Raw genomic sequence first — 228505 nt, 5'->3', positions numbered from 1 at the left:
GTCTCTTCCGCCTTGCCGATCAGCACATAATCCCAGCCGGGAATGCCCTGAGCAGGCAAGAGCTCGCGCGCCAATGCGCGCAGCCGCCGCTTGGCACGATTGCGCGCCACGGCATTGCCGACCTTCTTGGAGCAGGTAAATCCAACCCGGATTGCCAGATCACCATCGCGCCGGTCACGCCCCTGCACCAGCATGCTGCCTGTGCCCTGCCGCCGTGCACGCGCCGCCGCCAGAAAATCGGCGCGCTTGCGCAGCACCGTCCATTTCTGCGGATCATTTGATTGCGTCGGACATGACGAAACCGCCGGGGGCGTTGTCCCTGCATCGCTGCGAGGGGCCTCCGGCGGTATCATTGTCGTCTCGCAGTCGCGCGCGCTTATGCGCAGAGCGACTTGCGGCCCCGGGCGCGACGCGCGTTCAGGATCTTGCGGCCGGCTTTGGTGGCCATGCGCGCACGGAACCCGTGGCGATGCTTGCGAACGAGGTTCGAGGGTTGAAAGGTGCGTTTCATCGCTCCGTCTCCGACTTATTGGGCCACGCGTCTGAGGAATCGCGCAACGATCATATTTATCCGAAGCCCGTCCTATAGAGCGCCCCTTTTGCGGTGTCAAACCCCGGTCCGGGTATTTGCTACAAAAACATGCCGCAAACCCGCCCTCGAGTGTTACAAAGCCCGCATAACACAGGGTCAACGCGGCGTCATCCCATCACCCCTGATCACCCCCGCGTGAGGCCACTGGCGCCGGACGCTCCCAGCGTGCAACTAGGGTTCACAGGCCCAAAGCAGAGCGAGACGAGAGAGACCATGGATCACAGCACAGGCGAGAGCAAACCGACCAAACCCTCTATTGCGCGGCACCTGCCGCTGGCCGTCATCCTGATCGTGGCCCTGGTGGGCTTTCTCACCCTTCGCGATTACCTGACCTTTGATACTCTGCGCAACAACCGCGAGGCGCTCTTGGCCTATCGCGACGCCAATATCACCCTCATGGCATTGGCCTTCATCGCGATCTACTTCGTCATCGTCGCCTTTTCCCTGCCTGGTGCGGCGGTGGCCTCGGTCACGGGTGGCTTTCTCTTTGGCCTCGTGCTGGGCACCGGATTCAACGTGCTTGCCGCCTCTCTCGGGGCCTTTGCCATTTTTCTCGCGGCCCGCGCCGGACTGGGTCAGGTCCTGGCAACCAAGATCGAAACCTCCGACGGCACGCTCAAGCGGCTGAAACAGGGGCTGCATGACAATGAAATCAGCGTGCTCTTTCTCATGCGCCTCGTGCCCGCCGTGCCATTTTTCGTGGCCAATCTTCTGCCTGCCCTCGTGGGCGTGCGCTTTTTCAACTTCGCTTTCACCACGGTTCTCGGGATCATTCCGGGGGCCATCGTCTTTACCTGGATCGGCGTGGGCCTGGGTGAGGTCTTTGACCGCGGCGAGAATCCCGATCTTTCCCTCCTGTGGGAACCGCAGATCATCGGCCCTATTCTGGGGCTGAGCGCACTCGCCGCCCTGCCGATGATCCTCAAGGCCCTGCGTGGCAAAAAGGAAATCTGAACATGACACGACTAAAGACTGATCTTCTGGTCATCGGGGCCGGGTCTGGCGGCCTGTCCCTCGCCGCAGGTGCGGTGCAGATGGGGGCGAGCGTCATCCTGCTCGAAGGTCACAAGATGGGCGGCGATTGCCTCAACTTCGGCTGTGTGCCCTCCAAGGCGCTCATTGCCAGCGGCAAGACGGCCTATGCCCAGTCCCATGCCGCCCAATACGGCATCGCCAACCAGAGCCCCGAGGTGGACTATGCCGCCGCCAAGGATCACGTCGCCGATGTCATCGCCCAGATCGAGCCCGTTGACAGCCAGGAGCGCTTCGAAGGCTTGGGCGTGCGTGTGATCCGAGAGTATGGCGAGTTTATCTCGCCGACCGAGGTCAGGGCCGGGGATCACATCATCACCGCCCGCCGCGTCGTCATCGCCACCGGCTCCTCGCCTTTTGTCCCGCCCATCCCGGGGCTCGACACCGTGCCTTATGAAACCAACGAAACCCTCTTTGACCTGCGCGAGCGGCCCGATCACCTGCTCGTCGTCGGCGGCGGCCCCATCGGCATGGAAATGGCACAGGCGCACCGCCGCCTGGGCTGCGCCGTGACGGTGATCGAAGGGGCCAAGGTGCTCGGCAATGACGATCCGGAAATGGCCGCCGTCGTCATCGATCAATTCCGCGCCGAAGGCATCCAGATCGAAGAAGGCGCCATGGCCGCCGAAATTCGCGGCCAAACTGGCGCCATCGAGATTCACGCCAAGGACGGGCGCGTCTTCAAGGGCAGCCACCTGCTCATGGCCGTGGGCCGCAAGTCCAACACAGACCGCCTCAACCTCGACGCCGCTGGCATCGAGACCACCAAACGCGGCATCAAGGTCGACGCCTCAATGCGCACCACCAACCGCCGCGTCTATGCCATCGGCGATGTCGCGGGCGGGCTGCAATTCACCCATGTCGCAGGCTATCACGCAGGGCTCATCATCCGTCAGGCCCTCTTGGGCCTGCCCGCAAAAAACCGGACCGATCACATCCCTTGGGCCACCTATACCGATCCCGAACTGGCCCAGGTCGGGCTGACCGAGGCACAGGCGCGGCAGGAACATGGCGGCAATCTCGAAGTGGTCCGCTTCCATTACAACCACAACGACCGCGCCATCGCCGAACGCAAGACCGCCGGTCTGATCAAGGTCATGGTCGTGCGTGGCCGCCCCGTCGGCGTCTCTATCGCGGGCGCGCAGGCGGGAGAGTTGATCAACCTCTGGGCGCTCGTCCTCGCCAACGGGCTCAAGATGAAACACGTGGCCAATATGGTCGCCCCCTACCCGACGCTGGGTGAAATCAACAAACGCGCGGCCGGGGCCTATTTCTCGCCTCGTCTGTTTGACAGCGCGGGCGTCAAGCGTATCGTCGGCTTCGTGCAACGCTGGCTGCCCTGATCGCAGCCATCCTCGGGAGGGGACACCTTGCTCAACTCGCTCTCCGGGCGCTTCCTGATCCTGACGGCCATCTTCGTGATGCTGGCCGAGGTGCTGATCTTTGTCCCCTCCATCGCCCGTTTTCGCGAAGATTACCTGCTCACCCGTCTGGAACGCGCCCAGATCGCCTCGCTCGTGCTCTTGGCCGATGAAGAGGTGAACCCCGACCTGCAAGAAGAGCTCTTGCGCAACGCCGAGGTGTTCAACGTCGTGCTGCTGCGCGACGAGACGCGCCAGCTTGTCCTGTCTTCCCCCGTGCCCGAACCCATTTCCCAGACCTTCGACCTGCGCGAAGTCCGCGCCGTTACCCTGATCCGCGACGCGATGATGCGCCTTGTCACACCCGAGCGCCAGATCATCCGCATCATCGGCCAGCCGGTGCGTATGGGCGGGCTCCTGATCGAGATCACCCTCGACACCTCCGGCCTGCGCGCCGCGATGCTCGACTATGGCCTGCGCATCCTTTGGCTCTCGCTGGTGATTTCCATCTTTACCGCCGTGCTATTGTTCCTGGCCGTGCGCGTGACCCTCGTGAAACCGATCAAGCGGGTCGTCAGCGCAATGCAAGCCTATGCCGCCGCCCCCGAGGATGTGCGCCGCGTGCTGCGCCCCACCGCCCGTGTCAAGGAACTGCGCGAGGCCGAGGAAACGCTGCAATCGCTGCAGACCCAACTGACCGGCGCGCTCAAGCAAAAAGAGCATCTCGCCCAATTGGGCGGCGCCGTGGCCAAGGTCAATCACGACCTGCGCAATATCCTGACCTCAGCCCAGCTATTCACGGACCGGATCGAGACCAGCGAAGATCCCACCGTCAAACGCCTCGCGCCCAAGCTCATCAATTCCCTCACCCGCGCCGTGCATCTCTGCGAAGCCACCCTCGCCTATGGCAAGGCCGAAGAGCCGGGGCCGACCTTTGCCCGCCTGCACCTGGCCGATGTCGTGGCCGATGTGATCGAGAGCGAGCGCCTCGCCGCCGGTGACGCCGATGTCAGCTTTGCCGAGGATGTGCCGAATGATCTCGTCGTGCTGGCCGATGCCGAGCAGCTTTACCGCATCATCGGCAATCTCGTGCGCAACGCACGACAAGCCATCGTCAACAGCGGCCGCCCCGGCGAGATCAGCGTCATGGCCGACGAGGATCACGCCGAATGGATGATCCGCGTCGCCGACACCGGGCCGGGCCTGCCCGCACGGGCACGCGAACATCTCTTCAAACCCTTTCAGGGTGGCACCACCAAGGGCGGTAGCGGCCTTGGCCTGACCATCGCCGCCGAACTGGTGCGCGGTCATGGCGGCACGCTCATCCTCGAACGCAGCGACGCCACGGGCACGGCATTTTGCATCACCCTGCCCAAGGGAAATTTCGGTGCCCCGTCATAATTTCTTCCAAAACGCCCTTGCAATGCCCGACGCCAGAGTCTAATTGCTGCCCTCACGGACCGATAGCTCAGCTGGATAGAGTACTTGACTACGAATCAAGGGGTCGGGGGTTCGAATCCTCCTCGGTCCGCCACTTACCCCCTTGATCCTGCTGACATTCCCACACATCGCTGACCCTCTGTGCGGCGTCCGCGAAGGCGTAAATCCGCCCGCGCAAACGCCCGGTTTCTGGCCGCCTTGAACCTGTCGCGCCCCATCGAAACCACAGCCGTCCCGGGCTTGATCCGGGACCTCGCCGAGGCAGCGTCAACGCCCCAACCAGGGTGAATCCGACCAGACGCAATGCGCCAAAAACGAAACAATCCCGGCATCACACCGGGATTGCCCACGTTTTCACAACAATCAGGTTCGCCGTTCAGCGCACCAGCAATTGCGCCTCATGCCGCTTGAGCGAACGCCGCGCCGCTTGATAGGCTTCGATCCCCTCGACCGCGCGCAACTCCGGGAAGAGGTCATAGATCTCATCCCGTTGCGCCGCGCCCATGCCGTCCAGCACCTGCTCACCGGGCTGGAAGCTTTCGGTCCAGGTGCCGTTGGACAGAACCACCTCGTGCTGATCGCACATGAAGTGGATGTAGGTGGCCGCGCGGGTCTCTACCTGGCTCACGCCCTCGATCCCAACCAGATGCTTGGCTGCGGCCAACACCTCACGCTCCTCGAAATACAGCGCGGCACGATCCGAATTGAGCAGGATGCGGTGCTGCGGGCTCAGCAGCATATCGCGCTCCGGCAACCCATGCCCCAGCGATCCGGCGCGGATCAACACGGGCCGCAGATGCGGCGATTTCGCCAATTCTTCCCCGCTCAGCATCCGCTGACCGATCCAACGGATCTCCTGCAAACCGTTGTCGCGGGTGATCACCTTATCGCCGTCCTTCAACTCCTCCACCAGCTTTTCGCCACGCGGCGTGGCAATCGCCGTGCCGGGGGTAAAGCAAGGAATGAGGTTCTCGATCTCGCCAAAGACCAATGACCCCGTGACCGTGCCATCACGATCCTGGAAGTTGACCGTGCCCGACGTCGAATCACCATCCGCGTCGGTTGTCTGCCCGACGATCTCGAACCGACCAAGACCGCGCAGGTCCAGCGTGTCGAAATCATCTTCAACGCCGTCCGCCGTGCTATCACCGGTGCCACCATCAATTGTGTCACCCGCGCCAACATCAACGAACACATCGCGGTCATCGAGGCCAACAAGTCGATCTGCACCCAAACCACCGCTGATCGTATCATTGCCGGTGCCGCCGGTGATCGTGTCATCCCCCTGACCGCCAATCAAAGAATCGTCGCCGTCACCACCCACGATAAAATCGTCGTCAATGCCACCGTCGATCACATCATCCCCGGCACCGCCGAGAATTGTGTCGTCGTCGTCCTGACCAAAGATCGTGTCATTGCCGTCGCCGCCGTCGATCAGGTCCCGGCCATTGCCCGGCTCGGGATCGGTCGCATCGGGAATATTGATCGAGTCCGGAAAGCCTTCTTCCAGACCGCCAAAGATCGAATCGTCCCCGGCTCCGCCGTTGATCGTATCCGACCCCTCGCCACCGATCAGGGTGTCATTGCCATCATCGCCGTCGATCTGATCCGCATCAATGCCACCGTCGATCAGGTCCGCGCCGGCACCGCCGGAAATCGTATCCGCATCGTCACCGGTGGTGATCACATCATCGCCGTCGCCACCAAGCACCAGATCGCGGTCGTTCTCGGGATCGAGGTCGGCCGGCACCGTGGTGCCAAACCCAAGATCCGGCAAAGGCAGTGTCGACGTGGAGGTACCGGAATCAATGGTGTCATTGCCCGCGCCACCGTCAATCGTATCAGAGCCATCCTCGCCAAAGATCAGATCAGCCCCGTCAGCGCCGTCAACCTGATCATCGCCAACCCCGGCAAAGACCACGTCATCCCCGGCACCTGCGCGAATGCTGTCGTCATTCGGCGCCGCCCCCGGCAAGAGCGCGTCATCGTTGTCAACGAAATCGCCGTCCGGATCACCCGCATAGGCCAGATCGATCAGATCGCTTCCAGCGGTGCCATCCACAATCCCGTCGCGCGCCGGCGGCGGCGGCGGCGGGGCCACCCCCACCGTGACCGTCACAGTCGCGGTGTCCGTGCCACCATTGCCGTCCGAAATCGTGTAATCGAACGTATCCGTGCCGCTGAAACCCGCGTTGGGCGTATAGCTCACGGTGCCATCGCCATTGACGATCGTGGTGCCATTGGCTCCATCCGTGGCCCCTGTCACCGACAAGGTATCGAAATCCGCATCCGTGTCATTGGCCAGAACCGGAACAATCACTTCAGTCTCGAAATCCGTGGTCACGCCATCATCATTGACAGCATCCGGCGCGGTGTTGTCGGGCCGGATCAGATTTTCGATCTCGGCAAATGTCATGTCGCCGGTCACAGCCCCGTCGCTGCCCAGAAACTCGATCCGCCCCGAGGTGGAATTGCCATCGGCATCGGTGGTCTCATCCACCACCCGCAGCGGGCCAGCGCCGCGCAGATCGAGCGTGTCATTGTCCACGCCCGTGCTGCCGCCGTCGACCACATCGCCTGCCGTGCCGCCGATGATCAGATCCTCGTCGGCCCCGCCGCTGATGTTGTCCGCTCCGGCCCCACCGGTCAGCACATCATTGCCCGCCTCGCCCAAGAGCGTGTCGTCGCCTTCGTCACCGATCAGCGTGTCATTACCCGGCACGCCGGTATCGACCACACCGCCAGGCAGACCGAAATACACATCCGTCACGTTCAGACCGTCCGAGGTGCCATCTGCATCGGAATAGCGGATCACCAGTTGCGAGACAGGCCCCGCAATTGTCACCGTCAGGCTATGCGCCGCGCCGTCATCGGTGCCCGTACCCGCGCCCAACGCCTCTTCCGCGCTCAGAACCGTGACGGCAGAACCGCCAACCAGGGTTACGGGAATCAGATTGTCCGCCGCATCAAAAGCAAAGATCTGCACATGCTCTGTGCCATCCAGATCGTTGATGTTGAACGAAACATTCTCGACCTCGGACGAGAATTCGAGCTTGAGATCGGTAGAGCCCGGCGCCGCCAGATCCGCCGACAGCGAACTGTTGGGATCAGCCGGGGTGCCATCGGTGGTCACACCCGTCACATTCTGCGGAGTGTCGGCAAAGGTCGTGTCATCGGTCACAGTGCTGGTCAGCACCGAGAATGTCACATCGACCGAGCCGGTATTCTGTACAAAGCCAATGATCGGATCGCCCGCGTCGATCGGATCGGCATCGTTGGGGTCGGGCGCGCCGCTCCACTGGAACACTTCGCGCGCGCCTGCCGTTGGGTCAGGCGTGTCGCCCACCAACAGGTCATTGCCCGCGCCACCCTCAACAGAATCGCTGCCAGACCCGGCAAACACAGTGTCATTGCCCTCACCCGCAAGAATGGTGTCGTCGCCGCCAAACCCGTCAACAACGTCATCGTTGGACCCGTCCGTTGCGTCATTCGCGTCGATCCGATCCCCCTCGGGATCGCCCGTGTAGGCGATGTCAATGCGATTTCCGGTATTGTCACCGTCAACTCTGTTAATTGCCATGTTCCATCTCCCGTGCCTCGTCGACACATGCTTGCGACCCAGTTCAAAAATGCCTGCGTCGATCTCGACGATGCGAGACAAGAGCGACCGGCACAGAACCAAAAGGGAAGCAATGCCGGCACGGCATTACACAGCGGGACGAAACAGCCCAAAACTTCCAGTGATCGCGTTTGGCAGAAACGAGGATTGCGGCAGCTTTCCACGAAACATCGCGTCGGTTTTGTGCGGTCGCCCCCGCGACCTACAGACATGACCCCCCAGATGGGCTGACCTGACATTATCCTTTTGAATAGTCTGGCCCAAGTGGAATCTGGCACAAACGTGTTGAAAATACGCAGCTTGGGTTAATTCACGCCATGTTCTTGCCACAAATCAAACCACCATTGCGGTGCGAATGTTTCCGGTGAATCGGGCAAGAATCCGAAAACTCGCGAAAAAGTGAAAAAAAACTGAAAATAATAAAATGCAAAACACGCATAACGTGTATTTGTTTAAGACCCGAGAACAAAACCGCACGGACCCTACCACCGATAGTTTCCTGTGTCCAAAATAAGGCGGATCGAAAATTTCGGCAACAATGCACCATCCCAAGGCTTTCTGTTTCAGGACTGGAAACATCACTCTCCAAAGATAGCCACGAATCTCCGAATACCTGTGGATAACTACACCAGACAGCTTGGCAGAGGCCTGCATCACGCCTGCCGCCTTCGTGTTCGTCTTCGCATCAATGGGAATGGTGCCCCCACACGGACTCGAACCGCGGACCTACTGATTACAAATCAGTTGCTCTACCAGCTGAGCTATAGGGGCTTGCGCGCCTGATTATCCAAGCACTTCCGCCTCTGCAAGCGGAAATCGCGCGCTCAGGGCGTGATCACCTGCACGCCCTGCATGCGTTGGATCGTATAAATGTCCTCATCATAGAGTTCGCTCAGCGTGGCCACCAACGCGTCCGTCCATCCGGGCGCGTCCAACTCTTCCTCAATCGCCGCCTCATCGGCAAACTTATCCAGAAACGCCGCCACCACACGGCGCTTCTGCACCTCGGTCAGACCGGGATGCGACGCGAGGTAGCCGCGAAACCGCTCGCGCCCTGCCGGGGTCATGATCTCTTCGATCAGGCTGAACTCGCCGTCGAACGTAACCGTCGGATCAATGCCCGCCAGTTCCCGCACCACTTGGCTCCAGATCAGCGGCGTATCCTCGTTGCACCAAATCGTGATCGGAATATCGGGATGATGACTGCGCACCCGCGTGATCAGCTCGGACCAGCGCAGATCCGTGGCCGCGTACCCCCGCAAGAGCGCCTCGACCGTATCAAAATCCGTATCCTTCAGCAGCGGCGGCAGGAACGTCGCCGGATTGACCACGCCGATGAACAGCTCCAGGTGATCATCCGGGAACAACTGCCGAAACAGGTTCAACCGATGTTCGGCCGCGCCATAGAATACGCCACCATTCACCGCCATCTTGGGCGTGCCGAAAAACCCCGGATTGGACAGGACCAGCCGGTCCACCGCGCCGTCGTTGCTGATCGCATCCACCAGAACATCGCGCGCATCAGGCGCCAGACCCGCGTCCTGCGCGTGGTGCAATACGTCGCGCACCAAACGGCGATAGCGCTGCGGATCGGGAACATTGGTTCCATGGCGCGCCAGCATCTCGCGATTGCTGGACAGGCAGTTGATCAGCCTGTCCTCGTCGGTGTGATGGGCGCCTGCGTGAATGACAACCTGCATCCGTTTTCCGGTCTCTTGGATCATTGCCCCTCACTATACGGTCTTTGCGCCTGAGTGAAACAGCAATTGCCATGCCATCTGGACAAGTGAACCGTTCAGTTTATTATCTCCAAGGGGCCGCAACAGGAGCACGCCATGCAACTCACCGTCAACGGCACCGATCATTCCCTGGAGGGTCTCGAACCCGACATGCCGCTCCTCTGGGCGCTGCGCGACATCCTAGGTCTCACCGGGGTGAAATATGGCTGCGGCATCGCGCAATGCGGGGCCTGCACCGTGCATATCGACGGGGTTGCCACCCGCTCCTGTCAGGTGGCGGTGGGCGATGTCTGGGGACCTGTCACCACCATCGAGGGGCTTGGCACACCCGAGGCCCTCCATCCGGTGCAAGCCGCGTGGATCACGCATCAGGTGGCGCAATGTGGCTACTGCCAATCCGGCCAGATCATGCAGGCCGCAAGCCTGCTGAGTGAGAGCCCAAATCCCACCGACACCGAGATTGACGATGCCATGTCCGGCAATCTCTGTCGCTGCGGTACCTATCCACGCATCCGCGAGGCCGTAAAGACCGCCGCCCGCAACCTCCGGGGCATCTGACCCATGGGCCGCGTCAAAACCATCGCCCGCCGCACATTCCTGATAGGCTCCGCCGCGATTGCGGGCGGCGTGGCCTTCGGCGTCTGGCGTTACAAGACGCCCTATGCCAACCCGCTCCTTTCCGACCTGCCCGAGGGGGCGGCGGCCCTCACGCCCTATGTGCTGATCACATCTGACGCGATCACCCTCATCACCCCCCGCGCCGATAAGGGCCAAGGGGCGATCTCCGTTCAAGCCGCGCTCATCGCCGAAGAGCTTGATGTAGATCTGGACCAGATCAAGACCGATCCCGGCCCCCCCAGCCCCGCCTATTACAACACCGCCCTTGCAGGCGATGCCGTGCCCTTCCGCGCCACCGACGATAGCTGGTTGGCCCAAACCACACGAAGCCTGGCCGATGCCCCGATGAAATTTCTGGGCATGCAGATCACCGGCGGCTCCACCACCGTCCCCGATGGGTTTGACAAACTGCGCCATGCCGGGGCCGTGGCCCGCGAAACGCTCAAGGCCACCGCCGCCCGGCTGCATACCCTCTCCGCAACGGATTTACGCACCGAACGCGGCGCGGTGATCCTGCCCGACGGCACGCGCCTCAGTTACCAGAGCCTTGCAGCCGAGGCGGCAAACACCGATGCTGTTACCGATGTCACCCTGCGCGCTCCCTCCGACTGGCGCCTCCTCGGTCAACCGATGCAGCGGATCGACATCGTCGCAAAATCCACCGGCACGCAGGACTACGGCATCGACGTGACGCGCCCCGACATGGCCCATGCCGCCCTCCGCCTCAACCCCGCCATCGGCGGCGCACGCCTCAGCCATGATCCCACCCCCGCCCTCGCCATGCGCGGCGTGATCAAGGTGGTGGCCCTGCCCGACGGCGTCGCCGTGATCGCCGACAACACATGGCGCGCGATGCGGGCGGTCGCCGCCATTCCCGTCGAATGGGGCCCCGCCCAAATTCCGCCCGAGATGGACACCCATTGGCAAACCCTCTCCGACAGCTTCACCCCCGACCGCCAAGACAGCCAATTCCGCGACGCGGGCGATGTGGAAACCGCCCTCTCCGACGGCACCGATCTGACGGTCGAATACCGCGCCCCCTACCTCGCCCACGCCCCGCTAGAACCGCTCAACGCAACCGTTCTCTACACACCCGACCGGGTCGACATCTGGACCGGTACCCAGGTGCCGCGCTTTGTACAAAATAACGTGGCAAAGCTTACAGACCTTACGCCCGACGCAATCCACGTTCACGCCCTGATGATCGGCGGCAGCTTTGGCCACCGGCTCGAGGATGAGGTCACGCGCCACGCCACCCGCATCGCGATGGAATTGCCGGGGCGGCCGGTGAAACTGACCTATTCGCGCAAAGAGGACATGACCCACGACTTTCCCCGCCAGATCGCACTGGCGCGTGGGCGGGGCCGGGTCGCGAATGGTCAGGTTGCGGCCTATGATCTGGGCATCGCCATGCCCTCGGTTCTTTCGTCACAAATGGGGCGCCAGAGCATCCCCGCACCGGGGCCAGACCTGCAAATCGTGGCCGGAGCATGGGATCAACCCTTTGATATTCCACACTATCGCGTGACGGGCTACCGCACGCCTGAATTGGCACCAATCTCGTCTTGGCGCTCGGTGGGGGCGTCGTCCAACGGGTTCTTCCACGACAGCCTGCTTGACGAACTGATCCACGCCGCCGGGGCCGATCCGCTGGCCGAGCGCCTGCGCCTGTGCAATCACACCCCCTCGCGAAAGGTGCTGGAGGCCGTGGGCGAGATGTCCAACTGGGGCAGCCCCCTTGCCCCGAACCAGGGGCGCGGCGTGGCCTTCTGCCTGTCCTTCGGCGTGCCCTGCGCGCAGGTGGTCGAGGTCACGAACACCGACAACGGTCTCCGCCTCGACCACGTCTATGTCGCCGCCGATGTGGGCCGTATCCTCGATCCGATCAACTTCGAAGGGCTGGTCAAGGGCGGCGTGATCTTTGGTCTGGGCCATGCGATACACGCCGAGATCACCTACGCGGGCGGCGCGGCAGAGCAGAGTAATTTCGATACATTTCAATCGCTTCGCCTCTACCAATGCCCCGAAATTACCGTGCGCGGACTAGAAAACGGAACGCGGATCAAGGGCATCGGTGAGCCCCCTGTGCCCCCCGCCGCACCCGCGCTGGCCAATGCGATCTTTGCCGCCACAGGCCGACGCCTGCGCGAAATGCCCTTCGACAAATTCGTTACATTCATCTGAGCGCCCCTTGCCCCTGCCCGCGCCCGGTGCTTGAACAAGCACCATGCCGATCCATGCGACCACCCTCCTGCTGCTGATACTCTCCGCCCTCTCCGGCTTTGCGGGTCAGGCCATCGGCCTGCCCTTGCCTTTTATGCTGGGCCCATTGGCCATATCGGCCTTCATCGCCACCGCCCTGCCAAAACGCCTGCCAACAAGCTACCGCTTTCCCCAGAAACTGCGGCTCATGTTCATTGCCATCATCGGCCTCATGATCGGCGCGCAAGTGACACCAGCCCTCTTCACCGAGGCCCATCACTACGCGCTAACCTTTGGCGCAGTCACGCTTTTCGTCGGCCTGGCTCATGCCATGGGCTATACTATCTTTCGCCGCCTCGGCGGCTATGACCCCACCACCGCCTTTTACGCAAGCACCCCCGGCGGGCTCTATGAGAGCATCGAATTGGGCGAGGCGGCAGGCGCCGACGTGACCCGCCTGATGATGCAACAATTCCTGCGCATCATCGTCGTGGTGACGGCCCTGCCCCTTGGCCTCTCGCTCTGGCTGGGGGCACCCGTGGGCAGCTCAGCGGGCATGACCATGGCGCGCCCCGATGTGCCTTGGTCCGACCTGCCGCTGATCGCACTGGCGGGGCTGGGGGGTTTGGGTCTGGGCCATGTGCTGCGCCTACCCGCCGGGCAGATGACCGGGCCGATGGCCCTTGCGGCGGCGCTGTCGCTCACCGGATGGCTTAGCTTCGACATACCGCAATGGCTTGTAAACATAGCGCAAATCGTGCTCGGCACGGCGCTTGGGATGCGGTTTACCGGGCTCAGCCGTCGCCTCTTGCTGCGCGGGACAGCGCTCGCCATGACGGCGGTGGGGGCGATGCTGACGCTGGGCGTCGGGTTGGCAATCCTCCTGCATGAGATGACCGGCGAGGCGGTGGACGTGTTGCTGATTACCCTCGCCCCCGGCGGCGTCACCGAAATGGCCCTCGTCGCCCTGAGCCTTCATGCCAACCCGGCCTTCGTGACGATCCACCATATCTACCGCATCGTGCTTACCGTGCTGACGCTCGGGATGATCACCCGCTGGCGACAACGCAAGGGCTAAGCCCGGATATGAGTATTTATGCCAAGAAGAAACTCAGACAGTCTTTGACAGGTCGGAGCGCAGAGGGTATTTGAACGTATGTTCATTTAAATAGGCGAGGGCACCATGCGCATAGAGGATACAGCCGCGATCATCACCGGCGGCGCGTCAGGGCTGGGCGAGGCAACCGCCCGCCATTTTCGCAGCCTTGGCGCAGAGGTGACACTGTTTGACCGCGATGCAGAGCGCGGAGCCGCCATCGCCGCCGAAATCGGCGCGCATTTCGCGGCCACCGATGTCACGGATGAGGCCTCCGTTGCAGCCGCGATCGCAGCCGCCACATCCGCCATGGGGCGGATCACGGCGGTGGTAAACTGTGCTGGCATCGCCACCGGAGCCAAGGTGCTGGGACGCGATGGCCCTCACCCGCTCGACCTGTTTCGACGCACGCTCGACATCAACCTCGTGGGCTCGTTCAACGTGGCACGCCTTGCGGCGGCGGAAATGGCAAAGAACGCCCCCGACGCGGATGGCGCACGCGGTGTGATCATCAACACCGCCTCCATCGCCGCCTTTGACGGGCAGAAGGGTCAGGCCGCCTATGCCGCCTCCAAGGGCGGGATCGTCGGCCTGTCGCTGCCCATGGCCCGCGATCTCGCGCGCGAGGGGATTCGCGTCATGGCGATTGCCCCCGGCACCTTCGCCACGCCGATGCTGCGCGGCCTGCCGCAAGAGGTACAGGACAGTCTCGCCGCAGAGGTGACATTCCCAAAACGTCTCGGCGATCCGGTGGAATATGCCCGGCTTGCGGCCTTTATCATCAACTGTGGCTATCTCAACGGCGAAGTGATCCGCCTCGATGGCGCGCTACGGATGCAGTAATCAGCCCTCGGCACGCTCAGCCAGGGCCAGCCATTCCTCTTCCGCCTCTTCCAAGGCGCTTTGCCGCGTTGTCAGCGCCTCGGTCGCCTTCTTGAACTTGAGCGGCTCGCGAGTAAAGAGCGCGGGGTCCGAGAGCAGGTCCTCAAGCTTCCCAATCTCGGCCGTCAGCCGCTCCATCAGAGCGGGCAACTCCTCGAGCCGGTGCTTCTCGGTAAAACTGAGGCGCGTAGCGGCAGGCTTTGATTGCTTCACCTCCGGGGCTTTAGCTACTGTTTTATCAACCTTTTTACCGGCCTCAGCCGCCCCGTCCACGCCCCGCTGCGCGCGGTAATCCGACCACCCCCCGGCATAGGTCGTGGCCCGCCCATCCCCCTCCATCGCGATGGTCGTGGTCGCCACGCGATCCAGGAAATCACGGTCATGGCTGACCAATAGGACGGTGCCGTCAAAATCGTCCAGCAACTCTTGCAGCAGATCCAGTGTCTCGATGTCGAGATCGTTGGTCGGTTCGTCCAGCACCAGCAGATTGCTTTCGCGCGCCATGAGTTTCGCCAGCAAAAGCCGCGCTTTCTCGCCCCCCGAGAGCGATTTGACCGGTGCGCGCGCCTGCCGCTCGTCAAAGAGGAAATCCTTGAGATAAGCCACCACATGCCGCGGCTGCCCGCGCACCAAAACCTGATCCGCCTGCCCGGATACCCGCATCTCGGCATCCCCCGTCAGGCTCTCCCACAGGGTCATCTCGGGGTCAAGTTGCGCGCGCGCCTGATCGAACACCGCCGGCATCAGATTGGTGCCATGGGTCACGGTGCCACTGTCAGGCGCGATCTCTTGGAGCAGCATCTTGAGCAGCGTTGTCTTGCCCACGCCGTTGGGGCCGACAAAGGCCACGCGATCCCCGCGCAGGATCTTGATGCTAAATTTCTCAAGGATGAGCTTGTCGCCATAAGCCTTTGAAATATCAACAGCCTCGATCACCTTGCGGCCCGACGTCGGGCCAGAGTCGAACGCCATTGCCGCCGTACCCTGCCGCCTGATCTGGCTGCTGCGCTCGGCCCGCAATTCAGCCAACGCGCGCACCCGGCCCTGATTGCGCTTGCGCCGCGCGCTGATGCCTTCGACGGCCCATCGCGCCTCGGACTTGATCTTGCGGTCAAGCTTGTGGCGCTGCTGATCCTCATCATCCCAAACCTTGTCACGCCAAGCTTCGAAATGCTCGAAACCCTTTTCCTGCCGTCGCGTCATTCCCCTGTCAATCCAGAGGGTTGCGCGTGTCAGTTCACGCAAAAATGCGCGGTCATGGCTGATCAGAACAAAGCCTTTGCGCGTCTCGCGCAGCTCATTTTCCAGCCAGGCAATCGCCTCGATATCCAGATGGTTGGTCGGCTCGTCCAGCAGCATCAGATCCGGGGCCTCGGCCATCAGCTTGGCCAAGGCCGCCCGTCGCCGCTCACCGCCCGACGCCGTGCTGACCGGGCGCGCGGGATCGAATTTCAGCCCCTCACCCGCCATCTCGACACGGTAGGTCTCGGCGGGGTCCAACTGGCTTGCGGCATAGTCACCCAAGGTCGTGAACCCGACCATATCAGGCTCTTGCTCCATGTAGCCCACGTTCACGCCGGGCGTGACGATCCGCAATCCACGATCCGGCTCGACCAGGCCGGCCATCACCTTCATCAGCGTGGATTTGCCCGACCCGTTGCGCCCCACAAGCGCCACCCGATCTCCGGGCTGCACCACAAGCGAGAGATCATGAAACACAGGCTCACCTCCAAAGGTGAGCGAAATGTCGGTGAGCTGTAAAAGAGGTGCGCGTGCCATGGGCGCGGGCTATCCTGCCGCCCCGGCAGCGTCAAGGGACCTCAACCGGCAAGCGCGCGCAACAACCGTTTGCGGGTGGGGGGAATGGCCCCGATTTCAACGCCGGTAAACACATGCAACGTGTTGAGATGCCTGTCGATCACCGCATGATCACTGACCCATCCCCCCATCAAAAGGTAGGTGCGCAGAAGTGGCGGCATATGCCGCATTGCCAGCTTCAGGTCGGGTTTGTGCCGCCGTAGCCGCTGCGCAAAGCGGAATACGGCCGGGGCCTTGACCCGCGGCCACCAACGACGCGGTGCGAGATGCCGCTCGCGCAGCATGGCAAAGGCATCAAGATAGGTCTCGGTCTCGGTGCCGTGAAAAGACGAGCAGCCAAACAGCATCTCGATTCCATTCTCATCGACAAACCGCGTCATCGCCGCCCAGGCCACCCGAAGAATATCGGGATCAAGCCGCCCCGGCGCGATGCAGAACCGGCCCATTTCGGCCATTTTGCCTTCGAATCCCGCAAGCGCCGATAAGTCATAGAATTGCGCCGAATAGCTCTGCGCAATCTCGGCCCCGCCATTCAGTACCAGCATCCGGAAACAACAGACCAGCGTGCCGCTGCCCGTCTCTTCGATCAGAACATGGGTGCAGATGTCATCGAACCTGTCGGTATCCAGCTCTTGACCGCCCCCCAAAAAGGCGCGCGCGCGCAACTGCTGCGCGGCGCGGCGATCCTCGGGCGTGCTGCCGATCCGTGCCTGATACCGCTGATTGCCAAGCCCTGCCATGCCGCGACCCCGTCTGCGCTGAGCGACCCTAGTCCCGGTCGCTCTAGCACGCAAGCCGTGACAGCGGCGTGACCGCCGTCACTCAAAGGCGGAGGCGGGATTGATATTGCCGATATTGCTCAGGAGTTGGCGAATAAAGCCGTTGCTGACCACAGACGTATCAGTCACGCGCCGCGCAATCGGGACAACCTGACCATCCTCCAGCCCGAATTCCTCGATATTGGCAATGGTGTCATCGTCATTGAAGGAAATCGCGAGAACGCGGCGTTCAATCACCTGCGGGCGAAACATGCCATATTCCCGCACCCGGCTGCGCACATAGTAATAATCACCATCCGCCAACACCCCCGATAGCGACGGCGGCCCAACCACATCGTCGACCGTGGCGCGGGTATCCACCCCCACCACGAGGTTTTGCAAATCCTCCTCGGGCGGAGCATAGCCGTGATTGCGGTAAGTGGCAGAGCAGCCCGTAACGACAATCAGACAGCAAAGCGCCAAGGCGCTGATCACTCGGTTTCGGATCGCTGTCATCTCTGCCCTCTTGTATCGGCCGGTCGCGGCTTTTATCCCGCTTACAACAAGGTGATGCAATGGTTCAAGAAAGGAAGCGAGGGGAAAGATGTCACAACACCCGCAAAACACCCGAGCGATCCGCGTGGCCGACCTGTCGGCGCGGCGCCCCGTGAGCTTTGATCTCGCCCCAGACGCAGCCGAGATGGCGCGCATCACCGCTGACCTCGGGCTTCTTGGCCTGCGCAAGCTGCGCCTGCGCGGCAGCCTCACTGCCGAAGGGCGCGCAGACTGGCTCTTGCGCGCCGACCTTGGAGCCACGGTGATCCAACCCTGTGTCGTCACACTCGATCCGGTGCAGACCCGCATTGACGAACCGGTAATCCGGCGCTTTTCGCCTGATGCGGCGCTTGAGATACCCGAACCCGGTGTCGAGGTCGAAATCCCCGAGGATGACACGCTCGAACCGCTGGGCACGGAAATCGACCTATGGCGCGTCATGGTCGAGGCGCTCAGCCTGGCCCTGCCCCCCCTATCCGCGCAGTGACGGTGCCGAACTTGGCCAGCTGACCGTGGCCGAAGAGGGCGTAACCCCCATGCAGGACGAGGAAACCAAACCCTTTGCCGCCCTTTCCAGTCTGCGCGACAAGCTGGGCAAGCCCGACAAGGACTGATCGCCGCCCCCCAAGAATCGCTTGCCCCGGCATCAAATCTCTGTATTTTCCCGCTCTCACCGGAATTTGGGGTTGAACCGGCGGCTCGTAACATATTAAGAGCCGCGAACACCCGTGAAACAGGGCCAGATAGGCCCACAGGAATTGAGGTTGCGACATGGCCGTCCAACAGAACAAAGTATCGAAATCGCGCCGCAACAATCGCCGCGCCCATGACGCGCTGGTTGCAGGCAATCCGAACGAGTGCACCAACTGCGGCGAACTGAAGCGCCCGCACCATGTGTGCCCGGCATGCGGACACTATGCCGACCGTGAGGTCGTGGCATTGGTGGAAGAAATCGACCTGGAAGACGACGCGGCCTGAACCCGCAATAGGCGATTTGCTGCATGACCGCTCGCAGGGACCATTCCAAGGCGGGTGCAGGACGCACCATCATCTCGGTTGACGCCATGGGCGGGGATCAGGGGCCGGCAACGGTTGTTGCCGGCATTGCCCATTTTGCGTCCAAGAACCCGGATATCGGCTTTATCCTGCATGGCCCCCAAGACGAGCTGGAGCGCCTGATCGCCAAACGCCGTGGCCTCGCTGAACGCTGCGAGATTCGCCACGCGCCCGAAGTCGTCACCATGAACGACAAGCCATCACATGTGGTGCGCCACGGCCGCGAAACCTCGATGTGGTCCGCGCTCGAATCGGTGCGCATGGGCGAAGCCACCGTTTGCGTTTCCTGTGGCAATACCGGCGCGCTCATGCTGATGTCGGTGCTGCGCCTGCGCAAACTGCCGGGCATTTACCGCCCCGCCATCGCGGTGATGTGGCCCTCGCAAAACCCGCAAAAACATAACATCATGCTCGACGGAGGCGCAGATATCCGCGCCGATGCCAAGGACCTCATGCAATACGCCTTGATGGGCGCCTCTTACGCGCGCAACGGCTTTGGCCTCGCACGCCCGCGCATCGGCCTGCTTAATGTCGGCACCGAAGAGCACAAGGGCCGCGCCGAGTTGAAAGAGGCCTATGACCTCATTGCCGCCAATGCGCGTATTGCCGATTTCGAATTCGTAGGCTTTGTCGAAGGTCGCGACCTGCCCGGCACCAAATGCGATGTGATCGTCACCGACGGTTTTACCGGCAATGTGGCGCTCAAGACCGGCGAAGGTATTGCCAAGCTCATTGCGGACCTGCTGCGCGAGGCCTTTGCCTATTCGCTGCTGTCACGGCTGGCTTCGGTTCTGGCCTATACCTCGCTCGCGCGCCTGAAAAAGCGGATCGACCCGCGCCGCGCCAACGGCGGGGTGTTCCTCGGGCTGAACGGCACCGTGGTCAAATCCCATGGCGCGGCCGACGCGATGGGCGTTTCCTCGGCCATCAAACTGGCATTCGAACTGGCGCAATCGGGATTTTCCGAACGGCTGGCGGCACGGGTTGCCTCCGCCGCGCTGCTGGATCAGGATGCCCCTCCAGAGCCCCAACCAGAGGCCGAATCTGAATGACACTGCGCGCCGTCGTCCAAGGCATCGGACATTATCTGCCCGACCGTATCGTTCCCAACGCGGAATTCGAGAAAACGCTCGATACATCGGATGAATGGATTCGCACGCGCTCCGGTATCGAACGCCGCCATTTCGCCGCCGAGAATCAACCCACCTCGGACCTCGCCGTGCGCGCCGCCCGCGCAGCGCTCGAAAATGCAGGCCTCGGGCCTGATGACATCGACGGCATCGTCGTGGCCACCTCTACCCCGGACCTGACGTTTCCCTCGGTCGCGACCATGGTGCAAGGCGAACTGGGCATGACACGCGGCTTCGGATTTGACGTGCAGGCGGTCTGCGCGGGCTTCATCTATGCGCTCACCACCGCCAATGCACTGCTCCTCTCGGGTCAGGCGCGCCGCGTGCTGGTGATCGGTGCCGAAACCTTCAGCCGCATCATGGACTGGACAGACCGTTCGACCTGCGTGCTCTTTGGCGACGGCGCCGGCGCGCTTGTGCTCGGTCTGGAAGAGGGCACCGGTACGGCCCAGGATCGCGGCATCCTCTCTGCCGACCTCAATTCCGACGGGCGTTACCGCGACATGCTCTATGTCGATGGCGGTGTCTCGACCACCGGCGAGGCCGGAAAACTGCGCATGCAGGGCAACCCCTTGTTTCGCCAAGCAGTCGAAAAGCTCGCCTCCACCGCAGAAGCCGCGTTGGAAAAAATCGGCCTCAGCGGTGCCGATGTCGACTGGATCGTGCCGCATCAGGCCAATATCCGCATCATCCAAGGCACCGCCAAGAAACTGGGCCTCTCGATGGACCGCGTGATCGTCACGGTGCAGGATCATGGCAACACCTCTGCCGCCTCCATCCCGCTTGCCCTCTCGGTGGGCGTGGCCTCGGGCAAGATCAAGCGCGGTGATCTGCTCCTTGCCGAGGCAATCGGCGGGGGTCTCGCCTGGGGTGCAGTAGCCCTTCGGTGGTAAAACGTCGGAAAATGCGCGAAAACTCGCAGGTGAACGGCTGCCGCTAAGTGGTTGAGATTGACTCGGAAAATTCTTCGCCGCAAAGTAACCGAAAAAAAACGCGGGGATGTTATGACTGACAAGACATTGACACGGATGGATTTGAGCGAGGCCATCTTTCGCGAGGTGGGTTTATCTCGCAATGATGCGGCCCAACTGGTCGAGAGTGTTCTGGGCCATATGTCCGACGCCCTCGTGCGCGGCGAGCAGGTCAAGATTTCATCCTTCGGCACTTTCTCGGTGCGTGACAAGACGGCGCGCGTGGGCCGCAATCCCAAGACTGGCGAAGAAGTGCCGATCAACCCGCGCCGCGTTCTGACGTTCCGGCCCTCCCATCTCATGAAAGACCGCGTCGCCGACGGCACCAAAAGCTGAGGATATAGCCGCCCATGGGCAAAGCCGCCGACGCCTTTCGAACCATCAGCGAGGTCGCGGATTGGCTGGATGTTCCGGCGCATGTGCTGCGTTTCTGGGAGAGTAAATTCACTCAGGTCAAACCGGTCAAACGTGCAGGCGGGCGACGCTATTACCGCCCCGCCGACATGGCTCTTCTTGGGGGCATCAAGGTGCTGCTGCACGATCAGGGCATGACCATCAAGGGCGCGCAAAAATACCTGCGCGAGAATGGTATCCAGCAGGTCGCCGATATGTCGCCGCCCTTGGACGAAGAATCCCAAGGCGCCGAGAGCGGCATCGCACTCGATGTAGCCCCCAGCCCCGCAAAACCCGCCGAGGTCGTGACCTTTGCGCGCCCCGCCGAGCCTCAGGACACGGAAACCGACACGTCCGCCGAAGAGATCGACGCAGAGCCTCAAGGCAGCCTGTGGTCGCAGGACAGCACTAAGCCGGAAGCAACCGCACCGCTTCCCGAGCCGATGTCGGAAACAGCTCCAATAGATACGCCGGCCGATCCTGAAATCGAGCAAGACACGACGGGGCAAACCCCTGCTCCAGAACCCGAACCCGTGTTGGAACCGGAGCCCGCAACAGAGGCGACCGAATCCGCGCCCCCCACAGAGACCGCCTCGACCAAAGCAGACCCAAGCCCTGACGACACCGCGGCAGCCCCGTCCCCACCGCGTGACCTGCCCGCCGATCCGACGGACCATATCGACGCGGCACCGGGCCTGCTCACTGCCATAGGCGCCCTGCCCCGGCCCATATCACCGGAATGTGCCGCACGCCTTGCACCACTTGTCGCCAACCTCCGCGCTCATGTCGCCGCTCACACAAAAGACCGCTAAATCCCTGCCCGATTTCGGGATTTCCCTCTTGCCCCGGCGGTCAAAATCGCTATGAACACCCCATCGTCGGGCTATAGCGCAGCCTGGTAGCGCGTCCGTCTGGGGGACGGAAGGTCGCAGGTTCAAGTCCTGCTAGCCCGACCATAATTACCGACGATCCCGCCCGCCTCGGCCCCTCGGGCACCCTGACCAGATAGCGGGGCGCAACGAGAGGGGGCAGAGATGACCGGGGTTCTTTCCAGCCAGAAAATTCGGGCGATGATCGACGCGGGCACGCTTTCTGCGGCCCCCGCCATCCTGCCTGAACAGGTTCAACCCGCCAGCCTCGATTTGCGTTTGGGTCAGGTCGCCTACCGCGTGCGCGCCTCGTTTCTTACGGGCGCGAGGCGCACGGTCTCGGACCGCCTCGCGGAATTCGAGATGCACCGCATCGACCTCAACGCTGGGGCCGTTCTGGAAAAGGGCTGCGTCTATGTCGTGCCCTTGATGGAAACGCTCGCCCTGCCAATGGGCGTGCAGGCGGTGGCCAATGCCAAATCCTCGACCGGGCGGCTAGACCTGCTGACCCGCCTCATCACAGACGGCGGGGTCGAGTTCGACCGCGTGAGCCCCGGATATACCGGCCCGCTCTATGCCGAGATTTGCCCGCGCTCATTCTCCGTTCTGGTGCGCCCCGGCATGCGCCTCAACCAGATCCGCTTTCGCGCGGGTCAGGCCGTGCTTTCGGATGACGCCCTGCGCGCGCTCCATGTGCAAACACCGCTGGTGGATGGGGACGCGATGATCGACGACGGGCTTGGCTTTTCCGTCGATCTGCGCCCCGCCTCTGGCACGCTGGTCGGCTACCGCGCCAAACCCCATACCGGCGTCATCGACCTTGACCGCATAGGTCATTACGATCCCGCCGCCTATTGGGAAGAGGTGCATTCCGAGGCCGGCCAGATCATCCTCGATCCCGGTGCGTTCTACATCCTCGTCAGCCGCGAATCCGTGCATATCCCCCCCGAATGCGCCGCTGAAATGGCCCCCTATGTGGCCATGGTGGGCGAATTCCGGGTGCATTACGCGGGGTTTTTCGATCCCGGATTCGGCCATGCGGCGGCCGGCGGCACCGGCTCACGCGGCGTGCTGGAAGTGCGCTGTCACGAGGCACCTTTCGTCTTGGAACACGGCCAGATCGTCGGACGCTTGGTCTATGAACACATGGACCAAGTGCCCGATCACCTCTATGGTGCAGGCATCGCATCAAACTATCAGGGTCAGGGCCTGAAGCTCTCCAAGCATTTCAAGGCTTAAAAACGCCCCATCTTGCGGCCGATCTTCATCACCTGCCGCCCGCGTTGCACAGTCTTGCGCGCGGCCGCGTCATCGCCGCCGCTCATGCGCTTGCTCACCGCATCCATGCCGCTGCGCGTCACCCGTTGCAGGATCATACGCACCACCATGTTGATCAACTGATTGGCGTTCATAGCGCCTCTCCTCTTGCTGCCTCTTGCTCCCACATAACCCTGAAACATGCCGATTTCAGGGCGCTCTTAGTATTTTCTCTGATTCTCGCTTCTTTATGGTCAAAATACTCCTGCCAGAGGCTCCGACAGCACGGCAAATCGGCCCTCAATCCTCGAACAACTCGTTTTGGCCCGGCGCGCTCTCGTCCTCATTGTCCTCTCCCCCCATCTGCGGCATCGTGCCCGGCGGCGGGCGATTGTCCAAGAGACCCGCAGCCCGCAACTCCTTCAATCCCGGCAGGTCGCGGGCGCTCTCCAGCCCGAAATGATCCAGAAACTCTTGCGTGACCACGAATGTCACCGGCCGACCCGGCGTCATCTTGCGCCGCCCAAAGCGGATCCACTCCATCTCCAGCAATTGATCCACGGTGCCCCGGCTGACCGCGACACCGCGAATTTCCTCGATCTCTGCGCGCGTCACCGGCTGGTGATAGGCAATGATTGCCAGCGTCTCGATCGCCGCCCGGCTCAGCTTGCGGGTCTCCACCGTCTCGCGGCTCATCAGATACCCAAGGTCAGGTGCTGTGCGAATGGCCCAGGCATCGCCCACCTTGACCACCCTCACCCCACGCCCCTCATAGCGCTTGCGCAGATGCACGAGGGCCTCTGCGGGATCGCTGCCATGGGGCATCCGTTCGGCCATATCGCGCGTTGTCAAAGGCTCAGCGCTCGCAAAGAGCATCGCCTCGATCATCCGCTCCTGTTCGCCGATGGGCGGCGCTTGAAACAGGCTTTGTTCTTTTTCTTCTGATGCTTCTTCCATGCTCTTAATCCTTGCGCCGTAACTCGATCGGCGCGAAAATCTCGGCCTGCCGCAACTCTGCCCGCCCTTCCTTGACCAGCTCCAACGCCGCCGCAAAGGTCGAGGCCGTGGCCGAGCGCCGCCGCGCCGGATCGGCGGTGAACCCTTCCGGCAGATAGCTCAGAATATCGGTCCAGGTGCCCGCATACCCGATCAACCCGCGCATCCGCTCCAACGCCTGTTCCATCGTGAAAAGCGCATCCCGATCCATCACAAAGGGGCGGAATTCGTCGCGCGTCCTGATCCGGGCATAGCCTTGCATGAGATCGAGCAGCGTTGCCGTATAGGTCACACGCCGCAGCCGCGCCACATCCTCCGGCACACCGCGCGCAAAGAAATCGCGCCCCAGCCGGTCCCGCCCCATCAGCCGCGCCGCACAGTCGCGCATCGCCTGCAATCGCTCCAACTGAAACGCCAGATGCGCCGCCAGCTCCTCGCCCGATGGCCCCTCTTCGCTCGGGTCAGGCGGCAACAACAGGCGGGATTTGAGAAAGGCGAGCCACGCCGCCATCACCAGATAATCCGCCGCCAGTTCCAGCCGCAGCGCCTTGGCGCGTTCCACAAAGGCAAGATATTGCCGCGCCAGTTCCAGAACGGAAATCTTGCGCAGGTCCACTTTCTGCGTCCGGCTCAACGTCAAGAGAAGGTCGAGCGGTCCCTCGAACCCGTCCACATCGACAATCAGCGCCTCAGCGGCCAACCGCTCGGCAACATTGACCGGCGCCTCATCCCTGTCGAAATCGTCCTCAACCATGCGCACACCCGCCCATCAGCGCATCAAGCTGTGCCGAGAGGGCGGAAATGTCAATCTCTTGGGGGGTCTTGCGCCATGTCAGCGCCCGCTCCGCGCGGAGCTGCGCGGCATCGCTCATCTCGCCTGCGGCGTCGGCCACGGCCATCCGCTCTGCCAAGGTGCCGTTGCAATGCAGGATCACATCGCAACCCGCCGCAAGGGCCGCCCGCGACAGATCCGGCAAAGTGCCCTGCAGCGCCTTCATCGAAATATCATCGGTCATGATCAACCCGTCAAAGCCGATTTCGTCCCGGATCACCTGCATCATCGGTGCGGATAGCGTCGCGGGAGCGGCATCAATGGCGCTATAGACCAGATGCGCCGTCATCCCCAAAGGCAGATCGTTCAGCGCCTGAAACGGCGCAAAATCAGTATCTTGCAACTCGCTTCTCGGGGCTGTCACCACCGGCAGATCATGGTGGCTATCCGCCTCGGCGCGGCCATGTCCGGGGATATGCTTGACCACGGGCAATACGCCTCCGTCCAGCAAACCATTCGCCACCGCACGGCCCAAAGTCGCGACCGTATGGGCATCGGTGCCATAACAGCGGTTGTGCAGGAACGGATGCGTTTTGGGCCCCGCCACATCCACCAGCGGCGCGCAATTGCTGTCAATGCCTAGCGCGTGCAACTCTGCCGCAATCAGACGATAGCGCAGATACATGGCCTCAGCCGCGCGGCTACCCGCCGCCTCTGCTTGATCCAGCGGCGCGGGCCACTCTCGCCAGAGCGGAGCACGAAGCCGTTGCACGCGCCCCCCCTCCTGATCAATCGTGATCATCGCCTCGTGCCCTGCAGCCTCGCGCATCTCTGCCACCAGCGCGCGCACTTGATCGGGGCTGTCGATATTGCGCGCAAAGAGAATGAATCCAAACGGACGCGTATTGCGAAACAGCGCCTTTTCCTCTGCCGTCAGCCGCAGACCCTCCGCATCAAGGATCGTCGCCCCGAACCGCGTCACCGCGTGACCACCGGGATACATTCGGCCCGTTCCGCGACCAGCGCCGAACAGAACCGCCGCGCATCCCCCAGATCGGCGAAACCCATCGCTCTCAGCCGGTAAAACGTACGACCTCCGCTTTCGGCACGCTGGATAACCCGTTGTTTACCGTCAAGAAAGTCCCCGAACCTGCCCGCCAAACGGTCCCACTCCGCGCGCGCCACCTCAGCCGAGTCAAACGCCCCCAGTTGCGCCAACCGCGTGCCAAGCGGGATCGCGTCGGCATCCACCTCGTCCGAGGGTGCCGACCGCGCCGCCGCCACCGCAAGCGCCACCGCCTCAGGCACAGAGGTCAGCGCCGCCGGGCGCGCCCGCGGACGCACCGTCTGCACACCCGCGACTTGCTCAGCTTCCGGCACTTCAACGCCGTCCGCCCCCGTCACCTCTTCTTCCAGCGGGGCGATTGGCGCGGCCCCCGCTGCGATCTGATCGGCAAGGGCCAGTATGGATGCATTCTGCACCTCTTCGGGCGCGGCTTGTGGTGCAGGTTCCGCCATCTCTGCGCGCGGGGCCGCTTCTGCGGCCTCGGCCACCTGCGTCAACGGGGCCACATCCTCAAGCGACAACTCTAGTGGCGGTGGTGCGAGAACAACCCGATCCGCCGGGGCCGCCGCCGTGCCTTCTGCCGCCACGGCATTGACCGCCAGCCCCTGATTGGCCGCCGCATCGCCGCCGGGATCGGCGGGCGCCTCGCGCATCGGCCCTTCCGTTGCGCGCACCACCGGAACACCCGAGACATCGCGCATCACCATCTTGGTGCCCCACACCCCAACGCCCGCAATCAGCGCAAGCGACAGCGCCGCGCCGGTAAGATTGGTCAGCTTGACAAAGAACTTTGCCCGCTCAGGCCCCTGTTCGGGCCGCGCATAGTGCATATCTGCCATGTCCGCCTCTTGCTCTCCGGCGATACATGGTCGCCGGGGATGGTTTCTTCTGCCTCATCCCCGGCTTGGTGCGTTATCGCATCTCTTCCGCCGGAGTGACGCCAAGAATACCAAGACCTGCGGAAATGACAACGGTTACAGCACGCGCCAGGGCGATTTTCGCCTGTGATGTGGCCACATCGCCCTCTTGGATGAATCGCAACGACGCATCGTCATTGCCCCGGTTCCACAACGCATGCAGATCAGACGCCAGATCATAGAGGTAGAATGCCACGCGGTGCGGCTCATTGGTGCGCCCAGCAATCTCGACCAGACGCGGCCATTCGGCAATCTTGCGCGCCACGGCCAATTCCGCCTCGTGGGTCAACCCGGATAGATCGGCACCCGCCAGCGTGGCATCATCCACCGCAATTCCGGCCTCAGCCGCCTTGCGCAGCACCGAGTTCACCCGCGCATTGGCATATTGCACGTAGAACACCGGGTTATCCTTGGATTGCTCCAGCACCTTGTCGAAATCGAAATCCAGCGGCGCATCGTTCTTGCGGGTCAGCATGACGAAACGCGTCACATCGGGCCCCACCTGATCCACAACATCGCGCAGCGTCACAAAGGTGCCCGCGCGCTTCGACATCTTGAACGGCTCGCCGTTCTTGTAGAGCTTGACCAGTTGGCACAGCTTGATATCGACCGGCACCCGGCCATTCGACAGCGCGGATACGGCCGCCTTCATGCGCTTGACATAGCCGCCGTGATCCGCGCCGAAAACGTCGATCAAGAGGTCAAAGCCCCGGCTGATCTTGTCGTAATGATAGGCAATATCCGGCGCGAAATAGGTCCAGCCGCCGTCGGATTTCATGATCGGCCGGTCCACATCGTCACCATGTTCGGTGGATTTGAACAGCGTCTGCTCACGCGGCTCCCAATCCTCGGGCATCTTGCCCTTGGGCGGCTCCAGCACCCCGCGATAGATCAAGCCCTTGCCGCGCAGATCCTCGATTGCGGCCTCGATCAACCCCGTCCCATAGAGGGATTTTTCCGAATAGAACACATCCATCTCGACGCCGAGCGCCTTGAGGTCGTCGCGGATCAGCGCCATCATCCGATCCGTGGCAAAGTTGCGGATCGGTTCCAGCCAGACCGCCTCGGGCTCGTCCACATAGGCATCGCCTACTTGCGCCTTGAGCGCCTCACCCACCTCGATCAGGTAATCACCGGGATAGGTGCCATCGGCAAAGGCCACCGCCTGCCCATGTGCCTCAAGATACCGCAGATAGACCGACCGGGCGAGCACATCGACCTGCGCACCACCATCGTTGATGTAATATTCGCGCGTGACCTCATAGCCCACGTAATCCAGGAGCTGTGCCAGAGCATCACCAAAAACCGCGCCCCGTGTATGACCCACATGCAACGGCCCGGTAGGGTTGGCGCTGACATATTCGACATTCACCCGCTTGCCCGAACCAAGGGTTGAGCGGCCATACTCCGTGCCTTCGGTCAACGCCGCACGCGCCACCCGCTGCCAGACCGCCGGGGATAGCCGCAGGTTGAGAAACCCCGGCCCCGCCACCTCGGCGCTCTGCACGCGGGCATCCTCGGCCAGCCGCGCCGCCAATCCTTCAGCAATCTCGCGCGGCTTGAGACCGGCAGGCTTGGCCAGCACCATCGCCGCATTGGTTGCCATGTCGCCATGCGCCGCATCGCGCGGCGGCTCGACCGTGACACTCGTCATGTCCAGCCCCTCGGGCAACTGGTCCGCCGCCTGCATCGCGGCCAGCGTTTCCAGCACGAGGTCGCGCATATCGGTAAAAAGGTTCATGAAAGCTTTCCTTGCTGCATGAGCGTGGGGTTATCCAACGGCGCGCGGCGCGTCAATCACAAGCGGCGCAAACCGTCACGCTCGACGATCGCAACCCGCCGTCTTGGGCCGCGCCAAAGCCCAGAAACACCGCAGGTTCCAACAGCACCGCCGCCTTGCCCCCGCCCGCAGCCCGCATCAGGCGCAGCGTATGCACTTGGACAGCCCCGCCCATATCCTCTGCCAGATAACTGCCCAGATGATCCAGACCCAGCCGACAGGCCCGCTCCGCCGCCCCTGCCCCCGCGCAAGGCACCGCATTGACGATCAAGACCCGGCCCCGCGCCGCCGCCAATCCCGGTCTCAACGCCCGCGTCAGCGCCGAAACAGCCATGGTCACGGCCCCCAGCCGCCCCGCCATGCGCAGGGGTTGCAGATGGATCAGCGCGTCAATCGGCGTATCCCCCCAGAGATCCCCCAGCCGCGCACAAACCGCAGGTCGCATCACATCAAGCGCAAGCGTCTCGATCCGCCCCGGCACCAGCCGCGCCAGCGCCTGACAACGCCGATCCTCCCGGTCGATCACAATCACCTGCGCCCCGGCCTGCGCCAAACCCTGCGCCAGCACAACACCCGGCGCACAGCCCGCCGCAGCGATCAGCACCGTCTTGCCCGCAAGTTGAGACATGGAACCCGACATCACCGATACGCCCCAGATACCGCCTGTTGGTTAGCATCGGGTCGCGCCGCATACAACGCAGGCCGCGCGCCGCCCCGTATAAACTTTTAAGATAGAAGGGGTTAGACACCGTTAACGGCGAAATCCCGCGCACCTTTGCCCGTCAGGCGTGCATATTCCTGCAAGGCAAAGCGATCGGTCATCCCCGCGATGTAATCGCTCACCAGCCGCGCCAGCGCCGTCTCATCCGCCGCCTGCGCCACGTCGCGCCGCCATTCCTCGGGCAGATGCTCTGGCGCGTTCAGGTAATGGGGGAAAAGCGCGCTCACCACGCCATGCACCCGCGTCCGCATCTCGTTGACCGCTGGCGCGCGGTACATGCGCGCAAAGAGAAAAGCGCGGATTTGCTTCAAATCTGCCCAGAGCGCGTCCGAGAACCGGATCACCGGACGCCCGAGAAGCCGCACCTCCGCAACCGACATGGGCTCTGCCGCACCGATCAACTGGCGCGAGCAGGCGATCACATCCCCCACCATCACCCCGAACACCCGGCGCAGCGCCTCATGCCGGCGGCGTTTGCGGTCAAGTCCGGGATAGAGCCGGTCCACCTCTGCATAGCAATCGCCCACAATCGGCAAGCCTGCGATTTCGTCATCGTCAAACAGCCGCGCACGCAGCCCGTCATGCAGATCGTGGTTGTTATAGGCGATGTCATCCGACAGGGCGGCCACCTGCGCCTCCGCACTGGCATGGGTCAGCAGTTCCAGATCATGCCGCGCGTTGTAATCCGCGAGCGCATAGGGCAGTGGCCCCGTCACAGGGCCATTATGCTTGGCCAGCCCTTCCAGCGTCTCCCATGTCAGGTTGAGACCGTCGAACTCAGCATAATGCCGCTCCAGCGCGGTCACGATCCGCACCGCCTGCGCGTTGTGATCGAACCCGCCATAGGGTGCCATCAGCGCATCGAGCGTATCTTCGCCCGCATGGGCAAAGGGCGGATGGCCCAGATCATGCGCCAGCGCCACCGCCTCGGTCAGCTCGCCATTCAACCCGAGCGCGCCCGCAATCGTGCGCGCCACCTGCGCCACCTCGATCGAATGCGTCAGCCGCGTGCGAAAATAATCCCCCTCATGCGCCACGAAAACTTGGGTCTTGTGCTTGAGCCTGCGAAAGGCGCTGGAATGGATGATCCGATCCCGGTCCCGCTGAAAGGGCGAGCGAAAAATACTTTCCTCCTCCACAACAAGCCGCCCGCGCACCCGCGCGGGATCAGAGGCATAGGGGGCCGTCATCGCTGCTAATCCTTGTCGCCAGAGGTCAGGCCCCATATATTGCACCTGACAGCAAACGTGAACCAGTCAGGAGCATTCCGATGCAATTGCCGCCCAAGGTGACCCCCCGCGCCTTTGCCCGCCTCGCCGAAATCGGCGCGGGCGATCAGGGACAGGCCCTGCGCGTCGCCGTCGAAGGCGGCGGCTGCTCTGGATTTCAATATGAAATCAAACTCGACCAGCCTGCGCAAGACGACCTGATTCTCGAAGGCGAAGGGCAAAAGGTCGTGGTCGATGCGGTCTCCCTGCCCTTCCTCGCGGGGGCCACGATAGATTTCTCCGAGGAGTTGATCGGCGCGCGCTTCATCATCGACAATCCCAACGCCTCCTCCTCCTGCGGCTGCGGCACCTCGTTTTCGATGTGATCGCTTGTCACCCCCGCGCCCCTGCGCGATAGAGGGGCATAGGGACAATCGGGGGCCGCACCATGAAAATTGCCACGTTCAATATCAACGGTATCAAGGCCCGGATTGATGCGCTGCCCGCTTGGCTGGATGAGGCCGCCCCCGACGTGGCGCTCTTGCAAGAGATAAAATCCGTCGACGGAGGGTTCCCGCGCGAGATTTTCGAAGAGCGTGGCTATAACGTCGAAACTCACGGGCAAAAGGGCTTCAACGGCGTGGCGATCCTCTCGAAACGCCCACTCGAGGATGTGACACGCGGCCTGCCCGGTGATGACAGCGATGAACAGGCCCGCTGGATCGAGGCCACCGTGATGGGCGAACACCGCGCGCTGCGGCTCTGTGGTCTCTACCTGCCCAATGGCAACCCGGCACCGGGGCCAAAATACGACTACAAACTCGCCTGGATGGAGCGGCTTCACACCCGCGCCCGCGCCCTTCTCGCCACCGAGGAACCGGTGCTGCTGGGCGGCGATTACAACATCATCCCGCAGGACGAGGATGCCGCCCGCCCGGATGCCTGGCGCGCCGATGCGCTCGCCCGTCCCGAGAGCCGCGCCGCCTTTCGCCGCCTCCTCAACTTGGGCTTTACCGAGGCGTTCCGCGCGCGGGTGCAGGGGCCAGGGCATTACACCTTCTGGGATTATCAGGCGGGCGCGTGGAACAAGAATGACGGCATCCGCATCGACCATTTCCTGCTCAGCCCGCAGGCGGCGGACCTTATGACAGATTGCGGTATCGACAAGGATATTCGCGGCCGCGACAAACCCTCGGATCACGTCCCCCTCTGGGTTGAAATCGACGCCTGAGCGCACCATAAATCCGATCACCTCTGTGACCAGATCACAGACCGCATCCCCACAGCATGGGACAATGGGCGCATCAACCGGGCCAATGCGCCCCTCAATCCACAGGTGATCCCATGCTCAAGAAAAATGTCGGCTCCATCGACCGCGCCCTGCGCATCCTGCTCGGCCTTGCCCTGCTCGCAGGCTTCGTGCTCAACCGCGAGGGTGCCTATAGCTGGCTCTATCTGATCGGAATCGTTCCGCTTGTGACCGGCCTCATGTCCTCTTGCCCGCTCTATTCGATCCTCGGCCTCTCGACCTGCCCGCTCAAGAAATAACGGCAAGGTTTCGCCCACCGCGCACGCCCGGCCTTGGCATCGGGCGTGAGACCGCCCATGTCTGTCCTTCACATGAAAGGACAGGCCATGAAACACACGATGATCCTGTTGATCCTGGGAATGACCTTGGGCGGTGCCCCAGCCTATGCCGGTCACGGCCATTGCCCGCCGGGGCTGGCCAAGAAGCACAACGGCTGTCAGCCCCCCGGCCATGCGAAAAAGCAAGGCTACTATCGTATCGGCGACCGTATCGGCGACGATTACATCATCTTGCGCAATCCCGATCGTTACGGTCTGGACCGGAACGAGACCTACTACCGCGTCGGTGACCAGATTTACCGCGTCAACCGCGAAACCCGCGAGGTTCTCGACCTGATCGGGGCTGCGGCAGCCGTGTTGAACTAAGCTCTATCCGGTTACGCTCTAATCACGCCACCCTTGGCGCAGCAGCGCGGAATACTCTGCGCTGCTCAGTCCCGCCACAGGGCGGCGCGGCAGGGCGGCCCGCGCCTTCAACTCTGCAAGCGATGCCGTCCGCGCCCCCGGCAATACCCCCAGATCATAGAGGTATCCCGGCAACCGCCCCGACAGGATCACCCGCAGATCAAACACCACCCCCTCCGCGACCTGTCGCACCAGCCGATAGGGCATCGTCGTGCAATTGGTCCAGAGCGTGTGATACCAGCGCGGCTCCCGCGCCAAATCATTGCCATAGTCCAAAAACGCCAGAAACAGCGCCTTGCGCTGCGCCGCCCCCATCGCCACCGGATAGAGCGACACCGCCTCGCCCCGCGCGTCGGTGCGCAGATGCACGATGTCGCGCTCGTCGGCGGCGATCAAGACCAACTCATACCGCTTGAAGAATCCGCCAATGGCCGAAAACTCTTCGCCCACCTCCCTGCGGATTTCCCCGGAAAAGACAATGTGCCGCCCATCCGCAAAGCCGAAGCTGACCAGCGTATGCGCAATCTCCGGGCTGTCCCAGACCGACATGATCATATCGACGGACGTGATCTGCGCCGGGTCAACGGTCACATCATACCAAGTCTCGACCGCCTCGGTCGGGCTGGACCAGCGAAAATCCCGGATATTGCGCACAAACACCAGACCATCGCCCACGGGCTCTGCGGTGACACCGCGCGAAACCTCCGCCATCCAGTCCCGGTCTTGTCGCGGCGCAAGGCTAGCCCACCACAGCGCCCAAACCGCCAGCACCACGGCGGTCAGCCCCAAGGCCCGGGCCAGTTGCCCGCGCCAGAGCATCCGCAGACCGCCAAGAATGGCTACCGCCAGACCACCGTAAAGGACATACACCAGCGGCGCGCCAATCTGGAAATGCAGGCTCAGCCCGATCCAAATCCCAAGGACCAGCAACAGCGCGCCCCCGAAACCCTGCCCGCACAGCCTTAGAAACCGGCGCACACCCTATTCCGCCGCCACACGGCGCGCGGCCAATATCTCCTTGAGATAGCGGCCGGTATGGCTCCGCGGCTCTTCCGCCACCTCTTCGGGCGTGCCCACCGCCACGATCTCGCCACCGCCATCGCCACCCTCGGGGCCGATGTCGATGATATGGTCGGCCGTCTTGATCACATCGAGATTATGCTCGATCACAATGACCGAATTGCCCTGATCGACCAATTCATGCAGCACTTCCAAGAGCTTCTTCACATCCTCGAAATGCAACCCCGTAGTCGGCTCGTCGAGAATATAGAGCGTGCGGCCCGTGGACCGCTTGGCCAGTTCCTTCGACAGCTTCACCCGTTGCGCCTCGCCGCCCGAGAGGGTCGTCGCCTGCTGGCCGACCTTGATATATCCAAGGCCCACCCGCATCAGCGCGTCCATCTTTTCGCGGATGCTCGGCACCGCCTTGAAAAACTCCTGCGCCTCTTCCGCAGTCATATCAAGAACGTCTGCTATGCTCTTGCCTTTAAACCGTATTTCCAGCGTCTCGCGGTTATAGCGCGCGCCCTTGCAGGTCTCGCATTCCACATAGACATCCGGCAGGAAATGCATCTCGATCTTGATCAGCCCATCGCCCTGACAGGCCTCACAACGCCCGCCCTTGACGTTAAAGCTAAAGCGCCCGGGCTTGTAACCGCGCGCCTTGGCCTCGGGCAGACCGGCGAACCAATCGCGGATCGGCGTAAAAGCCCCGGTATAGGTCGCGGGATTAGAGCGCGGCGTGCGCCCGATAGGCCGCTGGTCAATGTCGATCACCTTGTCGAGATGTTCGAGCCCCTTGATCGTCTCACAGGGCGCGGGCGTCTGGCGCGCCCCATTCAGACGCATCGAGGCGGTCTTGAACAGCGTTTCAATCGTCAGCGTCGATTTCCCCCCGCCCGACACGCCGGACACACAGACAAACTGTCCCAGAGGGAACGTCGCCGTCACCTCCTTGAGGTTGTTGCCGGTTGCCTTGACCACGGTCAGCTTCTTCTTGTTGCCCTTGCGCCGCACCTCTGGCACCGCAATCTCACGCGCGCCCGACAGGTATTGCCCGGTCAGTGACGCCGGATCGGCGGCCACCGCCTCGGGCGTGCCGTGGCTCACGACGCGGCCGCCATGCACCCCGGCACCGGGACCGATGTCAAACACGTAATCGGCGGTGCGAATGGCCTCCTCATCATGCTCAACCACAATGACAGTATTGCCCTGATCCCGCAGATTGCGCAGCGTCTCCAAGAGGCGCCCATTGTCGCGCTGATGCAGGCCGATGGACGGCTCGTCGAGCACGTAGAGCACCCCTGTCAACCCGCTGCCGATCTGGCTGGCCAATCTGATCCGCTGGCTCTCGCCACCCGACAGCGTGCCCGCATTGCGGCTCAGCGTCAGGTAATCGAGGCCCACATTGTTCAGGAACCCCAACCGCTCGCGGATTTCCTTGAGGATGGCACGCGCGATCTCGTTCTTCTGCTTGCCCAGATGGTCCGGCACGGTGCCGCACCACTCCAGCGCCTCGCGGATCGACATCTGCACCACTTGGCCCACGTGCAGGCCCGCAATACGCACCGCCAGCGCCTCCGCCCGCAGACGATAGCCGCCGCAGGCCCCACAGGGCCGGTTGTTCTGGTAACGCTCGAATTCCTCGCGCACCCAGCTTGAATCGGTCTCGCGATAACGCCGTTCCATATTGGGAATGACGCCCTCGAACACCCGGCTCACCTGATAAACGCGCCCGCCCTCGTCATAGCGGAAATTGATCTCTTCCTCGCCGGACCCATGCAGGAATACCTGCTTCACATGCTCCGGCAGGTCTTTCCACGGGCTGTTGCGGTCGAATTCGTAATGCTTGGCGATGGAATTGATGGTCTGCGTGAAATAGGGGCTCTTACCCTTGCGCCAGGGTGCAATCGCCCCATCCGCCAGTTTCAGCGCCTCGTCCGGCACCACCAATCGCTCGTCAAAAAACAGCTCCGCCCCCAAGCCATCGCAATCCGGGCAGGCGCCAAAGGGCGCGTTGAACGAGAAAAGCCGCGGCTCGATCTCTGGGATGGTGAACCCGCTGACCGGACAGGCGAATTTCTCGGAAAAGGTGATCCGCTCCGGCTCGCCCTCCTTGGGCGCGGTTTCCAGCACCGCAATCCCATCCGCCAGATCGAGCGCCGTTCGAAAACTGTCCGCAAGCCGCGTCTGCAACCCGTCCTTCACCACCAGACGATCCACCACCACGTCAATGTCATGGCGGAATTTCTTGTCGAGCGTGGGCGGCTCGTCCAACTCGTAGAACTGCCCGTCCACCTTGACCCGCTGAAACCCGGATTTGCGCAGTTCCAGAAATTCCTTGCGATACTCGCCCTTGCGGTCGCGCACGATGGGCGCCAGCAGATAGGCGCGCGTGCCCTCCTCCATCGCCATGACGCGATCCACCATATCCTGCACCTGCTGCGCCTCGATGGGCAGGCCGGTGGCGGGCGAATAGGGCGTGCCGACACGGGCAAAGAGCAGCCGGAGGTAATCGTAGATCTCCGTCACCGTACCGACGGTCGAGCGGGGATTCTTGCTCGTCGTCTTTTGCTCGATGGAAATCGCCGGGCTCAGACCGCTGATATGATCCACATCCGGCTTTTCCATCATGTCGAGGAACTGCCGCGCATAGGCGCTGAGGGATTCGACATAACGCCGCTGCCCCTCGGCATAGATCGTATCAAAGGCGAGGCTCGATTTGCCAGAGCCAGACAGCCCGGTGATCACCACAAGCTGATCGCGCGGAATATCCACGTCGATGTTCTTGAGGTTATGCTCGCGCGCGCCGCGCACCTCGATATATTTCAGATCGGCCATTCTGACCCCCCGGACTCACCTCCCCCACACATAGGCGAGAGCGCCGCCGCTTCCAAGACAAATCTGAGAACATAAAGGGAACGCGCAAGTTTCCGTGAAATCCGCGCAAGGATTAGACCGCGACGCCGCGCCGCCCCGCCAGATCGGTGAAATACTGCCATGCCACCCGGCCCGACCGCGCCCCGCGCGTGGCCTGCCATTCAATCGCCTCCGCGCGCAATGTCTCGTCGTCGATCTCGACGCCGTAGGCATCGCAATAGCCCCGGATCATCGCCAGATATTGATCCTGATCGCAGGCATGGAATCCCAGCCACAGCCCGAACCGATCCGACAGAGACACCTTTTCCTCGACCGCCTCGGACGGGTTGATCGCCGATGACCGCTCGTTCTCGATCATGTCGCGCGGCATCAGGTGGCGGCGGTTCGACGTGGCATAGAACACCACATTGTCGGGCCGCCCCTCGATCCCGCCATCCAGAACCGCCTTGAGCGACTTGTAATGCTGATCGTCATGGGAAAACGACAGGTCGTCACAAAAGAGCAGGAACCGCGCCTCCGACCCGCGCAAGAGATTCAGCAAGCGGCTGACCGACGGCAGGTCCTCGCGCTGCAATTCCACGATCTTGAGCGGCAGGTCCTGCGCCCGCACCGCCGCATGCACGGCTTTGACAAGGCTTGATTTGCCCATGCCCCGTGCCCCCCAGAGGAGCGCGTTATTCGCAGGCAATCCCCGCGCGAATTGCAGCGTGTTCTGCAACAGCGTGTCGCGCGACCGATCCACCCCTACCAATAGGGACATATCGACCCGGCTCACCTGTCGCACCGGCTCCAGCCGATCGGGGCTGACATGCCAGACAAAGGCATCCGCCGCGTCAAAATCAGGGGCTGAAAGCGGTGCCGGGGCCATCCGCTCCAGCGCGGCGGCGATACGGTCCAACGGATCACTCATTCAGATCTTGCCTTTTTCCTCGGACGTGTCGGCCTCGGCGTCTTCCTCTGCCTCTTCCTCGTCAAACCACAGCCCCTGCGCGCGCAGCTCCGCCTCTCGCTTTTTCTCGACCCAGGTCACAAGCTGGATAGAGATTTCATAGAGGCCGTAGACCACCACGAAGAGGATCAATTGTGTCATCACGTCGGGCGGCGTCACCAATGCTGCGAGGACAAGAATACCGATCACAGCATATTTGCGCACGGATTTGAGGCCCACCGCGCTCACCAGCCCGGCCTTACCCATCAGCGTCAGCAACACCGGCAACTGAAAGCACAGACCAAAGGCCATGATGAATTTCAGGGTAATATCAAGGCTTTCGTTCACCTTGCCAAAGAACGTGATGCGAATACCTGTTGTCTCGGGCGCGGCAGCAACCCCCGGCACAGCCTCGGGCCCAACCAACCCTGTCATCAGATCCGCGATGAGCGATGGCACATCGGCAAAGCCAAGGAAAAACGCCATCGCCAGCGGTGTCACCACGAAATGCGCAAAGGCCGCGCCCAAAAGGAACATCATCGGCGAGGCAATCATGAACGGCAAAAATGCGTTCTTTTCCTGCTTGTAGAGCCCCGGGGCCACGAACCGCCACATCTGAACGCCAATCACCGGAAAGGCGAGCGCAAACCCGAACACCATCGAAATGCGAAACAGCGTGAACAGATATTCCTGTGGGCTGGTATACTGCATCGTGGGCGAGGGATCGCCCAACTCGCGCAGCGTTGCCTCAATCGGTCCCAGCAGAAATTGCAGGATCGGCTCGGCCACCGTAAAGGCCAGCACGATCCCGATGACAAAGGCGATGACCGACCGGATCAACCGCGTGCGCAATTCCGCCAGATGCTCGATCAGCGGCGCGCTGCTGTCGTCGATCTCGTCGCGCGGGCTCATGCCTCATCCCCTGCCTTGGTCTTTTTGGCCTTGGCCTTCGGCGCGGCCTTGGGCTTTGCGGGCGCTTTCGGCTTTGCCGCCGCCTTCTCCGGCGCGGCCTCCGCCTTCGCCGCCTTGCGCGCCTCTGCCATCTCGGCGGTCGCGGCGCGGGCCTTGTCGGCGGCGGCCTGCTGTTCGGCGCTGAGCGGCGGCTTGGTCGCCTCATTCAGGTCGCGTGTGACGCTGTCGGTGGTCTTGCGCACCTCGTCCATCGCGGTCTTCATAGGGTTCGCGGCAGATTTGAAGGTTTTTTGAATGTCACCCACGCCGGACTGATCGGCGGCATCATTCATGGCGCGACTGAATTCGCGGGCCATGCCCTTGGCCTTGCCCACGAAATTGCCCACGGCCCGGAACATTCCAGGCAGGTCCTTGGGCCCCACAACGATCAAGGCCACGATGCCGATGAGCAATAGCTCCGTCCAGCCAAGATCGAACATTTAAGGATCAGACCTTGTCTTTGTCTTCGGTCGGGGTCACGTCGCGCGCGGTCTCTGCAGATTCCTTGCTCGCGTCATCCAGTTCCTTGGTGCCCTCGGCCACGCCCTTTTTGAACGAGGTGATGCCCTTGCCCACCTCGCCCATGAGCGACGAAATCTTGCCGCGCCCAAAAAGCACCAGCACCACCACCGCGATCAGAAGAAGCCCCGGAAGGCCAATATTGTTCAGCATTTCAATCTCTCCCTTTCTCGGGGGGTCGGTTGCAGGGTCCCCGGGAATTTCAATTTAACTATCTAGTCGCTCGCACCGGCGGTTGGAAGCGGCAAAGCGGCAGAGCGCCCCGGATTCCACCATAAATTTCCACGGACCACACCCTAATCAGGCTGACCCGCCCCGGTCAATCACTCCCCTGCGCCTCGGCGCGGCTCTTGCCGCTGACATTCATCGCCAGCGTGGCAGCCATGAATTCGTCCAGATCGCCATCAAGTACCCCCTTGGTATCCGATGTCTCGACCCCGGTGCGCAGGTCTTTGACCATCTGATAGGGCTGCAACACATACGACCGGATCTGATTGCCCCAGCCGGCATCGCCCTTGGCGTCATGCGCCTCGTTGATCGCCGCGTTGCGCCGGTCCAGTTCCAACTGGTAGAGCCGCGATTTCAGCGCTTTCATGGCGATGTCGCGGTTCTGGTGCTGCGATTTCTGGCTGCTCGTGACCACGATGCCCGTCGGCATATGCGTGATCCGCACCGCCGAGTCGGTGGTGTTCACGTGCTGCCCGCCCGCACCAGAGCTGCGATAGGTATCGATGCGAATATCCGACGGATTGACCTCGATCTCGATATTGTCATCCACCACCGGATAGACCCAAACCGACGAGAACGACGTGTGCCGCTTCGCTGCCGAATCAAAGGGCGAAATCCGCACCAGCCGGTGCACACCCGATTCGGACTTCAGCCAACCATAGGCATTGTGCCCGCTGATCTTGTAGGCGGCGGATTTGATGCCCGCCTCATCGCCCGCCGATTCTGATTGCAGTTCGACAGTGTAGCCGCGCTTTTCCGCCCAACGCACATACATCCGCGCCAGCATCGACGCCCAGTCACAGCTTTCCGTGCCCCCGGCCCCTGCGTTGATCTCCAGAAAGGTATCGTTGGAATCCGCCTCGCCATCGAGCAGCGCCTCCAACTCCTTGGCGGCGGCCACCTTGGCCAGCGCCTTGATCGCGGCCTCAGCCTCGGCCACAACCTCGGTGTCACCTTCGGCTTCGCCCAACTCAATCAGACCCAGATGATCCTCCAACTCCTGCTTGAGGCTGTCATGGGTCTCAAGCGCATCGACAAGCGCCTGCCGCTCACGCATCAGCGCCTGTGCCCGCGCAGGATCATCCCAGAGCGTCGGATCTTCGACCCGGGCATTGAATTCCTCCAGCCGGTGCCGGGCGGTCTCCCACCCCAGCCGCTGCCGCAACAGCTCCAACGACTTTTGGATCTCGGCCACGAGGTTCTGGGTTTCTGCGCGCATCGGAATGTCCTTGTCTGGTCAGGTGCGGGTGATAGCGCAGCGCGCCGGGCCGGGCAAGAGAGCCCTAGTACAAGCCACCCGAACTCATCGACCCAAAGCTGGCCTTGCCACCCACCCGCGCTTTTTCACCGGTCGAGGTCGTGACCTCCTGCACCTGCTCGCGCTCGCCCGCGGCAAAGAGATCAAGGTCATTGCCCATGGCAAAACCCCCATCATAGGTCACACCAAACACTGGCTCTTCACCATCACGGAAATATTCGGCCACCACATTGTCGCCGGTCGCATCATCCGAAAGGCGCGCACCGGTGAACCGGTCGATCTTTAGGAAATGCCCGCCGGGCGGCACTTCGAACGGACCGCCGCCGTATTTCTTGATCGCTTCCTCCATGAAATCCTGAAACACCGGCCCGCAGAGCGACGAGCCATAGGCCGACCGGCCAAGGCCGCGCGGCTGGTCATGGCCGATGTAACAGCCCGCCGCGATATTGCTGGTAAAGCCCACGAACCACACATCGCGCGCGTCATTGGTGGTGCCGGTCTTGCCCGCCACGGGCACCGGCAGGTTGATGGCCCCCGCCGCCGTGCCACGATCCACCACGCCCTTGAGCATCGAGGTGAGCTGATAGGCCGTGACCGCATTCATCACCCGCTCGCGATCCGACACGATACGCGGGCCACGATCGGCTGGAATGCCGGGATCATTGCAATCGACGCAATCGCGCTGATCGTGGCGATATACCGTCTTGCCATAGCGGTCCTGCACGCGGTCCACCAAGGTGGGGCGCACCCGCTCGCCGCCATTGGCAAACATCGCATAGGCCGCGACCATGTTATAGAGCGTGGTCTCCTCGGACCCCAGCGAATTGGCCAGAAACCGCCCCATGTTCTCGTAGACACCAAAGCGCTCGGCATAATCCGCGATAACATCCATACCCACCTCCTGCGCGAGGCGGATGGTCATCAGGTTGCGCGACTGCTCGATGCCGGTGCGCAGGGGCGTGGGGCCGTAAAACTTGTTCGACGAATTGCGCGGCCGCCACAGACCCTGCGGCGTGTTGATCTCGATCGGGGCGTCGATCACGATGGTCGCGGGCGAATAGCCGCTGTCGAGCGCGGCGGCATAGACGAACGGCTTGAAGGACGAACCCGGCTGCCGCAACGCCTGCGTGGTCCGGTTGAACACCGAGGCCTGATAGGAAAACCCGCCCTGCATGGAAATCACGCGGCCCGTGTTCACATCCATCGCGACGAAGCCGCCCTGCACCTCGGGCACCTGCCGCAAGGACCAGTTCACGAATTCCCCATCCTTGGTGACGGCGCGCACATGCACCACGTCGCCCAGATCAAAGGTGGCGGCGAAATCCTTGGGCAGCCATTTTATGTCACTGCGCGGCACCTCCTGCACCCCCTCGACGCCCTCGATCCCCACTTGCATGGCCTGATCGCCGATCCCCAGCACCACCGCCGGATGCCAGACTCCGTCGAGATCAATGTCCCGCGCCACGCTCAGCCCGGACAGCGCCGCGCGCCACGCGGCCTCATCGTCCAGAACCTCGGCGGGCAGGTTCTCGCCCGTGCCGCGCCAGCGTCCCTGGCCCCCGGTCGTAATTCTCCAACTGGCGCCGCAGTGCCCGCGCGGCGAAAACCTGCATCTCGGGATCAATGGTCGCCCGCACGGATAGACCGCCGCTAAAGAATTCGCCCTCCCCGAAATCGGCGCTCAACTGACGCCGGATTTCATCGGTGAAATAATCCCGTGGCGGCAAATCGGCGCTGAAGGGCGGGAAATCGCCATTCTGCACACTCCGCAGCGGCGCTTCGCGCTCCTGCTCATAGGCCGCCTGCGTCAGATAGCCATTCTCCCACATTTCGCGCAGCACGAAATTGCGCCGCTCCAAGAGCCGCTCTTTCTCGCGCACCGGATGATAATCACTCGGCGCTTTCGGCATCGCGGCGATGGTCGCGGCCTCATGCGGGGCCAACTCGGTCAGGGTCTTGTTGAAATAGGTCTGCGCGGCAGCGGTTACACCGTAGCTGTTCTGCCCCAGAAAAATCTCGTTGAGATAGAGTTCGAGAATGTCATCCTTGCTGAGCGTCTCTTCGATGCGCGTGGCCAGGATGATCTCCTTGATCTTGCGCTCCATCTGACGGTCGCCGGACAAGAGGAAATTCTTCATCACCTGCTGCGTGATGGTCGAGGCCCCGCGCACATTGCGCCCCCGCGACTTGACCGCATCCACAATGGCCGAGGCGATGCCGACCGCGTCGTAACCGCCATGGGTGTAGAAATTCTTGTCCTCTGCGCTGATGAACGCCTGCTTTACCAGATTAGGAATATCTTCAGCGGGCGTGAACAACCGCCGCTCGCGCGCGAATTCGTCGATGATCCGCCCTTCGCCCGAATAAATCCGGCTGATGGTCGGCGGCGTGTAATTGGCAAGGCTCTCATGGCTGGGCAAATCCTGACCATAGATATGCAGCACGGCACCAATGCTCAGCCCGATCACCACCACGACCAGCGTGATCAGGCTAAAGACGGTGCCGAAAAGGCTGAGAATCGCACGTATCACAAGGGCCCCCGCATGCTTGCTGGCCCCGATATAGGCATAGCGGGCCTCAGGGTCAAAAGGGAATGGGCGCGCCCACGCGCCACATTCCGCCGGGTCAAGGCATCCGCCCCCCTCATTGCCGCACCAATCCCGCGCGCGCGGCATCCGCATCCCGCCACGCGGTCAGCGCCGCACGCAGGGCCGCAGCAATCCGGGCCCGCCCCTCTTCATCGCGCAACCTTGCCAAATCGCGCGGGCTGGACAGAAACCCCAATTCGATCAGGACCGACGGAATATCAGGGGCTTTCAACACCGAAAACCCCGCCCGCCGCTGGGGCCGCGTCAAAAGCGGCACCTCATGCGCGGCAAAGCTCTCGATCAAGGCCTGTGCCAGATGCGCGGTGCGCGGCTGTGTCTCGACCCGCGCCAGATCCATCAGCACATCGGCCACCACGTCATCCTTGCCGCTCAGGTCCACACCGGCCAGCATATCGGCACGATTGTGCCGCTCCGCGAGCGCGGCACTGGCCTTGTCCGAGGCACTCTCGGACAGCGTATAAACCGACAGCCCGCGTGCCTGCGCCCCCGACAGGGCATCGGCATGCAACGACATGAATACATCCGCACCGGCCCAATGCGCCAGCGCCACGCGCCGCTCAAGGCTCACGAATTCGTCGCGCTCGCGTGTCAGAACCACTTCGAATCCCCCTGCCCGCAGCAATTCATCGCGCAATTCCTGCGCGAATTGCAGCATCAGCGCCTTTTCGGTCAACGCGCCCTCCTGGGCGCCCGGATCAATCCCGCCATGGCCCGGATCAAGCACCACCACCAGCGGCCCCTCGCCCGGTGTCTTCACCGGGGCCGCCACCAGCGCATCCTTGGGATCGGGCAGATCCCAGCCGGGCAAGGCGGGTGTGCCCGCCGTTGCGGCAAACCGCTCGGCATCTGATGCCCCAAGGACGACCCGCAGAGCCGCCCGCCCGCTTGCGCGGTCGATCTCCAACCCCGCCCGTTCCAGCGGATAGGGCGCATCCAGATCCGCCACCATGCGCGACCAACCCGGCCGAATCTGGCCCAGCCGCAAACCCTTGACGCGCTCCCCCGCAATCAGATCGCCCGCTCCGATGCCCTGCCAATCCACCTCTTGAAAATCAAGCACCAGGCGCGGCGGCGCATCGAGCGTATAGACACGGTAGGGCACGCCCTGCGACAGGCTCAGGGTCATCTCGACCCCGCGCGCCGTGTCCGCGATAGCGCTGCCTTCGGCATCGAGCCGCGCCAGACCGCTGAACGCAGCCTCTTGCGCGCGCACACCTGCGCCCCCAATCGCCAGCGCAAGCGCCAGCCCCATGCCAATGATCCTGCTCATCCGCCGTTTCCCGGTTCGTGTTCGCCCCAAGGATACACGAGCACCGCTCAACGCAACAGCCCCGATGTCCCGCACAACAAGCGCTTGATCCTGCCGCACAATCAATCAAGGTTTTTATCCCACAGCTTCCAGTCTATAGAATCGCCATGACCAGCCAAAACCCACGCCCCATCGTCGCACCAGAGGACCCAAAGGTTCTCTTTGAAATCTTCGTGCAGCGCAAATACTGCGATCTGGAACTGGCCTCGATCATCCATACCCTGCAAATCGCCAACAAGGTGCATGGCACAGCGCATTTCGGCTGGCGCATCATCTCGGACCGTCCCGGCCTCGTCCAAAGCAGCGGTGCCGGGCTGGTGCGCGCCGAGCCGGTGATTCCAGATCACTGCATGGCCGACTTCCTGATCGTGATCGCCTCAAAGTCGGCCGATCCCGCCGTCTGGATGGCCCGCGTCCGCAGCATGCGGCGGCTCGGGCGGTCGGTGATCCTGCTCGCAGATGCCGCGACCACCTTCATTTCGCGCACCCAGATCGAAACCGGCGCTGTCACGACCCATTGGGCCGATGCCGTGATCCTGCGCGAGACCCAGGATCAACCGCGCATGACCGAGAATTTGTCAGAGTTTTCCAACGGCATCATCACCGCCGCCGGGCGCGCCGCGACGGCCGAGCTTGTGATCGGCCTTCTGGCCCGCGACTTGGCCGTATCCGAGATCACCGAAATCGGCCGCCACCTGCTCTTGCCGGAAATCCGCACCAGTTCCAGCACACAGCCTTTCGCCCCCGAGGCCTTTCACAAATTCTACGACAAGGCCGTGTCGGATGCCCTCGCCATCATGGAAGACAATCTGAGCGATCCGCTCTCCATCGCGGAAATCGCCGATGAGGTCGACACCTCGCAGCGCTGCCTCGAGCGCCGTTTCCGCGCCGTGTTCGAAACCTCGCCAGGGCACTATTACAAACTGATACGTGTGCGCCGCGCCCATCACCTGATCCAGAGCACGAAACTGCCGCTGATCGACATCGCCACCGCCACCGGCTTTGGCTCGACCGGCACGCTCTCGACCGCGTTCAAGAAATTCTACGGCGTGACGCCCTCTGACCTGCGCGGCAAACACCGTGAGCGTGTGCTCGACTACTCCGCCGAGGTGTGAACCCGCACCGCGTCGGACACCACCTGCGCCGCCGCCGCCCAATCGCCCAAGCCCGCCGCCGCCTGCCGCGCCGCATCGGCGCAGCCTGCCCGCCACGCAGGCTCACTCAGCATCCGCCGCAGCGCCGCGCCAAAGGCCGCGTCATCCTCGGGCGGCACCAGAATGCCCGCGCCGGGGGCCACCGTCTCCGGCACCGCCCCCGCCTGTGTGCTCACGATCGGCAGCCCATGGCCCATCGCCTCATCAAACACGATGCCATAGCCCTCATAGCGCGTCGCCAGCGCAAAGAGCGTGGCGCGCCCATACAGCGCCTCCAGCGCCGGTTGCGTAATCTCCCCCGCGATCTCGACCCGCTCCGCCAGCCCAAGATCGGCCCGCAACGCGTGCAATGCCGCCACCGTCTCGGGCTCATGCAATCGCCCGACAATCACCGCCCGCCACTCTAGGTCTGTAATCCGCGCCAAGGCCCGCAAGAGCACGTCATGCCCCTTGCGCCGCGCGAGCAGCCCCACCGACAGGATCAGCGGCGGCACCTCTGGCTCCGGGCTCAGGTTCGGCACCACAAACCCCGGCCGCGCCACGCTGATCCGCTCCGGTGCCACCCCATAGGCCTCGCGCAAGAGGCCCGCGATATGCCCGCTCGTCACCACGATATGCCGCGCCCGGCTCAGATTGGCCCGCTCCCGCGCCGCCATGGCCTGCGCCTGCGCCGCGCTCAACCCCGGCTCAAGCGCCAGCGGATGATGCACCAGCGCCACCATCGGGGCCGCCAGACGCGCCACCCCGTCCGGGTCGAGCGCACCGTAAGCCAGCCCATCCACCAAGGCCGGGCAATCGCGCGGCAACGCCCCCAATTGCGCCAGCGCATCCGCCATGTCGCGCGCATCGGGATGCGGAAAACTGTCCCCCAACCGCAGATGCCGCAGCGTGATACCCCGCGCCACCAATGCCTCCGCCAACCGCCGGTCGTAGAGGTATCCCCCCGTCGTCAGCTCCGGATCCCCCGGCACGGCAAAGGCCAACTCGCGCCCAGCCTCACGCGCCATAGCGCACCCGATGGCAGAGGGTGCCTGCCGCCGCCAAAATCCCCGCATAGTCGCGCGGCAGATCGTCAAACCGCGTCTCACCGGAGATCAACCGATCCAGCACCGGATCGACCAAGAGCCGCAGCGCCACCTCCATCCGCCGCCGATAATCCCAGCGTGCCGCATGGCTGGCCGGGATACGCCCCACCTGCGACGAGATGATCTGCAACCGCCGCTGATGAAACGCGCCGCCAAGAGCCACGGGTGTCTCACCGCTGCCATACCAACTGGCCTCGACCACCCGCGCCTCGACCCCCGCAATCCCGATCGCCGTGCCAAGCCCGGCGGCACTGGCCGAGGCATGGATCACCACATCCGCATCGCCCTGCGCCGCCTCCGGCTGCGCAAACCGACACCCAAACGCTTCGGCCAGCGCAGCCCGCGCCCCGTCGCGGTCGATCAGGGTGACATCCGTTCCCGGCACCCGCGCCGCAAGATAGCCCACAAGCGCCCCCACCGTGCCCGCGCCGATCACCGCCACCCGGTCGCCGGGGGCCACCTGCGCATCCCACAGGATATTGAGCGCGGTTTCCATATTGGCCGCCAGCACAGCCCGCGCAGGCGGCACGCCGTTCGGCACCGGCACCGCCATCTGCGCGGGGCAGGCAAACCGTGTCTGATGCGGGTGCAGCACAAAGACCACCTGCCCCGCCCGATCCCCCGTGCTCACGCGCCCAACGGCGCAATAGCCGTATTTGACCGGGGCGGGAAACGCGCCTTCCTGCAACGGCGCCCGCATCGTGGCGTGCTCGCTCTCGGGCACCCGGCCCTGAAACACCAGCCGCTCGGTGCCCCTGCTGATGCCAGTATAGAGCGTCTCGATCACAACATCGCCCGGTCCCGGCTCTACCGCCACGGGACGCAAATCCACCTGCTCCGGGGCCACAATCCAAAGCGCGCGCGCCGCTTGCGCCATGCCCCTCACCCCAGCCGTGCGGCCGGTTGGCGTGCATGCGGCCAGACCTCCGCCGCCACCCGCGCGCCCATCACGCAATCAAAGAGCACGTCCGACCCAAGCCCATAAACCTGCGTTTCAGGCCGCCGCGCCTGCGCCAACCGCGCCACGGGCCGCGTGGTCAGACCCTGCGGCCCCGCCCCGATCAAGAGCGGCGCCACCGCCACATGCAGCCGCGCCAGCAAATCCGCCTCGATAAACCGCGCAATAGTGATGGCGCCGCCTTCGACCATCAGGTGATGCAGCCCCACCTTGCGCAGGGCGCTCACGATGGCGGGCGGCGAAATCCAGTCCTTGCGCGGCAGGCGGATCACCTCGACCCCCTCGGGGCGCGGCTTGTCCACCTCCTGAATGACGATCCGCCGCGTGCCGTCCTCTGCGAACAAACGCGCCTCATTCGGCAATCGCCCCGAGGGATCAATCACCACGCGTGCCGGATTCTGCCCCGGCACAAGCCGCACGGTCAGACGCGGGTCGTCATGGAGCGCGGTTTTGACCCCCACGATCACCGCATCGACCAGCGCCCGCATCCGGTGCAGATGCGCCAGCCCGTCCGGGCCCGACACATCCGCCGCATCGCCCGTGACCGTGGCCACCCGCCCGTCCAGCGATTGCCCGATCTGCGCCACGACCTGCGGCGTGCCGGGGGCAGCCAGCATCGAGCCATAGAGCGCCATCGCCGCGCGCTCGCCCGTGGCCCAGTCCCCGCAACACAGGCACGCGCGCCCCGCGCGCGCCGCGAGAATATGCTCCCAGACCTTGGGGGTGACTTCAGCACTCTGCATCCGGGTCTCCGTTTCGCGTTGCGTCTCGGCGCTTCGCCATGGTTGAACGCGGGCCGCTATGGCTCGCCTTGTGTTGTGCATAGCAGAGATAGACGGGTTTTCAAAAATGTCATGCGCGTCGGCCATCCCCCGGCGGCACCGCCAATAGGTCGATATGGCCGATTTCGGCCCACCCCTCGGCAAGAACCCGCGCGCGCCGCGTCTGCCAGCCTTCTGCTCCGGCGTATCCCGCCTCGGCCGCCGCCTGCGCAATGCCCGCCAGCAGCAGGCGCTGCATCTCTGCCTCTTGCGGCCCCAACCGCCATGAACTTGGCGCGCATTGCACCTCATATCCCAACGACGCGAATATCCCGGCGGCTGTTTCCGCCGCGCTTGGGCCAAGAGCTGCCCCAAACCCCTTGTTGCCCCGCTGATGCGCGTTGAACTGCGCGGTGATCGCCGCATCCTCCGCATCCTCGGGCGACCAGCGCATCACGCCGTCATAGCTGAGCGCAGCATAAAGCGCTGTGCCCTGCGCCACCAGCCGCGCGGCCAACCGCTCAACCCAGTCCCGCGACACGAGGTCAAAGAGCGCCGAGGCCGTCACAAGCCGGACACCCTCAAGCGGCAGAGCGTCGATCTCCGCCAGATCCCCCTGACAAATCGCCGCCTCCGGATGCAGCACCGCCGCCCGCGCGAGCAGGCCCGCATCATTGTCGAAAAGCCGCCAGTGCGCGCCTGTGGCTCCGGCCCCCTCAAAGGCGCGCACCGTCGATCCTGTGCCACAGCCAAGGTCAAGCACCGAGCCCCCCGGCCCGGCCAGCGCCACCGCCCGACGCAACAGGGTCGCATCCCGTGCCGCCCTGTCCGCCGGTTCCCGCAGCGCCAGCCATCCGGGGTCAAACCCCATCTCAGAGATCCGCCTCGTACCAGCCACGCGCCACATGGCTTTCGTGCAGCATCACACGGATACGGGCCAATCGCCCCGCATCGCCCAGACCCTCGGCGCGGGCAATGTCGCGCAGTCCCGTCCAGATGTGATGGCACAGGAATTCCGTGGTGGTGAACTTGCCCTTGAACTCGGGTTTGTCGTCCAGATTGCCATAGCGCAGCGGGGCCAGCACCCGCGCCAGCGCCTCCGACGCAAGGCCGATGTCCACCACCAGCCCATGCGCATCGATATCCTCTGTATAAAACGCGGCATCGACCACGAATGTCGCCCCATGCACCCCCTGCGCGGGGCCAAAGACGGGATCAGGCAGGGAATGGGCGATCATGATGTGATCACGGACTTCGACGGCAAACATGGGGCTTTCCTTCCTTGAATGGCAGGCGTGACGTAACACGCGCTCCGATTGCGTCAAGCCTAGGGATCACATCGGCAAAACCCCGCGCGTGCACGAGAATTTCATTGGACCTGCCGCCGCGCCGCCATAACTGTAGGTTGCGCATCGAACACAGAGAGCCATCGTGACAGATTTGACCCCAAACCGACCAAATGCGCCAGCCGTGACGCCGATTGCGCCGCATTTGCGCCGCGCGCCCACGCTGGCCAACCGCCGCCGTGTCGTACTTGCGCTCAACGTGGTGACGGTCGCGACACTCTTTACCGCCATGCTCGCGCTCTTTCTGCCGCTCGGCATCACATGGGCCGAAGGCGCGATGCTGACCGCCTTCCTTCTCACGCTTCCCTGGCTCTCCATCGGCCTCTGGAACAGCATCCTTGGCCTCGCGCTCGACCTGCGCCATGGCGCGCACGCCGCCGCCCATGTCACACCTGCCCTCACCCGCATCCGCGGCGACGAGCCGATCACGGCCCGTGTCGCCGTGGTCATGCCGCTGCGCAACGAAGACCCGGACGCCTCCATCGCCCGCCTGCGGCGATTGGAAGAGGAAATCGCCCTCACCCCCTATGCGGGGCGCTTTTCCTACCATGTGCTCAGCGATACCGATGACGCCCGCGTCGCCCTCAAGGAAGAGGCGCGCATCGCCCAATGGCGCAGCGCGCGCCCCATGGCGGCCATCCACTACCGCCGCCGCACCGACAACACCGGCTACAAGGCCGGCAATATCGCGGAGTTCCTGCATGGCCCGCAGGGCGAGAGCGACCTTTTCCTGCCGCTCGACGCCGATAGCGAAATGGGGGCCGAGACCGTCTTTCGCATGATCCGCGTGATGCAGGCCAGCCCCGAAATCGGCATGTTGCAAAGCCTCGTGACCGGCCTGCCCGCCCGCAGCTTCTTCACCCGCGCCTTTCAGTTCGGCATGCGCCACGGCATGCGCTCCTACACGCTTGGCTCCGCATGGTGGCAGGGCGATTGCGGCCCCAACTGGGGGCATAACATCGTGATCCGCACCGCCCCCTTCCGCGAGCATTGCATGTTGCCGGTGCTCGCCGGGCGCGGGCCGCTTTCGGGCGCGATCCTCAGCCATGATCAGGTCGAGGCGGTCTTGATGCGCCGCGCCGGGTACGAGGTGCGCGTTCTGGCCGAGGAATCCGAAAGCTTTGAGGAAAATCCCCCCAGCCTCGTCGATTTCATCCGCCGCGAACTCCGCTGGATGAATGGCAACCTGCAGTATTTCAAACTGCTGTCCATGCCCGGCCTCAAACCCGTGAGCCGCCTGCAACTGGTGCTGGCGATCCTGATGTATATCAGCTCTCCGGCGTGGATTGCCTTCATCCTGATCGGCGCGGCCCTCGCGGGCACCGTCGACCAGATCAACGCCATTCCCGCCGCTGCCGGTCTCACCCTCTTTGCCGTGCTGATGACGCTCAGCCTCAGTCCCAAACTCATGGGGCTGGCACAGGTGCTGGCCTCATCCGCGCGCTCTGCGGCCTATGGGGGGCGCGCCCGCGTGCTGGCGGGCGGGCTGGTCGAGATTGTCTTTTCGATGCTCACCTCGCCGGTCGTGGCCGTCGCGCTCACGCAATTCGCCATCGGGCTGATCTTTGGCCAGCGCATCGGCTGGAGCGCGCAACAACGCTCGCGCGAGCGCCTCGAATGGCATGAGGCCGCGCGCGTGCTCTGGCCGCAAACCCTGCTGGGCGCGGGGCTTTGCCTCTGGTTCTGGGTTCAGGCCCCTTGGGCGCTGATCTTTGGCGCGCCGGTGCTGCTGGCGCTCACCCTGTCCATTCCGGTGGCGGTGCTCACCACCCTGCCCCGCCTCAGCCGCTGGTCGCAATCCACCGGCCTTTTCGACATCCCCGAGGATCGCCGCCCCGCTCTGCAAGACCAGACCATACACGCCAACACCGCCTGACACGGGAGACATCGCATGACCGCCTTCAGACTGACAGCCCTCGGCGCAACGCTGGCCCTTGGCCTCGCGCCCCCCGCACAGGCCGAACCCGCGACATGGCAGATCGACCCCGACCATGCGGTCGTGGCCTTCACCATCATGCACGCAGGCTATGCCAAGGTTCTGGGCCGGTTTTCCGACATCGAAGGCAGCTTTACCTACGATCCCGACACACAGGAACTGGGCGAGGTGACCGCCCGCATCGGCGCGGGCAGCGTCGATACGGATCACGAGAAGCGCGACAATCATGTCCGTTCCGCCGATTTCCTCGACGCCGAAGCGCATCCCTCGATCACCTTCACCGCCACCGGCAGCACCCCCACCTCCGAGACCACCGGCACCGTCACCGGCGATCTCACGATCCGGGGCGTGACCCAGCCCGTGACCCTCGACGTGACGCTCAACAAACGCGCCGATTACCCCTGTTGCCATGGCAAGGAGACGCTGGGCATCTCCGCCACCGCCGAGATCCTGCGCAGCGATTTCGGCAGCACCTATGCCCTACCCGAATTCGTCGGCGATGCGGTCAGCATTATTCTCGAATTCGAGGCGATCCGCGCCGATTGACCCGCGCCGCCGCAAACCGGACCACAATGATTTTGTCACAGAGTCCGATTTGAGACCTGCTTTGACCGAATTCGATATACCATAGCGGCACTTTTTCCCCGAAATTGGGGCAAAGGAGTCGGATACAATGCGCTATTCAGGATTCAAGGTCATCAAAGAGGCCCTCACCGGCCACCGCGGCTGGGGCCCCGCATGGCGCGATGCCGCGCCGCAATCGTCCTATGATTACGTCATCATCGGCGGCGGCGGGCATGGCCTTGCCACGGCCTATTATCTGGCCAAGGAATTCAAGCAGGCGCGTATCGCCGTGCTGGAAAAGGGCTGGATCGGCGGCGGCAACGTGGGGCGCAATACCACCATCATCCGCTCCAACTACCTGCTCGACGGGAATGAGCCCTTCTATGAATTCTCGCTCAAGCTCTGGGAAGGGCTGGAACAGGACCTGAACTATAACGCGATGGTTAGCCAGCGCGGGATTCTCAACCTGATCCACACCGACGCGCAGCGCGACGCCTTCATCCGGCGCGGCAATGCGATGATGCTGAACGGGGCCGATGCCGATCTTCTGACCACCGCGCAGATCGTAGCACGCTATCCGTTCCTCAACGTCAATGACGCGCGCTTCCCGATCAAGGGCGGCCTCGCCCAGCATCGCGGCGGCACCGTGCGCCATGATGCGGTCGCCTGGGGCTATGCTCGCGCCGCCGACCAGCGCGGCGTCGACATCATCCAGAATTGCGAAGTCACCGGCTTCCGCATCGAGAACGGCACCTGCATCGGGGTCGAAACCTCGCGCGGCTTCATCGGCGCGAAAAAGGTCGGCGCTTGCGTCGCAGGCTCGTCCTCGCGGCTCATGTCGCACGCGGGCATGCGCCTTCCGATCGAAAGCCACGTGTTGCAGGCCTTCGTGTCCGAGGGTCTCAAACCCGTCCTGCCCGGTGTCATCACCTTTGGCGCAGGCCATTTCTATTGCAGCCAGTCCGACAAGGGCGGGCTTGTGTTCGGCGGCGACATCGACGGCTACAATTCCTACGCCCAACGCGGCAACCTGCCCGTGGTCGAGGATGTCTGCGAAGGCGGCATGGCAATCTTCCCGATGATCGGGCGCGCCCGCCTCCTGCGCATGTGGGGCGGCATCATGGATATGAGCATGGACGGCTCGCCCATCATCGACCGCACCCATATCGGCGGCCTCTATTTCAACGGCGGCTGGTGCTATGGCGGGTTCAAGGCCACGCCCGCATCGGGCTTTGCCTATGCACACCTGCTGGCCACCGACAAACCGCATCCCACCGCCACCGCCTATCGCTTCGATCGCTTCGCCAAAGGGCTGATGATCGACGAAAAGGGCATGGGCAACCAGCCCAACCTGCATTGAGGGAGCCTGCACATGCTGATCAATCACCCCCTCCTAGGCCCCCGCGACGCCAGCGAATTCGTCTACAAGGGCGACGCCGCCCTCATCAACCGCCCCGACCCCGACGCGCCCGACGCGCTGGAGCAGTTCATCGACTACGGCTATCTGCGCGACAACCCCGCAGGCGCGCATCGGGAACTCTGGTTCCACGAACAGGGCGACCGAAGCTGGCTGGTCGTCACCCGCAACACACTCACCCATGAAATCACTTCGGTGGAATTGGCCCGCGACGTGGCCCGCCGCGAAGGACGCTCCAAATGACCCAAGTTAATCGCCTCGCTGGCGGTCTGATCGACCGCAGCCGCACCATTTCCTTCCGCTTCGACGACAAATGGATGAAGGGCCATCCCGGCGATACCCTCGCCTCCGCCCTGCTGGCCAATGGCGTGCGCCTGATGGGTCGCTCGTTCAAATACCACCGCCCGCGCGGCCCGCTTTCGGCAGGCTCCGAAGAACCAAACGCCATTGTTGAATTGCGCGACGGCGCGCGGCGCGAACCCAACACCCGCGCCACCACAGCCGAGCTTTTCGACGGCCTCACCGCGCAGTCGCAGAATCGCTGGCCCTCGCTTGCCTTTGATGCACTTGCGATCAACGACCGCCTGTCGAATTTCTTTGCCGCCGGGTTTTATTACAAAACCTTCATGTGGCCCGCGGCCTTTTGGGAAAAACTCTACGAACCCATCATCCGCCGCGCTGCGGGCCTTGGCTCGCTCAGCCTGCAAGCAGACCCCGACAGCTACGACAAGGGCTATCTGCACTGCGACCTGCTGATCATCGGTGCTGGTCCCGCCGGTCTGGCGGCGGCGCTGACCGCGGGCGAATCCGGTCTCAACGTCATTCTCGCGGATGAAGATTCCCTACCCGGTGGCCGCCTCAACGCCGAAACCTTCGGCCTTGGCCAACAATCCGGTTCCGACTGGGCCGCCGAGGCCACCGAACGTCTGGCCGCCCTGCCCAATGTGCGCCTCATGACCCGCACCACCGTGCTCGGGGCCTTCGATCACGGCATCTACGGCGCGCTCGAACGCGTGAGCGATCACCTGCCCGTCCCCCCCGAGGGCAAGCCGCGCCAGATCCTCTGGCGCATCTATTCCCGCCGCGCCATCCTCGCCGCCGGGGCCACCGAACGCCCCATCGTGTTCGAGAACAACGACCGCCCCGGCATCATGCTGGCAGGCTCGCTGCGCGCCTATGCCAACCGCTGGGCCGCCACCCCGGCACCGGAAATTGCCGTTTTCACCAATAACGACGACGGCCACCGCACCGCACAGGACCTCAAGGCCAAGGGCGTCACCGTCGCCGCCGTGATCGACACGCGCCCCGACGCCCCCAAGGGCAACGGGTACGAGGTGATCGCGGGCGGCACCGTCACCAACACCTCGGGCCGCCTTGGCCTGACCAAGATCGAGGTCACGGATGCACGCGGCACCCGCCGCACGATCCGCTGCGGCGCGCTCGGTGTCTCGGGCGGCTGGAACCCCAACGTCAGCCTCACCTGCCATCAGCGTGGCCGCCCCACATGGGACGCCGATATTCACGCCTTCGTCCCCGGCGGCACCCTGCCCGAGGGCATGGTTGTCGTGGGCGCAGCCAACGGTCGTTTCTCAAACCACACCGCCCTGACCTCTGGGGCGGACGCCGCCGCGCAAATCGCCACAGAACTTGGCCACAGCGCCACCCGCCCCGACCTGCCGCAGGCCGAGGATACGCCGCTCGCCCTCACGCCGTTCTGGCATGTCAAAGGGGCCAAGCGCGCCTGGGTCGACCAACAGAACGACGTGACCGCCAAGGATGTGAAACTGGCGCATCAGGAGAATTTCGTCTCCGTCGAGCATCTCAAGCGCTATACCACGCTTGGCATGGCCACCGATCAGGGCAAGACCTCGAACACCGCCGGTCTCGCGATCATGGCCGAGGTGGCGGGCAAATCCATCCCCGAGGTGGGCACCACCATGTTCCGCCCGCCCTATACCCCCACGGCCATCGGGGCCTTTGCGGGCCGCGCACGCGGCAAGGATTTCCGCCCCACCCGCAAGACCCTCAGCCATTTCTGGGCCGAGGAACAGGGTGCCGTGTTTGTCGAGGTCGGCATGTGGCTGCGTGCCCAATGGTTCCCGCGCGCGGGCGAAACCCATTGGCGACAGAGCGTGGACCGCGAAGTGCTGCAAACCCGCCGGTCGGTCGGCATCTGCGATGTGACCACCTTGGGCAAGATCGACGTGCAGGGGGCGGATGCCGCCGCCTTCCTCAACAAGATCTATTGCAACGCCTTCGCCAAGCTGCCCGTCGGGCGCGTTCGCTACGGCCTCATGCTGCGCGAGGACGGGATTGCCATGGATGACGGCACCGCCGCGCGCCTGGCCGAGGATCATTTCGTGGTCACGACCACCACCGCCAATGCGGTCACGGTCTATCGCCACATGGAATTCGTGCGCCAGTGCCTCTGCCCCGACATGGATGTGCAACTCATCTCCACGACCGAGGCTTGGGCACAATACTCCGTCGCAGGCCCCAACGCCCGCAAACTGCTGCAAAAGGTGGTGGACCCCGAATTCGACATCTCCAACGAGGGCTTCCCCTATATGGCCTGCGGAGAGATCACCGTCTGCGGCGGGCTGCCCGCGCGGCTCTTCCGCATCTCCTTCTCGGGCGAACTGGCCTATGAAATCGCCGTGCCCACGCGCTACGGCGATGCCATGATCCGCCGCCTGATGGAGGCGGGGCGCGAATTCGACGTGGTCGCCTACGGCACCGAGGCGCTCGGCGTCATGCGCATCGAAAAGGGCCACGCGGCCGGCAACGAACTCAATGGCACCACCACCGCGCTCAATCTCGGAATGGGCAAGATAGTCTCGGCCAACAAGGATTCGATCGGTGCCGTGCTCTCACGCCGCGAGGGGCTCAATGCACCGGACGCGCTGCGCCTCGTCGGCCTGCGCCCGGTGGACCGCTCCAAGCCCGTGCCCGCAGGCGCGCATCTGATGACACGCGGCAGCCCGGTCGATGCCGCCCATGATCAGGGCTATGTCACCTCCGCCTGCTACTCGCCCAACTTGGGGCATTCCATTGCGCTGGCCTTCCTCAAATCCGGCGATACTCGCATGGGCGAGATCCTGCGCCTTGTCTCGCCCCTGACCGGTGTCGAACATGACGTCGAAGTCGTCAGCGCCCATTTCGTCGATCCAGAAGGAGAGCGCCTCCGTGCATGATCTCATCGCCATCAGCCCGCTTGGGGCCACCCGTCCCCGTATCGACAGCCACGGTCCCGTGACCCTGACCGAAGTCACCGACCGCGCGCTGGCCTCCGTCGCGGCCCGCCTTGGACACGAGGCGCAGGCCAACGCGCTGGTCGCGTCGCTGATCGGTGCCCAGGCCCCCGGCCCCGCCCGTATGGGCGGCGAGACCCTCATGGCCTTCTGGATGGGACCCGATCAATGGATGCTGGACGCGCCGATTGACAGCCACGAAGATCTGGCAGAACGGATCAAGGCAGAGGCCAAAGGCTCCGCCAGCGTCACCGACCAGACCGGCGCATGGTGCCGTTTCGATCTCAGCGGGGACGGGCTGGCCGATGTCTTTGAGCGCCTCACCAACGCCAACACCCGCGCCTTTACCGGCGGAGAGGCGCAGCGCGCAGCGGTCGAACATATGGGCTGCTTTCTGCTCTGCCACAGCCCGCGCCACATCTCGGTGATCGGCCCCCGCTCTTCAGCCGGTTCGCTGCACCACGCGCTGCTAACCGCAATCCGCTCGGCGCACTAACCTCGTCCCGGGCTTGACCCGGGACCTCGCAAACCCAAGGCACAAGGCCCCGGCTCAAGGCCGGGGCGTGCCCCATCCGCACTCGTGCCGGGCTTGACCCGGGACCTCACCATTCCCTAACCCGTCCCGGGCTTGACCCGGGACCCCATTCAGTCGCCTCAAACACCCCTACCCATCCAGCGCCTGCGCCAGATCGGCGATCAGGTCGCCCGCATCCTCGATTCCCACCGAAAACCGCAACAGCCCCTCGGGGATGCCCGTATGCGGCTCGATCGTATGGCGATGCTCCACCAGGCTCTCGACCCCGCCCAGCGATGTCGCGCGATGCAAAAGCTGCAACCGCCCCGCCACCTGCAACGCCCGCTCGCGCCCGCCAGCCACCACCGCAGACAGCAGATAGCCATAGCCGCCGCACATCTGCCGCGTGGCAATGGCATGGCCCGCATGACTCTCCAATCCGGGGTAAAGCACCGTCTCGACCTGCGCATGCCCCTCCAGATATCTGGCCACGGCCAGCGCATTCTCGCACATCCGCTCCATCCTGAGCGGCAGCGTGCGCATCCCCCGCATCAAGAGCCACGCCTCGAACGGCCCCATCACCGCCCCCGCATCATGCCGGTCGGTCACGATCTCTTGCCACATCGCAGTGCCCGGCTCACGGCAGGACAGCACCCCCGCCAACACATCCGAATGCCCGTTCAGCGCCTTGGTGCCCGAATGCATCACAATGTCCGCCCCCAGATCCAGCGCCCGCGTCAGCACCGGCGTCGCCGCCGTGCCATCGACCACCAGAATGGCCCCCGCCTTATGCGCCATCCCCGCCGCTGTGGCGATCTCGACCGTTTTCAGCCACGGGTTCGACGGGGTCTCGATCCAGACCATATCCGCCGAAGACCGGCACGCCGCCGCCAGGGCCGCCGGGTCCGACGCGTCGATCTCATCCAGCAGGATCGCGCGGCGCACACAATAGGCCCGCACCCATTTCAGCGTGCCCCAATAGATGCCGGTCTGCATCACCACCCGCGCGCCACTGGGCAGTGCGCGAAACACCGCCGCCACCGCCGCCATGCCGCTGGGAAAGAGCAGCGTCGCCGCCGCCCCCTCCAACTGCCGGATCACCTCTTCGGCCTGCCGCACCGTGTCATTCTGATCGCGCCCATACATGTTGTCAGGCCGCAGCAACGCATAGTCTGCACCCCGCGTATAGGTCGTGGCCAGCGAGATGCCCGGCACCACGCCGCCTGTCGCCGTGTCCTTGGCCCCCGCCGCCTGCGCGGCAATCGTTGCGGGTTTCAGCGGTTCATTCTTCATGCGTCGATCTTTCCATGTTCCATCGCAAAGAGCCGCCCCGGCCCCCATCCCCGCGCATCGGCCCCGGCCCGGCGCAACATATCCCACAAGAGTGCCTGATTTGAGGTGACGACCGGCAGGCCCAATTCCGCCTCCACCGCCCCGATCACGCCGAAGGTGCGCAAATTGGTGCAACTGGCGAAAACCGCCTCCACCCCCGGCACGCGCGCCGCCTCCAGCATGGCCCGCCGCGTGCTGGCCTCACTGATGCGCGCCACGGTCCAATCCTCTTTCTGCCCGAAACTGACCGCATGGATCACTTCGATCCCCGCCGCGCCAAGCGCCGCCGCCATCGGCCCGCTCACCTCGCGCACATAGGGCGTGACCATCGCGATGCGCCGCACCTGCAACCGATGCAGCGCCGCGATCACGGCGCTCAGCGGGTTCGTGACCGGCACGCCGGGATGCGCCAGATGGATCAGCCGCGCCACCTCGTCCGATCCGATGATCGTCGCCCCCGAGGTGCAGGCGTAGGCCACTGCCTGCAACCCGCGCGGCAAGAGCGCCGCCGTGCGCGTCATCTCGGGCGCCATGCGCGCCAGATCCTCGGGCGTCACATCGGCCTGCGCCGGAATACGCGCGTGCAGCAGGTTCACATCCCGCCCCGCCAGCGTCATCCGCGCCTCGTATTCCACCGTTTCATCGGTGCTGAGCACGATCATCCCAAGCCGCAGCCCGGACCCCGCTCCACCGTCCAGATCATATTCCATCACCGCCCCTCCACCCGACTGATTGTCCCGCCCGACACGGCGGCGCGCACCCCCGTGGTGCTGGCGCAGGACGTAGGCAGTCCCCGCGCCACCCGCACCGCCAGATAGGCAAAGGCCTGCGCCTCCAGCATATCCCCATCGAGCCCCACCGCCTCGACCGGCTCCACCGGGCAATCGAGGGCCGCGCGCAGCATCTGCATCATCACGGCGTTATGCCGCCCGCCGCCCGTCACCAGCAAGCGTGCGGGCGGGCGCGGGCAATGCTCCATCCCGCGCAGGACCGCCGCCGCCGCCATGCCGGTCAGCGTCGCCACCGCATCCGCATCGCCCAACTCGCCCACCAATCCGATCATGTCGGCGAATGTGTCCCGATCCAGCGACTTGGGCGGCATCCGCAGGAAATAGGGCTCATCCAGGAACAGCTCCAACGCCCCTTGCGCCACCTCGCCCTGTCGCGCCAAGGCGCCATCGCGGTCAAACGCCTCTCCGCGCCGCGCCAGCATCAGATCGTTGATCGGCGCATTGGCTGGCCCGGTATCAAAGGCCAGAATGGCCCCCGGCTCCTCTGGCCGCGCAAACTTCGGATCAAGCCAGGTGATATTCCCGACCCCGCCAAGGTTCAGAAACGCCAGCGGCTCCTCAGCCCCGATCCACTTGGCACAGGCGAAATGGAAAAACGGGGCCAGCGGCGCGCCCTCGCCCCCCAGCCGAATATCCGCGCTGCGAAAATCCCAGACCACCGGCAGGCCCAGCCCCTCGGCCAAGGCCGCGCCATCGCCCAACTGATGCGTGCCCCGCCCGCGCGGCTCATGCGCCAGCGTCTGCCCGTGAAACCCCACCAGCGCCGCGCCCTCGAACTGGCTCAGAACCTCCAGATGCGCGCGCTCAACCAGCGCTTGCGCCTCTTCCAGATCCTCGCCCGGCCACTTCCCCAAGGCGGCAGACAAAACCGCCTGCTCCTCGGCGGAGTATCCACGATAAGCGGTTGGGCCAAAGGCAAAAATCGTCTCGCCATCGGTCTCGACCATGGCCGCATCCACCCCATCCAACGAGGTGCCCGACATCGCCCCCAACGCCCAGAGGCGCTCCGCCTTCAACATGGCCTTTTCCTTTGCCCACCGACTGCATATACATGCCGCGCAAACCAAGCCGGGACAAGCATTATGACCTATCGCCCCAAATCCGATTTCCTGAACGTGATGACGTCGCGCGGCTATCTCGCCGACTGCACGGATTATCAGGGTTTGGACGAGGCGCTGCAGGCTGGAACCGTCACCGCCTATATCGGCTACGACGCCACGGCAAAATCTCTGCATGTCGGGCACCTGCTCAACATCATGATGCTCCGCTGGCTGCAAAAGACCGGGCACCGCCCCATCACGCTCATGGGCGGCGGCACCACCAAGGTGGGCGATCCCTCGTTCCGCTCGGATGAACGCCCGCTGCTCTCGCCTGCGCAGATCGACGAGAATATCGCCGGCATGAATCGCGTCTTTGCACGCTACCTCGCCTATGGCGACGGGCCGCAGGATGCCATGATGCTCAACAACGCCGAATGGCTCGACGGGCTCAATTACCTCGAATTCCTGCGCGACATCGGGCGGCATTTCTCAGTAAACCGGATGCTCAGCTTTGAATCGGTGAAATCGCGCCTCGACCGCGAGCAATCGCTGTCGTTCCTCGAGTTCAACTACATGATCCTGCAAGCCTATGATTTCCTTGAATTGAACCGCCGTCACGGCTGCGTCCTGCAGATGGGCGGCTCGGATCAATGGGGCAATATCATCAACGGCATCGACCTCACCCGCCGCGTGATCGACCACGAGGTGTTCGGCCTCACCTCGCCGCTTCTGACCACCTCGGACGGGCGCAAGATGGGCAAATCGGCGGGCGGCGCGGTCTGGCTTTCGGCCGACATGCTCAGCCCGTATGAATTCTGGCAGTTCTGGCGCAACACCACCGACGCCGACACCGGGCGCTTCCTCAAACTCTACACCGAATTGCCGATCGAGGAATGCGAGCGCCTTGGCGCTCTGGAAGGCTCCGAGATCAACGCCGCCAAGATCATTCTCGCCAATGAGGTCACAACCCTCCTGCATGGGGCAGAGGCGGCAGCGGCAGCCGAGGCTACCGCCCGCGAGGTGTTCGAGCGGGGTGGCGTGGGCGACGATCTCCCCACCGTCGAGGTGACCGCCGAGGAAGTGTCCGAGGGAATTTCCATCGTGCAACTCATCGTGCGCGCCGGACTTGCCAAATCCGGCAAAGAGGCCAAGCGCCTCATTACTGAAAACGGCGCGCGTCTGGATGACGAACCGTTAACCGACGCAGGCCTGATGATCGACGCCGCCGCCCTCCAATCGCCGATCAAGCTGTCGGCGGGCAAGAAACGTCATGCGCTCGTCAAGCTGTCCGATTGAGGGGCAAATTCGAACCCCGGACCTTACAAAATCAGCTTACGATTTGTAAGGTCCGTAAGGGTCACCCCCGCCCGCGCAGCGCCTCTTTCAGCACGTCACGCACCGCCTCCGGCGGCACATCCGAGGTGATGAACGCCTCCCCGATCCCGCGCGCAAGGATAAAGCGCAGCTTGCCATCAACAACCTTTTTATCCTGCCCCATGAGCGCGATCAGCCCATCGGCATCCGGCAAATCTCCTGATATATCAGATAGATCAACCTTCATCTTCATGTCGCGAAAATGCGCCCGCACCCGGCTCGGGTCTTCTTGCGAGCACAGGCCAAGCCGCGCCGACACCTCGAACGCGAGCGCACAGCCAATCGCCACCCCTTCCCCATGCAAGAGCCGCGACCCATCATAGTGTGTGGCCGACTCCAGTGCATGACAAAATGTATGCCCCAGATTGAGCAACGCCCTGTCACCCTGCTCGGTCTCGTCGCGCGTCACGATCTCGGCTTTCATCTCGACCGAGCGCTTGACCAAATGAATTCTCGCCGCCATATCGCCCGACGCAGCGCGTGAAGCATTGCTTTCAAGCCATTGAAAAAAGTCACTATCTCCAAGAAGCCCGTATTTGGCGACCTCGCCGTATCCCGCAAGGTAGTCCCGTTCTGTCAGCGTGCCCAAGACCTCGGTATCAGCCAGAACCAGGCTCGGTTGGTGAAACGCCCCGATCAGGTTCTTGCCCTGCGGCGCGTTGATCCCCGTCTTTCCCCCCACCGAACTGTCCACCTGCGCCAGCAAACTCGTGGGAACCTGAACAAACCGCACGCCCCGCCGCAGCACTGCCGCCGCAAAGCCCACCAGATCGCCGATCACGCCGCCGCCAAACGCAACCACCACATCGTTACGCTCGACCTTCTCTTCGAGCAACCATTCGACCACCCGCTCGAAATGCGGCCAGGATTTAGTCGCCTCGCCCGCCGGAAGCGTTAGAGAAACCGAGGAAATCCCTTTCAACTCCAAGCCTTTGCAGAGCGTCTCCAGATGCAGCGGCCCCACTGTGGCATCGGTCACGATCGCCACGCGCGGACGTCGCAAGAGCGGCCCAATCAGCGCACCAGCCTGCCGCAACAGACCCGGCCCGATATGAATATCATACTCCCGTCCCGGCAGGCCTACATGCACGATTTCGGTCATTCCACCCACTCCAATAGCTCCTTGCGCGTGCTGAGCGCGTTAAGAACTTGCTCGGCCATCGCCTCGACACTGTATTCCGGCCGCGCCCGTACCCGAATCTCGGCCAACTGATAGATCGGCACGCGGGCATTGTAGATCTGCGTCAGCGTCTCGAATGGATGAGCTGTGCGCAGTAAGGGTCTGGTATTCTTTCCTTTTACCCGCGACCACAGCAGCGGAAGATCAGCATCGAGCCAGACCGACACCCCCTTGCGCGCCACCAGTTCGCGGTTGCGCTCGGCCAGAAATGCGCCACCGCCGGTGGACAGGATCGCCCTTGGCCCATCCAGCAACCGATCAATCACCTCGGTCTCTCGCGCGCGAAAGAATGTCTCGCCATCTCTTTGAAATATCTCGGAAATTGCCATGTTTGCGGCCTTCTCGATCTCGGCATCCGAATCGAGAAACGGCACGCCAATCCGGGCCGCCAGCGCCTTGCCCACCGCCGTCTTGCCTGCCCCCATCATGCCCACCAGCACGACCGTCTTGCCCAATTTCCAGTGCCCCTTGGCCGACACTTTCGGCGCTCCCTTGCCCATTCACAAAGTTTTTCACTCAATGACGTGATCTTGCGCAAAAGGCCAGTTATAACTTGGGAAAAAGAACAGGCAAAACAGGCAGGGGATGACATGCTAAGATTAATCAAATGGCTGATTTATCTGGCAATTCTAGGGTTTATCGCCTTGGTGGCCTATGCCTATATCGGGCCTTTTTTTGGTGCGGACTTCTCGCCTGACCAGACCGAGATTCGGCAGGACATCATTCTTGATACGGATTAGTGCAGCAGTTTTTCTGGGATTGACCGCGACGGGTGCCGCCCTCGCGCAGCAGCCTCTCTCGGCCATCGACTGGTTGGATCAGGCCAGCACCGCCGCTGTCACCACCGCCCCGCGCCCCTCGCTTACCGAACCCCCCGCTGCCGATACCGTGACCGTGCCGAACGTAACCGTCACTGCCCTTGACGCGCCGCGTGCCGATGCGGTTGGCCTATTGCCCAGCACCACCACAGGACTGCCTGTAACCCTCTGGGAAAAAAGTACAACTCCAACGCTTTTACGCGCCCTGTCTCAGCTTGAGTCCGAACCACTGCCTGCCATTCAGGCGCTCTATTACACCCTGCTTCTGGCCGAGGCGAATGCTCCCCTGGATGCCGGAACAGAGGCGGCATTCTTGCAGGCGCGCCTCCAAGCCCTGCGTGACTTCGGCGCAATCGAGCCCGCTCAGGCAATGGCCGAGCGCGCCGGCCCCATGACAAAATCTCTTTTTGATCAATGGTTTGATCTGTCACTCCTGCTGGGTCAAGAGGACCCGGCCTGCGCTATGCTTAGTCGCAAACCACGCCTGACCTCGGATTTCGGCGCGCGGATCTACTGCGCGGCGCGCACCGGCGACTGGAACACTGCCGCCCTGACCTATCACAGCGCCACCGCCCTCGACACGCTCTCGGAAACCGATGCGACCCTTCTTGCGCTCTACCTTGATCCCGAATTGATCGACGTAACGGAACCGCCAGAACCGCCCCAATCCATCACGGCATTGCAGTTCCGCCTGTTTGAGGCCATCGGCACCGCGCTGCCAACGCATAACCTGCCCCGCGCCTTCGCCATGGCCGACCTGCGCGGCAATTCGGGCTGGAAGGCCGAAATCGAAGCGGCGGAACGCTTGGCACGCACCGGCGCCATTCCCGCCTCGCGCCTCCTGGGGCTCTACACGGATCGCCGCCCAGCGGCCTCGGGCGGGGTCTGGGATCGGGTTGCGGCGGTTCAAGCACTTGATCTGGCGCTGAGTGAAGGGGCCACGCAGGATCTCGTTCAGGCGCTACCGAGAGCCTGGCGCGCCGCGCAGGACCAACGACTAGAGGTCATCTTCGCAGAGCTTTTCGCAGAACGCCTGAACGAAGCGGAGATTCCGCAGAGTATCGCATCGCAAGTCTTTGAAATCACACTATTGTCGGAACAGTACGAAACGGCTGCCGCTCGGGTCGAGTCACCGTCGTCGGATCAACGCTTCCTGATTGAAACCGCGCTTGGAACCCCCTCTGCCGGGACCGCGCGCACCGCGCTTCAAGGGGCCATCGCCGCAGGCTTTGCCAGCGTCACGCCCCCTTCGGAGCATCAGGCGTTGATTGATGCCGGCCGGCTGGGCGAAGCGATCCTGGCCGCCGCCCGACAGATCGGTCACAGCGACCGTGCCCGCGATGCCCTGCCGGGCGCGATTGCCACGCTGCGGGCTCTGGGCCTCGAGGACACAGCGCGCCGCGCCGCCCTGCAACTCCTCCTGCTGGGGTCACGCGGGTGAACGCCGCGGCACGTTGGGTCGATCTCTTTCTCGAGGCGCAAGCCGCCGAGGTCGGAGCCGCGAAAAACACCCTTCTGGCCTATGCGCGGGATCTTAATGACTTTGTTGATTGGGTTTCAAATCAACAGCTTTCGTTGGAAACACTGTCCCAGGCGGATATTGATCGCTATTTGATCCATTGCGACGCGCAGGGCCTGGCAAGGGCCACGCGGGCGCGCAGGCTCTCCGCAATCCGCCAGCTCTACCGATTTGCCTTTGACGAGCGGTTGCGCTCGGATAACCCTGCCATTCGCATCAAGGGGCCCGGCAAGGCGCAGCGCCTGCCGAAGACTCTGAGCGAAGACGAGGTCAGCCGCCTGCTGGACAGTGCTCCGGCCCACGGGCGCACCGCCTCCGAACGCTGCCGCAACGCCTGCCTGATCGCCCTGCTCTATGCGACCGGCATGCGCGTGAGCGAACTGGTGTCATTGCCCCTTGCCGCCGCGCGGGGCGATCCGCGCATGATCTTGGTCCGCGGCAAGGGGGGCAAGGAACGTATGGTGCCCCTCTCGCCGCCCGCGCGCGCGGCCCTGGCAGACTGGCTTGCGATTCGCGAAGCCGAAGAGAGCACGCGCCGCGCCAAAGGCCTGCAACCCTCGCCCTATCTCTTCGCATCAGGCGGGGCGGCCGGGCACCTGACGCGTCACAGATTTTATAACCTTATCAAAGAAATATCTGTCAAAGCTCATGTCGATCCAGACAAGGTGACGCCGCATACCCTGCGCCATGCCTTTGCCACGCATCTTTTGGCCAACGGTGCCGACCTGAGAGTGATCCAGACCCTGCTTGGCCATGCCGATGTCGCCACAACCGAGATTTATACCCATGTGCTTGAGGCCCGCCTCCAAGCACTGGTGCAAGAGCATCACCCGTTGGCGCAGGCCGCCCGGCGCAAGACCGGGGGCAAAACCTCTTCCGAGGGCCAATAGCCGGTCGTCAACGCCACATCATACCCCTGCACCAGCCCCGCCGCCCGCATCGCTGCCTCCGCGCCGTGATGATCATAGCTAAGGCGATGAAAGGTGACGTGCTCATCCAATACCGCAAAGCCGGTCTCAACCCGGCCATCATGCGGCGGCATGCCGATTGCTCCGGCATTGATCCACTCTACCGTGCCGATACGCCGCTGAAACATCAATCCGGAGTGGCCCGCGAAAACCAGATCAATATGGCCTGCAACCTCTTGAATCCGGTCGATTTCATCCAAAAATGCCTCATCACTGGATACGGACCAGAGAAATCGGCTGATATCCGTCAGGCCACCATGGATCACCGCCGCGCGTCGACCGGCATGGGTGAAGAGGATGAGATCCGGCAGCGTCTCCATCCAGCGGCGCGCTTCTCCGCCAACCGCACGGTCCGCGTGTCGGTACCACCCGGCAGACAACAGGTCGCAGGTCGTGCCCGTATCAAACCCACATCCGCAATCCATCGCGTTGCGCGCCAATTGTTTCTCGCAATTTCCCGCCAGCACGACACAGCCCGCCGCGCGGATCAAGGCCACTGTCTCGGCCGGCTCGGCGCAGTAGGCCACGACATCGCCCGTGCAGATCATACGTTCCGGGGGAATTTCATGGGCAGTTGCCCAAGCCAGAACCGCCTGCGTCGCCTGCAAATTGGAATATGGCCCGCCAAAAATCAGCACAGGCCCAGACAACGCGCCCAAATCTGTGATTTGCATCGGCCATGCTCCCTTGAATGCAGGGGGCGCACGCCCCATAACCCTGTAAACTAAAAGGGACCGCACAGAGATGGAAGCCGCGTCAAGCGCAACCGACCTTACATTCTGGATCACAAGTGGCGCGATCGTGCTGCTTCTGGTGATGTCCGCCTATTTCTCAGGCAGCGAAACCGCCCTCACAGCCGCCTCACGCGGAAAACTGCGCGCGCAGGCTGAAAAGGGCTCTCGCGGAGCGGAAACCGCTCTCAAGATCACCGAAGACAACGAGCGTCTGATCGGATCGGTCCTGCTCGGCAATAACATGGTGAATATTCTCGCGGCCTCGCTGGCGACCGCCCTCTTCACCCGCCTCTTTGGCGAAGGCGGTGTGGCGCTGGCCACCCTCGTGATGACCCTGCTGGTGCTGGTTTTTGCCGAGGTTCTGCCCAAAACCTACGCGATCACCAATGCCGAGGCCGCCGCAGCCCGCACGGCGCCGCTGATCGTCTGGGTGATCAAGGTCTTTTCCCCCATCGTCACCGCCGTGCGCTGGTTTGTACGCCGGGTACTGGCGCTTTTTGGCGTGCAGACCGATCCCGACAGCCACATTCTTGCGGTGCGCGAAGAAATCGCGGGCGCGCTCTATCTGGGGCAATCCGAAGGCGTGGTGGAAAAGGAAGACCGCGACCGGATCCTGGGCGCGCTTGACCTGGGCGAACGCGCAGTCGAGGAAATCATGCTGCATCGCTCGCGGATCGAAATGATCGACGCCGAGGCAGACCCCGACGCAATCCTCGATCAATGCCTCAAGAGCAATCACACACGCCTGCCACTCTATCGCGACGATCCCGACAACATCATTGGCGTCGTCCACGCCAAGGACCTCTTGCGCGCCATGCACAAACTGGTGACGGAATCGCAGGACGGGGCGGCGGCGCTCAAGAATTTCGACGTGTGCAGCATCGCGCGCAAACCCTATTTCGTGCCCGAAACCACCACGCTGGATGACCAGATGCGGCAGTTCCTGCGTATGCGCAGCCATTTCGCCATGGTGGTCGACGAATACGGCACACTTCAGGGCCTGATAACGCTGGAGGATATCCTCGAAGAGATCGTCGGCGAGATCACCGATGAATTCGACCCCGATGCCGAACATCCCGTGCGCCGGACCGAGGATAATCAGTTTCTCGTCGATGGCGCCATGACCATCCGCGACCTCAACCGTGCCAATGACTGGAACCTGCCCGACGAGGCCGCAAATACCGTGGCGGGCTTGGTGATCCATGAGGCCCAGATGATCCCGAAGGTCGATCAGGTCTTCATCTTTCACGGCTTCCGGTTTCAGGTCATGGCCCGCAAGGATAATCGCATCACACGCCTCAAGGTGCGCAAGCTCTGAGAGCCTCGGTCAACGCGGTTCCTTATACTTGAGAACGTCGCGATCCACCCCCAGACCGATGATGGGGCTCAACAAGTCGCGCCACAGGCTCTGACGCGGCTTGTCCTTGGCGGACGGATCGCGCGGAAGGCGCAGATCATCCTCCAGCATCGGTGCCAGAATCCGCTCGTCCAGCATCCAGCGACCCCGCCGCCCTTCGGCGCGATCCGCCTGCTGAAAACCGAGCCACGCCGACAGACGCGCCTGACAGCACGGGGTCTTGCCGGGATAGATCAGGTAAAAGCCGCTGTTGACCCGCAAACAGATATTGTCCAGCACCCGCGCCACACCGCGATAAGCCTCTGGAACATGCGCCTTGGGCATATAGTTGAACCGCCCGGGATCGCCGTTGAAAAACACACCAAGCGCCGTGCACAAATCAATACCGCGCTGCGCCATGGCCCAGCCTAAAACCGGCTCGGGCGCCAGCGCCCAGTCGTACGCGACAAGCGCACGATGAAACGCCTCGGGTGAAAGGCTGCGCAAATACTCGATCTGCTGGGCAACAGGGCTTGCGGACCAATCAAACGGACTGGCATGCGGCATCATCGGCTCCGTGACTATAGCGAAAAAACAATGCCCTGTATGTGAGCGTCGAAAGTGCGTTTTGTGCGGAACAACTGTGACGCCAATTGGGCAAACACGAAAGTTTTGCTTGGGGCACGAAGCGTTGGCGACTACGCTGAGCCTATGCTCAACCGTTTTCTGAATGTCTTTTCCGCATCAAAGCCCGGTCCCCTGCCAGAGCCGGATGACAAGCTGGCCTTGGCCGCCTTGATGGTACGCGTAGCGAAATCCGACCATCATTACGACCTTGCCGAGATCAAGCGAATTGACCGTCTTTTGGCGCGGATCTACGGGCTTGGCCCAGTTGAGGCGGCCAAGATGCGCGCCCTCTCAGAGCGGATCGAGCATGCCGCCCCTGATACCGACCGCTTTGGCCACATCATCCGCGAGACCGTCAGCCTTGAGGCTCGCCTCGCTGCGCTCGAGGCTCTGTGGGAGGTGGTGTTGTCTGACGGCACGAGCCAACCAGAGGAATTGCACGTGATTGACGCCGCGCGCGAGGCGATGGGACTGAGCCATGCCGATAGCGATGCCGCGCGCGCCTTGGCCGAGGCCCAGTGATTCCCCATTGGCGCGCCGCGCAGGGCATCCTATACCAGAGCCATGTTTGCAGATTTCCTGAAACGGCTGATCCAACCAGCCCCCGAGCCCCTGACCGGCGGTGATGCCCGTCTGGCGCTCTGTGCCCTCCTCGTTCGCGTCGCGCGCACCGATGGAGATTACGCTGCGGCCGAGATCATTCGCATCACGCGCATCATCTCAGCCCGTTACAACCTGCCCCAAACCGAGGCAGAGGCCCTGCGCCAACAGGCCGAAACGCTCGAGAGCGAGGCCCCCGACACCGTCCGCTTTACCCGCGCCATCAAGGACGCCGTGCCGCATGAGGATCGTTTAGGCGTGATCGAGGCGCTGTGGCAGGTGGCCTTGGCCGACGGGGTGCGAGAGGCGGATGAAGACGCTCTGTTGCGCTTGGTGGCCAGCCTTTTAGGCATCACCGATCAGGACAGTGCCCGCGCCCGTCAACGCATTATGGGTCAGGGATGATCGCCAGCCTGCCGATGTATGACCGCCCCGAGACCGCGGTGGCCAATGATGCCCTCTGGCAGGGAATTCGCGACGCCTTGGGCACAGGTCCGGAGCGCCTGACCCGCGATGGCGATCTCTGGGATCATTGGCTCAGCCCCGATCTCCTGCTCTCGCAAACCTGCGGCTATCCATACCGCGCGCGACTGCACGGCCGCGTGACGCTGGTGGGCAGCCCAGTACTGGACTTACCCGGCTGTCCACCGGGGTTTTACTATAGCGTCTTTGTCGCCCGCGCCGATGATCCCCGCACTGACCCGCAAGAGTTTGCCACCGCGCGCCTGGCCTATAACGATGCCCTGTCGCAATCGGGTTGGGCTGCGCCGCAGAACTGGGCCGCCGCGCGTGGCTTTGCCTTCACCAACCCCATCCACACCGGCGCGCACCGGGCCTCTGCCTTGACCGTGGCCGAGGGGCGCGCCGATATTGCGGCGCTCGACGTGCTCAGTTGGCATCTGATGCAGACGCATGACCCGTTCACGGCAGGGCTGCGCGTACTGGCCCGTACCGATCCCACGCCAGCCCTGCCCTATATCACCGCCCTTGGGCGCGATGCAGACACGATGCGCGCCGCGGTGGCGCATGTAATCCACGCGCTCCCCTCAGACACGCGTGCAACCCTTGGGCTAAAGGGAGTGACCTATATCACCGCGACAGATTATCTGGCCCTGCCCAATCCCGCGCCGCCGCCTTTGCCTGCGCCTCCGAATTGAGCTGACGGCACGTCAATTCGCACAAACAGCCCCTCAATCGCCCGTTTTGCAAGTTGCATCGTGCCAATTTTTCGGCCCTATTGTCACAAAGCCGTCAAAACTCACCGAAACGGAAGCTGCCCTTGTCCGACACGCCCCCGGTTATCGAGATCCGCAACCTGCACAAGGCGTATGGCGCGCTTGAGGTGATCAAGGGGGTCGATATTGCCGCCCATCGTGGCGATGTGGTCTCGCTGATCGGCTCTTCGGGCTCGGGAAAATCGACCATCCTGCGCTGTGCCAATCTGCTTGAGGACAGCCAGCAGGGCGACATCCTCTTCAAGGGCGAGCCGGTTCAGTGGAAAGGCACAGGCTTGGCGCGCCATCCGGCTGATCCCAAACAGGTGCTGCGCATTCGTACCAACCTCAGCATGGTGTTTCAGCAATTCAATCTCTGGGCGCATCTCACGATCCTGCAAAACGTGATGGAGGCCCCCGTGACCGTGCTTGGCCGCGACCGGCACGAGGTCGCAGAGGCCGCACGCAAATATCTCGATAAGGTGGGTATTGGCGACAAATGCGATGTCTACCCCGCCCAGTTGTCCGGCGGCCAGCAACAACGCGCGGCCATCGCCCGCGCCCTCTGTATGGAACCCGAGGCGCTCTTGTTTGACGAACCCACCTCCGCGCTCGATCCAGAACTGGAACAAGAGGTAATCCGTGTCATCAAGGATCTGGCCAACGAAGGCCGCACCATGATGATCGTCACCCATGACATGAAAATGGCCGCCGATGTCAGCGACCATGTCGTGTTCCTGCACCAAGGGCTGATCGAGGAACAGGGCCCGCCCGATACACTCTTTGGCGCGCCGAAATCGACACGCCTGCAACAATTCCTCAGCTCCACCAGCGGCGGCTGAGGCAAGACCACCACTCAAAAGGGAGAAAATCATGAAGAAACTGCTACTCACCACCGCTGCTCTGGCCCTCACCACAGGCTTTGCCATGGCCGACACCGTGCGGCTTGGCACCGAAGGTGCCTATCCTCCGTACAACTTCATCAACGACAAAGGCGAGGTTGACGGGTTCGAGCGCGAGTTGGGCGATGAGCTTTGCAAGCGCGCCGAACTGACCTGCGAATGGGTCACGAATGATTGGGACAGCATCATCCCGAACCTTGTATCCGGGAACTATGACGTGATCATTGCAGGCATGTCAATCACCGACGAGCGCGATCAAGTGATTGATTTCACACAGAACTATACCCTGCCCGACCCCTCGGCCTATCTTGCCCCCTCGGCGGATGTCGATGTGAAATCCGGCGTGATTGCCGCGCAGTCGGGCACGATCCAAGCCTCCTACGTGGCCAGCAGCGGGGCGACGCTGGTCGAGTATGCAACACCCGAGGAATCCATCGCCGCCGTCCGCAATGGCGAAGCGGACGCCGTGCTGGCGGACCGTGCCTTCCTTCTGCCCGTGGCTGAAGAGGACGCAGGGCTGGAACTTCTGGAAGAGTTGGTGATGATCGGCGGCGGTATCGGCCTTGGCCTGCGCGAGAGCGACGCCGAACTCAAGGCCAAGTTTGATGCCGCCATCCAGTCGATGAAGGACGATGGCAGCCTGAACGCCCTGATCGAGAAATGGGAAATCGGCCTGACCTTCTGAGGTTGGCCGACAGGCGGGGTCCAATGCGGCCCCGCCCCCTCCAACAAGGCTCTTTGCGATGTTTGCCTTTTGCTCCGATCCAGCCAGCCTTGACGGGCTAGCATGGATCACATGCTATCTCACCACGGCCAAGCACCTGCAACTCTACTATGCAGTTGGCACGGTGCTGTTGCTGCTGGCGATCACCGCGCCGGCAGCGCTTGCCTTTGGCTTTGGCGGGGCAATGGCCGCGCGGGCGCATCTGGCCCCCCTGCGCTGGTTCGGCAAGGCCTATATTGCCGTCGTGCGCGGCGTGCCCGACATCGCGTTCTTCCTCTTTTTCGTCATCGCACTCGATCAGGCATTTGAATGGACGCGGCATCAGATCCTGTGCCCAGATTGGGATCAACCGATCCGTCAGGGCAACGATTTCGTGGTCTGTCAGGCCGCGAAACTGCCGCTCGGTTCTGCCCCACAATGGGTGCATGAAACCTACGGCTTCACCCTTGCAGTGCTGACCTTTGCCATTGTCTTCGGGGCCTTTGCCGCAAATGTGCTCTTTGGGGCCATGCGCGCGGTGCCCCGTGCCCAGATGGAAACCGCAGAGGCCTATGGCATGACCCGTCGTCAGGCCTTCTGGCGGATCATGGTGCCGCAGATGTGGGTTTACGCCCTGCCCGGTCTTGGCAATCTCTGGATGGTGCTGATCAAGGCGACGCCGTTGCTCTTTCTGCTCGGGGTCGAAGATATCGTCTATTGGGCACGCGAGCTTGGCGCCACCGCCAATCCGCGCTTTACCGACTATCCGCATGGCGACTGGCGGATGTGGTATTTTCTGGGGCTGATGGTGTTCTATCTCGGATTCACGCGCGTATCAGAGGTGGTGCTGGAACGCCTCATGCAGCGTCTTACACTAGGGCAGGCCACGACCGGCGGCGAAGCGCAAAGGAAAGCGGCATGAGCTGTCTTGAGACCATTCAGGCCTATGGGCTGCGCGCCATCGGCATCGGCGAACGCCTCTTGCCGCAGAGCGATTTCACTCTCTGTGAACAAGTCACGCTGATCGGCTCTGGCCTGATCTGGAATATCTATTTCGGGCTTTTCGCCCTTGTCAGCGGTTTCGTCCTCGCCACCGCCGTGGCGCTTGGCAAAGGCTCTCGCAACCGCGTGATCCGCAAACTTTCGGAATGGTTCATCTTTGTCTTTCGCGGCTCGCCGCTCTTTATCCAGTTCTTCTTTGCCTATTTCTTCTTTCTATCGCTCAAATCGGTCTCCCCCTTCTTTGATATCCTGACCTCGGCTTGGCTCGGTGCCCTGATCGTGCTTTTCCTCAACACCGCCGCCTATTCCGGCGAGATTTTCTATGGCGCGCTGCGCTCTATCCCCAAAGGGGATGTTGAGGCGGCGGATGCCTATGGGTTTTCCGGTTGGCCACGCTTTCGCCGGATCATCTGGCCCACCATGCTGCGGCTCGCATGGCCTGCTTATACGAATGAGGCGATCTTTCTCTTTCACGCCACGACATTGGTCTTTTTCTCGGGCTTTCCGGTCTGGCAACAGCGCGGCGATGCGCTGTATTATGCCAAGTATTTCGCGGACAAGACCTTTAACCCCTTCGTGCCCTACCCGATCCTTGCGGGCTATTTCATCCTGCTCACACTGGTGGTGATCAGCGTCTTTGGCCTGATCAACCGCCACCTCAACCGCCATCTGCCGCAGGAATACCGACGCAAGCTCAACTTGCGGATGAACCTGATCCGCTGATGGGCAGCGTGGCGATTCTTATCCCCGCAGCCGGGGCCTCGTCGCGAATGCGGGGCAGAGACAAACTCTTGGAAACGGTGCGCGGTCAGCCGCTCTTGCGCGACCGCGTGACCCTTGCCCTTGCCACCGGCTGCCCCATAGCGGTGACCCTGCCGCCTGAGTCCGGCACCCGCCGCGCCGCTCTGGACGGGCTGCGTGTCACCCTTTTGGCCGTGCCCGACGCCGCGACCGGCATGTCCGCCTCGCTGCGTGCGGGGGCCGAGTGGGCCATAGCGCAAGAGGTGGCTGCCCTTATGATACTCCTTCCCGACCTGCCGGACCTGACCGCGAGCGACATGAGCCTCATGCTGCAAGCCAACGATTGTGAAACCATCTTTCGCGCCTGCGACGCGCATGGCACGCCCGGCCACCCGGTCATCCTGCCGGCCCGCCGGTTAACTGAGTTAACCCGCATCACCGGCGACACCGGTGCGCGCGACCTCTTGCGCAAACACCCCGTGACGCCCGTGACGCTTCCCGATCGACATGCAACAACCGACCTCGACACGCCCGAGGCTTGGGCGGCGTGGCGCGCCGCGCAACACTAGCCCGGATCGCGCCCCATATGCTCGGCAATGCGCCGGTTGAGCCAGGCAAGCCCCGCCAGCGACAGCCCCAAGCCGAGGAAGGACGCCACCCGCACCAGCCCCGACAGCCCGGCCATATCAACCAGAAACACCTTGGCCACGGTCAGCGCCACCCCGGCCATTGCCACCCGGCGCAAGGTCTCGGACCGTCGCACCAATGCCAAGCCCAACAACATGACCGAGACCAGAATAAGCGCAACCGTATAGCTGTATAGCTCGCCGTCGCTCACCCCCGGCACGCTCAGGTCATCCCCCTGCCAAAGCCGCCGAATTTCGAGCGCGAGATACCATGCCCCATACCCCGCCCCCGCCACAGCAAACGCCAGCCGAGGCAAACGCCGCAGGTGATCCAGTTTCCATGCCGCCAGTGCAAAGACCAGCGCCACTGGCAGATAGGCCGCAGCCAATGTGTCGAGGATCAGAGGCCCGCTCACAAACTCCTTGCGCCAGAGCAGCGGCACCAGCGGATTGGTCAGCACCGCCTGCGCCACCAGCGTCACCAGCGCCACCGCCCCCATGACAGAGCCAAGCGCCAGCCGCAGCCACCGCACCACGCGCCCACCCGCGCGCAACCGCCAGAGCTGCACCATGCTGGACGCAAGCCACACCACCGCCGTCAGACCAAGCCCCGCATGCCCCATCGCCCCTGATCCGCCCAGCCATCGCTGCAAGACGACGCTGAGGAAGATCGCCGTAATGCTCCAGACGGCGCTTTCGATCACCACCCGAGTGGCACCCCCGGCGCGCGCCGCCATCACGCCCCATGCCGCCGCCAGCAGGGCCAGCGGCCCCAGATGCGACAGGAGCACATCGTCCCATCCCGCCTCGCGCACCGCCCAGTCCAGACCCGGATCAATCACCAGCCGATAGCCGATCACCGCGACGCCCACCTGCGCCAGCCCCCCAAGCAGTGGCAGATTGAACCGTCGGTCAATCACCGCCGTGCTCAGAATCATCAGCCCAAGCGCCAGCGTCAGCGCCGCCTTGCTCAGTACCACAAAAAGCGCCAGCGTGATCAGCACCAAGGCCGCCGCCGCGAACAGAGCAGCGACTGCCCCCTCCGGCCCGCGCGACCGCACCGCAAACACCACCATCAGCGCCGCCAAGGCCATCACCTGCAAGGCCCACGCATAGGCCCCGAGCACCACGGCGGGGGTCCAGAACAGCTCAAGGATCAGCGCAAGCCCCGGTGCCATAACCGCCGCGCTAAGGCTCCAGAGGATCACCGGCACCACGCCCGCCGCATAACGCGCTCGAAACGCACAAAGGATCGAGACCACCGCCCCGCCCGTCAGGATCACGCTCGCATCAAGCGGCATCTTGGCTTCGGGTAATCGCTCGGCCCCGGCCATGAACGCCGACCAAACCGGCCCCTGTCCAAATCCTTCGAGCGCCACCAGCAGAAGCGTCGCCACGGCCGGAACCACCGGCACATCTTCCAGCGCCGCGGCCCGTCGCGTGCCGAGAATCAGCGCCGCCAGCATCCCCGCCAGCAGGCTCAGCGCGCCCCAGACGACCAGGGCCTCGCGCGCCTCCTGTGCCAGCCAGAGAGCGGCAAGGCTCGCCAGAGCCACCACCCCCCACACAAGACGCACCGGAAAATCAGGATAGCTCCCCCCTGCCAGCACCCGGCGCAACAGCGAATTGCCCGCGTGCTGCGGCACCAACCGCGCCTCGGGAACCAGCACCGTCAACACCACCAACATCGCCCAAAACGCAAGATAAAGCAGCGCGCCCGCCTGCGCCAAATAGAGCAGCGTCGCGCCACCGATACTGATTGCCAAGGCCAGAACCGAAATCCAGGCCCATCGCCGCGCGGCATCCACCGCCAGCCCGACCGCTGCCAAGACCGCGAAATACCCGTAAAAGACGCCGGGCGTGTCCGACTGCCCGCCCACCATGAACGGGGCTACCCCCGCGCCAATAAGACCGAGCGCCGTCAGAACCGGCCCGTGGAACCAGCCAAGGATCACAGCCGCCGCACCAACGCCCACCAGGCCTGCCAATGCCACACCCGGCCCGATCAGATCATAGAGTCCCCGCGCAGCCAGAACACCCGCAAAGAGCGCGATCACCCCCGCACCGGACAAAACCGAAGGCAACCCGGTGACCGCGCCCGCCGCCTCATCGCCATAGCGCCGCCGCAGCCGCTCACCCGCTGCGATCAACGTGGCCCCAAGCACCAGCGCACCGATCACCCGCCAAAACGGCGTGAGCAGACCTTGCTCGACGCCGTATTGCACCATGAAAACGCCAGCCAAGGCCAGCGACACGCCCGCCACCGCCAACGCCCAATTGCCGCGAACCCAAGCCATCAGCGCCGACATCCGGTCGGCGCGCAGCACAAAGGCGCGCGGCGGTGCGAGGTCTTGACTCGCCTCAGGCGCAACCACCGGGGAAACGGCCCAGGGACCAGCCCGTTCCTCGACCACGGGCGCAACCTCTGCCACCGCTTCGGGACGCGCCTGTGACAGCCCCGCCTCAAGCCGCGCAACCCGCGCCTTGAGACGCAAATGCGAAATCAGGAGATAGGGCACTCCGATCACAAGGAGCGCGAGTAATCCAAGCCCGAAAAGAACGGCGAGTGCATCCATGGATCACCCCTGCCCGAAAAGTCCGGTCAACGCCCGATGCACCACCCCTGTCACCGAGGGCCTGCGTCCGCGCTGAAACGGCAGCGGGCGGCACACCTCGATCGCGGCCACCCCCACCCGCGCCGTCAGCGCGCCGTTAACCACGCCTTCCCCGAACCGACGCGACACCTTGGAGAGCACGCCGCCACCGGCCATGCTGCTGATCATATCATCGCCCACCGCCACGGCCCCCGTGGCCAGGAGATGGGCCATGACCGCCCGAGCCAGTCGCCAACTGCCCAGGACACCGGCGCGCCCACCATAGATCTCGGCCACCGCCCGGATCATGCGCAGATTTGCGACAAACGCCCCCACGACATCGGCCAGGGCCAGCGGCACCAGCGCCGTGACCATCGCCACCTGCCGCGCCGCGACCTCCACTTCGCGCAGGGCCTGCGCATCGAGAGGGGCCAGAATCTCGACTTCCGCCAATCCGAGCAGCGCCTCGGCGTCAAACTGCTCCGCCTGTCGCTCTGCCAGCCGTTCCAGCCCCCAGGCTGTTTCGGGACGCTTGGCGTAAAGCGTGCGCAGCCGCACCACCACCCGACGTGCCGCCTCCAGATCTTCGGTGGCACGCGCGGCCACGGCCTCGCGCCGCAGGGTATCGAGCCGACCCAATCGGGCAAATCCCGCCACTTCGCGCAACCCGATGATCGCCGCCACAATCAAGAGGCCCGCGCCCATCGCTGCCACGCCGTAGCCCAGCACCGGCACACGCGCGATCAAGCCCATCGCAAAATCCCATGCCGCGACAGAAACCGCCGCCCCCATCAAGCCAAGCGCCAAGCCCCAGAAAAGCCGCCCCAGCCATGACGGCCCCGCCGCCCCGCGCGTGATTACCGCCCGCATGGCCCGCCCATCAGGCCGATCCATCAGATCGGGCACCGGCGGCGCACGGTCTGGCCCCTCGGCGGCCTGCGCATCCATCTCGATCAGAACCGGGCCCTTGGCCTTGTTGCCGCTCACGCGCTCTCTCCTTTGCCTCGCCAGACCATCAAGATATCCGGCAACCCCTCATCATTACCCAGACCCATACTGCGCGCGGCCTCGACAAAGCCTTGCCGCGCATAGAACGCGCGCGCGGCTGCATTCGCCTCGAGCACCCAGAGGCGCAAGACACCTGCTTCGGCCTTGGCCTCGGCCAAGAGCGCCCGGCCAAATCCCTGTCCTTGCCGCAGCGGATGCACGTAGAGCGCATGCAGAATATCGCCGTCGCGGACCACGAATCCGGCCAAGCGGCCCTGCTTGCGGATCACCCTGACCCAGCCCCAGCGGATCACCTTGGCGAGCGCGCGAAGGTCGTCCCAATGACTGCGCACCTGCGGCAACCATGGCGTCGCACGGGTAAACCCCCACAGGATCACAGCCAGTTGCGGCAGATGCCAAAGCTGCCCGCGCGCCGTTCTCATAGCCTATCCCCGATCAGGAATTGCGCGGCGCGGTCCAGCCGGATATGCGGCGGCCCCTCACCGGGGCGCAGGTTGAGCGGCGCGGGCGCAAAGCGCATGACCCGGTAATCCTGACCCAGCCACTCGGTCGCGCCCGACCGCGCCGAGGCCAGCAGTTGCCCCGGATCATCGGGCAGGTCGCCCGCATAAAACGCCGCCTGTCGCCCCGTGTCGAGTAATCGACCGCGCACACAGTCAAGCATCTCGCCGTTGTGGCTCAGCCGTTCCTCGACCGTAGCGCGCAACGCGGCCAGGGCCATTGCCTCTGTCTTAGCCCCGGCAAATTCCGCCCGGTCGCGCGCCTCGCGCAAGAGGGCGGACATGATCCCCGTCAACCGCCCGTGCTGCGCATGATGCAGATGGTCCGCCTTGGTCGCGGCAAAAAGGATACGCTCCACCCGCCGCCCAAGCAGCAATTGCGTCAGGAACGCATTGCGGCCGGGCCGGAACGCGCCCAGAATTTCCGCCATGGCCCGGCGCATATCGTCGACCGCCTGCGGCCCCTTGTGAATTGCATCGAGCGCATCAACCAGAACCACCTGTCGGTCGATCTTGGCAAAATGGTCGCGAAAGAAGGGTTTGACCACCTCGCGCTTGTAAGCGTCATAGCGCCGTGCCATCTCGGCGCGCAGGCTGCCGCGACCCGCCTTGCCCTCTGGCAGCGGCGCGAATGTCACCACCGGCGATCCCGCAAGATCACCGGGCAGGATGAAACGCCCCGGCGTGCAATCATAGAATCCCGCGGCGCGCGCCGCCTGCAAATAGGCGGTAAACCCTGCCGCCAGCGCCTGCGCCTCCGGCTCGTCCAGTCGCGCCGCCACATCCACTTGGCCCACCTGTGCCAGATACCCGGCCGCCTCGGGGCGCGGGGCAATCCGTGCCAAAACTTCGGACGCCCATTGATCATAGCTCTTATCCATGAGCGCCAGATCAAGCAGCCATTCGCCCGGGTAATCCACGATATCGAGATGGACCACCCTCGGCCCTGCGACCCCCGCCAAGAGCCCCGCGGGCCGAACCCGCAACGACAGGCGCAATTCAGACACCGTGCGCGTGCTCTCGGGCCAATGCGGCGTGGGGCCGGTCAGGGCCGCCAAATGCGCCTCGTAGTCAAAGCGCGGCAGCGTCACATCGGGCTGTGGTTGCAGATAGGCCGCAAGAATCCGCCCGTCGCCCTGCGCCAAAAGCCCCGGCATCCGCCCCCGGTCCATCAGATTGGCGATGAGTGAGGTGATGAATACCGTCTTGCCCGCCCGTGCAAGGCCCGTCACCCCGACCCGGATCACCGGCTCGAAGAACGCTTGGCTCACAAGGTCGCCCAAGCCCTCGATGCCGCGCACCACGCCCTCTGCCATGCCTGCTACTGCCAAGAACCGCCCCTTTTCCCGTTGGCCTCAAGATAGAGACCCACCTTAGGGGTTGCTAGGGGCAATTGCTCCCCGCTGTTCCCCAGACAGTCGGCGCATGCAACCCAAGAAGAAGCCGGGTCTGCCCAATGGTCAAAGCCGCATTTCCGCGTTATAGGGGCAAAAATCCATCAGGAGCGCCCCAATGGCCGAGACCGAGCAGCCGCAGATTTACCTCATCACCCCGCCCGAGTTCGAGCTGAGCGTCTTTCCCGACACATTAGCCCGCGTTCTCGATCATCATCCGGTCGCCTGTGTGCGGCTTGCCCTGGCCAGCCGTGACGAGGATCGCATCTCACGCGCGGCCGATGCCTGCCGCGAGGTGACACACGCCCGCGACGTGGCGCTCGTGATCGAGAGCCATCTGATGCTGGTCGAGCGGCATGGCCTCGACGGCGTGCACCTGCCCGACGCTGGTCGTTCGGTGCGCGCAGCGCGCAAGGAACTGGGTGAGGATGCCATAGTCGGCTGCTTTTGCGGCACGTCGCGCCATGACGGCATGAACGCAGGCGAGGCAGGTGCCGATTACATCAGCTTTGGTCCTGTTGGGGATAGCCCGCTCGACGACGGCGCGCATGTCGATATGGATGTGTTCGACTGGTGGTCCAAGGTGATCGAATTGCCGGTGGTGGCCGAAGGTGCGCTTGATCTGGCACTTGTCGCAAAGCTGGCCCCGATGACGGACTTTCTGGCCTTTGGCGAGGAAATCTGGCGAGAAGAGGATCCGGTTCAGGCCCTTGGCCGCTTTATCGCCGCGATGGGCTGAACCGCGACGTTACCGCCCGCGCCGCGTCTCGGGCATGCCCGCGCGCACCTGCGCCTCGGCCCAGGCGGCCAGCGCCTTGCGGTCCGCAAAGGCATCCACCCGCGCCGGGGCGTGGTAGACCACCCGCACCCGGCCCTGACGCCGCACCGCAAGAACACGCAGCAAATGCGTGCCAAAATCCATATCGCCCCACCAGCCATAGAATCTCGGATCTTGTCCCTTGGGGGATTCATAGATCACCGAAACCGGCTGAACATGGATCGCATGCGCCAGTTTTTGACTGAAGAATGCCTGAAAAAGCGTTGATTTAAATGGGATAACGCGCATCCCATCGGTCGAACTGCCTTCGGGAAAGAACAAGAGCTTGTGGCCCGCCAGAAGGCGCGACTCGAAAACCTCGGTCTGCGCCTTGGCCTCTTTGGGATCGCGGGTAATGAACACCGTGCCCACCAGCCGTGCCAGATGACCAATGCCAGGCCAGCCCGCAACCTCGGATTTCGACACAAAATACACGCGCTTGCGCGCATTTAGCGCGAAAATGTCCAGCCACGAGGCATGATTGGCCACTACCGCACCCGGCGCTCGCATCGGCGTGCCCTTGACCTCATGGCCCATACCCAAGACGCGAAACACCGCCCAACAGACCCATTGCGTCACATAGGGTGTCCAGGGCCGGTGTAGCCCATGCAAGGGTCGCTCGATCAGCCGCAAGGCGACCGAGACAACCACGCCCAGGAGAATCACCAGCGCCATGCACAGCCCACGCATTCCCGCACGCAACCAACCGCCGGGTGTCAGCGTGAAATCAGCGGGTGGTACGTCGGAGTCCCACCTGAACTTCAAGGTGTAATGCCTTGCTGATACGTTGATTTTTGCTTTTCACTCAACCGATCAATATCCAGAATCAGGCAGACATCGGTGGTATTGAACTGATGGTCCACAAATGCCCCGTCGCCAACATAGCCCCCCAATCGCAGATAGGCCTTGATCAGCGCAGGCACTTGGCGCATCGCCGCGCGCCGGTCCAGATCACCTGCGGCGATCAGGTCCATGCGTTGAAAATGTCCCCCCCGCGCCCGCACACGCAAGCCCTCTGGCGCCAGATGCCGCTCATGCAACAGACTCAGCGAGGGGGCAAGTTCCGCGATGTCGGTGCCATGAAAGCTGGCCACGCCGAACAGAATCTCAATGCCATGATCCGTCACATAACGACCCAAACCGTTCCAGAGATGATACATGCCCGGCCCCCCGCGATAGGATTTCGCTAGGCAAGAACGCCCCAACTCCATCAGCCGCCGCCCACTGGTTTTGAGCGCGCTCAGGTCATACTCATCCTCGGAATAGAATTGCCCCGCGCGCGCGGCCTGATCATCGCGGAGTAGACGGTAAACTCCCACAACGGCTCCATTATTAGCATCGTCCAACAAAAGGAGATGATCAAAGAACGGATCGAACCGATCACGTTCCAGCCGCGCAGCATGATCCACCAACGGCCCGTCGCCACCCAATTCCTCGACAAAAACCTCGTAGCGCAGACGTTGCGCCGCGCGCAATTCCTCGGGCGTTTCGGCCAGCTTCACACGGAACTTGGGGGCGCTTGCGGTCATCGGCCTTGCCTCTCGGGTCTGCGCCGCCTTTTAGGCAAGAGCACGGCCAAGTGCAACGATACCGCTGGTCGCAATGCTCGGCGGTTGTTAACCTTTTGCTAACCCGGATCAAGGATCAAGGATCAAGGATCAAGGATCAAGGATCAAGGATCAAGGATCAAGAAGAGGTATCAGTTCCACGCGGTTGCCATCAATGACCACCTTGCCCTCTTCACGAAAGTTGACGGTGATACGCCCGCCGATGTTGGATTGTACCTGCCCCGTTCCCCAATCCGGCCTCTGCGGATGCTGCACCAGCATTCCCGGCTCAAGTATCGAATTCATATCCGTCATGCCGTATCTCACCCCGGAGTGTCCAATGCCCCAACATACCCATACCATTGGCGCTTTGATAGCCTCTCGCATCTGCCATGACCTCGTCAGCCCCTTGGGGGCGATCGACAATGGTCTGGAATTGATGGAGCTTGCCGGGGCTACGACAGGGCCGGAAATGGCGCTGGTCACGGCATCGACGACCCAAGCATTGGCCCGCGTGCGATTTTTTCGGCTGGCTTTTGGTCAGGCCGAGGCGGATCAGGTCACGCGGGCCGAGGAGTTGCGCGATATCCTTGGCACATTTCATGAGGGCGGGCGCATCGCCCTTGCTCTGCAAATCACCAGCACCCTGCCTCGCCCCACGGCGCAGATTCTTCTGCTTGGTCTGCTTTGCGTCGAGCAGGCGCTGCCACAGGGCGGTCATATCGTAATTGGCGAAACCTCCGACGGGTGGCAGATCACGGCCACCGCCCCACGCCTCGCCCCGAACCCGGACCTCTGGCAAGCGCTCTGCGCGGGCGGGTCCTGGCCAGAGGTCAGCCCCGCGCAGGTGCATTTCCTGCTTTTACATCACTGTCTTGCGACGCAGGGCCTGACCGTTCAACGCAGTCTCAGCGAAACAGAGTTCTGCGTCACGCTCTCACGGCACCATCTGCCTCAACCAGATATTTGAAACTGGTCAGTTGCGCCGCCCCCACGGGACCGCGCGCATGCATCTTGCCGGTGGCAATCCCGATTTCCGCCCCCATACCGAATTCGCCGCCATCGGCGAACTGGGTTGAGGCGTTGCGCATCAGGATGGCACTGTCGAGCCGGGCAAAAAACCGCGCCGCCGCCGCATCATCCTCGGTCACGATGCAATCGGTGTGGTTGGACCCATAGCGCCGAATATGCGCGATGGCGTCATCCAGGCTGTCCACAACCCTGACGGCGATGATACTGTCGAGATATTCGCGCCCCCAATCCTCTTCGGTGGCCGCAACCGTGCCCGCGATCTCCTGCAGGGCCGCATCGGCGCGCACTTCGACCCCGGCGTCGATCAGCGCGCGGATCACACCCTGACCAATGGTCTCGACAATATCGCGATGAATGAGCAGACATTCCGCTGCGCCGCAAATCCCCGTGCGCCGGGTCTTGGCATTCAGCACCACGCGTAGCGCCTTGGCCGGATCCGCCGCCGCATCCAGGAAAATATGCACGATGCCTTCAAGATGGGCAAAGACGGGCACCCGCGCCTCGCGCTGCACAAGACCCACAAGGCCCTTGCCGCCGCGCGGGATGATCACGTCAATCGTGTCGGTCATGGTCAGCATCTCTTGGACCGCTGCCCGGTCCCGTGTGGGCACAAGCTGGATCGCATCCTCCGGTAGCCCTGCCGCGCGTAACCCCGCCACTAGACAGGCATGAATCGCGCCCGAGGAATGAAAGCTCTCCGACCCGCCGCGCAGGATCACCGCATTGCCGGATTTCACGCAGAGCGCCCCGGCATCCGCCGTCACATTGGGACGGCTTTCATAGATCACCCCAACCACGCCCAAAGGCGTGCGAACCCGGCGGATATGCAGGCCCGTGGGCTGATCCCATTCCGCCAGAACCTCGCCCACCGGATCGTCCTGCGCCGCCACGGCGCGTAATCCGTCCACGATCCCCTTGATCCGCGCCTCGTCGAGCGCCAGACGGTCCATCATCGCATCGGACAGCCCCTTGTCGCGACCATACTCCAGATCGCGCGCGTTGGCCGCCATGATCCCGGCCCGGCCGTCCCAGACCGCATCGGCCGCCGCCTCCAGAGCCGCGCGCTTGGTCGCGGCATCTGCAACCGCCAGGTCGGCCGCCGCCGCACGGGCGCGCGCGCCAATTTCGGCCATCAGCGCCGTAATCTCTGTCTGATCCTTCATCCGCTGCCCTCCCACGTGTCAGAATGCCATATCGTCGCGATGCATCAAAGGTCCGCGCGCCGGATAGCCCAGCACCGCCTCGATCTGATCCGAGCGCAGCCGCTTGATCCGCTCCGCATCCGCCGCGTCATAGCGGGTCAGACCCTGCCCCAACACGCGGCCCGCCTCGTCGGCCACCTCGACCGGATCACCCCGGCCAAAGCGGCCCTCGACCACCGTCACCCCTGCCGCAAGAAGGCTGCTGCCCGCCGACAGCGCACGCGCCGCCCCCCGCATCGACCGTGACACGCCCCTTGGGCTTCATAGCCGCGATCCAGGCCTTGCGCTTTTGCTGCGGATCACCCTGGGCCAGAAACCACGTCGCCGCGGCCCCCTCATCCAGCGCGCGCACCGGGTGCAACACGTCGCCTTGCGTGATCGCCATCACACAGCCCCCCGCCGTGGCGGTCTTGGCGGCCATCAGCTTGGTTTTCATACCGCCTTTGCTCAGGCCAGAAACGGCGTCGCCCGCCATCGCCTCGATTTCGGGCGTGATGGCCGCGACCACGTCGAACCGCCGCGCGGTGGGGTCCTGCGCGGGATTTGCGGAATAGAACCCATCGACGTCGCTGAGCAGGATCAGCTGATCCGCCCCCGCCGTCACCGCCACCTGCGCCGCCAGCCGGTCATTGTCGCCATAGCGGATTTCATCCGTGGCGACGGTGTCATTCTCATTGACGATGGGCACCGCGCCCAAGCGCAAAAGTTGCTCCAACGTGGCGCGGGAATTGAGATAGCGCCGCCGGTCGGTGCTGTCCTCGAGCGTCACCAGGACCTGCGCCGCCGTCAGCCCATGCGCGGCCAGGGCCGCGTCATAGGCCCCTGCGAGGCGAATTTGCCCCACAGCCGCCGCCGCCTGAGATTGTTCAAGCGTGAGCACGCTCTGCGGCAGGTTCAGCACCCGCCGCCCCAGGGCGATGGACCCCGAAGACACAAGAATTACGTCGGTGCCATTCTGCCGCAACCACACGACATCTTCGATCAACGCGCCCAGCCACTCGGCCCGCAAACTGCCCGTGACCCGGTCCACCAGCAGGGCCGAGCCGATCTTGATTACCAGTCGTTTCGCGTCGGTTACGGTTGCCACGGTGCGTCTTCTTCGTCCTCGTCGCGCACCTTGTGGCGCAGGCGGTCCGCGTCGATGCGTTCACGCAATGCGCGCAGCACCTCTGTCACCCCCTCGCCCGACACGGCAGACATGAGCATCACGGGTGTGCCGCAGGCGGCCTCCAGCTCTTCGCGCAGGAAATCCCGTTCTTCGTCATCCAAGGTGTCGATCTTGTTGAGCACGGTCACGCGCGCCTTCTCCGCCAAACCGCCACCATAGGCCTCAAGCTCGGTGATGATGGTCTGATAATCGCCCACGATATCACCCGAACTGCCATCTAGCAGATGCAACAGCACGGCGCAGCGTTCCACATGCCCAAGAAACAGATCGCCAAGGCCACGCCCCTCGGACGCGCCTTCGATCAGGCCGGGAATGTCCGCCACCACGAATTCGACGTTATCCACGCCCACGACCCCCAGGTTGGGATGCAGGGTGGTAAACGGATAATCCGCGATCTTGGGCCGCGCATTAGACGTGGCGGCGAGAAAGGTCGATTTGCCGGCATTGGGTAGCCCCAGCAGGCCGACATCGGCGATCAGCTTGAGTCGCAACCAGATCGTGCGCTCCACCCCTTCTTGCCCGGGGTTGGCCCGACGCGGCGCCTGATTGGTCGAGGTCTTGAAATGAAGATTGCCCCAGCCGCCGTTGCCACCCTGTGCCAAGAGCACGCGCTGCCCGATCTCGGTCATGTCGGCGATAACGGTTTCCATGTCCTCATCGAGGATCTCCGTGCCCACCGGCACGCGCAACACGATGTCCTCACCGCTTGCCCCGGTGCGCTGACGCCCCATGCCGGGCGTGCCGCTCTTGGCAAAGAAATGCTGCTGGTAGCGGAAATCAATCAGCGTGTTCAGACCGTCGACCGCCTCCGCCCAGACCGAACCGCCATTGCCGCCGTCCCCGCCATCCGGGCCACCAAATTCGATGAACTTTTCCCGGCGAAAGCTGACGCAACCCGCGCCACCCCCGCCAGAGCGGATATAAACCTTTGCGAGATCGAGAAATTTCATATGCCGTCCTTATCGCAAAGGCCCCTGTCCGAGCCTCAGATCATCTTTTTACTATAGGTCCAGGTCAAGACCTTGGCGCCACGTGCAACGCTGAACGCTTCGGCATCCCCAAGATACTGAAACCCGCAATTCGTCAAGACCCGCGCCGAGGCGGCATTGTCCTGAAACACCGAGGCAAAGATCGTCCGTGCCCGATGCGGATTGTCCGCCAACAGCGCCTCGACCGCCGCCGACGCGACACCCGTGTTCCAATAGGCCGGTGCCACCCAATAGGCGATCTCGGATTGGCCGTCATCCACCCGCTCCAGGCTAATAAGGCCCATCACCTCGGAGCCACCCGCCTTGGTGCCGTCGATGGCCCAGATATCCTCGGACCGGCCGTCGGCCTGCGCCCGGGCGATCAACGCCTCGGTGGCGCCCGGCGGCAACGGGTGCGGAATGCTGCGGGTAAAACGCGCGACGCGCACGTCCCCCGCATTCATCCCGATCAACCCCGCATCCGACACCCGCAAGGGCCGCAGATCAAACCGTTCCGCCACAATCACCGGCTGGTTCACAATCGTCTCGTACTTCATGCGCCTGCTCCTCCGATCAGCGCCAAACTCATGGCAAGAGATGGCCACTCTCCGCCAAAGCACAACGGCACGGTCGCGCGATTGTGCAGCCTCGTCACCTCACGGACCTCCTCCGGCTCGCAAAAGCGAAAAGGGGACCGGCGGTCTCGCCGATCCCCTATAGTGTCAAAACCCTAAGGACGGCTTATTCAGCGGCCTCCGCCACTGGCAGAACCGAAACAAAGGTGCGGCCCTTGAGGCCCTTGTGGAATTTCACAGCACCTTCGGCCACGGCAAAGAGGGTGTGATCCTTGCCTTCACCCACGTTCAGACCCGGCCAAAACTTGTTGCCGCGCTGACGCACGAGGATGTTGCCGGAAATCACGGCTTCGCCACCGTATTTCTTGACGCCAAGGCGACGACCATCAGAGTCGCGCCCGTTACGGGATGAACCGCCTGCTTTTTTATGTGCCATTTGGTCTCTCCTTAGCCTTTAGCCAGCTCTTTGGCCTGTTCGATCCAGCCTTCACGCTCGATCCGGCCTTTGAACGACAGTTTCTCGTCCATGGCGGCCACATCGGCCTCGGTCCATGCTGCCACTTGGGCAAAGGTGGTCACACCCGCCTCAAGAAGCTTTTTCTCAAGCGCGGGACCAACCCCCGACAGCCGCTTGAGGTCATCGCCACCCGCTGCGGGCTTGGCGCTGGATTTCTTGGCGGGCTTCGCCTCGACCACGGTCGCCACCGAACCAGAGCCGACAGCCGCCTTGACGCCTGTTGCTTCTGCACCGCTGGCCAGAATCTCGGTGACACGTACCAGCGTCAGCTTCTGACGATGACCACGGGTGCGCTGCGAGCCGTGCTTACGGCGGCGTTTGACAAAGTTGATAACCTTGTCACCCTTGATTTGATCAACGACCTCGGCCTGCACGGCCGCGCCCGCCACAAAGGGCGCACCGATGACGAGGGCATCGCCACCCAGCATCAGGATATCGTTGAACTGAACTTTTTCACCGGCATCGGCTGCAATTTTCTCAACACGAAGCATGTCGCCCGACGACACCTTGTATTGCTTGCCACCGGTCTTGAGGACCGCAAACATGGGCTCTTCCTTTTCTCTCCGCGCTCTGTGGTCCCCGGATACTCCGGGCGTTTTCGGCCGTTGGGCCACCTCGAACTGCGCCCCTTTTCGGGGTGTATATCAAAGACAAACCCGGCAAGATCATCCCGCCGGGTTGCGCGCTATTGCCAAACTCTGCCCCCCGAGTCAAGGGCCAGCCCGCCAAAACCGCGCCAAAACCCTCATAAATCCTCGCCTTCCATCGTCAAGGCGGTGGCCAGACCCAATTGATACGACAACTCTTCATACATCGCATCAAAGGCCGCGAACAGCGCGCGGTTCAACTGTTGGCCCTCCGCGCTTCTGTAGAGCGCGATATAAGCCTCAAGCACCTCTTGCGCCAGCGGTTGATAAGCCATGGTCAGATAGGCCTGCATCCAGTCGCGCGTCTCTTCGCGCATCTCGGGTTCCTGCGCCCAGATTTCCGCCAGCATTTCCTCTTCGCTCAGGTCCAGACCGCCACCATCGGCCAGGCCGCGATAGAATCCAAGGTTGGCATTGAGCGCCCCCGCGACATTGCGCTCGATCAGATCGCTATCGTCAATGAGGGTTGCCACATGGCGCACAATCGGCGCATCGGCCGCCGCCAACTCGGCATAGCGCGCCTCTGCCGCGGCCTCGGTGCCATCGTCCAAGAGCGCCCGGCGCCCGGCGATTTCCAGGGCCACCACCTCTGCCCCCTGCCCCTCGAAAAAGCCCAGCAGCGGTCCCGTGTCGGCCCCCTCCATCGCCCGCGCGAACCGGCTTTGCACCTGTGCCAACATGCGCTCGACATCGTAAACCCGACCGACCACCCGATCCCAACGGGCCCGCTCGACCGTGCTCAGCATCTCGTCGCCAACATCGCCACCATAGCGCAGCCCCTCCGCGCGCATGATCTCGACGGTCTCTTCAAAGTGCAGCGCAGCCATAAGCCGGTCGATCTCGCCCGCGCGCAATGGCAGCGCCGCCAGAAGCAGCGCTGCGCAGGCAAAGAGAACCGCCCGCATCCTCACAACTCCTGCGCCGGGGTCAGACCCCGCATCCTTGCGGCCAGAACCTCGAACCGGTTGGCCATGATCTCGTATTGCACAGCATTCATCAATTCGTAGACCCGCGCCATGGTCGGATGCTCAAGGGCGACCACATAGGCGCGCAAATCCTCGATGGGCAGGCTCTGATAGGTATAGGCGGCACTGGCCAGCGCCGAGGCACGCAGGCTCTCGCGCAATTCGTCTTCGCCCTCCGCCAGAAGGGCACGCAGCATGCCTTCGTCAATCTCACTCTCCAGCACCCCGGCATAAGAGGCCGCCAGCAGAAACCGCACCTGGATTTCCTGCACCGCTTGCACCCCGGTGCCCGCACTGTCCACCGCTGCGTTCATGGCCCGCAACACCTCGACCCGATCTTGTGGCATCTGCGCCAAGAGCGTCTCCCCTTCGACCCGCTTGGCGTCGTCGTCCTCATGCAGATGCGCCGCGTTCTCGACCGCAACCAGACGCTGCCCAAGGTCCGAAGCATAGAACTCAGCGGCATGGCCCAACATCTCGTCATCCAGCGCCTGCTCCAGAATGCTCAGCCCCATGTCGCGCATCCGGTCGGTGTCAAACACCTCTTCGGCCAGCGTGGTCCAGCCTTGGCCAAAATCACTGGCCGACAGCCCCAGCATCTCTGGCGCGCCAGAGGCTGAGAGCGCGATACTGTCGAGTGCCACGCCAAAGCCCGTCACCTCCAGAAACGCCTCCAGCCGCGCCCGGTCCGCCGCACGGAGGGGCGCGGCGACCAGCACTACCATCAAAAGCGCCAGCACCGCCAACGCGATACCGCGCGACTGTGACCGCAAGCGAACCCCGCCCATCACACGCCATCCTTTCCACATTGTTTCAGCCAGACCTGTTCCAACCTAGGCAAATTATCCCGCGAAACAATGCAAATCCCCCTTGCCCCCCCCGCCAAAGGCAAATAAACGCTTGCTCCACCAGACCCCCGCGGAGAGGTGCCGGAGTGGTCGAACGGGGCGGTCTCGAAAACCGTTGTGGGGGCAACTCCACCCAGGGTTCGAATCCCTGTCTCTCCGCCATCATCCCCCCAAGGTGTTTTAACTGCAAAATTAAAGGGCAGATGGGCCTGCTACAGGCTGCACTCCCTGTTGCGGTGCCGCTGGGAAAGCGCGAAACTCTTGAGCAAACTTGAGCAAAGAGGTTACGCGCCCGCAATGATCGGTGATACCGAGACGCGGACCTGACAGATGGGCCAAGAGCAGAGATAAAAACACCATGGCTTTTCTCGCGGATTTCGAGACTGTGCTACCAAAGAACCGCCTGTCCTTTACGGCAGCAGGTCCAACGTTGGTCGTCTCCTTTGACAATGCCGTCGCCGCGCAGCGCAAGGCGCCTGATCGGCGCGCGTGGGGGCACGGTTTTTTTGCGGATGAGGGACATTCGGTTCTGGGGGTGATCGCCGGTGATTCCGACTGGTTCAGATGCCCTGCCTTGCACAAAGAGTTGTTGGCGCTGCGTGACCGCGGCTTTTTCCAACAATTCGCGCTGGTCGTCATGACCGGCACTTCGATGGGCGGTTTTGGCGCGGCAGCCTTCGCATCGCTGGCCCCCGGTTGTCGTGTGATCAGCTACACGCCGCAAAGCACCCTGCGCGCCGATCTTGTGCCGTGGGAAACCAACCACCGCAAAGGGCGTCAGCAGAGCTGGGATGGCCTGTTCACCGATGCCGCTGCGGAATCGCGACAGGCCTCCGAGGTCTATCTGTTCTACGATCCCTTCCACAGCGAGGACCGCCGTCATGCGGCGCGCTTCACCGGGGAAAATGTGCGGCACCTACGCAGCCCCCTGCTTGGGCACGGCCTACCCGAAGCCTTTGACGCGATGGGTCTCTTGAAGGATATCTTTCGCAAAGCCAGCACCGGAACGTTGGAGAGCGCCTGGTTCTACGCCGCTATGCGCGCCCGCAGAACATTGCCCAAATATCACAAGGAAATGCTGCATGCCTTGGCACGGCATCATCATCTTGAAACAGGTGCCGCCGTCGCTCGCCGCGCCTTCGAGACATTTGCAGATCCCTATTTTGCGCAGCGCGAGGCGCTTTTTACGGCGGCGACGGGAAACATCCTCGGGGCAATGAACCAGATGGACAGAATCGCGCGGGCGCAACGCCTGCGCAGCCGCATTAGACCGGATGCGTCAGAGGCCGACTAAGCGCGAAACCCACGCGCCTCAGCTATCAGACGGATCATCGCTCACGTCCGCGACGCGGCCATACCGCGTTACGCAGACGTTACAAATCTCTCAAACCCACGTCACAAACTGACCCTATCCGTGCCCGGTAACATTTCTCAATCTGGGTGGACCAACGGATGGCCTATACGCTTCAACTTCTGCATGCCAACGACCTCGAGGGCGGCGTCGCCGCTCTGGACAACGCACCGAATTTTGCCGCGATCGTCGACACGCTCGAAGATACGTTCGAGAACACGGTCCTGCTCTCTGCCGGTGACAACTACATTCCCGGCCCGTTCTTCTCGACCGCAGCGGACCGCTCGTTTCGCGCCACCCTGACCAACGCTTATGAACGGTTCTACACCGAGGTGCTCGGGCAGGACCTGACCGATGTGACCCTGGATCTGCGCGAGGCACCCGGTCGTGTCGACATCACGATCATGAACGTGCTGGGCTTTGATGCCTCTGCGGTGGGCAACCATGAATTCGATCCCGGCACCAGCGCCTTCGCATCGGTGATCGACGGGGCCGGTGGCAATGGCACGATCAACTGGGTCGGGGCGCTCTTTCCGTATCTGACCTCCAACATCGACTTTTCCGAAGACGCCAATCTCGGCGATCTTTTCACGACCCAGCTTCTCACCTCCGATGCCTTCGCAGAGTCGTTGGCCGACCAGGCCGCCGGCAATTTCGGCCCGGCCATCGCACCCGCTACCCTGATTGAAGAAGGTGGTGAGCTGATCGGCGTGGTCGGTGCCACCACCCAGATCATCGAGAGCATTTCCTCGACAGGAGGCACCAACGAGATCACCGGCGGGGCCACCGACATGGCGGCCCTCGCCGCTGTCATCCAGCCGCAAATCGACGCTCTGATCGCGGCGGGTGCAAACAAGATCATCCTCACCTCGCATCTCCAGCAGATTGCGCTGGAAAAGGAACTGGCGGGCCTGCTCGACGGGGTCGACATCATCATCGCCGGCGGCTCCAACACGCTTCAGGCCGATGCCAATGACCGCCTGCGCGACGGTGACGAAGCCGCCGAAGGCTATCCCTTCCTGACCGTGGATGCGAATGGCAATCCGGTGGCCATCGTCTCGACCGATGGCGAGTACAGCTACCTGGGTCGCCTCGTCGTGGAATTCGATGACAATGGCGTGCTCGTCGCCTCGTCCATCGACGCCGATGTCTCGGGCACCTTTGCCACCGACGATCAGGGCGTGCTGGACGTGACAGGCGCCGCCAACCTGCAAGAGGCGCTCGACAGCTCGGCCAAGGCCAGCATCGTGCAAGACCTGACCGACGCGGTCCAAGTCATCGTGGACGAGGCCGATGCCATTGCATTCGGTAACCATGATGTCTTCCTCGACGGTCGCCGCGAAACCGTACGCACAGAAGAGAGCAATCTCGGCAATCTGACCGCCGATGCCAATCTCTCAGCTGCCCGCGATGCTGATACCACGGTCAATGTCTCGTTCAAGAACGGCGGCGGTATCCGTGCCGAAATCGGCTCTTCCACCAACACCGGCACCGATGCGGGCGACGGCGTGCTCTCGCAACTTGACCTGCAAAATTCGCTGCGCTTCAACAATGGTCTTGCCGTTGCCACCGTGACCAAAGAAGGCTTTCTCATGCTGCTCGAGCATGGCGTGGCCGATACCGACACCGAGGCGGGGAACACCCCCGGCCGGTTCTTCCAGATCGGCGGCTTCCGCGTCAGCTTTGACGAGAACGGCACCGCTCAGGAGCTCGTCACCGATTTGAATGGCGATTATGTGGTCGATCCGGCCACCGACCGCCCGCAAGTGGCCGTGGCTGGCGACCGGATCAAGACCGTAGCCCTGATCGACCCGGAAACCGGCGATGACATCGTGATCTTCCGCGATGGTGCCTTCACTGCCGAAGCCCCCGAGACGATCCGCATGGTCACGCTCGACTTCCTGATGCTCACGAATGGCGATGGCTATCCGTTCCAGGAACTCATTTCGGATGTGCAGTTCCTGACACCTGAGGGCGGCATCACCTCTGACGCAGAGGCCGACCGCCTTGGCGAACAGCAGGCGCTCGGCGATTTCATGTCCGAGAACTTCCCGGACGCGGACAACGCCTTTGCCAATGCCGAGACGGATGTCACCAACGACCTGCGCATCGTGCAACTGGCGCGCAATGGCGGTGTCGACCGTATCCTGCTCGACGAAAACACGCCGACCCTCGGCACCTCCATCGCGGCAGAGCTTCTGAGCGGCGAAACCGAGCTGTTCACCGGCGGGTCCGAAGTGGTCTCGGTGGACGCAGGCCGCGCCTATGTCACCAACGGCGCGCAGAATCGCATCGACGCGTTCGACGCGGCCACCGGCGAGAAACTGGGTGAATTCGACCTTGGTCAGGTGACAGGGTTCGCCAGCGTGCAATCGGTCGCGGCCAAGAACGGCCTCGTGGCTGCTGCGCTCTCGGTCACACCCGCCGAGGCCAATGGCGTCGTCGCAATCTTCGATCTGGACGGCAATCTGCTCAACACCGTCGAGGTGGGCAACCTGCCCGATATGCTGACCTTCACCCCCGATGGCACGCGCATCCTCGTCGCCAATGAGGGCGAGCCACTGGACGGCACCGATCCTTTGGGCGGCGTGTCCATCATCGACGTGAGCGGTGGCGCGGCCAATGCCACCGCCGTCACGCTCGATTTCTCGGCCTTCGACGGTCAAGAGGACAGCTTGCGCGAGGCCGGTGTTCTGATCCAGCCGGGAAACTCCGCCTCTCAGGACCTTGAGCCGGAATATATCACGGTCCTGCCGGATGGCGTCACTGCATGGGTGTCCCTGCAAGAGGCCAATGCCTACGCGGTCATCGACCTCACCACCAACACCGTGACCGACATTCGCAGCTTCGGCCTCGTGGACCGCTCGCTTCCGGGCAACGAGATTGACGCGTCGAACCGCGACAATGCAATCAACCTGCAAACCTATGACAACCTCTTCGGCATGCGCCAGCCCGACGGGATCACCTCGATCGAAATCGGCGGCGAGACCTATATCTTCACCGCCAACGAGGGCGACGCGCGCGATGCGACAGAGGCGCGGATTGGCAGCCTCGATCTCGATCCGACCGCCTTCCCGAATGCCGATATCCTGCAACTGAACGAAAACCTTGGCCGCCTCAACGTGCGCACCGATCTGGGCGACACCGATGGGGATGGCGATTACGACCAGTTGTTCCACTACGGTTCGCGCTCCTTCACCATCTACAACACCGCCGGCGAGATCGTCTTTGACAGCGGGTCGCAGTTCTCGCAGCTTATCGCCGAAATCCGGCCCGGGCTGTTCAATCAGGACGAGGGCGAGTTTGACAACCGTTCAGACGACAAAGGCGTCGAGCCCGAGGCCATCGCCGTGGGCGTTGTCGAAGGCAAACCCTATGTCTTTATCGGCCTCGAGCGCGACAGCGGCATCATGGTGTTCGACATCTCCGACCCCGCAAACCCGGTGTTCGACCGCTATATCGACAGCGAGGCCAACGGCAATATCAGCCCCGAAACCATCGCTTTCATCCCGGCTGACCAGAGTGCGACGGGCTTTGCCCAGATCGCCATCGCTTACGAGGGCGACGGCAACACGGTCATCTACAACCTCGACAACCTCGGCGTGGACAGCTCCCCAACCGGGCGCAGCGACGGCGATGACACGCTTGCTGGGACCGACGGTGACGATAGGTTCGGCGCGGGCGCAGGCGACGACCTCGTGAGCGGCGGCGCAGGCGATGACAACCTCGGCGGCGGCTTTGGCAACGATACCGTGAACGGCGGACTTGGCAACGACACCATCGGGGCTGGCTTAGGTGACGACATCGTCAACGGCGGTGCTGGCAACGATGTGGCGAACGGCGGTGCTGGGAACGACCGGGTGCTCGGCGAAGATGGCGACGACCGCCTTGGCGGCGGTCAGGGTGCCGACACGATCGACGGCGGCGAAGGCAATGACTTCATCGGCGGCGGTTTCGGGACCGACCTCATCGAAGGCGGCGCAGGGAACGATACCATCGGCGGCGGCTTGGGCGATGACGATGTGTTTGGCGGCGACGGCGATGACTTCCTCGCAGGCGGCGGGCGCGATGACCTGCTGGATGGCGGCACGGGCAACGACACGCTCAACGGCGGTGAGGGCAATGACCTGATGACCGGCGGCGAGGGCTTGGATACCTTCGTCTTCAACAGGCTCACCAGCGGCGAGGCCGACATCATCACCGATTTCGATGCAGCCACCGAAACCGTCATCCTGCGCAGCTTGGCCAATTTCGACGCGCTCGACATCACCGATACGGTCGCCGGTGCGGTTGTGACGGTCGACGGCCAGACCATCACCTTCGAGGGGGTTCTCGCGGCAGACCTCACCGCAGATAACTTCCTCTTCGGGTAAATACTGGTCTATGCAAAAATTTCACCGGCCCCGTTCAACAGCGGGGCCGGTTTCCTTTCGGCCGCCTTTTCCGGATACGCGGGCTCACCTCAGACACGCGGAATTCGGTCTTTCAATATTTCAAGAATGGCATCGCTGTCACACCCATATAAATAAAGACTACCGACCTCGTCCCAACACCAGAACGCCCCCGTAACGATACGTCACTCTTTCTTCACCATCTTTAGCCGCAGTCCGCCAAGAGACCGGGGCGGCGTGTCATTCCTGTCCATCCAGCTTGGCACCTCCATCCCGTCGATATCGGCAAAGCGCAGCTCCGCCCCGATCGGCAGAAACAGCAGGCGCTGTGCGTCGATGCGGATTTCGCGCACGTTCCAAGCGGACTTGAGACTGTATAGTCCAATGGCCAGCCCCAAAATCGCAACGATCAGGATTTTTCGTTCATAGGGCGGCCCTTCGGCAAGCGAGACCGCAACGTAGACCGGAATCAGTATCAGCCAGAACCAACCAAACCACAGTAACATCCGACGCCGTACCGGAAAAACTCGCTCTTCACTCATACCGACACCCCATCAAGAAAATGCCCCGGATCATCTCCGGGGCATTTTTTACAGCTTTCTCAGTGCGCCACAGCCCCCCGGCCCTCTTCGCCGGATTTCAACGCGGCCTCGGCGGCGGCGGCCTCTTCGGCCTCTTCGTCCCATTCGACTGGCTCGGGCGCGCGCACCAGCGCCAGTTTCAGGACGTCACGCACGTGATCGACGGGGATAATATCCAACCCCTCTTTCACATTGTCCGGAATCTCGGCCAGATCCTTTTCGTTCTCACGCGGAATGAGCACGGTCTTGATCCCGCCCCGCAGCGCCGCCAGCAGCTTTTCCTTGAGGCCGCCAATAGGCAGCGCATTGCCGCGCAACGTCACCTCGCCGGTCATGGCGATATCCTTGCGAATGGGGATGCCGGTCAGCACCGACACGATGGAGGTCACCATCGCAAGGCCAGCCGACGGGCCATCCTTGGGCGTCGCGCCTTCGGGAACATGCACGTGAATATCCCATTTCTCGAACTTCGGCGGCTTGATCCCCAGGTCCGGCGCAACCGAGCGGACGTAGCTTGACGCCGCATCAATCGACTCCTTCATCACATCGCCCAGCTTGCCGGTGGTTTTCATCCGACCCTTGCCCGGCAAGCGGAGTGCCTCGATGTTAAGCAATTCACCGCCGACGGATGTATAGGCCAGCCCGGTGACAACGCCGACCTGATCGCTCTCTTCGGCCAGACCGAACTTGTATTTGCGCACGCCCAGAAAATCATCGAGGTTCTCTGGCGTGACCGTGATCGCCTTGTCCGCTCCCTTGATGATCCGCGTCACCGCCTTGCGGGCCAGCTTGGCAATCTCACGCTCAAGGTTCCGCACCCCGGCCTCGCGGGTGTAATAGCGGATCACGTCGGTCAGCGCGGCATCGGTCAGCGTGAACTCGCCCTTCTTCAGACCATTGTTCTTGACCTGCTTGTCCACCAGATGCTGCTTGGCAATCTCGCGCTTTTCATCCTCGGTATAGCCCGCCAACGGAATGATCTCCATCCGGTCCAAGAGCGGCCCGGGCATGTTATAGCTGTTGGCCGTGGTCAGGAACATCACGTTCGAGAGGTCGTATTCCACCTCAAGATAGTGATCGACAAAGGTCGAGTTCTGCTCTGGATCGAGCACCTCGAGCATCGCCGACGCCGGATCACCCCGGAAATCCTGACCCATCTTGTCGATCTCATCCAGCAGGATCAGCGGATTGGTCGTCTTGGCCTTCTTCAACGCCTGAATGATCTTGCCGGGCATCGACCCGATATAGGTCCGCCGGTGGCCGCGAATTTCGCTCTCATCGCGCACACCGCCCAGCGAAATGCGGATGAACTCTCGCCCCGTCGCCCGTGCCACGGATTTACCCAACGACGTCTTACCCACGCCCGGAGGGCCGACAAGGCACATGATCGGGCCTTTCAGCTTTTGGCTGCGCTGCTGTACCGCGAGATACTCGACAATCCGCTCCTTGACCTTGTCCAGACCATAGTGATCGGCATCCAGCACCTCTTGCGCCTTGTGCAGGTCCTTCTTGGTCCGGCTTTTCACACCCCACGGGATGCTCAGCATCCAGTCGAGATAGTTGCGCACCACCGTTGCCTCAGCACTCATCGGGCTCATGTTCTTGAGCTTTTTAAGCTCGGCTTCGGCCTTTTCTGCGGCTTCCTTGCTCAGCTTGGTCTTGGCGATGCGCTCTTCCAGCTCGGCAATCTCGCCCGCGCCATCCTCACCATCGCCCAATTCCTTCTGAATGGCCTTCATCTGCTCATTCAGATAATATTCGCGTTGCGTACGCTCCATCTGGGATTTGACGCGCGTCTTAATCTTTTTCTCGACCTGAAGAACGCTCATCTCACCCTGCATCAGGCCATAAACCTTCTCCAGACGTTCGCTTACGCTGAGTGTCTCAAGCAGTTCCTGCTTGCGACCGACATCAAGCCCCAGATGACCCGCCACCAGATCGGCCAGCTTGGCCGGTTCCTCGGACTCGGTCACAGCGGCCATCGCCTCATCGGGGATGTTCTTCTTGACCTTGGCATAGCGCGCAAATTCATCCCCCACAGTGCGCAACAGCGCCGCAATGGTGGTGGCATCGCCGGGGATTTCGCTCAGATATTCGGCCTTGGCCTCGAAAAACTCGGAGTTGGGCAAGTAGTCGGTAATCCGCACCCGCGCCACGCCCTCGACCAGCACCTTTACGGTGCCATCGGGCAGTTTCAGCAGTTGCAGCACATTCGCCAACACGCCCACACGGTAAATGCCGGATTCGGCGGGATCGTCATCGGCAGGATCAATCTGGCTCGACAGCAGGATCTGCTTGTCATCGGCCATGACCTCTTCCAGCGCGCGCACCGATTTCTCGCGCCCCACAAAGAGCGGCACGATCATGTGCGGGAACACCACGATATCCCGCAGCGGCAGGACCGGATAAGAGGCGTTGAGGGTGTCTTGCATGCTCGTTTTCCTGTTCTTGGCAAAAGGGCACCGGTCCCGCGCGGCGGCAACCACGGCCCTCTCCGTTACGTTAGCCCTAACTTGGGGCGCACCCGGTCAGGTTTCAACAGATTCGGCGAACATTGCCCGCAGATCCGACCGGGCACAAGAGGACACTGCATCCCCATGCTCCCTTTCCAGCCGCCTTCAGCCGGCCAGACCGCGATCGCGCAAAAGCGACGTCACCGCGTCCTGCACACGCTCGAGCGCGGCACTCACCTCGTCATGGAAACGGTCGAGCTGACCAAGGATGGATTGCAGCCCCGACAGACGCTCGCGCAGGATACCCGCCTCGACACGCAGCACGACCCGCACCATCGCCAGGCCCGTGACCATGCGGCGGATCATCTCGGCATCCGCAGACAACTGCCGCACGGCGCGATAGCCATCCTCCATGGCACGATCCGCCTCCTCCCGATAGCGATCCCGCAATGCGGCTACCACCTCCATTTCAGCGCTGGCGCCTTCATCGTCGCCGCGCGCCACTTCCTCGCGAAAGAACGCGACCATCTCCTGCATGAGTTCGGCCACCGCAATCATGAACACCGATCTGGCCTCGTCGTTCACGTCCCAGGTTCCCTGATCACTGCGCAGGGTCTGGACCACGCGGGGATGATCGCGGATATCGCGCATCATCAATTCGTAATTCTTGGCAATCTCGTTGATCGGCCCACGGTCGGATCGCAGCTTGCAGGCCTGGATCTTCATGTTCGTGGTGATCAGCTCGGCCTCTTTGAGATTGACGCAGAGCACGCGCAATTCCTGCTCGATCTCGCGCTTGACATCAAGAAGATGCCCCGACGCGACCAGCGCGGGCGCCACAACCCGGTTGCGCGCCGCATCCCGCGACGCATGTTCCCGGCGCAACGCCTCGATCTGAAACGCGCCGTAATTGGCAAAACCGGCGGCGACCAGATCGCCCTCGATGGCTTTGGCACTCTGCTCAGGCGTCATCCCCTGCCCCCGCTCACGCTCTAGCGCGCGGGCATAAACCTCTTTCACCGTGGCAAAAAGCGGGCTCGACGGTTTCAGCCGCACCGACAGATACCCGCCGTCAACCGGCGAAACCACGGCAAAGACCCAGTAAAAACGCCCGTCCCTGGCCCGATTCTTGACATAGGCCCCGACCGAGTGACCGCGCTTCAGCCCGTCCCACATCAACCAGAACACACCTTTGGGCATGTCGGGATGGCGCACCAGCTTGTGCGGCGCACCGGCCATATCCTCGGCCCCGTAACCCGCAACGCGCAGAAAGACCGGGTTGAACGCCCGGATCACGCCGCGCGTGTCGGTGCGCGAAAAGAACAACTCACCAATTCCAAAGGGAACTTCTTGATCTACCAAAATCGCATCGGTCCGCAGACCGGATTTGGGGACGCTTGCGTGCATATCCACCTCGAGCAGCATCGTTTCATGGTCTGAAAGCTCAGACATCACGGCCTGCGCTTTCGTATCAACGGTCATGCGTCTTACAACTTTAGGGCTTAGCGGGCGTATAATCTGACGCGCCCCCACGCCCCTTGTCCCAAGCGACATGCCACTCGAGTGCATTTATCAGGCCAACCCCGCGCGCGATCCAAGCGACCGCGCGCGGGACGCATGTCAGACGGTCTCAAGCTTCGGGTAATCGGTATACCCTTCAGCCCCGCCGCCATAATAGGTGGCCTGATCACCCTCATTCAGAGGTGCATTCTGCTCCAACCGCTCGGCAAGATCGGGATTGGCGATATAGGGTCGACCAAAGGCCACCAGATCGACCTTGCCCGTCGCCACCCGCGTCAGCGCCAATTCGCGATCATAGCCATTGTTGGCCATGTAAACGCCCGTCCAATTGGCCCGCAGCACATCAAACGCGCCCTCGCGCGCGCCGCCGGTGCTGCCCTCGATCAGGTGCAGATAGGCAAGACTGCGCCTGTTCAGTTGCTCCACCACCCAACCAAAGCTGGCATCGGGATCACTGTCGGTCGCATCGTTGAATCCAGACCACGGCGAGAGGCGAATACCAATCTGCCCCGGTGCCCAGACCGTTTCCAGCCCATCCAACACCTCAAAGAGCAACCGCGCCCGATTGCCCACCGAGCCGCCATAGGCATCCTCGCGGGTGTTCGGCCCATCCTTCAGGAACTGGTCCAGCAGATAACCATTGGCGGCGTGCAGTTCGATCCCGTCAAACCCGGCCTCCTTGGCCGCCTTGGCGGCATGGACATAATCCGCAACCACGCGCGGCATCTCATCCTCGCGCAGGGCGCGCGGGGTGGACGTGTCCTCGAACCCGGCGGGCGTAAAGGTCTGCGCCTTGGCCGCCACCGCCACCGGGGCGACCGGGGCCTGCCCATCGGGCTGCAACGACGTATGGCTGATCCGCCCCACATGCCAGAGTTGGATCACGATCTTGCCGCCCTTGGCGTGCACAGCATCCGTGACCTTCTTCCACGCCGCCACCTGTTCGGGACTGTAAATGCCCGGCGTGCCGACATAGCCTTTGCCCTCGGGGCTGATCTGCGCGGCCTCTGTGATGATCAATCCGGCCCCGGCACGTTGCGCATAGTAATCAACATGCAGCGCCCCGACCTCGCCCGTTTCATTATCGGCGCGGTTGCGCGTCAACGGGGCCATGACGACCCGATTGGCGAGTTCGAGATCACCGGCCTTGGTGGGGGAAAACAACTTGTGGCTCATGGGGAATGCTCCTTGTGCATGAGGATTGCGCTTGAACATAAGCTATGCAGCCGCTGACGCCGCACAAGCCCGCCGCCTGCGCCCTATCCCACAGCCGCCCCCACACCACCGCACAGTCGCGGGCCATTGACATATCCACGCTCAGAGCGGTTCGATATCGCCCTCGGCGCGACCCGCATGAAACGCCGCCTCCCAGGCATCGAACCGCGCCTCGGCAATCGCCGCGCGCATCTCGCCCATGATCTGCTGAAAATAATGCAGGTTGTGCCATGTCAGCAGCATGGAGCTGATGATTTCCTGCGACCGGAACACATGATGCAGATAGGCACGGGAATAATTGCGGCAGGCCGGACAGGTGCAGGCCTCATCCAGCGGGCGCGGATCATCCTGATGGCGCGCGTTCTTGATATTGACCACGCCATGCCGCGTAAACACCTGCCCCGTGCGCCCCGACCGGCTGGGTAGCACACAATCCATCATGTCGATGCCACGCTTCACGGCACCCACGATGTCATCCGGCTTGCCCACCCCCATCAGGTATCGCGGACGATCCTCGGGCAGGAAACCGGTGGCATAATCCAGCACGCCAAACATTGCCTCCTGCCCCTCGCCCACCGCGAGGCCGCCCACGGCATAGCCATCAAACCCGATAGCCTTGAGCGCCTCGGCACTCTCTTCGCGCAGTTCGGGCGTCACCCCGCCCTGCATGATGCCAAAGAGCGCATGACCCGGCCGGTCGCCAAACGCCTCCTTCGAGCGCGCCGCCCACCGCATGCTCAGCCGCATACTCTCGGCCACCGCCTTGTCACTCGCGGGCAAGGCGGGGCATTCGTCGAAACACATCACGATATCCGACCCGAGAAGGCGCTGAATTTCCATCGACCGCTCCGGTGTCAGCTCGTGCTTGGAGCCGTCGATATGGCTTTTGAAGGTCACACCCTGCTCGGTCAGCTTGCGCAACCCGGCAAGGCTCATCACCTGAAAACCGCCCGAATCCGTCAGGATCGGCCGCTCCCAGTTCATGAAGCGGTGCAAACCGCCCAAGCGGTCAATCCGCTCGGCACCGGGCCGCAGCATCAAGTGATAGGTATTACCAAGCAGGATATCCGCCCCGGTGGCGCGCACGCTCTCGGGCATCATCGCCTTGACCGTCGCCGCCGTGCCCACCGGCATGAAGGCAGGCGTGCGGATGTCCCCGCGCGGCGTGTGGATCACCCCTGCCCGCGCCGCGCCATCCTGTGCCAGTTTCTCAAAGCCGAACCGCATGCCTTCATGTCCCATCGCATTAGCCCTTTTGCCCCCCTTTAAAGCGGTTTACCCTGCCTTGTAAAACGCCGTCTTGGCCGCCCCTTTGCGAGAGTTCCCATGACCGAAGACATCATCCTGCAACTGATTTCTGCAAATATCGTCTGGCTTCTGATCACGCTCCTCGTGGTCATCGTGATCTTTCGCGGGGTCAAGATCGTGCCCCAGTCAGAGCAATATGTGGTTGAGCGTTTTGGAAAGCTGCACAAGGTGCTTGGCCCCGGCATCAACCTGATCGTGCCCTTTCTCGATGTGGTCCGGCACAAGATATCAATTCTCGAACGGCAATTGCCGACCGCCAGTCAGGACGCCATCACCAAGGACAACGTGCTGGTGCGGGTCGAAACCTCGGTCTTCTACCGGATCGTGCAACCCGAAAAAACAGTCTACCGGATTCGCGATGTGGACGCGGCCATTGCCACCACAGTCGCCGGCATCGTGCGCGCCGAAATCGGCAAAATGGACCTCGATGATGTGCAGGCCAATCGCAATCAACTGATTGCCACAATCAAGGGATTTGTCGAGGACGCAGTGGATAACTGGGGCATCGAAGTAACCCGCGCCGAAATTCTAGACGTCAACCTCGATCAGGCCACCCGGGACGCCATGCTGCAACAGCTCAACGCCGAGCGCGCGCGCCGCGCTCAGGTGACAGAGGCAGAAGGCACCAAGCGCGCGGTCGAACTGGCCGCCGACGCCGAGCTCTATGCAGCCGAACAAACCGCCAAGGCCCGCCGTATCGAGGCCGATGCCGAGGCCTATGCCACCAGCGTCGTTGCCGCCGCCATCGCCGCGAACGGGCTGGAGGCCGCGCAATATCAGGTCGCGCTGAAACAGGTCGAGGCGCTCAATGCCCTTGGCAACAGCCCCTCCTCCAACACCATTCTCATCCCCGCCCAGGCGCTCGAGGCCTTTGGCAACGCCTTCAACATGCTCAGGGGGCGCGGCTGATGGAAACGGTCCTGTGGCACCTCTGGTGGGTCTGGCTCGCGGCAGCCCTTGGGCTGGCAATCTTGGAAATTCTCGTGCCGGGCTTCATTTTCCTCGGTTTCGCGGTCGGCGCTGCGCTCGTGGCGCTCTTGGTGCTCCTGCCGCTCAACCTTGGCCTGACGGCGCTGCTCGCCCTCTTCGCGCTTTTCTCTCTGGCGGCTTGGGTGATCTTGCGGCGGCTCTTTCGCGCCCCCGATGATCAGAGCCGCGTGATCCGCGAAGATATCAACAAGTAACGCAAAGGAACGCGCCCCGCTTTCCTTGCATCCTCACGGCCATCCCAAGTAGAGAGGCGCCACGCGCCACCCTTGCCACGCAAAACGCAACAGGATACGCCCGATGACCGATACCCCCGACAGCCCCCAGCCCCTGCAATTCGGCTGGGAGGAATGGGTCAGCTTGCCTGATCTCGGCGTGCCCGCAATCAAGGCCAAGGTCGACACCGGCGCGCGCACCTCGGCGCTGCATGCCTTCGATATCGAAACCTTTGGCCCCGCTTCTCGCCCCAAGGTCCGCTTTACCGTGCATCCTATTCCGGGCCGCGATGACCTGATCATCCCTTGCTCCGCCCCGATCATCGACCGGCGGGATGTGACCTCATCGAATGGCGAGCGCGAATTGCGCTATGTCATCGCCTCGAAACTTTCGGTGGGCGGCGATACATGGCCCATCGAGATCACCCTCACCAACCGCTCCAGCATGACCAGCCGCATGCTCTTGGGCCGTCAGGCGCTCAAGGATCATATCTCGATTGTCGCCACAGACCGGTTTTTGCAACCCGAACTCAGCTATGACGTCTATCACACCGCCCGCGTCCGCACCGCCCAACCCAAGCGCGCGCTGCGCATTGCCGTGCTCAGCCGCGAGGATAACTATTCTACACGCCGCATCGTCGAGGAAGGCGAGGCGCGCGGTCACACCGTCGAGGTGATCGACACCACCCGTTGCTATATGGCGATCAACGCGCTCGCCCCCGAGGTACATTATGACGGCAAGCGCCTGCCCCGCTATGACGCGGTGATCCCCCGCATCGGGGCCTCGATCACCGCCTACGGTGCCGCCGTGATCCGCCAGTTCGAAACCATCGGCACCTTTTGCGTCAACCCGTCAGCCGGCATCATTTCCAGCCGGGACAAGCTTTATGCCCATCAACTGATGGCGCGCGCGCAGGTGGGCATGCCCAACACCGCCTTTGCCGCTTCGCCCAAGGACACCGGCAACCTCATGGGCCTTGTCGGCACAGCCCCCCTGATCGTCAAACTGCTCGAATCGACCCAGGGCAAGGGCGTCGTTCTGGCCGAAACCAAGAAGGCCGCCGAATCTGTGATCGACGCCTTTCGCGGGCTCAAGGCCAATTTCCTCGTGCAGGATTTTGTCAAGGAAGCGGCAGGCGAAGACATCCGCTGTCTCGTTGTCGGCGGCAAGGTGGTGGCCTCGATGAAACGCACCGGGGCCGAAGGCGATTTCCGCTCCAACCTGCATCGCGGGGGGACCGCCAAGACGATCCGCATCACCAAGGCCGAGCGCGACACCGCAATTCGCGCTGCCCGCGTCTTTGACCTCAACATGGCGGGTGTGGACCTTCTGCGCTCCGACACCGGCCCCAAAGTGCTCGAGGTCAATTCCTCCCCCGGCTTTGAGGGCATCGAAGGGGCCAGCGGCAAAAATATCACCGGCGCGCTTTACGACATGATCGAAACCCGCGTGCGCCCGGTCCCGGTGCGACGGCGCAAATCCGGCAGCAATGACTGAGCTTTGACTGTGCCGCCTCCCCCTCTGGACGCGGGCGTTGATAAACCCTATATGTTTGCTCAGGATAACCGCAGGATACGATCATGATGAACAGTTCAGAGCCACTCGAAGGGGCCCCGCTGATCGCGCCCTCCAGCACCGATCACCCGCTCTTCGATCAGGTGGTCGAGGCCTGCCGCACCGTGTATGACCCGGAAATTCCGGTCAACATTTATGATCTAGGCCTGATCTATACAATTGATATTGATGCCGAAAACACGGTTTCAATTACCATGACCCTGACCGCACCCGGCTGCCCAGTCGCGGGCGAAATGCCGGGTTGGGTGGCCGACGCGATCGAGCCTTTGGCAGGCATCAAACAGGTTGATGTCAACCTCGTCTGGGAACCGCCCTGGGGGATGGACATGATGAGCGACGAAGCCCGCCTTGAACTTGGGTTCATGTAACGAAATCAACGGATTGAGAGGCTGACCTTATGTTTGGCATACCCGGCAAACCGCCCGTTTCGATGACCCCGGCCGCCGTGGCCCAGATCACCCGGCTGATGCAGCGCGACGGTCATCAAGGCCTCAGGATCGGCGTCAAGAAAGGCGGCTGCGCGGGTATGGAATATACCATGGACTACGTGACCGAGATCGACCCCAATGATGAGGTGATCGAACAGGACGGGGCGCGCGTGCTCATCGCCCCGATGGCCCAGATGTTCCTCTTTGGCACCGAGATTGATTACAAGACATCGCTCCTTGAGTCCGGCTTTGTCTTCAACAATCCCAACGTGACCGAGGCCTGCGGCTGCGGCGAGTCGATCAAATTCGCCAATATGTGAGCTTTGCCTCGCAAGTATTTCTAATAAATGGACATTATACGCATGAGACGCAAGCTTGCTGCTGGCAATTGGAAAATGAACGGCACCAATGCCAGCCTGACAGAGCTGCAAACCCTCATCGCCACCCACCCCGCGCCGGGTGTTGATATTCTGATCTGCCCACCTGCCACGCTCCTTGTTCAGGCCGCTGGCCTTAGCGCCGACAGCCCCGTGATGATCGGCGCGCAGGATTGCCATTCCGCCGCGTCCGGGGCGCATACCGGCGACATTTCCGCCCCGATGCTGGCCGATGCCGGGGCTGTAGCGGTCATTCTGGGCCATTCCGAACGGCGTCAGGACCACGGCGAAGAGAGCGCGCTTGTTGCGGCCAAGATCAGCGCCGCCCATGCCGCTCATCTTACCGCTATCCTCTGCCTGGGCGAATCCCTGGCCGAGCGCGAGGCGGCCCAAACCCTCGATGTCATCGCGGACCAACTGCGCCATTCCCTGCCCGATACCGCGACCGGCGCAAATACCGTGATCGCCTACGAACCCATCTGGGCCATCGGCACCGGCCTCACCCCCAGCCCCGCGCAAATCTCCGAGGTGCATCGTTTCTTGCGCAGCGAGCTGCGCGCGCGCTTCGGCTCAGAGGCTGCGACGGGCTTTCGCCTGCTTTACGGCGGCTCCGTCAAACCCGCCAACGCCCCCGAGATTTTCGCGCTGGACGATGTCGATGGCGCGCTCGTCGGCGGCGCAAGCCTGACCGCTGCCGATTTTTCACCGATCATCACCGCGCTTGAGAACGCCTGACCCCGCTTCTTTATGGCAGAAATACTCCGGGGGGAGTCCCGGACAGGGTCCGGGACGGGGGCAGCGCCCCCAAACATCTCAGAGTGGCAACATCGTGGTCGACTTGATCTCTTCCATCGACAAGAGCGCCGTCACGTTATGCACCTTCACCTCTGAAATCAGCGCCTGGTAAAACACGTCATAGGCCCGCGCATTGGCAACCCGCACCTTGAGGATATAGTCGATATCCCCCGCCAGGCGGTGCGCCTCCTGCACTTCGGGGCGCGCCTTGAGCGCCTTGAGGAACGCCGCCTGCCAGCCCGCATCATGCTCTGACGTGCGGATCAGCACGAAAAAACACGCCTCGAAGCCCAACGACTCTGGGTCCAGCAGATAGGTTTGCTGCCGGATCACCCCCGCCTCGCGCATCTTGCGAATCCGGTTCCACACCGGCGTCTTGGAGCTGCCCACGTTCTTGGCAATATCGTCCAGCGATTGCCCCCCATCCTCCTGCAACTGCACAAGGATTTTCCGATCCAGATCATCGAGGCGAACAGCCATTCCAATTTCTTCCTTTTGTCGAAACATTCCAGCCACTCTTCGCGGCAATTGGAACAAACTTCCTTATTCCCGCCAGCATATGGCGCTTAACCGGGAATATTTCCTATATTAGGGCCAGAGTCAAACCGTTCCCCGAGGCCCGCCCGATGAAACATTTCCCGATCTTTCTCGCCGTCGAGGGACGCCGCATCGTTCTTTCGGGCGGCGGTGAGGCGGCCTTGGCCAAACTGCGTCTCTTGCTCAAGACCGAGGCACATCTGACCGTTTTCGCCCCCGAACCCGCCCCCGAGATCGCGCAGTGGGCCTCCGAGGGGCGGCTGCACCTCATTCGCCGCGCGATGCAGCCCGGCGACACCCTCTGCGCCGTGCTCTTCTACGCCGCTGACGAGGATGCCGCCGAAGATGCCCGCACCTCGGCCCTCGCGCGGGCGGACGGGGCGCTTGTCAACATCGTGGACAACCTCGAGGACAGCCAATTCATCACCCCCGCCATCGTCGATCGTGACCCTGTGACCGTGGCCATCGGGACCGAAGGCGCGGCCCCGGTTCTGGCCCGCGCCATCAAATCCGATCTCGAAGCGCGCCTGCCCGCCACGCTTGGCCCTCTTGCACGGCTCGGCAAGGCCTTTCGCAAGGCTGCCGATGTGCTGCCCATGGGCCGCCGCCGCCGCGATTTCTGGGCCGACTACTATTTCAACGCAGGCCCCCGCGCGATGGATCAGGGCGGCGAGGAGCACGTCAAGGCCGCCTTGCAAGCCATTCTTGAAAAACACAGGAACGCGGACGCGCGCGAGGGTCACGTGGCCTTTGTCGGCGCGGGTCCGGGCGATCCCGAGCTTTTGACCCTCAAGGCCCGCAAGGCGCTCGATACCGCCGATGTGGTGATCCACGACCGGCTCGTGACGCCCGAAATCCTCGAACTCGCCCGCCGCGAGGCGATCCTGATCGACGCCGGCAAACAAGGCTTTGGAAAATCCATGTCACAAGAGGCGATCAACGCCCTGATCGTCGAACATGCCGCCAGTGGCGCGCAGGTCGTGCGCCTCAAGGGGGGCGATCCCACCGTCTTTGGCCGCCTGGACGAGGAAATCGAGGCTGTCACCGCCGCCGGGATTTCGTGGCATGTGGTGCCGGGCATCACCGCAGCCTCGGCCTCGGTCGCCAGCATCGGTCAGAGCCTCACGCAACGCGGCCGCAACGCCTCGGTGCGGTTCCTGACCGGCCATGACATGAAGGGCTTTGCCGATCACGACTGGTCCACGCTCGCCCGTCCCGGCGAGGTGGCTGCGATCTACATGGGCAAGAAATCCGCGCGCTTCATCCAGGGCCGGTTGATCATGCACGGGGCCGACCGCGCCACCCCCGTCACCGTGATCGAAAACGCCAGCCGCCCCGACCAGCGCGTCCTTGCCACCACGCTCGACCGTTTGCCCGCCGATCTGGCCGAGGCCGCGATCACCGGTCCCGCGCTCACCTTTCTCGGTCTGGCGCCCCGCGCCGCCGAGGCCCAGTTGACCCACTCGAAACAGGAGCTTGCCTGACATGGCCCAAGAATTCACCCCCAAGGTCGTCACCGCCAACGCCCTGATCGAGGGCGATGTCGTCTATCTCACCGCCGCCGACACATGGGCGCGCGATCTGGCGCAGGCCGAGGTGCTGACCGACGAGGCCGATGCACAGTATCGCCTGCTTCAGGCCCAGGCCCGCGTGGACGAAATCGTCGGGGCCTATCTCGCCGATGTGCGCCCCGGCCTGAACGGCCCTGAACCCACCCATTTCCGCGAGGATTTCCGCCGCAAGGGCCCCTCGAACCTCTTTCACGGCAAACAGGCCGACAGCCTGAACCACGCCTGACCCACGCGACTCGCGCAGGAGACAAAGATGTATCAATACAACGACTTCGATACCGCGTTCATCGCGGAACGCAACCGCCAGTTCCGCGCGCAGGTCGAGCGCCGCATCGCCGGCAACCTGACCGAGGACGAGTTTCGCCCCCTGCGCCTGATGAACGGGCTTTACCTGCAACTGCACGCCTACATGCTGCGCGTGGCCATTCCCTATGGCTCGCTCGATCCCGCCAAGCTGCGCCAACTGGCCTATCTGGCCGAGCGGTGGGACAAGGGCTATGGCCATTTCACCACGCGCACCAATATTCAGTATAACTGGCCGCAACTGCGCGATGTGCCGGATATGCTCGACGCGCTGGCAGAGGTGGGGATGCACGCCATCCAGACCTCCGGCAACACCATCCGCAACGTGACCTCCGATCATTTCGCCGGTGCCGCCGCGGATGAAATCGAAGACCCCCGCCCAGTGGCCGAACTGGTGCGGCAATGGTCCACCGACCACCCCGAATTCCAGTTCCTGCCGCGCAAGTTCAAGATCGCCGTGATCGCTTCTGACTCCGACCGTGCGGTGATGAAGAGCCATGACATTGGCCTCAAGATCGTCGAGCGCGACGGCGCGCGCGGCTTCGAGGTCTGGGTGGGCGGCGGCATGGGCCGCACGCCGATGGTGGCCAAACTCTTGCGCGATTTCCTGCCGCGCGCCGATCTTCTGCCCTATCTCGAGGCGGTGCTCGCCACCTACAACCGCATCGGACGGCGCGACAACAAATACAAGGCGCGCATCAAGATCACCGTGCATGAGAACGGCCTCGATGAAATCCGCGCGCTGGTCGAGGAGGAATTCCCCCGTCGCCGCGCGGCCTTCTCGGGCGTCGATCAGGCGTGGCTCGCGCGCATCAACGCGGCCTTTGTCACACCCACCTTGTCCGAGCGCGACGCAGCCCCCTATTATGCCGCCCGCGACGCCGATCCGGTGTTCCGTGCCTGGGCCGATACCAATGTGACGGCGCATAAACACGCCGATCACGGCATCGTCACGATCAGCCTCAAGGCCCATGGCGAAACCCCCGGCGACGCCTCTGCCGACCAGATGCGCCTCGTCGCCGATCTGGCCGAGCGGTATGGTCATAACGACATCCGCGCCAGCCACGCGCAGAACCTCGTGCTGCCGCATGTCGCCTTGGCCGATATTCCGGCCGTTCATGCCGCGCTCAAATCCCTAGGCCTGGCCACCGGCAATATCGGCCTCGCCTCGGATATCATCGCCTGCCCCGGCATGGATTACTGCGCGCTCGCCACTGCCCGCTCGATCCCCGTGGCCCAAGGTATCGCCACAAGGCTCGAAGAGCTTAAGATCGAGCATGAGGTGGGCCATCTCCAGATCAAGATTTCAGGCTGCATCAACGCCTGCGGGCATCACCACGTGGGTCATATCGGCATCCTTGGGCTCGACCGTGCCGGGGTGGAGAATTATCAGATCACCCTCGGCGGCGATCCGTCCGAAACCACCGCCATCGGCACCCGCACCGGGCCGGGCTTTGCCTATGACGAGATCGTGCCCGCAATCGAGCGTGTGATCTTCGCCTATCTCGACCTGCGCGAAGGACCGGAAGAGACCTTCCTCGAAGCCTACAACCGCCTCGGGATGGCCCCCTTCAAATCCGCGCTCTACGATCAAGAGGCACGCGCCCATGCCGCAGAGTGACCTGATCACACGGGTTCACGCGCTCAACGACCGATACCGCCATCACTCGGCGGTGTCGGTGCTTGAACACGCGTTACGCGATCCTCAGGCGGGCAAGCTGGCGCTTGTCTCGAGCTTTGGCGCGGAATCCGTCGTGCTCTTGCACATGGTCTCTGTCACCCGTCGCGACACGCCGGTGATCTTCATCGACACGGCGATGCTCTTTGCCGAAACGCTGGTCTACCAACAGGAACTGGCCGAGCGGCTCAATCTGAGCGATCTGCGCATCATCCGTGCGGATCAGGCCGACCTGAAGGCCCAGGACCCTGACGCAACCTTGCATCAACGCGATACCGATGCCTGCTGCGCCCTGCGCAAGACCGTGCCGCTGCAAGAGGCGCTCGCAGGCTTTGACGGCTGGATCACCGGGCGCAAACGCTATCAGTCCGGCACCCGCGCCACGCTCGATTTCTTCGAGGTCGAGGAAGAGACAGGCCGGATCAAGGTCAATCCGCTGGCGCATTGGACGCCCGAGGATATCCGCACCTATATGGACGAAAACCGCCTGCCCCGGCATCCGTTGGTGGCGCGCGGCTATCCCTCCATAGGCTGCATGCCCTGCACCACGCCCGTCAAACCGGGCGAAGACCCCCGATCGGGCCGCTGGCGCGATCAGGACAAAACCGAATGTGGCATCCATTTTGTCAACGGCAAGATGGTGCGAAGAGGAGTTTCCGCATGACCGTACTCGTCACCGACCGGGGCTTTGGCCCCGACGACTGGACCGCCCCCATCACGCCCCTGGCCGAGGCGGGCCCCGAGGCGACCGCCCTCGATCTGCCCAATGACACCAACCCCGCCACTCTGGCTGGGCGGCTGGATGCTGTCACCTTCATTCGCGTGGATTTCCCGTCTGCCGCTGATGGGCGCGGCTATTCCATCGCGCGGCAATTGCGCCTGATGGGCTATACCGGGCGGCTGCGCGCGCGCGGCCATGTCATTGCCGATCAATACGCGATGGCCCGGCGTTCGGGCTTTGACGAGGTGGAAATCTCTGACGCCCTCGCCACCCGTCAGCCCGAGGCGGATTGGCTTTTCCGGGCCGATTGGCAGGCCCATGACTACCAGGCGCGGCTGCGCGGCTGATTATCGCCTTCACCTGACCTGAATCAAAGATTAGAAGAGGATGTCGGTTTAAACGACCGGCAGAGGACACCATGAACGAGATGACCGCCGTGACCCAAGCGAGCGCCAAAGCGCCTAAAACCCTTGCGATCCCCGATGCGCAGACCGTCACAGAGGTGAAACACTGGACCGACCGGCTGTTTTCCTTCCGCGTGACGCGCCCCGCCTCTTTGCGCTTTCGCTCCGGCGAGTTCGTGATGATCGGCCTCATGCAGACCGATGAGAAAACCGGCAAGGAAAAGCCGCTCCTGCGCGCCTATTCCATCGCCTCACCCTCTTGGGATGACGAACTGGAATTCTACTCGATAAAGGTGCAGGACGGCCCGCTCACCAGCCGCCTGCAACATATCGAGGTTGGCGATGAAATCATCCTGCGCCCCAAACCCGTGGGCACGCTGGTGCATGACGCGCTCTTGCCCGGCAAGCGGATCTGGTTCTTTGCCACCGGCACAGGCTTTGCGCCTTTTGCCTCGCTTCTGCGCGATCCGCAGACCTATAGCGATTATGACGAGGTGATCATCACCCACACCTGCCGCGAAGTGGGCGAATTGCAATACGGCGCGGATCTGATCGAGAGCATCCGCAACGACGAGATGCTGGCAGAACTCATCGGCGAAGGCTTTGCCGACAAGCTGCGGTATTATCCGACCACCACACGCGAGACGAGCCCCAAGATGGGCCGCATCACCGACCTCATGCGCTCGGGCGAAGTCTTTGCCGATCTGGGCGTGGCACCGCTCAGCCCCGAAACCGACCGTGCCATGGTCTGCGGCAACCTCGCCTTCAACCTTGAAATCAAGGACATGCTCGAAGGCTACGGGCTGCGTGAAGGGGCCAATTCCGACCCCAAGGAATATGTCGTGGAAAAAGCATTCCTCGACTGAGGTCACGACACATCAAAAATGAAAAGCCCGCGCAAGGACAATACCTTGCGCGGGCTTCTTAATGTCACTCTATGGATCAGTATCCAAGCGCCGCACGCGCCGCCTCCAGCGCCGCCTTCAGCAACTCGGGATTGTCCTGCGCCGCCTTGACGCCTTCCACCAACATCGTCTTTTGCAGGGGGCTCACATCGGACCCCTCAATCAGCGTCTGAACCCGCGTCAGATCAAAACCTTCGACCGTCAGCGCCTCGGGGGCCACTTCCGCCGCCGTGGCGGGCTGATCGACCGCGGCCGAAACCGCATCCGCCGCGGCCTCTGTGGCGGTATCCTGCGCGCTCTCAACCGCTTCTGCAGCGCTTTCCTCTGCGGTAGTTGCTGCGTCGCTCACCGTCTCGCTGACACCCTCGGCAGCATCCGATGCAGCCTCGACCGCCGCTGTGCCGGTCTCCGTGGCCTCGCTCGCAGCCTCGTTCACAGCCTCTTGCGCGGCCTCAACAGTCTCTGCCGCGCTCTCTTGCGTGGCTTGGGCCGCCTCGGTCGCCGTATCCGCAGCCCCGGTTGCAGTCTCGGTTGCGGCCTTAACCGCCTCCGATGCCGTTTCGCTCACGGCCTCGGCCGCATCGCTTGCCGCTTCGGTCGCAGCTTCCACCGCCTCGGCTGCAGTATCTGCCGCCGCCTCTGCTGCATCGCCCACCGCTGCAGCCGCATCTTCCAGTGCCGCCGGTGCCTCGACCTCGGTCGCACCGGGGCTTATGCTCTCGACCACCTCATCCACCGACTTGCCGGAAAAGAGCAGATACCCACCCCCCAGCACAACCGCCGCCACGAGAATCCAAATCAGGTTTTTCATACTCATCTCCTCAAAACTGTCTGGACCGCGCGATTGCCACACGGCCACTTGCCATCTCCCTTCCAGATGTGGGCATAAAAGGAAAGGCGCAAGGGGGAATTGACCAGCTTTCGGCTCAGATCGGCCGATTTGCAGCTTGAAAGCGCGCCGCGCCGCGTTTACCTTGCAGCGTCGAATTAAACCTACCCTAACAACGATCGAAGGAACAAAGCCATAGCCCGCAGACCCCACAACGCGCCCCCTACGCGCGAAACCGGCCCCCGTATCAATGACCGCATTCGCTGTGATGAAATTCGCCTGATTGGCGCAGACGGTGAAAACGTGGGGCTCATCAGCCCGCAACGCGCGCTCGAAATGGCCGAAGAGGCAGGGCTTGATCTGGTCGAAATCTCGCCAAGCGCTACGCCGCCGGTCTGCAAGATCATGGATTTCGGCAAGTACAAGTACGAACAACAAAAGCGCGAGGCAGAGGCCCGTAAAAAGCAGAAGGTGATCGAGGTCAAGGAAATCAAGTTCCGCCCCGGCACCGACACCCATGACTACGACGTCAAGATGCGCAGCGTGGTGAAATTCCTGCAAGGCGGTGACAAGGTCAAGATCACCCTGCGCTTTCGTGGCCGCGAAATGGCGCATCAGGATCTGGGTCGCCAGCTTCTCGAACGGATTGCCGAAGACATCAAGGATGTGGGCCGGGTCGAGAACATGCCCAAGATGGAAGGCCGCCAGATGATCATGGTGATCGGACCGGGCCCCAAGTAACGGCTCCCGTTCTGCCCCGATACTCAACCCCGGACCATCGGTCCGGGGTTTCGTGTTTCGCTTGCGCCCCCGGACCAGTCGCGTAAGGTATGGCGCCTGCATCAGACCGGAGCCACCATGCCCCTTTACGAATACAAGGTCCTGCCCGCCCCCACCCGTGGCCGCAAGGCTCCCGGCGTCAAGACCCCCGAGGCGCGCTTTGCCCTCGGTGTCGAGGATTTGCTCAACGACATGGCACGCGCCGGTTGGGAATATCTGCGCACCGATATATTGCCCAGCGAAGAGCGGCAGGGTCTGACCTCCACTCATACCGTCTATCGCTCTGTCGCGGTCTTTCGCCGCGAGGTCATGGTCCCGGGCACGGACCAGACCACCGCCGCCGATACAACCCCCGATGCGGCACCCCTACCGCCGCGATCATCCGATATGATCGAGATCGACTAACCCACGCCCGCCGCGCGCAGGGCCCCTCTGTCAAGCCCCGAATGCGCGTCTCGACCGGGAATATTTTACCCCCCGCCCCTTCAATTTCCCGCGTTTTGGCATACACTCTCGTCTCCGACTCGCAAAGGTTAGCCCCATGTCCAAATCAGATCCCTTCGGTTTCGATATGTCCGTCTCCTCGGCCAAGAAGAAGAATCCGCGTGGTCGGAGGGGCATGTCGGGCGCCTCCGAAACATCGACCCGCGTCTGCGATCACGAAGGCTGCGAAGAGGCGGGCAAATTCCGCGCGCCCAAGGCCCCCGATGTGCTCGACGATTACTTCTGGTTCTGCCAGCAGCATGTGCGCGACTATAACCTGAAATGGAATTTCTTTGACGGCACCACCGAGGCCGAATTGAACGCGCAAATGTCCAAGGATAAGGTGTGGGAGCGTGAAACCCGCCGCATCACTGACCCCGAGGCACGCGCCTGGGCACGTCTGGGCATCGAGGACCCGCATCAGGTACTGGGCGTCAACGCCACCCAGAACCCCGGCAAGAAAAAGGGCGGCACCCGCAAACTTCCCCCCACCGAACGCCGCGCCATCGAAATTCTCGAGGCCGAGGACACCTGGACCAAGGCCGAATTGCGCAAGGCGTATAAATCGCTGATCAAGGTGCTGCACCCTGACATCAACGGCGGCGACCGCAGCCAGGAAGAACAACTGCAACAGGTCGTCTGGGCCTGGGAGCAGATCAAGGAAAGCCGCAACTTCAAATAAGCGTGCCAAAGCGGGGGCAGCCGCCCTTACCCCGCCTGTCGCGTCACGTCATGGCCATAGAGCCAATCAAACTGCCGCAGCATCCGGTCCGGGGCCAACGCCCCCCCAGCCCGCAGCACACCATGCGCCGCCCAGCGAAGCGGCGGAAAACTCAGGTGGTATTTCCACGCATTGCGATTGGCCGCCTCGACCACCCGCCGCACCCGCGCCTCGCGCCGCCCCTGATAGGCCACCAGCCCCTCGGCAAGGTCACCTGCAGCGCTCAGCGCATCGACCAGCACCCAGGCATCCTCCAGCGCCATCGACGCCCCCTGCGCCATGAAGGGCAAGGTTGGGTGCGCCGCATCCCCCAAGAGCGCGAGACCGTCGCGCTGCCAGACGCGCGCCACCGGATGCCGGAAGAGCCCCCAGAGATGCACCTCCTCGACCGCAGACAGCATCGCCTGCACCTCCGGCCCGAAATCGCCAAAGGCCGCGCGCAGCGCCAGCGGATCATCTCTCTGGCTCCAGCTTTCCTCGGTCCAGGCGGCGCGCTCCTGCACCGCCACCAGATTGAGCAGCGCCCCGCCGCGCAACGGGTAGCTTACCACATGGCGCATCGGCCCCATATGGACCTGCGCCTCGGGGCCACGCGCCCAGAGATTGGGCACCACCGCCCGCCAGGCCACCTGCCGGGTAAAGAACGGTGCCAGCGTGCCGTTGAGCGTGCGCCGCACCACCGAATGCAACCCATCCGCCCCGATCACGAGATCCGCATCAAACCGCGAGTCATTGGCCATCCGCACACAAGGGCGCGCGCCGCTCTCGACCGCGCTCACCTTCTGCATCAGGCGCAGCTTGACGCCCGCATCGCGCGCGCCCTCGGCCAGCACCTCGATCAGGTCCGCCCGGTGGATGAAATGATAGTCGCGGTCCTGCAAACCAGAGAGGTCCAGACGCAGCACCTCACCGCGCCGGTAGTCGCGCAGGCTGACGGCTTGGGCCTGCACCGACCGCGCCGCCAGCGCGTCTGCCAGCCCAAGCGCGCGCAGCACGGCAAAGCCATTGGGGCTGATCTGCAACCCCGCGCCCACTTCGGAAATCTCGGGGGCCTGCTCCAACAGCGTCACATCCGCACCGCGCAGACAGAGCGCGCGCGCCACAGCCAGCCCGCCAATTCCGGCCCCGATGACCGCGATGTTCAGCCCATCCAGTGTCATGGCACCCCTCTTGATACGAAACGCGCCGGGAGGAAAGTCCCGGCGCGCGCTGTCGTGTAAATTTCAGTCTTGGGCCGCGACCTCAATCGTCGCGATGCACCTTTTCACGCCGCTCGTGGCGCTCCTGCGCCTCCAGCGTCATGGTCGCAATGGGCCGTGCATCCAGCCGCTTGAGGCTGATCGGCTCGCCGGTCATTTCGCAATAGCCGAATTCGCCATCCTCAATGCGCCGCAGGGCGGCGTCGATCTTTCCCACCAGCTTGCGCTGACGGTCGCGCGTGCGCAACTCCAGCGCGCGGTCGGTCTCTTCGCTTGCCCGGTCGGCCACGTCGGGAATCGCCCGCGTGCCATCCTGCAATCCTTCAATCGTCTCCCGGCTGCCCTCCAGCAACTCCAGCCGCCAGGCAATCAGCTTGCGCCGGAAATACTCCAGCTGCCGCTCGTTCATGAACGGCTCATCCTCGGCAGGTTGGTAGTCTTCGGGCAGAAACACTTCCGCTTTCATCTCGATCCCCTCATCAAGGCCAGTGTCTGGCATAATGAACTCCTCAGACAGTCGGCGCCCCATGCGCGGTGATCTACACGGCACTTCCGGGATTGTCACTAGCCAATCACGCGGCATTGATGTGAATTGTCGAACGGTCTAGGTTGCCCGCGAACACAGCGCCGCTGACCCCTGACAGGATTGAAAAACCGATGAAATTCCAAGGCACCGAGGCCTATGTCGCCACCGAAGACCTGACCGTCGCCGTCAATGCCGCCGTCACGCTGGAACGCCCCCTTCTGGTCAAGGGCGAACCGGGCACCGGCAAAACCGAACTGGCCCGGCAGGTGGCGGGTGCGCTCGGGCTGCGCCTCATTGAATGGAACATCAAATCCACAACAAAGGCCCAACAGGGCCTCTATGAATACGATGCCGTCAGCCGTCTGCGCGACAGCCAGTTGGGCGAGGCGCGGGTGCATGACGTGGCCAATTACATCAAACGCGGCAAGCTGTGGGAGGCGTTCGCGTCCGAGGAAAAGGTCGTGCTGCTGATAGACGAGATCGACAAGGCCGACATCGAGTTTCCCAACGATTTGCTGCAAGAACTCGACCGCATGGAATTCTATGTCTACGAAACCGGCGAGACCATTCGCGCGCGCCACCGCCCCGTCATCATCATCACCTCGAATAACGAAAAGGAACTGCCCGACGCCTTTCTGCGCCGCTGCTTCTTTCACTACATCCGCTTTCCCGACCCCGAAACCCTGCGGCGTATCGTCGAGGTGCATCATCCGGGCATCAAGGACGCGCTCCTTTCGACCGCTCTCACCCAGTTCTTCGATATCCGCGAACAACCCGGCCTCAAGAAAAAGCCCTCCACCTCAGAGGTGCTGGACTGGCTCAAATTGATCCTGGCCGAGGATCTGACCCCCGAGGATCTGCGCCGCGACGGGGCCGATGCCCTGCCGAAACTGCATGGTGCCTTGCTCAAGAACGAGCAGGATGTGCACCTCTTTGAGCGTCTCGCCTTCATGGCGCGCCGTCAGAGATAAATTAACCAAGACTTATGCCATTGTTTTAAAACGTATTTCAACCATGGCATGCGCCCTGTTCCGTGCTAAGATGCATTTGCCACAATTTTGCCGCAAATGCTCCTTACGCGGGACAGGATGAAAATTAATTCTACCCCCGACCCGGCAAAGGCCGTGGCAGGGATACGCTGCGCAGGGCCGATGGGTCTTGTGCGCCCCCGGCCCGCCCCCGTCGGCGACTGGACCCGCGCCACAGCGGCGGCGGGCTCCTTGGTTTAGATTTAGGTTACGGGGGTCTTATGCGTCGTGTCATCCTTCCAATCTGCCTGATGCTGGGGGCCTGTGTGCCCGGCAATTATAGCTATCACGAACCGGCCACCCGCGCCGCCATGCCGCAAGAGGCGGGCATGCCGCCGATGAAGGCGTTTTCGGTCCCCCGCCCCCTGCCCCCGCAACGCTCAAACCGCGACATTCAGCGCGACATCCTCGATCTTGGCTTTCAGCTTGAATCGGGTCGCATGTTACAACATTTCTCGCGCTTCGAGGGGCCGATTACCCTGCGCGTGACCGGCGAGCCGCCGATCACCCTTATCTCGGACCTCAACCGCCTGCTGCACCGGCTGCAAACCGAGGCGGGGATCAACATCACCCGCGTCTCGGACGGCCCCGCCAACATCACCATCGAGGCTGTCAGCCGCGACGCCATCCAGCGCGCCCTGCCCAAGGCCGCCTGTTTCGTTGTGCCCAATATCTCGCGCCTGTCGCAATACCGCGCCGCCCGCAATTCCCGCGCGACGGATTGGAGCCAGCTTCGCCAACGCGAGAAGATCGCCATTTTCGTGCCCAATGACACCAGCCCGCAAGAGGTGCGCGATTGCCTGCACGAGGAATTGGCGCAGGCGCTCGGGCCTCTCAACGATCTCTACCGCCTCTCGGACAGCGTCTTTAACGACGACAATGTGCATGCCGTGCTGACCGGATTCGATATGCTGGTGCTCAAGGTGTTCTACGCCCCCGAACTGCGCGCCGGCATGACCCGCCGCGAGGTGGAAGAGCGCCTGCCCGCCATCCTGTCGCGCCTCAACCCCGCCGGGGATGGGCTTGCCCCCCGCTTTGCCGGGTCCACCCCTCGGGCCTGGATCGACGCCGTTCAGACCGCGCTCGGGCCGGGTGCCCGCCCGTTAGAGCGGCGCGCCGCCGCCGCAGACGCGGTGCGCATCGCACAGGCCGTGGGCTGGAGCGATCATCGCCGCGCCTTCAGCCATTTTGCGCTTGGCCGCATCACCCAGGCCTCAGATCCCGATTTCGCACAGGAACAATTCGTCCTCGCCGAACGCTTCTACGAGGCCAACCCCGGCACCGAACTGCACCGCGCCTTTGCCGCAGCACAACTGGCCGCCTATGCCATCGCGCAGGGTCGCGGCGAGGATGCGCTCATGCTCATCGGTCCGCATCTGGCCACCGCCGAACGCGCCGAAAATGCTGCCCTCTTGGCCACGCTGATGATGCTGCGCGCCGAGGCGCTCGATCTTTCGGGCCGCGTCTCCGAGGCGCAGGCCGTCAGGCTGGACAGTCTGGGCTGGGCACGTTACGGGTACGGCGCGGATTGGGCCGTGCGTGCCAAACTGCGCGAAGTTGGCGCGCTCAGCCCGCTCAAAGGACCGAACGGGTAAGGCATGATCGTAATCATCGGGGCACTATTGGGCGCGCTCACCGGCGCGCTCCTGGCACGGCGGCGCAAGGGCAAGCTGGCGGATATTCTGCAATATGCCTTTGTCTACGCGCTGATCTTCGCCCTTGTCGGCCTCTTTGCAACGCTGATCATCCACCGCAACGCGCTCTGATCCGCGATGTTTCTGCCGTTCTTCGAGAACCTCAGACGCGCGGGACTGCCGGTCTCCTTGCGCGAATACCTGACCTTTCTCGAGGCGATGGGGCGCGGCCTTGTCACCTATGATGTCGAGGGATTCTATTACCTCGCCCGCAGCGCCATGGTCAAAGACGAGCGCCATATCGACCGCTTCGATCAGGCCTTTTCCACCAGCTTTTCCGGGCTCGAGGCAATCACCGCCCAGGATGTGCTCGATGCCGTCGACCTGCCCGCCGAATGGCTGCAAAAACTGGCCGAAAAGCATCTGACGCCCGAAGAGCGCGCCGAAATCGAGGCGCTCGGCGGGTTCGACAAGCTGATGGAAACCCTGCGCGAGCGCCTCAAAGAGCAGCAGGGCCGCCATCAGGGCGGCTCGAAATGGATCGGCACGGCGGGCACCTCGCCCTTTGGGGCCTATGGCTACAACCCCGAAGGCGTGCGCATCGGTCAGGACCAAAGCCGCCACCGCCGCGCCGTCAAGGTCTGGGACAAGCGCGAATTCCGCAATCTCGACGATTCGGTCGAACTGGGCACCCGCAACATCAAGGTGGCGCTCAAACGCCTGCGCAAATGGGCGCGCGACGGGGCCGCCGAGGAACTCGATCTCGACGGTACCATCCGCGCCACCGCCGAACACGGATATCTCGACGTGCAGACCCGGCCAGAGCGGCGCAATGCGGTCAAGGTGCTGCTCTTTCTCGATGTCGGCGGCTCAATGGACCCGCATATCAAGGTGGTCGAAGAGCTGTTCAGCGCCGCCCGCGCTGAATTCAAGCACCTCGAATATTACTACTTCCACAACTGCCTTTATGAGGGCGTGTGGCGCGACAATACCCGCCGCTGGAACGCGCAAACCCCGACGCAGGACGTTCTGCGCACCTATGGCCCGGATTACAAATGCATCTTCGTGGGCGATGCCAGTATGTCGCCCTATGAAATCGCCTATCCCGGCGGGGCCAATGAACATTGGAACGCCGAAGCAGGGCAGGTCTGGCTCTCCCGCGCGCGCAGCCAATGGCCGGATCATCTCTGGATCAACCCAGTGCCGCGCGCCGAATGGGACTATACCCAGTCCATCGCCATGATCCGCGAGATTTTCGAGGATCGCATGGTCCCCATGACCCTCGAAGGGCTCGATCAGGGTATGCGCAGCTTGGTCCGCTAACGCCGCTTGGATCAGGCCGCAAGCGCCTTGGCCAGACGCGGTAACTTGGCCTTTTTCAACAGTGCGCGCAGTTCCCAATCGCCTGTCGATAGCGCCCGCGCCTTCTCCAGCACCTCCTCGGCCACCTTTGCCACCAGCGCCGGTTGCGCCTGCCATATGCCCTGCAGAAAGCCATCGGGATCCGCCCGCCACACCCCCTCCTCGGCCAGGGTATGACGCGGAAAATCGCGGGCGTTCAGGGTGAGGATCCCATCCGCAGACCCCGCAATCGCCGCCGCCAGAACATGCCGGTCCGCCGAATCAGGCAGCCACAGCCGCGCCTCCAGAGAAGGCGGATAGCTCACACGCGCACGCGGCCAGCGCGCCGCCATCAGCGCCGCCTCGCCCGACGCCTGCGCCTCGGCCCCCGGCCCCAGCTTGACCACCGCGCGCAGCCATTCAGCCAGGATGCGCTCCGACCAGAGCGGCTCGAACGCGCCACCGGCCGCGACCCCCAGAATCATCTCCCGCATCACCGTGGGATAGATCACGCAGGTATCCAGCAGCACCTTCATAGCCGATAGAACAGCGCCTTGAGATACCCCGATTCCGCCAGATTGGGATGCAACGGATGATCCGGCCCGGCAAATCCGGTGTGGATGAGCGGCCCCGACCGCCCAGCGCGCCCGATCCCGCGCGTGCAGGCCGACCGAAACTTGCTGAGATCCGCCGCATGCGAACAGGAACACAGCCCCAGATACCCACCCGGTGCCACCAAGGGTGCCGCCAACCGCGCCACCCGCTCATAGGCGCGCAGCCCCTTTTCCATCGCTTGCTTGCTGGGTGCAAAGGCAGGCGGATCGCAGATCACCACATCGAATTGCGCGCCCTCGGCGGCTAGCGCCTCCATCACGTCAAAGGCATCGCCGCGCCGCGTCTCGAATCGCTCGGTCAGCCCCATGCGTGCCGCGCCCTGCGCCGCAAGGCTCAACGCCGGTTCCGATCCATCCACCGCCAACGCATGCTTTGCTCCCGCCGCCAGAGCAGCCAGAGAAAACCCGCCGACATGGCTGAACACATCAAGTACCCGCGCGCCCTGCGCCAACCTTGCCGCAAAGGCGTGATTGGGGCGTTGGTCATAGAACAAACCCGTCTTTTGCCCGCCCAGAAGATCGGCCATGTAAATGGCCCCGTTCATCGGCACCGGCAACGGCCCCTCGGGCGCCGCCCCCGCCAGAACCGCGCTCTGATCGTCAAGCCCTTCTAGCCCCCGTGCCCGGCCCCCGGCGTTCTTGAGCACGGTTCCGACGCCTGTCACCTCTTGGACCGCCGATACCAGATCGTCTAGCATCGCCTCAGCCCAAGCCGCGTTTGGCTGAATGACGGCAATATCGTCAAAGCGGTCGATCACCACACCGGGCAACCCATCCGCCTCGGCATGCACCAGCCGGTAATAGGGCGCGTCATGCAACCGCGCGCGCATCTCATGGGCACGGGTCAGACGCGCCACCAGCCAGGCGCGGTCGATGGCCACGCTCACATCGCGCTCCATCATCCGGGCCATGATCTTTGACGCCATGTTGACCGCGACCAACCCCAGAGGCGCGCGGTCGGCATCCTCTAGTAGGGCAATTGTGCCCGCCGCCAGCGCCTTGGTGCGCCGATCGGTCACGATTTCATTATCGAATACCCAAGGCGCACCATGACGGATGGCGCGCGGCTCGACATTCGGGCGGAGGCGGATCACAGGATAAGGGGGCGGTGTCATACCGCCCCCTTACGCCGATTGCAGCCCATGGAAAAGATCAGATTTACTCGGTCACGCTCAACGCCGCGACCAGATCGGTCGGCGCGCGCGCAGGCAGCCCCAATTCGCCCCGAATGACCTTGGCCAGATGATCGGTAATCCGCACCTTCTGGGTTTCGCCGCGCTGTTCCGCAGCAATCGCCGTCTGCCCGCCATAGGCCTTGAAACTGGCTTTGACCGGCTTCGCAGGGCCATAAGGCACGCCCGTCTCGGGGTTGCGCAGGGTCACGGTGAACTGGATCGTATGCATGCCGCCAATGGTATAACGCGCCTTCTCGCTCAGCGCGTGAAACCGCGTCACTTGGACATCGAGCACCGCAGGCATCCCGCCCGGCACGCCACCACCGACACCACGCGCCAGCGCCGTCTCGAAAATCGCCTTGACCTGCGCATGGCGATCCCCCGGCGCGTCCTCGCGCCAGACGATATCACCCATGGGGTAATAGCTGTTGGCCTCCGATACCTTGAGCGACTTGGGCACAGTGACCCGAATTTGCTGAATATCCAATGGCACTGCCGCCGCCTGCAGGGCGGGCCCCTCCAGCGGGGCATTTCGGGTTGCCGTATCCACGCTGCCACAGGCCGATAGACCCAGTCCCAACATCGCCGCGGCGATGAGTCTCAAATAGCTCATGTCTTCCTCCATGGGCTGTGTGTCTTTTCGCAACCTATGGATGACGCCGAATTAGGGCGCATTTTAGACAAACTCGGTGTTTTACCGTGTCAAACACCACCAAGACGCGAAACTTGCCCTGCAAGAACACGCAAGATCAGCCTTGATCCCCACTCTCGCGGGGGCGGGATCGCCATCCCCCCCGTCTGCGCGCCGGGGCGGCACTGACCAGCCCCTCCCGCAAGACGCGGGTCATCGGGTGATCGGCGTGATCACGATCATAGCGCGCGACCATCTCGGCAATCGCGCTCTGCACCTCTTGTCCCACCGGCAGCGACAGCGCCCAATCAAGGAACACCGACCGGCACTCCGGCTCGGTAATTCCCTCGATCCGGTAGGATTCGTAGATCAACCCCTTGGGGTCCATCGGATCACGCGCCATGTCTCACCGTCCCTTGGGCAGGCGCATCAGCGCCGCATCCATCACCTGCGCCGCGCGGTGGCACAGTGTTTCCAGCCGCTCTTGCAACATCGCCAGCCCCTCCTGCTCGGTCTCGCGCAGCAAAAAAGCGGCACCGCCTTCACCCATGCGCTCGGGCTCGAGCGGCTTGTCACTGATCAACCGCGCCACCATCTGCACCCGCCAGCAAAGCGCATAAGCGGCGCTGAGCGCTGCGCCATCCCCGTCATTCAGCCAGCCGATTGCGACACCACCGGCAAAGCCGGAGGTCACATCACGCGTCGCTTGCCCCGCCATCAGATTGCCCGCCTGCGCCACCAGCTCCAATTCCAAGAGCCGCCCGGGTCCCAGCTTGGCATCCCATGGCCCGGCAGGCGCCTTGGCGCTCGCCACCCGCGCGCGCATCTCGGCCACCGCCTCCAGCACCGCCTCGGACGCGCCCTTCTCGGCAATCAACCGCTCGCGAAACGCCTCCACATCCTGCGCCAACTCGGCCTCGCCGGTGATCACCCGTGCCCGCGTCAGCGCCAGATGCTCCCAGGTCCAGGCCTCCTCCTGCTGATAGCTCTGGAAACTCGGCCAGCTTGTCGCGACCGGCCCCTGATTGCCCGAGGGGCGCAGCCGCATATCCACCTCGTAGAGCCGCCCTTCGGCCATAGGTGCCGTCAGCGCCGTGATCATCGCCTGCGTGAGGCGCGCATAATAGGGCCGCGCGGCCAAGGGCCTGCGCCCATCCGAGCTTTCAGCCTCGCCCGCGTCATAGATCACAATGAGGTCAAGATCCGACCCGGCATTTAGCCGCCCGGCCCCCAGCGATCCCATCCCCAGCACCACAGCACCGCGTCCCGGCGGCGCACCATGTTTTTCGGCGAATTGCGCCACAACCATCGGCCAGACGCCCGCAATCGCAGCGCCTGCCAGATCGGCGTACTGCGCTGCCGCCCGGTCCGCCCCGGTCAGCCCGCGCAGATGATGCACCCCGATCCGGAAATGCCACTCCTTGCGCCAGCGCCGCGCGGCATCGAGCGCGCGCTCATAATCGGTCTCCGCCGCCATCCGCGCCACGAGATCCGCCTCAAGCGCCGCCTGCCCCGGCCAATCGGCAAAGAAATCCCCCGCGATCACCGCGTCAAACACCCCGGCATTGCGCGACAGATGCGCCGCCAATGCAGGGGCCGTGCCGACAATATCGACCAAAAGGTCGATCAACTGCGGATTGGCCTCGAAGAGCGAGAACACCTGCACCCCGGCAGGCAAACCCGCCAGAAACCCGTCAAAGGCCACAAGCGCCTCGTTGGGATGCGCCGTGCGCGCGAGCCGCCCCAGAATATCCGGCTTCAGCCGCTTGAAAATCTGCACCGCCCGATCCGACCGCAGCGCCGGGTAACTCGGCCAGCGGGCAATCACATCGCCATTCAGCGCCTCTGCCTCCTCTGGTGTCGCAGGGGCTTCCTCGGGGCGGAAAAACCCTTCGATCAGATCATGCACCTCGGTCAGCCGCGCTTTGATCTCGGCGCGCAAATCGCCCGTGTCACGCCCCATGAAGGCCGCCAGCCGGTCAAACTCCTCTACCGAATTGGGCAGCAAATGCGTCTGCGCATCGCGCAACATCTGCACTCGGTGTTCGACCTCGCGGTGAAACCGGTAATTCCCGGTCAAGGTCTCGGCAGCCGACGGCGGCACCCATCCCTTTTCCGCCAGCCGTGCCAGCCCCGCGACCGTGCCGCGCACCCGCAGATCGGCATCGCGCCCGCCCGCGATCAACTGCCGGGTCTGGGTAAAGAACTCGATCTCGCGGATGCCTCCGCGCCCCAGCTTCATGTTGTGCCCCTCAAGGCAGAGCGCGCCGCCCAGACCCTTGTGCTCGCGAATGGCGAGCCGCATGTTGTGGGCGTCCTCGATAGCGGCAAAATCCAGATGCTTGCGCCAGACAAAGGGCTTGAGCGTGCCCAAGAACCGCTCTCCCGCCGCGATGTCCCCCGCGCAGGGCCGCGCCTTGATATAGGCCGCGCGTTCCCATGTGCGCCCGAGGCTCTCGTAATAGGTCTCGGCGGCGGCCATCGCCATACAGACGGGCGTCACCCCCGAATCCGGGCGCAACCGAAGATCAGTGCGAAACACATAGCCCTCGGCGGTGCGGTCATTCAGCATCGCCGACATCTTGCGCGTGGCCCGCACATAGGCGGCGCGCGCCTCGTGGAAATCCTCCCGCGCCAGCCGCGTTTCGTCAAAGAGGCAGATAAGGTCGATGTCAGAGCTGTAATTCAGCTCATGCGCGCCCATCTTGCCCATGGCCAGCACCACCATGCCGGCCCCCGTGGCAATATCCGCCTCGGTCATCCCCGGCAGCTTGCCGCGCTTGATCTCTGCCGCCAGCGCCGCTTTCAGCGCCAGATCACAGGCCAGATCGGCAAACTCCGTCAGATGCCCCGTAACCTCTTCCAGCGGCCAGACACCGCCCAGATCGGCCAGCCCGGTGATCAACGCCACGCGCCGCTTGCCCTCGCGCAGCGCGGAGCCCAGACGCTCGGCCGGGGTCTCCTTCAACGCCTCGACGAGATCGGCCAAGGCCGCCTCGGGATCGTCAAACGCCCCCACCAGCCACGCCGCCTCTTGCAGGATCAACGATTTCAGAAACGGGCTGCACCCTGCCGCCCCCGCCAGCAGATCCGACAGCTTGGGGTCAAGACCGGGCAAGACAGCACGCGCCTCCTCTCCCTCGGCTGGATCAAAGGCGCGCGGCAAGCGGGTGAGGCGATCAAGAAAATTCATGTCCCGAGTGATACAAGCCGCGCGAGGCTGGTCAATGCCCCACGCGCCTGAAATACTGTGAAAAAATCGGAGAAGATCATGAGCAAGAGCCTCAGACGTGTGACCTTGGCCCTGCAAACGGCGGGGCTCGACATCACCCCACAAGAGATCGGGGATGCCACCACGGCGCAAATGGCGGCCGACCTCGTGGGCTGCACCATCGCGCAAATCGCCAAATCCATCATGTTTCGCGGCGAGACCAGCGGCGCGGCCCTGCTCTTTGTCACCTCCGGCGCAAACCGTGTCGATGACGCCCGCGCCTCGGCGCTGGCGGGCGAACCGCTGGGCAAGGCCGATGCCACCCTCATCCGCGCGCAGACCGGCTTTGCCATCGGCGGCGTCGCCCCTTTGGGCCATCTCACCCCGCCGCGCGCCTTCTTCGATCCGCACCTTCTGACCTTTCCGACGGTCTGGGCCGCCGCTGGCACGCCCCGGCATCTCTTCGGCATTGATCCTGCACGCCTCTTGGAGATTTCCGGGGCCACCCTTGCGGAATTCACCGCCTGACCCTTGCAAAGCCCGCCCGCGCCCCCAACCTTGAGGGCGCAACAAGGACAAAGACCATGACCGACACAAGCTGGCAACTGCCCAATCCCGCCACCCAGCCGGAGTTCTATGCCGATGTGCCGCTCAAGCGGCTTCTGGCCTTTGTCGTCGATACGGTCGTGATCATCGGCCTCAGCCTTCTCATCGTGCCCTTGACCGCCTTCACCGGGATTTTCTTCTTTCCCATCCTGATGACCGTGGTGGGGTTTGCCTACCGGGTCGTGACCCTTGCGAACGGCTCGGCCACCTGGGGCATGCGGCTTGCGGCCATCGAATTCCGCGATGCGAATGGCGCGCGCTTTGATCTGTCTCAGGCCTTCCTGCACACGCTGGGCTTTACCGTTTCTCTGACCATCCCGATCCTTCAGGTCATCTCGATCGTGCTCATGCTCACGGGCGACCGTGCGCAGGGCCTCACCGACCGGGTGCTGGGCTGCGTTGCGATCAACCGCCGCGCCGCCATGTAACGCCCCCGTGACAACCCCCTTGGCGGGGCGCTTTATCGTTGTTATCGTCCCGCTAAGACAGTCAACGGATCACCCATGCGGCATACCCTTCCCATCGCGCCCCAGTTCTACGTGACGGCGCCGCAACCCTGCCCTTATCTGCCGGGCCGGATGGAGCGTAAGCTTTTTACCGCGCTTCAGGGCGAAGGCGCGCAACGCCTCAATGACGGGCTGTCGAAACAGGGGTTTCGCCGCTCGCAAAACGTGCTCTACCGCCCCTCCTGCGCCGATTGCGCCGCCTGTCTTTCGGCCCGCATCAACGTGGCCGAGTTCGCCGCCTCCAAGAGCCAACGCCGCACGATCCGCCGCAACGCAGGCCTCAAGCGCCGCGCCACCTCGCCTTGGGCCACCGAGGAACAATACAGCCTCTTTCGCCGCTATCTCGAAAGCCGCCACGCGACCGGCGGCATGGCCGATATGGACACGTTCGAATTCGCCGCCATGGTCGAGGAAACGCCCATCCGCACCCGCGTCGTGGAATATACCGACACCGATACCGGCGCGCTGATCGCTGTCTGCCTCACCGATATCCTCGATGACGGGGTCAGCATGGTCTATTCCTTTTACGATCCCGACCACACAAGCGCATCGCTCGGCACCTATGTGATTCTCGACCACATCGACATCGCCCGCGAAAACGACCTGCCTTATGTTTATCTGGGCTACTGGGTGCCCGGCAGCCCCAAGATGGGTTACAAGGCCGGATTTTCCGGGCTCGAGGTCTATGTTGGCAACCGCTGGCAGAAAATGCGCAACCCCGAGGATTTTCGCACTCAGGCGCACCCCCTCGTGAACGATCCAATTTCCGAACAGGTGGCCAATATCTCGCTGCCCGATGGCCGACCGCTGCGCGCCCGCTCGGTCTAGCGCCTGTTGCGTCCCATCTGAAACACACCCGTCCCGGGCTCGACCCGGGACCTCGCCAAGACCGAGCCGGGCCTTGGGCCGATGTGACCCCAATCAGGAGCAACGTAGACTCTTATATGCCTGCGCGGGTCTGCCTGACAGATACGTCCGGCCCCTCACCCGCCTGTATCCCGCGCTACCCCGCCGGACAGCCCCGGATATCGACCGCATCGCCGGTGCTCAGGATGGTCAGCCGCAGGCCCCCACGATCAAGCATGAAGCCCCGCCCCTCGGCATGAAAGATCTCGGCTTCGGCACGCAGACGGTTGCCCTGTCGCGCGCTCTTGGCTTGCGTGACCCAGAGCGCGGGATTGCCAGTCTCGACCACAACCATCTCCTGCGATCCCATCGCCGCGACATCGACCTCAGCCACCAGATGCACGCCGCCGCCCTCGATGGGCGACACCTTGCACGCCACCCGTCCCACACCGGCCTCCGTTTGGTTATATGGGCGCGCAGCCAAGGCGGCGGCAATCTGTGGATCAGGCCGCCGTTGCCCGCCATCCAACGGCTGCGTCACCGTCAGTGACACCGGCACGCAGATATCGCTGCATACCCCGATTTCCATATCGACGCTCAGCGTGATCGGCTGGCCTGCACGCTCGGGGGTCAGACGCAGCGGCAGGACCAGCACATGCTCATAACCGATGGTGCGCATGCCATTGGTCATGGTCTGTTTCGGCGTCGGCCATTCGATCTCGGCCCGTGCCAGATTGCGCGATCCGCGCCAATCGAACTGTGGCGGAATCCCCGCCTCGCCCGGCGCGCGCCAATAGGTTTTCCACCCGTCCGCCAGCACGAATTTCAACGCCGCCACATGGCTGCCATCGGCCATCTGCCAGCCGTTGACGATGCTGACCGCGACCATATCTTCTTGCGCCCGCGCGCCCGAAACGGGCACCAGAACCGAAAGAGCGGCCAGAAAAATCGTGCGCAAAACCTGTATCATGCCGCTGACATGGGCCATTCCGCGCCGAATGCCAACTCACAATCCGGCGAGAATTCTTGCCAAAGGATGAAGAGATTGCTTGCACCCTCGGCCTGCTCCCCCCATTTTCAAAGGAGAACAGCACAGGGACCACCCGTGACCCAAACCACTCAAGATATGGATCTGACAGGCAAATTGCTCATCGCCATGCCCGGCATGGGGGATCCGCGCTTTGCCCATTCGGTCGTGCTGCTCTGCGCCCATTCGCCCGATGGCGCGATGGGGCTGATCATCAACAAGCCGACCAGCGATCTTCGGCTGCGCGACCTGCTGGAACAACTCTCGATTGCACCAACCGGCCAAACCCGCAATCTACCGGTGCATTTCGGCGGCCCGGTCGAACATGGGCGCGGATTCGTTTTGCATGACCGGGGCTATCAATCCACCCTCACATCGCTTGAGGTGAACGACGACTTCGCCATGACTGCCACGCTCGACATTCTAGAGGACCTGGCGCGCGGCAGCGGCCCGGACCGCGCGCTTCTGGCGCTTGGCTATGCGGGATGGGGGCCGGGACAGCTCGAATCCGAATTGGCACAAAACGGCTGGCTCACCTGTAATGCCGATATATCCCTCGTGTTCGACACGGCCAATTCCGCCAAATGGGAGGCGGCGCTGACCTGCCTTGGCATCTCGCCGCTCATGCTGTCCTCGGATGCTGGTCGCGCCTGATCGGCCCATCGCCCCAAGCCCATTGCCACTGGCCAAGGGCGCGGGCGCGCTGATAGATTGACACCATGTTGCCCAGGTCTCCCCTTCTCGTGATCATCGCCCCCTTTGTGCTGGCCGTGGGGCTGATCACCGGCGCGCTCTGGCACTATGGCTACCGCGCTGCGCTTTCGGATCTCGAACGCCGCGGCAGCGCCGATATGGCGCTGGTGCTGGGCGGCCTTGTGTCGGATCTGCAACGCTACCGCGATCAGGCGGTGGCGCTGGCCGACCATCCCACCTTGACCGCCCTCAATCGCCCCGACACCCGGCATCAGGATTCCGCGGCCCGCCGGCTTTTGACCGCCTCCGCCGACCGCACCGGCGCGACGGGGCTCTATTACGTCGACCGGCGCGGCAACCTGCTCGCAGGCACCGGCGCGCGCCTGCCCGAGGGCCTGGTCAATTCCGCCCCGTTTCTGCGCGCCATGGACGGCGCGCTTGGCACCGGTCACAGCATGAGCGCCGACGCCTCCGAACGGCGCTTTCAATTTGCTGCGCCCTCCTTTGGCCCCGATGGCAAGGTGCGCGGCGCGCTCATCGCCATTGCCGATGCCGAAGCGGTCGAATTCGGCTGGCGCGGACTGCAAACGGCGGTGTTTCTGATGGATGATCAGGGGCGCGTCTTTCTCTCAAACCGCTCCGAACTCCTCGGCTGGCGCAAGGTGCCGCAAGACACAGTGCTCATTCCGCCGGGCGGTACGCCCATCCCCTTTGGCCTCAGCCAGACAGCCGGGCATGACATCTGGCAGATTGACCTTGGCCCCTACCTGCCCCGCCGCGCGCTGCAAATCAGTCAGAGCTTGCCGCGCATCGGCATGACCGGCGCAGCGCTGGTCAACGTGGCCCCCGCCCGCCGCATCGCGGGGCTTCAGGCGGGGGCTGTGGCAGGCGTGCTGCTCTTCTTCGGCACGCTGCTCTTTCTCGCCCAGGAACGTCGCCGCACGCTGGCGCGCGCCAATGCCCTGCTCGAGAGCCGCGTCGCCGACCGCACCGCCACCCTCACCCGCACCAACCTTGCACTCCGCCACGAAATTCGCGACCGCAAAGAGGCCGAGGCCGCGCTCAAGCGCGCACAGGCCGAACTCGTGCAGGCGGGCAAACTCAGCGCGCTTCGCAAGATGAGCGCCGGCATCAGCCACGAACTCAATCAGCCATTGATGGCGATTCGCCAATTCGCCGCCAATGGCGGCGCCTTTCTTCAGCGCGGCGAGCCTGAGCGCGCCGCCGAGAACCTCAGCCGCATTGACGAGATGGCCCACCGCATGAGCCGCATCATCCGCAACCTGCGCGCCTTCGTGCGCAATGAAAACGAACCGATGGGCCGGGTCGATATGGTCCGCGTGATCGACACGGCGCTCGAGATGACCAGCGCGCGCCTTGGCAACGATGCCATCACCCTCGACTGGCAACCGCCCGCCGCCCCCGTCTGGGTGCGCGGCGGCGAGGTGCGGCTGGGACAGGTCATGGTCAATCTTATCACCAATGCCGCCGATGCTATGGCCAAGAGCGCCGACAAGCGCCTCTCGATCACCCTCACCCCCGGTGCCCCTGTCACCCTTTGCCTGCGCGACACCGGCCCCGGCATTCAGGAACCCGAAAAGATTTTCGATCCTTTCTATTCCACCAAACTTGTGGGCGACGGCGACGGCATGGGCCTTGGCCTCTCGATCTCCTACGGTCTGGTCCAGAGCTTTGGCGGCCAGATCACCGGCCGCAACACCGGCACCGGGGCGGAATTCACCGTGGCGCTGGAACCATGGCCGGACCCCGACGCTCAGGAAAAAGGTGCCGCATGATCCGCAATGTCCTCGTGGTCGATGATGACAGACCCGTGCGCGAGGCGCTCAGCCAGACGCTGGAACTGGCCGAGTATACCGTGCGCGCCGCTGGCTCGTTCATCGAGGCCAAGGATCATATCGCCCGCGATTTCGCAGGTGTGATCCTGTCGGACATCCGCATGCCGGGACGTGACGGCTTTCACCTTCTGGCCCATACCCGCGCACTTGACGAGGAATTGCCCGTTATCCTGCTCACCGGCGAAGGCGATATTCCCATGGCGGTCAAGGCGATGGGCCAAGGGGCCTTTGACTTCCTCGAAAAGCCCTGCGCGCCCGATGCCCTGATCCCGGTCCTCGATCGCGCCCTCAAGAACCGCGCGCTGGTGCTCGAAAACCGCCGCCTCAAGGCCCAGCTCGAGACCGGCGATCCGGCGGCGCGGATGCTCTTTGGCACCTCACGCGTGGCCGAGGACATGCGCCAGACCGTCCGCCAGGCGGCCCGCGCGGGCACCGAAACGCTGGTGATCGGCCCCCCCGGTGCAGGCGTATCCAAGGTGGCCGAGGTCATTCACCTGATGTCGCCCCGCGCCAGTGGCCCATTCGTAAAACGCGCCGCCGCCCGGCTCGATCCTCCGGCGCTGGACGCAGCGCTCTATGCCGCGCGTGGCGGTACGCTCTTTCTCGATGAAATCCCGGCCCTGCCGATGGACAGCCAATACGCGCTTCTCGACCGCATCGAATCCGGCTCTGAAACCCGCCTCATAGCAGGCAGCACCGCCGATCTCGAAGAGGCGGCGCGCGCGGGCCGCTTCAACGCCGATCTCTACTACCGGCTCGAAGTCATGCGCGTGCGCATTCCCGCCCTCTCGGAACGCCCCGAGGATATCCCCGTCCTCTTTCGCCACTATGTCGCACAGGCCGCCGAACAGGCCGGTCTCTCCGCGCCCGAGATTGGCCCCGACCATCTCGCCGCCCTGATGGCGCAGGATTGGCCGGGCAATGCCCGCTCGCTCATGTCGGCGGCCATGCGCTTCGTGCTGGGGATGCCCGACAGCGCCGCCGAAGCGGCCGAACTTGGGCTCGCAGAACAGATGGCGCGGGTCGAGCGCTCGCTCCTGATCGCGGCCCTGGGGCGGCAGAACGGACGCGCGGCACAGGCCGCCGAGGCGCTCAAACTCCCGCGCAAGACCTTCTACGACAAGCTCGCCCGCTACGGGATTCGCCCCGAGGATTACCGCCGCTAGGCGCACGCCAATTTGTGCGAATTTCCGCACAAGCCCGCCAAAGCCCGTGCGGGATTTCGCACAAGCCATGCAGCAGGCGCAAACCCGCTACCCCAAATATGCCGCGCAACCCTCTGTAAACCCGTCACAAATCAGGCATCACGCCAAAGACTTGCACAAAGTCTTGAGCGGAACGCCGCTTTCTCTCACTTTGACTGCACCGCGCTCGGTTCGGGCGCAGTCCAAAACAGTTTGACTTGGGAGGAGACCCACATGAAATTCCTGACCGCTGCCGTCTCGGCATTGGCACTGACCGTTGGCGCGGGTGCCGCAATGGCCGCCTGCGAAGACGGCGAAATCGTCGTCAAGTTCAGCCACGTCACCAACACCGACAAACACCCCAAAGGCATCGCCGCCTCTTTGTTGCAAACCCGCGTCAACGAGGAAATGAATGGCAAGATGTGCATGGAGGTGTTCCCCAACTCGACCCTCTATGACGACGACAAGGTGCTCGAGGCGATGCTTCAGGGCGATGTGCAACTGGCCGCGCCCTCGCTCTCGAAATTCGAGAAGTTCACCAAGCAATTCCGCCTCTTCGACCTGCCCTTCCTCTTCACCGATGTCGCGGCCGTCGATCGCTTCCAGAACTCCGAAACCGGTCAGGCCATGCTCGATTCGATGCAGCGTCGCGGCCTTCAGGGTCTCGCCTACTGGCACAATGGCATGAAGCAGATGTCGGCCAACAAGCCGCTCTTGGAACCCACCGATGCCAATGGCCTCAAGTTCCGCGTGCAATCCTCTGACGTGCTTGTGGCCCAAATGGATGCCATCGGTGGCAGTCCGCAGAAAATGGCCTTCTCCGAGGTCTATGGCGCGCTGCAACAGGGCGTTGTGGACGGTCAGGAAAACACCTGGTCGAACATCTATGGTCAAAAATTCTTCGAGGTTCAGGACGGCACCACCGAGACCAACCATGGCATCATCGACTATCTCGTCGTGACCAGCGTCGATTTCCTCGACAGCCTCGATGCGGATGTGCGTGATCAGTTCCTGACCATCGTCAAGGAAGTGACCGAGGTGCGTAACGCAGAATCGACCCGCGTCAACGAAGAGGCCAAGCAGGCCATCATCGACGCCGGTGGCGTGGTGCGCCAACTCAGCCCCGAACAGCGCGCCAAATGGGTCGAAACGATGAACCCCGTCTGGGACAAGTTCAAAGAGGATGTCGGCCAGGAAAACATCGACGCCGCCGTGGCTTCGAACTCCAGCAGCTGATCCGGCTTTAACGGTGCGGCCCGCCCCAGTGCCGGGCGGGCCATTGGGTGCAGCGGGCGGGTTTCTCAATAACCCGCCCGACTGGCAGCCCGCGATACAATCACAAAATTTGGGAATGGGACGATGCAGCACAAGACTGGGCTAATCGACCATATCGAGGAGACGGTGATCGCCGCGCTCCTGGGGATGATGACATTGCTGACCTTCGCAAATGTCATCGCCCGATATGTGTTCAACACGAATATACTCTGGGCGCTCGAACTGACCGTGTTCATGTTCGGCTGGCTGGTTCTTCTGGGCGCCTCCTATGCGGTCAAGAAGCACGCGCATCTGGGCGTGGACGCGGTGATCAATCTGCTCTCGGACCCCGCGCGCCGGATCGTGGCGCTGCTGGCGGTCGGGGCCTGCCTCTTCTTTTCGCTGCTCTTGCTCAAGGGGTGCTACGATTACTGGGCCGTCTTTGCTGACCTGCCCCCCACATCCGGGCGCTGGTTCCCGACCGGGTTCGACACCTCCGCCCGCTCCCAGAGCTTTTACGAGGTGCAGGACGTGCCGATGCTGGGCGTGTTCCGCTTTCTCGAAGACCTGATCAACTACGGGGACCATTACGAGAAATTGCCCAAGGTCGTGCCCTATATCGTGCTGCCGCTCTCGGCTTTCCTTCTGGTGCTGCGCTTCACGCAAGTGGCCCTCTCCATCTGGAGCGGCAAGAGCGATCGCCTGATCGCCAGCCACGAGGTCGAGGACGAGATCGAACAACTGCGCGCGGCCGAAGCCCGTAACGCCCAAGGGGGACAAAACTGATGGACGTCGTCCTGCTCTTTTCCATGGTCATAGGCCTGATGCTGATCGGCGTGCCGATCGCCATCTCGCTCGGGCTCAGCTCCACTCTTTTCATGCTGATCTACTCCGACACGTCGCTCGCCTCCATCGCGGGCACGCTGCTCAACGCCTTCGTCGGGCATTTCACGCTGCTGGCCATCCCCTTCTTCGTGCTGGCCTCGTCCTTCATGTCGACCGGCGGCGTGGCGCAACGCATCATCCGCTTTGCCATCGCCTGCGTGGGGCACCTGCCCGGCGGCATGGCCATTGCGGGCGTGCTGGCCTGCATGATGTTCGCGGCCCTCTCGGGCTCGTCCCCCGCCACCGTGGTGGCCATCGGCACCATCGTCATCGCAGCAATGCGCCAGTTGGGCTATACCAAGGAATTCGCGGCCGGTGTGATCTGTAACGCAGGCACGCTCGGCATCCTGATCCCGCCCTCCATCGTAATGGTGGTCTATGCCAGTGCCACCGATGTCTCCGTGGGGCGGATGTTCCTCGCAGGCGTGCTGCCGGGGCTTCTGGCAGGCACGATGCTGATGCTGACCATCTATGTCATCGCCAAGTTCAAGAACATGCCCAAGGGCGAATGGCGCGGCGTGGGGGAAATGCTCGACAGCTTCCGCGAGGCGTTCTGGGGCCTCTTCCTGATCGTCATCATCATGGTCGGGATCTACGGCATCCCCGGCGTCACCGGCGCGATCTTTACCCCCACCGAGGCAGCAGCCGTGGCAGCGGTCTACGCCTTCCTCGTGGCCAGCTTCGTTTACCGCGACATGGGTCCTCTGGCGCGCGGCGACGGTCAGGCACCGCTGGCGCTCTATCAACGCCCCTCGGCCCTCATCACGGCCTTTTTCCACCGCGACACCCGTAAAACGCTGCTGGATGCGGGCAAACTCACCGTAATGCTCATGTTCGTGATCGCCAACGCGCTCATCCTCAAACATGTGCTGACCGAGGAACAGATCCCCCAGCATATCGCCAACGCCATGCTCGGCGCGGGGCTCGGGCCTGTCACGTTCCTCATCGTGGTCAACGTGATCCTGCTCATCGGCGGACAGTTCATGGAACCGTCGGGCCTTCTGGTGATCGTCGCGCCGCTGGTGTTCCCCATCGCCATCGAACTGGGCATCGACCCCATTCATCTTGGCATCATCATGGTGGTGAACATGGAAATCGGCATGATCACGCCCCCCGTCGGTCTCAACCTCTTCGTGACCTCCGGCGTGGCGGGCATGCCGATGATGGCGGTGGTGCGCGCGGCCCTGCCCTTCCTCGCGGTGCTCTTCGTGTTCCTGATCATCGTCACCTATGTGCCATGGATCTCGACCGCGCTGCCCAATGCGGTGATGGGACCAGAGATCATCACGAAATAGACCACAAGGACGGATCAACCGTTCCCCAGACCACGCAGGCCCCGGCCTGCGTGGTTTTTTTCTTGCCCCTCCTTCCAAGCGGTTTGAAAGCACGCAGATGCACGCTACCTGCACCCCCGGCATCGGAATTCCTTTACCCTGCCACATTTCGGGGCTACCCAATGGGTCCGCCCGACGCACAGGAGCAGCACCCGTGACCTCAGACACACGCAGCGTAGACCGCGACGCCTTTCTTGCCGCCATGCGGCAGGTCGCGGCCACCGTGACGGTTGTCACCACCGACGGGCCATCCGGCCGCGCCGGGGCCACGGTCAGTGCCTTTTCCTCGCTTTCCGCCGATCCACCCTCGGTACTGGTGTGCCTGCGCACCGACAGCCGCATCGCCCGCGCGGTGATCGAGAATGGGGCTTTCTGCGTCAATGTCTTGGCCGAGGATGCCGTCGAGGTGGCACGCGCCTTTGCCGGTCCCTCGCCGGACAATCCCGCCGCCCGGTTTGATGGCCTGCCAATCACACCCCGCCCCGAAGGCCCGGTACTGCCGCGTGCGACCGCCTTTTCCTGCCACCTCACCGACCGGATCATCCACGGCAGCCACGCCATCTGCATTGGCACCGTGACGGCGCTGACCAATGCCGGGCAAAAACCGCTGACCTATCTCAGCGGCGATTACCACATCGTGCGACCGCACGGCCACTGAACCACGCCCGCTTCTTCTTGGCCCAAATACTCCATTCCACCGCTGGCCAAACCGCGGCCCCCCTGCCATATCTGCACCAAAGCCAGTACAGGAGCCGCAAATGACCCGTCTCATCACCGCCCTCACCGACATTTCCGACAAGTATGACGCGCTCTTTGTCGATCTCTGGGGCTGTGTGCATGACGGCGTGCGCGCCCTGCCGGATGCGGTGGCGGCGCTGCAATCCTACCGCGCGCAGGGCGGCACCGTGGTGCTTGTCACCAACTCGCCCCGCGCGCGCGGCGGCGTGGAAAAGCAGCTCGACGGCTTTGGCGTGCCCCGCGACGCCTGGGATACCATCGCCACCTCCGGCGACAGCGCCCGCGCCGCGATGTTTCAGGGCGTCGTCGGTGAAAAGGTCTGGTTCATTGGCCAGCCCTTCGATGACCGCTTTTTCGATCCGCTTCACCTGATCGAGAACCCCGTGCCGATCACCCGCGTTCCGCTGGAAGAGGCCGAAGGCATTGTCTGCATCGGCCCTTTCGATCCCCATGCCGATCCCGCCGACCTGCGTCCACAGTTTCTCTATGCCAAGCAAAAGGGCTTGAAACTCCTCTGCGCCAATCCCGACATCGTTGTGGATCGCGGCGAGGTGCGGGAATGGTGCGCCGGCGCCCTCGCGCGCCTCTATACCGAAATGGGGGGGACAAGCCTCTATTTCGGCAAACCGCATCCGCCCATCTATGACCTCGCCCGCCGCCGCCTGCTGTCGCTTGGTCGCGATGTCGAGACGCCCCGCATCCTCGCCATCGGCGACGGGGTGCATACCGATGTGGCAGGGGCCATGGGTGAGGATATCGATTCCCTCTTCATCTCGGGCGGGCTCGCAGCCAATGAGACCAAAACGTCGCACCAGCCCGACGAGGCCGCGCTAACGGCTTATCTTTCAAAGGAAAACGCCTCTCCCACCTATACAATCGGTTTCCTCCGCTGACAGAAAGCGCTTGATTTTTCTGCATCCGCAAAGTAATAAAATTCCAACATGGGCCAAAATATAGCCTGATAATTGCGCACCAAACCCACCGGAGGGGCGAATGTTGGACAATATGCCGCGCGGCACGATCTGCATCGAAGACATCGAGATGGGCATGACCCGCCATCTGCGCAAAGTCGTGACCGACCGCGACATCGAACTGTTTGCCGAGGTCTCGACCGACCGCAACCCGGTGCATCTCGATGACGACTACGCGCAGGACACCATTTTCGAGGGGCGCATCGCCCATGGCATGTTGACCGCAGGCCTCATCTCTGCGGTGATCGGCGAGCAATTGCCGGGGCATGGCACCGTCTACATGGGCCAGACTCTGAAATTCCTCGCCCCTGTGCGTCCCGGCGACATGGTCCATGCCGAAGTCGAGGTGATCGGCATCGACCATGGCAAACGCCGCGTGCAACTCGACTGCCGCTGTCTGGTGAATGGCAAGAAGGTCCTGATCGGCGAAGCGACGGTTCTGGCCCCCTCGCGCAAGTTCGACTGACGCCCCTTGCGCGCCCTGCGGCTTGACCGCATCCTGCGCCCATGAACGCATCACCCACCTGGGGCGTGGTCGCCACGATCAAGGCCCCCACCCGCGACACGCTCAACTTTGCCGCCCATCATATCGATCTGGGCGCCCACCGCGTGCATGTCTATCTTGATGCCCCCGACCCAGAGGCCGAGGCCGCCCTGCGCGCCCATCCCAAATGCCGCGTCATCCTGTGTAATGAGGACTATTGGCGGCGCCGGTCGCGCAAGGGACGCCCTGACAAGCATCAGTCCCGCCAGACCCTGAACGCCACCCATTGCCTCAATAGGCGGGCGCAGGTCGATTGGCTCGCGCATATCGACGTGGACGAATTCCTCTGGTCCGAAATGACCATCACGGACCGTCTGTCACAGGTCGCGCCGGACCGGATCAGCGCTCGCGTCCGCCCGATCGAGGCACTGGCCCCCGAACCTTACAAAACAGACGCCGAACCTTACACAGCTTACAAGTCCTGCGCGCTGTCTCAATCCGAACGCCGCACTCAAACCAACGCCATCTATCCAACCTATGGCCCTTATCTGAACGGCGGGTTTCTCAGCCATGTCGCAGGCAAGGTCTTTGTGCGGACCGGCCTGTCCGACATCAGCTTGCGTATCCATAATGCCTTTATAAACAAACAGATGGATGACAAAGCTGAAGAACTACATGAATTGTATCTCTGCCATCATCACGCCGCCACCTGGGATCACTGGCTTGCCGCCTATCGTTACCGCCTCAGCATGGGCTCCTACCGCGCCGAATTAAAACCCGCACCCCATTCCGACGGCTATGCCTTTAATATGCATGAGTTTTTTCAGATGCTTGAAGAGGACGGCGGGCAAGCTGCCCTGAACCGCTTCTTTACCGAGGTCTGCACCGCCACCCCGGAATTGCAAGAGCGGCTGGCCTCCTTCGGACATCTACACCGCATCTCTCTCGACCTTGACACCAAACGCATGCGCCACTTTCCGAAACACATGTAAGTGTTTCCAAATACACCATAATCTTGGCAAACTACGCCAGTATTGTTGCCAAGAATCCGCTGTGCATTGACGCTGACCGCGTTCTCAGGTAAGTGCTGCGCAGCGGGTCATCCATGTGGAGAACCACAGGCCCATGAGGGGCCCGAACCCGCATCAGTCGTACGGGCCAGGATTGTGTCCGTAAACCACGGATACACATGACAAAATTTTCCGATCTGAACCTGAATCCCAAGGTGTTGAAGGCCATCGAAGAGGCCGGTTACGAAACGCCAACCCCCATTCAGGCCGAAGCCATCCCCCACGCGCTCGAAGGGCGCGACGTACTCGGAATCGCCCAAACCGGCACAGGCAAAACCGCCAGTTTTACCCTGCCGATGCTCTCACTTCTCTCGCGCGGACGCGCCCGCGCCCGCATGCCGCGCAGCTTGGTTCTATGCCCCACGCGCGAACTAGCGGCTCAGGTCGCCGAGAATTTTGATACGTATTCCAAGCACTTGAAGCTCACAAAGGCGTTGCTCATTGGTGGCGTCAGCTTCAAGGAGCAGGACAAGCTGATCGACAAGGGCGTCGATGTTCTGATCGCCACCCCCGGCCGCCTGCTCGATCATTTCGAGCGCGGCAAGCTCTTGCTGACCGGCGTGCAGATCATGGTCGTGGACGAGGCCGATCGCATGCTCGACATGGGCTTTATCCCTGATATTGAACGAATTTTCAGCCTAACACCGTTCACGCGCCAGACGCTTTTCTTCTCCGCCACTATGGCACCCGAGATTGAGCGGATCACCAACACCTTCCTGTCGAACCCAGCACGGGTCGAGGTTGCGCGCCAAGCCACCGCCTCAGAGACAATCGAGCAAGGTGTCGTGATGTTCAAACCGTCGCGCCGAGACAAGGCCGACAGCGAAAAGCGCAAACTACTGCGCGCCCTAATCGATCGTGAAGGCGACTCTTGCAGCAATGCCATCATCTTTTGCAATCGCAAGATTGATGTAGATGTGGTCGCTAAGTCTTTGATAAAATATGGTTATGATGCGGCACCTATTCACGGTGACCTAGATCAGAGCCAACGCACGCGCACACTCGACGGCTTTCGTGCGGGCACCCTGCGCTTTCTGATCGCGTCTGATGTGGCCGCCCGCGGCCTTGATGTGCCCGCGGTCAGCCATGTGTTCAACTTCGACGTACCCAGCCATGCCGAGGATTACGTCCACCGCATCGGTCGTACCGGGCGCGCCGGGCGCAGCGGCAAGGCGCTGATGATCTGCAACCCGCGCGACGAAAAGAACCTAGCCGGCGTAGAAGCCTTGATTCAAAAGGAAATTCCGCGCGTCGAGAGCCCCGTAACCTTCACCCCTTCGACCACGGAGACCGAAGCGCCGCAAGGCAGCGACGAGCGTCCCGCAAAGCCCCGCCGCACCCGCAACGTGAGCCGTGGCAAGCCCGAAGAGCGCCCGGTCGTCGCCCACAAGGCACCGGAGACATCGGCCGAACAGGCAATCGAAGCGGCCCCACAGCCGGAACGCCAGCAGGAGCGCCGGACAGAGCGCACGCCCGAGCCTCGGCAGGAGCGAAATGAGCCCCGCCCGGACCGCAATCGCGACCGCAATGACGACAACGCGCCGCGCCAAAGAGAAGGTCGTGGGCGTCAGGATCATGGTGGCGGGCCGCGTGTCGTGGGGCTTGGCGATCACCTTCCCAGCTTCATCGCGCTCAGCTTTGACGAGAGGCGCGCCGGATAACTACCTGATTTAATTTTTCTTTCGAGAAAACTCAGCGCGCAATCACGATGTCCGCGCTGAGTCCGCCGAGCCGTGCGCTCTCTCCTAGCCGCAGCGTTCCGCCATGCGCCCGCGCGACATCAAGCACGATGGACAGGCCAAGGCCCACGCCCATCCCACGATTCTGATTTCGGGCCGGTTCCAGCCGCGTGAATGGCTTGATCGCATCGCCCCTGCTATCTGGCGGAATACCAGGCCCATCATCCTCAACCCTGATTCTCAAGGATTTTTCGGTCATCACGACCGAAACTTCTGCCTGCGTGCCATAACGCACAGCATTGTTGATCAGGTTTTCGACGGCCCGTCGAATATTCTCGGCGCGCAAGGCCACGGTTCCTTCGCCCCGTGCTTCGATCAAGCTCACGGGGTTCTGCGCCCGTTGCGCGTCTTCGACGATCTGACGCACGAGGGCAATCGGATCAACCGGCTCCGGCTCGCCCTCATGCGCACCCCGCGCAAAGGCCAGAAAGCCGTCTAGCAAGCGCTCCATTTCGACCACGTCACGCAGCATCGGTGCCGCTTCCTCATCCTCCAGCATGGCAAGGCTCAACCGCAGGCGGGTCAGTGGTGTTCTCAGATCGTGGCTCACCCCCGAGAGCATCAACGTGCGCTGCTCGATCTGCCGTTCCAATCGCGCCCGCATATCGAGAAAGGCATTGCCCGCCGCCCGCACCTCGAGCGCGCCCGACGCACGATAAGGCACATGCCGGCCGCGCCCAAAGGCCTCTGCCGCCTCTGCAAGGCGGGTAATCGGCTTGAGCTGCTTTCGCATGTAAACATAAGAAACAACGGTCATCAGGATGCCATAGAAGGCCAGATTGAGCAGCACCTGATAGGGCCGTCGCGCCGAGACCCGGCGGCGGTCGAATACAAGCTCGGTAACCGCGCCATCCTTTTGGAAATAAAGCATGACATACTGATTATCGGTCAGCGAAACGCGCTCGAGATCCTCGAAATAGCTGCGCAGTTCGCGGACCACCACGCTGCCCGAAATGTCGAACCAATCATAGTCATCGGCCTCTGGCATCTCGGATGCGGGCACGTGCCGCCGGTCGATTTCCAGCATTGCGGCCACCGGACTACCCTCGGGCTCGTCCAGGACCAGCCGCACCTCGCGCGCCACGGTCTTGACCATCTGCTGCGTAACGTCGTCAAACAGCCTCTGGGCAAACACGAGCGAAACGACCAACAGCAGCGTGATCACCGGCAACAGCAGGATCAAAACCGCCCGAGCATAGAGGCTTCGCGGAAGATAGGGTTTGAGCCAACGCAGAGACATGGCTAAACCTAGCCGCGCGCGCTGCCAGAAGGAAGAGCCATGCAAGCGACCCAAGGAAAAAGCCCGCCCATCGGCATCGCTGAGGACCTCGGGCAAGATATTCGCCGCATTCTGGCTCCAAACCCGTCCCCCATGACGTTTTGGGGGACCAACACCTATCTCGTCGGCACAGGCCGCCTTGCAGTGATTGACCCGGGCCCCGATGATCCGGCCCATCTTGCGGCGATCCTGGCTGCCATAGCTCCGGGCCAGAGCGTGAGCCACATTTTCGTCACCCACGCGCATCTCGATCACTCGCCCCTCGCCGCACGCCTCTCGGCCGAAACTGGCGCGCCAGTGCTGGCCTATGGGGATGCCCGGGCCGGGCGCAGCGCGATGATGCAGCACCTTGCACAGAGCGGGCTGATGGGCGGTGGCGAAGGGGTGGATGCGGACTTTACGCCAGATTTGGTGCTCTGTGATGGCGAGCGGATAACAGGCGACGGTTGGCAGATCACCGCACATTGGACACCGGGACATTTTGGCAATCACATGAGCTTCGAGATCGCCGACAGCGTGTTGACCGGCGATCTGGTTATGGGCTGGGCCAGCTCGCTGGTCTCGCCACCTGATGGCGACCTGACGGATTTTCTGCGCTCCTGCGCGCGGCTTGGAAGGCTGTCAGCGCGGCGCTTCCTGCCCGGTCACGGGGCCGCGATCGAGCAACCCAAAGCCCGCCTTGACTGGCTGGTGGCGCATCGCAAGGCACGCGAGGCGGCAATCCTCGAGACCCTCACCCAGGTGCCTCTTGATACAACGGAAATCACGGCCCGCGTCTATGCCGACACGCCCCAAAACCTCCTGCCCGCCGCCCGCCGCAACGTGCTCGCGCATCTCATCGACTTGATGCAGAAATCCCAAGTCGCGCCGGTGGGCAGATTGCAGGCGGACGCAAAATTCACGCGCTCCCAATCCACATGCTCCTCTCCCTAAATTTTTGTCACAAAGCCTCTGGACCTCCCCGAATCCGGTTGCTATACGGCCCACATGTTCCGGCGTAGCTCAGCGGTAGAGCAGTTGACTGTTAATCAATTGGTCGTAGGTTCGATCCCTACCGCCGGAGCCAAAGATTTCAAGGACTTAGCGCTCGCTCGCTAAGTCCTTTTTCTTTTCAAACATCGAAGACGCACAGCGAACACTGCGTAGATCGACGCGTCCGGGGCTGAAGAAGTCAGCTGCGTAACCGACCAGTCAGGTCGAGAAATATGCGCCTAGGCACCTAACGCTTTCCGTTGATCGAAAGCGTATGACAGGAGGAGCAGCATCCGCGACGGTGAATTGAGATCTCGTCGCTTTTTCAACCTGTTACCGGAATCTCGGCGTCACCACGGTCGAGCAACACGCCACCAGAATGGGGGCTCAATTGAGCGCCCCCCTTCGGATGAGCAGGATCCGGCGCAGATTAAGCTATCCGCGCACGCTGCCCGGTGCCTGATCGAGATACCAGCGATAGGCATCCTCAATCCCTTCGCGCAGGCCGATGCGTGCGCGCCAGCCCATCTCGGCCAACCGCGAGACATCCATCAGCTTGCGCATCGTGCCATCGGGTTTGCTGGGGTCGGTCGAGATTTTTCCTTGAAATCCAGTTACTTCGGCCACCATCTGCGCCAGTTCCAGAATTGAAACATCGGTGCCGCAGCCCACGTTGATATGGCTCAGCATCGGCTCTGTATTGGCGGCATAGACATCCTGTGGCAGGTCCAGCACAAAGAGGCTGGCTTCGGCCATGTCATCGACATGCAGGAATTCGCGCCGTGGCGTGCCAGATCCCCAGATCATGACCTCGTCGCGCCCCTCCAGCGCCGCCTCGTGAAAGCGACGGATAAGTGCCGGTAAAACATGGGAATTTTCAGGGTGAAAGTTGTCGCCCGGGCCGTAGAGATTGGTGGGCATGACCGAGCGGTAATCGGTGCCGTGCTGGCGATTGTAACTCTCGCAGAGCTTGATGCCAGCGATCTTGGCCACGGCATAGGGCTCGTTGGTGGGCTCGAGCACGCCGGTCAGGAGCGCGTCCTCGCGCATGGGCTGGGGCACAGCACGGGGATAGATGCAGCTAGAGCCCAATTGCAACAGCCGCCGCACGCCCGCGTCAAAGGCCTGATGGATTACATTGCACTCGATCATCAGGTTTTCGTAAATGAAATCAGCTGGATAGGTGTTGTTGGCATGGATACCGCCGACCTTGGCGGCGGCAAGAATAACCACATCGGGCCGCTCGGCCTGCATGAACTCGCGCACCGCCAATTGGCTGGTCAGGTCCATTTCCGCATGGGTGCGGGTGAGCAGAGTCAGGTCCTCGCCCGCGTCTTTGCGGGCCTGAAGGCGGCGGAGGATCGCCCCCCCGACCATGCCGCGATGTCCTGCGATGTAGATGCGGGTCATAGAGTTACTCCTGTAAGGTTTGTAAGGTTTAGGCCCAAAATTGTAAGGTCAAAGCCGATGCGTTCTTGTGACATTCAAACCTGAATTAAAGGTCCCAGATGGCGCACTGAGGAGGGGCTGCATTCAAATGGCCGGTAAGCCTGTTTGCATCGTATTCCAGTCACAGCCAAGCCTCGACAAACCTGAACCACGTATCCCGCGTCATCCGGTCCCCGACAAAATTGTTTGGCACACGCTCCAGCCCATCAAACACGCCGCCAACTCTTGCGGAGTAAAACCGTGCGCTTTAGGCCAACCAGATAGTTTGCCGAGATTTCAGGCAAAGCCATCACCCTTCCACGCTCACCGGCAACTCCATACCATGCACTTTCAGCAGAGCGTGCCGCTGCGCTGTCTTCAAGTCTTCGGCCACCATCTCGGCGCACATCTCTTGTGTCGTAATCTCAGGCACCCAGCCCAGTTTTTCCTTGGCCTTGGTGGGATCGCCCAGCAGTGTTTCCACCTCGGCGGGGCGGAAATAGCGCGGGTCGATGCGCATGATCACCTGCCCCGGCGCCACCGCAGGGGCCATATCGCCGGTCACGGCCGTCACCGTGGCGATCTCGTCCACGCCCGTGCCGGTGAACTCCAGCGTGATCCCCAATTCGCGCGCCGACCATGTGATGAACTCGCGCACGGAATACTGCACCCCCGTCGCGATGACGAAATCATCCGCCACCTCTTGTTGCAGCATCATCCACTGCATGCGGACGTAATCCTTGGCATGGCCCCAGTCGCGCAAGCTGTCGATATTGCCCATATAGAGGCAATCCTCGAGCCCCTGCGCGATATTGGCCAACCCGCGCGTGATCTTGCGCGTCACGAAGGTCTCGCCGCGCCGGGGGCTCTCGTGATTGAAGAGGATCCCGTTGCAGGCATAGATGCCGTAAGCCTCACGGTAATTGACCGTGATCCAATAGGCATACATCTTGGCCACGGCATAGGGGCTGCGCGGGTGAAAGGGCGTCGTCTCGCGCTGCGGAATTTCCTGCACGAGACCATAAAGCTCGGAGGTGGAGGCCTGATAGAAGCGCGTCTTTTTCTCCAGCCCCAGAAAGCGGATCGCCTCGAGCAGGCGCAGCGTGCCGATGGCATCGACATCGGCGGTATATTCCGGTGCCTCGAAACTGACGGCGACATGGGATTGCGCACCGAGGTTATAGACCTCGTCAGGCTGCACCTCGCTGAGAATGCGGGTGAGGTTCGAGCTGTCCGTCAGGTCGCCGTAATGCAGCTTGAAATTCTGCCGCCCGCCATGCGGATCCTGATAGATATGATCCACCCGCTGCGTGTTGAAAAGCGAGGCGCGGCGCTTGATCCCATGCACCTCATAGCCCTTTTCCAGCAGGAACTCCGCAAGGTAAGAGCCATCCTGCCCCGTCACCCCAGTGATCAACGCTTTTTTCATTCCGTCATCTCTCCGTCATTCAATAGAAACATCCCGCCAATCTTGGGCGCGTTACAGCACAGGGAGTGGACCGTCGCAAGCACCCCGGCCATGCCCAAGCCTTCTTGCGTGCAAAGGCGATGCATTTTTCTAGATGCGTGCTCAACCGTCGATCAGGGAAAGAGCTATCAAGCGTGCGCGCCACGAGGTTTTTGACCTCTGCATCGGGGTCAATCAGGCGCAAGGCATCTGCGGGTGCGCAGATCGGCGAGACGGTCAGGTTTCCTGCGGATGGCCTTGCGCAAATCCAAATCAGAGCCTCTCTCTATCATATCTAACAAGTCGCACCAGCGAGCGTCGGCTCCGTCGTAGGGGCGCGTTTCGATCTCCCGATACCTCTTGCCCCGCAGTGGGTTTGCGCATTTGCTTGAAAAGTCGTGTGACCTTCACGGTTCATAACCCAAACGCGCGCATAACGATCGGTATCGGTCCTCTCCCCGTTGGGCATTGATCTCGTCTGGAACCTCACGGCGTGGCCGCTCGGCAATCTGGCGGCCCTTGCGGCCGCTATCGCCAGACAGGCGGATGATGGAAAACAGCTCAAAGGCCGACGCGTGATAGGGCAAGTCGATAATCTGGCAAATCTTCGCCAATGTGCTCTCGGGCGCAGCCACAAAGTCTTCGTATTTCACGAGGTCCAAATCTGCATGACGATCCAGAAATGCAAGGTATCGCTGACTGTAGGATTCAAGCGTGGGGGGCGAAAAATGCAGCCACCCGTTCGTATGCAAAGACAAGAAGCTGTCGAGCGGATGCCGGACCGTGACCAGCGACATCACAGGATGACGCCCTTCGGCCAGGATTTCGTAAAGCGACGGGCGCGCATCCGGATCAATCCGGGTGCAGAAATGGGAATGTGAATGGTCCCGGATAACCAGGCTTTGTCCTTTGGGTGCCAGGTCGGCAACGATTGCCTGCGTTGCCTCACGAAAACCAGCGGCGATCGCAGTCGGATTGATCTGGCGTTGGGACAGCATCAGCGCCCCGAACAGATCAGTGGGCGCGAATTGCGGAGCCCGCTTAAGGGCGGCCAAACGCATTTGACTGAGCGGGTCAATTTCGTTCAACAGAACAACGCCGGGCAATGCCGCAATGCATTTCGCGATCAGGGTGCCGCCGGAACAGGCAAAATGGTGCAATGTCCGGATCGGCGCTGGTCCCGTGAAAGACCGACACATTGCCTCGCATTGCTCCAAAAGGCTTGGAAAGCTGTCAGTGATCGGCAATGTCGGCACAGAGGTCTTGTAGGCCTGCAGCATGTCCAGCGCCGCCTCGATCTCATCCGCGATTGATTTTGCATTGGTCATCGCCGTCACGCGTTTGACCCTTTCCCAGCCTTTGTTTTCTTTCTTTTGGCGTCGGTGCGCCCACGGGGTGAGGATAGTTCTGGCGAGGGTGACGCAGCCAAACTCTCGGGCCCATTGGCGGGCATATGCCGAAGATACTCGGCCGCCAGCGACAGTTTGGCCGTAAGCTTGCCCAGCAAGTCTTCTTGGCGTTGACGCTGTGTCTCGCTCTGCTCGAGGCGTTCCCGCAAATGCTCGAGGTCAACCTGTAACATCGCCTGATACCGGGTCTGAAAATCCAGCGTCGACATGGCTTCGTCGCGCTTTTGTTCGGCAGATTGCCGCTGTTTGACCAGATCCGCCGCTGTTGCCTCCAACGTCGAGATCTTGGCCTCCACCGCCGCAGACTGGGCCGACTCCTGCTGGTCTGCGCGCGCTCTGGTGGCTTTGAGCGCGGCTTCGAGGGATGCGACCGTCGCGCTCAATTCCGCGATACGGGCTTCGGCACGCAGAAGCGCACGGGACTTTTGATCCGCGACAAGGTGGAGCACGGTCCAATCCGCGTCTTCCTCATCGCGCAGCGTGACAACAAAGCCTTCTTCACTCAGCCATGCCTCCAATTCAGCGCGGGTGGCGGCCCCTTCGTACAGCACCTCCTCTGCCGCAAGAAGCTCGAGTTGGTCGATCTGATCCAGCACGCCATCCGCCTTGCAGGCCTCCAGAAAAATCATCTCGTTGCCCGGGGTCTCAAGGATAACGGACAGAGGCCGTTTCACTGGCCCCATCTCGGACATCAAGCGCGCGGGCGTAATGACCGGCACGCTTTGACGTTCCTTTCGGATCAACCCCGGAAAGAGCTCGTGCAATTCAGACGTCGGCTCTTGCGTGCTGTTCAGTCGCGCGAAATTCCAGAGAGACAACTCTGCTTCGCCCTCTTCCCTGCCCAATGCCGCCTGTATCACCTGCACATGTGACGCCGTCGCATTCTTTTGGGTCAATCGCGCGGCGGCAGAGCGCTCTGCCTCGACCAGCACGATCTTATCCGGTTCGTGGCGCTGAAACTCCGCAAGTCGCTTGCCCGCCCCTGCCCCAACATGAATGAAAGTGCGCGCTTTGGTCTCGATCACAGGGTGTTCACTCATGCCAGTTTTGCCCAGCCAATCTTGTTTTTGTTGAACTCTCCAGCGCAATCGCCGCGTTGGTTCACGGTAGTATGGTCATCATCCGCAAGGATTCAACCAATCTTTGTAGCGCCCCTTCAGGGGATAGTGAGCGGCCATTACCCCGCCTGTCACGTCAACACAGTCCGAGGGAAACCGCCGGGTCCGCATGGTCGCGAGGCACAAGACGTACTTGGAGACCAAACGCTTGACGACGCGCAACGGGGCGGCAACACGCCAAGATGTAGAGCGTAGGCCAATGACAGCGTCTTGGTCAGATCCTCGACATCACGCGCCGCTTATATAAAGCGGTTTTGGCCGCTTGAAGCCCGACAATCCGCAGCGCGCCCGTCAGCCACGCGCGTAAATGTCTTCATAGCGGATGATGTCATCTTCACCCAGATAGGACCCTGTCTGCACCTCGATCAGCACCATGGGCACCTTGCCGGGGTTTTCCATCCGGTGCACCGCACCCAGGGGGATATAGACCGATTGGTTCTCGGTCACGAGCTTGACCTCCGCGTCCACCGTCACCCGGGCGGTGCCTTCCACCACGATCCAATGTTCGGAGCGGTGGTGATGGCTCTGCAGGCTGAGGGCCGCGCCGGGGTGCACGTGAATGCGCTTGACCTGAAACCGCTCGCCGATCACCAGGCTCTCGAACCAGCCCCAGGGGCGGTGGTCCTTGGGAAAGCTCTCGGCCTGCTTGCGCCCCTTGGCCTTGAGGGCGGCCACCGCCTGTTTCACATCCTGCGCCCGGCTGACATGCGCCACCAGAACCGCATCGGACATCGCCACCGTGATGATATTGTCAAGCCCGATCCCCACGACCTCGAGCCCCGTATCCTCGGAGCGCAAGAGCGTGTTGTCGCAATCAATCGCCGTGGCATGGCCAGAGGTCGCCACGCCGCGCGCGTCCGGTCCGGTTTCCCGCCAGACCGCATCCCATCCCCCCAGATCCGACCATCCGGCGGCAAAGGGAATGACCGTGAGGTTATGGGCCTTTTCCATCACCGCATAGTCGATCGAGATATCCTCGGCCGCGCCCCAAGCCTCGGGGTCGAGCCGGTAAAAGCCCAGGTCGGGCGTGGCCTTGTCGACAGCGGCCGCGACCGGCGCCAGGAGCTGCGGCGCATGGGCGCGGAACGCATCCAGCATGGTGGACGCCTTGAAAAGGAAAATCCCCGCATTCCAGAGATAGGTGCCCTCTGCCAGCATCGCCGCCGCCGCCTCGGCATCGGGCTTTTCGACGAACCGCTTGAGGCCGATGGGGTGCGGAGCCAGATCGCCGGGCGCGCCGTCCAGTTCCAGATAGCCATAGCCGGTTTCGGCATGGCTGGGCCGGATCCCGAAGGTCACGAGCTGCCCCGCCTGCGCAGGCCCCACGCCCGCCGCGACCGCCTGGCGGAACGCCTCGGGATCGGGCACCACATGGTCCGAGGGCGCCACAAGCATCAGCGCCTCCGGGTCCTGGCGCGCCTGCCAGAGCGCCGCCGCCAGAACCGCAGGGGCCGTATTGCGCCCCGATGGCTCGATCAGAACCGCCCCCGGCGTGATCCCGATATCATCCAGTTGCTCGCCCACGATAAAGCGGAAATCGGCATTGGTCAGAACCATGGGGGCGGTGAACTGCGGCCCCGACAACCGCTGCGCCGAGGCCTGGAACAGCGTCACATCGCCCAAAAGTGCCACGAATTGTTTCGGATAGGACTTGCGCGACAAAGGCCAAAGCCGCGTGCCAGACCCGCCACAAAGAAGAACCGGAGTAATCATAGGATATCTCTTCAACCCCGCAGTAAATCAAACGAGGTATCCCCAATCCCGCGTGGTCTATCAAGGCGAAACTTGGCACGAGGCGTTCTCAAGGGGCAGACTAGGGCGACGGGGTGCCTAAATGCTGTCATTCACGGCAAAAGCTAGTTTTTGCCCATCGGCCCTCAAGGACCGGCGCGCGCGCCCCCGCACCCATCGAATCCGCCATCACAAGGCGCGAAAGCGCGCCTCTTGCCGCGCGGTCCAGCGCACGGTCAGATCAAAGCCATCTTCGGTCTGTGTCTCGGCTTCGACCAGCTCTTTCTCGAAGAGCCAGGCCCGTTTGCGCCCCTCGGCAAAGCGCAAGTGCAGTTGCGTCAGGTGGGTTGCGTCGGACAGTTTGTCGCCTATGGCCGCGATCAGTTCACTCAGCCCCTGCCCCGAAATCGCGGAAATCGCGATGACATCGTCTTGGCGCGCCGCTTGGGTCACGGCGGCGGCGCGCGCGTCCTCTGGCAAGCGGTCGATCTTGTTCCAGATTTCGATTTGGGGGGTCTTGTCGCTGACCCCGAGGCTTTCCAGGATGCTCGCCACATCGCGCGCCTGCGACACGGTCTCGGGATGCGAAATGTCGCGCACATGACAGATCAGATCCGCAGAAAGCACCTCTTCCAGTGTCGCCCGGAACGCCGCGACCAATTCGGTCGGCAGATCGCTGATAAAGCCCACGGTGTCGGACAGGATCACCTCTGGCCCGCCTTCGGGCAGGTTGACGCGGCGCATGGTCGGGTCGAGCGTGGCAAAGAGCATGTCCTTGGCCATGACATCCGCCCCGGTCAGGCGATTGAAAAGCGTGGATTTGCCCGCGTTGGTATAGCCGACGAGGGCCACCACCGGAAACGGCACCTTTGCACGCGCGGCGCGGTGCAGGGTCCGGGTCTTGGATACTTTTTCCAGCTGACGCCGCAGCCGCACCAATTGATCGTCAATCGCGCGGCGGTCCGCCTCGATCTGGGTCTCGCCGGGGCCACCCACGAAACCAAGCCCGCCGCGCTGCCGCTCAAGGTGGGTCCAGGCGCGCACGAGGCGCGTGCGCTGATAGCTGAGCGCCGCCATTTCCACCTGCAACACGCCTTCGCGGGTCGCGGCACGGTCACTGAAAATCTCGAGAATCAACCCGGTGCGATCCAGAAGCTTGACGCCCCACGCCTTTTCCAGATTACGCTGTTGCACGGGCGTGACCGGCCCGTCCACGAGAACCAGCTCGACCTCCGCGGCCTCCATCGCCTGATGCAGCTCTTCCAGCTTGCCCTTGCCAAAGAGACGCCCGGCATCCGGCTTGCGCAGGCGCACGAGATCCGCACCCACGACATCGATATCGGGCAGAGCATGCGCCAGCGCCACCGCCTCTTCCAAGGCCAGAGCGGGATCACGGGCGCGATTGGCACCGTCGATTTCGGGGTGGATGACCCAAGCCCGGGTTATCGGGCGCTCATGGTCCATCAATTGGCGTCGTCACCATCGTAGAGGTTGACCGGCTGCGACGGCATGATGGTTGACACCGCGTGCTTGTACACAAGCTGCGATTGTCCATCCCGGCGCAGCAGGATGCAGAAATTGTCAAACCACGTGATCACGCCCTGCAATTTGACCCCGTTGATCAGAAAGACCGTCACAGGAATCTTGGTCTTGCGGACCTGGTTGAGAAATGCGTCCTGTAAATTTTGTCGATCAGAAGCCATGCGTCTTCCTGCCTTTTTTTATTGCGCGCACCGCGAACCGGCACGAGGGGTCTTGCGTACAGATCAGAGTATGTCTTGCCCGTGCAAGACTTTCCAGCCCAAAAATAAAATCGTTCCAATCTGCGGCAGGGATTACAAAATAGCGCTAATCCCGCCAGATAGAGGGGTTGAGCAAGGCAATCAGGGCCAGCGTTTCAAGCCGCCCGAGCACCATGGCCATGGCATAGATCATCTTGGCCGCATCGCTGAGTTCCAGAAGGCGAATGGGCGTGTCGCTTGCTGTCAGGATCAGCGGCCCCGTGGTCGAAAGCCCGGAAATCGCCAGAATCAGCGCAGAGTCGAACCCTTGCCCGGCAAAGGCCAAGAGCGCGGTGACAAAGGTCAGGGACATGGCAAAGAGCATGAAGAAAATCCATGCAATAAAGGCCCCTTGCCGCCGGATGCGGCGCCCGAGCCCCGTTGCGCGCCCAACGGACGAGGGATGCACCAGCCGCTCTGTTTCGCGCCGGGCATGCAGATAGAGCGCATAGACCCTGAGCAGCTTGACCCCGCCGGCCGTGGTGGCCACCCCGCCGCCCACCAGCGAAAGCCCCAGGAGGATCAGACCCGGCGTGCCGAGACCTGACCAATCCCGCGCCTCCTGCCAATCCGCGCTCTCGAAACCGGTGGTGGAGAGGAACGACAGAACGGTAAACACCGCCCCCCACAACGCCCGGAGTGCCAGTCGCCAATCCGACGTATCCTCGACCCCCAAGGTGGCAATCCAGTGCCGCAGGAACAGGATGAGAGGCACCCCAACGAGCAGCAAGACCCCCAGCCGGAATTCAGGATCGTTGCGCACGCCGGGACGCACCGAGGTGATCGTGTCCGACGAGAAGGTGAGCCGCGAAAGTGCGAAGAAGAAAAACAGGAACACCGCGAATTCCCCGGCAAAGCCCGACGCACCGTTCTGCAACCCGCCAATGGAAGAAATCCCGCTCGTGGCCATGGTCGACATCGCGTGAACGGCGGCAACTAAGGCCCGCTCTCCGCCGATCAAGAGGCAGATCCAGAGTGCGCCTGTGAGGCCAATATAGACCGGGGCCAGAACCCGCGTCGATTGTGCCAGCCGTTTGGCGGGGGTTGCACGCTCGAACCGGCTCAGGACCGTTTCATCCTGTCCCGGCTCGCCCCGCGCCGTTACCTCAAAGCCGCCAAGGTTGAGCGGTGCCAGAACCGCCGAGGCCGAGATCCACAGCAGCAGCCCCCCGCCCCAGCCCACCAGAGCGCGCCACAGATGCAGGCTATCGACAAGGCGCCCCTGCGCACCAAAGAGTGTGGCCCCGGTGGTGGTGAAGCTCGACACCATCTCAAAATATGCATTGATAAAGGTGGTGTTCCGCACGCCAGTGTAAAACGGAATGGCCAGAAACACCGGCAAGAGCACATAGGCCAGCAAGAGCGACATCAGATTTTGCGTGTCGCTCATCCGCTGGTTGGATCGCCCCGACAACGCAAGCCCAATCGTGATCACCAGCGCAAGACCGATGGTGCCGGAAAACGCAAAGGCCTTGCCCACACCGCTAAAGCCGCGCATGCCCGCGTCAATCGCGGGCAGATACATCATCAATGCGGCAATCCCGGCGAGGATGAGGATGAGTGGGAATGTCAGCAGTCGGGCGATCATCGGATCAGAAAAAGTCGATCGAGACCTGCAACAGCTGTTCGACCGCCGCCACATCCGCCGCCATTGCAAAGATCACGATCACATCGCCTGCCTCGACCCTGAGACCGCCTGCGGGTTTATGTATCTTGCCGCCTTTGCGCACTGCCCCCACAAGCACGCCTTCGGGAAAGTCGATATCGCGGATCGCCGCCCCGGCGATGGATGAGGTCGACATCACCTCAGCCTCGATCACCTCGCCCTCGGCATCCCCGATGGAATAGACGCCGCGCACCTTGCCGTGACGAATATGACGCAAAATCGAGCTGACCGTGGTGGCACGCGGATTGATATAGGCGTCAATCCCCAAGGGTTCGAGCAGCGGCACCATCGTGGGGTCGTTGATCAGCGCCACAGCAAAGGGGCAGCCCTCGGATTTGGCACGCACGGCGGCCAGCATGTTGGTTTTGTCATCGTCGGTCACAACCAGCACCGCATCGGCACGGGCAATCCCTGCTTCCGCCAGCAGCGCGGAATTAAGGCCGTCCCCATTGAGCACAATGGTCCGTTCCAGCGCATCCGCAGCGCGCTCCGCCTTAGAGCGGCTTTTCTCGATCACCTTGGCCCGGATACGCCCACCGGGCCGCGTCTCCAGCGCTTGGGCCACCGCAAGGCCGATATTGCCGCCGCCGATGATGACCACGCGCTCTTGTTTCTTTTGCGACTTGCCGAACACTTCGAGCGTCCGAGGCACATCCTCGATGGGGGCGAAGAGGTAACATTCGTCCCCGGCAAAGAGCTGATCCCCCGCTTCCGGCGCGAACAATCGCCCCTCGCGTCGCACCGCCAGGACCACCACCCGCAGCGTCGAGAATAGATCGCTCAACTGCCGCAGGGGCGTGTTGAGCACCGGGCAATCATCTTCCAGGCGGATACCCATGAGCTGCGCCTGCCCGCTCATGAAAAGCTCGGTATCGAAGGCCGCGGGCGAGGCAAGCCGTTGCAGCGCCGCTTGCGCCACCTCGCGTTCGGGGCTGATCACGACGTCGATGGGCATGTGATCGCGGCGGTAGAGGTCCGAATAAATCGCGTCGAGATAGGATTGGCTGCGCAGGCGCGCAATCTTGCGGCTGATGCCAAAGACCGAATGAGCCACCTGGCAGGTGACCATGTTGACCTCGTCCGAATAGGTCGCGGCAATGATCATGTCGGCGTCCCGCGCCCCTGCCCTGTCCAGCACATCGGGATAAGAGGCAAAGCCAGTAATGCCCTGCACGTCGAGCGTATCAGTGGCGCGACGCACCAGATCGGGATTGTTGTCCACGACCGTGACGTCGTTGCGCTCTCCCGACAGATGCCGCGCGATCTGCCAGCCCACCTGACCGGCGCCGCAGATGATGACCTTCATCGTCCTTGCCTCATGCTGACTGAACCTGCTGCATGACAGATGCCCCCCGCCCGGTCAATTGCGTTCTGGGTCACGGGTGCGTGGCGGGCACCGCGTGATCGAGCCAATCGAGGATCTGCGCAAACTCCGGGTTGAGCGCCTCGGCCACACCCCCGGAAAAGGCGTCAAGATGCGGCGCATTGAGCCGGTTGGCCCCCACCAGAACCGGCACATCCCGACTGAGCGCCTCGGCGATCAGCGTGCGAAAGCCGCGCCCCTCGGCCTCATGCTTGCCGAATTTGTTGACGATCACCAGATCGCAGCCCTCGGATAGCCGCGCCTCGGTGGCGGCCACCGCCAATTCAAGCGCGGACGGATCCAGCCGACAGCCACGCGCGCCGGGTCCCAGGCTTTGCGAGATGCGGATCACCGGCCCGTCGGGCAGCACCTCGACATCCATGTCGCAGGGCCGGTCATCTCCGCAATTGGTGTTGACCTGCACCGTGCCACACAGGCGCAAACCCCGCGCCTGTGCTGCGCGCGCCACGTCATGCAGCAAGAGATCGGTTTCCCCGCGCCCTTTCGCTATGACATAGCCGATCCGCATACGCGCCCGTCCCCTTCAGGCGGTCAGGCGGCTGATGACCACCGTCACCTCGGGCCGCTTGCCGATTTCGGTCTGCGTGCTCTGCCGCGCGACGCGGCGCAGCCCCTCTTCCAGCTTGTCATCATCGGTCAGGGTCTTGGCCCCGGCGCGGCCCATGAATTGCGACAGGTCTTCTTCCAACACATCGACCAAGGGGGCGTTGGAGCGCCCGGTCTCGGCAAGGCCCATGACCTCTACCCAAGGATCGCCCAAGGGCTCATCGTCCTCGTCCAGAATGACATTGACCATGACATGCCCGTTCAGCGCCATGCGGATCCGGTCGCGCACCACGCCATCCATAGCGCCCACCTGCACCGATCCATCCAGATAGGTGCGGCCTGTCTCGATATATTCGACCACTTTGGGCGCATTGCCGCTGAGGTCGATCATCATGCCGTTGACCGCCAGCACTCCCTTGAGCCGATTGGAATTGGCCAGCTTGACATGCTCGCGCAGATGCCGGTGCTCGCCGTGCATCGGGATCACCATCTGCGGCTTGATCAGCTTGTGCATCTCGTCGAGATCGGGCCGGTTGGCATGGCCCGAGACGTGATAGCGGTCGTCGCCCTCGATCACATCCACGCCCATTTCCGAAAACTGGTTGATGATGCGGATCACGCCACGTTCATTGCCCGGAATGGTCTTGGAGGAGAAGAGAAAGGTATCGCCATCCTTGAGGGTGATGCCGTTGTATTTGCCATTGGCCAGTTGCGCACTGGCGGCGCGCCGCTCACCCTGAGAGCCGGTGACGATCAGCATCAGGCTGTCGCGTGGGACATTCCCGGCTTCTTCCGGGCTGATTGTCTTGGGAAATCCGGTGAGAACGCCGGTTTCCTGCGCCGCCTCGACCATGCGCTGCATGGCACGGCCCATGAGGCAGACCGAGCGCCCGGCCCGCACGCCCGCCTCGGCCAGCGATTTCACGCGGGCGACGTTGCTGGCAAATGTGGTGCAGACAAAGAGCCCTTTGGAAGCCGCGACCAGATCGGTGATCGGCCCGCCCACGGTGCTCTCGGAGCGGCCCTCGTGATGGCTGAAAACATTGGTGGAATCGCAGACCAGCGCCTTGACGCCGGGCTCGGAGAGGCTGGCCCAGAGATCACGATCAAAGGGTTCGCCCACCACCGGGTTGACGTCGATCTTGAAATCGCCGGTATGCACGATCCGCCCACCTGCGCTGTCGATCACCAGACCGGAGCTTTCGGGAATGGAATGCGAGATTGGCACGAAGCCCACGGTAAACGGCCCCGCCTTGACGGTATTGGGCCAAGCGGAGGCGGTGTGCACCGCCTTTTCGGGATTGCCATGCTCTTGCATCTTGCGGCGGGCGATGTTGGCGGTAAAGGCGCGGGCATGGATCGGCGCGCCAAGGCGGGCATAGTAATGCGCCACGGCGCCGACGTGATCCTCATGGGCGTGGGTGATGAAAATCGCCTCCAACTGCCCCTTGCGGGCCTCGAGCCAGGAGATGTCCGGCAGGATCAGATCAACCCCCGGCGTGCCATCCATATCGGGAAAGGTCACGCCCAGGTCGACGAGGATCAGCCGCTCCTTGCCGGGTTTGCCATAGCCATAGACATAGGCGTTCATACCGATTTCACCCGCCCCACCGAGGGGCAGGTAGATAAGTCGTTCGCTGCTCATGGGGCGTCAGCCCTCCTTGTTATACGCGTCAATCACGGTCAGACCGTGCATTGTCAGATTGTCTTCGAACACGTCGAACATGTCCGTTCCCTGCTGGAAGAGAGGTGCCAGCCCACCCGTTGCGATCACCTTCATGGTGCGGCCACGCTCGGCCTTTATCCGGTCACATAGCCCATTGATCAGCCCGACATAACCCCAGAATACGCCCGACTGCATGCAATCGACGGTATTGGTGCCGATAACCCGCTCTGGTTTGGTCACGTCGATATGCGGTAGGGCCGCTGCCGCTTCATGTAGCGCTTGCAGCGACAGATTCACCCCCGGTGCGATCACCCCGCCGATATAGGCCCCATCGCTTGCGACCACGTCAAAGGTGGTGGCGGTGCCGAAATCCACCAAGATGAGGTCGCCGCCATAGAGATCAAACCCCGCCACCGTATTGACCAACCGGTCAGGACCTACCTGCGTGCCCGCATCCACCCGCACATCGACCGGCAGGCGGCACTCGGGCTTGCCCACCACCAGCGGGCGGCAGTTGAAATAGCGGTCCGAAAAGACCCGCAGATTGAACACCACGCGCGGCACGGTCGAGGAGATGATCACCCCGGTGATATCGGCCTTGATGCCATGGTGATGCAGCAGGGTCTTGAACCAGACGAAATACTGATCGGCGGTGCGTTGATGGTCCGTGGCGGTGCGCAGGGTGCAGAGGAATTTCTGCCCGTCCCAGATGGAAAACACCGTGTTGGTATTGCCGCAGTCAATCGCCAAAAGCATGCGCCCGGTCCCGTATGGTCAAAAGAACACCTCGGCGGCGGCAATCGCCTGTCGCCCTTGGGCGGTCAATAGAACAAGATTGCCCGCCTCGTCCACCGTCTCGAACCGGCCCTCATACACCTCGCGCGTCGTGCGCGCGGTGATGACCTCGCCCAGCCGTGCCGCCCGTGCCAGCCATGCGGTGCGGATGGGGGCAAAGCCGAAGGTCACGAACTGTGCCTCTGCCCGTGCATAGGCCGGGGCCAAGAGGTCCAGAAACGCCTCGGGGTCGATCGCGATGCCCGTTTCGGACAAGAGCGAAACGGGGCGCAGCGCGCCTTGCTCTACCTCCGACACCTCGGGCGCGCGCGAGAGGTTCACCCCGATGCCGATGGCGAAATGGCTGAGGCTGCCGCCTGCCCCGGCGCTTTCGAGCAAGATCCCCGCCAGCTTGCCACCGTTCAGAAGCACATCGTTGGGCCATTTGAGGGCAAAGACCTCGGCCCGGCCCGTTGCCGCGACCAGCGCATCAAAGAGCGCCAGCGACGCCACGAAAGAGCGCAACGCCACGCGGTCCGGGCTCTCGGTCGGGCGCATCACGAGGGTGGCCGCGAAATTGCCCGCCGGATTGGCCCAAGCCCGCCCCCGCCGTCCGCGCGCCGCCGTCTGCTGATGCGCCAATATCCATTCCGGCCCCGCCAGATTCGGCGCAATACGTGCCGCCTCGGCATTGGTGCTGTCCACCGACGCCAGCACGCGGCGGCCATAGCCCTGGGGCCAGTCCGAACCCTGATCCATCTTTGTCTTGCTCCAACTCTCCGAAACTTTGCGCGGCCTCAGTCCCACCAAGGGCCATGATGCAGACCCGCGCGCCCCAAACGCTCGAACCCGTGACGCCCGAACATATCGCGCTGTGCCTGAGTGATATTGGCGCTGCCATGGCCCAAACGCATGCTGTCATACCACGCCAGCCCGGCCGAAAGCGCCGGAACCGGGTGCCCGCCATGCACCGCGCTGCACACCACCTGTCGCAACGCGGGGATACAGCGTGACAATGTTTGCGCGATCTGTGGTGCGAGGATCAACTCGCCTCGCGGCACGTCACGATCAAACGCTTCTGCGATGTCATCCAGAAGAGCAGAACGGATAATACAGCCCGCGCGCCAGATGCGGGCAATAGTTGCCAGATCGAGCGCCCAACCATATTCGTCGGATGCTGCCGCCAAAATACGGAAACCTTGCGCATAGGCCAGTAGGCGCGCGGCCAAAAACGCCTCGGCCAGAACCTCGGGCGTGTCGTCGAACGCGCCAACCACGCCGCCAAGAATTGCCTCAGCCCGCTGTCGTGTATCCTTTTCCGAGGACCAGCCCCGCGCGCCCACCGCCGCCTCGATCATGCTGGCCGATTGCCCCAGACGTAGCGCCTCGATCACGGTCCAACGCCCGGTCCCCTTTTGCCCCGCCGCATCCTTGATCACATCGACCATCGGATGCCCGGTCTCGGGATCGGTATAGGTCAAGAGCCGGGCCGTGATCTCGACCAGATAGGATTTGAGCGGCCCCCGGTCCCAAGTGGCGAAGAGCGCGCCAATCTCGGAGGGTGGCAGGGCCGCGCCATTGCGCAAGAGACTGTAGATTTCGGCGATGACCTGCATATCGGCATATTCGATGCCATTATGCACCGTCTTGACGAAATGCCCCGCCCCGTCCGGTCCCAGATGCGCGACGCAGGGCACGCCGTCATGGCGGGCGGCAATGGCGGTCAGGATCGGGTGCAGTTGCGCCCAGCTGTGTTCGCTGCCCCCCATCATCATCGAGGGGCCGTGACGCGCCCCCGCCTCGCCGCCAGACACCCCCAGACCCACGAAATGCAGATCGCGTTTCGCCAACTCCTCTGCGCGGCGGCGGGTATCGTGAAAATCGGCATTGCCCCCGTCGATCACCGTATCGCCGGGGTTGAGCAGCGGGGTGACCCGCGCCAGCATGGCATCCATCGGCGCGCCGGAGGGGATCATGAAGAGGATGATCCGGGGCGCTTTCAGCGCCGCGACGAAATCCTCCAACCGTTCGTGGGGGTGCAGCCGCGACGCCAGATCGCCCGCCTCGTCGAGAAAGGGCGCGATCCAGTCCGCCTCGCGATTGGTCACCGCCACGTCAAAGCCATGTTCTGCAATGTTCAGCGCCAAGGCGCTGCCCATGGTGCCCAGCCCATAGATGCCAATCTGCGCCACGTGCCCCTCCCTGCTATCGCTAACAGCCTTGGATCAGGCTATGCGCTTTGGCTAAGGGTTTGCAAGCGCGCTGCGTCCAGATGTGTTGCCGTCAGACCCCGAGACACCAGCGCATCACGGCCTTTTGCGCGTGCAGGCGGTTTTCGGCCTCGTCGAAGATGACCGATTGCGGGCCATCCATCACCTCGGAGGTCACTTCTTCGCCGCGATGCGCAGGCAGGCAATGCATGAAGAGCGCATCGGGTTTGGCCGCCGCCATCAGCTTGTCATTGACCTGATAGGGCCGCAGCATGTTGTGCCGCCGCTCCTTGGTGGATTGGCTGTCGTGCATGCTGACCCAGGTATCGGTGACGACGAGATCGGCCCCGTCCACCGCCTTGAACGGATCGCGTTCGATGGTGATCGTGCTGCCCGCCTTGCGCGCAAGGCCGATGAACTCGGGCTCGGGGTCAAGCTGCATCGGGCCGGTAAAGGTCAGGTCGAATCCGAATTGCCCGGCGGCATGCAGGAAGGATGCACAGACATTGTTGCCATCCCCCGACCACACGACCTTCTTGCCTTTGATCGGGCCGCGATGTTCCTCGTAGGTCAGGATGTCAGCCATGATCTGACAGGGGTGGGTGCGGTCGGTCAGACCGTTGATCACCGGCACATCGGCATGTTCCGCCATTTCCAGCAGGACGGATTCGTCAAAGGTGCGGATCATGATCAGATCGACATAGCGACTCATGACGCGGGCGGTGTCGGCGATGGTCTCGCCATGGCCCAACTGCATGTCGGCGCCTGACAGCACCATGCTCTGCCCGCCCATCTGCCGTACGCCCATGTCAAACGAGACACGGGTCCGCGTCGAGGGTTTTTCGAAGATGAGCGCAACCATGCGCCCCGCCAGCGGCTGCTCGTCATCGGGCGTGCCGCGCGGGCGGCCCTGCCGCGCCTCTTTCATATGGCGGGCCTGATCAATGATCGCCCGAAGGTCGGTTTCGGAGGTTTTGTGGATATCGAGGAAATGGGTCATGGTCGTATCGCTTTTCGATGGGAGGGTCCGTGGGGGTCAGCCCCCACACCCCCGGAGTATTTTGAGAACGATGAAATCAAACCGTTTCGAGCGCCGTTGCCGCCGCATCGAGACGCGTCACGGCTTGGGCGATTTCATCATCGGTGATGGTCAGGGGCGGCAGCAGGCGCAGAACATTGTCAGCGGCGGGAACCGTGGCGACAAGAGCCGCATAACCGGCCTGCACCACCTCTGTGTTGGGCACCTTGCATTTGAGACCCAGCATGAGGCCCATGCCCCGCACCGCCTCGAACACGGCCGGATGCGCCGCCACCAGCCCTTCGAGCCGCTGGCGCATGAGGGCCGCCTTGCGGTTGACCTCGGCCAGAAACTCGGGCGTGGCGATTTCGGACATCACCGCGCAGCCCACGGCACAGCCCAGAGGGTTGCCACCATAGGTCGAACCATGGGTGCCCACCGTCATGCCAGAGGCGGCATGCTCTGTTGCCAGCACCGCGCCGAGAGGAAAGCCGCCGCCGATGCCCTTGGCGACCATCATGATGTCAGGTGTCACCCCCGCCCATTCATGGGCAAAGAGCCGCCCCGTGCGCCCCACGCCACATTGCACCTCATCAAGGATAAGCAGGATGCCGCGTTCATCGCAGAGGGCGCGCAGCCCCTTGAGGCATTGATCTGGCAGCGGGCGGATGCCGCCCTCGCCCTGCACCGGCTCGATCAGGATGGCGGCGGTATGATCGTCAATCGCGGCATGCAGCCCCTCATGATCGCCCCAACCGACATGCTTGAAGCCGGGCAGGAGCGGACCAAAGCCCTTGGTCATCTTTTCCGATCCGGCGGCGGCAATCCCCGCCGAGGACCGGCCGTGAAAGGACCCCTCGAAGGTGATGATGTCCGTGCGGTCGGGCTGGCCTGCATCATAGAAGTGCTTGCGCGCCATCTTGACCGCCAATTCGCAGGCCTCGGTGCCGGAATTGGTGAAAAAGACCGTGTCGGCAAAACTCGCCGCCACCAGCCGGTCGGCAAGCTCCTGTTGTTTCGGGATCTGATAGAGGTTCGAGGTATGCCAGAGCGCCCCGGCCTGTTCGGTCAGCGCTGCGACCAGCTTGGGGTGCGCATGGCCCAGCGCGTTGACTGCAATGCCCGCGCCCAGATCGAGAAAACGTCGCCCGTCCGCCTCGATCAACCAAGCCCCCTCGCCTTTGACGAAAGAGAGCGGCGCGCGGTTATAGGTTGGCAGGATCGAAGGGATCATGGCGGTTTCCTTATCAAACAGGCCCTTTGAGTGCCGCATGGGCAGAGCCAAGTCAATCATTTGGAGGATTCAAGGGTCAAGCGCGGTAGCGCGCAGAGATCAAAACGGTACGGGTCGTCAGACGCGGGCGCGTCGACGTCGCAGAGCGGTATGTTTGGTCCGAGTGATCATGGAGACGCTCTAGCCAGTTTTGCGCGGCATGGGAAGAGAAATGTCTAGATGTCCCCCCGGCTCCATCGCCACGCGCGCCGCCCCAAGGCGCGGATGCAGCCGCCGCGCCAAATGCCAACACCCTATCAGACCCACGCCCGTGACCGCGAAAATCCCCGGCAACGGCGCCACCAGAAGCACGAGCCATGCTGCCCCCGGTGTGAGGATGCCCGAGACATCGCGGAAACTGGCATAGATCGCCGACATCTCGGTGCGTTCCGACGGTTTGACCGCCATGAGGAATGGCAGGCCCGCCGACACATCGAGCAGCACCAGAAAGACTGACGCCACAGCGAGACTGGCAACCGTCAGCCATGGCAGGCTGCTGAGAGATGCGGCAAAGAGAAAAAGCAATCCGGACACAAGAAAGCCCGCCCGCACCGCGTGGCGGATGGAGCGGCGCTGCATCCAGCGCAGCATGAGAGGCGTCAGAAAGAGCATGCCGTTCGAGGCCGAGAGCAACATGCCGCCCAGATCCTCACCCAGGCCCTGTTGGACCGCGAAGATCGGCAAATAGACCACATAGGCCCACCAGCCGCAGGAGCGAACGACCGCGAATATCCACCCCGCCACCAGCCGGGGCTGTGCAAAGAACCGGGGCATCCATGCCAGCGGATTGGGGGCCGGGCGGCGGGCGCGGGTGATCAGCTTGCCATTGCCAAGCCGCATGTAGAGGAAAAGGCCCATCATGCTCAGCGCTGCCAGCGCGGCGATAAGAAACGGCAAGGGCCGCCATATCCCCAAGAGCGTCACGCCAAGGAACGGCCCCACCGTCCAACCAAGCGCGCTATAGAACATGCGCGAGGTCTCGCAACGGCCCAGATCGGATTTCGAAATGAAATCGAGCACATAGGCGTTGAAACAGACAAAAACCGTGACCGTGGCCGCCGTGATCATGGCCAGCGCCGCGATCATGCCCAGCGCCCCGCCCTGTGCCCCCATAGTGGCCCCGCCCGCAAACATCGCGCAGCCGGTCACATAGATCCAGCGGCGCGGCATGAAGCGCGAGGCGAAAGGCACCATGAGGCCCGTTGCCAGCGACAGCAGCCCCACCATGAAATAAATCTCGGAGACGAGCGCCGCATCGCGGAGCGCGCGATACATCTCGAGCGGCATCACCGAAATGAGGATGCCGCGCGCCATGGCCTCTGCCCCGGCAAGCGAGGCAAAGCCGCGCACAGAGGGTGTTGGGGCATGGCGGAGCCATTCGGGAATGCGGCGTTGGTGCATGGAGTCGTTCCGATTTTTCGTAAGACTGACCACGGATGCAGGACGCGTGATTGGCAAACGACGACATCCTGTCGTTTTTGTTGTGAGGGATGTAAAAATTATTGATCCCTCCCGCCAACCTTGCGACTTGCGGCGGGCGCAGTCTGCGGGCAATGCTGCGGCGATGTTCATTCCTCGCGCCTCCAATCCGGGCCTTGCCGCCCTGCTGACCGTCCTCGCCGCCGCCTTGTTGGCGGGCACCACGCTCTTGGCCAAGGCGCTTGGAACAGACGCGCTTGGACCGGCGCTGAGCCCGTTTCAGATCAGCCATGGGCGGTTTCTCTTCGCGCTTGTGGCCATCGCGGGGATGAGCGCGCTGGTGCGTCCCCGGTTCACCCGTCCCGATCTGGGCACCCATGCCAAACGCTCGGCCCTGGGCTGGGGTGGGGTCACGCTGATGTTCGCGGCTGCCGCCTTTATCCCGCTGTCGGACGCCACCGCGATCAGTTTTCTCAACCCGGTGTTCGGCATGATCCTCGCCATCCCGCTTTTGGGAGAGCGGGTGGGTCCGGTGCGGTGGACGGCAGCGGGCATTGCCCTGACAGGGGCCGCGATCCTGATGCGCCCCGGCAGCGGGGTGGTGGAGACCGGCGCACTTCTGGCGCTTGGGGCAGCGCTATGCCTTGGGGCGGAGCTTATCTTCATCAAGCGTCTGTCGGGGCGGGAAGGGCCGTGGCAGATCCTGCTTGTGAACAACGCCATTGGGCTGAGCATCGCGACGCTGGCGGTGGTCTGGGTCTGGGCCGCGCCCACGCCGGCGCAATGGGCCGCCCTTGCAGCCCTTGGCGGTCTGATGGCGCTTGCGCAGACGGCGTTCATCAATGCCATGGCGCGAGGGGATGCGAGCTATGTGGCGCCGTTCTTTTACACCGCCCTGATCTTTGCCGGGCTTTATGACGGGCTGGTGTTTGGTGTCTGGCCCGATGCCATATCCATCCTTGGCGCAGTTGTGATCCTCGGCGGCGCAGGCTTGCTGCTCTGGCGTGAAGGACGGCGACGCGCGGTGGTGACGTAACGCCGCCTTTGACAAATCGCCCCCAGCTTGGCCTAGATACCCAGCAAGGGAGAGGGCCAATGCCACTGAGCATCCTGTTGCCGATGGTCGTTTTGGGCATCGCGGGCATCGCGGTGCTGCTGCATGTCTTGGGCCTCTCGCGCCGGGCGACGCTCTCGGATGCGGCGGCGGCGCGGGCGGCATGGCTGAGGGAATTTCCCGAGGACAGCCCCATTCGCGTCATTCTCTGTCACGATCACAGCGCCGCCCTGATCGAGACCGCACGGGGGCGCGGCGTGGTCTGGCCAATGGGGGCCGATACCACCGCCCGTTACCTGAATGGCGCGCGGATCAGGCAGCGCAAAACCGGTCTCACGCTCGATCTGCCTGACTATACCGCCCCGCGCATCCGCCTGACACTCGCGCCCGACGAAGCCGCAAGCTGGTGCGCTCTATTGGAGGCCCGCGTATGAGTGATACGCTGATCTATCCCGACGTCGTGAATTGGGCGGTGCCGCTCTTTATAGCCGCCATTCTCGCGGAACTTTTGTGGATCGTGATCAAGGGGCGCGGCGGGCGGTATGAGACCCGCGACGCGCTGACCTCGCTCTTGCTCGGGGCGGGCAATGTGGCCGAGGGCATCGTGCTAGGCTTTGTCGCCTATGGCTTTTTTATGGTGCTGTGGCAGGTCACACCGCTCGATTTGGGCCATTCGATCTGGGTGATCGCGCTCTGCTTTGTGCTCGACGATTTGCGCTATTACTGGGTGCATCGGTTCGGGCACCGCATCCGCTGGGTCTGGGCAAGCCACGTCAATCACCACTCTTCGCAGCATTACAACCTGACAACAGCGCTGCGCCAGACCTGGACCGGCACCTTTACCTTTATGATGATCGTGCGCGCGCCGCTGATCCTCTTGGGCTTTCATCCCGCCATGGTTCTTTTCGTGGGAGGGCTCAACCTCATCTATCAATTCTGGATTCACACCGAGGCGATTGGCCGCCTGCCGCGCTGGTTCGAGGCGGTGATGAACACGCCCAGCCATCACCGCGTGCATCACGGGCGCAACCCGCGCTATCTCGATTGCAATTATGCCGGAGTCTTTATCATCTGGGACAGGATGTTTGGCACCTTCGTGCCGGAACTGGAGCGGGAAAAGGTGGATTACGGGCTTGTCCACAACCTCGGCACGTTCAACCCGCTGCGCGTAGCCTTTCACGAATGGATCGGCATCTGGCGAGATGCGACGCAACCGGGGCTGACGTGGCGCGAGCGACTGATGTATTGCGTCATGCCGCCGGGTTGGAGCCATGACAACAGCCGGGGCACGTCGCAGACCATCAAAGAGCGCTATCTCGCAACACATCCCGAAGAGGCCGGCACGCCGGGGTTGCCATCCTCAGGTCGACACACGCTTTAGATTTGTCACATATCGCCCACTAAAATGTTATTTGACCGATCATTCAAAACCGGATCAAGTCGTAGCAGGCGATTTGCGCCATCACTCACGAACAGGTGTCGCCCCGCGAGGCAACGCGGGACGCTACGGAAGTACCCGGCACCTTGGGCAAGGGCCCATTACTCACCCTTGTTCAAGGTGTCGGGGAAGTAGTAGATTTCTTGTGACGAGGGATTTTTGGATAAGCCCTTTGGTTGAAATGGCCCGACGATGCCCTGGGAAAAATGCTACGAAGAAGCAGTGGTGCTGGAAGCCGCGATGCGTGCTTTCTGGGAGAAGGGCTATCAGGGCACCTCTATGGCCGATCTGGTTGAGGTCACGGGCCTCAATCGCGGCAGTCTTTATGCCGGGTTCGGCAACAAGCGAGAGCTCTTCTTGCGGGCATTACAGCATTACGATCAAAGCTACCGCGTCGGATTTCTCACACGGTTACGCAAGGATCGAGAACCAAAGGATGCGATCATCGCGACCTTTGACGCCATTGCCCAAGGCGACACGACCATGCCGGGCGGCTGCCTGGTGGTCAATTCCGCGATGGAGCTTGCGCCGCATGACGATGAAATCGCCCGCATCATCGAGAACAGCATGGCCGAGGTCGAGGCGTTTTTTGCCAATTGTCTTGCTGAATGCGAAGACCGCGTTCGCAGCCCTGCGGAAATCTCCGAGACGGCCAAGGTTCTGCAAGGGTTGATGGTGGGCCTTTTGGTCATGACCCGCGCCAATCGCGAAAGCCCGTCGATTGGCGCAATCCTCTCACAGGTGCGCAGCCTACTCGGCTGATCCGCTTACCAGCGACCCGATAGGCCACGCGCGAGCAGGCTGAGTTGCGCGCGCGCAGGTGCAATCCCAAGCCGCCCCTCGGCCACCGCGCGCGGATCGCGTTCCGCGCGGCGCAGCACCGGACCCGCGATCCAGAGCGGCAAGAGCGCCGCCCCCGCCGCACGTGACACCTTCCCACGCGCGGCGCGCGCACGGCGCAGCCGCACCAACCCATCCCTGGCCAAGGCCTGCACGGCGTCGGGCCGACCATCGACCAGGGGCCTGCGCCCCGCCGCCTCGAGTACTGGAATGGCGCGGAACCAATTGGCGAGACCCAGCGCATAGCCTGCATCACGCAGCACCTCGGGTGCCGCAGGACCAAGCGCTTGCGCCGCCGCCTGCAAGAGATTGCCGGACGTGGTCTCGATATAGCGGGTGAACTCAACCGCATCTGCAAAGGGCTCGCGCGCGATGTCCCATCGCCGCGCCTCGACCAGATCCGCCAGCAGCGCGGCACCGGGCGCGTCCAGCACATGCGCCAAGGGCGTCACCACCTCATGCCGCCGCACAAGGCCACCGGTCGCGATTTCCTCCAGCGCATCGGCCCACCATTGCAGGCGCATCTCGGCGATCATCGGCTCTTGCGTGACCCAAGGCGCGCGCGCCACCTCGACATTGAAGGCATAGACCGGAAAGAGCACGGCCCGCGCCGCAACCGGGGCCGCCATCGCCGCCAGAAAGCGGTCAGGATCGGCCCGGCGCACCAGATCGGCACAGGCGGTCAGATCGGCATCGAACCCTTGGCTCACGCCGCCCCCTGCCCGCGCAGGAGCTTCCAGCTGATCGCATCGAGCAGCGCCTCGAAACTTGCATCCACGATATTGGGGCTGACCCCCACCGTGGACCAGCGCCGCCCCTGCCCGTCTTCGCTGTCGATGATGACCCGTGTTGCGGCCTCGGTGCCGCCTTGGGTGATCCGCACCTTGAAATCCACCAGCCGCATATCGTCGATCTGGTCCTGATAGCGGCCCAGATCCTTGGCCAGCGCCTTGGCCAGCGCATTGACCGGCCCCCGGTCGCAGCCGTGATCGTCCATCGATTCACTCACCGACAGCTTCTTGTCGCCATCGACCTTGACCACAACCACCGCCTCCGAGAGGCTGACCATGCGGTCATACTTGTTCTTGCGGCGCTCGACCGTGACCTTGTAGCGCTTGACCTCGAAGAATTCGGGCATCTGCCCCAGTTCCTTGCGCGCGAGGATTTCGAAACTCGCCTGCGCGCTGTCATAGGTATAGCCTTCTTCCTCGCGCGCCTTGATCGTCTCGAGCAGGCGCGCGAGCGTCGGATCGCCCGGTTCGACCGCGATCCCCGCCTCGGTCAGACGCTGGCGCAGGTTCGATTGCCCCGCCTGATTTGACATCGGGATGATCCGCGCATTGCCGACCGCCGCAGGGTCGATATGCTCGTAGGTGCTTGGGTCCTTGAGGATGGCACTGGCGTGCAGCCCCGCCTTGTGGGCAAAGGCGGAGGCGCCCACATAGGCCGCCTGCCGCAGCGGCACGCGGTTGAGGATCTCGTCCAACTGGCGGCTGATCGCGGTGAGAGACCGCAGGCCGTCATGCGTGATGCCGGTCTCATAGCGGCTGGCATAGGGTTCCTTGAGCAGCAGGGTCGGGATGAGCGTGGTCAGATTGGCATTGCCACAGCGCTCGCCCAACCCGTTGAGCGTGCCCTGAATCTGGCGCACGCCCGCGTCCACCGCCGCAAGGCTGCCCGCCACCGCATTGCCGGTGTCGTCATGGGTGTGGATGCCAAGCCGTTCGCCGGGAATACCTGACGCGATCACCTCTGACACGATACGCCCGATCTCGGGCGGCAGCGTGCCGCCGTTGGTATCGCAGAGCACCACCCACCGCGCACCCGCGTCCACCGCCGCGCTCAGGCAGTCCAGCGCATAGGCGGGATTGGCGGTGTAGCCGTCAAAGAAATGTTCGGCATCGAACAGCGCCTCGCGCCCCTCGGCCACGACATGCGCAATGGAGCGGGCGATGTTGTCGGTGTTTTCCTCAAGGCTGATGCCAAGGGCTGCCGTGACATGAAAATCGTGGGTCTTGCCGACAAGGCAGACAGCCTTGGTCCCGGCGTTCAGCACCGCCGCCAAGACCTCGTCATTCTCGGCCGAGCGGCCCGCGCGTTTGGTCATGCCAAAGGCGGTCATCGTGGCGCGCGTTTTCGGGGCGTCGTCGAAAAACGCGCTGTCGGTGGGGTTTGCGCCCGGCCAGCCGCCCTCGATGTAATCCACGCCAAGGCGGTCCAGCGCATGGGCGATCTGGATTTTCTCCTGCGTGGAAAAGCTCACGCCCTGCGTCTGTTGCCCGTCGCGCAGGGTGGTGTCGTAGAGGTAGAGGCGGTGCTTGGTCATCTTAGCCGCTCCGCGCGGAATCAAGGCGCGTAGCGCCGCCGCGCAGCGCCCGACCGCCCCCCCGGGCGGGCGCTTTTGCAACGTCGCATCCCCTCCAATCGTTCAAGTATTTGGCACCATAAAGCGCCGACCACAGCCGTAGCAGCGCCCCCCCGGCAGTCGGGCACCGCGCGGCACAGGCACATCCAGCAGGTAGCCCACTCCCTGAAAACAAGTGCCAATTGAAACCACCTAAAACAAGAACTGGCAGCGCTGAACTTCCGGCGCACTCTCTGCCCTCAGCAATCATAAGTCTAACTCCGGAAAAGCACTTCGAATGCCATCAGAGAGAGAGCGTAATTGTTTTTTCACTCCCGCGAAGCGGTCTCCGTGCTCTTCCAAGTCCTGTTCGTGCTCAAATGAACGGAAAGAAATCACCTCTCCTTGCATCGGAAGCTCCATAAACTGCAAAAGAGCGCCGTGATCTATCGACCATTTAGGTCTGTCCGGTGTGTCAGTCAGTTCAAAGCCCATCTTTTCAAGGCTGTTCCGTATTTCATCCGCCGCAGCAAAGAGCCTTTTTGCCTCTTTCTTGTCCTGTTCTTTTTCCGCCAATGCCGCCTTGGCGCGCTGCTGCAATTTCGAACGCAAGTCCAGAACGGCATCAACTTCCAATTCGAAGGCGCTATTATCAGAGATATTGGCTTTCTCTTCTTCCTCTTCCTTCTGAACCCAAGCGCCACTCTCCGGTGTCAATAACCCCAGTAAGTTTGCGCCAGCTTTCAGCCCAGAAAGATTACCGGCAGACTCAAGCCTGAAAAGAACATCCGTCGCTTGATATGTGTTCAGATCGTTACAGAGCGCATTCAGCACCAACTCGGGGACTTCACCAGCAGGAACCTCCCGCGTCGCCTTGTGCCAACGCATCAGCGTTTTCTTGGCTTCCTCTGATTTCTGCATCGTCCAGTCCATCGGCTTGCGATAGTGCCTTCTCAGGAACACAAACCGGATCACCTCGCCCGGTATCCCCTGATCCAGCAAATCCCGCACGGTAAAGAAATTGCCCAAGGATTTGGACATCTTCTTGCCCTCGACCTGCAGCATCTCGTTATGCAGCCAATAGCGCGCGAACTGACCCTCGGGGTGGGCGCAGCAGCTTTGCGCGATCTCGTTTTCATGGTGCGGGAACATCAAATCGTTGCCGCCGCCGTGAATGTCGAAACTATCGCCCAAGAGCTCATGCGCCATGGCCGAACATTCGATGTGCCAGCCGGGCCGCCCCCTGCCCCAGGGCGAGTCCCACCCCGGCAAATCATCGCTCGACGGCTTCCACAGAACGAAATCCATCGGGTTGCGCTTGTACGGTGCTACCTCGACCCGCGCCCCTGCGATCATGTCATCGACCGAGCGGCCCGACAGTTTGCCATACCCCTCGCGCCAGCTATCGACGGCGAAAAGCACGTGGCCCTCGGTCTCATAGGCGTGGCCCTTGGCGATCAACCCCTCGATCATCGCGACCATCTGCGGAATATACTGCGTGGCGCGCGGCATGTGGTCAGGCTCGAGCGCCCCCAAGGCCGCCATATCGTCGAGAAACCATTGTGTCGTTTCCGCCGTGATCTCGCCAATCGAGCGCCCAGACTCGGCGGCACGGGCGTTGATCTTGTCATCCACATCGGTGAAGTTGCGCACATAGGTCACGTGCTCGGTCCCATAGACATGGCGCAGCAGGCGGTAGAGCACGTCGAACACCACCACGGGGCGCGCATTGCCCAGATGCGCCCGGTCATAGACCGTCGGCCCACAGACATACATCCGCACGTTATCTGGATCGAGAGGCGCGAAATCCTCTTTCCGCCGGGTTCGGGTGTTGTGCAGCTTGATCGTCGTCATCTTGTCCTCGCGCGCGGTCCCGCGGCGGGCTTAGCAACTTCGTGATCGCTTGGAAACACAAGACCGGCCCGCCTGAGAAAACTCAGGTGATAATGCAGCAGATAATGCAGGGTGCGGTGCTCATGCCGCTGTCCTAGCCCCCAGAGCAGCACCCGTCAAGCACGACGATCGAGGTCGCATTTGCGACACGCGTCGGATTCGGAACAGACAGAAACCGCAGAATCAGATGCTCTCTGCCCATCTGACGGAGAACACCATGCACCCACGCAGCAAAATTGCGCTTGTTGTCCGCACCATTGGTGCGGAACGGGGTCGTGCGGCGCGCGGGCGTCCTTTGGTGACCTGAGCCCAACCAAACAAACCCGTTTAATTCCTTCAGGAAACCCAAGACATGACCGAGACGATTACGCGCCGCGCCGGTGGACGCGCTGCTCGCCGCGAGGCCCGCTCCAACCCGCTTGCTGCCAATCTGCGCCCCGTGCATCCAGGGCAAGAGGGCGGCACCTATCGCCCGCTGACCCAATCGCAGATGGACCGCATCCACCATGCCGTGCTCGATGCGCTGGAACAAATCGGCCTTGCCGATGCGCCCCCTTCGGGCGTGGCCTATCTGACGGGGGCTGGCGCGATCCTCGGCTCTGACGGGCGGATCCGTTTTCCGCGCGCGTTGATCGAGGACACCATCGCCAAGGCCAACCGCGAGATCACGCTCTTTGGCCGGGACCCGCGCCACGACATGCTCTTGCAGGGCAATCGCGTGCATTACGGCACGGCAGGCGCGGCGGTGCATGTGGTCGATGTCCACACCCGCAGCTATCGCGAGAGCACGGTGCAGGACCTGCATGACGCGGCTCGCATTGCGGATCAACTCGACAACATCCATTTCGTGCAGCGCCCGATGGTCTGCCGCGACATCGTCGACAATCGCGAGATGGACCTCAACACGCTCTATGCCTGCTGTTCGGGGACCACGAAACACGTGGGCACCTCCTTTACCGAGCCGGGATTCGTTGCCGATGCGATCGAGATGCTGCATCTCATCGCGGGCGGCGAGGATAAGTGGCGTGAGCGGCCGTTCGTCAGCAATTCCAATTGTTTTGTCGTGCCGCCGATGAAATTCGCCACCGAATCCTGTCTGGTCATGGAGGAATGCATCCGCGCGGGCATGCCCGTTCTGCTTCTGTCGGCCGGTCAGGCCGGGGCCACGGCCCCTGCCCCCATCGCGGGGGCCATCGTGCAGGCAACGGCAGAATGCCTGGCGGGGCTTGTTTATGTCAACGCGGTCAAGCCGGGGTTCCCCGCGATCTTCGGCACCTGGCCGTTCGTCAGCGACCTGCGCACCGGGGCCATGTCGGGCGGCTCGGGCGAACAGGCGCTGCTGACCGCGGGCTGCGCACAGATGCACAAGTATTACGGCCTGCCCGGTGGGGCGGCCGCGGGCATTGCGGATGCGAAGCTTCCCGACATGCAGGCGGGCTGGGAACAGGCGACGTCGAACGTGATGGCGGGTCTCTCGGGGCTGAACATGGTCTATGAGGCGGCGGGCATGCATGCCTCATTGCTGGGCTTCTGCCTTGAATCGCTGATCCTGGGGGATGACCTCATCGGTCAGGCCCTGCGCTGCACACGTGGCATCGAGGTGGATGAGGACACGCTCAGCCTTGAGGTCATCCGCGCCACTTGCATCGGCGGCCCCGGCCATTACCTCGGCGCGGAACAGACACTGGGACGGATGCAGACGGATTACCTCTATCCCTGCATCGCCAATCGTTCTTCGCCCAAGGAATGGGACGAGTTGGGAAAACCCGACCTGATCGCCAAGGCCACGGAAAAGAAAATGAAGATCCTGTCGGAACGGGCGGCGGCGCGGTTTGACCCGATCACAGATACGGCCATTCGCGCACGGTTCAAGATCCACCTGCCTGCATAAGCTTTGCTATGTAGGTATTTGATTTAAAACAAGAACGCGCGCATCCATTGTCTGCGCGCGTTTTGGCGTTTTACGGAAACACAGGACGGCACGCTCGCGCATACTACGCGAAAGCGGGAACCGGTTTTGAGCGCCTCGAGCACGCAAAAAAATACGCTCTAACACCTTTTCAGGCAGCACGCGTTCCATCGCCCTCAAAAGAATATATCCGCCAGTTCGTCTCCGGCAGACTGGGCGGGATTCTCGGGCAGGGCAAGAGGTGCCTCCGCCCCCACGAAAATTCTGTCGTGGATCAGACGCTCGGCATCCATCGTATAAATCGCATAGAGCTTGGCCAAACGATCCTGTTCTGAGGGCAGCACATCATACAGTTCACGCCCAACATTCTCATTTGAAATCAATTCATTGAAACCCGAAATGAAAGTATCGAGTTCGACCTTGGCGGCGACCAGCGACGCCAGCGATGTCTCACTTGCGTGGAGCGCAATCTTGAGCGCGTCACCCTTGATGGCACAGCCCTGTTTGGTCGCAAGGACCGCCTGATCCGTAGCCTTCAACCGGTCAGAAATATCCTGCGCAAACCCAACGGTGCGGGACATCATATCATCCGCTTGTGAAACATCGGGCATGGTCGTGGCGGCAAGAGTACGTGTTGTGGTGGCGATCTGGTCAAAAATTTCGTTGGAGATCTTGGTCAGGGACAAGACCTGACGTGAGAGTTCCTGAAGCGCGCCCGCCTCTGACCCCATGTTGCAACAGACGATGAATGTATTGAGACCAAGCATCCGGATATGATGATCAAGCAAGCCCATTTCCGCGGCGATTGTCTGAATCGATCCGATGTGATCCTGCGTGGTTCGGCCAATCCGGTGCAGAACATCCAGATTCGACTGGCTGGATTGCAGCGCGCTCGACAGCCGGTTGGCACAGCCAATCATCGTCGAAACCCGCTTTCTCTGAGTGTCATTGGGATCAAGATAGACCTGTTCCGCAGCCCCGAGCACTTGTTCGGATTTGCGACGAATACCGCCAAGGCGTTTGAGAACGGAGGCGACATCGCGCGCGATTTCATCCCGACTTGCCTCGGCTTGACAAATCGCCAGATAGCTCAGCCCGTCGCTAGCCTCTGGCCGCTCTTGGGCAAGAGCGGCATCGAGAGAGGCGCGCGCTATCACCTCGACATGCTCCAGCCGTTGCCGGACAGAATCGCCTGTTTGAAGTTCCCCGACGATGGCGGAGATTTCGGCAAAGATGTCCCGCATGCCGGCTTCGATCACCGCATTGCCAGCCGCCAATTCATCCCGGTCCTGTTGAATTTCATGGATCTGCGCCTCGAGCCCCTCCAGCGCTGGCGTGACCCTATCGGTCATGTCCCGCGAGAGGTTCAAAGAGATCATGTCAAGATCCGCCATCTCGACTTCGATGATCTCTATATGAGCTTGCAACGCTTTGAGTTGCTCGTCGGCCGAGGCTGCAATGCGAGCCAGCTCGATAGAGAATTCATCGATCTTGGCTTCCTGCCGTGTGAGAGATTTCCCCAATATCCGCGAAATAGGGGCAGAGGCAGACATGGTGCGAATGACCACAGACAGATGGCTGACATTGCTCTGGATTTTACGGATACCCGCACGCAGCGCTTCGGCCATCTGGACGAAGGTCTGTACATCTTCGCTGATTTCCGCACTGTGCTCGACAGAGTGCAGGCACAACATCCGGAGCGTCTGGGTCTCTTCCGGGCCCAAAACCACGCTAAGCCGGGCAAGCACCGTGCGCAGTTGCATGAGGTCTTCCACGCTCGTTCCAAGCCCCTGCCCGGCCCGCAGAAAGATCGTCTCGATTGTGCCCGTCGCCTTGTTCAGGCTGTCGATATAGGCGTTGGACAAAAGGGTTCGCAGGGTAGGATGCATCGGGTCTACCTCGCGCGGAGCTGATGGGAATTGGCAAAGGCCGCGATTGCGCCCGGAACCTCGGAGAGAGAAACAACGCGCGTGGCAGCCCCCATGCGGATCGCCTCGCGCGGCATGCCAAAGACGACGCAGGTCTCTTCGTTCTGGGCAAGGGTCGTGGCCCCCGCTTCGCGCATTTCGCGCAACGAGCGCGCGCCGTCGTCGCCCATGCCCGTGAGGATGATCCCAAGTGCATTTTGCCCTGCGGACTGTGCGGCAGAGCGAAACAGGATATCAACCGAGGGACGGTGCCGACAGATATAGGGACCGTCCACGATCTTGACGCCATAGCTGCGCCCCTGCCGGACGAGCATCATGTGAAAATTACCCGGCGCGATCAGAACCTCTCCGGGATTGCACAGATCGCCATCAGCCGCCTCTTTGACATTGACCCGGCACAGCCCGTTCAGGCGGCGCGCGAAGGCATTTGTGAACCCCGCTGGCATATGCTGCACGATGACGACGGGGGGGCATGTCACCGGCAGCTCCTCCAGAACCGAGCGGATCGCCTCTGTGCCGCCGGTAGAGGCGCCGATACAGACGATCGGCGTGGTGTGGGCGATGTTCTTGGGCCGCGCAGGCGGAATCAAGGCATCCGCCAAGAGCTTGGTGCCGGTCTCACGCGGGGGCGCGACCCTGCGTGCGCTTTTGTGCCCGGACTCGGCGGCGGCATGAATGGCATCACAAATGGCGATGGCGGATTCCTGAAAATCGGCATCGGTCCTCGGTGTCGGCTTTGAGACAACCTCGACTGCGCCACTGGCAAGGGCCGTCAGTGCAAGATCTGATCCGGCTTCGGCATGGCTGGAACAGATCACCACCGGAATGGGGCGCTGCGCCATGATCTTGCGGAGAAAATCAAGCCCGGACATGCGCGGCAACTCCATGTCGAGCAGCATGACATCGGGAAGCCCAGATTGCATTTTCGACACGGCAATAAACGCATCCGCCGCCGTTCCGAACAGTTTCAGGGTCGGATCGGTTTCCACAATCCGCATCAACATGGCCCGCGCCGAGGCTGAATCGTCCACGATCAAGACTGAAATCTGAGGTTTGCAGGCACTGTCCAGCATCGCGGTCTACTCTTTTTGGAACACAGCCGTGGCAAGCTGTTTGAGATTGGGTTGTTTCACGGTCATGGATTCGGAATGTCCAACCACCAGATACCCCTTTGGTGTCAGGTGACGGGCAAGGCGCGCGATGACATTGGCCTGATCCTCGGGCTCAAAGTAGATGAGCACGTTGCGCAGGAAAATGATGTCTACATCCTGATCCACCGGGTAGCTTTCATCCATCAGGTTGAGATACGTGAAGTTTGCCTTGCTTCTCAGGGCTGGCACGATCCGTGCCATCCCGCGCATATCTTCGGACTGCCCCGGCATGGTATACCGCGCGCGCAGGGCAGACGGGACCGGATCAAGGGCGTCAGCCGCGTAAATCGCGCGCTTGGCGGCATCGACCATGCGGGTGGAAATATCCGTACCGAGGATGGCGTATTGAAACTCTGCGCCGTTGCGCACGGCCTCTTCCATGAGCATTGCCGCCGTATAGGCCTCGGACCCATCCGAACAGGCCGCACTCCAGAACTTAACATCGACAGGTTTGTTGAGCCGCTGCTTGCGCCGCAGAATCTGTGGCAGCATTTCATTCATGAGACAGCGGAAATGGGCCGGTTCCCGGAAGAAATCGGTTTTGTTGGTCGTGATAAGATCAATGACATCATCACGTTCCGCGCCAAATCCGCCGTCCTCAAAGAGGTGACGGTAATAGTCTTCAATCGAGCTAAAGCCGAGGGTCTGCACCCGGCGGCGCAGGCGGCTTTCGATCATCACCTTCTTGCCAGAGGGCAATTTGATCCCGGTTTCGCGGGAAATCACCTCTGCAAAGTGGTCGTGATAGGATTTGGCGCGAGACAGGCTCATGTCAGGGCGAACCCTTCTGAAGTTTCGGTGGCGCGTTGAGATGCGAATTCAGTCGTCTTGCGCCGCGCCCCCTCGCCAAACAGCTTTTCGAGGTCGAGAATACAGACGAAATCCCCGTTGCGACGACCAATACCGGTCAGCACACTTTCATCCCATGTGGTGATCCCTGCGTCGGCGGGGGATTTGATCGCGCCCTCATCAAGTTCCGTCACCTCGATCACGCGTTCGGTTTTCAGACCTACGGTTGACCTCTGCTGGCCGTTCATCAGGCTCAGGATGAGAATGCGGGTCTCGGAGGTGTCCTTGGTCGGCCCACGCGACAAAAGCTCGGAGAGGTCGGTAACGGCGATGCTCTCGCCGCGCACGTCGATGAGCCCCAGAAGTTCGGCAGGGCTGTTGGGCAGCGCTGCAATCGGCTGAGTATCCAGGATCTGCTGTACCCGGTTCACGGGCACAGCGAAGAGCGAGCCGCTCGATTGAAAGGTGACGACTTGGGTATTCTCGTTCATGGTTCTATCCTCACGCTGCGTCGCGCGATGCAAAACCATGATCGAGATCATCTTTGTTCGCACCGGGATTGAAAGAAAAGCCACCGGGGTTCCGTGTGGTTCTGAAAAGAGTAGCTTTGGTTGTGCGGGCTGGGCTGGATTTTTCCTGCGGCTGCGCGACGGCGTCGTTTGACAGGACAAAATAGGACACCGCATCCTGCAACTGCTCGGACTGGCTCGAGAGTTCCTCGGCTGTGGCCGAAAGTTCTTCGGCGGCAGAGGTGTTCTCTTGCGTGACCTTATCGAGTTGCTGAATCGCCAGATTGACTTGCGTGGCACCGGACGACAGTTCCTGCGAAGCCGTCGAGATTTCGGTGACGAGGGCCGATGTGCGTTCGATGTCGGGCACAAGACCCTGGAGCATTGCCCCTGCGTTTTCTGCCGTCCGAGCCGTGGTGGCCGACAGGGCAGAGATCTCTGCCGCCGCCGTCTGGCTGCGTTCGGCCAGTTTGCGCACCTCTGCCGCGACAACCGCGAAACCACGCCCATGTTCGCCCGCGCGCGCGGCCTCGACCGCCGCGTTGAGCGCCAGAAGGTCGGTTTGACGCGCGATTTCCTGCACCACCATGATCCGGCTGGCGATTTCCTGCATCGAGGTCACTGCTTCGGCCACGGCCTTGCCGCTCTCACGGGCATCTTTTGCGGATTTGATGGCCATACGCTCGGTCTCGGCGGCGTTCTCGGCGCTTTGCTTGATATTGGCGGACATCTGTTCCATCGAGGCCGACGCCTCTTCGGTGGACGACGCCTGTTCGGTGGCCCCTTGCGACAATTCCTCGGATGTGGCGGCCATTTGCTGACTGCCTGAGGCCACGTTGCGGACAGCGGACGTAACATCCCCCACGACATTGCGCAGTTTGAGAACCATCGCATTGACCGACTGCAAGAGATCGCTGATTTCGTCATTGCTGCGGATGGTGGCAGTTCGCGTCAGATCGCCTGCGGCGACCCGCCCGGTGATGGCGATGGCTCTGCCCAGACCCTTGGAGATCGAGAACGTGACCCAAGAGGCAGCAGTGACACCGATCACGATGGCCGCCGACATCAGAACCAGAAGCACATTGCGTGAGCTGGCGTATTGTGCAGCGGACTCCGCGATCATTTTGGTCATCGTGGCCTCGTTGAGCTCGACGATCCGACGCAATATCTCACGCATCGCGAGCGCCGACTCCTCTCCTTCGGCCTGAAGGTAACGAAACGCCTGACGCTGTTGCCGCATATCTTTCATGGACATGGCCTTGGCATTGACAGCCATAAGCTCTTGCTCAATCCGGCTATATTCCTCCAAGAGAGGCTGCGCTTCTGCACTGGCAATGGACGCGAGGCGATCAAACAAGGCCTTTTTGCCATTCAGGTTTTCTTCGATACTTGCCTTGACCTCGCGTTTGGTCGCAAAGTTCTCGGCAAGGAGATAACTAAGGGTATCGCGTTGAGATCGGGTTTGCGCCGAGATCAGGCTTTCCGACAAATGCACCCGCTCCCCCGCCTCGTTCGAGATAATGTCCAGGTTGCGGTTGAACTCCGCCAAATCCTTGAGGGCAAGAAACATGGCAAATCCAGTCAGCCCCAAAACCAAAAGGAATGTCGCGACCAGTTTCGCTTTTATGGTCAGTCTCATGATATGATTTCCCTTAATCAAAGAGAATTGGCCGTCGCAATATGCGCGGCAAAGATGTTGTTCAGGTCGGGCAGAATGGTGATGCCCTCGGGGCCCTGTATGAGGCCCCGCACGTAATCGGCGGGCCAGATCGTGCCGGTGGGCGGCAAGGGTTCAATACGATCGCAATCAATGGTTATCACCTCGCGCACCTCGTCGGCTGTGATGCCCACGGTGATCTGCTCATTCTCGATCGGGATTTGCAGAACCAGAATACGTGTGTCCTGATCGACAGGCCGCTTGGGAATGCTGAAGATCACACGCAGATCAGCCAGTGGAACAACCCCGCCGCGCACATTGATGACGCCTTGCGCAAAGGCGCCGCCATGGGGGACGCGGGTCACGGGGATGGGCGAGAGGATTTCCAGAACCGCGCTGGTTTCAATGGCGAAAATCCGTTCACCAAGGCGCAGGGCAACCACCGTGAGGGTCTTGCCCGATCCGTTGAGGTCTTTGGTCATGCTGCTTTCTCGATTTTTCTAAGGTCAGTCCGGGCAAGCTCGACAAGATTGCCGACTTCGAGCACGAGGGCGACCGAGCCATCCCCAAGGATGGTGGCCCCAGAGATGGATTTGACGCCCGCATGCAGGCGCGACATCTGTTTGACGACCGTCTGATTGGTTCCAAGGATGCGATCCACCACCAGCCCGACGCGCATGCTCGAGGCAGAGACAACGATCACGTTCTGAAGCGTGTTGTGTTCTTCGGCGCAGTCCAGAAGCGTTCTGAGCCGCAGGAACGGCACCAGAGAGTCGCGGATTTGCAGAAAGCTCGAGGTCGTATCGGCCCCGGCATCGCTCGCAGGCAGTTCCACGATCTCTTGGACCGCCGCCATCGGGATGATGTAGCGATCCCCGCCGACCTCGACCAAAAGCCCGTCGATGATCGACAGCGTGAGCGGCAGGCGCAGGGTGAAGGTTGTGCCGTGGCCCGGTTCGGACGAGATCACGATCCGGCCTCTCAGGCCCTCGACCGTACGCTTGACCACATCCATGCCAACCCCGCGCCCCGACAGCTCTGTAACCTTGGCAGCGGTGGAAAATCCCGGCTCGAGGATGAGCGCGAAAAGCTCGGCCTCGGACGGCGTGGCGTCCGGCGTCAGCAGCCCTTGATCAATGGCGCGCGCGCGCAGTTTGTTGCGATCCAGACCGCGACCGTTATCCTTGACCGAGATCACCACCTCGGCCCCCAGATGCTCGGCGCTGAGCTCGATGGTGCCACAATCCGGTTTGCCCGCGGCAGCGCGCGCCTCATCGGTCTCTAGCCCGTGATCAATCGCGTTGCGGATGATATGCACCAGCGGGTCGCCCAGCCGCTCGATCACGGTTTTATCGAGCTCGGTATCCGCCCCGGTGACAACAAAATTGACCGTTTTGCCCAAGCCTTCGGAGAGATCGTGCACAAGGCGGCGGAACCGGCCGATGATCGAGCTGATGGGCACCATGCGGATGCTCATGGTGGTGTCACGCATCCGGGCAGAGAGGCGCTGAATATCCTCGGCGGCAGCCATGATGGAGGGATCTTTGCTGCTGTTGGCCAAGGCGCTGAGGCGGGCCTCGGCGATGACCAACTCGCCCACCTGATCCATCAACTCGTCCAGACGCTCGGCCGGCACGCGCATCGTCGCACTTTGCTGGGCGGCTTGGGGGCCGGTGACCACGACCTCGGCAGGCACCGCGCTCGCGGCGACATCTGGCGCGGGGGCCGCAAGGTTGACGAGGTTCAACTCCATATTGCCCTCATGGAACATGAAGACGCTGTTGATGTCGTCCTCACGCGCAGAGGCGGGCAGATCCATGGACCACCCCAGCAAACAGGCCTGCGCCTCGATCCCTTCAAGAGCCGGAATCCGGCTGATGTCCGCCACAAGGTTGGTGGCCCCCAGACCGCGCAACTCGTCCAAGAGCACCTCAGGTCGCGCGCCGAGCGCCAAAGCGTCTGTGGCAAGTCGGAAATCCAACCGCCAACCCTGCTCGGCAGAAGCCTCGACATGCGGCTCGACGGTGTCGTTGCCGGGGCTGACGGCCTGCGCGAGGTCATCAAGGATGACCTGTCGTGCGGGGGTCATGGCGGCTTCTCCGGCCAGATAGCCCTTGATTTCGTCGGCGGCGCGCAGCGCCACGCGGATCAAAGAGGCGCTGACCTTGATTTCCCCAGAACGGATTTTTTCAAACGCGGTTTCAAATTTGTGAATGAACGCCGCCAAGTCCGTGAATCCGAACATCGCACCGGACCCCTTTATTGTATGCAGGTCCCGAAAGGCCGCATTTATCAGATCCATATTGTTCGGGTCTGCTTGCAGCTTCAGCAGGCCTTGCTCGAGGCTTTCAAGAAGTTCACTGGCCTCTTCGAGAAAGACCGCAGAAATGTCATTATCCATCATCCCAGAACCTTCTGAATGACGCTGAGAAGTTGCGCCTGTGAAAACGGCTTGACCATCCAGCCAAGGGCACCGACCGAACGGGCCTCTTGCTTGAGCGCATCGGCCGAGTCGGTGGACAAAAAGATGACCGGAATACCCTGACTGCTGGGATGGGCGCGAAAGGCGCGGATAAAGCCCAGACCATCCAAATTCGGCATGTTCTGATCGGTCAGAACCGCGTCGATCTTGAGTGTGGTGGCCTTTTCCAGGGCATCCCGCCCATCAACGGCCTCAATGACATTATAACCTGCCCCGCGCAGGGTCAGGCCGACCATTTGCCGAATGGACGGAGAATCGTCGACCGCGAGAACCGTTTTCATGCTGCCACCTGCCTAGTCTGAACGCTATTGATCCCGACGAGAACGCCATTCTCGACCACCGCCAGCGGCAAGAGCGCGATCCGATCGAGCGCGGTTTCCAGAACGCTCCCCGAGGGCATGTCGACGGCAAACCGATGCGCAAGGCCCTGCGCCGTCTTGAAGGCCGACAACAGAACCTGAAGGCTGGCGGCATCGATACTGACGAGTTTCTTGGTGCAAAGGGTGACGTCACCGTTGGTCAGGGCGGTGTTCAATTGCTGGGCAAGATCGTCTGCCGAGGCGATCTTCAAATCCCCGGTCAGAGGAAGTTTCTTGGTCATGAGGTCTGTGGTCCGTACTTGGGGACAGATCTGAAAAAGCCCACTTTATGACCTTTTCAAATATGTCAGCTACAACAGGTGTCTTCGCGATCAACGGTTGCGCCTTGGCATTGTTTACAAACGCCAAAGGCCAGTTTGACCTTCGAAAGATCACATCTGGGTGTAAAAGTTGGCGGCGCTATCTATGGCGCTACACCCGTGCCGGTTACGGCCCCTATGCCTGCAACTTCGGGTCAAATCAGCGCTGTTTCGTCATTTTCACCGCTTCTCGGCGCCCCAACTACCCATGAGGATAGTTAACCCCCCGCGCTCACCTGCCGTTCAAACCTTTGAGGAGCGCATCATGCCATCCCATCCAAGGATGATCACCCGTGACGGACCGTAAAAGAGCCGAGCAAGGGACAAAAACGTGCCGTAGCACCAGCGCCGAGCGATCGGAGAGCCCCCGGTGTGTCGCCTGTTTTGTCCGGTTTCGGTGTTCTCACGCTTTTTAATTTTTTCGCGTCCACAACAACTTGTGACGCAACTTGACCAAAGGACCAACCATGAGACTGAGTATCAAAGCCAAGCTGGCCGGAACCTTTATCTTTATCTTTGCCTTGTTCGGCGCCTCTGTCGTCATGGCGCTGCGCGACCTCAGAGCCGCCGATCAGGAGCTTCAGGACATCAAGCGCCTGGAAGTCACCGAACTGGGCGTGATCAATGAAATGTTCGAGGCAAAATTGCAGGTCTTGACCGGTGTGGCCGCTTTCCTGATCGGCCTGCCCGATGCGCCGGCTGACCACCTCGACAAGATCAAGGCAGGCGTCATAGCCCAAGCCTCTATCGTCGATGACAAGATCATCGAATTGGGTGCCATGGCGAAAAACCCCGAGCTGGTGGCCGAGTTGAATGCTTTTGAAGAGTTGCACAAACGCGCCTTTGCGATGAACACCCGCGTGATCGCGTTGGAGGCCGCCGGGAATGGCGACGCGGCCAATACTCTTTTTCATAAAGACCTGATGGACATGGGGGTCGACATTCGAGCCTCGCTTCAGAATATGCGCGAGACCATCGTCGGCAACCTTAGTGAGCGCGCCGCAGAGGCAACCGTCGCCTATGAAACAGCCAAGTTCAACCTGGTGCTGATGCTGATCCTCTCTTTGCTGGTCGGTCTCGCGGCGGCGACCGTGATCACGCTCTCCATCGCCCGGCGGGTGGCACAGGCCGCGGAACTGGCGCACGGCATTTCCCAAGGCGACCTGCGCCATACGCTCGACGTGCGTGGCCGTGATGAGGTGTCGACCTTGCAGGCGTCGATCAACGACATGGTCCTGCGTCTGCGCGATATTGTGGCCGACGTGACCAATTCGGTGCGCAACGTCTCTTCGGGTGCGGCGCAGCTGGCGGAAACCTCGGAAGAGCTGGCGCGCGGCGCCTCTGACCAGGCTGCGGCGACAGAAGAAGCCTCGTCTGCAGTCGAACAGATGACCGCGAATATCAAGCAGAGCGCCGAAAACTCGCAGATCACGGAAGGCATCGCAACCAAATCCGCCGAGGATGCCCGCACCAGTGGGCGCGCCGTGGCCGATGCCGTAAGTGCGATGCAGACGATTGCGGACCGCATCATGATCGTTCAGGAAATCGCGCGGCAAACCGATCTTCTGGCGCTGAATGCCGCCGTCGAGGCCGCACGCGCGGGCGAGCATGGGCGCGGCTTTGCCGTGGTCGCCGCAGAGGTGCGCAAACTGGCCGAGCGTAGCCAAACCGCCGCCGCCGAGATTTCGTCGCTGTCCGCCACCACGGTGAGCACGGCCGTCGGAGCCGGGACGATGTTGGCGGAACTGGTGCCCAATATCGAACGCACCTCGGGTCTGGTGACGGAAATCAGCGATGCCTCGCGCGAGCTTTCGAGCGGCTCGTCGCAGATTGCCCTCTCCATCCAGCAGCTTGACCTTGTGACCCAGACCAACAACGCCGCCTCAGAGGAACTGTCAAGCAGCGCGACCGAGCTTGCCAGTCTCGCCGATGAGCTGACCGTCGCGGTGGGCTTCTTCAAGGTGGCGGATCAACCTGCCGTCGAGCTTCGGCGAGAAACCCGCAGTTCTTCAACAAGTTCGGTGGTTCCGCTCAAGCGAGGCAAGGCATCTACCAAGCCGCAATCGTCGAAACCCGCGAAATCGGAGGGCGGTTTCGAATTCGATCTGGGCTCTTCGGGCGACGATCTTGACGCGCGCTTTGCCCATAAGGAAAGCGCCTAAGCAAAGCCTTGGGGCAGGTTGGGAAACCCACCTGCCCCAAGGATTCAGACTATTCGTTCCAAGCCTTGTCGACGCCGTCGATCTGAACCCGCGTTGGCAGGCCCAGACGATCCAGCACCGGGAAATAGGGCTTGGGGTCAAGTTCTTCGACATTGCGCATCGCGCCCACGTCCCAATCCCCTTGGGCGATAAGGATCGCGGCGGCGACAGGTGGCACGCCAGCGGTGTAGGAAATCCCCTGGCTGCCAACCTCTTCAAAGGCCTCTTTGTGATCGGCCACGTTGTAGACAAACACCTCAACCGGCGCGCCGTTCTTGGTGCCCTTGACCAGGTCTCCGATACAGGTTTTGCCGGTGTAGTTCGGCGCCAGCGATGCCGGATCAGGCAGCACCGCCTTGACCACCTTGAGCGGCACCACTTCCAGCCCCTCAGCGGTTGTTACGGGATGCTCCGACAAAAGGCCTAGGTTCTTGAGCACCGTAAAGACATTGATGTAATGCTCGCCAAAGCCCATCCAGAACCGCACATCGGCATCCGGGTAATTGGCCGCAAGCGAATGCACCTCGTCATGACCCGAGAGATAGGCGCGGCAGGTGCCCACCACGGGCAAATCCCAATCGCGGCCGACCTCGAACATCTTGTTCTCTTGCCATGCCCGGTTCTGCCATGAATAAACCGTGCCGGTGAATTCGCGAAAGTTGATCTCGGGGTCGAAATTGGTCGCGAAGTACCGGCCATGCGAGCCTGCGTTGATGTCGACGATGTCGATGGACGTGACCTTGTCCATGTATTCGTCAGCGGCAAAACGGGCAAAGGCGTTGACGACGCCGGGATCAAAGCCGATCCCCAGAATGGCGGTCACACCGTTTTGGGCGCAAAGATCGCGCTTTTTCCACTCGTAATTGCCATACCAAGGGGGCGTTTCGCAAATCTTGGCGGGGTCTTCGTGAATGGCGGTGTCGATATAGGCGACCCCTGTCTCGATACAGGCGTCCAGAACCGACATGTTCACGAAGGGCGAACCGACATTGATGACAATCTGCGCGCCCGTCTCGCGGATGAGCGCGGCCACGGCGGCGCTGTCCATGGCATCAATCGCATGGCTGGCAAAGGTGCCCGGCACCTTCATCGCTGATTTCTCGTGAACCGAGGCGATGATCGCGTCGCATTTCGCCTGCGTGCGCGAGGCGATGTGCAGATCGCCCAGAATATCGTTGTTCTGGGCGCATTTATGGGCGACGACCTGCGCCACGCCTCCGGCACCGATGATGAGCACGTTACGTTTCACTTCTGCTGTCTCCTTTTCTTGCAGGACAGGGGAAGGAGGGCGATCAGCCCCGGGAAAGAGTGTGGGTGGTCCTCATGAGAGCGAGGCGGCATAGTCCTCGAAGGTAAAACTGCGGATCAGATCGACCGTGCCATCAGAGCGTCGGATGGCAATAGCGGGCATGTTGACGCCATTGAACCAGTTTTTCTTGACCATCGTGTAACCGGCAGCATCGCCGATCGAAATGCGGTCGCCGACAGCGAGCGGTGCCACAAACCGCGCCTCGCCGAAAATATCCCCCGCAAGGCAGGATTTGCCGCAGATTTGATAGGCATGGCTGCCCTCTTGCGGCAGCTTCGCGCTCTCACGGTAGATCAAGAGGTCAAGCATATGCGCCTCGGTGCTGGAATCGACGATGGCCAATTCCTTGCCATTGTCGAGAATGTCGAGCACCGTAACCTCAAGCGTGGTCGATTGGGTTATCGCCGCCTCGCCCGGTTCCAGATAGACCTGCACCTCGAACTTCTCGGCAAACTCCTTGAGCCGCGCCGCTAACTCCTCCAGTGGGTAATCGTTCCCGGTGAAATGGATGCCCCCCCCAAGCGAGACCCATTGCAGACGCTCCAAAACCGGCCCAAACTCGTCCTCGATCCGGGTCAACTGGCGGTCAAAGAGGTCAAAATCACTGTTTTCGCAGTTATAGTGGATCATTACGCCGGAAATCTGGTCGATCACGCCAAGAATCTTGTCCACTTCCCATTCGCCCAACCGCGAAAAGGGTCGCGCAGGATCGGCCAGATCGAAACTCGACGTTGAAAACCGCGGATTGAGGCGCAGACCGCGTTCAATTCCTGCCGATTGGCTGTCGTAGCGCTGCAACTGCCCCACGGTGTTGAAAATGATCTTATCGGCGTAGGACACAGCCTCGTCGATCTCGGCGTCCGACCAGGCGACCGAATAGGCGTGGGTTTCCTTGCCGAACTTCTCGCGCCCCAACCGCAACTCGAAGAGCGAAGATGAGGTGGTGCCATCCATATACGGCTGCATCGTCGGAAAGGAGGACCATGTGGCAAAGCATTTCAGCGCCAAAAGCGCCTTGGCCCCCGACAGCGCGCGCAGCCGCTCGATCTTGCGCATGTTCTGTAAAAGGCGCTCTTCGTCGATCAGGTAATAGGGTGTCGGAATCATCTGGCCCCCCTTTGCTGTCACAGGGTCATACGGTTGCGCAGCGCATACCCCCCCCGCCCCTGCGATGCAATGGCAGAGCGACCCTGAGACGCGCATGAGAGGGTCGCAGCGATTGACACAAAACGGGAACATGTGTAGAACAAAACCAAATGACCCGCGAGAGGACCCGGCCCATGCTGACCAAGAAACAACTCGATTTGCTGGAGTTCATCCAAAAGCGTGTGCAGCGCGATGGGGTGCCGCCCAGCTTTGACGAGATGAAAGAGGCGCTGGATCTGCGGTCGAAATCCGGCATTCACCGCCTCATCACGGCGCTGGAGGAGCGCGGGTTCATCCGGCGTCTGGCGCATCGCGCGCGCGCGCTGGAAATCGTGCGCCTGCCCGAGAGCCTGGGCGGCGAGGCGCGGCACAGCTTTACCCCCCGCGTGATCGACGGCGACCGCCCCGATGCCCCCCGCCCCGCCAATGCCCAGCCGGTCGAGGTGGCGCATGCCTTTGAGGTGCCGCTTATGGGTCGTATCGCCGCCGGTGTGCCGATCGAGGCGATTGCCCAAGTGCAGCACAATGTCTCGGTGCCCAGCGGTATGGTCAGAGGCACAGCCAATCACTATGCGCTGGAGGTGCGCGGCGACTCGATGATCGAGGCGGGGATCAACGATGGCGATGTGGTGATCATCCGCGAGACATCGGTTGCGGATAATGGGGACATTGTCGTGGCCTTGATCGAGGACCAGGAGGCGACGCTCAAACGCTTTTACCGCCGGGGCAATTCTATCGCGCTCGAGGCGGCAAACCCCGCCTATGAAACCCGGCTCTTTCCTGACGATCAGGTCCGGGTTCAGGGACGATTGGTCGGGCTGATCCGCAGCTATTGAGAGTTCCAGAGCCGCGCGCCGCTCAAGTCGCGCGCGGTTACAAGGCGCAAATCCGATCCATCTGCGTAGAGCGCGAGCGATCCTGTCACGCGTAGTGTATCGGGCGTGCTGATCCAACAGTCACGGTTTTGGGTTGGCGCACTCTCTGGGCGTGGCTCCGGTGTCGCGCTTATTAGGATCAGCTTGGCCCCCTCGCACAGGATCGGCTTGGCGGCTGCATCCTTGCCTGCCAAGATCCGAACACCGTTGGCCAAGGCAAGGTCCTCGGACCATCGCTCAAAAGCCGCCTCGCGCGTTGCCGCGTCGCCGTCATTCTCCAACCAGTTCTGAGCCACGAACCCACCGCCAGACACCTTGTTGAGCGCGCGTCCTGTCTCGGTCATGATGCCGATCAGGCCTGACGTGTCGGAAACGATCATCACCGGGCGCTCTGCTGCGCCCCAGAGAAAAACGCCGACGACCACCGGCACGGCCCCCAATATCCGCGTCCGCCCCTGCCAAAGCACGATAAAGAGCGCCCCGAGTGCCAGGAGCGGCAGCACATGGGGGCCGGGGGCCACCACCGGCACGCGCGCCCCGTCCAGTGCGGCCACCCATTCCGCCACGCCAAGTATCCAGCGCAAGCCAAGCTCCATCACGCGCAGCGCGATCCAGTCGAGGCCAAGCGGCAACAAAAGCGTGGCCAAAACCGCCGCTGGCATCACCAGCACCCCCATCAATGGCACACTCACCAGATTGGCCAAGAGGCCGAATTGCGCGTATTGGTTGAAATGTGCCGCAGCGACCGGCGCTGTCGCGGCCCCTGCCACGGCGGACGAAATCACCACGGCCAACACCGGGCGCAGCCAGCGGGGACCAAGAGCCCACCCCGCATCGCGCAGCCAGCCAAACACCGCAACCAACCCCACGGTCGCGGCAAAGGACATCTGAAAGCCCGGACCCAGCAACGCCTCGGGCTGAAGGGCCAGCACGATCATCGCCGCCACCGCCACCGCGCGCAGGCTAAATGCGCGCCGCTCCAGCATCACCGCGCCCAGCATCACCGCGACCATGACAAAGGCGCGCTCAGTCGCGACATTCCCCCCCGATAGCCCCAAATACCCGGCCCCGGCCAGGAGCGCGAGAAAGGCCGAGAGCTTCTTGGCCGGGAGGCGCAAACCTATGCGCGGCACGGCTGCAAAGCCCAAACGAAAGGCGGCAAAGACAAACCCGGCCAATAGCCCCATGTGCAGCCCTGAAATGGCCAAGAGATGTGCAAGGTTGGAAATGCGCATTGCTTCCAGTGTCGATAGGCTGAGACCAGCCCGGTCGCCGGTCATGATCGCAGCGGCAAAAGCACCCGTTTGCCCCGGCAGGCGGCTCTGCACATGCTGCGACAGAGCCATGCGCGCGCGAAAGAGTGCTTGGCCCCCCGCCCCCGCGTCCAGCCGCAGAACCGGCGTGCGGGTATAACCCACCGCGCCAAGTCTCAGAAACCACGCATGGCGCTGGAAATCAAAGCCCCCGGGCTCGACCGGACCACCCGCCGGGCCCAGATGCGCCGTCAGGATCACCCGCTCTCCGGCGCGGGGCGTGAAATGGCTCTGATCGCCATGAAGCGACACGCGCACCCGATTGGGCGTGCGCGCGGGATCGGTGCGCTCCAGAACCACGCGGTCGAGCGTCAGTCGCAGCGCGTCCGAAGCCGAGCGGTCGACCCCCACTATCCGCCCCTCCACCGGGCCGTAGTAGCGCCAGCCCAGAACCGGCCCCGCCACCAGATGCGCGCGCAGACCCGCGAGGGCAAAGCCCGCCAGCATCAACGCCACCGCCCAGAGCAGTGGCCCCGACCATTCCCGCCCGCGTGCGGCCAACAGCGCCAACACAAGCGCTCCGCCGCCACAGCCCCACAGGGCCATCACCGAAGGTTCGCGCAAAAGCGCGAAATAGGTCGCAACGCCACAGGCCGTGCCAACCGGCACCCACGGGAAAAGCGCGCCGCGCTGCGCCAGCCAGACCGCCTCAATCCGGGGCCAGATCGGGTGCCAGATGCCCAAGGCTTGTTTCCCCCATGACGGGCCGATAGACAGTCGCCAACGCTAGCCGCATCATCGTTACCGAAAGGTTAATTCTCCCCATGTCGCAACAGGTCGTGACCCGCTTTGCCCCTTCGCCCACCGGCTATTTGCACATCGGGGGGGCGCGTACAGCGCTGTTCAACTGGCTTTATGCCCGTGGTCGCGGCGGCAAGTTCCTGCTGCGGATCGAGGATACCGACCGGGCGCGCTCGACCCCAGAAGCGACCCAAGCGATTCTGGAGGGGTTGGCCTGGCTTGGCCTTGACCACGATGACGAGGCGATCAGCCAGTTCGAGCGCGCCGACCGCCACGCCGAGGTGGCACGCAAATTGCTGGCCGAGGGCATGGCCTATAAATGCTTTGCCACGCAGGACGAGATCGAAACCTTCCGCGAGGCTGCACGCGCCGAGGGCCGCTCGACCCTTTTCCAAAGCCCCTGGCGCGACGCGACGCCCGATCAACACCCCGAGGGTGTGCCCTATGTCATCCGAATCAAGGCCCCCCGTGACGGTGTGACCGTGATCCGCGACGAGGTGCAGGGCGATGTCACCATCCGCAACGATCAGCTCGACGATATGGTCCTGCTGCGCGGCGATGGCACGCCGGTCTATATGCTGGCCGTGGCTGTCGATGATCACGACATGGGTGTGACCCATGTCATCCGGGGCGACGATCACCTCAACAACGCCGCGCGCCAGATGATGATCTATCAGGCGATGGGCTGGCCCCTGCCGGTTTATGCCCATATCCCGCTCATTCACGGCCCCGATGGCAAGAAGTTGAGCAAGCGCCATGGCGCGCTTGGCGTCGAGGAATATCAGAAGATGGGCTATCCGGCGGCGGGGATACGCAACTATCTGGCGCGCCTCGGCTGGAGCCATGGCGATGCGGAATTCTTCGACGATGCGCAGGCGCAGGCCTGGTTCGACCTCAAGGGAATCGGCAAATCCCCGGCGCGTCTGGACTTCAAGAAACTCGAGAATCTCTGCGGTCAGCACATCGCCGCAGCGGACGATGCTGCGCTGCTGCATGAATTGCAGGGGTTTCTGGCGGCAACCGGACAGCCGGCGCTGAATGACGAGAAATTGACGCTCTTTGCGCGCGGCATGTACTGTCTCAAGGAACGCGCCAAGACCTTTCCGGAACTGATTGATAAAGCTGCATTTATCCTTGCGACGCGGCCAATTCAGATCGAAGAGAAGGCCGCAGGGCATCTCGATACAGTATCCCGTGGTATACTGAAAGAATTGACGCCGCACTTGCAAACTGCTACGTGGACGCGTGAGGATATCGAGGCTCTGGCGACCCAATTCGCCGAAGACCATGGAACGAAATTCGGCAAGCTGGCAGGCCCCCTCCGGGCGGCACTGGCGGGCCGCAGTGCGACACCCAGTGTGTTCGACATGATGCTGGTCCTAGGGCGGGACGAAACCATCGCCCGGTTGACCGATGCGGCCTGTGGGGGGGAATGATCCCTTGGCATGGCACTACGTTTATTCAGCTCGATGCGCAGATGGCGCAAGCGGGCGCTGAGAGGGAGGACCCCTGATGTCGGAAGTCAAAAGAGTGGCAAAGCTGGAAATCGACGGCAAGACCTATGAATTGCCGATGCACTCGCCCACGGCGGGCCCGGATGTGATCGACATCCGCAAGCTCTATGCCGACGCGGGCGTCTTCACCTACGATCCCGGCTATACGTCAACGGCAAGCTGTGACAGCACCATCACCTTTATCGACGGTGACAAGGGCGAGTTGCTGCATCGCGGCTATCCGATCGACCAGTTGGCCGAGAAATCGCACTATCTCGAAGTGTGCTACCTGCTGCTCTACGGCGAGTTGCCCAGCCCCGCACAGCTCGAGGATTTCGAGAGCCGCGTGACCAATCACACCATGATCCACGAACAGATGCACTTCCTCTTCCGTGGCTTCCGCCGGGATGCGCATCCGATGGCGATCATGGTGGGCGTCGTGGGCGCGCTCAGCGCGTTCTATCACGACAGCACCGACATTGCCGATCCGTGGCAGCGCGAAGTCGCCTCGATCCGCCTTATCGCCAAGATGCCGACCATTGCGGCGATGGCGTTCAAATACACCATCGGCCAGCCGTTCGAATATCCGCGCAATGACCTCGACTACGCGTCGAACTTCCTGCGCATGTGCTTTGCCGTGCCTGCCGAGAATTACGTCGTCAACCCGATCCTCAGCCGGGCGATGGACCGTATTTTCACGCTCCATGCCGATCACGAGCAGAATGCCTCGACCTCGACCGTGCGTCTGGCCTCGTCATCTGGTGCCAATCCGTTTGCCTGCGTCGCGGCGGGCATCGCCTGTCTCTGGGGTCCGGCACATGGCGGCGCCAATCAGGCCTGTCTCGAGATGTTGCAGGAAATCGGTACGCCGGATCGTATCCCGGAATATATCGCCCGCGCCAAGGACAAGGACGATCCCTTCCGTCTGATGGGCTTTGGCCACCGGGTCTACAAGAATTTCGATCCGCGCGCCAAGGTGATGAAGCAATCCGCCGATGAGGTTCTGGAACTCTTGGGCGTCGAGAACAACCCGACGCTTCAGGTCGCCAAGGAATTGGAGCGTCAGGCGCTGGCTGATCCGTATTTCGCGGAGAAGAAGCTGTTTCCGAATGTCGATTTCTACTCGGGCATTATCCTCGAGGCGATGGGCTTTCCGACCTCGATGTTCACGCCGATCTTCGCGGTCAGCCGCACCATCGGCTGGATTTCCCAGTGGAAGGAAATGATCGCCGATCCGCAGCTCAAGATCGGCCGTCCTCGCCAGCTCTACAAAGGGGCGACGCTGCGCGATTACGTGGACATCGAGAAGCGCTAAGCTCTCAAACACACGGCCCCCAACCCCGGCTAAAAGGCCGGGGTTTCTGTTTGGAAAGCCTTCAACAACAATCCACATCCGCGACCTGACATTGTTTCCAATGCTGCCAGAAACTCGATTGAAACCGAGTTTATGATTGATTTTCAACATATTTGGAACGTATTTGAGTGTGAGAATGTATGCGCGGATGCGAGTTTTTGATTGGTCTGGGGGGACTTTGAATTATGGGTGGTTTGCTTTTACTCGGTCTTTTGGCCAGTGTAGGTCTGACGGCATTCGTTATCGACGAATTGGATGACGACAACGATGATGACAGCATTACCGGGACAGCCGGTGATGACTCCGTTGATGGAACGTCAGGCGCGGACGATATATTGGCACGTGGTGGTGACGATATCGTGTCGGCGGCCGGGGGAAATGACCTCGTTCAAGGAGGCACCGGAACTGACCTCATTCTTGGCGGCAGTGGCGCTGATACGCTCGAGGGCGACGGCGGGGATGATGTTCTGATTGGAGGCACCGGGAACGACGTTCTTGAAGGCGGCGTTGGCGATGATGTGCTCGTTGGGATCGACCGCGGCCTGAGCAGCCAGACCACCGGCGAATTGGACGATTTACTGCAACGCGGTCTGATCGGTGATGCCTCGTTTCCTGACGAAGGCGAGGATCGACACGGCTCCGATACCCTGCTTGGCGGCGACGGAGAGGATGCGCTCTTTCTCGGTGGCGGCGATGTTGGCACCGGCGGCGCAGCAGAAGACAGCTTCATCATCGGTGACTGGATCGAAGCTGGAAGCGTGGCCACAATCACCGACTATGACCCTGCCGCTGATTTTCTGGAATACAGCTATGTGAACACAGGAACAGCGCCCCAAGTCAGTGTGACACCGGATGACGACGGCAACGCCTTGCTGAGTGTCGATGGCGAGGTGGTTGCGATCGTCACCGGTGCAGGCTCGACTTTGACCGCTTCGGCAGTGACCCTCGTCGAGAGAGCAGGCGATGACACATCCGATACCGGGCTTAACATCATAACGGGCACAAGCGAGGCCGATCTCATCGACGGACGGAACGTTGGCGATGAGATTTCCGGCCAAGAGGGCAACGATGTGATCGCAGCTGCGGGCGGGCGTGACGTGGTTTTTGCCGGGGATGGAAATGATATCGTTTCTGGTGGAAATGCTGCGGATGTCGTCTGGGGCGGTGTTGGCAATGACGTGGTCATCGGCGGTGCTGGCGGCGATTCCCTCCAGGGCAATGCCGGTGATGACCTTGTTCTCGGGCTCGACATTCCGCTTGGGTCCGGCAGCGCCACAGACATCGCAGCGCTCAACCTCGATCCTGCATCACCTGCAGCGATCCTTGAAGGTCTGGCAAGAACCCCGGCTGACGAGCTCAGCGGCGATGACACCCTCTTGGGCGGCAGCGGCAACGATGTGCTGGTGATTGGCGGCGACGATACCGCGACCGGCGGACCCGGGGATGACAGCTTCTGGCTTGGGGAATGGATCGGCGGTGTGAACACGGCCACGATCACGGATTATGACCCTGCTGCGGATCAGATCGTCTATTACCACAGCCCCCTAGCTGTTGGGCAAACGCCCCCTGTGATCACCCTATCCACCAACGCGGCCGGAGACGCGATCATTCTTGCAGATGGCGTGGCCGTGGCCGAGGTCGCGGGTGCGGGCAGCACCCTGACAGTCGCCGAGATTGTGCTGGTCGAACGTGCGACCGCGCTCAATGAAATCACAGGCAGCGGCGCCAACGATCTGATCACCGGGCGCTCGATCGGCGATGAAATCAGCGCATTGGACGGCGATGACGTGGTCGGCGCGCGTGGCGGCGATGATCAGGTTTTCGGGGGCGGCGGCAATGACGTTCTCGACGGGGGCACCGGCTCGGACAGCGTTTGGGGCGAGGCCGGAGATGACGTCGTGATCGGAGGTGCTTTGCGCGATGTACTGTTCGGCAGTTCGGGCAATGACCTGATTGTTGGGGTTGATATCGAGATTGGATCAGGCAGTGCCGCAGACATCGCGGCGCAGGGTCTCGACCCTGCCGCACCGCGTGCCCTGCTCGATGACATTGCGCGTAGCCCTGCAGAAGAGACAAGCGGCGACGACAGTCTGTTCGGTGGCAGTGAAAACGACGTGCTTATCATCGGCGGGGACGATACGGCCACGGGCGGCGTGGGCGAAGATCAGTTCTGGCTAGGTGAATGGGGAAGCGGTGCTGATGTAGCCACGATCACCGATTTCGACCGGGCCGATGATCAGATCGCTTATGTCTACACGGCCGCCACTGCCGATGCGGTACCGCCGGTTATCACCCTCACGACCAGCGCAGCCGGGGATGTCACCGTTCTGGCGGATGGGATCGCGGTGGCCCGAGTGCTGGGCGCAGGCACAACGCTGACCGCTGCCGATGTCGCGCTTATCGCGCGCGCACCGGCCGCCGCCGCATAACAGGGTCAGCGCCCCTCGAAACTCGGGGGGCGTTTTTCCAGAAAGGCCACCACGCCCTCCTTGAAATCGCGGCTTTGTCCGCAAGCGCCCTGCAATTTGGCCTCTAGATCCAATTGCGCCTCAAGCGTGTTGTCCCATGTGCCACGGATCGCCTGTTTGATCGCCCCATAGGTTTGCGTGGGCCCCGTAGCCAGTTTTGCCGCCCGCGCCCGCCAATGGGCATCGAACGCATCATCGGCCACCGCCTCCCAGATCATACCCCAATCGCTGGCCTGCCGGGCGGAAATCGGTTCAGCAAAGAGTGCCGCCCCCATCGCCTTGGCCATGCCCATCTGACGCGGCAGCGCATAGGTGCCGCCCGCATCGGGAATGAGGCCAATTCGAGCAAAGGCCTGGAGGAAATAGGCGCTCTCCGTCGCAATCACCACATCCGCAGACAGCGCCAGGTTGGCCCCTGCCCCCGCCGCAGGCCCATTGACGGCGCTGACGGTGGGCACCGGGCAATCGGTGATGGCCTGCAACATCGGCACATATTCCTCGCGCAGCACCCGTTCGAGATCGAGCGTCGTGGCATTGCCCCCATCGCTCAGATCCTGCCCCGAGCAGAACGCCTTGCCCTTACCCGTCAGAACCACGACCCGCGCCACGCGCCCCACATGGATCATCGCATCGGTGATTTCGGCCCGCATTTGAGTGTTGAGCGCGTTCATCTTGTCGGCGCGGTTAAGGCTGAGGAGCGCAACGCCGTCGCTGATGTCTAGCGTGATGGTTTGATAGTCTTTCACGGATTCGGGCCTTTCGGTCTGGTTTTCGGCATCAAACCCCAGACCACCCCCCGCGCCAAGCGAAACCGCGCGTCAGTCCTTGAGGATTTCGCGCAGACGGTTTTCCTCGGCCTCGCTCAACCGGGCAACTTCGGTCTCTGGCGTGCGTGCCCGGCCGCGCAGATAAACTGCGCCGATCAAAAGGCCAGCCCCCAACATGAGTGGTCCCGCCCACCACAAGAGCATATTGGCGCCGCCCGAACGCGGCTTGAGCAGGACATATTCACCATAGCGCGCCACGATGAATTCGACCGCCTCTTCGTTGGTATCCCCTGCCACCAGACGCTCACGCACCAAAAGCCGCAGATCGCGGGCCAATTCCGCGTTGGAATCGTCAATGCTCTCATTCCGGCAGACCAAACAGCGCAAGCCCGAGGAAATATCCCGCGCCCGCGCCTCAAGCGCAGGATCATCCAGGATTTCATCAGGCTGGACCGCAAACACCGGCGCAGCGATCACGCAGAGCGCAAGGATCAGACGTTTCATTCCGCAGGCACCCCGTGCGGTACCTTGCGCGCCCCGGCGGCCACGCGGTAACGCCGATCGCTGAGTGACAGAACCCCGCCAAGCGCCATCAGGATAGAGCCACCCCAGATCCAATTCGCCAGCGGTTTGTAATAGCTGCGCACCGCCCAGCCTCCGCCGATCTGCGGATCGCCGATCACAACATAGATATCACGCAGGAAGCCATTATCGAGCGCGGCCTCTGTCGTGGGCATCTGCGCCACGGGATATTCGCGCTTTTCTGGTGTCATGATCGAAATCTCGCGCCCGTCCTTGGACAGCGTGAAGGTCGACATGGTTGCAAAATAATTGGGTCCTTGCTCGTCGTGAACCTCGTCGAGGCGCAGGGTGTAGCCTGCGATGTCGAACTGCTCACCGATCTTGAGGATGCGAATATCCTCTTGTTGCCAGGCCATCATCGCCGCAATGCCGGCCATGGTCACGCCCAGACCGCCATGTGCCACCGCCTTGCCCCAATCGGCGCGCGGCAACCGTGTCAGGCGGGCAAACCGCCCGGCGCCACGCCCGGTGCGCGACCAAAGATCGACAGCAGCCCCGCCGATCAACCATGCCGCCAGAAAGAGCCCCACGGGCCCAAGCGCCGAGCGGCCGGTCTGCATCGCCCAAGCCAGAGCGCCAATTGCAACGGCGAGCGCAAAGACAGGTGCCAATTGCCGGATGATCCGGCCCAAAGTGGCGCGCTTCCATGGCAGCATCGCGCCCACCGGCAGGATAAGGCCAAGCGCCACCATGAAGGGCGTGAAGGCCGCGTTGAAAAACGGCTCGCCCACCGAAAGCTTGCGATCAAACAGCATTTCGGCGATGAGCGGCCAGATCGTGCCGATAAAGACCACGAAACAAGCCACCGCCAGCAAGAGATTATTGAGCACCAGAACGGATTCGCGGCTGACAAGGCTGAACACGCCCTTGGCCTGCATCACGCCGGCACGTGCGGCAAAGAGCGTGAGCGCGCCCGCCATGAACACCGCGAGGATGGCGAGAAGGAACACACCGCGCTCAGGGTCCGTGGCAAAGGCATGCACGCTCGTCAGCACACCGGAGCGGGTGATGAACGCGCCCACCATGGAAAAGCCGAAGGCGATAATCGCCAAAAGAATAGTCCAGCTTTTCAGGCTCTCGCGCTTTTCCACGACAATCGCGGAATGCAAGAGGGCGGCGGCAATCAGCCATGGCATGAAGCTTGCGTTCTCAACCGGGTCCCAGAACCAGAAGCCGCCCCAACCCAATTCGTAATAGGCCCACCAAGAGCCAAGACCGATACCGATGGTCAGGAAAATCCACGCCGCCAACGTATAGGGCCGCACCCACCGCCCCCAGGCGGCATCCACGCGCCCTTCTATCAGCGCCGCCACGGCAAAGGAGAAGGTCATCGAAAGACCGACATAGCCGAGATAGAGGAATGGCGGATGAAACGCCAAACCGGGGTCCTGCAAGAGCGGGTTCAGGTCCTGCCCGTTGAAGGGCGGCACCGCCATGCGCAAAAACGGGTTGGAGGTAAGCAGGATAAAGGCAAAGAACGCCACCCCTACCATGGCCTGCACGCTTAAAACACGCGCGCGCAGTGAAGGCGGCAGATTGGAGCCGAACCACGCCACCGCCGCACCAAAGAGCGTGACAATGAGCACCCACAAGAGCATCGAGCCTTCGTGATTGCCCCAAACGCCTGTGACCTTGTAGAGCATCGGCTTGTCCGTGTGGCTGTTGAGCACCACCAGACGCAGCGAGAAATCCGAGGTGACAAAGGCCCATGTCAGCGCGGCAAAGGCCACAGCCGTCAATAAAAATTGGATCGTGGCCGCCGGTTCGGCAAGCGCCATCCAACCCGGCCAGCGTTTATAGGCACCTATCAGGGGAATAGTGGCCTGAACGCAGGCCACCAGAAAGGCGAGGATGAGGGCGAAGTGACCGAGTTCTGTAATCATGTCCTGAATATAGGACAGGACTACGCCCCGGCCAATCGCAATCGTCACGGCGTGCGGTTCACATTGTCGCGGGGCTCAACCACGCCGCCGCCACTCTGCCAACGCAGGATTGTCCGTTGGGGTTAGCGCGCTCAGCGCGACCTGCGCATCATTGCTGCTATCGGCCACTCCGGGGCTGGTTGGACGCAAGCTGCGCAAGCTCTGGATGCTCTGTGCCACCTGCGGGGCGCGGGCAATGGTGCTGGCAATCGCGCGTTGAAACTGTTGCCCCTTGGCCTGATAGCGCGCGCCGAAATAGAAACTGACAATCGCCCCCAACAGCCACCAGAGCGGCTCGGGCACAAGCGCCAGTCCCGCCATGCGTTCGCCGAACCATAGGGGATCAACCATCGCCGCGACGAAAAGACCAATCGTGCCAAGTGCCATCGCCGGGCGCGGAATGCGGTTCAACCCGTCGATGATCCGGTCGAACAGCCCCCGATTCTCCAGACGAAACTCGCCCGCCATCTGCTCCAGCGCCGCGCGCTGCGTCTCGACACTGCGCTGATCGGCGGCCTCGGCATTGACGCGGAAAACCTCGGCGGTTTCGCGCACCATATTGGCACCGCTGCCGAAAAGCGCCCGTAGAATGTCCATCACCATGCGCTGATCCTCGCTTTGAATTCTGCCTCTGAGAGATGAAAGCGCGGCGAGATGAACTCTTCCGCACGTTTGATCCAGCCGCCCTTACCGCCTGCGCGGCTGCGTGCGAATTTTCTGCTGGAGGGGCGAGCATCTGCGAGGCTCAGGTAATAATTGCGCCGCGCGATTCCGTAGGCATCTGCAATGTGATCTGGCGCGGCCTTGGCCGCCGCCTCTGCCGCGGCGACGGTCCGCGGGCCAATGAGGCCATCCACTTCGATTCCCTGCCCCATCTCGCGCAGCAGCCGTTGCAAGATCTTGACCGCGTTGGTCCCCGCGTTGACATACATGTCGAACACACTCGGTTGCAGGCGTTCCGGCAGGCGCGCAATACCGGGACGCTCGTAGTAATGGCCGAGAAACAGCGTGACCGCCTGACCGCGCGTGAGCGCCCGCACATCCAGCGCATCGACAACCCCATCGCGCGTCAAATCCATGCCCAAACGGCGCATCGTATGGATCGTCACGCCAAAATTGGTGGCCCCGCCGGGGTCGTCGGGGTCATCCACATAACCGCCCTCACGGGCGATAATCTCACTTGCAAGCTCTGCTATGTCTCTCATCAGCCCCACCTGTTGCCAATTGCTGGCAAGAGGCTGAGGCCGATGGGTTAACGGTGGCCTTAGCTACCGTCCGGTTCCTTGTAGACGCCTTGCGCCTTGAGCGCGTCCACCACTTCCTTGGGCATATAGGTCTCGTCATGTTTGGCGAGGATTTCGGTAGCGACAAATATCCCGTCACGATAGCTGCCGGTGCCGACCATACCCTGATTTTCTTCAAAGAGATCAGGCAGAACACCCTTGTAGGTCACCGCCACCACACCGTTACCATCGGTCACATTGAACCGGATGGTCTCACTCTCGCCGCGCTTGAGACTGCCTTCTTCCACCAACCCGCCGATACGGAAGACCTCCGAGGGGCTGGGCGGCTCGGCCAAGACCTGCGTCGGCGAACGGAAAAAGTTGATCCCGTCGCGCATTCCGTAGCCAATGAGACCGGTCGCCATGACCAAGGCCACGGCGGCAATCGCAATGATCTGAACGCGGCGCTTTTTCTTGAGCGATTTCATCGGTGTAGTCCCTTTTACGGAAACACGGGGGCCAGCATCAACCCCGTCGTCTCAGGCTCAGATAACATCAGGTTGGCGTTTTGCAACGCTTGCCCGCTGCTACCTTTTGTCAGGTTATCAAGAGCCGCCACAACGATTGTGCGGCCGGCACGCCGGTCCGCCACCACGCCGATATGACAGAAATTGCTGCCGCGAATGTGGCGCGTGCTGGGGGTCTCGCCCATCGGCAGAACCACGATGAAGGGCTCGTCCGCATAGGCCGCCGCCAGCGTCGCATGGATTTCCGCCGCCTCGCCCCGGACATAGCCGGTGGCCAAAATCCCGCGATTGGCAGGAATGAGATGCGGGGTGAACTGGATTTCGACAGGGCGCCCGGCCAGCATGGAAAACTCCTGATCGAACTCGCCCAAGTGCCGATGCGTGCCGCCGACCGAATAAGCGTGATAGCCCTCGCTCAACTCCGCATGGAGCAGGTTCTCCTTGAGACTGCGCCCCGCCCCGGACACGCCGCATTTGAGGTCGAGGATGATTTCATCCAGATCAATGACCCCGGCCGCAATCAGCGGGCGCAGGATATATTGCCCCGTGGCCGCATTACAGCCGGTTCCCGCCACCAGCCGCGCCGTCCGAATATCCTCGCGGTAAAATTCGGTGAGGCCATAGACCGCCTCTTTCTGCACCTCGGGCGCAGCATGGGGATTGCCATACCATTTCCGATAGGCATCTGGATCGCGCAGCCGGAAATCCGCCGACAGGTCCACGATCTTGAGATCACGCGGCAGCGCCGCGATCACCTCTTGGCTGGTCTTGTGCGGCAGCGCGCAAAAACAGAGGTCAATGCCAGAGAAATCAATCTCTTCGATGGTGACAAGATCGGGCAAATCGAGATGCCGCAAATGCGGAAATACTTGGCCCATGCTCTGCCCCGCCTTGGAATTGGCCGCAAGCGCGCTGATCTGCATGCCGGGATGGGTGGCAATAAGCCGGACAAGCTCTGCCCCGGTATAGCCCGAGGCGCCCAGGATGGCGATTTTATGGGTCATCGCGACCTCACTTTCAGATGGATTAAGGATATTAGAATTCCGGCACCGCCGCAATGCGGCGCGATGCCCATGGCCTGCGCGTCAAGCCGCCACAAACGTTATCTCTCGTCGCAAGAACTGCGTGGCCCGCGAGGAAACCCGCTTGGGATCACCAGTGGTCAGGAACGCAGCCTCGGTGCCCGACCCGATCTTGTCCGGGTGGCGCCCGAGATAATCGGCAAGGCTCGACGCCACCAGATTGGGCTGTGAATAGACCGCCACATCGGGGCCGAGCGCGTCCTGAAATACCTCTTGCACCAGCGGATAATGGGTGCAGCCCAAAACCGCCGCCTCGGGATGCGGCATCTTGCGCTTGAGCGCATCGACATGGCTGCGCACCAAGGCCTCAGCCAGGATCATATCGCCATCCTCGATGGCATCGACCACACCGCCACAGGCCTGCGCCTCGACATCGACGCCAATCGCGCGAAATGCCAATTCGCGCTGAAATGCGCGGCTGCGCACGGTCGCCGGCGTGGCAAAGAGCGCCACATTCTTGACCGCCACCTCGCGGGGCGGAGAGTTGTCGCCCCATTGCCGCTCTGTCAGAGCCTCGATCAACGGCACGAAAACGCCCAATACGCGCTTGTCACGCGGCACCCAGGATTCCTGCATGCGCCGCAGCGCCGCTGCCGACGCGGTGTTGCAAGCGAGGATCACGAGATCACAGCCCGCCGCAAAGAGGCGATCCACCGACGTGGTGGTCAAGTCATAAATGTCATCGGCATCGCGCACGCCGTAGGGCGCGTGGGCGTTATCGCCGAGATAGACAAAAGGAACGTCCGGCAAGCGTTTGCTCACCGCATCCCACACCGTCAGACCACCCAGCCCGCTGTCGAAAATCCCTACCGCCATGTCCCACGTCCAGTGCCGTTACTCGAATTCGAACCCGATTTCAGAGGCGACAATCGGGCTTGGGGACAATTCATAGGTCTTGGCGCGCAGGAACGCCATGAGGGATTTCGTATCACCCGCATATTGTGCCAACGTGCTGCGCGGGATGGGGTCGCCCACGACGACGCGCACGGGCGTATCCACGCGCTTGCGGAATTCCTTGATCAAGAGGCCCATGCGCAGCGTCACATGCAGATGGCTGGCCAGCTGAAAGAGGCGGCTGGTATGCCCATCGAAATAAACCGGCACCACGGACGCCTGCGATTTGGCGATCATCTTGGCGGTAAAGCCGCGCCAACCGGGGTCCATCGGGCGCGAAAAGGGTTTGGCCGCCGTGCTGACCGTGCCGCCCGGAAAAATACCGATCGCACCGCCCTGCCCCAGATAATCAAGGGCTGTCTTGCGCGTGGCGAGATTGAGTGCGACGGCTTCCTTGGTTTCATCAAAACTGATCGGCAGAATGACCTTGTTCAGATCCTCGGCCTTGCGGAAAATCTGATGCGCCAGAATGCGGAAATCGCCGCGCGTCTGGCTCAGGATATGGCCCATCATCAACCCGTCAAGAATGCCATACGGGTGATTGGCAATCAGAACCAAAGGACCCTCTTTCGGGATATTCGACAGGCTACCGCCCACCACGTCCAGCGTGAGGCCATAGCGCTCGACAATCACTTCCCAAAAATCACGGCCACGTGACACCTCGGTCTCATAGCCCGCCGCGCGCTTGATCAGCGAAATCCGCCCCGTGAGGTTTTCCATCGTGCGGATCATCGCCCGCCCGCCCTTGGTCTGGGCAGAATAGGAATAGGAAATGTCACGGGCGATCTGGCGATCTGTGCGCATGGGCGATCCTCGGCTGAGTCGCGTCTCGTTAAAATTATGCGACAGATGTGACCAGATCACGTGACAGTTTCGTGACGCCTATTCCGCCGCCTGTGCCATTTCCGCCCCACCCGACCGGATCACTGCAAGCAGTTCTGAGCGCCGGGTCGCAGCTTTGGCGGCGTTGGCCTCTTTGACCGGGCCAAACCCCCGGATCGACAGCGGCAAGAGCGCCAGTGCGATGATCGCGTCGCGGGTGCGGTCATTGAGCATCGGCAGAACTTCGGTCATGTCCCGCTCATAATCCTTGATCAGCGCCCGCTCCATTTTCCGCTCGGCGGTGCGGCCAAAAGGATCGAGCGGCGTGCCGCGCAGCACCTTGAGCCGCGCCAAGAGACCAAACGCACGCAGGATACCGGGGCCGAATTCACGTTTCCTGGGTCGCCCATCGCTACCCATTTTGGACAGCATCGGCGGCGCGAGATGGAATTTCAGTGTGAAATCGCCGTCAAACTCGGCCCGCGCCTTTTCTGCCGTTTCCAGATGCAGACGGGCGACCTCGTATTCGTCCTTGTAGGCCAAGAGCTTGTGATAGCCCTGCGCCACCGCGTCCTTGACGCCTTCGTCGGTAATCTTGTCGAGCATACGGCCATAACGCTTGACCAGCCGCTTGCCTTGGTAGGCGGTCAGATGCGTTTCACGATAGGCGATGCGCTCGGCCAAAGTTTTCGGCTTCGCAACCACCTTGGGCGTCAACAGTTTCTCGACCTCAGCCGGATAGAGCGCCGCCCAACGGCCCACCTCGAACGCCCTCAGATTGGCATCCACCGCCGCCCCGTTGAGGCGAATGGCCTCTGCAATCGCCTCATGGCTGAGCGGGATCAGCCCCCGCTGCCACGCCGCGCCAAAGATCATCATGTTGGAATAGATCGAATCGCCCATCACGGTCTTGGCCAGATCAGAGGCATCGAACATCTGCACCCCCTCGCGCAACCGCGCCTCGAGCGCCAGACGCAGCCGGTCTGCGGGAAGGGTGAATTCGGTGTTGCGGGTGAAATCGCCTGTGATGATCTCGTGGCTGTTGACAACCGCCCCGGTACGCCCCTGACGTGTGAGGCCCAGCGTCTTGGCCCCGGCACTGACCACCAGATCGCCGCCGATCAGCGCATCACATTCGCCCGTTGCCACGCGAATGGCGCTGATATCGTCGGGATTCTCGGCCAGACGGCAATGGATATGCACCGCGCCGCCCTTTTGTGCGAGACCGGCCATCTCCATCATGCCAGCCCCCTTGCCATCAATCTGCGCCGCCTGCGCCATCACCGCCCCGATGGTGACAACCCCGGTGCCACCCACCCCGGTGATGACCACATTGTAAGTGCCGTCAATCGCCGGAAGTGCGGGCGCGGGCATGTCTGGCAGAGTCAGATCGGCAGTGCTGTCCTTGCGGACCTTCGTGCCTTCCAGCGTGACAAAGGACGGGCAAAAGCCTTTGAGACAAGAGAAATCCTTGTTGCAACTGGATTGATCAATCGCCCGTTTGCGGCCCAGTTCGGTTTCCACCGGCACGATAGAGACGCAATTGGATTGCACCCCGCAATCGCCGCAGCCCTCGCAGACGTCCGTATTGATGAACACGCGCCGATCCGGATCGGGGAATTTACCCCGCTTGCGGCGGCGGCGTTTTTCTGCCGCGCAGGTCTGAATATAGAGGATCACACTCACCCCGTCGACCTTGGCCAGCCGCTCCTGCACCGCCATCAATTCAGATCGTTCCGAGAATTCAATACCTTGCGGAAAGGACTTAAGGTCCACATCCTCTTTCTCGTCATAGACGACCGCCAGATGTTGCACCCCCATGGCGCGCAATTCGGCGGCAATGCGCGGCGCGTTCAACCCGCCTTCGTTGGGCTGTCCGCCGGTCATCGCGACGGCATCGTTGTAGAGAATTTTATAGGTGATCGTCGTGCCCGAGGCCAAGGCCGCGCGAATGGCCTGCACGCCCGAATGGTTATAGGTGCCGTCGCCAAGGTTCTGGAACACATGCTTGCGCGTGCTGAACGGCGCTTCGCCGATCCAGTTTGCCCCTTCGCCGCCCATATGGGTAAAGCCGGTCGTCTCGCGGTCCATCCACTGCACCATGTAGTGACAGCCGATCCCGGCATAGGCCCGCGCCCCCTCAGGCAGGCGGGTCGAGGTGTTGTGCGGACAGCCCGAGCAGAAATAGGGCAGACGGCTGGTAATCTCGGTGGCGTTGTCGTTGCGACGCGCCTCGCTCAGCGCGTCTAGCCCCGCCTTGATCCGGTCGGTGCCGCGTCCCTCTTCGATCAGGATGGCCCCCAATTTTTCCGCGATCCAGATCGGGTCAAGCGCGCCGCGCGTCGGGAACAACTCCTCTCGGTGCATTCCCCCTGCGCCGCCTTTGTACCAGCCATAAACGCGCCGCCCCCGCCGGTCGTCAAAAATCGCCTCTTTGATTTGCACCTCGATGAGCTTGCGCTTTTCCTCGACCACCACGATCAGCTCGAGCCCTTCGGCCCAATCGTGAAACCCCTGCATGTCGAGCGGAAAGACCTGCCCCACCTTGTAGGTGGTGATGCCCAACCGCTCCGCCTCTGCGGCATCGACCCCCAGAAGGTCGAGCGCATGCACCAGATCAAGCCAGTTCTTGCCCGCCGCGACAAAGCCGATCTTGGCGCCCGGCTTGCCCAAGCCCCGCTTGTCCATGCCATTGGCGCGGGAAAATGCCTCGGCGGCGAAGCGCTTGTAGTCGATCATCCGCGCCTCTTGCGCATGCGGCGTGTCGATCAGGCGAATGTTCAACCCGCCGTCGGGCATCGGGAAATCGGGCGTTACTAGCTGCACGCGGTCCGGGCGGCCATCCACGACCGAGGTCGCCTCAACCGTGTCCTTCATCGTCTTGAGCCCGACCCAGAGCCCGGAAAACCGGCTGAGCGCGTAGCCGTAAATACCGTAATCGAGAATTTCCTGCACGCCCGCCGGGCTGACAACCGGCATATAGGCATCCACGAGCGCCCATTCGCTCTGATGCAGCACGGTCGAGGATTCGCCGGTGTGGTCGTCGCCCATCGCCATCAGCACGCCACCATGTTTGGACGTGCCCGCCATATTGGCATGCCGCATCACATCGCCCGAGCGGTCAACCCCCGGCCCCTTGCCGTACCAGAGACCGAAAACACCGTCATATTTGCCCTCGCCGCGCAATTCCGCCTGTTGCGACCCCCAGAGGGCGGTTGCCGCCAAATCCTCGTTCAAACCCTCTTCGAACCGTACCTGCGCCGCGCGCAGCACCTTTTCCGCGCGCCGCATCTGCTGATCCACTGCTCCAAGAGGTGAACCGCGATAGCCCGTTACATACCCGGCAGTGTTCATCCCCGCCGCCCGATCCCGCGCCGCCTGCATCAGCATCAGCCGCACCAATGCCTGCGTGCCATTGAGCAGGACAGGGGATTTCTCGAGGTCGAAACGGTCGTTCAGCGTTACCTTTTGCGTGGTCATAGCGTGCCTCCCTTGGTTGAGGGCCATGCCTCAATATAGGGCGATATTAGGTCATAATTTATGACCTACCAAGGAGAATTTTGTGAAAATGTCGCAGCTGTCCTATAAGAGATGGATGATTATCTGCTATTACGTTATCGGTGTCGGCTTCATAAGAAAGCGAAAGTTATGGATTGGGACAAGCTCAGAATCTTTCATGCCGTCGCGGATGCGGGCAGTCTCACCCATGCCGGAGAGCAACTGCACCTCTCGCAATCCGCGGTCAGTCGGCAGGTGCGCGCGCTTGAGGAATCACTCAACGCCACGCTTTTCCACCGCCACGCACGCGGGCTGATTCTCACCGAACAGGGGGAATTGCTGTTCGACGCCACCCGCGCGATGATGAAACGTCTCGACGCCGCCACCGCCCGCATTCGCGATAGCGAAGAAGAGGTGTTCGGCGATCTGCGCGTCACCACCACCACTGGATTTGGCACGCTCTGGCTTGCCCCACGCCTTCCCAAACTCTACGAAAAGTATCCCGACCTCAAAATCGACCTCATGCTCGAAGAACGCGTGCTCGACCTGCCCATGCGCGAGGCCGATGTCGCCATTCGCATGAAGGAACCCTCGCAGGCCGACCTCATCCGCAAGCGCCTGATGAGTGTGCATATGTGCCTCTATGCCACCCAAGCCTATCTCGATGCGCGAGGCGAGCCCACCTCGCTTGATGACATGAGCGCGCACCGCCTGATCTGTCAGAACCCGCGCTCGGCACAGGTGGGCGCAGGCGCGATGCTGGTGAATGAGTTGATGACCAATGACATCTCCACACTTTTGACCGTCAACAACTACTTTGGCGTGCTTCAGGGCGTGCTCAATAATCTCGGGATCGGTGTGCTGCCCGATTACCTGACCCGCGATTTTCCACAGCTTGTCCGCGTCCTCCCCGAAGTGCAATCGGTCGAAGTGCCGGTTTTTCTCGCCTATCCTGAGGAGTTGCGCCACTCCAAGCGGATTGCCGCCTTTCGCGACTTTGTGCAGGACGAAATCATATCCTATCGCAAAACGCTTAAGGAACAGGCGGTTAGCTGAGGTTTCGCGCAGATCATGCCCCAGCCATGCGCAAACCGCATAGCGGGCATGATGCACCTGCGGCAATTTTAATCTTGATTGGTCAGAACTGCGCCCTTATTTGCCAATCGTGACGGTGATAGCCGCAAGGCGGTCACCTTCATACCTCCCTGTTGGACTTCGGCCGAGCTTAGTGCTCGGCCTTTTTTTTCGTTCCGCCGCAATTTGAGGCAGACCGCTCAGATCACCGGCAGGGTCGATGCCGCGAAACGGGACAGGCGTTGTGCCCTACCCTCGCGGATCACGATGTTCTCCTCATGCACCATGATCATGCCCGGCGCGAGCTCTAGGCCAGGCTCAAGCGTGATCACCATGCCGGGCTTGAGCACGCTATGATCCTTGTGTGTCAACGACAGACCTTCTGTCAGCTGCATGCCCAGCCCATGCCCCAGACGACCCGAGGTTTCATCGCTGCCCGTGATCCGCGCCATTGCCCGCCAGACGTCAGAGGCTGTCGCGCCTGCGCGCGCCGCCTCTTCCCCGGCCTCCGCCGCCTCGATCAACCGCGCATGGGCAGCGCTCTGCTCTGCCGTGGCATGACCAATCGCGAAATTCCGGTCATAATCGCAGAAATACCCATCCCAAACCGCGCCGGTATCGAGCATGAGCACATCGCCCGTCGAAAGCGGCACCTCCCCCGCAGGCGAGATCACATCGGCATAGCCCATTGGCCCGGCACCCCCCGCGATATAGGGCACCCAATCCGCCCCTTCCTCCAGCAAAAGCCGCTGAAAATTGCGAAAGACCGTGCTGAGCGGCACGCCCGGCTGCGCAATCTCGCCCACACGGTCAAAGGCGCGCCCGGCAATCGCGCAACTATGCGCGATCTTGACGATCTCAGCCTCGGATTTGACGGCACGCAGCCCCGCCACGATCCCGGCATCATCGCGAAACACAAGCGCACTCGCCCGTTTCACCCGCTCGAATTCCGCCAAAGGCATGCGCAAGTGGCTTTCGGGGCCAGAAGGCACACCCACAGGACCGCCAATCTCGCGCAGCGTGTCGGCCAAGAGCGACACGCCATCATCCTCGGGGTCGGGGGCAGCCCAAGTGCGAATGTCCCTTACCCAGGTTCGCCCCATCAAGGGCGCGCCAATCGCAGGGATCACCGCCACCGGATCGCCCATCACAGGCAGGATCAGAAACCACGGGCGGCTCGGGCTTTCCCAGAACCGGGTCAGAAAGCCGGTGAAATAGCGGATTTCCGGCTCTGTCGTCAGCAAGAGCGCGCCAAGCCCTACCTCGGCCATGCCGGATTGTGCCGCACGCAGCCGCGCCTGATACTCCTCCGGCGCGAACCCGCGCCTCATGCTTCGGGCCCTTCACTCAGGATGCACAGCACCCGTGCATCGGCCCCAAGCGCCAAACCCGCCAGCGCCGCCACCCCCGCCGCGCCGGACGGCGTCGTGGCCAGCCCTTGTGCGGCCAATCCCTCCAACACCGCCTCGGCCTCGTCGTCCGTGATCGTCACGAATACATCCGCATCCCGCGCCAAGCCCTTGAGTGCAATGAGCGATGGCACCTTGCAATCAAGCCGCCCCATGTTCGACACCGGCCCGGCTGTCTCAACAGGTCGCCCCGCGCGGATGCTCTCGAAAAGGGCGGGCGCGCGGTCAGGCTCCACCACGATGATCCGGGGCGTCGCGCCCCAGATCTGCCGGAACCATGCCGCACAGGCCCCGGCGAGCCCACCAACACCCGCCTGCAAGAGGATATGGGTGGGCACCTCCGGCATCTGGCGCGCGGCTTCCTCGGCCATCGCAAGATAGCCCTCCATCAACCGATGTGGCAGATCAAAGTAGCCGGGCCAGGAACTATCCGATAGCAGCGTCCAGCCCTGATCCAGCGCCGCACGCCCCGCAGCGACCATGCTGGCCTCGTAATCCGCGCCCTCGCGCACCACCACTGCCCCTTTGCCGCGCAGCCGCGCGGCAAAACTCTCGGGCACGGTTTCTGCCAGATAGATCACCGCCCGCGCCCCAAAGAGCCGCGCCCCGGCCGCCACCGACATGCCGTGATTGCCCGCACTCGCCGTCACATAGGTGCGTCCCGCCAGCGCGCAGGACATATCCGCGGCCCCGGTCTCTGCCGCCTCATGGGCGATCACATAAGCCGCGCCCAACGCCTTGAAACTGCCCAGCCCCATGCGCCCGCGCTCATCCTTGGCCCAGACCTTTGCCGCGAATCCTGCCACAGGCACCAGCGGCGTTTCAGCCGCCGCCGGGCACCGCCCCAACAGCCCGAGCACCGCGTTCGCGTCCACACTCGGCCATGGCGCCCCCGTCAGCACCGCCTCGGGCAAGCCCTTGCCACGCCACGGATTGTCGATCTCGTGCATATCGCCCCCTGTCCCTCGAGAAAATGGCGGGCCAGAGACCCGCCATTTCATACCTCATCGTATTCTAACAGCGCTCAACTTGCCGCCGCAACCGCCCTCCGCGCCATGACGCCCACCAGATGCGCGCGGTAGGCACCTGATCCGTGCAGGTCCGAGATCATGCCATCCCCCGAAAGGGTAAGCCCCTCCAAAGCCTCAGGCGCAAAGTTGCCCGAAAGCGCCGCCTCGGCCTCGGTCCAGCGGAACACGCCCTCTTCCGAGGCGCCCGTCACCGCCACACGCACGCCGTCTGCGTATTTGGCAACAAACACGCCAACGAGGGCAAAGCGCGAAGCCGGTTGCTCGAACTTCTGATAGCTGGCTTTCTCCGGCACGGGAAAGCGCACTTCGGTGATGATCTCGCCATCCTCAAGGGCCGTGGTGAACATGCCCTGAAAATAGTCATCCGCCGCGATGCTGCGGTTTGAGGTGATCACCGTCGCCCCTGATCCCAGAACCGCCGCCGGGTAACAGGCGGAGGGGTCATTATTGGCCAGACTGCCACCGATGGTGCCCCGGTTGCGCACCGCCGGATCGCCGATATGTGCCGCGAGCGATGCGAGCGCCGGATAGACGCCAGCCCCCGCCGCAACTTCGGCGTGGGTGGTTCCCCCACCAATGCAGAGCGCGCCGTCATCAGCGGTGCAAATCCCCTGCATCTCTTTGATCGCCGACAGGCACACCAGCTTGGCAGGTGCGGCCAGACGTTGCTTCAGCGTCGGAATCAGGGTCTGCCCCCCGCCCAGCGCCTGCGCCTCTTCCGTGCCCAGAGCCGATATGGCATCAGCGATGGTAGCGGGACGTTCGATATCGAATGCATACATGATCGCTCTCCTTACCCTTACATCGCTTGCCAGACGCGCGACGGCGACAGCGGCATATCAATATGGGTGATGTTCCGCCCGGACCGTTGCAGCGCATCAATCACCGCATTGACCACTGCAGGCGGGCTGCCGATGGCCCCGGCCTCGCCACAGCCCTTGACGCCCAAGGGGTTGTGCGTGCAGGGCGTCTGACAGGAATGATCCACCTGATAGAACGGCACATCGTCGGCGCGGGGCATGGCATAATCCATGTAAGAGCCGGTCTGAAGCTGCCCGTTCTCGTCATAGACGCAGGATTCGAGCAGCGCCTGGCCAATTCCTTGACCAATGCCACCATGCACCTGCCCCGACACGATCATCGGATTGATGATATTGCCGAAATCGTCCGCAGCGGCAAAGCGCTCGATCGTCACCTTGCCCGTGTCCGGATCCACCTCGACCTCACAGGCGTAGGCCCCAGAGGGATAGGTGAAGTTCGACGGATCGTAAAACGCCGTCTCTTCCAGCCCAGGCTCGATATCCGCCAGCGGATAGTTGTGCGGCACATAGGCGGCGAGGGTCACATCGCCCCAGGCAACGGATTTGTCCGTACCTGCCACGCTGAACTTGCCATCTTTCAACTCGATATCGGCTTCAGAGGCTTCCATCAGATGCGCTGCGATCTTCTTGGCCTTGTTGATGATCTTTTCGGTTGCGCGCACCATGGCCGACCCGCCCACGGCAATCGAGCGGCTGCCATAGGTGCCCATGCCCATCGGCGTATTGGCAGTGTCGCCATGCACGATCTCGACCATATTGGCGTCAATTCCGATCATCTCGGCCACCACTTGTGCGAAAGAGGTCTCATGCCCCTGCCCGTGGCTGTGACTGCCGGTCATGACCACTAGACCGCCCGTGGCATTGACACGTACCGTGGCACTCTCATAGAGACCCGCGCGCGCGCCCAATTGCCCCACAAGGTTCGACGGCGCGATGCCGCAAGCCTCGATGTAGCAATTGATACCCAGACCGCGCAGCTTGCCCTTGGCCGCACTCGCCTTGCGCCGCGCCTCAAATCCGCTGAAATCCGCGATCTCTTCGAGCTTGTCCATGGTGGCATGATAATCGCCGGTGTCGTATTCCACCGCCACGGGCGTGGCATAGGGGAACTGGGTGATGAAATTCTGGCGCCGCAGCCCGATGGGATCAACGCCCAGTTCGCGCGCCGCCTTGTCGATCACGCGCTCCAATTGATAGGTCGCCTCGGGACGGCCCGCGCCGCGATAGGCATCCACCGGCACGGTATTCGTGAACACTGCCTTGACGTTCACATAGATCAGCGGCGTGCGGTAATTCCCCGCCATCAGCGTGCCGTGTAGCCAAGTTGGCACCGACGGCGCAAAGGTGCTGAGATAGGCGCCCATATTGGCGTAGGTATCGGTGCGGATGGCGGTAAAATTGTTCTCCGCATCCAGCGCCAGTTCGATCTTGGTCACGTGATCGCGCCCATGGGCATCGGTCATGAAGGCCTCGGACCGCGAACAGGTCCATTTCACAGGGCGGTTGAGCGCCTTGGCGGCAAAGGTGCAAAACGCCTCTTCCGCGTAGTGAAAGATTTTCGAGCCAAAGCCGCCACCCACATCGGGGGCCACCACGCGCAATTTATGCTCCGGGATGCCCAAGACGAACGCGCCCATCAAGAGACGGATCACATGCGGGTTTTGGCTCGTTGTATAGAGCGTCGAGTCGCCGGTCGAGCGGTTGAAATCGCCCACCGCCACGCGCGGCTCCATCGGATTGGCCACCAGCCGGTTGTTGATCAACTCGAGCGTGGTGACATGCGCCGCCTTGGCAAAGGCCTCGTCCACCGCGCCTTTGTTCTCTTCGACAAAGCCCCAGTCATAACAGAGGTTGTTCTTCAACTCGTCATGCACCAAGGGGGCGCCCTCTTCGAGGGCTTTCTTCATGTCCACGACCGCTGGCAGTTCCTCGATATCGAGCTCGATCGCCTCGGCCGCATCGCGCGCCTGCGCATAGGTCTCGGCCACCACGGCGGCAATCGGATCCCCCACATGACGCACCTTGCCTTGTGCCAGCACCGGATGTCCCGGCTCCTGCATCACCTCGCCAAAGCGGTCGGTGACCTGCCAGCCGCAGGGCAGGCCGCCCACACCTTCGAAATCCTTGCCGGTAAAAATCCGCAAGACCCCCGGCATGGCCTCGGCGGCGCTGGTATCCACCTTGTTCAGCCGCCCGTGCGCCACATCCGAACGCAGGAAATGCACATAGGCCTGCCCGCGCAGATTGATGTCATCGGTGTAATTGCCGTTTCCGGTCAGAAACCGGATATCCTCGCGCCGCTTGGTGCTGGCGCCAATGCCTCCGTCTTTCGGCATGTCGTTCTCCTCCCTGATCGAACGGGGTCTGCCCCCATGATCACCCTCAGCGCACTCACTGTTCCAGAACTACTCCGGGGGAGCGCCGCAGGCGCGGGGGCGGCGCCCCCAGTGTTTCGGTTATTCCGCCGCGATACGGCTCACGTCTTGACCGCTGGCGGCCAAGATCGCCTTGACGATGTTGTGATAGCCCGTGCAGCGGCAGAGATTGCCCTCAAGATAATCCCGCACCTCCGCCTCTGTCGGCGTCGGGTTTTCGGCCAGAAGCGCCGCCGCAGACATCACCATGCCCGGCGTGCAGAACCCGCATTGCAACCCGTGATGATCCTGAAACGCCTGCTGGATCGGATGCAGTGTGCCATCCGGCTCGGCCATGCCCTCGATCGTCTTGATCTCGGCGCCCTCCGCCTCAGCCGCGAACATGGTGCAGGATTTCACGGCCTTGCCATCGACATGCACCACGCAGGCCCCACATTGGCTGGTGTCACAGCCCACATGCGTGCCCGTCAGGCCAAGGGTCTCTCTCAGAAATTCGACAAGAAGCGTGCGGCCCTCGATTTGGCCCGACGCTGGCTTGCCATTCACGGTCATCTTGACCTCAGGCATTGGCTCCTCCCGGTTTGAATTGTCGGTCTCCACATAGGACCTTAGTAGGAAAGGCCCTGCTGTCCAGTGCGACTAAAGCATGCCTCCCACGACTTGAGAACCCGGTTTCTTGCGCCTCAGCCACGGCCACCACGGCGCGGCTGAGGCCGGGTCGGAATTTCCTTGAGCAGCCCGCCCACACCCATTGCGGCGATTTCGGCGGCACCGCAGGGCAGACCACAAGCCACCCGTGCCAGCACCCAATCCGCGCCATGCAGAACGGGGCTGCGCGCCGATCCGGGCAGGCCGATGACAGGACGCGCACCAACGCGGCCCAGAAAGAGCAGGTTGCCGGGGTCCACGGGCATACCGAACCGCTCCACCATCCCGCCAGCCGCGCGCAGCGCCTGCGGCGCGGTGTCAAAGGGGTCCGACGTGGCCGACGCGGTGAGAATCAGCACGATCTCGCCCTTGGCCGCGACAATCGCCGCCGCCAAGGCCGCCTCATCATGCGCACAGAGCACCGTTTCCACCATCTCCATGCCAAGGCCCGTGACACGCGCCGCAATCGCATCACGCCCCTTGTCCCCCGGCCCGCCGGGCTGATCGGTGATGATCAGGCTCGCGGTGCGATACCGCGCCACTGCCAGACGGACCGCCCCGCGCGCAGCCTCTGCCGCCCGCTCCAGCGCCGCGCGCGGCACACCATAGGCGATGATCTTGACCGTGGCGATCATCCCGCCGGCATGAACCTGATGATGCGGCACCACGGTGGCCACGGTGATCATCGGATCGACGGCATTGGCCGCATGAATCGCGGCCACATCAAGGCAGACCACGCCGGGCCGCTCGGCCATCAGGTTCACCCTGCCTGTAAAGGGCGCGCCGCAGACCACATCGCTCGCCCCCTCGGCCAAGGCTGCGGCCAACCCCGCCGCGGCCTCATTTTCGTGCATATCGTCGGGGTCCAGCATGGCCACCGTGACCGTGCGATACCCCGCCGCGCGCAGCGCCGTGATCTGCCCGGCATCCAGCCTGGCCCCCTTGCGCAATCGTCCCGACGCCACCTGCTCGGAATGCGCAAGAATGCCGCCCTCCGCCTCCTCCAAGGGCACGGGGCCAAATCTCATGCGCCTTGCCTCAGCACGCGGGTCATCTCGGCCAGAATGCTGACCGCGATTTCGGACGGGTTCGCCGCACCAATGTTTAGCCCGACGGGGCCATGAATCCGCGCAATGTCGGCCTCGGCAAAGCCCGCCTCCTGCAACCGCGCCACCCGCTTGGCATGGGTGCGGGTCGATCCCAGCGCGCCGATGTAAAAGACCTCCGAACGCAGCGCCTCGATCAGCGCAGGATCATCCAGCTTGGGGTCATGCGTCAGCAGCACCAACGCCGTGCGCGCATCCAGACCAAAGGCACGCACGCCCTCGTCGGGCCAGTCATGCACCACGGTCTCGCCCGGAAACCGCGCCTCAGAGGCAAAGCTGTCGCGCGGGTCGATGATCAGCGGATCATAGCCCCCAATCCGCGCCATCGGGACGAGAGCCTGCGCAATATGCACCGCCCCCACGATAATGAGGCGCAAGGGCGGATTGTGAATGGCCACGAAGGTCTCGCCATCGTCCTCAAAGCCTGAGCGATCCATGCGAAATCGCGCCACGTGGCCCTCGCGCTCCAGCCGCCGCCCACCCGGCCCGGTGACATAGGCCACTGGCAGCCGCGCCTCCCGTGCCAGCACCAGATCGGCCAGCAGCGCCTCGGGCATCACCGATCCGATGGGTTCCACCAACACCCGAATGGTGCCGCCACAGGCCAGCCCCACGGCGAACGCATCGCCATCCGACACGCCATACTCCAGCATGACCGACCGCCCCACCTCGATCGCCTCGAGCGCCTCGGCCACCACGGCCCCCTCGACACAGCCGCCCGAGACCGATCCGGCGATCTCACCGGCGCCGGAAATCGCCAATTGGCTGCCCACCCGGCGCGGCGCGCTGCCCCAGGTCTCGACCACTGTCGCCAAGGCCGCCCCCTTGCCTGCCTGATGCCAGGCCAGCGCCGTCTCCGGGATGTCGTCAAAGCGATCCATTGTCTCAACTCCCCTGCATTGCCGCCATCAGCCGCGCCTTTTCGCCGCTGTCGTCGCGGCGCGAGATGGCCTCGGCCAGGTCCTCCAGCGTTGCGATGGAATGGCCCGCACGGAACGCGTCCACATGCGGCAACATCGCCTTGATCCCTCGGGCCTTGGGCGCGAATCCTTCCCAGCGCAAGAGCGGGTTCAGCCAGATTAGCCGCCGTGCGCTGAGGTGCAGCCGCTCCATCTCATGGCTCAGCGCCTCGGGCGCATCGCGGTCCAACCCGTCGGTGATGAGGAGCACCACCGCCCCCTGCCCCATCACCCGCCGTGACCAGTCGCGATTGAAGGCATGCAGACAGACACCGATGCGCGTGCCACCTTCCCAATCCTGCGCCTGTTTTCCGGCAGCGGCAAGGGCTGCATCCACATCCCGCGTCGCCAGTTGCCGGGTGATATTGGTCAGTCGCGTGCCGAAGGTAAAGGCATGCACCTTTGCCCAGCCCGCCCCCTTGTGATTGGCGACAGCATGGAGAAAATGCAAAACCATACGGCTGTATTGGCTCATGGAACCAGAAATATCGCAAAGCACCACGAGGTTCGGCCAACGCTCGCGTGGCTTTTGCCAATGAATCCGGCGCAACTCGCCCCCATGTCGCAGGCCTGCGCGCAGCGTCCGCCGCGCATCCATGCGCGCACCGTTCGGCGCAGCCATGCCGCGCCGCGAGGCGAAGGGTTTCACCGGCAGCGTGAGCCGCGCCAACATTCGCTTGGCCTCTGCCGCCTCTGCCGTGCTCATCTGCTCGAAATCAAGTCGTCGCAGACGTTCCTCGCCCGACATCGTGGCGGTTGCGTCAATGTCGATCTGCACCTCGTCATCGTCGTGTTCTTCGATCTGCGGCGCATCGCGCATCACCCCGTCGAGCAGCGCCTCGGCCGCGCGCTTCTCTGCGGCCTGCGCGCTGCGGTCCTCCTGCACGCCACGAATGGCGGGTAGCATCATCGCCATCATATGTTCCATGTAACGCGGGTCGCGCCAGTAGAGCCGGAAAATCTGCGCAAAAACAATGAGATGCTCTGGGCGCGTCACCAGGCAGGCGCGCAGGGTATAAAAGAAATCGATCCGGCTGGAGAACCCCGCCGCGGCCACCGCCCGGATCGCATCCAGCACCCGCCCCGGCCCAACCGGCAGGCCCGCCGCCCGTAACGCGCGCGCGAAATGGGTGATGTTATGGCTCAGCTTGGGATCGTCGGGCAGGTCGAGCGGCGCGTATTCGGTCATGGCGCGACGTGGGGGCGCTGCCCCCACACCCCCGAGGTATTTTCAGCCAGATGAACCATCAAGCCGGTTCCAGCCCGGCGCGCACCTCATCCAGCAGGCGCTTGGCCTCGGAGCCCTGCAATTTTGCAATATCGTCCTGATATTTCAGGATCGCACCTAGCGTATCCGCAATCACCTCGGGGCTCAGGCTGATCACATCCAGTGCCAGCAGGCATTTGGCCCAATCAATCGTTTCCGCCACCCCCGGCTTCTTGAACAAATCCTCGGTGCGCAATCGCTGCACAAAGGCCACGATTTCACGGCTCAGCACCTCTGCCGCTTCAGGCGCGCGGGCCTGCAATATCTCGATTTCACGTTCGAAAGTCGGATAATCGACCCAATGATAGAGACAGCGCCGTTTGAGCGCATCATGCACCTCGCGGGTGCGGTTCGAGGTGAGAATGACGATCGGCGGCTCTGGCGCATGGATTGTCCCCAATTCCGGGATCGTCACCTGAAAATCGCTGAGGGCCTCCAATAGAAACGCCTCGAACGGCTCGTCCGTGCGGTCGATTTCGTCGATGAGCAGCACCGGAGCGCCGCCCGACTGCGGGCGCATCGCCTGCAAGAGCGGGCGCTCGATCAGGAACTCTTGGGTGAAAAGCTCATCCTTGAGGTGGCCGCGATCCACGCCCCCGGATGCCTCAGCGGCGCGGATGGCGATCATCTGGCCGGTGAAGTTCCATTCGTAAACCGCGCTCGCGGCATCCAGCCCCTCGTAGCATTGCAAGCGGATCAACCGCCGTCCCAGCGCCTGCGCCAGCGCCTTGGCGATCTCGGTCTTGCCTGTGCCGGCCTCGCCCTCGAGAAAGAGCGGACGGCCCAGCGTCAGCGCCAGATAGGTGACAGTGCCCAACGCCCGACCACAGACATAATCCTGCTCTGCCAAAATGCGCTGCACCGCGTCAATGGATGTGGGGTTTTGCACGCTAAAGCCTCCGCTTGCCGTCGCCTGCACCAGAACTGCATCGCAAGTGCCCCCGGGTCAAGGGCAGCGCCCTCGCCTAATCGTGCGAGCCTTCCTTGAAAGCCCACGCTTTCTCCAAAGTTTCGCCCGATTTCACCGGCATTCTCACGTGCAACAGGCCCGCATCCGAACGGTGCCGCGACGATCGAGGACTTGAGCGACCATGCAGGACAATGCCGATATCTTTGACGCCGATCTCTCCGGTCTGGATTGGGCCGCGTGGTGCGAGCGCGCCAACGAGTTGGCAGGCGATGACGGCTATGCCGAGCGCCTGGGCGACAGACACGCCGCCATTCTGATCGAACGCAAGCCCACGCTGCTCGTCTCCTTCGAGGCGTTTCACCGTCTGCCGACGCTCTCGCCGCAGGCCCAGCCCCTAGGCTGGGCGCTGACCAAGGCCCTAGGCTGGTCGCATCTCTGCCTAATCAGCGAGCGCGACACATGGTTTCGCGACAAACGGGTCTATGGGTATTTCGACCGGCTGATCGACGATGGCTTTTTTGACGATTTCGAACAGGTGATCTTTTACGGCGCGGGTCCCTGCGGTTATGCGGCCGCGGCCTTTTCCGTGTCGGCCCCCGGTGCCAAGGTGGTGATGCTCAGCCCACAGGCGTCACTGGACCCGCGCGTCGCCGAATGGGACGACCGATTCCTGCGCATGCGGCGCGTGTCGTTCAGCGACCGGTATGGCTATGCGCCCGATATGCTCGATGCCGCCGCCTCGGCGGTCTTGCTCTACGATCCCGAGATCGAGCTTGACGCCATGCATGCCGCGCTTTTCACCCGTCCCAACGTGATGAAATTCCGCACCCGCTATCTGGGGTATCAGATCGAACCGGCGCTCTTGCGCATGGGCGTGCTGTTTCGCTTGCTGGCGCAACTGAGCGCCAACCGCCTCACCCGGCTCAGCCTCGCACAGCTTTATCGCAAACGGCGCGAAGATACGCCCTATCTCGCCAGCGTCATGCAACGCCTGATGGCCGATGAGCGGGATCATCTGACCATCCTGCATTGCCGTAACGCCATCGCGCGAGGTGTGGGTGGCCCCCGCTTCCGCCGTGCCCTGCGGCATGTGCTCTCGAAATCCCCTGACAAAGACGTCGCGCAGGACTAGGCGGCCTCTGGTCTTGGCCCACGCGATTGTGTATGCGCAAGAGCCATGAGCCAGACCCTGACCCTCCGCCGCCCCGACGATTGGCACCTGCATTTGCGCGATGGTGCTATGCTGCGCGCCGTTCTGCCAGAAACCGCCCGGCACTTTGCACGCGCCATCGTGATGCCCAATCTGGTGCCGCCGGTGGTCACGGGCCAAGATGCCGCCGCCTACCGCGCGCGGATCCTGGCTGCCATGCCCGCGAACGCGGATTTCACCCCGCTGATGACCCTTTATCTCACCGAAGAAACCGACCCCGAGGATGTGGCCGCCGCCCATGCCAGCGGGCTTGTTTCAGCGGTCAAGCTCTACCCCGCCGGGGCCACCACCAATTCCGCCTCGGGCGTGCGCGATTTCGACAAGGTGCGCGCCGTGCTGGAAAAGATGGCAGAAATCGGCCTGCCGCTCTGCGTGCATGGCGAGGTGACGGACCCCACCGTCGACATCTTCGACCGCGAGGCGGTCTTTATCGACCGCGTGCTCGATCCCGTCCGCCGCGCCACACCCGGCCTGCGGGTGGTGATGGAACATATCACGACCTCCAATGGCGTGGACTATGTGCGCGCCCATGACCACGATCTGGGGGCCACGATCACCACCCATCACCTTGTGATCAACCGCAACCATATCCTCGTGGGCGGGATCAGGCCGCACTACTACTGCCTGCCCGTGGCCAAGCGCGAGGAACATCGCCTTGCCCTGCGCGCCGCCGCCACCTCGGGTGATGCGCGGTTCTTCTTGGGCACTGACAGCGCACCGCATATTGATCCGCTCAAGGAAAGCGCCTGTGGCTGCGCGGGCTGTTTCACCGCGACCAACACGATGTCAATCCTCGCGCATGTGTTCGAGGAGGAAGGCGCGCTCGCACAGCTCGAGGCGTTCACATCCCTCAACGGCCCGGCCTTCTATGGCCTGCCCGCCAATGAAACCACCCTGACTTTGACCAAGGGCGACCCGATCACATACCCCAAAAAAATCGACACCGGCGATGGGCCCGTCACCATTTTTGACCCCGGATTCACGCTCGACTGGCACGTGACCTGAGTGTCATCGTTCCTTTAATACCCCCGCCGGAGGCCTCATAACTCTCCGGCGCAGCGCCCAAACCAAGGACTCCGTCATGATCCCTGCCACCTACCCGCCCAAGGATGAAATCGCCCGCCTCACCGCCCGGATGCTGCTGGAAATCGGCGCGGTGCATTTCAACGCGGACACGCCCTTTACGCTGGCCTCGGGTCTGCCCTCACCCACCTATATCGACTGCCGCAAGCTGATTTCCTACCCGCGCATCCGCAGCACCCTGATGGATTTTCTCACCGTCACCGTGCTGCGCGACGCGGGGTTCGAGGCCTTTGACAATATCGCAGGCGGCGAGACAGCGGGCATTCCCTTTGCAGCGTTGGTGGCCGAGCGCATGGCCCTGCCCATGACCTATGTACGCAAGAAACCCAAGGGCTATGGGCGCAACGCCCGCATTGAAGGGGCCATGACCGAGGGGCAGCGCGTTCTTCTGGTCGAGGACCTGACCACGGATGGCGGCTCGAAACTCTCCTTCGTCGATGCCATTCGCGAGACCGGTGCCACCTGCGGCCATACGGCCGTCATCTTTTACTACGGCATCTTCCCCGAGACCGAGAAAACCCTGGGCGATCACGGCGTCGCCCTGCATCACCTTTGCACGTGGTGGGATGTTCTGGCCGAGGCCCGCGCGCAGGCGGTTTTCGATGCCGCGACCCTGAACGCGGTCGAGGATTTCCTACGCGATCCCCGGAAATGGCAGGCGGCGCACCAGAAATAATTTATCCCCAGGGGCTGAGGATAACCCACCGCTCGAATCGCCAAGCGCCTCCAGATATGGTAGGATGCTGTCATGTAGACGCAGGATACGGGTGGCCTGCACGCGGCTTGCCCTCTATCCACCGGTTTATCCCGCCGAACGTCCACAGCTTTATACAAGTGGCGCGCGCGCCGTGCTTGGCCTAGAACTGCCGAACCAACACGACCGACACAAAACCGATAAAAAACCGACACGCGGGGAACGCAGGCATGAACGAGATCACCGCTTTCAATCCGACCGGGGCCGAGATTCAATCCGCCGAAAGTGTGCCGCATTCCATCGAGGCCGAACAGCAACTTCTGGGCGCGATCCTGACCAACAACGATGTCTATGACCGCATCGCCGCCATCATAGGGCCGCAACACTTCTACGACCCCGTGCACGCCCGCATTTTCGAGACCGCCGCCGCCCGCATCGCCAAGAACAACCTCGCCTCGCCCGTCACCCTGCGCGCCTTTCTGGAAAACGACGAAGGGCTGAAAGAGCTTGGTGGCGCCGCCTATCTGGCCAAACTGGCCGGAGCCGCAATTTCGACCTTCGCGGTGCGCGACTATGCGCAGATGATCTATGATCTGGCGATCCGCCGCGCGCTGATTGCCCTTGGGCATGACATCGCGGGCAAGGCCGCGCGCGTCAATGTCGACAGCGAGCCCAAGGATCAGATCGTCGAGGCCGAGCAAAAGCTCTACCAACTCGCGGAACAAGGTCAGGCCGAGAGCGGATTTCAAAGCTTTCTCAAAGCGGTAACGGACGCAGTTAACGTGGCCAACGCCGCCTATCAACGCGAAGGCGGGCTCGCAGGTATCTCGACCGGTCTGGTCGATCTCGACAGCAAACTGGGCGGGCTGCACAAGTCAGATCTTCTGATTCTCGCCGGCCGCCCCTCGATGGGCAAGACCTCGCTGGCCACCAATATCGCCTTCAATGTGGCCAAGGCCTATCGCCGTGGCACCCTGACAGATGGCTCCCAAGGGGCTGTGGATGGCGGTGTCGTCGGCTTCTTCTCTCTCGAAATGAGCGCCGAGCAACTGGCAGGACGGGTGCTGGCCGAGGCGTCGGAAATCTCATCGCACAAGATTCGCCAAGGCGACATGGACGAAAGCGAGTTTCGCCGCTTTGTCGAGGCGGCCAAGACGCTCGAGTCCTGCCCGCTCTATATCGACGACACTGCGGCAATCCCGATCTCGCAATTGGCCGCCCGCGCACGCCGCCTCAAGCGGACCCATGGCCTTGACCTGCTGATTGTCGACTACCTGCAACTGGTGCGCGGTTCCTCCGACAACCGGGTGCAGGAAATCGGCGAAATTTCCATGGGCCTCAAGGCGATAGCCAAGGAACTTAACATCCCCGTAATTGCCCTTTCGCAGTTGTCGCGCCAAGTCGAAAGCCGCGAGGACAAACGTCCACAACTCTCGGACCTGCGTGAATCCGGCTCGATCGAACAGGACGCCGACGTTGTGATGTTCGTGTTCCGCGAAGAGTATTACAAAGAACGTGAGAAACCGGGCGATCACGAAATGGACAAGATGGCAGAGTGGCAAGAGGCGATGTCGCGGCTGCATGGCAAGGCCGAGGTCATCATCGGCAAGCAGCGTCACGGCCCCATCGGCACGGTCGAATTGAGCTTTGAGGCGCAGTTCACCCGCTTTGGCAATCTGGTCAAACCCTGGCAGCAAGGCGGCACTCCCGACTATTGACACCTGCGCCGGATGGGGGCACTGCCCCCGGGCCCCCGAGGTATTTCAGGCCAGATGATCCCCTCCGCAGAAACAAGAACCGCCTCCCATGCCACGCTACGCTTTTCGGATCGAATATGACGGCGCGCCCTTTGCCGGCTGGCAGCGGCAGGTCGAACACCCAACGGTGCAGGGGGCAATCGAGGCCGCCCTGTCGCGTATCGAGCCTGGCCCCCACACCATCGCCGCGGCAGGACGCACCGATGCGGGCGTGCATGCACTGGCCCAGGTGGCGCATTGCGACCTGACGCGGGATTGGGCCACGTTTCGTCTGTCAGAGGCGCTCAACTATCACCTGAAGCCGCTGCCTGTGGCGATTACAGACTGCGCACGTGTCTCCGACGACTGGCACGCAAGGTTTTCTGCAAACGAGCGGCGGTATCTGTTTCGCATCATGTCGCGGCGGGCACCTGTCACGCTGGATTTCGGGCGGGTTTGGCATGTGCGGCCAAAACTGGACATCGCCGCGATGCGCGCTGGCGCGCGGCATCTGATCGGGCTGCATGATTTCACCACCTTCCGCTCGACAATCTGCCAAGCCGCGAGCCCGATCAAGACCTTGGACGAGGTCGAGATCTCAGAGCAACCAGGGCCTGCAGGCACCGAGATTCATTTTCGCCTGCGCGCGCGGTCTTTTCTGCACAATCAGGTCCGCAGCATCGTCGGCACACTCGAGCGCGTGGGTGCGGGGTCTTGGCATCCCGACCAGGTGCGCGCCGCCCTCGACGCCCGCGACCGCGCGGCCTGTGGCCCGGTCTGCCCGCCTCATGGTCTCTATCTCGCGGGGGTCGGATATGAACATGACCCCTTTGCCGCCCAAGATTAGGCTTTGATCTTGCGCCCTTGGCACGCTAAGAGCCTGCTCAGCGGTCCCGTAGCTCAACTGGATAGAGCACCTGACTTCTAATCAGGATGTTGGGGGTTCGAGTCCTCCCGGGATCGCCAATGACCCTAACAGCCAGAAAAAGGGGAAGCATGCGCAAAAGAAATCAGAAGCATGCGCAAAATCTCGATTCTCGGGGCAAATAGAAGCTTGGGCCTAGGTGAAAAATTACACTAAGACATTGATAAATATTTAAAAATTACCTTCTCAAGGCCGCCAGTGCAGGCTGGGCAGCTTCACGCGAGTAGATTGGCCCATAGTCTTTTCCGCCAGGCGTGAAGCGCTCTATGCGATGAGATGTCAGGGCCGCGACGACCGTATTCCTGTGCGCTCCTGTTTCGGTCGTCATCATTGATGGCGTAACGAAACTGCTTCGAAAGGCAGCGATGTCCTCAAGGGACAGGTAGTAGAAGACCTGACCGGTCACAGGATGTGGCGCCTTTTGTGAGGGTGAGTGTCCATCAGAGACAAAGTTCAGGAATGAATCTTTTCCTCGAAGCCCGATTTCTCGGCCAAACGCGGCTGCCGGGACAAGATCACGTGCTTTACTCTCAACTTGTTCGTCACGGTTGAGTGTCGCCAGTTCAGCCTTCATCACGACAAGGCTGTGATAGCCGCCATCTCCTTCCAACTGGCCCATCGTCAGCTTTTTGATCTCAACCGCATTCAAGATTTCGGAGAGGGAGCGCCTCGAATGATTGCGGGCGGCTTGAAGGGTAATCCACCCCTTTTCTGACAGCGAAACATGCCGTTGCGACATACTCAACATGCGCTCCAGAAAGGCTGTCCCGTCGACCGCGCTCCATGGAGACTTCACCTTGGGAAGGTTCGATCGCGGCGCCAGAACATTGTCATCCACTAACGCACGGAGTTCGGCGCGTGTCGCTCCTATGGCTTTCTGCATCGCGATCGGCCCCACCCATGTGGGGATGTCAGCGATAAGCTGAGCAAATGGGGCCAACTCAAAAGTCTTTTGCCTCGCCCCGCGTGGATCTCCGGGCTGAAGCGCACCGGCTTCCGTCAACAAATCGTCCAATAAGGCCTGTCCAACACCAGTTTCCTCTGATGCTGTTGCAACCGAGTGAACCCTTCGAGAGATCAGGCTCTGACCAAAAATCTTCTCACCAGCTGCCAACGGCCAACACCGGAAAATGTGAGATCGGAGCAGGTCGCGCAGGGTGGAAAAGGCAGGGTCCTCACGCGATGCCCTGTCGAAATGGATGAACAATGATCCATAGACCCCGCGAGGTTCCAAAGCGGTATCTTTTGCATGGGCAAGAAGTTCGGAAAAAGCTTCCTCGATCTTCTCAGGCCCTTCTCTTGCAGCGAAGAACCCAATTACAGATGGACGGCCTTCGGCGCTGTCTGCCACCGCATCTGTTCGAAGGAGCTCGGCCCCCAAGAGAGCGCAGAATGTTATGGCAGGGTAAAGGTCGATGCTGCCAAGCCAAGTGTGGTCGGTACCATCCACCAAGCGCTGTTCAAGCCAGTAGTCATATTCCGACGGCAGAACCTCGTCGCCGTCTATAGAACCCGACATGACGTCGCTCAGATTCTCGGTCAGGCGTTCTGAAACCGTACTTCGCGCAACGGGGTGAGAGTGTTTCCATAAAGGAACGAGAGTTTTTTTATGCCGTAGACAAATGTCATTCCCACGCAGTTGCCAATCACCACGCATGTACATGGATTCCGTGGGACGCTCGCTCCCATCAGCATCTTCTCTCAAGCATGTGAATCAGCATGCAAAAGTGACCCACTTGGGTGGGTTATGATCATCTAAAATTGACCC

At 62.5% G+C, this 228505-nt stretch carries 208 protein-coding genes, 6 tRNA genes and 3 pseudogenes (1 of these 217 cut by a window edge); 97 read left to right on the top strand and 120 right to left on the bottom strand.

The genetic code is table 11. From position 1 onward, the window contains the following. Together rnpA and rpmH are read right to left on the bottom strand one after the other, a co-directional pair. A protein-coding gene (rnpA, locus tag ROSMUC_RS08120; protein WP_037271537.1) for a ribonuclease P protein component crosses the window boundary here: on the bottom strand, positions 1-353 show its 5' portion. It extends 73 nt beyond the left edge of the window; only the first 353 of its 426 coding nucleotides appear in the window; its start codon is at positions 351-353; the stop codon falls past the left edge of the window. A gap of 23 nt (positions 354-376) precedes the next feature. Further along, positions 377-511, bottom strand: coding sequence for a 50S ribosomal protein L34 (gene rpmH, locus ROSMUC_RS08115; protein WP_008281032.1), 135 nt, complete (start codon positions 509-511; stop codon positions 377-379). Between the two features lie 294 nt (positions 512-805). Here rpmH and ROSMUC_RS08110 point away from each other — a divergent pair, with 294 nt between their 5' ends. From ROSMUC_RS08110 to ROSMUC_RS08095, 4 genes are all read left to right on the top strand, one after another. After that, the gene (locus tag ROSMUC_RS08110) at positions 806-1546 is read left to right on the top strand and encodes a TVP38/TMEM64 family protein (RefSeq protein ID WP_037271534.1); all 741 of its coding nucleotides are present in this window, start codon (positions 806-808) and stop codon (positions 1544-1546) included. 2 nt (positions 1547-1548) lie between these two features. Beyond that, positions 1549-2967, top strand: a complete 1419-nt coding sequence (locus ROSMUC_RS08105) for a dihydrolipoyl dehydrogenase family protein (RefSeq protein ID WP_037271532.1) — start codon at positions 1549-1551, stop codon at positions 2965-2967. A 27-nt stretch (positions 2968-2994) separates the two neighbouring features. Then, positions 2995-4386, top strand: a complete 1392-nt coding sequence (locus tag ROSMUC_RS08100; RefSeq protein ID WP_037271529.1) for a sensor histidine kinase — start codon at positions 2995-2997, stop codon at positions 4384-4386. 56 nt (positions 4387-4442) lie between these two features. After that, positions 4443-4519, top strand: a tRNA-Arg gene (locus ROSMUC_RS08095). Positions 4520-4801: 282 nt separating this feature from the next. On the opposite strand, the gene ROSMUC_RS08090 is transcribed toward ROSMUC_RS08095, so the two are convergent. From ROSMUC_RS08090 to ROSMUC_RS08080, 3 genes are all read right to left on the bottom strand, one after another. Further along, a complete protein-coding gene (locus ROSMUC_RS08090; protein ID WP_245875143.1) occupies positions 4802-8005 on the bottom strand; it encodes a Hint domain-containing protein in 3204 nt (1067 codons plus the stop codon). 734 nt (positions 8006-8739) lie between these two features. Further along, a tRNA-Thr gene (locus ROSMUC_RS08085) sits at positions 8740-8815 on the bottom strand. 53 nt (positions 8816-8868) lie between these two features. Then, complete coding sequence (locus tag ROSMUC_RS08080) at positions 8869-9768, bottom strand: hypothetical protein (RefSeq protein ID WP_052115290.1); 900 nt, start codon at positions 9766-9768, stop codon at positions 8869-8871. Between the two features lie 111 nt (positions 9769-9879). Here ROSMUC_RS08080 and ROSMUC_RS08075 point away from each other — a divergent pair, with 111 nt between their 5' ends. The 4 genes from ROSMUC_RS08075 (at position 9880) to ROSMUC_RS08060 (ending at position 14542) form a co-directional block, all read left to right on the top strand. After that, positions 9880-10341 (top strand): (2Fe-2S)-binding protein, encoded by a 462-nt coding sequence (locus ROSMUC_RS08075; RefSeq protein WP_037271527.1) that lies wholly within the window; start codon positions 9880-9882, stop codon positions 10339-10341. A gap of 3 nt (positions 10342-10344) precedes the next feature. Continuing rightward, complete coding sequence (locus ROSMUC_RS08070) at positions 10345-12585, top strand: xanthine dehydrogenase family protein molybdopterin-binding subunit (RefSeq protein WP_037271524.1); 2241 nt, start codon at positions 10345-10347, stop codon at positions 12583-12585. Between the two features lie 43 nt (positions 12586-12628). Further along, entirely contained in the window at positions 12629-13681 is a 1053-nt protein-coding gene (locus ROSMUC_RS08065) for an AbrB family transcriptional regulator (protein ID WP_037271522.1), read from the top strand. A gap of 105 nt (positions 13682-13786) precedes the next feature. Continuing rightward, positions 13787-14542 carry an SDR family NAD(P)-dependent oxidoreductase gene (locus tag ROSMUC_RS08060; RefSeq protein ID WP_037271519.1) on the top strand — a complete coding sequence of 252 codons (756 nt, stop codon included), beginning with the start codon at positions 13787-13789 and terminating at the stop codon, positions 14540-14542. Here the strand turns inward: ROSMUC_RS08060 and ROSMUC_RS08055 are convergent, their stop codons facing one another. The 3 genes from ROSMUC_RS08055 to ROSMUC_RS08045 all read right to left on the bottom strand — a co-directional run bounded on the left by ROSMUC_RS08055 (position 14543) and on the right by ROSMUC_RS08045 (position 17673). Continuing rightward, a complete protein-coding gene (locus tag ROSMUC_RS08055; protein WP_037271516.1) occupies positions 14543-16360 on the bottom strand; it encodes an ABC-F family ATP-binding cassette domain-containing protein in 1818 nt (605 codons plus the stop codon). A gap of 41 nt (positions 16361-16401) precedes the next feature. Further along, a complete protein-coding gene (locus ROSMUC_RS08050; RefSeq protein WP_037271513.1) occupies positions 16402-17139 on the bottom strand; it encodes a GNAT family N-acetyltransferase in 738 nt (245 codons plus the stop codon). A 78-nt stretch (positions 17140-17217) separates the two neighbouring features. Then, positions 17218-17673, bottom strand: coding sequence for an outer membrane protein assembly factor BamE (locus ROSMUC_RS08045; protein ID WP_037271508.1), 456 nt, complete (start codon positions 17671-17673; stop codon positions 17218-17220). Between the two features lie 88 nt (positions 17674-17761). Between ROSMUC_RS08045 and ROSMUC_RS08040 the strand changes: the two are divergent. The 8 genes and pseudogenes from ROSMUC_RS08040 (at position 17762) to ROSMUC_RS08005 (ending at position 23370) form a co-directional block, all read left to right on the top strand. Continuing rightward, positions 17762-18326 (top strand): annotated as a pseudogene (locus ROSMUC_RS08040) (YceD family protein). Positions 18327-18483: 157 nt separating this feature from the next. Further along, complete coding sequence (gene rpmF / locus ROSMUC_RS08035; protein ID WP_037271506.1) at positions 18484-18690, top strand: 50S ribosomal protein L32; 207 nt, start codon at positions 18484-18486, stop codon at positions 18688-18690. Between the two features lie 23 nt (positions 18691-18713). Next, positions 18714-19820, top strand: coding sequence for a phosphate acyltransferase PlsX (gene plsX / locus ROSMUC_RS08030; RefSeq protein WP_037271503.1), 1107 nt, complete (start codon positions 18714-18716; stop codon positions 19818-19820). Further along, positions 19817-20791, top strand: a complete 975-nt coding sequence (locus ROSMUC_RS08025) for a beta-ketoacyl-ACP synthase III (protein ID WP_037271500.1) — start codon at positions 19817-19819, stop codon at positions 20789-20791. The genes plsX and ROSMUC_RS08025 overlap by 4 nt, the downstream gene beginning before the upstream one ends. Positions 20792-20860: 69 nt before the next feature. Then, complete coding sequence (gene ihfA, locus ROSMUC_RS08020) at positions 20861-21205, top strand: integration host factor subunit alpha (RefSeq protein ID WP_483880253.1); 345 nt, start codon at positions 20861-20863, stop codon at positions 21203-21205. 14 nt (positions 21206-21219) lie between these two features. Next, positions 21220-22074, top strand: coding sequence for a MerR family transcriptional regulator (locus ROSMUC_RS08015; RefSeq protein WP_037271496.1), 855 nt, complete (start codon positions 21220-21222; stop codon positions 22072-22074). A 67-nt stretch (positions 22075-22141) separates the two neighbouring features. Continuing rightward, positions 22142-22218: transfer RNA gene (locus ROSMUC_RS08010), tRNA-Pro, on the top strand. A gap of 78 nt (positions 22219-22296) precedes the next feature. Then, entirely contained in the window at positions 22297-23370 is a 1074-nt protein-coding gene (locus tag ROSMUC_RS08005; protein WP_037271494.1) for a 2'-deoxycytidine 5'-triphosphate deaminase, read from the top strand. On the opposite strand, the gene ROSMUC_RS21000 is transcribed toward ROSMUC_RS08005, so the two are convergent. From ROSMUC_RS21000 to ROSMUC_RS07965, 8 genes are all read right to left on the bottom strand, one after another. Then, positions 23367-23543, bottom strand: a complete 177-nt coding sequence (locus ROSMUC_RS21000; protein WP_170062557.1) for a hypothetical protein — start codon at positions 23541-23543, stop codon at positions 23367-23369. The genes ROSMUC_RS08005 and ROSMUC_RS21000 overlap by 4 nt on opposite strands. Before the next feature lie 145 nt (positions 23544-23688). Then, the gene (scpB, locus tag ROSMUC_RS08000; RefSeq protein WP_037271492.1) at positions 23689-24345 is read right to left on the bottom strand and encodes an SMC-Scp complex subunit ScpB; all 657 of its coding nucleotides are present in this window, start codon (positions 24343-24345) and stop codon (positions 23689-23691) included. Positions 24346-24349: 4 nt separating this feature from the next. After that, on the bottom strand, positions 24350-25138 hold the full coding sequence (locus tag ROSMUC_RS07995) for a segregation and condensation protein A (RefSeq protein ID WP_037271490.1): 789 nt from the start codon (positions 25136-25138) through the stop codon (positions 24350-24352). Further along, positions 25131-26159 (bottom strand): beta-N-acetylhexosaminidase, encoded by a 1029-nt coding sequence (nagZ, locus tag ROSMUC_RS07990; RefSeq protein ID WP_037271489.1) that lies wholly within the window; start codon positions 26157-26159, stop codon positions 25131-25133. The genes ROSMUC_RS07995 and nagZ overlap by 8 nt, the downstream gene beginning before the upstream one ends. Beyond that, positions 26135-27061, bottom strand: coding sequence for an SPOR domain-containing protein (locus tag ROSMUC_RS07985; RefSeq protein WP_037271486.1), 927 nt, complete (start codon positions 27059-27061; stop codon positions 26135-26137). Before ROSMUC_RS07985 ends, nagZ begins: the two co-directional genes overlap by 25 nt. A gap of 73 nt (positions 27062-27134) precedes the next feature. Next, complete coding sequence (argS, locus tag ROSMUC_RS07980) at positions 27135-28880, bottom strand: arginine--tRNA ligase (protein ID WP_037271481.1); 1746 nt, start codon at positions 28878-28880, stop codon at positions 27135-27137. 52 nt (positions 28881-28932) lie between these two features. Next, a complete protein-coding gene (locus tag ROSMUC_RS20995; protein ID WP_170062556.1) occupies positions 28933-29547 on the bottom strand; it encodes an SDR family oxidoreductase in 615 nt (204 codons plus the stop codon). 113 nt (positions 29548-29660) lie between these two features. Further along, positions 29661-30830, bottom strand: coding sequence for a deoxyguanosinetriphosphate triphosphohydrolase (locus tag ROSMUC_RS07965; protein WP_037271475.1), 1170 nt, complete (start codon positions 30828-30830; stop codon positions 29661-29663). An 80-nt stretch (positions 30831-30910) separates the two neighbouring features. Here ROSMUC_RS07965 and ROSMUC_RS07960 point away from each other — a divergent pair, with 80 nt between their 5' ends. The 4 genes from ROSMUC_RS07960 to ROSMUC_RS07945 all read left to right on the top strand — a co-directional run bounded on the left by ROSMUC_RS07960 (position 30911) and on the right by ROSMUC_RS07945 (position 32801). Then, a complete protein-coding gene (locus ROSMUC_RS07960) occupies positions 30911-31234 on the top strand; it encodes a HesB/IscA family protein (RefSeq protein WP_037271472.1) in 324 nt (107 codons plus the stop codon). A gap of 62 nt (positions 31235-31296) precedes the next feature. Continuing rightward, positions 31297-32079: an exodeoxyribonuclease III gene (gene xth, locus ROSMUC_RS07955; protein ID WP_037271469.1), complete on the top strand. Its 783-nt coding sequence runs from the start codon at positions 31297-31299 to the stop codon at positions 32077-32079. Between the two features lie 113 nt (positions 32080-32192). Then, a complete protein-coding gene (locus ROSMUC_RS07950; RefSeq protein ID WP_037271467.1) occupies positions 32193-32396 on the top strand; it encodes a YgaP family membrane protein in 204 nt (67 codons plus the stop codon). 87 nt (positions 32397-32483) lie between these two features. Then, complete coding sequence (locus ROSMUC_RS07945; RefSeq protein WP_037271986.1) at positions 32484-32801, top strand: hypothetical protein; 318 nt, start codon at positions 32484-32486, stop codon at positions 32799-32801. 18 nt (positions 32802-32819) lie between these two features. Here ROSMUC_RS07945 and ROSMUC_RS07940 read toward each other — a convergent pair whose 3' ends face one another. The 9 genes and pseudogenes from ROSMUC_RS07940 to ROSMUC_RS07900 all read right to left on the bottom strand — a co-directional run bounded on the left by ROSMUC_RS07940 (position 32820) and on the right by ROSMUC_RS07900 (position 44482). Beyond that, a complete protein-coding gene (locus ROSMUC_RS07940) occupies positions 32820-33818 on the bottom strand; it encodes an Lnb N-terminal periplasmic domain-containing protein (RefSeq protein WP_037271465.1) in 999 nt (332 codons plus the stop codon). A gap of 3 nt (positions 33819-33821) precedes the next feature. Continuing rightward, positions 33822-36680, bottom strand: a complete 2859-nt coding sequence (gene uvrA / locus ROSMUC_RS07935) for an excinuclease ABC subunit UvrA (RefSeq protein WP_037271462.1) — start codon at positions 36678-36680, stop codon at positions 33822-33824. A 112-nt stretch (positions 36681-36792) separates the two neighbouring features. Continuing rightward, on the bottom strand, positions 36793-37629 hold the full coding sequence (locus tag ROSMUC_RS07930) for an ATP-binding protein (RefSeq protein ID WP_037271460.1): 837 nt from the start codon (positions 37627-37629) through the stop codon (positions 36793-36795). Continuing rightward, the gene (tatC, locus tag ROSMUC_RS07925) at positions 37630-38559 is read right to left on the bottom strand and encodes a twin-arginine translocase subunit TatC (protein WP_037271458.1); all 930 of its coding nucleotides are present in this window, start codon (positions 38557-38559) and stop codon (positions 37630-37632) included. It abuts the gene before it with no gap. Further along, positions 38556-39038: a Sec-independent protein translocase protein TatB gene (gene tatB, locus ROSMUC_RS07920; protein ID WP_037271456.1), complete on the bottom strand. Its 483-nt coding sequence runs from the start codon at positions 39036-39038 to the stop codon at positions 38556-38558. The genes tatC and tatB overlap by 4 nt, the downstream gene beginning before the upstream one ends. A gap of 7 nt (positions 39039-39045) precedes the next feature. Continuing rightward, positions 39046-39270 (bottom strand): twin-arginine translocase TatA/TatE family subunit, encoded by a 225-nt coding sequence (locus tag ROSMUC_RS07915; RefSeq protein ID WP_037271454.1) that lies wholly within the window; start codon positions 39268-39270, stop codon positions 39046-39048. Between the two features lie 166 nt (positions 39271-39436). After that, positions 39437-40564 (bottom strand): peptide chain release factor 2, encoded by a 1128-nt coding sequence (gene prfB, locus ROSMUC_RS07910; protein ID WP_037271451.1) that lies wholly within the window; start codon positions 40562-40564, stop codon positions 39437-39439. A gap of 64 nt (positions 40565-40628) precedes the next feature. Further along, positions 40629-43134, bottom strand: a pseudogene (locus tag ROSMUC_RS07905) (penicillin-binding protein 1A). Between the two features lie 112 nt (positions 43135-43246). Then, positions 43247-44482: an N-acetylmuramoyl-L-alanine amidase gene (locus ROSMUC_RS07900; protein ID WP_037271448.1), complete on the bottom strand. Its 1236-nt coding sequence runs from the start codon at positions 44480-44482 to the stop codon at positions 43247-43249. A gap of 146 nt (positions 44483-44628) precedes the next feature. On the opposite strand from ROSMUC_RS07900, the gene ROSMUC_RS07895 reads away from it, so the two are divergent. After that, a complete protein-coding gene (locus tag ROSMUC_RS07895) occupies positions 44629-45636 on the top strand; it encodes a GlxA family transcriptional regulator (RefSeq protein WP_037271445.1) in 1008 nt (335 codons plus the stop codon). On the opposite strand, the gene ROSMUC_RS07890 is transcribed toward ROSMUC_RS07895, so the two are convergent. From ROSMUC_RS07890 to ROSMUC_RS07870, 5 genes are all read right to left on the bottom strand, one after another. Continuing rightward, positions 45618-46682 carry a glycosyltransferase family 4 protein gene (locus tag ROSMUC_RS07890; RefSeq protein WP_037271442.1) on the bottom strand — a complete coding sequence of 355 codons (1065 nt, stop codon included), beginning with the start codon at positions 46680-46682 and terminating at the stop codon, positions 45618-45620. The genes ROSMUC_RS07895 and ROSMUC_RS07890 overlap by 19 nt on opposite strands. After that, entirely contained in the window at positions 46672-47637 is a 966-nt protein-coding gene (locus tag ROSMUC_RS07885) for a zinc-dependent alcohol dehydrogenase (RefSeq protein WP_037271439.1), read from the bottom strand. Before ROSMUC_RS07885 ends, ROSMUC_RS07890 begins: the two co-directional genes overlap by 11 nt. A gap of 5 nt (positions 47638-47642) precedes the next feature. Then, on the bottom strand, positions 47643-48461 hold the full coding sequence (locus ROSMUC_RS07880; RefSeq protein WP_037271985.1) for a RibD family protein: 819 nt from the start codon (positions 48459-48461) through the stop codon (positions 47643-47645). Positions 48462-48570: 109 nt separating this feature from the next. Beyond that, positions 48571-49350, bottom strand: a complete 780-nt coding sequence (locus tag ROSMUC_RS07875) for a class I SAM-dependent methyltransferase (protein WP_037271436.1) — start codon at positions 49348-49350, stop codon at positions 48571-48573. 1 nt (position 49351) lies between these two features. Continuing rightward, entirely contained in the window at positions 49352-49747 is a 396-nt protein-coding gene (locus ROSMUC_RS07870; RefSeq protein ID WP_037271433.1) for a 6-pyruvoyl trahydropterin synthase family protein, read from the bottom strand. Positions 49748-49910: 163 nt separating this feature from the next. Here ROSMUC_RS07870 and mdoH point away from each other — a divergent pair, with 163 nt between their 5' ends. The 6 genes from mdoH (at position 49911) to ROSMUC_RS07840 (ending at position 57489) form a co-directional block, all read left to right on the top strand. Further along, a complete protein-coding gene (mdoH, locus tag ROSMUC_RS07865; RefSeq protein ID WP_245875142.1) occupies positions 49911-51701 on the top strand; it encodes a glucans biosynthesis glucosyltransferase MdoH in 1791 nt (596 codons plus the stop codon). 15 nt (positions 51702-51716) lie between these two features. Then, positions 51717-52307: a YceI family protein gene (locus tag ROSMUC_RS07860; RefSeq protein ID WP_052115288.1), complete on the top strand. Its 591-nt coding sequence runs from the start codon at positions 51717-51719 to the stop codon at positions 52305-52307. Positions 52308-52434: 127 nt separating this feature from the next. Beyond that, positions 52435-53685 (top strand): sarcosine oxidase subunit beta family protein, encoded by a 1251-nt coding sequence (locus ROSMUC_RS07855; protein WP_037271430.1) that lies wholly within the window; start codon positions 52435-52437, stop codon positions 53683-53685. Between the two features lie 12 nt (positions 53686-53697). Beyond that, a complete protein-coding gene (locus ROSMUC_RS07850; RefSeq protein ID WP_037271427.1) occupies positions 53698-53985 on the top strand; it encodes a sarcosine oxidase subunit delta in 288 nt (95 codons plus the stop codon). Continuing rightward, positions 53982-56936, top strand: a complete 2955-nt coding sequence (locus ROSMUC_RS07845) for a sarcosine oxidase subunit alpha family protein (protein ID WP_037271423.1) — start codon at positions 53982-53984, stop codon at positions 56934-56936. Before ROSMUC_RS07850 ends, ROSMUC_RS07845 begins: the two co-directional genes overlap by 4 nt. Beyond that, complete coding sequence (locus ROSMUC_RS07840; RefSeq protein WP_037271420.1) at positions 56929-57489, top strand: sarcosine oxidase subunit gamma; 561 nt, start codon at positions 56929-56931, stop codon at positions 57487-57489. Before ROSMUC_RS07845 ends, ROSMUC_RS07840 begins: the two co-directional genes overlap by 8 nt. A gap of 168 nt (positions 57490-57657) precedes the next feature. On the opposite strand, the gene ROSMUC_RS07835 is transcribed toward ROSMUC_RS07840, so the two are convergent. From ROSMUC_RS07835 to ROSMUC_RS07825, 3 genes are read right to left on the bottom strand one after another with little or no spacing between them, the layout of a single operon-like run. Beyond that, a complete protein-coding gene (locus ROSMUC_RS07835; protein WP_037271417.1) occupies positions 57658-58800 on the bottom strand; it encodes a trans-sulfuration enzyme family protein in 1143 nt (380 codons plus the stop codon). Beyond that, on the bottom strand, positions 58797-59549 hold the full coding sequence (locus tag ROSMUC_RS07830; RefSeq protein WP_037271414.1) for a maleate cis-trans isomerase family protein: 753 nt from the start codon (positions 59547-59549) through the stop codon (positions 58797-58799). Before ROSMUC_RS07830 ends, ROSMUC_RS07835 begins: the two co-directional genes overlap by 4 nt. Further along, positions 59549-60649 (bottom strand): anhydro-N-acetylmuramic acid kinase, encoded by a 1101-nt coding sequence (locus ROSMUC_RS07825; RefSeq protein ID WP_037271412.1) that lies wholly within the window; start codon positions 60647-60649, stop codon positions 59549-59551. Before ROSMUC_RS07825 ends, ROSMUC_RS07830 begins: the two co-directional genes overlap by 1 nt. 63 nt (positions 60650-60712) lie before the next feature. Here ROSMUC_RS07825 and tyrS point away from each other — a divergent pair, with 63 nt between their 5' ends. Then, on the top strand, positions 60713-61966 hold the full coding sequence (gene tyrS, locus ROSMUC_RS07820) for a tyrosine--tRNA ligase (RefSeq protein WP_037271410.1): 1254 nt from the start codon (positions 60713-60715) through the stop codon (positions 61964-61966). A 61-nt stretch (positions 61967-62027) separates the two neighbouring features. On the opposite strand, the gene aroB is transcribed toward tyrS, so the two are convergent. Then, positions 62028-63146 (bottom strand): 3-dehydroquinate synthase, encoded by a 1119-nt coding sequence (gene aroB, locus ROSMUC_RS07815; protein ID WP_037271407.1) that lies wholly within the window; start codon positions 63144-63146, stop codon positions 62028-62030. Then, a complete protein-coding gene (locus ROSMUC_RS07810; RefSeq protein WP_037271404.1) occupies positions 63143-63724 on the bottom strand; it encodes a shikimate kinase in 582 nt (193 codons plus the stop codon). Before ROSMUC_RS07810 ends, aroB begins: the two co-directional genes overlap by 4 nt. 90 nt (positions 63725-63814) lie before the next feature. Between ROSMUC_RS07810 and ROSMUC_RS20990 the strand changes: the two genes are divergently transcribed. From ROSMUC_RS20990 to ROSMUC_RS07800, 3 genes are read left to right on the top strand one after another with little or no spacing between them, the layout of a single operon-like run. Then, positions 63815-63964, top strand: coding sequence for a hypothetical protein (locus ROSMUC_RS20990; RefSeq protein ID WP_170062555.1), 150 nt, complete (start codon positions 63815-63817; stop codon positions 63962-63964). Continuing rightward, a complete protein-coding gene (locus tag ROSMUC_RS07805; protein ID WP_037271402.1) occupies positions 63951-65483 on the top strand; it encodes a hypothetical protein in 1533 nt (510 codons plus the stop codon). Before ROSMUC_RS20990 ends, ROSMUC_RS07805 begins: the two co-directional genes overlap by 14 nt. Further along, positions 65480-66451 carry a site-specific tyrosine recombinase XerD gene (locus tag ROSMUC_RS07800; protein WP_037271400.1) on the top strand — a complete coding sequence of 324 codons (972 nt, stop codon included), beginning with the start codon at positions 65480-65482 and terminating at the stop codon, positions 66449-66451. The genes ROSMUC_RS07805 and ROSMUC_RS07800 overlap by 4 nt, the downstream gene beginning before the upstream one ends. Here the strand turns inward: ROSMUC_RS07800 and ROSMUC_RS07795 are convergent. After that, positions 66388-67203 (bottom strand): metallophosphoesterase family protein, encoded by an 816-nt coding sequence (locus tag ROSMUC_RS07795; protein WP_037271398.1) that lies wholly within the window; start codon positions 67201-67203, stop codon positions 66388-66390. The two genes, ROSMUC_RS07800 and ROSMUC_RS07795, sit on opposite strands and share 64 nt — an antisense overlap. Before the next feature lie 70 nt (positions 67204-67273). On the opposite strand from ROSMUC_RS07795, the gene ROSMUC_RS07790 reads away from it, so the two are divergent. Beyond that, complete coding sequence (locus ROSMUC_RS07790; RefSeq protein WP_037271396.1) at positions 67274-68581, top strand: HlyC/CorC family transporter; 1308 nt, start codon at positions 67274-67276, stop codon at positions 68579-68581. A gap of 9 nt (positions 68582-68590) precedes the next feature. Here ROSMUC_RS07790 and ROSMUC_RS07785 read toward each other — a convergent pair whose 3' ends face one another. Further along, positions 68591-69166, bottom strand: a complete 576-nt coding sequence (locus ROSMUC_RS07785) for a hypothetical protein (protein ID WP_245875141.1) — start codon at positions 69164-69166, stop codon at positions 68591-68593. 144 nt (positions 69167-69310) lie between these two features. Here ROSMUC_RS07785 and ROSMUC_RS07780 point away from each other — a divergent pair, with 144 nt between their 5' ends. The 8 genes from ROSMUC_RS07780 (at position 69311) to ROSMUC_RS07745 (ending at position 74957) form a co-directional block, all read left to right on the top strand. Continuing rightward, entirely contained in the window at positions 69311-69748 is a 438-nt protein-coding gene (locus tag ROSMUC_RS07780) for a tellurite resistance TerB family protein (protein WP_037271392.1), read from the top strand. A gap of 42 nt (positions 69749-69790) precedes the next feature. Then, positions 69791-70231 (top strand): tellurite resistance TerB family protein, encoded by a 441-nt coding sequence (locus ROSMUC_RS07775; RefSeq protein ID WP_037271390.1) that lies wholly within the window; start codon positions 69791-69793, stop codon positions 70229-70231. After that, complete coding sequence (locus ROSMUC_RS07770) at positions 70228-70983, top strand: phosphate/phosphite/phosphonate ABC transporter substrate-binding protein (protein WP_037271387.1); 756 nt, start codon at positions 70228-70230, stop codon at positions 70981-70983. Before ROSMUC_RS07775 ends, ROSMUC_RS07770 begins: the two co-directional genes overlap by 4 nt. A 122-nt stretch (positions 70984-71105) precedes the next feature. Beyond that, complete coding sequence (locus ROSMUC_RS07765; protein WP_037271384.1) at positions 71106-71882, top strand: ABC transporter ATP-binding protein; 777 nt, start codon at positions 71106-71108, stop codon at positions 71880-71882. Between the two features lie 31 nt (positions 71883-71913). Beyond that, positions 71914-72627, top strand: coding sequence for a transporter substrate-binding domain-containing protein (locus ROSMUC_RS07760; protein WP_037271381.1), 714 nt, complete (start codon positions 71914-71916; stop codon positions 72625-72627). A gap of 58 nt (positions 72628-72685) precedes the next feature. Then, positions 72686-73567, top strand: a complete 882-nt coding sequence (locus ROSMUC_RS07755; RefSeq protein ID WP_037271378.1) for an ABC transporter permease — start codon at positions 72686-72688, stop codon at positions 73565-73567. Then, positions 73564-74370, top strand: coding sequence for an ABC transporter permease (locus tag ROSMUC_RS07750; RefSeq protein WP_037271375.1), 807 nt, complete (start codon positions 73564-73566; stop codon positions 74368-74370). Before ROSMUC_RS07755 ends, ROSMUC_RS07750 begins: the two co-directional genes overlap by 4 nt. Continuing rightward, a complete protein-coding gene (locus tag ROSMUC_RS07745) occupies positions 74370-74957 on the top strand; it encodes a nucleotidyltransferase family protein (protein ID WP_037271372.1) in 588 nt (195 codons plus the stop codon). The genes ROSMUC_RS07750 and ROSMUC_RS07745 overlap by 1 nt, the downstream gene beginning before the upstream one ends. Here ROSMUC_RS07745 and ROSMUC_RS07740 read toward each other — a convergent pair. Genes ROSMUC_RS07740 through ROSMUC_RS07725 form a run of 4 tightly spaced genes read right to left on the bottom strand, consistent with a single transcriptional unit; the run spans position 74954 to position 80432 of the window. Next, positions 74954-77590: a DUF2339 domain-containing protein gene (locus tag ROSMUC_RS07740; protein WP_037271369.1), complete on the bottom strand. Its 2637-nt coding sequence runs from the start codon at positions 77588-77590 to the stop codon at positions 74954-74956. The genes ROSMUC_RS07745 and ROSMUC_RS07740 overlap by 4 nt on opposite strands. A 3-nt stretch (positions 77591-77593) precedes the next feature. After that, positions 77594-78595, bottom strand: a complete 1002-nt coding sequence (locus ROSMUC_RS07735; RefSeq protein ID WP_102105896.1) for a YcjF family protein — start codon at positions 78593-78595, stop codon at positions 77594-77596. Then, positions 78592-79038 carry a GNAT family N-acetyltransferase gene (locus tag ROSMUC_RS07730; RefSeq protein WP_037271367.1) on the bottom strand — a complete coding sequence of 149 codons (447 nt, stop codon included), beginning with the start codon at positions 79036-79038 and terminating at the stop codon, positions 78592-78594. The genes ROSMUC_RS07735 and ROSMUC_RS07730 overlap by 4 nt, the downstream gene beginning before the upstream one ends. Beyond that, a complete protein-coding gene (locus ROSMUC_RS07725; RefSeq protein ID WP_425442781.1) occupies positions 79035-80432 on the bottom strand; it encodes a YcjX family GTP-binding protein in 1398 nt (465 codons plus the stop codon). Before ROSMUC_RS07725 ends, ROSMUC_RS07730 begins: the two co-directional genes overlap by 4 nt. A gap of 196 nt (positions 80433-80628) precedes the next feature. Between ROSMUC_RS07725 and ROSMUC_RS07720 the strand changes: the two genes are divergently transcribed. Continuing rightward, a complete protein-coding gene (locus ROSMUC_RS07720; RefSeq protein ID WP_037271361.1) occupies positions 80629-81249 on the top strand; it encodes a thiamine phosphate synthase in 621 nt (206 codons plus the stop codon). 9 nt (positions 81250-81258) lie between these two features. Here ROSMUC_RS07720 and olsA read toward each other — a convergent pair whose 3' ends face one another. The 3 genes from olsA to ROSMUC_RS07705 form a co-directional block, all read right to left on the bottom strand. Further along, complete coding sequence (olsA, locus tag ROSMUC_RS07715; protein WP_052115286.1) at positions 81259-82092, bottom strand: lyso-ornithine lipid O-acyltransferase; 834 nt, start codon at positions 82090-82092, stop codon at positions 81259-81261. Further along, complete coding sequence (gene olsB / locus ROSMUC_RS07710; RefSeq protein WP_037271358.1) at positions 82089-82856, bottom strand: L-ornithine N(alpha)-acyltransferase; 768 nt, start codon at positions 82854-82856, stop codon at positions 82089-82091. The genes olsA and olsB overlap by 4 nt, the downstream gene beginning before the upstream one ends. A 150-nt stretch (positions 82857-83006) precedes the next feature. After that, the gene (locus tag ROSMUC_RS07705; protein WP_037271355.1) at positions 83007-83189 is read right to left on the bottom strand and encodes a DUF3553 domain-containing protein; all 183 of its coding nucleotides are present in this window, start codon (positions 83187-83189) and stop codon (positions 83007-83009) included. Positions 83190-83214: 25 nt separating this feature from the next. Between ROSMUC_RS07705 and ROSMUC_RS07700 the strand changes: the two genes are divergently transcribed. After that, positions 83215-83844: a histidine phosphotransferase family protein gene (locus ROSMUC_RS07700; RefSeq protein WP_037271352.1), complete on the top strand. Its 630-nt coding sequence runs from the start codon at positions 83215-83217 to the stop codon at positions 83842-83844. Here ROSMUC_RS07700 and ROSMUC_RS07695 read toward each other — a convergent pair. From ROSMUC_RS07695 to ROSMUC_RS07660, 8 genes and pseudogenes are all read right to left on the bottom strand, one after another. After that, positions 83804-85069, bottom strand: a complete 1266-nt coding sequence (locus ROSMUC_RS07695; protein WP_037271349.1) for a glutamate-5-semialdehyde dehydrogenase — start codon at positions 85067-85069, stop codon at positions 83804-83806. The genes ROSMUC_RS07700 and ROSMUC_RS07695 overlap by 41 nt on opposite strands. Before the next feature lie 18 nt (positions 85070-85087). Then, positions 85088-86195: pseudogene (gene proB / locus ROSMUC_RS07690) on the bottom strand (glutamate 5-kinase). After that, positions 86183-87226 carry a GTPase ObgE gene (gene obgE, locus ROSMUC_RS07685; RefSeq protein ID WP_037271347.1) on the bottom strand — a complete coding sequence of 348 codons (1044 nt, stop codon included), beginning with the start codon at positions 87224-87226 and terminating at the stop codon, positions 86183-86185. Before obgE ends, proB begins: the two are co-directional and overlap by 13 nt. A 35-nt stretch (positions 87227-87261) precedes the next feature. After that, the gene (locus tag ROSMUC_RS07680) at positions 87262-87801 is read right to left on the bottom strand and encodes a GNAT family N-acetyltransferase (protein WP_037271344.1); all 540 of its coding nucleotides are present in this window, start codon (positions 87799-87801) and stop codon (positions 87262-87264) included. 184 nt (positions 87802-87985) lie between these two features. After that, complete coding sequence (gene rpmA / locus ROSMUC_RS07675) at positions 87986-88255, bottom strand: 50S ribosomal protein L27 (protein WP_008281135.1); 270 nt, start codon at positions 88253-88255, stop codon at positions 87986-87988. A gap of 11 nt (positions 88256-88266) precedes the next feature. Next, positions 88267-88881 (bottom strand): 50S ribosomal protein L21, encoded by a 615-nt coding sequence (locus ROSMUC_RS07670; RefSeq protein ID WP_037271340.1) that lies wholly within the window; start codon positions 88879-88881, stop codon positions 88267-88269. 200 nt (positions 88882-89081) lie between these two features. Next, entirely contained in the window at positions 89082-89888 is an 807-nt protein-coding gene (locus tag ROSMUC_RS07665) for a hypothetical protein (RefSeq protein WP_037271337.1), read from the bottom strand. Positions 89889-89890: 2 nt separating this feature from the next. Further along, positions 89891-90736, bottom strand: coding sequence for a DUF2059 domain-containing protein (locus ROSMUC_RS07660; protein WP_037271977.1), 846 nt, complete (start codon positions 90734-90736; stop codon positions 89891-89893). A gap of 132 nt (positions 90737-90868) precedes the next feature. Between ROSMUC_RS07660 and ROSMUC_RS07655 the strand changes: the two genes are divergently transcribed. From ROSMUC_RS07655 to ROSMUC_RS07645, 3 genes are all read left to right on the top strand, one after another. Continuing rightward, a tRNA-Ser gene (locus tag ROSMUC_RS07655) sits at positions 90869-90958 on the top strand. Positions 90959-91154: 196 nt separating this feature from the next. Continuing rightward, positions 91155-92090: a hypothetical protein gene (locus ROSMUC_RS07650; RefSeq protein WP_052115285.1), complete on the top strand. Its 936-nt coding sequence runs from the start codon at positions 91155-91157 to the stop codon at positions 92088-92090. 158 nt (positions 92091-92248) lie between these two features. Then, entirely contained in the window at positions 92249-96520 is a 4272-nt protein-coding gene (locus ROSMUC_RS07645) for a choice-of-anchor I family protein (protein WP_037271334.1), read from the top strand. A 203-nt stretch (positions 96521-96723) separates the two neighbouring features. On the opposite strand, the gene ROSMUC_RS07640 is transcribed toward ROSMUC_RS07645, so the two are convergent. From ROSMUC_RS07640 to tgt, 5 genes are all read right to left on the bottom strand, one after another. Beyond that, on the bottom strand, positions 96724-97044 hold the full coding sequence (locus ROSMUC_RS07640; protein WP_037271331.1) for a hypothetical protein: 321 nt from the start codon (positions 97042-97044) through the stop codon (positions 96724-96726). A 95-nt stretch (positions 97045-97139) separates the two neighbouring features. Then, the gene (lon, locus tag ROSMUC_RS07635; protein WP_037271329.1) at positions 97140-99551 is read right to left on the bottom strand and encodes an endopeptidase La; all 2412 of its coding nucleotides are present in this window, start codon (positions 99549-99551) and stop codon (positions 97140-97142) included. A 186-nt stretch (positions 99552-99737) separates the two neighbouring features. Next, positions 99738-101054 carry a PAS domain-containing protein gene (locus tag ROSMUC_RS07630; RefSeq protein ID WP_102105894.1) on the bottom strand — a complete coding sequence of 439 codons (1317 nt, stop codon included), beginning with the start codon at positions 101052-101054 and terminating at the stop codon, positions 99738-99740. Between the two features lie 138 nt (positions 101055-101192). Next, positions 101193-102269, bottom strand: a complete 1077-nt coding sequence (locus ROSMUC_RS07625) for an alkene reductase (RefSeq protein ID WP_037271326.1) — start codon at positions 102267-102269, stop codon at positions 101193-101195. Positions 102270-102410: 141 nt separating this feature from the next. Next, complete coding sequence (tgt, locus tag ROSMUC_RS07620) at positions 102411-103535, bottom strand: tRNA guanosine(34) transglycosylase Tgt (protein WP_037271971.1); 1125 nt, start codon at positions 103533-103535, stop codon at positions 102411-102413. A 99-nt stretch (positions 103536-103634) separates the two neighbouring features. Here tgt and ROSMUC_RS07615 point away from each other — a divergent pair, with 99 nt between their 5' ends. The 6 genes from ROSMUC_RS07615 to tpiA all read left to right on the top strand — a co-directional run bounded on the left by ROSMUC_RS07615 (position 103635) and on the right by tpiA (position 107934). Next, complete coding sequence (locus ROSMUC_RS07615) at positions 103635-104525, top strand: SPFH domain-containing protein (protein WP_037271323.1); 891 nt, start codon at positions 103635-103637, stop codon at positions 104523-104525. Continuing rightward, the gene (locus tag ROSMUC_RS07610) at positions 104525-104800 is read left to right on the top strand and encodes a hypothetical protein (protein WP_037271321.1); all 276 of its coding nucleotides are present in this window, start codon (positions 104525-104527) and stop codon (positions 104798-104800) included. The genes ROSMUC_RS07615 and ROSMUC_RS07610 overlap by 1 nt, the downstream gene beginning before the upstream one ends. 103 nt (positions 104801-104903) lie before the next feature. Then, entirely contained in the window at positions 104904-106316 is a 1413-nt protein-coding gene (rimK, locus tag ROSMUC_RS07605) for a 30S ribosomal protein S6--L-glutamate ligase (protein ID WP_037271319.1), read from the top strand. 83 nt (positions 106317-106399) lie between these two features. After that, positions 106400-106762 (top strand): SUF system Fe-S cluster assembly protein, encoded by a 363-nt coding sequence (locus tag ROSMUC_RS07600; protein WP_037271317.1) that lies wholly within the window; start codon positions 106400-106402, stop codon positions 106760-106762. A gap of 29 nt (positions 106763-106791) precedes the next feature. Continuing rightward, positions 106792-107142, top strand: coding sequence for a HesB/IscA family protein (locus tag ROSMUC_RS07595; RefSeq protein WP_037271314.1), 351 nt, complete (start codon positions 106792-106794; stop codon positions 107140-107142). 42 nt (positions 107143-107184) lie between these two features. Continuing rightward, a complete protein-coding gene (gene tpiA, locus ROSMUC_RS07590; RefSeq protein WP_037271312.1) occupies positions 107185-107934 on the top strand; it encodes a triose-phosphate isomerase in 750 nt (249 codons plus the stop codon). Between the two features lie 78 nt (positions 107935-108012). Here the strand turns inward: tpiA and ROSMUC_RS07585 are convergent, their stop codons facing one another. Continuing rightward, the gene (locus tag ROSMUC_RS07585) at positions 108013-108474 is read right to left on the bottom strand and encodes an Lrp/AsnC family transcriptional regulator (RefSeq protein ID WP_037271969.1); all 462 of its coding nucleotides are present in this window, start codon (positions 108472-108474) and stop codon (positions 108013-108015) included. A 146-nt stretch (positions 108475-108620) separates the two neighbouring features. Here ROSMUC_RS07585 and cysG point away from each other — a divergent pair, with 146 nt between their 5' ends. The 6 genes from cysG to ROSMUC_RS07555 all read left to right on the top strand — a co-directional run bounded on the left by cysG (position 108621) and on the right by ROSMUC_RS07555 (position 114074). Further along, a complete protein-coding gene (gene cysG, locus ROSMUC_RS07580; RefSeq protein ID WP_037271310.1) occupies positions 108621-110015 on the top strand; it encodes a siroheme synthase CysG in 1395 nt (464 codons plus the stop codon). Position 110016: 1 nt separating this feature from the next. Beyond that, complete coding sequence (locus ROSMUC_RS07575) at positions 110017-110328, top strand: DUF2849 domain-containing protein (RefSeq protein WP_037271308.1); 312 nt, start codon at positions 110017-110019, stop codon at positions 110326-110328. Positions 110329-110355: 27 nt separating this feature from the next. Further along, positions 110356-112026: a nitrite/sulfite reductase gene (locus tag ROSMUC_RS07570; RefSeq protein ID WP_037271306.1), complete on the top strand. Its 1671-nt coding sequence runs from the start codon at positions 110356-110358 to the stop codon at positions 112024-112026. Continuing rightward, positions 112013-112747 (top strand): phosphoadenylyl-sulfate reductase, encoded by a 735-nt coding sequence (locus ROSMUC_RS07565; RefSeq protein WP_037271304.1) that lies wholly within the window; start codon positions 112013-112015, stop codon positions 112745-112747. The genes ROSMUC_RS07570 and ROSMUC_RS07565 overlap by 14 nt, the downstream gene beginning before the upstream one ends. Further along, on the top strand, positions 112744-113151 hold the full coding sequence (locus tag ROSMUC_RS07560) for a DUF934 domain-containing protein (protein WP_037271302.1): 408 nt from the start codon (positions 112744-112746) through the stop codon (positions 113149-113151). Before ROSMUC_RS07565 ends, ROSMUC_RS07560 begins: the two co-directional genes overlap by 4 nt. Positions 113152-113222: 71 nt before the next feature. After that, positions 113223-114074 carry a ferredoxin--NADP reductase gene (locus ROSMUC_RS07555; protein WP_037271300.1) on the top strand — a complete coding sequence of 284 codons (852 nt, stop codon included), beginning with the start codon at positions 113223-113225 and terminating at the stop codon, positions 114072-114074. Between the two features lie 76 nt (positions 114075-114150). On the opposite strand, the gene ROSMUC_RS07550 is transcribed toward ROSMUC_RS07555, so the two are convergent. After that, positions 114151-114924 (bottom strand): hypothetical protein, encoded by a 774-nt coding sequence (locus ROSMUC_RS07550; protein WP_037271967.1) that lies wholly within the window; start codon positions 114922-114924, stop codon positions 114151-114153. Positions 114925-115137: 213 nt separating this feature from the next. Here ROSMUC_RS07550 and infC point away from each other — a divergent pair, with 213 nt between their 5' ends. From infC to ROSMUC_RS07535, 3 genes are all read left to right on the top strand, one after another. After that, positions 115138-115683: a translation initiation factor IF-3 gene (gene infC / locus ROSMUC_RS07545; protein ID WP_075571719.1), complete on the top strand. Its 546-nt coding sequence runs from the start codon at positions 115138-115140 to the stop codon at positions 115681-115683. Positions 115684-115800: 117 nt separating this feature from the next. Then, entirely contained in the window at positions 115801-116127 is a 327-nt protein-coding gene (locus ROSMUC_RS07540; protein ID WP_037271298.1) for a DUF4177 domain-containing protein, read from the top strand. Between the two features lie 136 nt (positions 116128-116263). Further along, positions 116264-116887 carry a J domain-containing protein gene (locus ROSMUC_RS07535; RefSeq protein WP_037271297.1) on the top strand — a complete coding sequence of 208 codons (624 nt, stop codon included), beginning with the start codon at positions 116264-116266 and terminating at the stop codon, positions 116885-116887. A gap of 26 nt (positions 116888-116913) precedes the next feature. Here ROSMUC_RS07535 and ROSMUC_RS07530 read toward each other — a convergent pair whose 3' ends face one another. Both ROSMUC_RS07530 and dksA read right to left on the bottom strand, forming a co-directional pair. Beyond that, positions 116914-118086: an FAD-dependent monooxygenase gene (locus ROSMUC_RS07530; RefSeq protein ID WP_037271295.1), complete on the bottom strand. Its 1173-nt coding sequence runs from the start codon at positions 118084-118086 to the stop codon at positions 116914-116916. A gap of 82 nt (positions 118087-118168) precedes the next feature. Further along, complete coding sequence (gene dksA, locus ROSMUC_RS07525; protein ID WP_245875140.1) at positions 118169-118624, bottom strand: RNA polymerase-binding protein DksA; 456 nt, start codon at positions 118622-118624, stop codon at positions 118169-118171. 158 nt (positions 118625-118782) lie between these two features. On the opposite strand from dksA, the gene ROSMUC_RS07520 reads away from it, so the two are divergent. The 4 genes from ROSMUC_RS07520 (at position 118783) to ROSMUC_RS07510 (ending at position 122636) form a co-directional block, all read left to right on the top strand. Further along, a complete protein-coding gene (locus ROSMUC_RS07520; RefSeq protein WP_037271293.1) occupies positions 118783-119622 on the top strand; it encodes an AAA family ATPase in 840 nt (279 codons plus the stop codon). Positions 119623-119900: 278 nt separating this feature from the next. Next, entirely contained in the window at positions 119901-121274 is a 1374-nt protein-coding gene (locus ROSMUC_RS07515; RefSeq protein WP_037271291.1) for a DUF2927 domain-containing protein, read from the top strand. A gap of 3 nt (positions 121275-121277) precedes the next feature. After that, positions 121278-121445 (top strand): hypothetical protein, encoded by a 168-nt coding sequence (locus tag ROSMUC_RS20985; RefSeq protein ID WP_037271288.1) that lies wholly within the window; start codon positions 121278-121280, stop codon positions 121443-121445. Between the two features lie 6 nt (positions 121446-121451). Beyond that, on the top strand, positions 121452-122636 hold the full coding sequence (locus ROSMUC_RS07510) for a vWA domain-containing protein (RefSeq protein WP_037271286.1): 1185 nt from the start codon (positions 121452-121454) through the stop codon (positions 122634-122636). A gap of 11 nt (positions 122637-122647) precedes the next feature. Here ROSMUC_RS07510 and ROSMUC_RS07505 read toward each other — a convergent pair whose 3' ends face one another. The 5 genes from ROSMUC_RS07505 to ROSMUC_RS07485 form a co-directional block, all read right to left on the bottom strand. Next, positions 122648-123190 (bottom strand): RSP_2648 family PIN domain-containing protein, encoded by a 543-nt coding sequence (locus ROSMUC_RS07505; RefSeq protein ID WP_037271283.1) that lies wholly within the window; start codon positions 123188-123190, stop codon positions 122648-122650. Then, complete coding sequence (locus ROSMUC_RS07500) at positions 123187-124383, bottom strand: RSP_2647 family RNA methyltransferase (protein WP_037271280.1); 1197 nt, start codon at positions 124381-124383, stop codon at positions 123187-123189. Before ROSMUC_RS07500 ends, ROSMUC_RS07505 begins: the two co-directional genes overlap by 4 nt. 43 nt (positions 124384-124426) lie before the next feature. After that, on the bottom strand, positions 124427-125056 hold the full coding sequence (locus ROSMUC_RS07495; protein WP_245875139.1) for a DUF6778 family protein: 630 nt from the start codon (positions 125054-125056) through the stop codon (positions 124427-124429). Between the two features lie 136 nt (positions 125057-125192). Further along, complete coding sequence (locus ROSMUC_RS07490; RefSeq protein ID WP_037271274.1) at positions 125193-125477, bottom strand: hypothetical protein; 285 nt, start codon at positions 125475-125477, stop codon at positions 125193-125195. A 3-nt stretch (positions 125478-125480) separates the two neighbouring features. Then, positions 125481-128267 carry a bifunctional [glutamate--ammonia ligase]-adenylyl-L-tyrosine phosphorylase/[glutamate--ammonia-ligase] adenylyltransferase gene (locus tag ROSMUC_RS07485; protein ID WP_037271271.1) on the bottom strand — a complete coding sequence of 929 codons (2787 nt, stop codon included), beginning with the start codon at positions 128265-128267 and terminating at the stop codon, positions 125481-125483. A 78-nt stretch (positions 128268-128345) separates the two neighbouring features. On the opposite strand from ROSMUC_RS07485, the gene ROSMUC_RS07480 reads away from it, so the two are divergent. The 3 genes from ROSMUC_RS07480 to ROSMUC_RS07470 all read left to right on the top strand — a co-directional run bounded on the left by ROSMUC_RS07480 (position 128346) and on the right by ROSMUC_RS07470 (position 130225). Continuing rightward, a complete protein-coding gene (locus ROSMUC_RS07480) occupies positions 128346-128813 on the top strand; it encodes a YbaK/EbsC family protein (RefSeq protein ID WP_037271963.1) in 468 nt (155 codons plus the stop codon). A 56-nt stretch (positions 128814-128869) separates the two neighbouring features. Next, positions 128870-129319: an RDD family protein gene (locus ROSMUC_RS07475; RefSeq protein WP_037271268.1), complete on the top strand. Its 450-nt coding sequence runs from the start codon at positions 128870-128872 to the stop codon at positions 129317-129319. A 75-nt stretch (positions 129320-129394) separates the two neighbouring features. Beyond that, a complete protein-coding gene (locus ROSMUC_RS07470) occupies positions 129395-130225 on the top strand; it encodes an arginyltransferase (protein WP_037271265.1) in 831 nt (276 codons plus the stop codon). Positions 130226-130400: 175 nt separating this feature from the next. Here the strand turns inward: ROSMUC_RS07470 and ROSMUC_RS07465 are convergent, their stop codons facing one another. After that, on the bottom strand, positions 130401-131213 hold the full coding sequence (locus ROSMUC_RS07465) for a protein-disulfide reductase DsbD domain-containing protein (RefSeq protein ID WP_037271961.1): 813 nt from the start codon (positions 131211-131213) through the stop codon (positions 130401-130403). Between the two features lie 156 nt (positions 131214-131369). Here ROSMUC_RS07465 and ROSMUC_RS07460 point away from each other — a divergent pair, with 156 nt between their 5' ends. From ROSMUC_RS07460 to ROSMUC_RS07410, 11 genes are all read left to right on the top strand, one after another. Further along, positions 131370-131924, top strand: coding sequence for a YqgE/AlgH family protein (locus tag ROSMUC_RS07460; protein WP_037271959.1), 555 nt, complete (start codon positions 131370-131372; stop codon positions 131922-131924). Positions 131925-131989: 65 nt separating this feature from the next. Then, positions 131990-133759 (top strand): sensor histidine kinase, encoded by a 1770-nt coding sequence (locus ROSMUC_RS07455; protein WP_037271262.1) that lies wholly within the window; start codon positions 131990-131992, stop codon positions 133757-133759. Then, entirely contained in the window at positions 133756-134985 is a 1230-nt protein-coding gene (locus ROSMUC_RS07450; RefSeq protein WP_037271260.1) for a sigma-54-dependent transcriptional regulator, read from the top strand. The genes ROSMUC_RS07455 and ROSMUC_RS07450 overlap by 4 nt, the downstream gene beginning before the upstream one ends. Before the next feature lie 252 nt (positions 134986-135237). Next, the gene (locus ROSMUC_RS07445) at positions 135238-136239 is read left to right on the top strand and encodes a DctP family TRAP transporter solute-binding subunit (RefSeq protein ID WP_037271257.1); all 1002 of its coding nucleotides are present in this window, start codon (positions 135238-135240) and stop codon (positions 136237-136239) included. A 123-nt stretch (positions 136240-136362) separates the two neighbouring features. Continuing rightward, positions 136363-137043: a TRAP transporter small permease gene (locus ROSMUC_RS07440; RefSeq protein ID WP_037271254.1), complete on the top strand. Its 681-nt coding sequence runs from the start codon at positions 136363-136365 to the stop codon at positions 137041-137043. After that, positions 137043-138437: a TRAP transporter large permease gene (locus ROSMUC_RS07435; protein WP_037271251.1), complete on the top strand. Its 1395-nt coding sequence runs from the start codon at positions 137043-137045 to the stop codon at positions 138435-138437. The genes ROSMUC_RS07440 and ROSMUC_RS07435 overlap by 1 nt, the downstream gene beginning before the upstream one ends. A 193-nt stretch (positions 138438-138630) precedes the next feature. Next, complete coding sequence (locus ROSMUC_RS07430) at positions 138631-139134, top strand: flavin reductase family protein (protein ID WP_037271249.1); 504 nt, start codon at positions 138631-138633, stop codon at positions 139132-139134. A gap of 100 nt (positions 139135-139234) precedes the next feature. Next, positions 139235-140107 carry a TIGR01459 family HAD-type hydrolase gene (locus tag ROSMUC_RS07425; protein WP_037271246.1) on the top strand — a complete coding sequence of 291 codons (873 nt, stop codon included), beginning with the start codon at positions 139235-139237 and terminating at the stop codon, positions 140105-140107. 100 nt (positions 140108-140207) lie between these two features. Beyond that, positions 140208-140651 carry a MaoC family dehydratase gene (locus ROSMUC_RS07420; RefSeq protein ID WP_008282995.1) on the top strand — a complete coding sequence of 148 codons (444 nt, stop codon included), beginning with the start codon at positions 140208-140210 and terminating at the stop codon, positions 140649-140651. A gap of 41 nt (positions 140652-140692) precedes the next feature. Next, a complete protein-coding gene (locus ROSMUC_RS07415; protein ID WP_037271244.1) occupies positions 140693-141661 on the top strand; it encodes a glycosyltransferase family 2 protein in 969 nt (322 codons plus the stop codon). 197 nt (positions 141662-141858) lie between these two features. Then, on the top strand, positions 141859-143400 hold the full coding sequence (locus ROSMUC_RS07410) for a DEAD/DEAH box helicase (RefSeq protein ID WP_037271241.1): 1542 nt from the start codon (positions 141859-141861) through the stop codon (positions 143398-143400). A 31-nt stretch (positions 143401-143431) separates the two neighbouring features. Here ROSMUC_RS07410 and ROSMUC_RS07405 read toward each other — a convergent pair whose 3' ends face one another. Beyond that, complete coding sequence (locus tag ROSMUC_RS07405; RefSeq protein WP_037271239.1) at positions 143432-144718, bottom strand: ATP-binding protein; 1287 nt, start codon at positions 144716-144718, stop codon at positions 143432-143434. 39 nt (positions 144719-144757) lie between these two features. On the opposite strand from ROSMUC_RS07405, the gene ROSMUC_RS07400 reads away from it, so the two are divergent. Continuing rightward, positions 144758-145690 (top strand): MBL fold metallo-hydrolase, encoded by a 933-nt coding sequence (locus ROSMUC_RS07400; protein WP_037271237.1) that lies wholly within the window; start codon positions 144758-144760, stop codon positions 145688-145690. A gap of 58 nt (positions 145691-145748) precedes the next feature. Further along, positions 145749-145823: transfer RNA gene (locus ROSMUC_RS07395), tRNA-Asn, on the top strand. A 341-nt stretch (positions 145824-146164) separates the two neighbouring features. Here the strand turns inward: ROSMUC_RS07395 and fcl are convergent. From fcl to ROSMUC_RS07310, 17 genes are all read right to left on the bottom strand, one after another. After that, entirely contained in the window at positions 146165-147139 is a 975-nt protein-coding gene (fcl, locus tag ROSMUC_RS07390) for a GDP-L-fucose synthase (protein ID WP_037271234.1), read from the bottom strand. 328 nt (positions 147140-147467) lie between these two features. After that, positions 147468-148586 carry a GDP-mannose 4,6-dehydratase gene (gene gmd / locus ROSMUC_RS07385; RefSeq protein ID WP_037271233.1) on the bottom strand — a complete coding sequence of 373 codons (1119 nt, stop codon included), beginning with the start codon at positions 148584-148586 and terminating at the stop codon, positions 147468-147470. Positions 148587-149011: 425 nt separating this feature from the next. Continuing rightward, entirely contained in the window at positions 149012-149764 is a 753-nt protein-coding gene (locus tag ROSMUC_RS07380) for a sulfotransferase family protein (RefSeq protein ID WP_146005679.1), read from the bottom strand. Positions 149765-149937: 173 nt separating this feature from the next. After that, complete coding sequence (locus ROSMUC_RS07375) at positions 149938-151053, bottom strand: FkbM family methyltransferase (protein WP_037271228.1); 1116 nt, start codon at positions 151051-151053, stop codon at positions 149938-149940. Between the two features lie 369 nt (positions 151054-151422). Next, complete coding sequence (locus tag ROSMUC_RS07370) at positions 151423-152844, bottom strand: mannose-1-phosphate guanylyltransferase/mannose-6-phosphate isomerase (protein WP_037271225.1); 1422 nt, start codon at positions 152842-152844, stop codon at positions 151423-151425. Positions 152845-153051: 207 nt separating this feature from the next. Further along, complete coding sequence (gene hflX / locus ROSMUC_RS07365) at positions 153052-154326, bottom strand: GTPase HflX (protein ID WP_037271222.1); 1275 nt, start codon at positions 154324-154326, stop codon at positions 153052-153054. Next, positions 154326-154565 carry an RNA chaperone Hfq gene (hfq, locus tag ROSMUC_RS07360; protein WP_008283145.1) on the bottom strand — a complete coding sequence of 80 codons (240 nt, stop codon included), beginning with the start codon at positions 154563-154565 and terminating at the stop codon, positions 154326-154328. Before hfq ends, hflX begins: the two co-directional genes overlap by 1 nt. Before the next feature lie 145 nt (positions 154566-154710). Further along, a complete protein-coding gene (locus ROSMUC_RS07355) occupies positions 154711-156231 on the bottom strand; it encodes a potassium transporter TrkG (protein ID WP_037271219.1) in 1521 nt (506 codons plus the stop codon). Between the two features lie 4 nt (positions 156232-156235). Beyond that, complete coding sequence (gene trkA, locus ROSMUC_RS07350) at positions 156236-157615, bottom strand: Trk system potassium transporter TrkA (RefSeq protein WP_037271217.1); 1380 nt, start codon at positions 157613-157615, stop codon at positions 156236-156238. A gap of 70 nt (positions 157616-157685) precedes the next feature. After that, complete coding sequence (locus ROSMUC_RS07345) at positions 157686-158201, bottom strand: DUF2478 domain-containing protein (RefSeq protein ID WP_037271214.1); 516 nt, start codon at positions 158199-158201, stop codon at positions 157686-157688. A gap of 15 nt (positions 158202-158216) precedes the next feature. Further along, positions 158217-159884, bottom strand: a complete 1668-nt coding sequence (locus ROSMUC_RS07340) for a ribonuclease J (protein WP_037271212.1) — start codon at positions 159882-159884, stop codon at positions 158217-158219. Between the two features lie 6 nt (positions 159885-159890). Next, positions 159891-160661 (bottom strand): type III pantothenate kinase, encoded by a 771-nt coding sequence (locus tag ROSMUC_RS07335; RefSeq protein WP_037271210.1) that lies wholly within the window; start codon positions 160659-160661, stop codon positions 159891-159893. Between the two features lie 18 nt (positions 160662-160679). Next, positions 160680-161438 carry a biotin--[acetyl-CoA-carboxylase] ligase gene (locus ROSMUC_RS07330; RefSeq protein WP_037271208.1) on the bottom strand — a complete coding sequence of 253 codons (759 nt, stop codon included), beginning with the start codon at positions 161436-161438 and terminating at the stop codon, positions 160680-160682. 38 nt (positions 161439-161476) lie between these two features. Continuing rightward, positions 161477-162871 carry an NADP-dependent phosphogluconate dehydrogenase gene (gndA, locus tag ROSMUC_RS07325; protein WP_037271206.1) on the bottom strand — a complete coding sequence of 465 codons (1395 nt, stop codon included), beginning with the start codon at positions 162869-162871 and terminating at the stop codon, positions 161477-161479. 91 nt (positions 162872-162962) lie between these two features. Beyond that, positions 162963-163889 (bottom strand): ornithine carbamoyltransferase, encoded by a 927-nt coding sequence (gene argF / locus ROSMUC_RS07320; RefSeq protein ID WP_037271204.1) that lies wholly within the window; start codon positions 163887-163889, stop codon positions 162963-162965. Between the two features lie 76 nt (positions 163890-163965). Beyond that, positions 163966-165141, bottom strand: a complete 1176-nt coding sequence (locus tag ROSMUC_RS07315) for an aspartate aminotransferase family protein (protein WP_037271957.1) — start codon at positions 165139-165141, stop codon at positions 163966-163968. 180 nt (positions 165142-165321) lie between these two features. After that, on the bottom strand, positions 165322-166581 hold the full coding sequence (locus tag ROSMUC_RS07310) for an MFS transporter (RefSeq protein WP_037271202.1): 1260 nt from the start codon (positions 166579-166581) through the stop codon (positions 165322-165324). A gap of 163 nt (positions 166582-166744) precedes the next feature. Here ROSMUC_RS07310 and ROSMUC_RS07305 point away from each other — a divergent pair, with 163 nt between their 5' ends. The 4 genes from ROSMUC_RS07305 (at position 166745) to ROSMUC_RS07290 (ending at position 169853) form a co-directional block, all read left to right on the top strand. Further along, the gene (locus ROSMUC_RS07305) at positions 166745-167635 is read left to right on the top strand and encodes a DMT family transporter (protein ID WP_037271200.1); all 891 of its coding nucleotides are present in this window, start codon (positions 166745-166747) and stop codon (positions 167633-167635) included. Between the two features lie 59 nt (positions 167636-167694). After that, positions 167695-168087, top strand: a complete 393-nt coding sequence (locus ROSMUC_RS07300) for a hypothetical protein (RefSeq protein WP_037271198.1) — start codon at positions 167695-167697, stop codon at positions 168085-168087. Beyond that, entirely contained in the window at positions 168084-169034 is a 951-nt protein-coding gene (locus ROSMUC_RS07295) for a sterol desaturase family protein (RefSeq protein ID WP_037271196.1), read from the top strand. The genes ROSMUC_RS07300 and ROSMUC_RS07295 overlap by 4 nt, the downstream gene beginning before the upstream one ends. Before the next feature lie 249 nt (positions 169035-169283). Further along, the gene (locus tag ROSMUC_RS07290) at positions 169284-169853 is read left to right on the top strand and encodes a TetR/AcrR family transcriptional regulator (RefSeq protein ID WP_037271193.1); all 570 of its coding nucleotides are present in this window, start codon (positions 169284-169286) and stop codon (positions 169851-169853) included. 5 nt (positions 169854-169858) lie between these two features. On the opposite strand, the gene ROSMUC_RS07285 is transcribed toward ROSMUC_RS07290, so the two are convergent. From ROSMUC_RS07285 to cysS, 3 genes are all read right to left on the bottom strand, one after another. After that, entirely contained in the window at positions 169859-170641 is a 783-nt protein-coding gene (locus ROSMUC_RS07285) for a squalene/phytoene synthase family protein (protein ID WP_037271191.1), read from the bottom strand. After that, positions 170638-172257 carry a citramalate synthase gene (gene cimA / locus ROSMUC_RS07280; RefSeq protein WP_037271190.1) on the bottom strand — a complete coding sequence of 540 codons (1620 nt, stop codon included), beginning with the start codon at positions 172255-172257 and terminating at the stop codon, positions 170638-170640. The genes ROSMUC_RS07285 and cimA overlap by 4 nt, the downstream gene beginning before the upstream one ends. A gap of 285 nt (positions 172258-172542) precedes the next feature. Next, positions 172543-174129: a cysteine--tRNA ligase gene (cysS, locus tag ROSMUC_RS07275; protein WP_245875138.1), complete on the bottom strand. Its 1587-nt coding sequence runs from the start codon at positions 174127-174129 to the stop codon at positions 172543-172545. Positions 174130-174520: 391 nt separating this feature from the next. Here cysS and ROSMUC_RS07270 point away from each other — a divergent pair, with 391 nt between their 5' ends. Further along, entirely contained in the window at positions 174521-176059 is a 1539-nt protein-coding gene (locus ROSMUC_RS07270; RefSeq protein WP_037271188.1) for a trimethylamine methyltransferase family protein, read from the top strand. Positions 176060-176253: 194 nt separating this feature from the next. Here ROSMUC_RS07270 and ROSMUC_RS07265 read toward each other — a convergent pair whose 3' ends face one another. The 9 genes from ROSMUC_RS07265 to ROSMUC_RS07225 are packed head-to-tail and all read right to left on the bottom strand — an operon-like array spanning position 176254 to position 185194. Beyond that, positions 176254-177966 carry a transducer-like protein, TlpC gene (locus ROSMUC_RS07265; protein WP_037271186.1) on the bottom strand — a complete coding sequence of 571 codons (1713 nt, stop codon included), beginning with the start codon at positions 177964-177966 and terminating at the stop codon, positions 176254-176256. Between the two features lie 5 nt (positions 177967-177971). Then, the gene (locus ROSMUC_RS07260) at positions 177972-179078 is read right to left on the bottom strand and encodes a protein-glutamate methylesterase/protein-glutamine glutaminase (RefSeq protein WP_037271183.1); all 1107 of its coding nucleotides are present in this window, start codon (positions 179076-179078) and stop codon (positions 177972-177974) included. A 6-nt stretch (positions 179079-179084) separates the two neighbouring features. Next, complete coding sequence (locus tag ROSMUC_RS07255; RefSeq protein WP_037271180.1) at positions 179085-179927, bottom strand: CheR family methyltransferase; 843 nt, start codon at positions 179925-179927, stop codon at positions 179085-179087. Further along, a complete protein-coding gene (locus ROSMUC_RS07250) occupies positions 179924-180436 on the bottom strand; it encodes a chemotaxis protein CheW (protein WP_075571717.1) in 513 nt (170 codons plus the stop codon). The genes ROSMUC_RS07255 and ROSMUC_RS07250 overlap by 4 nt, the downstream gene beginning before the upstream one ends. Before the next feature lie 10 nt (positions 180437-180446). Then, entirely contained in the window at positions 180447-182093 is a 1647-nt protein-coding gene (locus ROSMUC_RS07245; protein ID WP_037271177.1) for a methyl-accepting chemotaxis protein, read from the bottom strand. A gap of 17 nt (positions 182094-182110) precedes the next feature. After that, on the bottom strand, positions 182111-182593 hold the full coding sequence (locus ROSMUC_RS07240) for a chemotaxis protein CheW (RefSeq protein ID WP_037271175.1): 483 nt from the start codon (positions 182591-182593) through the stop codon (positions 182111-182113). Continuing rightward, on the bottom strand, positions 182590-184515 hold the full coding sequence (locus ROSMUC_RS07235) for a chemotaxis protein CheA (RefSeq protein ID WP_037271171.1): 1926 nt from the start codon (positions 184513-184515) through the stop codon (positions 182590-182592). The genes ROSMUC_RS07240 and ROSMUC_RS07235 overlap by 4 nt, the downstream gene beginning before the upstream one ends. After that, positions 184512-184874 (bottom strand): response regulator, encoded by a 363-nt coding sequence (locus ROSMUC_RS07230; RefSeq protein ID WP_037271168.1) that lies wholly within the window; start codon positions 184872-184874, stop codon positions 184512-184514. Before ROSMUC_RS07230 ends, ROSMUC_RS07235 begins: the two co-directional genes overlap by 4 nt. Continuing rightward, the gene (locus ROSMUC_RS07225; protein WP_037271166.1) at positions 184871-185194 is read right to left on the bottom strand and encodes an STAS domain-containing protein; all 324 of its coding nucleotides are present in this window, start codon (positions 185192-185194) and stop codon (positions 184871-184873) included. The genes ROSMUC_RS07230 and ROSMUC_RS07225 overlap by 4 nt, the downstream gene beginning before the upstream one ends. Before the next feature lie 545 nt (positions 185195-185739). Here ROSMUC_RS07225 and ROSMUC_RS20980 point away from each other — a divergent pair. Continuing rightward, a complete protein-coding gene (locus tag ROSMUC_RS20980) occupies positions 185740-187434 on the top strand; it encodes a methyl-accepting chemotaxis protein (protein WP_052115283.1) in 1695 nt (564 codons plus the stop codon). A gap of 49 nt (positions 187435-187483) precedes the next feature. Here ROSMUC_RS20980 and ROSMUC_RS07215 read toward each other — a convergent pair whose 3' ends face one another. Then, entirely contained in the window at positions 187484-188722 is a 1239-nt protein-coding gene (locus ROSMUC_RS07215; protein WP_037271163.1) for a saccharopine dehydrogenase family protein, read from the bottom strand. Positions 188723-188794: 72 nt separating this feature from the next. Further along, a complete protein-coding gene (locus ROSMUC_RS07210) occupies positions 188795-189889 on the bottom strand; it encodes a carboxynorspermidine decarboxylase (RefSeq protein ID WP_037271160.1) in 1095 nt (364 codons plus the stop codon). 173 nt (positions 189890-190062) lie between these two features. On the opposite strand from ROSMUC_RS07210, the gene lexA reads away from it, so the two are divergent. Next, positions 190063-190764, top strand: coding sequence for a transcriptional repressor LexA (gene lexA / locus ROSMUC_RS07205; protein WP_037271157.1), 702 nt, complete (start codon positions 190063-190065; stop codon positions 190762-190764). Here lexA and ROSMUC_RS07200 read toward each other — a convergent pair. Beyond that, a complete protein-coding gene (locus ROSMUC_RS07200; protein ID WP_037271155.1) occupies positions 190758-192800 on the bottom strand; it encodes a ComEC/Rec2 family competence protein in 2043 nt (680 codons plus the stop codon). The two genes, lexA and ROSMUC_RS07200, sit on opposite strands and share 7 nt — an antisense overlap. Positions 192801-192880: 80 nt before the next feature. Here ROSMUC_RS07200 and gltX point away from each other — a divergent pair, with 80 nt between their 5' ends. The 3 genes from gltX (at position 192881) to ROSMUC_RS07185 (ending at position 198133) form a co-directional block, all read left to right on the top strand. Next, complete coding sequence (gene gltX / locus ROSMUC_RS07195) at positions 192881-194293, top strand: glutamate--tRNA ligase (protein ID WP_037271152.1); 1413 nt, start codon at positions 192881-192883, stop codon at positions 194291-194293. Between the two features lie 76 nt (positions 194294-194369). Then, positions 194370-195665, top strand: coding sequence for a citrate synthase (gene gltA / locus ROSMUC_RS07190; protein WP_037271150.1), 1296 nt, complete (start codon positions 194370-194372; stop codon positions 195663-195665). Between the two features lie 224 nt (positions 195666-195889). Next, the gene (locus ROSMUC_RS07185; RefSeq protein ID WP_037271148.1) at positions 195890-198133 is read left to right on the top strand and encodes a beta strand repeat-containing protein; all 2244 of its coding nucleotides are present in this window, start codon (positions 195890-195892) and stop codon (positions 198131-198133) included. Between the two features lie 5 nt (positions 198134-198138). Here ROSMUC_RS07185 and ROSMUC_RS07180 read toward each other — a convergent pair whose 3' ends face one another. The 10 genes from ROSMUC_RS07180 to ROSMUC_RS07135 form a co-directional block, all read right to left on the bottom strand. Beyond that, positions 198139-198918 carry an enoyl-CoA hydratase-related protein gene (locus tag ROSMUC_RS07180; protein WP_037271145.1) on the bottom strand — a complete coding sequence of 260 codons (780 nt, stop codon included), beginning with the start codon at positions 198916-198918 and terminating at the stop codon, positions 198139-198141. Between the two features lie 72 nt (positions 198919-198990). Next, entirely contained in the window at positions 198991-199443 is a 453-nt protein-coding gene (locus tag ROSMUC_RS07175; protein ID WP_037271143.1) for a cytochrome c-type biogenesis protein, read from the bottom strand. Further along, complete coding sequence (locus ROSMUC_RS07170; RefSeq protein ID WP_037271141.1) at positions 199440-201404, bottom strand: heme lyase CcmF/NrfE family subunit; 1965 nt, start codon at positions 201402-201404, stop codon at positions 199440-199442. The genes ROSMUC_RS07175 and ROSMUC_RS07170 overlap by 4 nt, the downstream gene beginning before the upstream one ends. 75 nt (positions 201405-201479) lie before the next feature. Beyond that, positions 201480-202046: a holin family protein gene (locus ROSMUC_RS07165; RefSeq protein WP_037271138.1), complete on the bottom strand. Its 567-nt coding sequence runs from the start codon at positions 202044-202046 to the stop codon at positions 201480-201482. Then, positions 202040-202648 carry a holin-associated N-acetylmuramidase gene (locus ROSMUC_RS07160; protein ID WP_037271136.1) on the bottom strand — a complete coding sequence of 203 codons (609 nt, stop codon included), beginning with the start codon at positions 202646-202648 and terminating at the stop codon, positions 202040-202042. The genes ROSMUC_RS07165 and ROSMUC_RS07160 overlap by 7 nt, the downstream gene beginning before the upstream one ends. Positions 202649-202707: 59 nt before the next feature. Further along, positions 202708-203154, bottom strand: coding sequence for a cytochrome c maturation protein CcmE (gene ccmE, locus ROSMUC_RS07155; RefSeq protein WP_037271133.1), 447 nt, complete (start codon positions 203152-203154; stop codon positions 202708-202710). A gap of 14 nt (positions 203155-203168) precedes the next feature. Beyond that, positions 203169-204197, bottom strand: a complete 1029-nt coding sequence (gene argC / locus ROSMUC_RS07150) for an N-acetyl-gamma-glutamyl-phosphate reductase (RefSeq protein WP_037271131.1) — start codon at positions 204195-204197, stop codon at positions 203169-203171. An 81-nt stretch (positions 204198-204278) separates the two neighbouring features. After that, a complete protein-coding gene (locus ROSMUC_RS07145; protein WP_037271129.1) occupies positions 204279-205091 on the bottom strand; it encodes a glutamate racemase in 813 nt (270 codons plus the stop codon). 18 nt (positions 205092-205109) lie between these two features. Then, positions 205110-205973: a lysophospholipid acyltransferase family protein gene (locus tag ROSMUC_RS07140; protein ID WP_037271126.1), complete on the bottom strand. Its 864-nt coding sequence runs from the start codon at positions 205971-205973 to the stop codon at positions 205110-205112. A 78-nt stretch (positions 205974-206051) separates the two neighbouring features. Further along, positions 206052-209471, bottom strand: a complete 3420-nt coding sequence (locus ROSMUC_RS07135; RefSeq protein WP_037271125.1) for an indolepyruvate ferredoxin oxidoreductase family protein — start codon at positions 209469-209471, stop codon at positions 206052-206054. Positions 209472-209639: 168 nt separating this feature from the next. Between ROSMUC_RS07135 and ROSMUC_RS07130 the strand changes: the two genes are divergently transcribed. Then, the gene (locus ROSMUC_RS07130; protein WP_037271122.1) at positions 209640-210545 is read left to right on the top strand and encodes a LysR family transcriptional regulator; all 906 of its coding nucleotides are present in this window, start codon (positions 209640-209642) and stop codon (positions 210543-210545) included. 218 nt (positions 210546-210763) lie between these two features. Here ROSMUC_RS07130 and ROSMUC_RS07125 read toward each other — a convergent pair whose 3' ends face one another. The 9 genes from ROSMUC_RS07125 to ROSMUC_RS07085 form a co-directional block, all read right to left on the bottom strand. Further along, the gene (locus tag ROSMUC_RS07125; RefSeq protein WP_037271121.1) at positions 210764-211894 is read right to left on the bottom strand and encodes a M24 family metallopeptidase; all 1131 of its coding nucleotides are present in this window, start codon (positions 211892-211894) and stop codon (positions 210764-210766) included. Further along, positions 211891-212922, bottom strand: coding sequence for a pyridoxal-phosphate dependent enzyme (locus ROSMUC_RS07120; protein ID WP_037271120.1), 1032 nt, complete (start codon positions 212920-212922; stop codon positions 211891-211893). The genes ROSMUC_RS07125 and ROSMUC_RS07120 overlap by 4 nt, the downstream gene beginning before the upstream one ends. Before the next feature lie 74 nt (positions 212923-212996). Continuing rightward, complete coding sequence (locus ROSMUC_RS07115; protein ID WP_037271119.1) at positions 212997-213785, bottom strand: FAD binding domain-containing protein; 789 nt, start codon at positions 213783-213785, stop codon at positions 212997-212999. A gap of 17 nt (positions 213786-213802) precedes the next feature. Further along, entirely contained in the window at positions 213803-216160 is a 2358-nt protein-coding gene (locus tag ROSMUC_RS07110) for a xanthine dehydrogenase family protein molybdopterin-binding subunit (protein ID WP_037271117.1), read from the bottom strand. A 120-nt stretch (positions 216161-216280) separates the two neighbouring features. After that, on the bottom strand, positions 216281-216766 hold the full coding sequence (locus tag ROSMUC_RS07105; protein ID WP_037271115.1) for a (2Fe-2S)-binding protein: 486 nt from the start codon (positions 216764-216766) through the stop codon (positions 216281-216283). 116 nt (positions 216767-216882) lie between these two features. Then, positions 216883-217875, bottom strand: coding sequence for a molybdopterin-binding protein (locus tag ROSMUC_RS07100; protein WP_037271113.1), 993 nt, complete (start codon positions 217873-217875; stop codon positions 216883-216885). Continuing rightward, entirely contained in the window at positions 217872-218834 is a 963-nt protein-coding gene (locus tag ROSMUC_RS07095) for an XdhC family protein (protein WP_037271111.1), read from the bottom strand. The genes ROSMUC_RS07100 and ROSMUC_RS07095 overlap by 4 nt, the downstream gene beginning before the upstream one ends. A 4-nt stretch (positions 218835-218838) precedes the next feature. Next, positions 218839-220101: a vWA domain-containing protein gene (locus ROSMUC_RS07090; protein WP_037271109.1), complete on the bottom strand. Its 1263-nt coding sequence runs from the start codon at positions 220099-220101 to the stop codon at positions 218839-218841. Positions 220102-220159: 58 nt separating this feature from the next. Then, positions 220160-221068, bottom strand: a complete 909-nt coding sequence (locus tag ROSMUC_RS07085; RefSeq protein WP_037271949.1) for an AAA family ATPase — start codon at positions 221066-221068, stop codon at positions 220160-220162. 202 nt (positions 221069-221270) lie between these two features. On the opposite strand from ROSMUC_RS07085, the gene ROSMUC_RS07080 reads away from it, so the two are divergent. From ROSMUC_RS07080 to ROSMUC_RS07055, 6 genes are all read left to right on the top strand, one after another. Further along, positions 221271-222221 carry a hypothetical protein gene (locus tag ROSMUC_RS07080; protein ID WP_037271108.1) on the top strand — a complete coding sequence of 317 codons (951 nt, stop codon included), beginning with the start codon at positions 221271-221273 and terminating at the stop codon, positions 222219-222221. A gap of 45 nt (positions 222222-222266) precedes the next feature. Continuing rightward, complete coding sequence (gene pyrC / locus ROSMUC_RS07075) at positions 222267-223304, top strand: dihydroorotase (protein WP_037271105.1); 1038 nt, start codon at positions 222267-222269, stop codon at positions 223302-223304. Between the two features lie 76 nt (positions 223305-223380). Next, positions 223381-224058 carry an orotate phosphoribosyltransferase gene (locus tag ROSMUC_RS07070; RefSeq protein ID WP_037271104.1) on the top strand — a complete coding sequence of 226 codons (678 nt, stop codon included), beginning with the start codon at positions 223381-223383 and terminating at the stop codon, positions 224056-224058. A 248-nt stretch (positions 224059-224306) separates the two neighbouring features. Beyond that, positions 224307-225794, top strand: a complete 1488-nt coding sequence (locus ROSMUC_RS07065; RefSeq protein ID WP_037271101.1) for a replicative DNA helicase — start codon at positions 224307-224309, stop codon at positions 225792-225794. A gap of 88 nt (positions 225795-225882) precedes the next feature. Further along, positions 225883-226659 (top strand): tRNA pseudouridine(38-40) synthase TruA, encoded by a 777-nt coding sequence (truA, locus tag ROSMUC_RS07060; RefSeq protein ID WP_037271100.1) that lies wholly within the window; start codon positions 225883-225885, stop codon positions 226657-226659. Positions 226660-226701: 42 nt separating this feature from the next. Next, a tRNA-Arg gene (locus ROSMUC_RS07055) sits at positions 226702-226778 on the top strand. Between the two features lie 137 nt (positions 226779-226915). On the opposite strand, the gene ROSMUC_RS07050 is transcribed toward ROSMUC_RS07055, so the two are convergent. Continuing rightward, complete coding sequence (locus ROSMUC_RS07050; protein ID WP_146005678.1) at positions 226916-228394, bottom strand: hypothetical protein; 1479 nt, start codon at positions 228392-228394, stop codon at positions 226916-226918. Positions 228395-228505 lie beyond the last annotated feature (111 nt).

The sequence above is a fragment of the Roseovarius mucosus DSM 17069 genome, from assembly GCF_000768555.3.
Taxonomy (GTDB): Bacteria; Pseudomonadota; Alphaproteobacteria; order Rhodobacterales; family Rhodobacteraceae; genus Roseovarius; species Roseovarius mucosus.
The sequence above is the reverse complement of the archived record's forward strand: the minus strand, read 5'-3'. Positions and strand labels throughout refer to the sequence as shown.

What these genes read in the sequence shown, in the direction of transcription:
- rpmH (WP_008281032.1), bottom strand. Translation starts at nt 511, where the DNA reads ATGAAACGCACCTTTCAACCCTCGAACCTCGTTCGCAAGCATCGCCAC.
- ROSMUC_RS08110 (WP_037271534.1), top strand. Translation starts at nt 806, where the DNA reads ATGGATCACAGCACAGGCGAGAGCAAACCGACCAAACCCTCTATTGCG.
- ROSMUC_RS08105 (WP_037271532.1), top strand. Translation starts at nt 1,549, where the DNA reads ATGACACGACTAAAGACTGATCTTCTGGTCATCGGGGCCGGGTCTGGC.
- ROSMUC_RS08090 (WP_245875143.1), bottom strand. Translation starts at nt 8,005, where the DNA reads ATGGCAATTAACAGAGTTGACGGTGACAATACCGGAAATCGCATTGAC.
- ROSMUC_RS08080 (WP_052115290.1), bottom strand. Translation starts at nt 9,768, where the DNA reads ATGATCCAAGAGACCGGAAAACGGATGCAGGTTGTCATTCACGCAGGC.
- ROSMUC_RS08075 (WP_037271527.1), top strand. Translation starts at nt 9,880, where the DNA reads ATGCAACTCACCGTCAACGGCACCGATCATTCCCTGGAGGGTCTCGAA.
- ROSMUC_RS08070 (WP_037271524.1), top strand. Translation starts at nt 10,345, where the DNA reads ATGGGCCGCGTCAAAACCATCGCCCGCCGCACATTCCTGATAGGCTCC.
- ROSMUC_RS08065 (WP_037271522.1), top strand. Translation starts at nt 12,629, where the DNA reads ATGCCGATCCATGCGACCACCCTCCTGCTGCTGATACTCTCCGCCCTC.
- ROSMUC_RS08060 (WP_037271519.1), top strand. Translation starts at nt 13,787, where the DNA reads ATGCGCATAGAGGATACAGCCGCGATCATCACCGGCGGCGCGTCAGGG.
- ROSMUC_RS08055 (WP_037271516.1), bottom strand. Translation starts at nt 16,360, where the DNA reads ATGGCACGCGCACCTCTTTTACAGCTCACCGACATTTCGCTCACCTTT.
- ROSMUC_RS08050 (WP_037271513.1), bottom strand. Translation starts at nt 17,139, where the DNA reads ATGGCAGGGCTTGGCAATCAGCGGTATCAGGCACGGATCGGCAGCACG.
- ROSMUC_RS08045 (WP_037271508.1), bottom strand. Translation starts at nt 17,673, where the DNA reads ATGACAGCGATCCGAAACCGAGTGATCAGCGCCTTGGCGCTTTGCTGT.
- rpmF (WP_037271506.1), top strand. Translation starts at nt 18,484, where the DNA reads ATGGCCGTCCAACAGAACAAAGTATCGAAATCGCGCCGCAACAATCGC.
- plsX (WP_037271503.1), top strand. Translation starts at nt 18,714, where the DNA reads ATGACCGCTCGCAGGGACCATTCCAAGGCGGGTGCAGGACGCACCATC.
- ROSMUC_RS08025 (WP_037271500.1), top strand. Translation starts at nt 19,817, where the DNA reads ATGACACTGCGCGCCGTCGTCCAAGGCATCGGACATTATCTGCCCGAC.
- ROSMUC_RS08015 (WP_037271496.1), top strand. Translation starts at nt 21,220, where the DNA reads ATGGGCAAAGCCGCCGACGCCTTTCGAACCATCAGCGAGGTCGCGGAT.
- ROSMUC_RS08005 (WP_037271494.1), top strand. Translation starts at nt 22,297, where the DNA reads ATGACCGGGGTTCTTTCCAGCCAGAAAATTCGGGCGATGATCGACGCG.
- ROSMUC_RS21000 (WP_170062557.1), bottom strand. Translation starts at nt 23,543, where the DNA reads ATGAACGCCAATCAGTTGATCAACATGGTGGTGCGTATGATCCTGCAA.
- scpB (WP_037271492.1), bottom strand. Translation starts at nt 24,345, where the DNA reads ATGGAAGAAGCATCAGAAGAAAAAGAACAAAGCCTGTTTCAAGCGCCG.
- ROSMUC_RS07995 (WP_037271490.1), bottom strand. Translation starts at nt 25,138, where the DNA reads ATGGTTGAGGACGATTTCGACAGGGATGAGGCGCCGGTCAATGTTGCC.
- nagZ (WP_037271489.1), bottom strand. Translation starts at nt 26,159, where the DNA reads ATGTATCCCGGTGGTCACGCGGTGACGCGGTTCGGGGCGACGATCCTT.
- ROSMUC_RS07985 (WP_037271486.1), bottom strand. Translation starts at nt 27,061, where the DNA reads ATGGCAGATATGCACTATGCGCGGCCCGAACAGGGGCCTGAGCGGGCA.
- argS (WP_037271481.1), bottom strand. Translation starts at nt 28,880, where the DNA reads ATGAACCTTTTTACCGATATGCGCGACCTCGTGCTGGAAACGCTGGCC.
- ROSMUC_RS20995 (WP_170062556.1), bottom strand. Translation starts at nt 29,547, where the DNA reads ATGTCTCAACTTGCGGGCAAGACGGTGCTGATCGCTGCGGCGGGCTGT.
- ROSMUC_RS07965 (WP_037271475.1), bottom strand. Translation starts at nt 30,830, where the DNA reads ATGACGGCCCCCTATGCCTCTGATCCCGCGCGGGTGCGCGGGCGGCTT.
- ROSMUC_RS07960 (WP_037271472.1), top strand. Translation starts at nt 30,911, where the DNA reads ATGCAATTGCCGCCCAAGGTGACCCCCCGCGCCTTTGCCCGCCTCGCC.
- xth (WP_037271469.1), top strand. Translation starts at nt 31,297, where the DNA reads ATGAAAATTGCCACGTTCAATATCAACGGTATCAAGGCCCGGATTGAT.
- ROSMUC_RS07950 (WP_037271467.1), top strand. Translation starts at nt 32,193, where the DNA reads ATGCTCAAGAAAAATGTCGGCTCCATCGACCGCGCCCTGCGCATCCTG.
- ROSMUC_RS07945 (WP_037271986.1), top strand. Translation starts at nt 32,484, where the DNA reads ATGAAACACACGATGATCCTGTTGATCCTGGGAATGACCTTGGGCGGT.
- uvrA (WP_037271462.1), bottom strand. Translation starts at nt 36,680, where the DNA reads ATGGCCGATCTGAAATATATCGAGGTGCGCGGCGCGCGCGAGCATAAC.
- ROSMUC_RS07930 (WP_037271460.1), bottom strand. Translation starts at nt 37,629, where the DNA reads ATGAGTGATCCGTTGGACCGTATCGCCGCCGCGCTGGAGCGGATGGCC.
- tatC (WP_037271458.1), bottom strand. Translation starts at nt 38,559, where the DNA reads ATGAGCCCGCGCGACGAGATCGACGACAGCAGCGCGCCGCTGATCGAG.
- tatB (WP_037271456.1), bottom strand. Translation starts at nt 39,038, where the DNA reads ATGTTCGATCTTGGCTGGACGGAGCTATTGCTCATCGGCATCGTGGCC.
- ROSMUC_RS07915 (WP_037271454.1), bottom strand. Translation starts at nt 39,270, where the DNA reads ATGCTGAACAATATTGGCCTTCCGGGGCTTCTTCTGATCGCGGTGGTG.
- prfB (WP_037271451.1), bottom strand. Translation starts at nt 40,564, where the DNA reads ATGCGCGCAGAAACCCAGAACCTCGTGGCCGAGATCCAAAAGTCGTTG.
- ROSMUC_RS07900 (WP_037271448.1), bottom strand. Translation starts at nt 44,482, where the DNA reads ATGAGCAGGATCATTGGCATGGGGCTGGCGCTTGCGCTGGCGATTGGG.
- ROSMUC_RS07895 (WP_037271445.1), top strand. Translation starts at nt 44,629, where the DNA reads ATGACCAGCCAAAACCCACGCCCCATCGTCGCACCAGAGGACCCAAAG.
- ROSMUC_RS07890 (WP_037271442.1), bottom strand. Translation starts at nt 46,682, where the DNA reads ATGGCGCGTGAGGCTGGGCGCGAGTTGGCCTTTGCCGTGCCGGGGGAT.
- ROSMUC_RS07885 (WP_037271439.1), bottom strand. Translation starts at nt 47,637, where the DNA reads ATGGCGCAAGCGGCGCGCGCGCTTTGGATTGTGGCCCCGGAGCAGGTG.
- ROSMUC_RS07880 (WP_037271985.1), bottom strand. Translation starts at nt 48,461, where the DNA reads ATGCAGAGTGCTGAAGTCACCCCCAAGGTCTGGGAGCATATTCTCGCG.
- ROSMUC_RS07875 (WP_037271436.1), bottom strand. Translation starts at nt 49,350, where the DNA reads ATGGGGTTTGACCCCGGATGGCTGGCGCTGCGGGAACCGGCGGACAGG.
- ROSMUC_RS07870 (WP_037271433.1), bottom strand. Translation starts at nt 49,747, where the DNA reads ATGTTTGCCGTCGAAGTCCGTGATCACATCATGATCGCCCATTCCCTG.
- ROSMUC_RS07860 (WP_052115288.1), top strand. Translation starts at nt 51,717, where the DNA reads ATGACCGCCTTCAGACTGACAGCCCTCGGCGCAACGCTGGCCCTTGGC.
- ROSMUC_RS07855 (WP_037271430.1), top strand. Translation starts at nt 52,435, where the DNA reads ATGCGCTATTCAGGATTCAAGGTCATCAAAGAGGCCCTCACCGGCCAC.
- ROSMUC_RS07850 (WP_037271427.1), top strand. Translation starts at nt 53,698, where the DNA reads ATGCTGATCAATCACCCCCTCCTAGGCCCCCGCGACGCCAGCGAATTC.
- ROSMUC_RS07845 (WP_037271423.1), top strand. Translation starts at nt 53,982, where the DNA reads ATGACCCAAGTTAATCGCCTCGCTGGCGGTCTGATCGACCGCAGCCGC.
- ROSMUC_RS07835 (WP_037271417.1), bottom strand. Translation starts at nt 58,800, where the DNA reads ATGAAGAATGAACCGCTGAAACCCGCAACGATTGCCGCGCAGGCGGCG.
- ROSMUC_RS07830 (WP_037271414.1), bottom strand. Translation starts at nt 59,549, where the DNA reads ATGGAATATGATCTGGACGGTGGAGCGGGGTCCGGGCTGCGGCTTGGG.
- ROSMUC_RS07825 (WP_037271412.1), bottom strand. Translation starts at nt 60,649, where the DNA reads ATGTTGAAGGCGGAGCGCCTCTGGGCGTTGGGGGCGATGTCGGGCACC.
- tyrS (WP_037271410.1), top strand. Translation starts at nt 60,713, where the DNA reads ATGACCTATCGCCCCAAATCCGATTTCCTGAACGTGATGACGTCGCGC.
- aroB (WP_037271407.1), bottom strand. Translation starts at nt 63,146, where the DNA reads ATGACCGAAATCGTGCATGTAGGCCTGCCGGGACGGGAGTATGATATT.
- ROSMUC_RS07810 (WP_037271404.1), bottom strand. Translation starts at nt 63,724, where the DNA reads ATGGGCAAGGGAGCGCCGAAAGTGTCGGCCAAGGGGCACTGGAAATTG.
- ROSMUC_RS20990 (WP_170062555.1), top strand. Translation starts at nt 63,815, where the DNA reads ATGCTAAGATTAATCAAATGGCTGATTTATCTGGCAATTCTAGGGTTT.
- ROSMUC_RS07795 (WP_037271398.1), bottom strand. Translation starts at nt 67,203, where the DNA reads ATGCAAATCACAGATTTGGGCGCGTTGTCTGGGCCTGTGCTGATTTTT.
- ROSMUC_RS07790 (WP_037271396.1), top strand. Translation starts at nt 67,274, where the DNA reads ATGGAAGCCGCGTCAAGCGCAACCGACCTTACATTCTGGATCACAAGT.
- ROSMUC_RS07785 (WP_245875141.1), bottom strand. Translation starts at nt 69,166, where the DNA reads ATGCCGCATGCCAGTCCGTTTGATTGGTCCGCAAGCCCTGTTGCCCAG.
- ROSMUC_RS07780 (WP_037271392.1), top strand. Translation starts at nt 69,311, where the DNA reads ATGCTCAACCGTTTTCTGAATGTCTTTTCCGCATCAAAGCCCGGTCCC.
- ROSMUC_RS07775 (WP_037271390.1), top strand. Translation starts at nt 69,791, where the DNA reads ATGTTTGCAGATTTCCTGAAACGGCTGATCCAACCAGCCCCCGAGCCC.
- ROSMUC_RS07770 (WP_037271387.1), top strand. Translation starts at nt 70,228, where the DNA reads ATGATCGCCAGCCTGCCGATGTATGACCGCCCCGAGACCGCGGTGGCC.
- ROSMUC_RS07760 (WP_037271381.1), top strand. Translation starts at nt 71,914, where the DNA reads ATGAAGAAACTGCTACTCACCACCGCTGCTCTGGCCCTCACCACAGGC.
- ROSMUC_RS07755 (WP_037271378.1), top strand. Translation starts at nt 72,686, where the DNA reads ATGTTTGCCTTTTGCTCCGATCCAGCCAGCCTTGACGGGCTAGCATGG.
- ROSMUC_RS07750 (WP_037271375.1), top strand. Translation starts at nt 73,564, where the DNA reads ATGAGCTGTCTTGAGACCATTCAGGCCTATGGGCTGCGCGCCATCGGC.
- ROSMUC_RS07745 (WP_037271372.1), top strand. Translation starts at nt 74,370, where the DNA reads ATGGGCAGCGTGGCGATTCTTATCCCCGCAGCCGGGGCCTCGTCGCGA.
- ROSMUC_RS07740 (WP_037271369.1), bottom strand. Translation starts at nt 77,590, where the DNA reads ATGGATGCACTCGCCGTTCTTTTCGGGCTTGGATTACTCGCGCTCCTT.
- ROSMUC_RS07730 (WP_037271367.1), bottom strand. Translation starts at nt 79,038, where the DNA reads ATGAGAACGGCGCGCGGGCAGCTTTGGCATCTGCCGCAACTGGCTGTG.
- ROSMUC_RS07725 (WP_425442781.1), bottom strand. Translation starts at nt 80,432, where the DNA reads ATGGCAGAGGGCGTGGTGCGCGGCATCGAGGGCTTGGGCGACCTTGTG.
- ROSMUC_RS07720 (WP_037271361.1), top strand. Translation starts at nt 80,629, where the DNA reads ATGGCCGAGACCGAGCAGCCGCAGATTTACCTCATCACCCCGCCCGAG.
- olsB (WP_037271358.1), bottom strand. Translation starts at nt 82,856, where the DNA reads ATGACCGCAAGCGCCCCCAAGTTCCGTGTGAAGCTGGCCGAAACGCCC.
- ROSMUC_RS07705 (WP_037271355.1), bottom strand. Translation starts at nt 83,189, where the DNA reads ATGACGGATATGAATTCGATACTTGAGCCGGGAATGCTGGTGCAGCAT.
- ROSMUC_RS07700 (WP_037271352.1), top strand. Translation starts at nt 83,215, where the DNA reads ATGCCCCAACATACCCATACCATTGGCGCTTTGATAGCCTCTCGCATC.
- ROSMUC_RS07695 (WP_037271349.1), bottom strand. Translation starts at nt 85,069, where the DNA reads ATGAAGGATCAGACAGAGATTACGGCGCTGATGGCCGAAATTGGCGCG.
- obgE (WP_037271347.1), bottom strand. Translation starts at nt 87,226, where the DNA reads ATGAAATTTCTCGATCTCGCAAAGGTTTATATCCGCTCTGGCGGGGGT.
- ROSMUC_RS07680 (WP_037271344.1), bottom strand. Translation starts at nt 87,801, where the DNA reads ATGAAGTACGAGACGATTGTGAACCAGCCGGTGATTGTGGCGGAACGG.
- rpmA (WP_008281135.1), bottom strand. Translation starts at nt 88,255, where the DNA reads ATGGCACATAAAAAAGCAGGCGGTTCATCCCGTAACGGGCGCGACTCT.
- ROSMUC_RS07670 (WP_037271340.1), bottom strand. Translation starts at nt 88,881, where the DNA reads ATGTTTGCGGTCCTCAAGACCGGTGGCAAGCAATACAAGGTGTCGTCG.
- ROSMUC_RS07665 (WP_037271337.1), bottom strand. Translation starts at nt 89,888, where the DNA reads ATGCGGGCGGTTCTCTTTGCCTGCGCAGCGCTGCTTCTGGCGGCGCTG.
- ROSMUC_RS07660 (WP_037271977.1), bottom strand. Translation starts at nt 90,736, where the DNA reads ATGGGCGGGGTTCGCTTGCGGTCACAGTCGCGCGGTATCGCGTTGGCG.
- ROSMUC_RS07650 (WP_052115285.1), top strand. Translation starts at nt 91,155, where the DNA reads ATGGCTTTTCTCGCGGATTTCGAGACTGTGCTACCAAAGAACCGCCTG.
- ROSMUC_RS07645 (WP_037271334.1), top strand. Translation starts at nt 92,249, where the DNA reads ATGGCCTATACGCTTCAACTTCTGCATGCCAACGACCTCGAGGGCGGC.
- ROSMUC_RS07640 (WP_037271331.1), bottom strand. Translation starts at nt 97,044, where the DNA reads ATGTTACTGTGGTTTGGTTGGTTCTGGCTGATACTGATTCCGGTCTAC.
- lon (WP_037271329.1), bottom strand. Translation starts at nt 99,551, where the DNA reads ATGCAAGACACCCTCAACGCCTCTTATCCGGTCCTGCCGCTGCGGGAT.
- ROSMUC_RS07630 (WP_102105894.1), bottom strand. Translation starts at nt 101,054, where the DNA reads ATGACCGTTGATACGAAAGCGCAGGCCGTGATGTCTGAGCTTTCAGAC.
- ROSMUC_RS07625 (WP_037271326.1), bottom strand. Translation starts at nt 102,269, where the DNA reads ATGAGCCACAAGTTGTTTTCCCCCACCAAGGCCGGTGATCTCGAACTC.
- tgt (WP_037271971.1), bottom strand. Translation starts at nt 103,535, where the DNA reads ATGCGGTTCGGCTTTGAGAAACTGGCACAGGATGGCGCGGCGCGGGCA.
- ROSMUC_RS07615 (WP_037271323.1), top strand. Translation starts at nt 103,635, where the DNA reads ATGACCGAAGACATCATCCTGCAACTGATTTCTGCAAATATCGTCTGG.
- ROSMUC_RS07610 (WP_037271321.1), top strand. Translation starts at nt 104,525, where the DNA reads ATGGAAACGGTCCTGTGGCACCTCTGGTGGGTCTGGCTCGCGGCAGCC.
- rimK (WP_037271319.1), top strand. Translation starts at nt 104,904, where the DNA reads ATGACCGATACCCCCGACAGCCCCCAGCCCCTGCAATTCGGCTGGGAG.
- ROSMUC_RS07600 (WP_037271317.1), top strand. Translation starts at nt 106,400, where the DNA reads ATGATGAACAGTTCAGAGCCACTCGAAGGGGCCCCGCTGATCGCGCCC.
- ROSMUC_RS07595 (WP_037271314.1), top strand. Translation starts at nt 106,792, where the DNA reads ATGTTTGGCATACCCGGCAAACCGCCCGTTTCGATGACCCCGGCCGCC.
- tpiA (WP_037271312.1), top strand. Translation starts at nt 107,185, where the DNA reads ATGAGACGCAAGCTTGCTGCTGGCAATTGGAAAATGAACGGCACCAAT.
- ROSMUC_RS07585 (WP_037271969.1), bottom strand. Translation starts at nt 108,474, where the DNA reads ATGGCTGTTCGCCTCGATGATCTGGATCGGAAAATCCTTGTGCAGTTG.
- cysG (WP_037271310.1), top strand. Translation starts at nt 108,621, where the DNA reads ATGAAACATTTCCCGATCTTTCTCGCCGTCGAGGGACGCCGCATCGTT.
- ROSMUC_RS07575 (WP_037271308.1), top strand. Translation starts at nt 110,017, where the DNA reads ATGGCCCAAGAATTCACCCCCAAGGTCGTCACCGCCAACGCCCTGATC.
- ROSMUC_RS07570 (WP_037271306.1), top strand. Translation starts at nt 110,356, where the DNA reads ATGTATCAATACAACGACTTCGATACCGCGTTCATCGCGGAACGCAAC.
- ROSMUC_RS07565 (WP_037271304.1), top strand. Translation starts at nt 112,013, where the DNA reads ATGCCGCAGAGTGACCTGATCACACGGGTTCACGCGCTCAACGACCGA.
- ROSMUC_RS07560 (WP_037271302.1), top strand. Translation starts at nt 112,744, where the DNA reads ATGACCGTACTCGTCACCGACCGGGGCTTTGGCCCCGACGACTGGACC.
- ROSMUC_RS07555 (WP_037271300.1), top strand. Translation starts at nt 113,223, where the DNA reads ATGAACGAGATGACCGCCGTGACCCAAGCGAGCGCCAAAGCGCCTAAA.
- ROSMUC_RS07550 (WP_037271967.1), bottom strand. Translation starts at nt 114,924, where the DNA reads ATGAAAAACCTGATTTGGATTCTCGTGGCGGCGGTTGTGCTGGGGGGT.
- ROSMUC_RS07540 (WP_037271298.1), top strand. Translation starts at nt 115,801, where the DNA reads ATGCCCCTTTACGAATACAAGGTCCTGCCCGCCCCCACCCGTGGCCGC.
- ROSMUC_RS07535 (WP_037271297.1), top strand. Translation starts at nt 116,264, where the DNA reads ATGTCCAAATCAGATCCCTTCGGTTTCGATATGTCCGTCTCCTCGGCC.
- ROSMUC_RS07530 (WP_037271295.1), bottom strand. Translation starts at nt 118,086, where the DNA reads ATGACACTGGATGGGCTGAACATCGCGGTCATCGGGGCCGGAATTGGC.
- dksA (WP_245875140.1), bottom strand. Translation starts at nt 118,624, where the DNA reads ATGCCAGACACTGGCCTTGATGAGGGGATCGAGATGAAAGCGGAAGTG.
- ROSMUC_RS07520 (WP_037271293.1), top strand. Translation starts at nt 118,783, where the DNA reads ATGAAATTCCAAGGCACCGAGGCCTATGTCGCCACCGAAGACCTGACC.
- ROSMUC_RS07515 (WP_037271291.1), top strand. Translation starts at nt 119,901, where the DNA reads ATGCGTCGTGTCATCCTTCCAATCTGCCTGATGCTGGGGGCCTGTGTG.
- ROSMUC_RS20985 (WP_037271288.1), top strand. Translation starts at nt 121,278, where the DNA reads ATGATCGTAATCATCGGGGCACTATTGGGCGCGCTCACCGGCGCGCTC.
- ROSMUC_RS07510 (WP_037271286.1), top strand. Translation starts at nt 121,452, where the DNA reads ATGTTTCTGCCGTTCTTCGAGAACCTCAGACGCGCGGGACTGCCGGTC.
- ROSMUC_RS07505 (WP_037271283.1), bottom strand. Translation starts at nt 123,190, where the DNA reads ATGAAGGTGCTGCTGGATACCTGCGTGATCTATCCCACGGTGATGCGG.
- ROSMUC_RS07500 (WP_037271280.1), bottom strand. Translation starts at nt 124,383, where the DNA reads ATGACACCGCCCCCTTATCCTGTGATCCGCCTCCGCCCGAATGTCGAG.
- ROSMUC_RS07495 (WP_245875139.1), bottom strand. Translation starts at nt 125,056, where the DNA reads ATGAGCTATTTGAGACTCATCGCCGCGGCGATGTTGGGACTGGGTCTA.
- ROSMUC_RS07490 (WP_037271274.1), bottom strand. Translation starts at nt 125,477, where the DNA reads ATGGCGCGTGATCCGATGGACCCCAAGGGGTTGATCTACGAATCCTAC.
- ROSMUC_RS07485 (WP_037271271.1), bottom strand. Translation starts at nt 128,267, where the DNA reads ATGAATTTTCTTGATCGCCTCACCCGCTTGCCGCGCGCCTTTGATCCA.
- ROSMUC_RS07480 (WP_037271963.1), top strand. Translation starts at nt 128,346, where the DNA reads ATGAGCAAGAGCCTCAGACGTGTGACCTTGGCCCTGCAAACGGCGGGG.
- ROSMUC_RS07475 (WP_037271268.1), top strand. Translation starts at nt 128,870, where the DNA reads ATGACCGACACAAGCTGGCAACTGCCCAATCCCGCCACCCAGCCGGAG.
- ROSMUC_RS07470 (WP_037271265.1), top strand. Translation starts at nt 129,395, where the DNA reads ATGCGGCATACCCTTCCCATCGCGCCCCAGTTCTACGTGACGGCGCCG.
- ROSMUC_RS07465 (WP_037271961.1), bottom strand. Translation starts at nt 131,213, where the DNA reads ATGATACAGGTTTTGCGCACGATTTTTCTGGCCGCTCTTTCGGTTCTG.
- ROSMUC_RS07460 (WP_037271959.1), top strand. Translation starts at nt 131,370, where the DNA reads ATGGATCTGACAGGCAAATTGCTCATCGCCATGCCCGGCATGGGGGAT.
- ROSMUC_RS07455 (WP_037271262.1), top strand. Translation starts at nt 131,990, where the DNA reads ATGTTGCCCAGGTCTCCCCTTCTCGTGATCATCGCCCCCTTTGTGCTG.
- ROSMUC_RS07450 (WP_037271260.1), top strand. Translation starts at nt 133,756, where the DNA reads ATGATCCGCAATGTCCTCGTGGTCGATGATGACAGACCCGTGCGCGAG.
- ROSMUC_RS07445 (WP_037271257.1), top strand. Translation starts at nt 135,238, where the DNA reads ATGAAATTCCTGACCGCTGCCGTCTCGGCATTGGCACTGACCGTTGGC.
- ROSMUC_RS07440 (WP_037271254.1), top strand. Translation starts at nt 136,363, where the DNA reads ATGCAGCACAAGACTGGGCTAATCGACCATATCGAGGAGACGGTGATC.
- ROSMUC_RS07435 (WP_037271251.1), top strand. Translation starts at nt 137,043, where the DNA reads ATGGACGTCGTCCTGCTCTTTTCCATGGTCATAGGCCTGATGCTGATC.
- ROSMUC_RS07425 (WP_037271246.1), top strand. Translation starts at nt 139,235, where the DNA reads ATGACCCGTCTCATCACCGCCCTCACCGACATTTCCGACAAGTATGAC.
- ROSMUC_RS07420 (WP_008282995.1), top strand. Translation starts at nt 140,208, where the DNA reads ATGTTGGACAATATGCCGCGCGGCACGATCTGCATCGAAGACATCGAG.
- ROSMUC_RS07415 (WP_037271244.1), top strand. Translation starts at nt 140,693, where the DNA reads ATGAACGCATCACCCACCTGGGGCGTGGTCGCCACGATCAAGGCCCCC.
- ROSMUC_RS07410 (WP_037271241.1), top strand. Translation starts at nt 141,859, where the DNA reads ATGACAAAATTTTCCGATCTGAACCTGAATCCCAAGGTGTTGAAGGCC.
- ROSMUC_RS07405 (WP_037271239.1), bottom strand. Translation starts at nt 144,718, where the DNA reads ATGTCTCTGCGTTGGCTCAAACCCTATCTTCCGCGAAGCCTCTATGCT.
- ROSMUC_RS07400 (WP_037271237.1), top strand. Translation starts at nt 144,758, where the DNA reads ATGCAAGCGACCCAAGGAAAAAGCCCGCCCATCGGCATCGCTGAGGAC.
- fcl (WP_037271234.1), bottom strand. Translation starts at nt 147,139, where the DNA reads ATGACCCGCATCTACATCGCAGGACATCGCGGCATGGTCGGGGGGGCG.
- gmd (WP_037271233.1), bottom strand. Translation starts at nt 148,586, where the DNA reads ATGAAAAAAGCGTTGATCACTGGGGTGACGGGGCAGGATGGCTCTTAC.
- ROSMUC_RS07375 (WP_037271228.1), bottom strand. Translation starts at nt 151,053, where the DNA reads ATGAGTGAACACCCTGTGATCGAGACCAAAGCGCGCACTTTCATTCAT.
- ROSMUC_RS07370 (WP_037271225.1), bottom strand. Translation starts at nt 152,844, where the DNA reads ATGATTACTCCGGTTCTTCTTTGTGGCGGGTCTGGCACGCGGCTTTGG.
- hflX (WP_037271222.1), bottom strand. Translation starts at nt 154,326, where the DNA reads ATGGACCATGAGCGCCCGATAACCCGGGCTTGGGTCATCCACCCCGAA.
- hfq (WP_008283145.1), bottom strand. Translation starts at nt 154,565, where the DNA reads ATGGCTTCTGATCGACAAAATTTACAGGACGCATTTCTCAACCAGGTC.
- ROSMUC_RS07355 (WP_037271219.1), bottom strand. Translation starts at nt 156,231, where the DNA reads ATGATCGCCCGACTGCTGACATTCCCACTCATCCTCATCCTCGCCGGG.
- trkA (WP_037271217.1), bottom strand. Translation starts at nt 157,615, where the DNA reads ATGAAGGTCATCATCTGCGGCGCCGGTCAGGTGGGCTGGCAGATCGCG.
- ROSMUC_RS07345 (WP_037271214.1), bottom strand. Translation starts at nt 158,201, where the DNA reads ATGCGGATCGGCTATGTCATAGCGAAAGGGCGCGGGGAAACCGATCTC.
- ROSMUC_RS07340 (WP_037271212.1), bottom strand. Translation starts at nt 159,884, where the DNA reads ATGAGCAGCGAACGACTTATCTACCTGCCCCTCGGTGGGGCGGGTGAA.
- ROSMUC_RS07335 (WP_037271210.1), bottom strand. Translation starts at nt 160,661, where the DNA reads ATGCTTTTGGCGATTGACTGCGGCAATACCAACACGGTGTTTTCCATC.
- ROSMUC_RS07330 (WP_037271208.1), bottom strand. Translation starts at nt 161,438, where the DNA reads ATGGATCAGGGTTCGGACTGGCCCCAGGGCTATGGCCGCCGCGTGCTG.
- argF (WP_037271204.1), bottom strand. Translation starts at nt 163,889, where the DNA reads ATGACCCATTTCCTCGATATCCACAAAACCTCCGAAACCGACCTTCGG.
- ROSMUC_RS07315 (WP_037271957.1), bottom strand. Translation starts at nt 165,141, where the DNA reads ATGATCCCTTCGATCCTGCCAACCTATAACCGCGCGCCGCTCTCTTTC.
- ROSMUC_RS07310 (WP_037271202.1), bottom strand. Translation starts at nt 166,581, where the DNA reads ATGCACCAACGCCGCATTCCCGAATGGCTCCGCCATGCCCCAACACCC.
- ROSMUC_RS07305 (WP_037271200.1), top strand. Translation starts at nt 166,745, where the DNA reads ATGTTCATTCCTCGCGCCTCCAATCCGGGCCTTGCCGCCCTGCTGACC.
- ROSMUC_RS07300 (WP_037271198.1), top strand. Translation starts at nt 167,695, where the DNA reads ATGCCACTGAGCATCCTGTTGCCGATGGTCGTTTTGGGCATCGCGGGC.
- ROSMUC_RS07295 (WP_037271196.1), top strand. Translation starts at nt 168,084, where the DNA reads ATGAGTGATACGCTGATCTATCCCGACGTCGTGAATTGGGCGGTGCCG.
- ROSMUC_RS07290 (WP_037271193.1), top strand. Translation starts at nt 169,284, where the DNA reads ATGCCCTGGGAAAAATGCTACGAAGAAGCAGTGGTGCTGGAAGCCGCG.
- cimA (WP_037271190.1), bottom strand. Translation starts at nt 172,257, where the DNA reads ATGACCAAGCACCGCCTCTACCTCTACGACACCACCCTGCGCGACGGG.
- cysS (WP_245875138.1), bottom strand. Translation starts at nt 174,129, where the DNA reads ATGACGACGATCAAGCTGCACAACACCCGAACCCGGCGGAAAGAGGAT.
- ROSMUC_RS07270 (WP_037271188.1), top strand. Translation starts at nt 174,521, where the DNA reads ATGACCGAGACGATTACGCGCCGCGCCGGTGGACGCGCTGCTCGCCGC.
- ROSMUC_RS07265 (WP_037271186.1), bottom strand. Translation starts at nt 177,966, where the DNA reads ATGCATCCTACCCTGCGAACCCTTTTGTCCAACGCCTATATCGACAGC.
- ROSMUC_RS07260 (WP_037271183.1), bottom strand. Translation starts at nt 179,078, where the DNA reads ATGCTGGACAGTGCCTGCAAACCTCAGATTTCAGTCTTGATCGTGGAC.
- ROSMUC_RS07255 (WP_037271180.1), bottom strand. Translation starts at nt 179,927, where the DNA reads ATGAGCCTGTCTCGCGCCAAATCCTATCACGACCACTTTGCAGAGGTG.
- ROSMUC_RS07250 (WP_075571717.1), bottom strand. Translation starts at nt 180,436, where the DNA reads ATGAACGAGAATACCCAAGTCGTCACCTTTCAATCGAGCGGCTCGCTC.
- ROSMUC_RS07245 (WP_037271177.1), bottom strand. Translation starts at nt 182,093, where the DNA reads ATGAGACTGACCATAAAAGCGAAACTGGTCGCGACATTCCTTTTGGTT.
- ROSMUC_RS07240 (WP_037271175.1), bottom strand. Translation starts at nt 182,593, where the DNA reads ATGACCAAAGACCTCAACGGATCGGGCAAGACCCTCACGGTGGTTGCC.
- ROSMUC_RS07235 (WP_037271171.1), bottom strand. Translation starts at nt 184,515, where the DNA reads ATGATGGATAATGACATTTCTGCGGTCTTTCTCGAAGAGGCCAGTGAA.
- ROSMUC_RS07230 (WP_037271168.1), bottom strand. Translation starts at nt 184,874, where the DNA reads ATGAAAACGGTTCTCGCGGTCGACGATTCTCCGTCCATTCGGCAAATG.
- ROSMUC_RS07225 (WP_037271166.1), bottom strand. Translation starts at nt 185,194, where the DNA reads ATGACCAAGAAACTTCCTCTGACCGGGGATTTGAAGATCGCCTCGGCA.
- ROSMUC_RS20980 (WP_052115283.1), top strand. Translation starts at nt 185,740, where the DNA reads ATGAGACTGAGTATCAAAGCCAAGCTGGCCGGAACCTTTATCTTTATC.
- ROSMUC_RS07210 (WP_037271160.1), bottom strand. Translation starts at nt 189,889, where the DNA reads ATGATTCCGACACCCTATTACCTGATCGACGAAGAGCGCCTTTTACAG.
- lexA (WP_037271157.1), top strand. Translation starts at nt 190,063, where the DNA reads ATGCTGACCAAGAAACAACTCGATTTGCTGGAGTTCATCCAAAAGCGT.
- gltX (WP_037271152.1), top strand. Translation starts at nt 192,881, where the DNA reads ATGTCGCAACAGGTCGTGACCCGCTTTGCCCCTTCGCCCACCGGCTAT.
- gltA (WP_037271150.1), top strand. Translation starts at nt 194,370, where the DNA reads ATGTCGGAAGTCAAAAGAGTGGCAAAGCTGGAAATCGACGGCAAGACC.
- ROSMUC_RS07185 (WP_037271148.1), top strand. Translation starts at nt 195,890, where the DNA reads ATGGGTGGTTTGCTTTTACTCGGTCTTTTGGCCAGTGTAGGTCTGACG.
- ROSMUC_RS07175 (WP_037271143.1), bottom strand. Translation starts at nt 199,443, where the DNA reads ATGAAACGTCTGATCCTTGCGCTCTGCGTGATCGCTGCGCCGGTGTTT.
- ROSMUC_RS07170 (WP_037271141.1), bottom strand. Translation starts at nt 201,404, where the DNA reads ATGATTACAGAACTCGGTCACTTCGCCCTCATCCTCGCCTTTCTGGTG.
- ROSMUC_RS07165 (WP_037271138.1), bottom strand. Translation starts at nt 202,046, where the DNA reads ATGGTGATGGACATTCTACGGGCGCTTTTCGGCAGCGGTGCCAATATG.
- ROSMUC_RS07160 (WP_037271136.1), bottom strand. Translation starts at nt 202,648, where the DNA reads ATGAGAGACATAGCAGAGCTTGCAAGTGAGATTATCGCCCGTGAGGGC.
- ccmE (WP_037271133.1), bottom strand. Translation starts at nt 203,154, where the DNA reads ATGAAATCGCTCAAGAAAAAGCGCCGCGTTCAGATCATTGCGATTGCC.
- argC (WP_037271131.1), bottom strand. Translation starts at nt 204,197, where the DNA reads ATGACCCATAAAATCGCCATCCTGGGCGCCTCGGGCTATACCGGGGCA.
- ROSMUC_RS07145 (WP_037271129.1), bottom strand. Translation starts at nt 205,091, where the DNA reads ATGGCGGTAGGGATTTTCGACAGCGGGCTGGGTGGTCTGACGGTGTGG.
- ROSMUC_RS07140 (WP_037271126.1), bottom strand. Translation starts at nt 205,973, where the DNA reads ATGCGCACAGATCGCCAGATCGCCCGTGACATTTCCTATTCCTATTCT.
- ROSMUC_RS07135 (WP_037271125.1), bottom strand. Translation starts at nt 209,471, where the DNA reads ATGACCACGCAAAAGGTAACGCTGAACGACCGTTTCGACCTCGAGAAA.
- ROSMUC_RS07130 (WP_037271122.1), top strand. Translation starts at nt 209,640, where the DNA reads ATGGATTGGGACAAGCTCAGAATCTTTCATGCCGTCGCGGATGCGGGC.
- ROSMUC_RS07125 (WP_037271121.1), bottom strand. Translation starts at nt 211,894, where the DNA reads ATGAGGCGCGGGTTCGCGCCGGAGGAGTATCAGGCGCGGCTGCGTGCG.
- ROSMUC_RS07120 (WP_037271120.1), bottom strand. Translation starts at nt 212,922, where the DNA reads ATGCACGAGATCGACAATCCGTGGCGTGGCAAGGGCTTGCCCGAGGCG.
- ROSMUC_RS07115 (WP_037271119.1), bottom strand. Translation starts at nt 213,785, where the DNA reads ATGTATGCATTCGATATCGAACGTCCCGCTACCATCGCTGATGCCATA.
- ROSMUC_RS07110 (WP_037271117.1), bottom strand. Translation starts at nt 216,160, where the DNA reads ATGCCGAAAGACGGAGGCATTGGCGCCAGCACCAAGCGGCGCGAGGAT.
- ROSMUC_RS07105 (WP_037271115.1), bottom strand. Translation starts at nt 216,766, where the DNA reads ATGCCTGAGGTCAAGATGACCGTGAATGGCAAGCCAGCGTCGGGCCAA.
- ROSMUC_RS07100 (WP_037271113.1), bottom strand. Translation starts at nt 217,875, where the DNA reads ATGAGATTTGGCCCCGTGCCCTTGGAGGAGGCGGAGGGCGGCATTCTT.
- ROSMUC_RS07095 (WP_037271111.1), bottom strand. Translation starts at nt 218,834, where the DNA reads ATGGATCGCTTTGACGACATCCCGGAGACGGCGCTGGCCTGGCATCAG.
- ROSMUC_RS07090 (WP_037271109.1), bottom strand. Translation starts at nt 220,101, where the DNA reads ATGACCGAATACGCGCCGCTCGACCTGCCCGACGATCCCAAGCTGAGC.
- ROSMUC_RS07080 (WP_037271108.1), top strand. Translation starts at nt 221,271, where the DNA reads ATGCAGGACAATGCCGATATCTTTGACGCCGATCTCTCCGGTCTGGAT.
- pyrC (WP_037271105.1), top strand. Translation starts at nt 222,267, where the DNA reads ATGAGCCAGACCCTGACCCTCCGCCGCCCCGACGATTGGCACCTGCAT.
- ROSMUC_RS07070 (WP_037271104.1), top strand. Translation starts at nt 223,381, where the DNA reads ATGATCCCTGCCACCTACCCGCCCAAGGATGAAATCGCCCGCCTCACC.
- ROSMUC_RS07065 (WP_037271101.1), top strand. Translation starts at nt 224,307, where the DNA reads ATGAACGAGATCACCGCTTTCAATCCGACCGGGGCCGAGATTCAATCC.
- truA (WP_037271100.1), top strand. Translation starts at nt 225,883, where the DNA reads ATGCCACGCTACGCTTTTCGGATCGAATATGACGGCGCGCCCTTTGCC.
- ROSMUC_RS07050 (WP_146005678.1), bottom strand. Translation starts at nt 228,394, where the DNA reads ATGCGTGGTGATTGGCAACTGCGTGGGAATGACATTTGTCTACGGCAT.